Annotated in this window: 196 protein-coding genes, 2 tRNA genes and 1 riboswitch (2 of these 199 cut by a window edge); of the genes, 95 read left to right on the forward strand and 103 right to left on the reverse strand. The window is 72.3% G+C overall.

All coding sequences use genetic code 11. The annotated features are described in order from the left end of the window. Both JI742_RS02550 and JI742_RS02555 read left to right on the forward strand, forming a co-directional pair. Positions 1-2,158, forward strand: partial view of a YhdP family protein gene (locus tag JI742_RS02550; protein WP_286184020.1) — the end only. The gene continues 2,333 nt to the left of window position 1, outside the view; 2,158 of the gene's 4,491 nt are visible here — the last part of the coding sequence; its start codon lies off the left edge, out of view; it ends in the stop codon at positions 2,156-2,158. Continuing rightward, positions 2,155-3,000 carry a carbon-nitrogen hydrolase family protein gene (locus tag JI742_RS02555; protein WP_201823750.1) on the forward strand — a complete coding sequence of 282 codons (846 nt, stop codon included), beginning with the start codon at positions 2,155-2,157 and terminating at the stop codon, positions 2,998-3,000. Before JI742_RS02550 ends, JI742_RS02555 begins: the two co-directional genes overlap by 4 nt. Before the next feature lie 22 nt (positions 3,001-3,022). Here the strand turns inward: JI742_RS02555 and JI742_RS02560 are convergent, their stop codons facing one another. The 8 genes from JI742_RS02560 to purE all read right to left on the reverse strand — a co-directional run bounded on the left by JI742_RS02560 (position 3,023) and on the right by purE (position 11,071). After that, positions 3,023-3,526 (reverse strand): cupin domain-containing protein, encoded by a 504-nt coding sequence (locus tag JI742_RS02560; protein ID WP_201823752.1) that lies wholly within the window; start codon positions 3,524-3,526, stop codon positions 3,023-3,025. A gap of 159 nt (positions 3,527-3,685) precedes the next feature. Continuing rightward, a complete protein-coding gene (groL, locus tag JI742_RS02565) occupies positions 3,686-5,329 on the reverse strand; it encodes a chaperonin GroEL (RefSeq protein ID WP_201823754.1) in 1,644 nt (547 codons plus the stop codon). Positions 5,330-5,399: 70 nt separating this feature from the next. Continuing rightward, positions 5,400-5,690: a co-chaperone GroES gene (locus JI742_RS02570; protein WP_201823756.1), complete on the reverse strand. Its 291-nt coding sequence runs from the start codon at positions 5,688-5,690 to the stop codon at positions 5,400-5,402. A gap of 257 nt (positions 5,691-5,947) precedes the next feature. Further along, on the reverse strand, positions 5,948-7,150 hold the full coding sequence (gene ribA / locus JI742_RS02575) for a GTP cyclohydrolase II (protein WP_236676749.1): 1,203 nt from the start codon (positions 7,148-7,150) through the stop codon (positions 5,948-5,950). Positions 7,151-7,214: 64 nt separating this feature from the next. After that, positions 7,215-8,189, reverse strand: coding sequence for an SGNH/GDSL hydrolase family protein (locus JI742_RS02580; RefSeq protein WP_201823758.1), 975 nt, complete (start codon positions 8,187-8,189; stop codon positions 7,215-7,217). 42 nt (positions 8,190-8,231) lie between these two features. Further along, a complete protein-coding gene (locus JI742_RS02585) occupies positions 8,232-9,218 on the reverse strand; it encodes an L-threonylcarbamoyladenylate synthase (protein WP_201826313.1) in 987 nt (328 codons plus the stop codon). 59 nt (positions 9,219-9,277) lie between these two features. Next, entirely contained in the window at positions 9,278-10,468 is a 1,191-nt protein-coding gene (locus JI742_RS02590) for a 5-(carboxyamino)imidazole ribonucleotide synthase (protein ID WP_201823760.1), read from the reverse strand. A 72-nt stretch (positions 10,469-10,540) separates the two neighbouring features. Further along, positions 10,541-11,071, reverse strand: coding sequence for a 5-(carboxyamino)imidazole ribonucleotide mutase (gene purE / locus JI742_RS02595; RefSeq protein WP_201823762.1), 531 nt, complete (start codon positions 11,069-11,071; stop codon positions 10,541-10,543). Between the two features lie 161 nt (positions 11,072-11,232). Here purE and JI742_RS02600 point away from each other — a divergent pair, with 161 nt between their 5' ends. Further along, positions 11,233-12,177: a tetratricopeptide repeat protein gene (locus JI742_RS02600; RefSeq protein ID WP_201823763.1), complete on the forward strand. Its 945-nt coding sequence runs from the start codon at positions 11,233-11,235 to the stop codon at positions 12,175-12,177. A gap of 34 nt (positions 12,178-12,211) precedes the next feature. Here JI742_RS02600 and JI742_RS02605 read toward each other — a convergent pair whose 3' ends face one another. From JI742_RS02605 to fba, 3 genes are read right to left on the reverse strand one after another with little or no spacing between them, the layout of a single operon-like run. Next, on the reverse strand, positions 12,212-13,339 hold the full coding sequence (locus tag JI742_RS02605; RefSeq protein WP_201823764.1) for a tetratricopeptide repeat protein: 1,128 nt from the start codon (positions 13,337-13,339) through the stop codon (positions 12,212-12,214). Positions 13,340-13,350: 11 nt separating this feature from the next. Then, the gene (locus JI742_RS02610) at positions 13,351-14,259 is read right to left on the reverse strand and encodes a phosphoribosylaminoimidazolesuccinocarboxamide synthase (RefSeq protein ID WP_201826315.1); all 909 of its coding nucleotides are present in this window, start codon (positions 14,257-14,259) and stop codon (positions 13,351-13,353) included. A gap of 20 nt (positions 14,260-14,279) precedes the next feature. After that, positions 14,280-15,344 (reverse strand): class II fructose-bisphosphate aldolase, encoded by a 1,065-nt coding sequence (gene fba / locus JI742_RS02615; RefSeq protein ID WP_201823765.1) that lies wholly within the window; start codon positions 15,342-15,344, stop codon positions 14,280-14,282. Positions 15,345-15,597: 253 nt separating this feature from the next. Between fba and JI742_RS02620 the strand changes: the two genes are divergently transcribed. Continuing rightward, on the forward strand, positions 15,598-16,929 hold the full coding sequence (locus tag JI742_RS02620; RefSeq protein WP_201823766.1) for a hypothetical protein: 1,332 nt from the start codon (positions 15,598-15,600) through the stop codon (positions 16,927-16,929). Positions 16,930-16,968: 39 nt separating this feature from the next. Here JI742_RS02620 and pyk read toward each other — a convergent pair whose 3' ends face one another. The 7 genes from pyk to JI742_RS02655 form a co-directional block, all read right to left on the reverse strand. Next, positions 16,969-18,399 carry a pyruvate kinase gene (pyk, locus tag JI742_RS02625; protein WP_201823767.1) on the reverse strand — a complete coding sequence of 477 codons (1,431 nt, stop codon included), beginning with the start codon at positions 18,397-18,399 and terminating at the stop codon, positions 16,969-16,971. Between the two features lie 95 nt (positions 18,400-18,494). Beyond that, positions 18,495-19,688 carry a phosphoglycerate kinase gene (locus tag JI742_RS02630; protein WP_201823768.1) on the reverse strand — a complete coding sequence of 398 codons (1,194 nt, stop codon included), beginning with the start codon at positions 19,686-19,688 and terminating at the stop codon, positions 18,495-18,497. Between the two features lie 55 nt (positions 19,689-19,743). Further along, entirely contained in the window at positions 19,744-20,103 is a 360-nt protein-coding gene (locus JI742_RS02635; RefSeq protein ID WP_201823769.1) for an AzlD domain-containing protein, read from the reverse strand. A gap of 6 nt (positions 20,104-20,109) precedes the next feature. Then, the gene (locus JI742_RS02640; RefSeq protein ID WP_236676750.1) at positions 20,110-20,799 is read right to left on the reverse strand and encodes an AzlC family ABC transporter permease; all 690 of its coding nucleotides are present in this window, start codon (positions 20,797-20,799) and stop codon (positions 20,110-20,112) included. Positions 20,800-20,935: 136 nt separating this feature from the next. Beyond that, the gene (locus tag JI742_RS02645; RefSeq protein ID WP_201823772.1) at positions 20,936-21,379 is read right to left on the reverse strand and encodes a hypothetical protein; all 444 of its coding nucleotides are present in this window, start codon (positions 21,377-21,379) and stop codon (positions 20,936-20,938) included. Between the two features lie 98 nt (positions 21,380-21,477). After that, entirely contained in the window at positions 21,478-21,936 is a 459-nt protein-coding gene (locus JI742_RS02650) for an outer membrane lipoprotein (RefSeq protein WP_201823774.1), read from the reverse strand. Between the two features lie 199 nt (positions 21,937-22,135). Beyond that, entirely contained in the window at positions 22,136-22,693 is a 558-nt protein-coding gene (locus tag JI742_RS02655) for an HNH endonuclease (RefSeq protein WP_201823776.1), read from the reverse strand. Between the two features lie 183 nt (positions 22,694-22,876). Here JI742_RS02655 and JI742_RS02660 point away from each other — a divergent pair, with 183 nt between their 5' ends. The 10 genes from JI742_RS02660 (at position 22,877) to JI742_RS02705 (ending at position 34,414) form a co-directional block, all read left to right on the forward strand. Beyond that, entirely contained in the window at positions 22,877-23,521 is a 645-nt protein-coding gene (locus JI742_RS02660) for a TetR/AcrR family transcriptional regulator (protein WP_201823778.1), read from the forward strand. 54 nt (positions 23,522-23,575) lie between these two features. Further along, positions 23,576-25,378: an acyl-CoA dehydrogenase C-terminal domain-containing protein gene (locus tag JI742_RS02665; RefSeq protein ID WP_201823780.1), complete on the forward strand. Its 1,803-nt coding sequence runs from the start codon at positions 23,576-23,578 to the stop codon at positions 25,376-25,378. A gap of 38 nt (positions 25,379-25,416) precedes the next feature. Beyond that, positions 25,417-25,860: a DUF2147 domain-containing protein gene (locus tag JI742_RS02670; RefSeq protein WP_201823782.1), complete on the forward strand. Its 444-nt coding sequence runs from the start codon at positions 25,417-25,419 to the stop codon at positions 25,858-25,860. Between the two features lie 35 nt (positions 25,861-25,895). Then, entirely contained in the window at positions 25,896-28,304 is a 2,409-nt protein-coding gene (locus tag JI742_RS02675) for a 3-hydroxyacyl-CoA dehydrogenase/enoyl-CoA hydratase family protein (protein WP_201823784.1), read from the forward strand. A 139-nt stretch (positions 28,305-28,443) separates the two neighbouring features. After that, the gene (locus JI742_RS02680) at positions 28,444-29,670 is read left to right on the forward strand and encodes an acetyl-CoA C-acyltransferase (RefSeq protein WP_201823785.1); all 1,227 of its coding nucleotides are present in this window, start codon (positions 28,444-28,446) and stop codon (positions 29,668-29,670) included. A 97-nt stretch (positions 29,671-29,767) separates the two neighbouring features. Beyond that, a complete protein-coding gene (locus JI742_RS02685) occupies positions 29,768-30,532 on the forward strand; it encodes an enoyl-CoA hydratase (protein ID WP_201823786.1) in 765 nt (254 codons plus the stop codon). 49 nt (positions 30,533-30,581) lie between these two features. Then, positions 30,582-31,949, forward strand: a complete 1,368-nt coding sequence (radA, locus tag JI742_RS02690) for a DNA repair protein RadA (RefSeq protein ID WP_201823787.1) — start codon at positions 30,582-30,584, stop codon at positions 31,947-31,949. A gap of 77 nt (positions 31,950-32,026) precedes the next feature. After that, the gene (locus JI742_RS02695; protein WP_201823788.1) at positions 32,027-32,956 is read left to right on the forward strand and encodes a metallophosphoesterase family protein; all 930 of its coding nucleotides are present in this window, start codon (positions 32,027-32,029) and stop codon (positions 32,954-32,956) included. 50 nt (positions 32,957-33,006) lie between these two features. Further along, entirely contained in the window at positions 33,007-33,462 is a 456-nt protein-coding gene (locus JI742_RS02700; RefSeq protein WP_201823790.1) for a hypothetical protein, read from the forward strand. Positions 33,463-33,502: 40 nt separating this feature from the next. Continuing rightward, positions 33,503-34,414, forward strand: coding sequence for an esterase/lipase family protein (locus tag JI742_RS02705; RefSeq protein ID WP_201823791.1), 912 nt, complete (start codon positions 33,503-33,505; stop codon positions 34,412-34,414). A 172-nt stretch (positions 34,415-34,586) separates the two neighbouring features. On the opposite strand, the gene JI742_RS02710 is transcribed toward JI742_RS02705, so the two are convergent. Together JI742_RS02710 and JI742_RS13800 are read right to left on the reverse strand one after the other, a co-directional pair. Next, entirely contained in the window at positions 34,587-34,889 is a 303-nt protein-coding gene (locus JI742_RS02710; RefSeq protein ID WP_201823793.1) for a hypothetical protein, read from the reverse strand. A 311-nt stretch (positions 34,890-35,200) separates the two neighbouring features. Next, positions 35,201-36,112: a DUF4394 domain-containing protein gene (locus JI742_RS13800; protein ID WP_236676751.1), complete on the reverse strand. Its 912-nt coding sequence runs from the start codon at positions 36,110-36,112 to the stop codon at positions 35,201-35,203. 832 nt (positions 36,113-36,944) lie between these two features. Between JI742_RS13800 and JI742_RS02725 the strand changes: the two genes are divergently transcribed. Then, positions 36,945-38,306 carry a patatin-like phospholipase family protein gene (locus tag JI742_RS02725; RefSeq protein WP_201823797.1) on the forward strand — a complete coding sequence of 454 codons (1,362 nt, stop codon included), beginning with the start codon at positions 36,945-36,947 and terminating at the stop codon, positions 38,304-38,306. A 34-nt stretch (positions 38,307-38,340) separates the two neighbouring features. On the opposite strand, the gene JI742_RS02730 is transcribed toward JI742_RS02725, so the two are convergent. Then, complete coding sequence (locus JI742_RS02730) at positions 38,341-39,429, reverse strand: substrate-binding domain-containing protein (protein WP_201823799.1); 1,089 nt, start codon at positions 39,427-39,429, stop codon at positions 38,341-38,343. 155 nt (positions 39,430-39,584) lie between these two features. Here JI742_RS02730 and JI742_RS02735 point away from each other — a divergent pair, with 155 nt between their 5' ends. The 6 genes from JI742_RS02735 (at position 39,585) to JI742_RS02760 (ending at position 47,640) form a co-directional block, all read left to right on the forward strand. After that, entirely contained in the window at positions 39,585-41,306 is a 1,722-nt protein-coding gene (locus JI742_RS02735; protein WP_201823801.1) for an NADH-ubiquinone oxidoreductase-F iron-sulfur binding region domain-containing protein, read from the forward strand. After that, complete coding sequence (gene fdhF / locus JI742_RS02740) at positions 41,303-44,185, forward strand: formate dehydrogenase subunit alpha (protein WP_201823802.1); 2,883 nt, start codon at positions 41,303-41,305, stop codon at positions 44,183-44,185. Before JI742_RS02735 ends, fdhF begins: the two co-directional genes overlap by 4 nt. Positions 44,186-44,402: 217 nt before the next feature. Next, entirely contained in the window at positions 44,403-45,557 is a 1,155-nt protein-coding gene (locus JI742_RS02745; protein ID WP_201823803.1) for a methyl-accepting chemotaxis protein, read from the forward strand. Between the two features lie 240 nt (positions 45,558-45,797). Continuing rightward, positions 45,798-46,652 (forward strand): PEP-CTERM sorting domain-containing protein, encoded by an 855-nt coding sequence (locus JI742_RS02750; protein ID WP_201823804.1) that lies wholly within the window; start codon positions 45,798-45,800, stop codon positions 46,650-46,652. Beyond that, positions 46,607-46,930 (forward strand): DUF1840 domain-containing protein, encoded by a 324-nt coding sequence (locus JI742_RS02755; RefSeq protein WP_201823805.1) that lies wholly within the window; start codon positions 46,607-46,609, stop codon positions 46,928-46,930. Before JI742_RS02750 ends, JI742_RS02755 begins: the two co-directional genes overlap by 46 nt. A gap of 2 nt (positions 46,931-46,932) precedes the next feature. Then, positions 46,933-47,640, forward strand: coding sequence for a histidine phosphatase family protein (locus JI742_RS02760; protein ID WP_201823806.1), 708 nt, complete (start codon positions 46,933-46,935; stop codon positions 47,638-47,640). Between the two features lie 31 nt (positions 47,641-47,671). Here the strand turns inward: JI742_RS02760 and ruvB are convergent, their stop codons facing one another. The 10 genes from ruvB to JI742_RS14015 all read right to left on the reverse strand — a co-directional run bounded on the left by ruvB (position 47,672) and on the right by JI742_RS14015 (position 57,290). Then, entirely contained in the window at positions 47,672-48,736 is a 1,065-nt protein-coding gene (ruvB, locus tag JI742_RS02765) for a Holliday junction branch migration DNA helicase RuvB (protein ID WP_201823807.1), read from the reverse strand. Between the two features lie 30 nt (positions 48,737-48,766). After that, positions 48,767-49,639, reverse strand: coding sequence for a general secretion pathway protein GspB (locus JI742_RS02770; RefSeq protein ID WP_201823808.1), 873 nt, complete (start codon positions 49,637-49,639; stop codon positions 48,767-48,769). A gap of 71 nt (positions 49,640-49,710) precedes the next feature. Beyond that, a complete protein-coding gene (locus JI742_RS02775) occupies positions 49,711-51,351 on the reverse strand; it encodes an AAA family ATPase (RefSeq protein WP_201823810.1) in 1,641 nt (546 codons plus the stop codon). Positions 51,352-51,379: 28 nt separating this feature from the next. Continuing rightward, entirely contained in the window at positions 51,380-52,051 is a 672-nt protein-coding gene (gene pth / locus JI742_RS02780) for an aminoacyl-tRNA hydrolase (protein WP_201823812.1), read from the reverse strand. A 108-nt stretch (positions 52,052-52,159) separates the two neighbouring features. Then, entirely contained in the window at positions 52,160-52,774 is a 615-nt protein-coding gene (locus JI742_RS02785; protein ID WP_201823814.1) for a 50S ribosomal protein L25/general stress protein Ctc, read from the reverse strand. A gap of 94 nt (positions 52,775-52,868) precedes the next feature. Further along, positions 52,869-53,831, reverse strand: coding sequence for a ribose-phosphate pyrophosphokinase (locus JI742_RS02790; protein WP_201823816.1), 963 nt, complete (start codon positions 53,829-53,831; stop codon positions 52,869-52,871). Between the two features lie 92 nt (positions 53,832-53,923). After that, positions 53,924-54,000 (reverse strand) — tRNA-Gln (locus tag JI742_RS02795). 70 nt (positions 54,001-54,070) lie between these two features. Beyond that, positions 54,071-54,928 carry a 4-(cytidine 5'-diphospho)-2-C-methyl-D-erythritol kinase gene (gene ispE / locus JI742_RS02800; RefSeq protein ID WP_236676899.1) on the reverse strand — a complete coding sequence of 286 codons (858 nt, stop codon included), beginning with the start codon at positions 54,926-54,928 and terminating at the stop codon, positions 54,071-54,073. A gap of 2 nt (positions 54,929-54,930) precedes the next feature. Beyond that, positions 54,931-55,476, reverse strand: a complete 546-nt coding sequence (locus tag JI742_RS02805) for an outer membrane lipoprotein LolB (RefSeq protein WP_201823820.1) — start codon at positions 55,474-55,476, stop codon at positions 54,931-54,933. Next, on the reverse strand, positions 55,473-57,290 hold the full coding sequence (locus JI742_RS14015; protein WP_201823822.1) for a tetratricopeptide repeat protein: 1,818 nt from the start codon (positions 57,288-57,290) through the stop codon (positions 55,473-55,475). The genes JI742_RS02805 and JI742_RS14015 overlap by 4 nt, the downstream gene beginning before the upstream one ends. A 52-nt stretch (positions 57,291-57,342) precedes the next feature. Between JI742_RS14015 and mutM the strand changes: the two genes are divergently transcribed. Both mutM and mutY read left to right on the forward strand, forming a co-directional pair. After that, positions 57,343-58,179, forward strand: a complete 837-nt coding sequence (gene mutM, locus JI742_RS02815) for a bifunctional DNA-formamidopyrimidine glycosylase/DNA-(apurinic or apyrimidinic site) lyase (protein WP_201823824.1) — start codon at positions 57,343-57,345, stop codon at positions 58,177-58,179. Positions 58,180-58,207: 28 nt separating this feature from the next. After that, positions 58,208-59,323, forward strand: coding sequence for an A/G-specific adenine glycosylase (gene mutY / locus JI742_RS02820; protein WP_201823826.1), 1,116 nt, complete (start codon positions 58,208-58,210; stop codon positions 59,321-59,323). Between the two features lie 8 nt (positions 59,324-59,331). Here the strand turns inward: mutY and ruvA are convergent, their stop codons facing one another. The 3 genes from ruvA to JI742_RS02835 are packed head-to-tail and all read right to left on the reverse strand — an operon-like array spanning position 59,332 to position 62,623. After that, a complete protein-coding gene (gene ruvA, locus JI742_RS02825) occupies positions 59,332-59,925 on the reverse strand; it encodes a Holliday junction branch migration protein RuvA (protein WP_201823828.1) in 594 nt (197 codons plus the stop codon). Positions 59,926-59,974: 49 nt separating this feature from the next. After that, positions 59,975-60,634, reverse strand: a complete 660-nt coding sequence (locus JI742_RS02830; RefSeq protein WP_201826319.1) for a response regulator — start codon at positions 60,632-60,634, stop codon at positions 59,975-59,977. A 57-nt stretch (positions 60,635-60,691) separates the two neighbouring features. After that, entirely contained in the window at positions 60,692-62,623 is a 1,932-nt protein-coding gene (locus JI742_RS02835; RefSeq protein WP_201823830.1) for a sensor histidine kinase, read from the reverse strand. 70 nt (positions 62,624-62,693) lie between these two features. Here JI742_RS02835 and JI742_RS02840 point away from each other — a divergent pair, with 70 nt between their 5' ends. The 6 genes from JI742_RS02840 (at position 62,694) to JI742_RS02865 (ending at position 68,454) form a co-directional block, all read left to right on the forward strand. Then, the gene (locus JI742_RS02840) at positions 62,694-63,656 is read left to right on the forward strand and encodes a PhoH family protein (RefSeq protein ID WP_201823833.1); all 963 of its coding nucleotides are present in this window, start codon (positions 62,694-62,696) and stop codon (positions 63,654-63,656) included. A gap of 25 nt (positions 63,657-63,681) precedes the next feature. Next, the gene (gene ybeY / locus JI742_RS02845) at positions 63,682-64,158 is read left to right on the forward strand and encodes an rRNA maturation RNase YbeY (protein ID WP_201823835.1); all 477 of its coding nucleotides are present in this window, start codon (positions 63,682-63,684) and stop codon (positions 64,156-64,158) included. 100 nt (positions 64,159-64,258) lie between these two features. After that, a riboswitch (S-adenosyl-L-homocysteine riboswitch) is annotated at positions 64,259-64,350 on the forward strand. An 85-nt stretch (positions 64,351-64,435) separates the two neighbouring features. Next, positions 64,436-65,872 (forward strand): adenosylhomocysteinase, encoded by a 1,437-nt coding sequence (gene ahcY, locus JI742_RS02850; protein WP_201823837.1) that lies wholly within the window; start codon positions 64,436-64,438, stop codon positions 65,870-65,872. Between the two features lie 167 nt (positions 65,873-66,039). Next, entirely contained in the window at positions 66,040-66,825 is a 786-nt protein-coding gene (locus JI742_RS02855) for a TlyA family RNA methyltransferase (RefSeq protein ID WP_201823839.1), read from the forward strand. Beyond that, positions 66,822-67,682 carry a methylenetetrahydrofolate reductase [NAD(P)H] gene (metF, locus tag JI742_RS02860; protein ID WP_201823841.1) on the forward strand — a complete coding sequence of 287 codons (861 nt, stop codon included), beginning with the start codon at positions 66,822-66,824 and terminating at the stop codon, positions 67,680-67,682. The genes JI742_RS02855 and metF overlap by 4 nt, the downstream gene beginning before the upstream one ends. Positions 67,683-67,818: 136 nt before the next feature. Continuing rightward, the gene (locus JI742_RS02865; RefSeq protein WP_201823843.1) at positions 67,819-68,454 is read left to right on the forward strand and encodes an OmpW/AlkL family protein; all 636 of its coding nucleotides are present in this window, start codon (positions 67,819-67,821) and stop codon (positions 68,452-68,454) included. Between the two features lie 10 nt (positions 68,455-68,464). On the opposite strand, the gene JI742_RS02870 is transcribed toward JI742_RS02865, so the two are convergent. Together JI742_RS02870 and JI742_RS02875 are read right to left on the reverse strand one after the other, a co-directional pair. Next, positions 68,465-69,304 carry a PPK2 family polyphosphate kinase gene (locus tag JI742_RS02870; RefSeq protein ID WP_201823845.1) on the reverse strand — a complete coding sequence of 280 codons (840 nt, stop codon included), beginning with the start codon at positions 69,302-69,304 and terminating at the stop codon, positions 68,465-68,467. Beyond that, a complete protein-coding gene (locus JI742_RS02875) occupies positions 69,301-69,921 on the reverse strand; it encodes a 5-formyltetrahydrofolate cyclo-ligase (RefSeq protein ID WP_201823846.1) in 621 nt (206 codons plus the stop codon). The genes JI742_RS02870 and JI742_RS02875 overlap by 4 nt, the downstream gene beginning before the upstream one ends. Positions 69,922-70,106: 185 nt before the next feature. Between JI742_RS02875 and JI742_RS02880 the strand changes: the two genes are divergently transcribed. The 3 genes from JI742_RS02880 (at position 70,107) to JI742_RS02890 (ending at position 74,459) form a co-directional block, all read left to right on the forward strand. Continuing rightward, positions 70,107-72,182: a lytic transglycosylase domain-containing protein gene (locus JI742_RS02880; protein ID WP_201823847.1), complete on the forward strand. Its 2,076-nt coding sequence runs from the start codon at positions 70,107-70,109 to the stop codon at positions 72,180-72,182. A 79-nt stretch (positions 72,183-72,261) separates the two neighbouring features. Continuing rightward, positions 72,262-73,218 carry a complex I NDUFA9 subunit family protein gene (locus JI742_RS02885; protein ID WP_201823848.1) on the forward strand — a complete coding sequence of 319 codons (957 nt, stop codon included), beginning with the start codon at positions 72,262-72,264 and terminating at the stop codon, positions 73,216-73,218. Between the two features lie 14 nt (positions 73,219-73,232). Further along, positions 73,233-74,459: a multifunctional CCA addition/repair protein gene (locus JI742_RS02890; RefSeq protein ID WP_201823849.1), complete on the forward strand. Its 1,227-nt coding sequence runs from the start codon at positions 73,233-73,235 to the stop codon at positions 74,457-74,459. Positions 74,460-74,475: 16 nt separating this feature from the next. Here JI742_RS02890 and JI742_RS02895 read toward each other — a convergent pair whose 3' ends face one another. Next, complete coding sequence (locus tag JI742_RS02895; protein ID WP_201823850.1) at positions 74,476-74,847, reverse strand: PsiF family protein; 372 nt, start codon at positions 74,845-74,847, stop codon at positions 74,476-74,478. Positions 74,848-74,920: 73 nt separating this feature from the next. After that, positions 74,921-75,298 (reverse strand): PEP-CTERM sorting domain-containing protein, encoded by a 378-nt coding sequence (locus tag JI742_RS02900; RefSeq protein WP_201823851.1) that lies wholly within the window; start codon positions 75,296-75,298, stop codon positions 74,921-74,923. Between the two features lie 310 nt (positions 75,299-75,608). Between JI742_RS02900 and arsS the strand changes: the two genes are divergently transcribed. The 8 genes from arsS to JI742_RS02940 are packed head-to-tail and all read left to right on the forward strand — an operon-like array spanning position 75,609 to position 83,843. Continuing rightward, complete coding sequence (arsS, locus tag JI742_RS02905) at positions 75,609-76,571, forward strand: arsenosugar biosynthesis radical SAM (seleno)protein ArsS (RefSeq protein WP_201823853.1); 963 nt, start codon at positions 75,609-75,611, stop codon at positions 76,569-76,571. Next, positions 76,568-78,781 carry a dihydrolipoyl dehydrogenase family protein gene (locus JI742_RS02910; protein ID WP_201823855.1) on the forward strand — a complete coding sequence of 738 codons (2,214 nt, stop codon included), beginning with the start codon at positions 76,568-76,570 and terminating at the stop codon, positions 78,779-78,781. The genes arsS and JI742_RS02910 overlap by 4 nt, the downstream gene beginning before the upstream one ends. A gap of 14 nt (positions 78,782-78,795) precedes the next feature. Further along, entirely contained in the window at positions 78,796-79,680 is an 885-nt protein-coding gene (locus JI742_RS02915; RefSeq protein ID WP_236676753.1) for a DUF547 domain-containing protein, read from the forward strand. After that, complete coding sequence (locus JI742_RS02920; RefSeq protein ID WP_201823857.1) at positions 79,677-80,387, forward strand: TIGR04283 family arsenosugar biosynthesis glycosyltransferase; 711 nt, start codon at positions 79,677-79,679, stop codon at positions 80,385-80,387. The genes JI742_RS02915 and JI742_RS02920 overlap by 4 nt, the downstream gene beginning before the upstream one ends. A gap of 54 nt (positions 80,388-80,441) precedes the next feature. Further along, positions 80,442-81,080: a TIGR04282 family arsenosugar biosynthesis glycosyltransferase gene (locus tag JI742_RS02925; RefSeq protein WP_201823858.1), complete on the forward strand. Its 639-nt coding sequence runs from the start codon at positions 80,442-80,444 to the stop codon at positions 81,078-81,080. After that, on the forward strand, positions 81,077-82,201 hold the full coding sequence (locus tag JI742_RS02930; RefSeq protein WP_201823859.1) for an FAD-dependent oxidoreductase: 1,125 nt from the start codon (positions 81,077-81,079) through the stop codon (positions 82,199-82,201). Before JI742_RS02925 ends, JI742_RS02930 begins: the two co-directional genes overlap by 4 nt. 20 nt (positions 82,202-82,221) lie before the next feature. Beyond that, complete coding sequence (locus tag JI742_RS02935) at positions 82,222-83,067, forward strand: MTAP family purine nucleoside phosphorylase (protein WP_201823860.1); 846 nt, start codon at positions 82,222-82,224, stop codon at positions 83,065-83,067. Continuing rightward, on the forward strand, positions 83,064-83,843 hold the full coding sequence (locus tag JI742_RS02940) for a DUF3047 domain-containing protein (RefSeq protein WP_201823862.1): 780 nt from the start codon (positions 83,064-83,066) through the stop codon (positions 83,841-83,843). Before JI742_RS02935 ends, JI742_RS02940 begins: the two co-directional genes overlap by 4 nt. 153 nt (positions 83,844-83,996) lie before the next feature. Here JI742_RS02940 and JI742_RS02945 read toward each other — a convergent pair whose 3' ends face one another. The 17 genes from JI742_RS02945 to JI742_RS03025 form a co-directional block, all read right to left on the reverse strand. Further along, complete coding sequence (locus tag JI742_RS02945; protein WP_201823864.1) at positions 83,997-84,974, reverse strand: HpcH/HpaI aldolase/citrate lyase family protein; 978 nt, start codon at positions 84,972-84,974, stop codon at positions 83,997-83,999. A gap of 93 nt (positions 84,975-85,067) precedes the next feature. Continuing rightward, a complete protein-coding gene (locus tag JI742_RS02950; RefSeq protein WP_201823866.1) occupies positions 85,068-87,806 on the reverse strand; it encodes a phosphoenolpyruvate carboxylase in 2,739 nt (912 codons plus the stop codon). Between the two features lie 134 nt (positions 87,807-87,940). Further along, a complete protein-coding gene (gene sucD, locus JI742_RS02955; RefSeq protein WP_201823869.1) occupies positions 87,941-88,831 on the reverse strand; it encodes a succinate--CoA ligase subunit alpha in 891 nt (296 codons plus the stop codon). A 14-nt stretch (positions 88,832-88,845) separates the two neighbouring features. Then, a complete protein-coding gene (locus JI742_RS02960) occupies positions 88,846-90,015 on the reverse strand; it encodes a malate--CoA ligase subunit beta (protein ID WP_201823871.1) in 1,170 nt (389 codons plus the stop codon). 157 nt (positions 90,016-90,172) lie between these two features. Next, positions 90,173-90,811, reverse strand: coding sequence for a methenyltetrahydrofolate cyclohydrolase (gene fchA, locus JI742_RS02965; RefSeq protein WP_201823873.1), 639 nt, complete (start codon positions 90,809-90,811; stop codon positions 90,173-90,175). Positions 90,812-90,922: 111 nt separating this feature from the next. Further along, positions 90,923-91,798 carry an NADP-dependent methylenetetrahydromethanopterin/methylenetetrahydrofolate dehydrogenase gene (locus JI742_RS02970; RefSeq protein ID WP_201823875.1) on the reverse strand — a complete coding sequence of 292 codons (876 nt, stop codon included), beginning with the start codon at positions 91,796-91,798 and terminating at the stop codon, positions 90,923-90,925. A 120-nt stretch (positions 91,799-91,918) separates the two neighbouring features. Continuing rightward, positions 91,919-92,872, reverse strand: a complete 954-nt coding sequence (locus JI742_RS02975; RefSeq protein ID WP_201823877.1) for a D-2-hydroxyacid dehydrogenase — start codon at positions 92,870-92,872, stop codon at positions 91,919-91,921. Then, a complete protein-coding gene (locus tag JI742_RS02980; protein WP_201823879.1) occupies positions 92,869-94,086 on the reverse strand; it encodes an aminotransferase class V-fold PLP-dependent enzyme in 1,218 nt (405 codons plus the stop codon). The genes JI742_RS02975 and JI742_RS02980 overlap by 4 nt, the downstream gene beginning before the upstream one ends. 481 nt (positions 94,087-94,567) lie before the next feature. Further along, complete coding sequence (gene folC / locus JI742_RS02985; protein ID WP_236676754.1) at positions 94,568-95,971, reverse strand: bifunctional tetrahydrofolate synthase/dihydrofolate synthase; 1,404 nt, start codon at positions 95,969-95,971, stop codon at positions 94,568-94,570. 27 nt (positions 95,972-95,998) lie between these two features. Continuing rightward, positions 95,999-97,678, reverse strand: a complete 1,680-nt coding sequence (locus JI742_RS02990) for a formate--tetrahydrofolate ligase (RefSeq protein ID WP_201823881.1) — start codon at positions 97,676-97,678, stop codon at positions 95,999-96,001. 105 nt (positions 97,679-97,783) lie between these two features. Continuing rightward, positions 97,784-99,052: a glycerate kinase type-2 family protein gene (locus JI742_RS02995; protein ID WP_201823883.1), complete on the reverse strand. Its 1,269-nt coding sequence runs from the start codon at positions 99,050-99,052 to the stop codon at positions 97,784-97,786. Positions 99,053-99,186: 134 nt separating this feature from the next. Further along, positions 99,187-99,951, reverse strand: coding sequence for a fumarylacetoacetate hydrolase family protein (locus JI742_RS03000; RefSeq protein WP_201823885.1), 765 nt, complete (start codon positions 99,949-99,951; stop codon positions 99,187-99,189). A gap of 13 nt (positions 99,952-99,964) precedes the next feature. Further along, positions 99,965-100,972 carry a 2-dehydropantoate 2-reductase gene (locus JI742_RS03005; RefSeq protein WP_201823887.1) on the reverse strand — a complete coding sequence of 336 codons (1,008 nt, stop codon included), beginning with the start codon at positions 100,970-100,972 and terminating at the stop codon, positions 99,965-99,967. Positions 100,973-100,975: 3 nt separating this feature from the next. Next, positions 100,976-102,490 (reverse strand): tripartite tricarboxylate transporter permease, encoded by a 1,515-nt coding sequence (locus JI742_RS03010; protein WP_201823889.1) that lies wholly within the window; start codon positions 102,488-102,490, stop codon positions 100,976-100,978. Positions 102,491-102,520: 30 nt separating this feature from the next. Continuing rightward, positions 102,521-103,027, reverse strand: a complete 507-nt coding sequence (locus JI742_RS03015) for a tripartite tricarboxylate transporter TctB family protein (protein WP_201823890.1) — start codon at positions 103,025-103,027, stop codon at positions 102,521-102,523. 114 nt (positions 103,028-103,141) lie between these two features. Further along, a complete protein-coding gene (locus JI742_RS03020; protein ID WP_201823891.1) occupies positions 103,142-104,137 on the reverse strand; it encodes a Bug family tripartite tricarboxylate transporter substrate binding protein in 996 nt (331 codons plus the stop codon). Positions 104,138-104,205: 68 nt separating this feature from the next. Next, on the reverse strand, positions 104,206-105,729 hold the full coding sequence (locus tag JI742_RS03025; RefSeq protein WP_201823892.1) for an acyl--CoA ligase: 1,524 nt from the start codon (positions 105,727-105,729) through the stop codon (positions 104,206-104,208). Positions 105,730-106,094: 365 nt separating this feature from the next. On the opposite strand from JI742_RS03025, the gene JI742_RS03030 reads away from it, so the two are divergent. Together JI742_RS03030 and JI742_RS03035 are read left to right on the forward strand one after the other, a co-directional pair. Continuing rightward, positions 106,095-106,706, forward strand: a complete 612-nt coding sequence (locus JI742_RS03030; protein WP_201823893.1) for an IMPACT family protein — start codon at positions 106,095-106,097, stop codon at positions 106,704-106,706. Positions 106,707-106,784: 78 nt separating this feature from the next. Then, complete coding sequence (locus JI742_RS03035; RefSeq protein ID WP_201823894.1) at positions 106,785-107,258, forward strand: DUF4864 domain-containing protein; 474 nt, start codon at positions 106,785-106,787, stop codon at positions 107,256-107,258. Between the two features lie 15 nt (positions 107,259-107,273). On the opposite strand, the gene JI742_RS03040 is transcribed toward JI742_RS03035, so the two are convergent. Further along, a complete protein-coding gene (locus tag JI742_RS03040; protein WP_201823896.1) occupies positions 107,274-108,566 on the reverse strand; it encodes an FAD-dependent monooxygenase in 1,293 nt (430 codons plus the stop codon). Between the two features lie 203 nt (positions 108,567-108,769). Between JI742_RS03040 and JI742_RS03045 the strand changes: the two genes are divergently transcribed. Then, complete coding sequence (locus JI742_RS03045) at positions 108,770-109,867, forward strand: tartrate dehydrogenase (RefSeq protein ID WP_201823898.1); 1,098 nt, start codon at positions 108,770-108,772, stop codon at positions 109,865-109,867. Positions 109,868-109,886: 19 nt separating this feature from the next. Here JI742_RS03045 and JI742_RS03050 read toward each other — a convergent pair whose 3' ends face one another. Together JI742_RS03050 and JI742_RS03055 are read right to left on the reverse strand one after the other, a co-directional pair. After that, positions 109,887-110,216 (reverse strand): hypothetical protein, encoded by a 330-nt coding sequence (locus tag JI742_RS03050; protein ID WP_201823900.1) that lies wholly within the window; start codon positions 110,214-110,216, stop codon positions 109,887-109,889. 98 nt (positions 110,217-110,314) lie between these two features. Continuing rightward, on the reverse strand, positions 110,315-110,983 hold the full coding sequence (locus tag JI742_RS03055; RefSeq protein ID WP_201826323.1) for a DUF4197 domain-containing protein: 669 nt from the start codon (positions 110,981-110,983) through the stop codon (positions 110,315-110,317). Between the two features lie 132 nt (positions 110,984-111,115). Here JI742_RS03055 and JI742_RS03060 point away from each other — a divergent pair, with 132 nt between their 5' ends. Then, positions 111,116-111,610: a TlpA disulfide reductase family protein gene (locus JI742_RS03060; protein ID WP_201823902.1), complete on the forward strand. Its 495-nt coding sequence runs from the start codon at positions 111,116-111,118 to the stop codon at positions 111,608-111,610. A 45-nt stretch (positions 111,611-111,655) separates the two neighbouring features. On the opposite strand, the gene lipA is transcribed toward JI742_RS03060, so the two are convergent. Beyond that, positions 111,656-112,636, reverse strand: a complete 981-nt coding sequence (lipA, locus tag JI742_RS03065; RefSeq protein WP_201823904.1) for a lipoyl synthase — start codon at positions 112,634-112,636, stop codon at positions 111,656-111,658. A 29-nt stretch (positions 112,637-112,665) separates the two neighbouring features. Continuing rightward, the gene (lipB, locus tag JI742_RS03070; RefSeq protein ID WP_201823906.1) at positions 112,666-113,397 is read right to left on the reverse strand and encodes a lipoyl(octanoyl) transferase LipB; all 732 of its coding nucleotides are present in this window, start codon (positions 113,395-113,397) and stop codon (positions 112,666-112,668) included. Positions 113,398-113,560: 163 nt separating this feature from the next. Here lipB and JI742_RS03075 point away from each other — a divergent pair, with 163 nt between their 5' ends. The 12 genes from JI742_RS03075 (at position 113,561) to JI742_RS03130 (ending at position 128,576) form a co-directional block, all read left to right on the forward strand. Continuing rightward, the gene (locus JI742_RS03075) at positions 113,561-115,150 is read left to right on the forward strand and encodes a DUF4331 domain-containing protein (RefSeq protein ID WP_201823908.1); all 1,590 of its coding nucleotides are present in this window, start codon (positions 113,561-113,563) and stop codon (positions 115,148-115,150) included. Between the two features lie 13 nt (positions 115,151-115,163). Beyond that, entirely contained in the window at positions 115,164-115,412 is a 249-nt protein-coding gene (locus JI742_RS03080) for a hypothetical protein (RefSeq protein WP_201823910.1), read from the forward strand. A 136-nt stretch (positions 115,413-115,548) separates the two neighbouring features. Beyond that, positions 115,549-116,814: a hypothetical protein gene (locus tag JI742_RS03085; RefSeq protein ID WP_201823911.1), complete on the forward strand. Its 1,266-nt coding sequence runs from the start codon at positions 115,549-115,551 to the stop codon at positions 116,812-116,814. Next, positions 116,811-117,950, forward strand: a complete 1,140-nt coding sequence (locus tag JI742_RS03090; RefSeq protein ID WP_201823912.1) for a HupE/UreJ family protein — start codon at positions 116,811-116,813, stop codon at positions 117,948-117,950. Before JI742_RS03085 ends, JI742_RS03090 begins: the two co-directional genes overlap by 4 nt. After that, a complete protein-coding gene (locus JI742_RS03095) occupies positions 117,947-118,519 on the forward strand; it encodes a hypothetical protein (protein ID WP_201823913.1) in 573 nt (190 codons plus the stop codon). The genes JI742_RS03090 and JI742_RS03095 overlap by 4 nt, the downstream gene beginning before the upstream one ends. Before the next feature lie 256 nt (positions 118,520-118,775). After that, the gene (locus tag JI742_RS03100; protein ID WP_236676755.1) at positions 118,776-120,863 is read left to right on the forward strand and encodes a TonB-dependent receptor; all 2,088 of its coding nucleotides are present in this window, start codon (positions 118,776-118,778) and stop codon (positions 120,861-120,863) included. 209 nt (positions 120,864-121,072) lie between these two features. Next, on the forward strand, positions 121,073-123,343 hold the full coding sequence (locus JI742_RS03105; RefSeq protein ID WP_201823914.1) for a TonB-dependent hemoglobin/transferrin/lactoferrin family receptor: 2,271 nt from the start codon (positions 121,073-121,075) through the stop codon (positions 123,341-123,343). A gap of 66 nt (positions 123,344-123,409) precedes the next feature. Further along, positions 123,410-124,501 (forward strand): hemin-degrading factor, encoded by a 1,092-nt coding sequence (locus tag JI742_RS03110; RefSeq protein WP_201823915.1) that lies wholly within the window; start codon positions 123,410-123,412, stop codon positions 124,499-124,501. 22 nt (positions 124,502-124,523) lie between these two features. Further along, positions 124,524-125,381: a heme/hemin ABC transporter substrate-binding protein gene (locus JI742_RS03115; protein WP_236676756.1), complete on the forward strand. Its 858-nt coding sequence runs from the start codon at positions 124,524-124,526 to the stop codon at positions 125,379-125,381. A 146-nt stretch (positions 125,382-125,527) separates the two neighbouring features. Beyond that, a complete protein-coding gene (locus JI742_RS03120) occupies positions 125,528-126,571 on the forward strand; it encodes a FecCD family ABC transporter permease (protein WP_236676757.1) in 1,044 nt (347 codons plus the stop codon). A gap of 8 nt (positions 126,572-126,579) precedes the next feature. After that, complete coding sequence (locus tag JI742_RS03125) at positions 126,580-127,467, forward strand: heme ABC transporter ATP-binding protein (RefSeq protein WP_201823921.1); 888 nt, start codon at positions 126,580-126,582, stop codon at positions 127,465-127,467. Continuing rightward, positions 127,464-128,576, forward strand: a complete 1,113-nt coding sequence (locus tag JI742_RS03130) for a substrate-binding domain-containing protein (protein ID WP_201823923.1) — start codon at positions 127,464-127,466, stop codon at positions 128,574-128,576. Before JI742_RS03125 ends, JI742_RS03130 begins: the two co-directional genes overlap by 4 nt. Before the next feature lie 23 nt (positions 128,577-128,599). Here the strand turns inward: JI742_RS03130 and JI742_RS03135 are convergent, their stop codons facing one another. From JI742_RS03135 to JI742_RS03160, 6 genes are all read right to left on the reverse strand, one after another. Next, positions 128,600-129,610 (reverse strand): metal-dependent hydrolase, encoded by a 1,011-nt coding sequence (locus tag JI742_RS03135; protein ID WP_201823925.1) that lies wholly within the window; start codon positions 129,608-129,610, stop codon positions 128,600-128,602. Positions 129,611-129,670: 60 nt separating this feature from the next. After that, positions 129,671-129,973, reverse strand: coding sequence for a YbeD family protein (locus JI742_RS03140; RefSeq protein ID WP_201823926.1), 303 nt, complete (start codon positions 129,971-129,973; stop codon positions 129,671-129,673). A 14-nt stretch (positions 129,974-129,987) separates the two neighbouring features. Beyond that, the gene (locus JI742_RS03145) at positions 129,988-131,184 is read right to left on the reverse strand and encodes a D-alanyl-D-alanine carboxypeptidase family protein (protein WP_201823927.1); all 1,197 of its coding nucleotides are present in this window, start codon (positions 131,182-131,184) and stop codon (positions 129,988-129,990) included. 117 nt (positions 131,185-131,301) lie between these two features. Further along, positions 131,302-131,964, reverse strand: a complete 663-nt coding sequence (locus tag JI742_RS03150; protein ID WP_201823928.1) for an alpha/beta hydrolase — start codon at positions 131,962-131,964, stop codon at positions 131,302-131,304. After that, on the reverse strand, positions 131,961-132,284 hold the full coding sequence (locus JI742_RS03155) for a (2Fe-2S) ferredoxin domain-containing protein (RefSeq protein ID WP_201823929.1): 324 nt from the start codon (positions 132,282-132,284) through the stop codon (positions 131,961-131,963). Before JI742_RS03155 ends, JI742_RS03150 begins: the two co-directional genes overlap by 4 nt. Positions 132,285-132,316: 32 nt before the next feature. Beyond that, positions 132,317-133,411 carry an MBL fold metallo-hydrolase gene (locus JI742_RS03160; protein ID WP_201823930.1) on the reverse strand — a complete coding sequence of 365 codons (1,095 nt, stop codon included), beginning with the start codon at positions 133,409-133,411 and terminating at the stop codon, positions 132,317-132,319. A gap of 94 nt (positions 133,412-133,505) precedes the next feature. Here JI742_RS03160 and can point away from each other — a divergent pair, with 94 nt between their 5' ends. The 11 genes from can to JI742_RS03215 all read left to right on the forward strand — a co-directional run bounded on the left by can (position 133,506) and on the right by JI742_RS03215 (position 148,028). Then, a complete protein-coding gene (gene can, locus JI742_RS03165) occupies positions 133,506-134,210 on the forward strand; it encodes a carbonate dehydratase (protein ID WP_201823932.1) in 705 nt (234 codons plus the stop codon). A 26-nt stretch (positions 134,211-134,236) separates the two neighbouring features. Then, on the forward strand, positions 134,237-136,066 hold the full coding sequence (gene aceK, locus JI742_RS03170; protein ID WP_201823934.1) for a bifunctional isocitrate dehydrogenase kinase/phosphatase: 1,830 nt from the start codon (positions 134,237-134,239) through the stop codon (positions 136,064-136,066). Between the two features lie 144 nt (positions 136,067-136,210). Then, positions 136,211-137,341 carry a TRAP transporter substrate-binding protein gene (locus JI742_RS03175; protein WP_201823936.1) on the forward strand — a complete coding sequence of 377 codons (1,131 nt, stop codon included), beginning with the start codon at positions 136,211-136,213 and terminating at the stop codon, positions 137,339-137,341. A gap of 92 nt (positions 137,342-137,433) precedes the next feature. After that, entirely contained in the window at positions 137,434-138,054 is a 621-nt protein-coding gene (locus JI742_RS03180; RefSeq protein ID WP_201823938.1) for a TRAP transporter small permease subunit, read from the forward strand. After that, positions 138,051-140,075 carry a TRAP transporter large permease subunit gene (locus JI742_RS03185; protein WP_201823939.1) on the forward strand — a complete coding sequence of 675 codons (2,025 nt, stop codon included), beginning with the start codon at positions 138,051-138,053 and terminating at the stop codon, positions 140,073-140,075. The genes JI742_RS03180 and JI742_RS03185 overlap by 4 nt, the downstream gene beginning before the upstream one ends. Positions 140,076-140,480: 405 nt before the next feature. Further along, the gene (locus JI742_RS03190) at positions 140,481-141,149 is read left to right on the forward strand and encodes an RNA polymerase sigma factor (protein WP_201823940.1); all 669 of its coding nucleotides are present in this window, start codon (positions 140,481-140,483) and stop codon (positions 141,147-141,149) included. A gap of 8 nt (positions 141,150-141,157) precedes the next feature. Then, positions 141,158-141,601, forward strand: a complete 444-nt coding sequence (locus tag JI742_RS03195; RefSeq protein ID WP_201823941.1) for a hypothetical protein — start codon at positions 141,158-141,160, stop codon at positions 141,599-141,601. Further along, complete coding sequence (locus JI742_RS03200) at positions 141,598-143,445, forward strand: peptidase domain-containing ABC transporter (protein ID WP_201823942.1); 1,848 nt, start codon at positions 141,598-141,600, stop codon at positions 143,443-143,445. The genes JI742_RS03195 and JI742_RS03200 overlap by 4 nt, the downstream gene beginning before the upstream one ends. A 34-nt stretch (positions 143,446-143,479) precedes the next feature. Then, on the forward strand, positions 143,480-144,796 hold the full coding sequence (locus tag JI742_RS03205) for an HlyD family type I secretion periplasmic adaptor subunit (protein WP_201823943.1): 1,317 nt from the start codon (positions 143,480-143,482) through the stop codon (positions 144,794-144,796). Position 144,797: 1 nt separating this feature from the next. After that, the gene (locus tag JI742_RS03210; protein ID WP_201823944.1) at positions 144,798-146,273 is read left to right on the forward strand and encodes a TolC family protein; all 1,476 of its coding nucleotides are present in this window, start codon (positions 144,798-144,800) and stop codon (positions 146,271-146,273) included. Positions 146,274-146,432: 159 nt separating this feature from the next. Next, a complete protein-coding gene (locus JI742_RS03215; RefSeq protein ID WP_201823945.1) occupies positions 146,433-148,028 on the forward strand; it encodes a hypothetical protein in 1,596 nt (531 codons plus the stop codon). A gap of 111 nt (positions 148,029-148,139) precedes the next feature. On the opposite strand, the gene JI742_RS03220 is transcribed toward JI742_RS03215, so the two are convergent. Continuing rightward, positions 148,140-148,694, reverse strand: coding sequence for an OmpA family protein (locus tag JI742_RS03220; RefSeq protein WP_236676758.1), 555 nt, complete (start codon positions 148,692-148,694; stop codon positions 148,140-148,142). A 285-nt stretch (positions 148,695-148,979) separates the two neighbouring features. Between JI742_RS03220 and JI742_RS13815 the strand changes: the two genes are divergently transcribed. From JI742_RS13815 to JI742_RS03240, 3 genes are all read left to right on the forward strand, one after another. After that, a complete protein-coding gene (locus tag JI742_RS13815; RefSeq protein ID WP_236676759.1) occupies positions 148,980-150,623 on the forward strand; it encodes a hypothetical protein in 1,644 nt (547 codons plus the stop codon). A gap of 180 nt (positions 150,624-150,803) precedes the next feature. Further along, the gene (locus JI742_RS03235; RefSeq protein WP_236676760.1) at positions 150,804-151,844 is read left to right on the forward strand and encodes a nuclear transport factor 2 family protein; all 1,041 of its coding nucleotides are present in this window, start codon (positions 150,804-150,806) and stop codon (positions 151,842-151,844) included. A gap of 2 nt (positions 151,845-151,846) precedes the next feature. After that, positions 151,847-153,097 (forward strand): L,D-transpeptidase family protein, encoded by a 1,251-nt coding sequence (locus tag JI742_RS03240; RefSeq protein WP_236676761.1) that lies wholly within the window; start codon positions 151,847-151,849, stop codon positions 153,095-153,097. On the opposite strand, the gene JI742_RS03245 is transcribed toward JI742_RS03240, so the two are convergent. After that, positions 153,087-153,707, reverse strand: a complete 621-nt coding sequence (locus JI742_RS03245; RefSeq protein ID WP_201823954.1) for a poly-gamma-glutamate hydrolase family protein — start codon at positions 153,705-153,707, stop codon at positions 153,087-153,089. The two genes, JI742_RS03240 and JI742_RS03245, sit on opposite strands and share 11 nt — an antisense overlap. A 90-nt stretch (positions 153,708-153,797) precedes the next feature. Here JI742_RS03245 and JI742_RS03250 point away from each other — a divergent pair, with 90 nt between their 5' ends. Genes JI742_RS03250 through JI742_RS03280 form a run of 7 tightly spaced genes read left to right on the forward strand, consistent with a single transcriptional unit; the run spans position 153,798 to position 165,670 of the window. Further along, a complete protein-coding gene (locus tag JI742_RS03250) occupies positions 153,798-154,073 on the forward strand; it encodes a DUF1289 domain-containing protein (protein WP_201823956.1) in 276 nt (91 codons plus the stop codon). 31 nt (positions 154,074-154,104) lie between these two features. Continuing rightward, on the forward strand, positions 154,105-160,041 hold the full coding sequence (gene uvrA / locus JI742_RS03255) for an excinuclease ABC subunit UvrA (protein ID WP_201823958.1): 5,937 nt from the start codon (positions 154,105-154,107) through the stop codon (positions 160,039-160,041). Further along, complete coding sequence (locus JI742_RS03260) at positions 160,034-161,206, forward strand: hypothetical protein (protein ID WP_201823960.1); 1,173 nt, start codon at positions 160,034-160,036, stop codon at positions 161,204-161,206. The genes uvrA and JI742_RS03260 overlap by 8 nt, the downstream gene beginning before the upstream one ends. Beyond that, complete coding sequence (locus JI742_RS03265) at positions 161,203-162,693, forward strand: cytochrome P450 (RefSeq protein WP_201823963.1); 1,491 nt, start codon at positions 161,203-161,205, stop codon at positions 162,691-162,693. Before JI742_RS03260 ends, JI742_RS03265 begins: the two co-directional genes overlap by 4 nt. Continuing rightward, positions 162,690-163,034 carry a hypothetical protein gene (locus JI742_RS03270; RefSeq protein ID WP_201823964.1) on the forward strand — a complete coding sequence of 115 codons (345 nt, stop codon included), beginning with the start codon at positions 162,690-162,692 and terminating at the stop codon, positions 163,032-163,034. The genes JI742_RS03265 and JI742_RS03270 overlap by 4 nt, the downstream gene beginning before the upstream one ends. 21 nt (positions 163,035-163,055) lie before the next feature. Then, positions 163,056-164,396 (forward strand): hypothetical protein, encoded by a 1,341-nt coding sequence (locus JI742_RS03275; protein ID WP_201823965.1) that lies wholly within the window; start codon positions 163,056-163,058, stop codon positions 164,394-164,396. Beyond that, positions 164,393-165,670, forward strand: a complete 1,278-nt coding sequence (locus JI742_RS03280) for a nucleotide disphospho-sugar-binding domain-containing protein (protein WP_201823966.1) — start codon at positions 164,393-164,395, stop codon at positions 165,668-165,670. The genes JI742_RS03275 and JI742_RS03280 overlap by 4 nt, the downstream gene beginning before the upstream one ends. A 20-nt stretch (positions 165,671-165,690) precedes the next feature. On the opposite strand, the gene JI742_RS03285 is transcribed toward JI742_RS03280, so the two are convergent. The 6 genes from JI742_RS03285 to JI742_RS03310 all read right to left on the reverse strand — a co-directional run bounded on the left by JI742_RS03285 (position 165,691) and on the right by JI742_RS03310 (position 173,469). Then, complete coding sequence (locus tag JI742_RS03285; protein ID WP_201823967.1) at positions 165,691-167,019, reverse strand: tetratricopeptide repeat-containing glycosyltransferase; 1,329 nt, start codon at positions 167,017-167,019, stop codon at positions 165,691-165,693. A gap of 99 nt (positions 167,020-167,118) precedes the next feature. Further along, positions 167,119-168,672: a pyridoxal phosphate-dependent decarboxylase family protein gene (locus tag JI742_RS03290; RefSeq protein WP_201823968.1), complete on the reverse strand. Its 1,554-nt coding sequence runs from the start codon at positions 168,670-168,672 to the stop codon at positions 167,119-167,121. Positions 168,673-168,840: 168 nt separating this feature from the next. Then, positions 168,841-169,629: an LON peptidase substrate-binding domain-containing protein gene (locus tag JI742_RS03295; protein WP_201823970.1), complete on the reverse strand. Its 789-nt coding sequence runs from the start codon at positions 169,627-169,629 to the stop codon at positions 168,841-168,843. An 87-nt stretch (positions 169,630-169,716) separates the two neighbouring features. Continuing rightward, positions 169,717-170,670: an RNase adapter RapZ gene (gene rapZ / locus JI742_RS03300; protein WP_201823973.1), complete on the reverse strand. Its 954-nt coding sequence runs from the start codon at positions 170,668-170,670 to the stop codon at positions 169,717-169,719. 61 nt (positions 170,671-170,731) lie between these two features. Further along, positions 170,732-172,477, reverse strand: coding sequence for a DNA repair protein RecN (recN, locus tag JI742_RS03305; protein WP_201823975.1), 1,746 nt, complete (start codon positions 172,475-172,477; stop codon positions 170,732-170,734). Positions 172,478-172,560: 83 nt separating this feature from the next. Continuing rightward, positions 172,561-173,469, reverse strand: a complete 909-nt coding sequence (locus JI742_RS03310) for an NAD kinase (RefSeq protein WP_201823977.1) — start codon at positions 173,467-173,469, stop codon at positions 172,561-172,563. A gap of 148 nt (positions 173,470-173,617) precedes the next feature. Here JI742_RS03310 and hrcA point away from each other — a divergent pair, with 148 nt between their 5' ends. The 3 genes from hrcA (at position 173,618) to dut (ending at position 175,270) form a co-directional block, all read left to right on the forward strand. Then, positions 173,618-174,640 (forward strand): heat-inducible transcriptional repressor HrcA, encoded by a 1,023-nt coding sequence (gene hrcA, locus JI742_RS03315; RefSeq protein WP_201823979.1) that lies wholly within the window; start codon positions 173,618-173,620, stop codon positions 174,638-174,640. A 47-nt stretch (positions 174,641-174,687) separates the two neighbouring features. Next, positions 174,688-174,764 (forward strand) — tRNA-Ile (locus JI742_RS03320). 29 nt (positions 174,765-174,793) lie between these two features. Then, a complete protein-coding gene (gene dut, locus JI742_RS03325) occupies positions 174,794-175,270 on the forward strand; it encodes a dUTP diphosphatase (protein WP_201823981.1) in 477 nt (158 codons plus the stop codon). A gap of 45 nt (positions 175,271-175,315) precedes the next feature. Here the strand turns inward: dut and JI742_RS03330 are convergent, their stop codons facing one another. The 7 genes from JI742_RS03330 to argC all read right to left on the reverse strand — a co-directional run bounded on the left by JI742_RS03330 (position 175,316) and on the right by argC (position 186,184). After that, positions 175,316-176,515 carry an ammonium transporter gene (locus tag JI742_RS03330; RefSeq protein ID WP_201823983.1) on the reverse strand — a complete coding sequence of 400 codons (1,200 nt, stop codon included), beginning with the start codon at positions 176,513-176,515 and terminating at the stop codon, positions 175,316-175,318. Positions 176,516-176,728: 213 nt separating this feature from the next. Beyond that, entirely contained in the window at positions 176,729-179,896 is a 3,168-nt protein-coding gene (locus JI742_RS03335; RefSeq protein ID WP_201823985.1) for an efflux RND transporter permease subunit, read from the reverse strand. After that, positions 179,896-181,083 (reverse strand): hypothetical protein, encoded by a 1,188-nt coding sequence (locus JI742_RS03340; RefSeq protein WP_201823987.1) that lies wholly within the window; start codon positions 181,081-181,083, stop codon positions 179,896-179,898. Before JI742_RS03340 ends, JI742_RS03335 begins: the two co-directional genes overlap by 1 nt. Beyond that, complete coding sequence (locus JI742_RS03345; RefSeq protein ID WP_201823989.1) at positions 181,080-182,510, reverse strand: TolC family protein; 1,431 nt, start codon at positions 182,508-182,510, stop codon at positions 181,080-181,082. Before JI742_RS03345 ends, JI742_RS03340 begins: the two co-directional genes overlap by 4 nt. Positions 182,511-182,629: 119 nt before the next feature. Beyond that, on the reverse strand, positions 182,630-183,679 hold the full coding sequence (locus tag JI742_RS03350) for a M48 family metallopeptidase (protein ID WP_201823991.1): 1,050 nt from the start codon (positions 183,677-183,679) through the stop codon (positions 182,630-182,632). Positions 183,680-183,685: 6 nt separating this feature from the next. After that, on the reverse strand, positions 183,686-185,212 hold the full coding sequence (locus tag JI742_RS03355; protein WP_201823993.1) for an MFS transporter: 1,527 nt from the start codon (positions 185,210-185,212) through the stop codon (positions 183,686-183,688). A gap of 30 nt (positions 185,213-185,242) precedes the next feature. Beyond that, a complete protein-coding gene (gene argC / locus JI742_RS03360) occupies positions 185,243-186,184 on the reverse strand; it encodes an N-acetyl-gamma-glutamyl-phosphate reductase (RefSeq protein ID WP_201823996.1) in 942 nt (313 codons plus the stop codon). Between the two features lie 465 nt (positions 186,185-186,649). Between argC and sucC the strand changes: the two genes are divergently transcribed. The 6 genes from sucC to JI742_RS03390 all read left to right on the forward strand — a co-directional run bounded on the left by sucC (position 186,650) and on the right by JI742_RS03390 (position 192,218). Continuing rightward, positions 186,650-187,816 carry an ADP-forming succinate--CoA ligase subunit beta gene (gene sucC, locus JI742_RS03365; protein ID WP_201823997.1) on the forward strand — a complete coding sequence of 389 codons (1,167 nt, stop codon included), beginning with the start codon at positions 186,650-186,652 and terminating at the stop codon, positions 187,814-187,816. Between the two features lie 16 nt (positions 187,817-187,832). Beyond that, positions 187,833-188,726 carry a succinate--CoA ligase subunit alpha gene (gene sucD / locus JI742_RS03370; protein ID WP_201823998.1) on the forward strand — a complete coding sequence of 298 codons (894 nt, stop codon included), beginning with the start codon at positions 187,833-187,835 and terminating at the stop codon, positions 188,724-188,726. A 235-nt stretch (positions 188,727-188,961) separates the two neighbouring features. Further along, positions 188,962-189,678 (forward strand): TerC family protein, encoded by a 717-nt coding sequence (locus JI742_RS03375; protein ID WP_201823999.1) that lies wholly within the window; start codon positions 188,962-188,964, stop codon positions 189,676-189,678. A 50-nt stretch (positions 189,679-189,728) separates the two neighbouring features. Continuing rightward, complete coding sequence (locus JI742_RS03380; RefSeq protein WP_201824000.1) at positions 189,729-190,661, forward strand: serine/threonine-protein kinase; 933 nt, start codon at positions 189,729-189,731, stop codon at positions 190,659-190,661. Next, positions 190,658-191,479, forward strand: a complete 822-nt coding sequence (locus JI742_RS03385) for a PP2C family protein-serine/threonine phosphatase (RefSeq protein ID WP_201824001.1) — start codon at positions 190,658-190,660, stop codon at positions 191,477-191,479. Before JI742_RS03380 ends, JI742_RS03385 begins: the two co-directional genes overlap by 4 nt. A 79-nt stretch (positions 191,480-191,558) precedes the next feature. Beyond that, the gene (locus JI742_RS03390) at positions 191,559-192,218 is read left to right on the forward strand and encodes an FHA domain-containing protein (protein ID WP_201824002.1); all 660 of its coding nucleotides are present in this window, start codon (positions 191,559-191,561) and stop codon (positions 192,216-192,218) included. Positions 192,219-192,268: 50 nt separating this feature from the next. Here the strand turns inward: JI742_RS03390 and JI742_RS03395 are convergent, their stop codons facing one another. Together JI742_RS03395 and JI742_RS03400 are read right to left on the reverse strand one after the other, a co-directional pair. Beyond that, positions 192,269-192,574: a SemiSWEET family sugar transporter gene (locus tag JI742_RS03395; RefSeq protein ID WP_201824003.1), complete on the reverse strand. Its 306-nt coding sequence runs from the start codon at positions 192,572-192,574 to the stop codon at positions 192,269-192,271. Further along, entirely contained in the window at positions 192,571-194,088 is a 1,518-nt protein-coding gene (locus tag JI742_RS03400; protein WP_236676762.1) for a D-alanyl-D-alanine carboxypeptidase/D-alanyl-D-alanine-endopeptidase, read from the reverse strand. Before JI742_RS03400 ends, JI742_RS03395 begins: the two co-directional genes overlap by 4 nt. Before the next feature lie 144 nt (positions 194,089-194,232). On the opposite strand from JI742_RS03400, the gene tsaB reads away from it, so the two are divergent. From tsaB to JI742_RS03415, 3 genes are read left to right on the forward strand one after another with little or no spacing between them, the layout of a single operon-like run. Continuing rightward, on the forward strand, positions 194,233-194,988 hold the full coding sequence (tsaB, locus tag JI742_RS03405; protein WP_201824005.1) for a tRNA (adenosine(37)-N6)-threonylcarbamoyltransferase complex dimerization subunit type 1 TsaB: 756 nt from the start codon (positions 194,233-194,235) through the stop codon (positions 194,986-194,988). Beyond that, positions 194,985-195,488 carry a ribosomal protein S18-alanine N-acetyltransferase gene (gene rimI / locus JI742_RS03410; RefSeq protein ID WP_201824006.1) on the forward strand — a complete coding sequence of 168 codons (504 nt, stop codon included), beginning with the start codon at positions 194,985-194,987 and terminating at the stop codon, positions 195,486-195,488. Before tsaB ends, rimI begins: the two co-directional genes overlap by 4 nt. Further along, positions 195,478-196,347, forward strand: a complete 870-nt coding sequence (locus tag JI742_RS03415; protein WP_236676763.1) for a uracil-DNA glycosylase — start codon at positions 195,478-195,480, stop codon at positions 196,345-196,347. The genes rimI and JI742_RS03415 overlap by 11 nt, the downstream gene beginning before the upstream one ends. Positions 196,348-196,354: 7 nt before the next feature. Here JI742_RS03415 and JI742_RS03420 read toward each other — a convergent pair whose 3' ends face one another. Further along, positions 196,355-197,479: a magnesium transporter CorA family protein gene (locus tag JI742_RS03420; protein ID WP_201824007.1), complete on the reverse strand. Its 1,125-nt coding sequence runs from the start codon at positions 197,477-197,479 to the stop codon at positions 196,355-196,357. A 15-nt stretch (positions 197,480-197,494) separates the two neighbouring features. Then, positions 197,495-198,511 carry a porphobilinogen synthase gene (gene hemB / locus JI742_RS03425; RefSeq protein WP_201824009.1) on the reverse strand — a complete coding sequence of 339 codons (1,017 nt, stop codon included), beginning with the start codon at positions 198,509-198,511 and terminating at the stop codon, positions 197,495-197,497. Between the two features lie 430 nt (positions 198,512-198,941). Here hemB and JI742_RS03430 point away from each other — a divergent pair, with 430 nt between their 5' ends. The 4 genes from JI742_RS03430 to JI742_RS03445 all read left to right on the forward strand — a co-directional run bounded on the left by JI742_RS03430 (position 198,942) and on the right by JI742_RS03445 (position 201,962). Continuing rightward, positions 198,942-199,700, forward strand: coding sequence for a hypothetical protein (locus JI742_RS03430; protein WP_201824011.1), 759 nt, complete (start codon positions 198,942-198,944; stop codon positions 199,698-199,700). Positions 199,701-199,772: 72 nt separating this feature from the next. Beyond that, positions 199,773-200,201 (forward strand): CopD family protein, encoded by a 429-nt coding sequence (locus JI742_RS03435; protein ID WP_201824013.1) that lies wholly within the window; start codon positions 199,773-199,775, stop codon positions 200,199-200,201. A gap of 10 nt (positions 200,202-200,211) precedes the next feature. Then, the gene (locus tag JI742_RS03440) at positions 200,212-201,315 is read left to right on the forward strand and encodes a VanZ family protein (RefSeq protein ID WP_201824015.1); all 1,104 of its coding nucleotides are present in this window, start codon (positions 200,212-200,214) and stop codon (positions 201,313-201,315) included. Positions 201,316-201,377: 62 nt separating this feature from the next. Next, positions 201,378-201,962, forward strand: coding sequence for an NnrU family protein (locus JI742_RS03445; RefSeq protein WP_201824017.1), 585 nt, complete (start codon positions 201,378-201,380; stop codon positions 201,960-201,962). A gap of 21 nt (positions 201,963-201,983) precedes the next feature. Here the strand turns inward: JI742_RS03445 and JI742_RS03450 are convergent, their stop codons facing one another. The 16 genes from JI742_RS03450 to recA form a co-directional block, all read right to left on the reverse strand. Next, on the reverse strand, positions 201,984-203,654 hold the full coding sequence (locus JI742_RS03450) for a TadG family pilus assembly protein (protein WP_201824019.1): 1,671 nt from the start codon (positions 203,652-203,654) through the stop codon (positions 201,984-201,986). A 1-nt stretch (position 203,655) separates the two neighbouring features. Next, the gene (locus JI742_RS03455; RefSeq protein ID WP_201824021.1) at positions 203,656-204,021 is read right to left on the reverse strand and encodes a DUF3613 domain-containing protein; all 366 of its coding nucleotides are present in this window, start codon (positions 204,019-204,021) and stop codon (positions 203,656-203,658) included. Then, positions 204,018-204,842, reverse strand: a complete 825-nt coding sequence (locus tag JI742_RS03460) for a tetratricopeptide repeat protein (RefSeq protein WP_201824023.1) — start codon at positions 204,840-204,842, stop codon at positions 204,018-204,020. Before JI742_RS03460 ends, JI742_RS03455 begins: the two co-directional genes overlap by 4 nt. 9 nt (positions 204,843-204,851) lie before the next feature. Next, positions 204,852-205,823 carry a type II secretion system F family protein gene (locus JI742_RS03465; RefSeq protein ID WP_236676764.1) on the reverse strand — a complete coding sequence of 324 codons (972 nt, stop codon included), beginning with the start codon at positions 205,821-205,823 and terminating at the stop codon, positions 204,852-204,854. A gap of 1 nt (position 205,824) precedes the next feature. After that, positions 205,825-206,790 (reverse strand): type II secretion system F family protein, encoded by a 966-nt coding sequence (locus JI742_RS14105; protein WP_201824025.1) that lies wholly within the window; start codon positions 206,788-206,790, stop codon positions 205,825-205,827. Next, a complete protein-coding gene (locus JI742_RS03475; RefSeq protein ID WP_201824027.1) occupies positions 206,783-208,099 on the reverse strand; it encodes a TadA family conjugal transfer-associated ATPase in 1,317 nt (438 codons plus the stop codon). The genes JI742_RS14105 and JI742_RS03475 overlap by 8 nt, the downstream gene beginning before the upstream one ends. Before the next feature lie 11 nt (positions 208,100-208,110). Beyond that, positions 208,111-209,367 carry a CpaE/TadZ family protein gene (locus JI742_RS03480; protein WP_201824029.1) on the reverse strand — a complete coding sequence of 419 codons (1,257 nt, stop codon included), beginning with the start codon at positions 209,365-209,367 and terminating at the stop codon, positions 208,111-208,113. Positions 209,368-209,389: 22 nt separating this feature from the next. Then, positions 209,390-210,835, reverse strand: coding sequence for a type II and III secretion system protein family protein (locus JI742_RS03485; protein ID WP_201824031.1), 1,446 nt, complete (start codon positions 210,833-210,835; stop codon positions 209,390-209,392). A 59-nt stretch (positions 210,836-210,894) separates the two neighbouring features. Next, positions 210,895-211,893 (reverse strand): Flp pilus assembly protein CpaB, encoded by a 999-nt coding sequence (gene cpaB, locus JI742_RS03490; RefSeq protein ID WP_201824033.1) that lies wholly within the window; start codon positions 211,891-211,893, stop codon positions 210,895-210,897. A 37-nt stretch (positions 211,894-211,930) separates the two neighbouring features. Continuing rightward, the gene (locus JI742_RS03495) at positions 211,931-212,455 is read right to left on the reverse strand and encodes a TadE/TadG family type IV pilus assembly protein (RefSeq protein WP_201824034.1); all 525 of its coding nucleotides are present in this window, start codon (positions 212,453-212,455) and stop codon (positions 211,931-211,933) included. An 11-nt stretch (positions 212,456-212,466) separates the two neighbouring features. Next, positions 212,467-212,913, reverse strand: a complete 447-nt coding sequence (locus JI742_RS03500) for a prepilin peptidase (protein WP_286184026.1) — start codon at positions 212,911-212,913, stop codon at positions 212,467-212,469. A 23-nt stretch (positions 212,914-212,936) separates the two neighbouring features. Then, positions 212,937-213,101 (reverse strand): Flp family type IVb pilin, encoded by a 165-nt coding sequence (locus tag JI742_RS03505; protein ID WP_201824036.1) that lies wholly within the window; start codon positions 213,099-213,101, stop codon positions 212,937-212,939. Positions 213,102-213,377: 276 nt separating this feature from the next. Further along, complete coding sequence (locus JI742_RS03510; protein WP_201824037.1) at positions 213,378-215,360, reverse strand: sensor domain-containing diguanylate cyclase; 1,983 nt, start codon at positions 215,358-215,360, stop codon at positions 213,378-213,380. Positions 215,361-215,432: 72 nt separating this feature from the next. Beyond that, a complete protein-coding gene (locus tag JI742_RS03515) occupies positions 215,433-216,056 on the reverse strand; it encodes a glutathione S-transferase N-terminal domain-containing protein (RefSeq protein WP_201824038.1) in 624 nt (207 codons plus the stop codon). Between the two features lie 37 nt (positions 216,057-216,093). Then, positions 216,094-216,585, reverse strand: coding sequence for a regulatory protein RecX (locus tag JI742_RS03520; protein ID WP_236676765.1), 492 nt, complete (start codon positions 216,583-216,585; stop codon positions 216,094-216,096). A 190-nt stretch (positions 216,586-216,775) separates the two neighbouring features. Beyond that, positions 216,776-217,915 carry a recombinase RecA gene (gene recA, locus JI742_RS03525; RefSeq protein ID WP_201824039.1) on the reverse strand — a complete coding sequence of 380 codons (1,140 nt, stop codon included), beginning with the start codon at positions 217,913-217,915 and terminating at the stop codon, positions 216,776-216,778. A 144-nt stretch (positions 217,916-218,059) separates the two neighbouring features. On the opposite strand from recA, the gene JI742_RS03530 reads away from it, so the two are divergent. Both JI742_RS03530 and JI742_RS03535 read left to right on the forward strand, forming a co-directional pair. After that, entirely contained in the window at positions 218,060-218,731 is a 672-nt protein-coding gene (locus JI742_RS03530) for a response regulator (protein WP_201824042.1), read from the forward strand. Between the two features lie 100 nt (positions 218,732-218,831). After that, positions 218,832-220,355 carry a sensor histidine kinase gene (locus tag JI742_RS03535; protein WP_201824043.1) on the forward strand — a complete coding sequence of 508 codons (1,524 nt, stop codon included), beginning with the start codon at positions 218,832-218,834 and terminating at the stop codon, positions 220,353-220,355. A gap of 24 nt (positions 220,356-220,379) precedes the next feature. Here the strand turns inward: JI742_RS03535 and rodA are convergent, their stop codons facing one another. Together rodA and mrdA are read right to left on the reverse strand one after the other, a co-directional pair. Beyond that, positions 220,380-221,537 (reverse strand): rod shape-determining protein RodA, encoded by a 1,158-nt coding sequence (gene rodA, locus JI742_RS03540; RefSeq protein WP_201824044.1) that lies wholly within the window; start codon positions 221,535-221,537, stop codon positions 220,380-220,382. Further along, positions 221,534-223,384: the 3' portion of a penicillin-binding protein 2 gene (mrdA, locus tag JI742_RS03545; protein ID WP_434057627.1), read on the reverse strand. Its footprint extends 210 nt past the window's final position; 1,851 of the gene's 2,061 nt are visible here — the last part of the coding sequence; its start codon lies beyond the right edge, outside the window — the gene reads right to left on this strand; it ends in the stop codon at positions 221,534-221,536. The genes rodA and mrdA overlap by 4 nt, the downstream gene beginning before the upstream one ends.

Below are 223,384 nucleotides of genomic sequence, written 5' to 3' on the forward strand. Positions count from 1 at the left end.
GGGCGAGATCGAGATCCCCCGGCTCGGCCCCGAATCCCGGCTGGGCCTGCGGGCCAAGATCCGCGGGCCGGCCGCGGAGTGGCTGCGCTTCATCGGCGCCACGCCGGTCGGCGACTGGCTGGGCGGCAGCCTGGCGGAGGCCAGCGCCACCGGCGAGCTGAGCGGCGACCTGGCCCTGCAACTGCCGCTGCACGACATCGTCCGCAGCACCGTGCGCGGCCACTTGCAATTCGGCGGCGGCAGCCTGCGCCTGCGGCCCGAGCTGCCGCTGATCGGCGCCCTGCGCGGCGGCCTGAGCTTCAGCGAGCAGGGCTTCACCCTGCAGGGCGCCGTCGGCCGCGCCCTGGGCGGCGAGCTGAGTGCCGAGGGCGGCTTGCCGCCCGGCGGCCGGGCGCGCATCGTGCTGCAGGGCACGGCCACGGCCGAGGGCCTGCGCCGCGCGCCCGAGCTGGGCGTCTGGTCGCGCCTGGCCAGCCGGCTCGAAGGCCAGACCGCCTGGCGCACCCAGCTTGCCTGGGGGCCGGCCGGGCTGGACTGGGACCTGAGCAGCAGCCTGCTCGGCCTGGGCGCCCAACTGCCCGCCCCGCTGGACAAGCGCGCCGACCAGGCCTGGCCGCTGCGCGTGCGCAGCCGCCCGCTGGAGGGCGCGAGCCCGGCGCAGGACTGGCTGAGCGTCGACCTCGGCCCGGCCGAAGGCCCGCCACGCCTGCAAGCCCGGCTGCTGCGCGAGACCGATGCCGAGGGCCGCGTCCTCCTGCGCCGCAGCGCCTTCGGCCTGGGCGTGGCGGCGCCCGAGCCGCGCGCCCGCGGCAGCGCCGAGCTGCGCGCCGACCGCCTGGTGCTGGACGAATGGCAGGCCGTGCAGCGCCTGCTCAGCGGCGCCGAGACGGTGCAGGTCGGCGGCGGCCTGCTGCCCGCCCAGGCCCTGCCGCCGCTGGAAGCCGCTGCCGGCCGGCCGCCGCAGGACGGCCCGGCCACGCCGCTCGGGCTTTCCGGGCTGGACCGCCCGCCCGCGCAGATCGAGCTGCGGGCCGGCGAGCTCGCCTGGGGTGCGCGCCGGCTCAGCGGCCTGAAGCTCTCGCTCAGCCAGGGCAGTGGCGGCGAGGAGGGTTCCTGGCGCGCCCGCATCGAGGCCGACCAGGCCAGCGGCAGCCTGGTCTGGCGGCCCGAGCTGGGCCCGACCGGCCGGCTGCAAGCCCGTTTCGATCGTCTGGTGCTGCCGCAGGCCGAGGCCGAGGCGGTGAGCGAGCTGCTCGGCGACGCGTCGGCCGAAGGCCGCGACGCCCTGCCCGCGGTCGACCTGATCGCCGAGGACTTCGTGTTGCGCGGCAAGCCGCTTGGCCGGCTGGAGATCCAGGCCTCGCAGCGCGCGGCCGAGAGCAGTTGGCGGCTCGACCGCCTCAGCCTGGCCACGCCCGAGGCGCGGCTGGAGGCCCAGGGCGAATGGAGCCTGGCCCGGCCCGGCGGCGGCGGTCGCCGCACCGAGCTGCAAATCGACCTGGAGGCGCGCGACGGCGGCCGCCTGCTGGCCCGCCTGGGCCAGGGCGAGGTGCTGCGCGGCGGCAGCGCCAAGCTCAGCGGCAAGCTGGGCTGGCGGGGCTCGCCGCTGGACTTCGACCATGCCAGCCTCGACGGCGAGCTCAAGCTCAGCGTCGGCCGCGGCCAGTTCCTCCGTGCCGAGCCCGGCGTCGGCCGCCTGCTCGGCGTGCTCAGCCTGCAATCGCTGCCGCGCCGCCTGCTGCTGGACTTCCGCGATGTCTTCGCCGAGGGCTTCAGCTTCGACGCGATGGACGGCCAGGTCAGCATCCGCCAGGGCATCGCCCGCACGCGCAACCTGCGCACCCGCGGCCCGCAGGCCCTGGTGCTGACCGAGGGCGAGGCCGACCTGGCCCGCGAAACCCAGGACCTGCGCGTCTGGGTGGTGCCCGAATTCAATGCCGGCGCGGCCTCGCTGGCCTATGCGGCGATCAACCCGGCGGTCGGCCTCGGCTCCTTCCTGGCGCAGTGGTTCCTGCGCCAGCCGCTGGCCGAGGCGGGCACCCGTGCCTTCCACGTCACCGGCGGCTGGGCCGATCCGCAGGTCGAGCGCCTCGAACAGACCCCGCCCACGCCGCAGGCTGGCGCCTCGGACCCGGCCCCCGCACGGAGCACGCCATGAAGATCGCCGCCCTGCAGCTCTGCGCCGGCCCGCGCCGGGACGAGAACCTCGCCCGCGCCCGCGCGCTGATCGCCGAGGCCGCTGCCGCGGGGGCCGAGCTGGTCGCCCTGCCCGAGTACTTCTGCCTGATGGGCTGGCGCGACCAGGACAAGCTCGACATCGCCGAGCCGCCCGGCGAGGGGCCGATCCAGGCCATGCTGGCCGAGGCCGCGCGCAGCCACGGCCTGTGGCTGGTCGGCGGCAGCCTGCCGCTGCGCGAAGGCCTGCCGGCCGCGCCCGGCGAGCCGCCGCGCCGCGCCCGCAACACCACCCTGGTCCACGGCCCCGACGGCCAGCGGGTGGCGCGCTACGACAAGGTCCATCTCTTTCGCTTCGACGACGGCGAGCGCCGCCACGACGAGGCGGCCACCCTGGAGCCCGGCGACGCGCCGGTGGCCTTCACCGCCACCGACCGGCGCGGCCGGGCCTGGCGCGTGGGCCTGTCGATCTGCTACGACCTGCGCTTTCCCGAGCACTTCCGCGCCCTGATGCAGCCCGCGCCCTGCGACCTGCTGCTGGTGCCCGCGGCCTTCACCGTGCCCACCGGCCGCGCGCACTGGGAGCTGCTTCTGCGCGCCCGCGCGGTCGAGAACCAGTGCTATGTGCTCGCGCCCGCCCAGGCCGGCCGCCACGAGAACGGCCGCAGCACCTGGGGCCACAGCCTGGCGGTCGACCCCTGGGGCGAAGTGCTCGGCCAGCTCGGGGCCGAGGGCGAGGGGCTGCTGCTGGCCGAGCTGTCGGCCGAGCGCATCGCCGAGGTCCGGCGGCAATTGCCGGCCCTGGACCACCGCCGGCTCGGCTGAGCCGCGGCGGCGGCCCGGACCTTCAGCGCTCCGCGGCGGTGGCTGGCGGCGGCGCCAGGAAGCGCGTGGCTGTTGGCCCGGCGCCGTGTTCCTGGTAGCGCACCGCGCCTTCGCGCGCCCACACCCAGTGCGGCACGCCGGCCGGCGCGAGCAGGGACGATCCCGCCGGCACCGCCACGGCCTGCGCCGGGTCGGCCGTCGCGCCGAAGCCCACCCAGAGCGTGCCCTCCAGCACCGTGGTCAGGCGCGCATCGGGATGGGTGTGCGGCGGCAGGCGGGCGCCTGCGTCCAGTTCGACGCGCAGGGCATACAGGCCGGGCGCGGCCTCGGCGCCCGTCACCCAGCGCGCGCGGATGGCCGCCTGGCCCGGCGGCGAGAAGGCCGGCAGCGCGGCCGGGTCGATCACCTGCGGCGCGGGCAGGGCGGCCGGGCGGCCGTCCTCGGCCCGCAGGGCCGGAGGCATGAGCAGGGCCGTGGCCAGCAGGCCGGTGGCCAGAAGGTGGGGGGCGGGGCGCGTCGAGGTCATCGCTTTGCTTCGAGCCATGCGGAGCCGCGATGGTGGTCGGCGGCGGCGGAAAAGAAAAGGGCTCCCCGAAGGGAGCCCTTGTGCTGTGGGCAGCGGGGGACAGAGCCCCGGGGTGCAAGTCGGCGGATTTCCCGGCGCAGGCCGGGAAATCCGTCCGACTTACATATCCATGCCCATGCCGCCCATGCCGCCCATGGCACCGCCGCCCATGGCCGGGGCCTCGTCCTTCGGGGCTTCGGCAACCATGCACTCGGTGGTCAGCATCAGGCTGGCGACCGAGGCCGCGTTCTGCAGCGCGGTGCGGGTGACCTTGGTGGGATCCAGGATGCCCATCTCGATCATGTCGCCGTAGGTGTCGTTGGCGGCATTGAAGCCGTAGTTGCCCGAGCCGCTCAGCACGGCATTGACGACCACGCTGGGTTCGCCGCCGGCGTTGTAGACGATCTCGCGCAGCGGGGCTTCGATGGCCTTCAGCACCAGCTTGATGCCGGCGTCCTGGTCGGCATTGGCGCCTTCGATCTTGCCGGCGGCTTGCTTGGCACGCAGCAGGGCGACGCCGCCACCGGCGACGATGCCCTCTTCCACGGCGGCACGGGTGGCGTGCAGCGCGTCTTCCACGCGGGCCTTCTTTTCCTTCATCTCGACTTCGGTGGCGGCACCGACCTTGATGACGGCGACACCGCCGGCCAGCTTGGCCACGCGCTCTTGCAGCTTCTCGCGGTCGTAGTCGCTGGTGGCTTCCTCGATCTGGATGCGGATCTGCTTGACGCGGGCTTCGATGTCCGCGGCAGCGCCGGCACCGTCGATGATGGTGGTGTTTTCCTTGCCCACTTCGACGCGCTTGGCCTGGCCCAGGTCGGCCAGGGTGACCTTCTCCAGCGTCAGGCCGACTTCCTCGGCGATGACCTTGCCGCCGGTCAGGATGGCGATGTCTTCCAGCATGGCCTTGCGGCGGTCGCCGAAGCCCGGCGCCTTGACGGCGACGACCTTCAGGATGCCGCGGATGGTGTTGACCACCAGGGTGGCCAGCGCCTCACCGTCGACTTCTTCCGCGATGATCAGCAGCGGGCGGCCGGCCTTGGCCACTTGCTCCAGCGTGGGCAGCAGGTCACGGATGTTGCTGATCTTCTTGTCGAAGAGCAGCACGAAGGGGTTGTCCAGGATCGCCGACTGCTTCTCGGGGTTGTTGATGAAGTAGGGCGACAGGTAGCCGCGGTCGAACTGCATGCCCTCGACGACATCCAGCTCGTTGTTCAGGCTCTTGCCGTCTTCGACGGTGATGACGCCTTCCTTGCCGACCTTGTCCATCGCGCGGGCGATGATCTCGCCGACGTCGCTGTCGCTGTTGGCCGAGATGGTGCCGACCTGGGCGATTTCCTTGCTGGTCGTGGTGGCCTTGCTGGCCTTCTTCAGCTCGGCGACCAGGGCGGTGACCGCCTTGTCGATGCCGCGCTTGAGGTCCATCGGGTTCATGCCGGCGGCCACGTACTTCATGCCTTCGCGCACGATGGCCTGGGCCAGCACGGTGGCGGTGGTGGTGCCGTCACCGGCGTTGTCGCTGGTCTTGGAAGCGACTTCCTTGACCATCTGGGCGCCCATGTTCTGGAGCTTGTCCTTCAGCTCGATTTCCTTGGCGACCGACACACCGTCCTTGGTGACGGTGGGGGCGCCGAAGGAGCGCTCGAGGACCACGTTGCGGCCCTTGGGGCCCAGGGTGACCTTGACCGCATTGGCCAGGATGTTCACGCCTTCGACCATGCGGGCGCGGGCGTCGCCGCCGAAGATGACGTCTTTAGCTGCCATGTTGGATCTCCGAATTCAGTGTGTGTGGGTGCGGTGAGCGGTGTGCAAGCGCAGGGGCTTGCCACGCGGCTTACTTTTCGACGACGGCGAAGAGGTCCTCTTCGCGCATGACCAGCAGCTCGTCGCCGTCGACCTTGACGGTCTGGCCCGAGTACTTGCCGAACAGGACGCGGTCGCCGACCTTGATGTTCAGGGCGACGAAATCGCCCTTGTCATTGCGCTTGCCCGGGCCGACGGCCAGGACTTCGCCCTGGTCCGGCTTCTCGGCCGCGTTGTCGGGAATGAAGATGCCCGAGGCAGTCTTGGTTTCTTGTTCGAGGCGCTTGACGATCACGCGGTCGTGCAGGGGGCGAAGCTTCATGGGGGCTCCTCAACGGAAGTCGTGGTGGACGCGGCGGCACGATGAACGGGCCACCGCAAGGCAAGAGAGGCTGCGGGTCCGGTGGGGCATCTCGCAGCGTTAGCACTCACGGTGTATGAGTGCTAGCAATCGGATTATAGGGACGGGCCCCGGGCTTTCAAGAGGCGGGATTTCGCGCCCGGCCGGCAGGGACCGCCGGGCGCGAACTGCGCGGGCCGATTCAGGGGCCGGCCGGGCCGTGCGGCGGCCCGGCGGCTTCAGGCCTGCTCGTCGTCGCGCAGGTGGCCGGCGCGGTCGCGCTTGGTGGCGAGGTAGCGGGCGTTGTGCGGATTGCTCGGCACGACCAGCGGCAGCCGGTCGACCACGTCGATGCCGGCCGCGCGCAGCGCATCGATCTTGGCCGGGTTGTTGGTCAGCAGCCGGATGCGGGCGATGCCCAGGGCATCGAGCATGGCCGCCGCCGCCTGGAAGTCGCGCTCGTCGGCGCGGAAGCCGAGGTAGCGGTCGGCATCCAGCGTATCCAGGCCGGTGTCCTGCAGCCGGTAGGCCCTGAGCTTGCTGGCCAGGCCGGTGCCCCGGCCTTCCTGGGCCAGGTAGAGCAGCACGCCGCCCGATTCGGCCAGGCGCGCGATGGCGCCCTGAAGCTGGTCGCCGCAATCGCAGCGCAGGCTGCCGAGCAGGTCGCCGGTGAAGCAGGAGGAGTGCAGGCGCACCGGCACCGGCTGGCTGCGGTCGGGCTGGCCGACGACGAGCGCGAGGTGCTCGGTCTCGCCGTGCAGCTCGCGGAACAGCACCAGGGTGCAGTCCTCATGCGCGGCGATCGGCACATGCGCGTCGCTCAGGCGGCGCAGCAGGGCGCGCGGCGCGCCGCGGGCGGCGTCGATGGCCTGCGGCGCGATCTCCACCAAGCCATCGGCCACGGCCGCATCCAGGGTGTCGGCCGGCAGCGCCAGGTGCAGCAGGGCCGGGCTGAGGGGGCCGAGCTTGACCAGGCGCAGGGCGGCCTGCTCGGCGGCATCGGCCGGTCGGGCCTCGGCCAGCCAGGCCGCCCGGCGCTCGGCCGGCCAGTCCAGGCCCCAGGCGCCGCCGGGCGCCTGGTCGGGGCGCGCCTGCACGGCGGCCAGGGCTTGCAGGCCGGCCAGGTCCAGGTCGGCTGGCAGCGGCAGGTGGGCGGCCACCAGGTCGCCGCGCTGGCCCAGGGCCTGCAGCCGCTCGGCGCTCAGCAGCAGGCGTAGCGCGCCTCGGCCGCTTTGCCAGCGCGACCAGCCCGCGGCGCCCAGGGTCTCGACCGCAGCCACCAGCAGGCCGGGCTGGCCGGGGCCGGCCCGCAGGGCCAGGGGACGGCCGTGCTGCAACTCGGTGCGGGCGCGGTCCATGCGCAGGGCGCGGCGCTCGACATCGTCGAAGGACCAGCCGGGCAGGCCGGCGGCAGGGGAAACGGGGGACGGGTCGGCGCTCATCGGTCAGGCATGCCGGGCCGGCCGGCCCGCAGGGGCATGGCCGGCCCGGCGCGGGCAGCGGAACTCAGAAGGGATTGGTCTCGACCCGGTTGATCGCACGCAGGCCGATGATGTCGTGCGCGGTCACGCCGAAGTGGCGGTCGCTGACCCAGAGGTGGTTGGTCTCGTTGGCGGCCGAGATCAGGGTGTCGTCGAAGCAGTTCGGCACGGCCGTCGTGCAGGCCGCATTCACCGCATTGCCGCCACTGCCCAGACTGCTCGGGCTGTCGGCCAGCAGGCCGACGCGGTCGCCGATGTCGACCAGGCCGATCAGGCGACCGTCGTTGATCACGGTGGCACGCAGGCCGGTGTTGAAGGCCTCGGTCATGTTGCGCAGCACGGTCTGCGGATTGAAGACCGAGGAGGTCTGCGCACGGCCCCAGGGCGTCAGGTTCAGGTTCGGCAGGGTGCCGAACAGCACCCGCACATCGGCCTGCGCCAGGCGGTTGATCTGGAGGCCGAGGCGGTTGCCCAGCTCGCGCGCCGTTGCAACGGCCGCAGTGGCCTGGGCCGCCGTGTTGATCGTGCCGTAGAGCGCGATCAAGTCGTTCTGCCCGGTGTAGACCGTGGCCAGGTCGCCCTCGGCAATCGACGTGCCGGCCAGGAAGGTGGTGATCCGGGTTTCCAGGTCGGGGATGGTTCCGCCGACGGTGGCGAGCATGGTGCCGCGCGGGCTGGCTTCCTCGGTGACCGGCAGAGGGCACTGGCTGAAGCCGATGTTCAGCTCCCGGCCGAGCTGCTGCACCCAGATCGGGTTGTCCAGGCAGTTGACGCTGCTGTCGGCATTGCGGGTGTTGACGGTGTAGCGCCGGCCGGCCGGGCCGCCCGAGCTGCCGAGGATGATGTTGGTCTCGTCGCCGAAGACGAAGAGCCGCTTCGCGTCGAAGGGGTCCACCAGATCGCCGCCCCCGCCGCAGGCGACCAGCAGGGCGGCGGCTGCCGCGGCCAGGGTGGCAGAGAGCCCGGTGCGCATGCGGCGCAGGGGGGAGGTGGCTTGCATGGTGTCTCCAGCGGAAGAAGTGGGGGCCGGGGGCGCAGCGGCTCAGGCTGCGGCGCGGCGCAGGCGGTCGCGCACGCCCGCCCAGTCGGCGGTATCCGGAGGGGTCTCGACCCAGATCGCCGCCGGATGTCCGGCGTCCAGGCGGCGCAGATCGGCAAACAGGGCCTGGGCCGCGGCCGCCGGCTCGGCCGGCATCCGAAGCTCGGCCAGCGCGGGCGGCAGCGCCAGGCGGGCGCGAGCATAAACCGCGGGCGCGGGCGCGTCGCCGGGCAGGCGCTCCAGCGCCGCTTGCAGGGCCTCGGCCGACATCAGCAGCAGCCGGGCACGCGGCGCGTAGTGCGAGGCCAGGGTGCCCGAGGCGCGCGGTGCGTCGGCATCGGGCGGCCGCACCGGCTCGCCGGCTGCGGCGGCCACCGCCTCGGCGCCGAGCTGGCCGGGGCGCAGCAGCACCGGCCGGCCGCGCGAGAGGTCGACGATGGTCGATTCGATGCCGACCGCGCAGGCGCCGCCGTCGAGGATCAGCAGCGCCTCCGGGCCGAGCGCGGCGAACTCGTCGAGCACATGGGCGGCGCGGGTCGGGCTGATGCGGCCGAAGCGGTTCGCGCTGGGCGCGGCCACGCCCGGCACGCCGCGTGCGGCCGCTGCGCGCAGCAGGGCGCGGGCCACGGGGTGGTCGGGGCAGCGCAGGCCCAGGCTGTCCTGGCCGCCGGCCGCGGCTTCGGCCAGGCCGGCGCGGCGCGGCAGGATCAGGGTCAGCGGCCCCGGCCAGAAGGCCGCGGCCAGGCGCTGCGCGAGCGGTGGCCAGTCGCGGGTGAAGGCGACCGCATCTTGCGGCTCGGCCACATGCACGATCAGCGGATGGTCGGCCGGCCGGCCCTTGGCCGCGTAGATGGCGGCGACGGCTGCGGCCTCGTCGGCCCGCGCGCCCAGGCCGTAGACGGTCTCGGTCGGGAAGGCGACGAGGCGGCCGGCCGCCAGCCGCTCAGCGGCCTCGGCCAGCGCCTCGGCGGACGCGCCGTCACGCAGCAGGGGGCCGGGGGCAGCGGCGTTCACGGCAGGCGACAAGGCAGGGGCCGGCGCGGGGCGGCTCAGAAGGCCGGCAGACCCAGCAGCGCCGCCGCCTGCAGCGCGGCCGCGCGGGCTTGCTCGGCGGTGGCGGCGGTGAAGGTCAGGTGGCCCATCTTGCGGCCCTTGCGGGCGCTGGACTTGCCGTAGAGGTGCAGGTGCGCGCCGGGCAGGGCCAGCACGCCGGCCCAGTCGGGCGTGCGCTCGCGGCCTTCGGCATCGAACCACAGGTCGCCGAGCAGGTTCAGCATCACGGCCGGCGAGTGCAGGCGCGGCGCGACCAGGGGCAGGCCGGTCATGCAGCGCACTTGCAGCTCGAACTGCGACACATCGCAACTGTCGATGCTGTGGTGGCCGGAGTTGTGCGGCCGCGGCGCCATCTCGTTGGCCACGAGCTGGCCGCCCTGGAGCACGAAGAACTCGACGCAGAGCACGCCGACATAGCGCAGTCCGTCGGCGATCCTGGCCGCGGCAGCCACCGCCTCCTCGGCCAGGGCGGCGGAGACGCCGGGCGCCGGCACCTCGGTCACGGCCAGGATGCCGTCCCGGTGCAGATTGCGCTGCACCGGCAGATGCACGGTCATGCCGTGCGCATCGCGGGCCAGCACGACGCTGATCTCGAAGTCCAGCGCAAGCATCTGCTCCAGCACGCAGGGCACGCCCTTGAGCGTGGCCCAGGCGGCGTCCAGCTCGGCGCGGTTGCGCACGCGGACCTGGCCCTTGCCGTCATAGCCCATGCGGGCCGTCTTGAGGATGCCGGGCAGCAGGCCCTCTGGCACGGCGGCAAGCTGGGCCGCCGTCTCGACCACCGCATGCGGCGCACAGGGCACGCCGCAGCGGACGATGTGGGCCTTCTCCTTGGCCCGGTCTTGGCAGACGGCCACCGATTCGGCATCCGGCGCGGCCGGCAGGTGGGCGCCCAGGGTGAAGAGCGCACCGGCCGGCACGTTCTCGAATTCGGTGGTGATCGCCGCGCAGCGCTTGAGCATCTGCGCCAGGCCCTGCTCGTCCAGATAGTCGGCCTGCACATGCACATGCGAGACGAGGCCGGCCGGGCTGGCCACGTCCGGGTCCATCACCGCGGTGAAGTAGCCCAGGCGCTGCGCCGCATGCGCAAACATGCGGCCGAGCTGGCCGCCGCCCATCACGCCCAGGGTGCTGGACTGCGCGCCGACATCGGCGGCCGCGGGCAGGAGGGTCTTGGAAATCGGCATCGGGGGACTCGCAATCGGGACAGGCATCGGGGCGTGCGCCATGCGCCGGCCCGGTGAAGGGGGCGGAGGGCCTCAGGCCGGGGGCAGGGTCATGGCCTCGGCCGCAGCGGTCTGGCGGGCGCGGAAGGCATCGAGCCGGGCGGCCAGCTCGGGGTCGTCGACGGCCAGCATCGCCACCGCGAACAGCGCGGCATTGGCGGCGCCGGCCACGCCGATCGCGAAGGTGGCCACCGGCACGCCCTTGGGCATCTGCACGATGCTGTGCAGGGAATCGACCCCTTGCAGGTGCTTGCTCGGCACCGGCACGCCGAGCACGGGCACGGCGGTCTTGGCGGCCAGCATGCCCGGCAGGTGGGCCGCCCCGCCGGCCCCGGCGATGATGGCCTTCAGGCCGCGCGGGCGGGCCGTTTCGGCATAGCGGAAGAGCGTGTCGGGCATGCGGTGGGCCGAGACGACGCGGGCCTCATGGGCCACGCCGAACTCGGCGAGAATCGCGACCGCGTGTTGCATGACGTCCCAGTCGCTGCTGGAGCCCATGACCACGCCCACCGTCACCGTGGGATCGGCAGGCGGCGGGACGGGCGAAACGGCAGTCGGGACCATGACTCGAAGACTCCTCGGCGCGGCCGGGCACCGGCCCGGCATCGGCTGCGGCCAGGCGCCCAGCGCGCCCGACCGACCCGCGATTGTAGGGAGCGACCCCTGACCGGCCGGCCGGCCCCGCTCCGCCCCCCCTTGCGCCGACCTGCCTCACCCCGGACACCATGATCGACATCACCCTCGAGAACTTCCAGGCCGAGCTGATCGAGGCCTCGCTCGCCACCCCCGTGCTGCTCGACATCTGGGCGCCCTGGTGCGCGCCCTGCAAGGCCCTGGGTCCGGTGCTTGAAAAGCTCGAACGCGACTACGCCGGCCGCTTCACCCTGGCCAAGCTCGACAGCGACCAGGAGCCCGAGATCGCCGGCCAGCTCAGCCAGGCCTTCGGCGTGCGCTCGATTCCCTTCTGCGTGATGTTCGTCGGCGGCCAGCCGGTCGATGGCTTCGTCGGCGCCCTGCCCGAGGCCCAGATCCGCGACTTCCTCGACAAGCATGTGCCGCCCGCTGCCGACGCGGATGAGGAGGACTTGCCGGCCGCAGCCGAAGCAGGGCGGGACGAGGAGCCCGGCCCCTCGGCCGAGGCCGATCGGCTGTCCGTCGCGGTGGCCGCCGAGCCCGGCAACGACAAGCTGCGCGCCGACTGGGTCTTCAAGCTGATCGAGGCCGGCCGCCTGGCCGAGGCCCGCCAGGCCCTGGCGCCGCTCCAGCCCAAGCTGGCCTTCGACGCCCGTGCCGCCGCCCTGGCCCTGTGCCTGGACGCGCACGAGGCCGCGCCCGGCGCCGATGCCGAGGCCCTGGCCGCGGCCATCGCGGCCAACCGCCGCGACTTTGCCGCCCGCCATGCCCTCGCCCAGGTCCACTGGGCGGCCGGCCGGCCGACCGCGGCGATGGACGAGCTGCTCGAAATCCTGATGCGCGACAAGACCTGGAACGGCGAGCTGGCGCGCCGCAGCTATGTCGCGATCCTGGAGCTGATGGGCAAGGCCGCGCCCGCGCCCACCGCCGCCGCGCCGGCGGCGGGCAAGCTGGAGATCGCCGGCCGCGCGGCCGTGAGCTCGGCCGATCCCGTGCTCGACCAGTACCGCCGCAAGCTCTCGATGGCGCTGTTCTGACGCGGCTCCGCGGCGCGGGCTGCGCCGCGGGGGCTCAGAGCACGGTCTGGCGCAAGGCCGCGTCCAGGGCGGTCAGCACGCGCTGCTGGTTCTCGCCGAAGCGGGCCAGCTCCTGCTGGGCCTCGGCCTCATGCTGCTGCGCCAGGGCCTCGTCGCCGAAGGCGGCATGCAGCCGCGCAAGGCGGCCCAGCGCCACCGTGCGATCGTCCTGCGCGCAATCGTGCGCCGCCAGGGCGGCGGCCGAACGGTCGGCATGCCGGCGTGCGCCCTCGACATCGCCAAGCTGAAGCCGGCACCAGGCCCAGTCGCCCAGCAGCAGCGCCAGGTAGCGCTGCACGCCGTCGAGGCCGGGCTCGGCATCGAGATGGCGGCTGAACAGGGCATCGGCCTCGGCCCAGCGGCCCTGGGTGGTCAGGAGCTGGGCTTCCAGCAGCGGCGTGAGCTGCTGCAGGGCCTGGGCGCCGGTGCGGCGGTCGAAGTGCTCGCTGGACTGCGCGCTCATCACCGCCTGGCGGATGGTGCTGGAGCTTTCGGGCATCGGCGTGCCGAAGATCGAGGCCATGCGGCATTGGTTGCCGCTGGTCCAGGCGCGCGTGTACATCAGCGCGCTGAGCGTCTGCACATCGCCTTCGGCGCTGGCGTGCTGGTGGGCGCGCTGGTACCAGGGCTGGGCCAGGTCGACGCGGAAGGCGTAGTGGTAGTTCAGCGCGATCAGCATCGCCACCCGCGCCCGCACGCCATGCTGCTGCGGGGTGGATTCCTGCAGGGCCTGGCTCAGCAGGCGCACCATGGGCTCGATCTCGTCATCGACGAAGGCCATCTGCGCCAGCCAGATCGCGCTCAGGGCGATCAGCGGGCGCAGCCGCGCGCGGTGCGCGAGGTCCATGGCCTGTGAGAAGGCGGTGCGGTGGCTGGTGTCGGCGCCGCGGTAGTAGCCCAGCGTGCCGTCGAGCAGCTTCAGCCAGATCTCCAGACCGGGCGCGGGATGGCGCTGGGCCTCGACCGCCAGGGCCTCGCGTTCCGCCGCAGCGCCGTCCATGTCGCCGAGGCGGGCGAGCAGGCAGGCCCGCTCAGCGCGCAGCATGGCGCAGGCGACCGGGTCGCGGGCCCGGATGATTTCGGTTTCCAGCCGCTGCTGCAGCCGCGAGGTGGGCGCGTTCACTGCCGCACCCCTCAGCGCGGACCGGTCAGCCGCTCCAGGGCCTCGCGGTAGGTGGCGGCGGTGGCCTCGGCGACTTCGGCCGGCAGCGTCGGCGCCGGGGCGCGCTTGTTCCAGGGCTGGCCGTCGATGCGCACCGATTCGAGCCAGTCGCGCACGCCCTGCTTGTCGTAGCTCGGCGGGTTGCTGCCCTCGGCATAGCTGGCCAGGGGCCAGAAGCGCGAGGAATCGGGCGTCAGCACCTCGTCCATCAGGGTCAGGGTGCCGTGCTCGTCCAGGCCGAACTCGAACTTGGTGTCGGCAATGATGATGCCGCGTGTCAGCGCGTAGTCGGCGGCCTCGCGGTAGAGCTGGAGGGCGACGCGCCGCACGTCCTCGGCCCGCTCGCGGCCAATCAGGCCGGCCATGGTGTCGAAGTCGATGTTTTCGTCGTGGTCGCCCACCGCCGCCTTGGTCGCCGGGGTGAAGATGGGCTCGGGCAGCTTGCTGGCATTGCGCAGGCCGGCCGGCAGCTTCACGCCGCAGACGGCGCCGTTGTGCTGGTACTCCTTCCAGCCCGAGCCGGCCAGGTAGCCGCGCACCACGGCCTCGACGGGCAGGGGCTTCAGGCGCTTGACCAGCATCGAGCGGCCGCGCACCCGGGCCACCTCGTCGGCCGCCACCACGGCCTCCGGCGCCTCGCCGGTCAGGTGGTTGGGCACCACATGGCCGAGCTTGTCGAACCAGAACAGGGCCATCTGGGTGAGCAGCGCGCCCTTGCCCGGGATGGGCTGGTCGAGGATCACGTCGAAGGCGCTGAGCCGGTCGCTCGCCACCATCAGGATGCGGTCGTCGCCGACGGCATAGTTGTCCCGCACCTTGCCGCGCGCCAGCAGCGGCAGCGAGTGCAGGGGGGCGTCGTGGACGGCGGACGGGGGGGACAGGCTCACGCGCGCGGCTCCGCTCAGGCGACGACCTGGGCCAGCTCGCCGCGGGCATAGGCCGCGGCGATGTCGACCAGGCTGCGCGCCTTGATCTTGCCGGCCTGGCCTTCGCAGCCGAACTCCTGGTAGCGCGCCTTGCAGATGGCCTTGGCCGCTTCGCGGGCCGGCTTCAGCCATTCACGGGCGTCGAACTTGTCCGGATGCTCGGCCAGGAACTTGCGCACCGCGCCGGTCATGGCCATGCGGATGTCGGTGTCGATGTTGATCTTGCGCACGCCGTGCTTGATGGCTTCCTGGATCTCGGAAACCGGCACGCCGTAGGTCTGCTTCATCTGACCGCCGTACTGGTTGATGATCGCCAGCAGCTCCTGCGGCACGCTGGAGCTGCCGTGCATCACCAGGTGGGTGTTGGGGATGCGGGCGTGGATTGCCTTCACGCGGCTGATGGCCAGGATGTCGCCGGTGGGCGGGCGGCTGAACTTGTAGGCGCCGTGGCTGGTGCCGATGGCAATCGCCAGCGCGTCGAGCTGGGTGGCCTTCACGAACTGGGCGGCCTCTTCCGGGTCGGTCAGCATCTGGCTGTGGTCCAGCTTGCCCTCGGCGCCGATGCCGTCTTCCTCGCCGGCCTCGCCGGTTTCCAGGTTGCCCAGGCAGCCCAGCTCGCCTTCGACGGTGACGCCGACCTTGTGCGCCATCTCGACGACCTTGCGGGTCACCTCGACGTTGTAGTCGAAGGAGGCCGGGGTCTTGCCGTCTTCCTGCAGCGAGCCGTCCATCATCACCGAGCCGAAGCCCAGGTCGATCGCGCCAGCGCAGACCTTGGGCGAGGTGCCGTGATCCTGGTGCATGACCAGCGGAATCTCCGGATAGGCCTCGACGGCGGCCTGGATCAGGTGCTTGATGAAGGGCTCGCCCGCGTACTTCCGCGCCCCGGCGCTGGCCTGCAGGATGACCGGCGCGCCGACCTCGGCGGCCGCCGCCATCACGGCCTGGACCTGTTCCAGGTTGTTCACGTTGAAGGCCGGGATGCCATAGCCGTTTTCGGCGGCATGGTCCAGCAGCTGGCGCATCGAGACGAGGGGCATGAGGACTCCGGAAGTCGAAAGAAAACGAAAGGGAAATGGACGGAATATGAATTCGCGGCGATTTTAGGCGGCCGGCCTCCCCTGCCGAGGCCGCGATCCGCGGCAGCGGGGCCGCAACACCGCATCCCGGGGGCGACATCATCGCGGCGAAGATGCCAAGCGGCCCCGCGGAGGCGGGCCTGACGGCCGTCGGCACGCCCCGGCGGAGCCGGCGGCCCGCTCGTCCTGCCCTGACCTTGCAAGGAGCTTCGCCGTGAACCCTGTGTCCGAGCTGGCGCCGCCCGATCCGCTGGAGCTCTGGCGTGCGCCCGGGCCCTTCCTGCCCCCGACCCCGCCACAAGAGGCGGGCGATCCGCATCCCGCGGCCGGCCCGCTTGCCCGGCTGGAGCGCGTGTCGCTGCGCCTGGGCGCATTGATCTGGCTGCTGCTGCTGGTCGGCACGGCCGGCGGCGTGCTGCTGCCGCTGGCCCTCGGCCTGCTCATGCTGGCCTTGCGGCGCAGCGCCCGGCAGGACCGGGTCGCCCGCGAAGGCCTGCGGGTGCAGGCCCGCAGCCTGCCCGCCCTGCATGCGCGCTGGCAGGCCCTGGCCGGGCCCGCCGGCCCGCGCCAGCCGCAGCCCACCTTGTGGCTGATGCCGGCGCTGGAGACCGAGCCCGGCGAGCTTGGCCCGGCAGCGCGCGTGCTGCGCGGCGGCGAAGGGGGTGCGGTGCTGCTGCCGCGCGCCCTCGTCGATGCCCTGGCCGCGCAGCCGCAGGCCCTGGATTTCCACCTCGGCCGCGCCCTGGCCCGGCTGCACCATGCGCCGGCCTGGGCCGAGCTGCTGCGCCTGCCGGCTCGCGCCTTGCCGCTGCTGGGCCCGGCGCTGGATCGCGCCCGCGAGGCCGCCGCCGACCGTGCCGGCCTGCACGCCGTCGGCGGCGACCGCGATCTGGCCGCCCGCGCCCTGCTGGCGCCGGTGCTGGGCACGCTGCCGGCCCGCGCCCCGGCGCCGGACGAGGACGAGCCCTCCGTGCCCGGCCTGCTGGCCGCCTACCAGGCCCTGCGCGCGCCGGGCCGATCGCTGCAGGCCCGGCTGGCCGCGCTGCACGATTGGCCCGACCCGGGCCCGGCACCGCAGCCCGTGGCCTGGGCCCTGGCCCTGTTCACCCCGCATCCCGGCCGGGCGCCGGCCTGGGCCAGCCTGGCGGTCGGCGCAGCCGCGCTGCTGCTGCTGGCGGCCGCGCAGCCGGTGCTCGACGACCGTGCGGTGCGTCAGCGCCTGGCGCTCGCACATGAAGCGGCCCAGCCGGTGGCCGCCGCCGTCAGCGCCTACCACCGCCGCCACGGCCAGGGGCCGGCCGGCCTGGGCACGCTCGGCCTGCCCTCGGAGCTGCCGGGCCGCCTCGGCCGGATCGAGCTGGATGCTGCCAGCCTGGTGCTGACCCTGAGTACGCCCGACGGCATCCTGCTGCTGGAGCCGCGCCTGCGCACCGCCCAGGGCCTGCGCTGGTTCTGCGTGCCCGGCCCCGGCCTGGCCTTGCGCCAGGCGCCGGCCGCATGCCGTGGCGAGGGTCCGGTCTGGCCGGCGATCCCGCCCGGCCGCTGAGCTGCGCGGACCGGCCCCCGGCCGGCCCGCCTGCCGGCCTCAGGCCACCCGCATCACCTTGAGCATGTTGGTGCCGCCCGGGCGGCCCATCGGCTCGCCGATGGTGATGGCATAGGTGTCGCCCGACTTCAGCAGCCCGCGCTCGACCAGGATCTGCTCGGCCTTGGCCAGGGCCTGGTCGCGGTCGGTGCAGGCCTCCATCAGGATGGGCTGCACATTGCGGAAGAGCGCCATGCGGCGCTGGCTGGCGAGCTGCGAGGTCAGCGCGACGATCGGCACCTTGATCTTGTGCCGGCTCATCCAAAGCGCGGTCGAGCCCGATTCGGTCAGTGCGACGATGGCCTTGCAGTCCAGGTGCTCGGCGGTGAACAGCGCGCCCATCGCGATGCTCTGGTCGATGCGGGTGTAGTGGCGCTGGCTGAAGTCGGTGTCGAGCTGGGCCTCCTCGGCGCGCTCGGCCTCGGCGGCGATGGCGGCCATCTGCTCGATGGTCTCCAGCGGGTACTTGCCGGCGGCGGTCTCGGCGCTGAGCATGACGGCGTCGGTGCCGTCGAGCACGGCATTGGCCACGTCGCTGACCTCGGCCCGCGTCGGCACCGGGTTGACGATCATCGACTCCATCATCTGCGTCGCGGTGATGACCAGCTTGTCCAGCGCGCGGGCGCGCTTGATCATCTTTTTCTGCAGCGCCGGCACCGCGGCATTGCCGACCTCGACGGCCAGGTCACCGCGGGCGACCATGATCCCGTCGCTGGCCAGCAGGATCTCGTCGAGCAGCGGAATCGCCTCGCTGCGCTCGATCTTGGCGATCAGTGCCGCGCGGTGCTCGATCGGCTCGCCGGCCACGTCGGCTAGCTGCCGGGCCAGGATCATGTCGGAGGCGCTCTTCGGGAAGCTGACCGCCAGGTAGTCGCAGCGGATCGCCACGGCGGTCTTCAGGTCCTCCATGTCCTTGGCCGTCAGGGCCGGCGCGGTCAGGCCGCCGCCGAGCTTGTTGATGCCCTTGTTGTTCGACAGCTCGCCGCCGAGCTTCACCACGGTGTGCACCGCCTCGCCGGCCACATGGTCGACGGTCAGCACGATCAGGCCGTCGTTCAGCAGCAGGGTGTCGCCGGCCTTCACGTCGCGCGGCAGGCTCTTGTAGTCCAGGCCCACGGCCTGCACGTCGCCGGGCACCTTGCGGCCGGCGTCCAGCACGAAGGCGGCGCCGCGTTCCAGCATCACCTTGCCCTCGGCGAACTTGCCGACGCGGATCTTGGGGCCCTGCAGGTCGGCCATGATGGCCACTTCCTTGCCGACGCGCTGCGCGGCTTCGCGCACCAGGCGGGCGCGGTCGATGTGGTCCTGGGCCGTGCCGTGCGAGAAGTTCAGGCGCACGATGTCCACCCCTCCGCGCAGCATGCTCTCAAGCACCTCGGGCGAGGACGAGGCGGGGCCGAGGGTGGCGACGATCTTGGTGGCGCGGGTCATGGGGGCTTGTCTCCGGTTTCTTGACATTCTGTTCGCGGGCCAGCGAGCGACGACCCCGGGCCGGCCCGCGGGCGGGCCCGGGGCGTGCCTGCGCCTCAGCCGGCGGCGCGTTTCTCCAGGATCTCGAAGGCCGGCAGGGTCTTGCCTTCCAGCACTTCCAGGAAGGCGCCGCCGCCGGTGGAGATGTAGCCGATGTCGCGCTCGATGCCGTACTTGGCGATGGCCGCCAGCGTGTCGCCGCCGCCGGCGATGCTGAAGGCCGAGGAGTGGGCGATGGCCGCGGCCAGGGTGCGCGTGCCGCCGCTGAACTGGTCGTACTCGAACACGCCGACCGGGCCGTTCCAGACCACCGTGCCGGCACGGGCGATGATGCCCGCCAGCTCGGCCGCCGTCTTGGGACCGATGTCGAGGATCAGGTCGCTGGGCTGCACCGCGTCGGCGGCCACCTTGTTCGCGCGGGCCAGGGCCGAGAACTCGTCGGCGACCACCACATCGACCGGGATCGGCACCGCGGCGCCGCGCTCGCTCATCATCGCGATGATGGCCTTGGCGTCCTCGACCAGGTCGGGCTCGGCTAGGCTCTTGCCGATCGGGTGGCCGGCGGCCAGCAGGAAGGTGTTGGCGATGCCGCCGCCGACGATGAGCTGGTCGACCTTGCTGGCCAGCGACTTCAGGATCGACAGCTTGGTCGAGACCTTGCTGCCGGCGACGATGGCCACCAGCGGCCGGGCCGGCTCGGCCAGGGCCTTGTTGATCGCGTCGATCTCGGCGGCCAGCAGCGGGCCGGCGCAGGCCACCGGCGCGTACTGGGCGATGCCGTAGGTGCTGCCCTCGGCGCGGTGCGCGGTGCCGAAGGCGTCGTGCACGAAGATGTCGCAGAGCGCGGCCATCTTGCGGGCCAGCTCCTCGCTGTTCTTCTTCTCGCCCTTGTTCAGGCGGCAGTTCTCCAGCAGCACCACCTCGCCGGGCTTGACCTCGACCCCGTCGACCCACTTGGCCACCAGCGGCACCGGGCGGCCCAGCAGCTCGGCCAGGCGCTCGGCCACCGGGGCCAGCGAGTCCTCGGGCTTGAACTCGCCCTCGGTCGGGCGGCCGAGGTGGCTGGTCACCATCACCGCGGCGCCAGCGTCCAGGGCCTGCTGGATGCAGGGCACGCTGGCGCGGATGCGGGTGTCCTCGGTGATGCGGCCGGCCTCGTCCTGCGGCACGTTCAGGTCGGCGCGGATGAAGACGCGGCGGCCGGCGACGCGGCCTTCGGCGATCAGGTCGGTGAAGCGAAGCACATTCATCGGAAAAACCTCTTTCGATTGGATGGAAGGGAATGGAGGAAAGGGAAAAGGGGGGCTAGCTGCCGAGGCCGAAACCCAGGCGCAGCAGCAGCATCACGGCCATGCCGACGACGATGGTGCCGAGCAGGCCGCCGCGCAGCAGGAACCACAGGCCGGCGGCCAGCGCGGCCCAGAGCTGGGGCTCCAGCCAGGGCGCCTCGACCCACTGGCCCTGGCGCATCAGCACCTCGGGCAGCACCACTGCGGCCAGCGCAGCCACCGGCGCATAGCGCAGGCCGCGCTGCACGGCCGGGGGCAAGCGCAGTTCGCGCTCGGACAGGAAGAAGAAGCCGCGCGTGATCACCGTGATCAGCGTCAGGCCCCCGAAGGCGAGCAGGGCTTCGCCGAGGCTGAGCAGGGGGGCGCCCGGGCTCATGCGGATTCAGCGCAGGGTCGGCTTGGCCGGGCGCGGCACCAGGCGCTCGGCCAGCAGGCCCAGGGCCACGGCCGCGAAGATGGCCGTGACGATGTTCAGCCGGAAGGGCAGGGCATAGGCCGCGACCGCCGCTAGGCCCGCGGCCCCGGCGGCCAGGCCGGTGGTCCAGTCGCGCACCAGGCCCATCAGCAGGCCGAACAGGGCCAGCGTGCCGGCAAAGCCCAGGCCCCAGTGGGTGGGAATGCGCTCGGCGAGCAGGATGCCGCTGATCGAAGCGGCCTGCCAGCACAGGTAGTTGGTGACGGCGGTGCCGGCGAAGTAGGCGCGCGCTTCATCCAGCGCGGCCGGATCCTCGGGCCGGATCGGCCGGCGTTCGAGCTGCTGCATGCACAGCACGTAGTTCACGTCGCCGGCCAGGTAGGCCGCAAGCATCCGCCCGCGCAGCGGCAGGCCGATGAAGATCGGCCGCCAGCCGGCGCTGAAGATCACGAAGCGCAGGTTCACGCACAGCGCGGTGGCCCACAGCACGCCCAGCGGCGCACCGGCGGCCAGCAGCGGCAGGGCCGCAAGCTGCGCGCTGCCGGCGAAGACGGTCAGGCTCATCAGCAAGGCCAGCGGCACGCCCAGGCCGCCCTTGACCATGGCCACGCCGGTCACCAGCGCCCAGGCGGCGATGCCAAGCTGCGGCGCCACCATGTCCCGCACCCCGGCGCGAAAGGCCGGGTGACGCCATCCCCCGACCCAGGGCAGCGACCCGGTCGCGGCAGGGGGGAGAGCGTGCGGCGGCATGCCGCGATTGTCCCATCGGGCCCGGTAACGGGCTGACAGGGCCTCAGGACGCGTGGCGGGCGGGTTTGGCGCGGCCTTCTTCCAGCACCTCGTCCGGCCCGGCCTTGCCGGGGGCCGGCGCGCCATCGCTGCCGTGGCCGGCCTGGGCGGTCTCGGCCTGCCGGCTGCCGGGGCGCGGCACGGTCGGGGCCAGGGCCTCGATCTTGTTCTCGCGCATGTACTCGTCCATCTCGCGCCAGCCGGCGAAGACGGCCGCCCGCTGCGCCTTGGGGTTCAGCACGAAGCAATCTTCCAGCGCCCGCCCGGCATGCCGGCAGGCGCTGCCGATGGCCTGGCCGTCGGCCGCCTTGGCTTGATGCTGCTGCTCGGGGGATTCGATGCCCAGCCACTGGCAGCCGCCCAGCAGCAGGCCGAGGCCGATCAGGACGGCGCCCGGCCCGGCGCGGCGGCGCGAGGTCCGGGCGGAGGGGACAGGGCGGGAGGGCATGGGCGGGGCGCGGGCTCAGGAGGTTCCTGGCTATCGGCCGCCCCGCCGGGGGCTTGAGGGTGCCGCCGCGCCGCGCCGGGGCGCCGCGCGGCCGGGCCTCAGTTCGGCGAGCGCGACACGCGGGTCGTGCCGCCGCTGCTGACCAGCACCACGCGGTCGCCGGGCCGGAAGGTTTCCTCGCCCTGGGCCTGGACGATGGCCCGGCGCTCGCCGTTCTTCAGTTGCACGATCAGCTCGACGGCGTTCTCGCGGGTGCCGAAGCGCTCGGCGGCATTGCCCGCCACCGCGCCGACGACCGCGCCCAGCACGCCGACAGCGACCGATTCACGCCGACCACCGACCGAGCTGCCGGCGACCCCGCCGATCACCGCGCCCGTGGCCGCGCCGACGCCCGACTGGCTGCCCTCGACCGTCACCGGCCGGCTGCTGACGATGGTGGCGTCCTGCACCGAGGACAGGCGTTGCGCGTCGCCGCGCTGGACGACGTCGGGGCTGGTGGTCGAGCAGGCGGCCAGGCCGAGGGCCAGCACGGAGGCGAGCAGGAGGGAGTGACGCATGGCAGGGTCCGATCGTGGGGTCTGGGTGGGCGCTTCAACGCAGCGTGCGGCCCGGCGGCCGACGGACCGCGGGCCTGGACAGGCTGGGATACGCCCGGGCGGGCGAAGTTTCCGTCCGCCAGCCGAGCCGCGCGGTGCGCCGACGCGCAAAGAAGTGTGAAAGCTGACGCGCCGGCCGGCCCCGGCCGTTCGCACCTTCTCAGCCGTGCAGCCGACTGTTGCGCGGCACGCTGGCGAGCAGGAACTCCATCTGGTCGCTCAGGATGCGCCGGCCGCGCAGGATCATGTCCTCGTGCAGGCTGGGCACATAGGGCAGGTAGAGCAGGCTCATGCGGGCCTCTTCCGGCATCCGGTTGCCCTTGCGGCCGTTGCAGGCCTTGCAGGCGGTGATGCAGTTCATCCAGCTGTCGGCGCCGCCGCGGGAGGTCGGCACGATGTGCTCGCGGGTCAGGTCGTCCAGGCCGAAATGCCCGCCGCAGTAGGCGCAGATTTGCCGGTCGCGCAGGAAGAGCTTGGGGTTGGAGAGGGCCGGCGTGCTGCGCCAGGCCCGGCTGGGCACCGCGCCGCGCACGGCGACGATGGCATGCACCTCGATGCGCGACTGCCGGCCGCTGCTGCGCTGGATGCCGCCACGCAGCGCCATCACCGCCGGCCCCAGCGTCCAGGCGACGGCATCGCTGGCGTAGAGCGTGGCCGCTTCGCGCACATTGATCCATGCCTGCGGACGACCGGATACATCGAGCTGTAGCACATCCATCGGGAGCACTCCAATCCCTTGGAGGATAGACGATGCACGGTGACGGCCTCAAGCGCGGCGGCGCAAGCCCGGGCGCTCCGGGGGGACCCGCCCCGCGAATCGGCGGCCCGGGCGAAATTTCCACCCCAGATCGACCGGACTTGGGTAAAAATAGAACGATCGTTCGTTTTATTGCGCCAGCCCATGTCCGCCGCCCATCCGATCAGCCCCAGCCTGGCCGCCAGCCGTCCCCACGGCCCGCTCAAGGGCCAGCAGACCCGCCTGGTCATCCTGGAGGCAGCCCTGGGCCTGGCCTCGCAGATCGGGCTGGAGGGCCTGTCGATCGGCGCGCTGGCCGAGGTCACGCAGATGAGCAAGTCCGGCGTCTTCGCGCACTTCGGCTCGCGCGAGGAATTGCAGATCTCGGTGATCCGCGAGTACCACCGCCGCTTCGCCGAGGAAATCTTCCAGCCCGCCCTGCACGAGCCGCGCGGCCTGCCGCGCCTGCAAGCCCTGTTCGAACGCTGGGTGCAGCGGGTCGCGATCGAGGTCGATTCGGGTTGCATCTACATCAGCGCCGCCGTCGAGTTCGACGACCGGCCCGGCCCGGTCCGCGAGGCCCTGGTCGGCATGGTCCGCACCTGGCACGAGGCCCTGATCCGCGCCGCGCGCCTGGCCATCGAAGAAGGCCATCTCCGCCCCGACACCGAGCCCGAGCAACTGCTGTTCGAGCTGCACGGCCTGATCCTCGCCCTGCACCACGACGCCCGACTGCTGCGCAGCCCGGGCTCGGTCGAGCGCGCCCGGCGCGGCTTCGCCCGCCTCATCGCTTCGCATGCCGCGGCCTGAGCCGGCGGCCTGCTTCTTCCCGTCCGTTCCAACCCGCCCCCACGGAGGCCTGCCATGCCGACCTACACCCCCCCGCTGCGCGACATGCAGTTCGTCCTGCACGAGGTGCTGAACGTCACCGAAGCGCTCCAGGCCATGCCGGCCCATGCCGAGCTGGATGCCGACACCGTCAATGCCGTGCTGGAGGAAGGCGGCAAGTTCGCCGCCGGCGTGATCCAGCCGCTCAATGCCTCGGGCGACGCCGAGGGCTGCACCCTCGACAAGACCACCCACACCGTGCATGCGCCGCGGGGCTTCAAGGAGGCCTATGCGCAGTACGTGGCCGGCGGCTGGCCGGCGCTGAGCTGCGACCCGGCCTACGGCGGCCAGGGCCTGCCGGTGACGCTGAACCAGTGCCTCTACGAGATGCTCAACAGCGCCAACCAGGCCTGGACCATGTACCCCGGCCTGACCCACGGCGCCTACGAATGCCTGCATGCCCACGGCACGCCGGAGCAGCAGGCCATGTACCTGCCCAAGCTCACCAGCGGCGACTGGACCGGCACCATGTGCCTGACCGAGCCGCACTGCGGCACCGACCTCGGCCTGCTGCGAACCAAGGCCGAGCCGCTGGCCGACGGCAGCTACCGCATCACCGGTCAGAAGATCTTCATCAGCGCCGGCGACCATGAGCTGGCCGAGAACATCATCCACCTGGTGCTGGCCCGCCTGCCCGATGCACCGGCCGGCAGCAAGGGCATCAGCCTCTTCGTCGTGCCCAAGTTCCTGGTGCATGCGGATGGCTCGCTCGGCGCCCGCAACGCCATCATCTGCACCGGCCTCGAACACAAGATGGGCATCCACGGCAACGCCACCTGCCAGATGGCGCTCGACGGCGCGCTCGGCACCCTGGTCGGCGAGCCGAACAAGGGCCTGGCTGCGATGTTCGTGATGATGAATGCCGCCCGCCTGGGCGTGGGCATGCAGTCCCTGGGCCTGACCGAGGTCGCTTACCAGAACGCCGTGGCCTATGCCAAGGACCGCCTGCAGATGCGCAGCCTGACGGGCGCCAAGGCCAGCGACAAGCCGGCCGATCCCATCATCGTCCACCCCGACGTGCGCAAGATGCTGCTCACGGCCCGCGCCTATGCCGAGGGCGGCCGCGCGCTGGCCGTCTACACCGCGCTTCAGCTCGACCATGAGCTGAGCCATCCCGACGAGGACGTGCGCCGCGCTGCCGCCGACGAAGTGGCCCTGCTCACCCCCATCGTCAAGGCCTTCCTGACCGACAACGCCTGGCTGGCCACCAGCCACTGCCTGCAGGTCTACGGCGGCCACGGCTACATCCGCGAGTGGGGCATGGAGCAGTTCGTGCGCGATGCCCGCATCAACATGATCTACGAGGGCACCAACACCATCCAGAGCCTGGACCTGCTGGGCCGCAAGGTGCTGGGCGACGGCGGCAAGAAGCTCAAGGCCTTCGGCCGCAAGGTGGCCGAGTTCGTCGAGGACGAGGGCGTCGACGAGGCCATGCAGGAGTTCGTGAACCCCCTGGCCGACCTGGGCGACAAGGTCACCAAGCTCAGCACCGAGCTGGGCTTCAAGGGCATGGGCAATGCGGACGAGGTCGGCGCCGCGGCGGTCGATTACCTGCGCGTCTGCGGCCACCTGGTCTTTGCCTACTTCTTTGCCCGCATGGCCAAGGTCGCGCTCGCCAAGCAGGCCGACCCCGCCACCGCCAACGACCCCTTCTACACCGCCAAGCTGGCCACCGCCCGCTTCTACTTCGCCAAGCTGCTGCCCGAGACGGCCAGCCTGATCCGCAGTGCCCGTGCCGGCAGCGCCTCGCTGATGGCGCTGGACGAAGCCCTGTTCTGAGTCCCGCCGCACGACGGCCCCCCGAGAGGAGACAGTCCATGATCCGCCCCCTGATGGCCAGCCTCGCGCTGCTTGCGTTCAGCGGCCTGGCCGCCGCCCAGTCCACGCCCGTCGGCCTGTGGAAGTCGATCGACGACAAGACCGGCAAGGAACGCTCGCTGGTGCGCCTTGCCGAGACCGGCGGCCTGCTCGTCGGCCGCATCGAGAAGCGTCTGGACCCGACGGCCAAGCCCGATGCCGTCTGCGGCAAGTGCAGCGACGACCGCAAGGACAAGCCCATGGACGGCCTGGAGATCATCCGTGGCGTGCAGGCCGCCGGCGACGGCAAGGTCTGGACCGGCGGCCAGATCCTCGACCCCGAGGAGGGCAAGACCTACCAGGTCAAGCTGACCCCGGTCGAGGGCGGCAGCAAGCTGGAGGTGCGCGGCTTCATCGGCTTCTCCCTGCTCGGCCGCACGCAGACCTGGCTGCGCGTCGAGTGAGCGCCGTCCCACCCCCCTTCCCGCTGGAGCAAGCCATGTCCCGATTCCCCATCCGCCAGGTCGCCGTGCTGGGCGCCGGCGTGATGGGCGCGCAGATCGCCGCCCATCTGGTCAACGTCCGCGTGCCGGTCGTCCTGTTCGACCTGCCGGCCAAGGAGGGCCCCAAGTCGGGCATCGCCCTGGGCGCCATCGAGAAGCTCAAGAAGCTCAAGCCCGCGCCGTTGGGCCTGGCGGCCGAGGCAGGCCGCATCCGCGCGGCCAACTACGAGGACGACCTCGCCCTGCTCGGCCAGTGCGACCTGGTGATCGAGGCCATCGCCGAGCGCATGGACTGGAAGCGGGACCTTTATGCCCGCATCGCCGACCATGTCGCGCCGCATGCCATCCTGGCCAGCAACACCTCGGGCCTGTCCATCGGTGCCCTGGCCCAGGCCCTGCCCGAGGCCCTGCGCCCGCGCTTCTGCGGCGTGCATTTCTTCAACCCGCCGCGCTACATGGCGCTGCTGGAGCTGATCCCCACCGCCGGCACCCAGCCCGAGGTGCTGGACACGCTGGAGAGCTTCGCCACCACCTTCCTCGGCAAGAGCGTCCTGCGGGCCAAGGACACGCCCAACTTCATCGCCAACCGCGTCGGCGTGGCCGGCATGCTGGCCACGATCAAGGAGGCCGAGACCTACGGCCTGAGCTATGACGTGGTCGACGACCTGACCGGCAAGAAGCTGGGCCGCGCCAGCAGCGGCACCTTCCGCACCGCTGACGTGGTGGGCCTGGACACGATGGCCCATGTCATCAAGACCCTGCAGGACCAGTTGCCCGACGATCCCTTCGCGCCCAGTTATGCGACGCCGCCGGTGGTCGCCGGCCTGATCGCCCAGGGCGCCCTGGGCCAGAAGAGCGGCGCCGGCTTCTACAGGAAGGAAGGCAAGGCCATCCTGCGTCTGGACCCGGCCACGGCCAGCTATGTGCCGGCCGGCGGCAAGGCCGACGAGCTGGTCGCCCGCATCCTCAAGAAGGCGCCGGCCGAGCGCCTGAAGCTGCTGCGCGAAAGCAAGAACCCGCAGGCCCAGTTCCTGTGGGCGCTGCTGCGCGATGGCTTCCATTACGCGGCCGTGCACCTGGCCACCATCGCCGAGACCGCGCGCGATGTGGACTTCGCCCTGCGCTGGGGCTTCGGCCACCAGCAGGGCCCCTTCGAGCTCTGGCAGCAGGCCGGCTGGACGCAGGTCGCGCAATGGGTGCAGGCCGACATCGAGGCCGGCAAGGCCCTGTCCAGCGCCCCGCTGCCCTCCTGGGTGACGGACGGCCCGGTGGCCGAGCGTGGCGGCGTGCACCAGGCCGAGGGCTCGTGGAGCCCCAGCGCCGGCGCCTTCGTGCCGCCGCGCAGCCTGCCGGTCTATGCCCGCCAGGCCTTCCCCGAGACGGTCGCCGGCAGCGGCGCCACGCCGGCGCTCAAGGCCGGCACGGAGGTCTTCAAGACCGAGGAGCTGCGCGTCTGGACGCTGGACGGCGAGGTGCTGATCGCCAGCATCACCGCCAAGCTGCACCTGATCAGCCCCGAGGTGGTGGCCGGCCTGATGCGGGCCGTGGACGTGGCCGAGCGCGATTTCCAGGGCCTGGTGATCTGGTCGCCCGACGAGATGTTCTCGGCCGGCGCCAACCTCGAAGCCCTGATGCCCGTCTTCATGAAGCACGGCAGCAAGGGCATCGCCCCGGAAGAGAAGAAGCTGCAAGACCTGATGCTGCGCGTGCGCTATGCCCAGGTGCCGGTGGTGGCCGCCATCCGCGGCATCGCCCTGGGCGGCGGTTGCGAGCTGCTGGTGCACTGCGCCCGGCGCGTGGCGGCGATGGAGAGCTACATCGGCCTGGTCGAGGTCGGCGTGGGCCTGCTGCCCGGCGCGGGCGGACTCACCTACATCGCCCGCCGCGCGGCCGAGCGGGCGCTGGCCGTGCATGGCAGCGTCGGCCCCGGCACCGACCTGCTGCCCTTCCTGAAGACCGGCTTCGAGGCGGCGGCCATGGCCAAGGTCGGCACCAGCGCGCTGGAAAGCCGCGAGCTGGGCTACTTGCTCGACAGCGACGTGATCGTGCCGCACAAGGACGAGCTGCTCTTCGTGGCCAGCCAGCAGGTGCGCGCCCTGGCCTCGGCCGGCTACCGCCCGCCGGTGGCCCAGCCCTTCCCGGCGGCCGGCCGCAGTGTGCTGGCCACGATTCGCGGCCAGCTTGCCAACCTGCGCGACGGCGGGATGATCAGCGCCCACGACCAGCACATCGCCACCCTGATCGCCGAGGTGCTGTGCGGCGGCGACGTGGACCCGGGCAGCCTGATCACCGAGGACTACCTGATGAGCCTGGAACGCCAGCGCTTCTGCGCCCTGCTCGACCAGCCCAAGACCCAGGAACGGATCATGGGGATGCTGAGCACCGGCAAGCCCGTCCGGAATTGACCCACCCCCGAAGCGCCTGCGGCGCGCCCCCTCCAGGGGGCGCCGCGGGCGGACCGGCGGAGCCGAATCCGCCGCGGCCGCTGGAAGCCCTTTTCCGCGAGATGCACAGCCGGGTTGAAGCCCCGGCGAGGAGCTCACGATGAAACAACTGCAAGACGCCTACATCGTCGCCGCCACCCGCACCCCCATCGGCAAGGCCGGGCGGGGCGCCTTCCGCAGCATGCGGCCGGACGACCTGCTGGTTGCCGCCCTCCAGGGCGCCCTGCGCCAGGTGCCGACGCTGGACCCGAAGGCCATCGAGGACGCCGTCATCGGCTGCGCCATGCCCGAGGCCGAGCAGGGCCTGAACATGGCCCGCCTGGCGGTGATGCTGGCGGGGCTGCCGAACTCGGTCGGCGGCGTCACCGTCAACCGCTTCTGCGCCAGCGGCCTGACCGCCATCCAGATGGCCGCCGACCGCATCCGCGTCGGCGAGGCCGACCTGATGATCGCCGGCGGCGCCGAGAGCATGAGCCTGGTGCCCATGAGCGGCCACAAGCCTTCCTTCAACCCGGCCGTGTTCGAGAAGGACGAGAACATCGGCCTGGCCTACGGCATGGGCATGACGGCCGAGAAGGTCGCGCAGCAGTGGAAGGTCAGCCGCGAGGCGCAGGACGCCTTTGCCCTGGCCAGCCACGAGAAGGCGCTGAAGGCCCAGGCGGCGGGCGAGTTCGCCGACGAGATCACGCCCATCGAGGTGGTCGAGCGCCTGCCCAACCTGGCCGAGGGCAGCGTCACCCTGCGCACCCGCACCGTGAGCCTGGACGAAGGCCCGCGCGCGGACACCTCGCTGGCTGGCCTGGCCAAGCTGCGCTCCGCCTTTGCCGCGCCCAAGGACCCGAGCGGCCAGGCCACCGGCCTGGGCAGCGTGACGGCCGGCAACAGCTCGCAGACCAGCGACGGCGCCGGCGCCCTGATCCTGGCCAGCGAAGCCGCGATCAAGACCCACGGCCTGACGCCGCTGGCCCGCTTCGTCGGCTATGCCAACAAGGGCGTGCCGCCCGAGATCATGGGCATCGGCCCCATTGAGGCCATTCCGGCGGTCCTGAAGCGCGCCGGCCTGACGCAGGAGCAGATGGACTGGATCGAGCTGAACGAGGCCTTTGCCGCGCAGTCGCTGGCGGTGCTGGACACGCTCAAGCTCGACCCGTCCAAGGTCAACCCCCTGGGCGGCGCCATCGCCCTGGGCCACCCGCTGGGCGCCACCGGCGCGATCCGTGCGGCCACCGTCATCCACGCCCTGCGCCGCCGTCAGCTCAAGTACGGCATGGTGACCATGTGCATCGGCACCGGCCAGGGGGCGGCGGGCATCTTCGAGCGCGTCTGAACCCCGGCGCCCGGCCCGGCCGGGCGACACTCCGTCCCCGCCAGCCCGCCCCGCGCGGGCTTTCCGTTTCTGCCCGGCCCGGGCCCAAGGACCCTCCATGAGCGAGCTGCTGCGCCACACCGAAGACGGCGTCCTCACCCTGACGCTGAACCGACTCGACAAGAAGAACGCGCTGAATGCGGCCCTCTATGCCGCCCTGGCCGATGCGCTGGACGAAGCGGCCGCTGCGGCCGACACCCGCGTCGTGCTGATCCAGGGGCATGAGCAGGTCTTCTGCGCCGGCAACGACCTGTCCGACTTCCTGCAATCGCCCGAGATCGGCGGCGACACGCCGGTGCTGCGCTTCCTGCACGCGATCGCGACCTTCCCCAAGCCCCTGGTCGCCGCGGTGGCCGGCCCGGCGGTGGGCGTGGGCACGACGATGCTGCTGCACTGCGACCTGGTCTATGCCGGCGACAACGCCGTCTTCAGCCTGCCCTTCGTCAACCTGGGCCTCTGCCCCGAGGCGGCCTCCAGCCTGCTGCTGCCGCGGCTTTGGGGCCACCCGCGCGCCGCCGAGGCCCTGCTGCTGGCCGAGCCCTTCGGTGTCGAGCAGGCCTTCGAGCGCGGCCTGGTCAACCGCATCGTGCCGCCCAATGAACTGAATGCCTTCGCCGCCGTGATGGCGCGCAAGCTGGCGAGCAAGCCGCTGGCCTCGCTGGTCGAGACCAAGCGCCTGATGAAGGCCGCCGATGCGCCGGCCCTGCAGCAGCGCCTGGCCGAGGAGGTCGTCGTCTTCGGCCGCATGCTCAAGGAGCCTGCCGCGAAGGAGGCCTTCACCGCCTTCCTCGAAAAGCGCCGACCCGACTTCAGCCGCTGCTGAGCCGCCCCCGGGCGCCGCTGCGGCGGCCCCCGGGCCGACAATGCCGCGCATGGCCCGCGACAAGACCGTCTACACCTGCCGCGAATGCGGCGGCCAGAGCCCGAAGTGGCTCGGCCAGTGCCCGCACTGCAAGGCCTGGAACACCCTGGACGAGGGCCCGGCCGAGCCGGCCGCCGGCGCCCCGCGCAACCGCTTCCAGGGCCTGGCCGCAGCCCAGCCGGTGCGTGCCCTGGCCGAGATCGAGGCCAGCGAGGTCGACCGCCGCCCGACCGGCCTGGGCGAGCTGGACCGCGTCCTCGGCGGCGGCATCGTCGAGGGCGGCGTGGTGCTGATCGGCGGCGACCCGGGCATCGGCAAGAGCACCCTGCTGCTCCAGGCCGTCGATGCGCTTTCGGCCGACTGGCCGGTGCTTTATGTGAGCGGCGAGGAATCCGGCGCGCAGGTCGCCCTGCGCGCCCGCCGCCTCGGCCTGGTCGGCACGGCGGTGCAGGTGCTTGCCGAGATCCAGTTGGAGAAGATCCTCGCGACGCTGGAGCAGATGCAGCCGCGCTTCTGCGTGATCGACTCGATCCAGACCGTGTTCTCCGACGCGCTCAGCTCCGCGCCCGGCTCGGTCGCCCAGGTGCGCGAGTGCGCGGCCCAGCTCACCCGCGCGGCCAAGGCCAGCGGCTGTGCGGTGGTGCTGGTCGGCCACGTGACCAAGGAAGGCGCACTGGCCGGCCCGCGCGTGCTGGAGCACATGGTCGACACCGTGCTGTATTTCGAGGGCGACACGCACAGCAGCTTCCGCCTGATCCGCGCGATCAAGAACCGCTTCGGCGCGGTCAACGAGATCGGCGTGTTCGCGATGACCGACAAGGGCCTCAAGGGCGTCAGCAACCCGAGCGCGATCTTCCTCTCGACCCAGGGCGAGCCGGTGCCCGGCGCCTGCGTGCTGGTCACGCTGGAGGGCACGCGGCCGCTGCTGGTCGAGATCCAGGCCCTGGTCGACAGCGGCGGACCCAGCCCGCGCCGCCTGAGCGTGGGCCTGGACCGCGACCGCCTGGCCATGCTGCTGGCCGTGCTGCACCGCCATGCCGGCGTGGCCTGCATGGACCAGGATGTGTTCGTCAACGCCGTCGGCGGCGTGCGCATTGCCGAGCCGGCGGCCGACCTGGCCGTGCTGCTCGCCATCCAGGGCAGCTTGCGCGGCAAGGCCCTGCCGCGCGGCCTGATCGCCTTCGGCGAAGTCGGCCTGGCCGGCGAGGTGCGGCCCGCGCCGCGCGGCCAGGAGCGGCTGCGCGAGGCGGCCAAGCTCGGCTTCACCGCGGCCATCGTGCCGCAGGCCAATGTGCCGCGCCAGCCGATCGAGGGCCTGACCGTGCACGGCGTCGAGCGCGTCGAGCAGGCCATCGAGCTGGCGCGCAGCCTGGGTTGAGCCGGCGGCCCCTCGCTGCCTGCTGCGCGATCGCTGCCGTCTGCCCCCCGCTCAGCCCCGCCCGCCCCGCCCCCAGCATGCCGGCTGCCGCCCCCGTCCTCTCACCGCAGCCCGTCGCGCCGGGCGCCATTCCGGCCCGGCCGGCCGACTGGCCGGGCTGCGGCACCCCGCAGCCGCCCGCGCGCCTGGCCGTGGTGGCCGATCTGCACGGCAACTTGCCGGCGCTGGAGGCGCTGGAGGCGCGGCTGGCCGCCGAGGGCATCGCCCAGGCGGTGCTGCTGGGTGACCAGCTCGCCGGCCCGCTCTGGCCGGCCGAGACGGCTGCCCGCCTGGCCCGGCTCGGTTGGCCTGCCCTGGCTGGTAACCATGAGCGGCAGATGCTGGCGGTGGCGGGCCGCGGGCCGAGGGCGCAGCCGGCCCATCCGCGCTCGGCCGACGCGCTGGCGGTGGCCCGGCTCGACCGCCCGGCGCTCGATGCCCTGCTGGCGCTGCCGGTGCGCGCGGCCTGGGGCGAGGTCTGGGCCTGCCACGGCACGCCGGCCAGCGATGTGCAGATGCTGCTGCACAGCGTCGACGACCCCGCCTGCGGCGGCGGCCCCGCGCCGCGCCCGGCGAGCGAGGCCGAGCTGCGCGCCCGGCTCGGCCCCTGGGCGCGGCCGCAGTCGGCTGGCGGACCGGCTGTTGTCCTCTGCGGCCACAGCCACCTGCCCGCCTGCCGTACCCTGCCCGGCGGTCCGCTGCTGCTCAACCCCGGCAGCCTCGGCCTGCCGGCCTACGACGACGACCTGCCGCATCCTCATGGGGTGGAAACCGGCAGCCCGCAGGCCCGTTGGGCACTGCTCAGCCGGGGCGCCGACGGCACCTGGCGGGCCGAGCTGCGCACCCTGGATTACGACCACCCAGCCGCAGCCGCGCGCGCCGAGGCCAGCGGCCGCGGCGACTGGGCCGATGCCCTGCGCAGCGGGCGCGTCGGCCGCCGCGAGTCCGAGGTGCTCGGCCCGGCTTGAGCGGCTGGGCTGCGATCCTCTCCCCTCATGCCCCCTGGAGCCCCGTTTCCATGAATCCCCGCATCGGCTGGCTGCTGGCCGCCCTGTTCAGCGTGCTCGCCATCGCCCAGTTCGGCTGGCAGGGCGCGGTCTTCGCGACCACCCTGGTCGTGTTCTGGTTGCTGCTGCAATTCAGCCGCACCGTGCGTGCGCTGAAGGTCGCGGCGGGCCGGCCGGTGGGCCGCATCGTCAGCGCCCCCGATCTGCTGCCGCGCCTGCGCCCCGGCCTGCCGCTGGCCGATCTTCTGCTGCGCACCCGCAGCCTGGGCGCCAAGGCCGACTGGCCGGCCGCGGCCGGCGAGCCCGCCGAAACCGAGGATCCGCAGTCGCCCGGTGCCGGCGTCTACTTGTGGACCGATGCCTCCGGTCACCGGCTGCGCGTGGCCCTGCACAAGGGCCGGGTGAGCCGCTGGCGGCTGGAGCCGGCGGGCGAGGCGGTCGAGGTTGCGGCGCCACCTGCCGCCTGAGTGGGGGCGCTGCGCCTCCAGCCGCCCAAGGCATGTCCCTGTGATTGCGCGCCTCCTGCGTCTCGCCCTGGCCCTGCTGCTGCTCGCCATGCTGGCGCTCGTCTTCGGCGGCCTGGCCTGGGGCCGGCCGCTGGCCGGCATGGCGGCCGCCCTGGCCCTGCCGCTGGGCCTGGCCCTGATCGGTCTGGGGGCCTACGCCATCGAGATGCTGCTGGCCGCCGCCGTGCACCGTGACGACCCCTGGCCACGGCCGCGACCCGCCGAACGGCTGCGCGCCCTGTGGGGCGAACTGTGCATCGCTGCCCCGACCTTTCTGTGGCATCAGGCCTTCCGGGCCGCAGCCTGGCCCGACCGACCCGGCACCGCCGGCCAGCGCGGTCTGGTGCTGGTGCATGGTCACGTCTGCAACCGCGGCTTCTGGAACCGCTGGCTCGCACGGCTCGCGGCCGAGGGCCGACCGGTGGTGGCCGTCACGCTGGAGCCGCCACTGGCCGGTGTCGAGGCCGGCGTGCCCTGCCTCGAAGCCGCCGTCGCCCGGCTGGAGGCCGCCACCGGCCGGCCGCCGCTGTTGGTCGCGCACAGCATGGGCGGTCTGGTGTGGCGCGCGTGGCGCGTGGCCGCGCCCGGCAATGACGCGCGGCTGGCCCAGGTGATGACGATCGGCACGCCGCACCACGGCACCTGGCTGGCCCGGCTGGGCCTCAGCCGCAATGCCCGCGACATGCGGCCCGGCAGCGACTGGCTGCGCGCCCTGGCCGCCGCCGAGGCCCGTCTGCCCGAGCCGCCCGGCGTACGCTGTTGCTGCGTGCTGGGCTCGGCCGACAACGTGGTCTTCCCGCCGTCCTCCGCCGTGCTGGCCGGCGCCGAAACCCTGCATCTGCCGGCAACCGCGCACATCGCGCTGGTCGAGGCGCCGGCCGTGCTTGCCCGGCTGCAGCAGGGGCTGGCATGAGAGGCCCTGCATCCGAAGTCCATTTGCATGGATGAAAACCTGCTGCGAAGGATTGGCAAGATACACGCCAAAACAAGGCTGCAAGACGTGTCAGAGCTGCGCCCCATGCGACTGGCGAGGTGTCCCGAGTGATTTGGGCCGGGTGCTCTCACCGACCGATCCGGCCCTGTTGTCAGGGGCAGGGTCCGTTCGCATTTGAGTCGGATGCCGCTTTGTCAATCTCGGTTTGCAACCACTCTCGAAACTGCACCTCGGTCAGGGGGGCCGGCTCCACTCGCCAGATATCCAGGCGACGAGCGACCTGTCGCTTCCACGACGCAATTTGATCGCTGAACGATGCGTCGGATGAAAGCATTGCGACATGCATGTGGCCCAGCGCGCCATCCAGCTCATCGAGTGAGATGTTGCCTTTGAGGCACAGGGATCCGAGAGAGACGAAAGTCTTGCCGGTGTCAAGACTGACGAAGTTGTTCATGGTGGAGGTGCCTGAGTGCGCCTGGGTCGGACGGGCGCATCGCTTGTTTGGTCACGCATGGTCGCGTGAGCAGCTTTTTGGCTGACGCACCGGAAAAGGTGCTTGTTTCCATAAGTGCCATGTGCTACCAGAAGCTTTATCGGGTCTGCCGACTTTGGAGTCGCGGGCTCATTCGATGGCTCATGGGGTTCGCGTGCTGGCACACACCGACTTGCGGCTTTGCAAGGAGACAGGCAACAAAAAACCGCCCCTTGGGGCGGTTTATCCGACCCGGCCCGCAAGGGGCCGGGTGTGGAGCAGGGCCGAGGGCCTCAGGCCTTCTTGGCCTTGCGGCGGCGGCCGATGTAGGCGACCACGCCCAGGCCGGCGATCATCAGCGCGTAGGTTTCGGGCTCAGGCACCGGGGCGGTGGTGAAGGCCAGGCCGTTGACCGTGCCGGCGAAGTTGCTGCGCAGCACCGCATCGCCGGTGGCGAGGTTGATGCTGTACAGGCCGCTGGCGCCCGTGCCGTCGTCCAGGTTCAGCACGGCAAAGGCCGGGCCGCCCCCCACGATCTCGAAGCCGTTGGCCGAGAGCACGTTGAAGGGCAGATCCAGCGAGCCCACCGTCGTGATCATCGGGCTGTTGAAGGCCGCGCCCGCGAACTGCAGCGTGTCCGTGCTGGTGTTGATGTAGTACAGGTCGGTCAGATCACCCGGCATGGTGCCCGGGAAGCTGCCCGGGGGCGTGCCGGGGAAGGAGTTGGTGTAGGCCACGGCGGTGTAGCCCGGGCCGATGTTGCTGGCCGTGTTGCCGACCACGCCGGTGTTCACATTGACAGCGTAGTTGTTGCCGCCGGCGGTGGTCACACGCAGCGAGGCGCCGCCGGCGAAGTCAGCCTGCGGGTTGAAGTCCATGCCGAGGCCGCCGGTCGAGGCGAAGCTCGCGCCGGACAGGGCCGTCACCAGGCTGAGCGCACCGCTGGTGGTGTCGATCGTGTAGAGATTGTTCTGGTTGGAGATCGCGTAGGTCAGGCCGTTGGTGGGACGGGTGTCCAGACCCAGCAGGGTCTCGCCCGAGGCCAGACCGCTGATCGCGACGGTTTGCGTCGAGCCGGCGGTGTTGAACTTGACGATCTCGTTGGTGGTGGTCAGCGCGACCAGGGTTTGGCTCTGGGCCTGGGCGCCAAGGCCGAGGGTGGCCAGCGCAGCGGCGGCGAGCGCCTTGACAGCGAAGCGGTGCATGAAGGACTCCTGATTGAAAGACTCGGCTGTGCCAAAGCAGAGACACAGCTTGCTTGATGTTAGCCGGGAGTACTCGGCTCCGCGGGCTGTACGACTCATCCACTCGGGGGGGATGCTTTTGCCAGCCCCTCGTTTTTGGGGGCGAATTCATCCAGTCGAGGGCGTCGTTAATGATTCCGTCATGTTGCCGAAAGGTGGTCGTGCTCTGCAATAGTTGGCTGCGTTCGGCCAGAGTCCGCAAGGGGTGCACATGGTGACCCCTGCTGGCGCATGGTTTTTGTGATGCTGCAACGGATGCCCGCAGACGCGCCGTGTGCTTCGCAGTATGGGATGCGAAACCGTGCGCGAGCTTGTGTCGAGGAAAACCGATTCATTCACGAATTTTTGCATCCACTTGCTGTGGGTGATTTCCAGTATGGTGAATATTTCTCGGGCGGACCCGCAGGCCGCTGAGAACGGTTTGTCGTTCACTTCATGACTGGGGTTTCCTCTCAATCGGCGTGAATCATCGCCTACGCTGACGAATCTATTGATTCCGAGCTTGGCGCGAACCCATGCAAGCGCATGATGGCTTGCCAAAACGGTCAAGTCGAAATACCGCCATCCCTTTCTCTGCACAAAACCTTGATACTGATCCACGCCCGATCACCTCGGTCGATCGCTCCGCCCGGGCAGGCAAGGCCTTTGGGATCGGTTGGCAGCTTTGCCCGCAAACCCCCGCTTCCTGGCCTCAGGCGCCCAAGGGGGGTGAATTCCCGCCCGACCGGCGCGCCGCGGGCTGCTTCAATGCCGTGCCGGCAGCCTTCGCTGCCATCACGCCCAGGAGAGCCCCATGGTGACCAAGCAATCGAAACGCTCCGCGCCCTTGGCGGTGGCCCGCCTGACGGAGGAAGCGCAGGTCGTCGCTGCGGTGCAGCGGGCACGGGCGAGGGTCGCGTCGCGCCCGATTTCCGACGTCACCGACGCCCAAGGGCATCAATACGTCGATCTCGTGATGGAGGGCGGCGGCGTCCTGGGTGTCGCCCTGGCCGGCTACTGCTACGTGCTGGAAAAGGCGGGCATCCGCTTTCTCGGCCTGGGCGGCACCTCGGCGGGTTCGATCAACGCACTGGTCATCGCCGCGCTGGGCGCGCCCCATGAGGCCAAGGCCGAGGAGGTGGCGTCCATCGTGGCCAATGTGCCCATGGCAGCCTTCATCGATGGCAACAGCGACGCCCGTGAGTTCACCGATGCCCTGGTGGACGGTGCCGGCAAGTTCAAGCTTGCCTTGAAGGGCGCCCAGGTTGTCGACAACTTCACCGGCCAGCTCGGCCTGCATCCCGGCCAGGCCTTCGAGGATTGGCTGCGCAAGCTGCTTGACGACAAGGGCATCCGGACCACCGCCGCGCTGCGGGCCCGCATGAACACCCCGCCGCCCGGGGGCTACCACTTCACCCCTTGCCCGGTGCGGGCCAAGGCGGGCCAGACCGATAACCCTAAGATCAAGGTCGACCTCGCGGTGATTGCCGCGGACATCAGCACCGGCACCAAGGTCGAGTTCCCGCGCATGGCGGGGCTCTACTGGAGCGACCCGGATCATGTGCATCCGGCCGAGTACGTGCGCGCCTCGATGTCGGTGCCGGCCTTCTTCCACCCCATCCACTTGCATAACCTGCCTCAGGGGCCGGAAGCGGCCGAGCGATGGAAGACGATGGCCAACTACGAGGGCAAGGACCTGCCCACGGAGTGCTGGCTGGTCGATGGCGGGGTGATCTCCAACTTCCCCATCGCGGTCTTCCACAACCATCTGCGCATCCCGCGCGCGCCGACCTTCGGTGTCAAGCTGGGCCAGCCGCTGGATCGGCCCCGGCCGGTTCGCTCGATGACGAGCCTGATCGCCGGGGTGTTCAATGCCGCGCGCGGGGCGCTGGACCAGGATTTCCTGGTCGGCAATCCCGACTACAAGCACCTGATCGCCCGAATCAGCACGACGGACCACACCGCCCTGCGGGATGCCGACGGCAACCGGCCCGATCACAACTGGCTGAACTTCCGGCTTTCCGACGAGGCCAAGATCGACCTTTTCCGCTCGGGCGCGATGGCAGCCGCTGACTTCCTGGAGCGCTTCGACTGGGAGCGCTACAAGAAGATTCGTGCCGACAAGGCGGTGCTGCGCCAGCACGCGGCTGCCGCCGCCGCGCCCCCGGCACCCTGAGCGCGGGCCGGCCCGGGCGCAGCGCCCGGGCCCCTCAGGGCTTGCCGAAGGCCTCGGCCACGCTCAGCACCCGGCCGGTCTCGGCGGCCTCGTAGCCGGCCATGGCTGCGACGGTCGCGCGGTAGGCGGGGCTGCCCAGCAGGGCCAGCAGGCTTTTCATCGCGGGCCGCTCCAGGGCTTCGGCGCGCACTGCAAAAAAGTAGCGCTCGCGCAGCAGCGGCAGGAAGGTCAGGCCGAAGCGCTGGGCCGCGGTCTGCACGCCCAGGCCGACATCGGCCATGCCGCTGGCGATGTAGGCCGCCACGGCAGCATGGGTGAACTCGGTGCTCTCCCAGCCGCGCAGCGCGGATGGAGAGAGGCCGTGCTTGTCGAGCAGCAGCTCGGTCAGCATGCGGGTGCCGGAGCCTTGCGGCCGGTTGACGAAGCGCAGGTCCTCGCGGCCGAGGTCGTCCACGCCGCGCACCCGCTTGGGATTGCCCGGCGCGACGAACAGGCCCTGCCAGCGCACGGCCAGATGCACCAGGCGGTACTCCTCGTCGCGCAACCAGACGCGGTAGCGCTGCGAGGCGCGGGTCTCGAACTCGCCGATCGGCACGTGAAAGCCAGCCAGGTCGCATTCACCGCGCGACAGCGCGGCGACGGCCTCCACGCTGTGGCGGTAGCGCAGCTCGACCGATTGCGGCACGGCTTCGAGCTGCTCGACGAGCGCCGCCACCGCGAAGCCGTGGCTGGCGTGCAGGCGCAGGGGCTGGGGCGCGCGCGGCAGGCTGCGTTCGATCTCGGTCTCCAGTTCCGAGGCCAGGCTGTCGAGCAGCGGCGTCAGCCGGGCCTGCACGCGGCGCTGCGCCCAGATCAGCTTCTCGGCCAGGGGGCTGAGGGTGGAGCCCCGGCCGCGCCCGGCGTCGATCAGCGCATGGCCGAACAGGGCCTCGGCCGCCTTCACCTGGCCCCAGGCATGGCGGTAGGACACGCCCAGGCTGCGCGCGGCCTGGGCGATCGCACCGGTTTCCTGCACGGCCGCCAGCAGGGCCAGCAGGCTGGCGATGTCCAGGCCGGCCAGGTCTTCGCCGTTGCCGACGCCGCCAGGGCTGATCGACCACTGGGGCCGGATGTGAACGCGCATAGCTGTCCCTTGAAATGGAAAAACCTTGCATATTTTGCACGGCCTGGATCGCTAGCCTTCGATGGGTGACATGGGTCCCATGTCCTGAATCAAATATGTTGAATCAAGCGCATGTCCGAGGCTGCTTTTCCTGAAGCCTTGCTTGGAGTCCGTCGATGAACGCCCCCATCATTCCCATCCTGCCGGCCGGCAAGGCCCGCATGCCCCGCAGCTCCGGCCCGAGGCCGGTGTCGGCCCAGGCCCTGGCCGAGGTCCGCGAGGCCCTGGGGGCTGGCGCCGACCTGACGCGCCGCGACCTGCTGATCGAGCACCTGCACGCGATCAACGACCGCTTCCTGCAACTGCGCACCGACCACCTCGCCGCCCTGGCCGAGTTGATGCGCATGTCGGTGACCGAGGTGCATGAGGTCGCGAGCTTCTATCACCACTTCGAAATCGTGCGCCCTGGCGCCGACGGCCACTACCCGGTGGCCGCTGCGCTGACCGTGCGCGTCTGCGACGGCCTGGCCTGCGAGATGGCCGGCGCGCAGGATCTGCTGGCCCGCTTGCCGCAGATCCTGGGCCGCGAGGTTCGCGTGATCCCCGCCCCCTGCATCGGCCGCTGCGAGCAGGCCCCGGCCGTCGCCGTGCACCAGCACCCGATCGCGAGCGCCACGGTCGAATCCGTGCAGGCCGCCGTGAAGGCCGGCGCCACCACCCACGAGCCCGCGCCCTACCAGGACCTGGCCGCCTACCGCGCCGCTGGCGGCTACGCCATGCTGACGGAATGCCTGACGGGCGTGCGCGATGTGGAATCGGTCATCCAGACGCTGGAGCACTCCGGCCTGCGCGGCCTGGGCGGCGCCGGCTTCCCGGCCGGCCGCAAGTGGCGCATCGTGCGCGGCGCCCCGGGCCCGCGCCTGATGGCGGTCAACATCGACGAGGGCGAGCCCGGCACCTTCAAGGACCGGACCTACTTGGAGCAGCACCCGCACCAGTTCCTTGAAGGCCTGCTGATCGCCGCCTGGGCGGTCGGCATCGAGGCCTGCTACATCTACCTGCGCGACGAGTACCACGGCTGCCGCGCCCTGCTCGAACGCGAGCTGGCCGCGCTCAAGGCCACGCCGCCGCTGCCGGCTGGCCACACGCTGCCGACCATCGAGCTGCGCCGCGGGGCCGGCGCTTACATCTGCGGCGAAGAGTCCGCGATGATCGAATCGATCGAGGGCAAGCGCGGCATGCCGCGGCTGCGGCCGCCCTACGTGGCGCAGGTCGGCCTGTTCGGCCGGCCGACGCTGGAACACAACTTCGAGACGCTCTACTGGGTGCCCGCCCTGCTGCAACGCGGCGCCGACTGGTTTGCCAGCCAGGGCCGCCACGGCCGCAAGGGCCTGCGCAGCTTCTCGGTCAGCGGCCGGGTGGTGAAGCCGGGGGTGCACCTGGCGCCGGCCGGCATCACCTTGCAGGAACTGGTCGACGAGTACTGCGGCGGCATGCTGCCGGGCCACACGCTCTATGCCTACCTGCCGGGCGGCGCCTCGGGCGGCATCCTGCCGGCGGCGATGGCCGACATCCCGCTGGACTTCGACACCCTGCAGCCGCACGGCTGCTTCATCGGCTCGGCCGCGGTGATGGTGCTGTCCGACCAGGACAAGGTCACCGACGCCGCGCGCAACCTGATGGCCTTCTTCGAGCACGAGAGCTGCGGCCAGTGCACCCCCTGCCGCGCCGGCACGGCCAAGGTGCGCGAGCTGATCGCCCAGCCCGTCTGGGACCGCGAACTGATCGCCGACCTGTCGCAGGTCATGCGCGACGCCTCCATCTGCGGCCTGGGCCAGGCTGCGCCCAACCCGGTGGACTGCGTCATCAAGTACTTCCCGCAGGAGCTGTCCGCATGAACGCCCGCACCCCCGACGCCGCGCTGACCGAAGCCCTGCCCACGGTCGAGTTCAGCCTCAACGGCCAGACCGTGCAGGCCCGCGAGGGCCAGACGATCTGGGCCGTCGCCAAGGCCCAGGGTGTGGAGATCCCGCACCTCTGCCACAAGGAAGGCCTGGCCCCCGCCGGCAACTGCCGCGCCTGCGTGGTGGAAGTCGCGGGCGAGCGCACCCTGGCCGCATCCTGCTGCCGTGCCGTGGCGCCCGGCATGAAGGTCGAGACCGAGAGCCCGCGCGCGCTCAAGTCGCGCGCCCTGGTGCTGGAGCTGCTGCTCAGCGATGCCGGCGCCACGACCGATGTGCACACCAAGGCCTCCGAGCTGAGCGCCTGGGCGGCCAAGGCCGGTGTCACCGAAAGTCGCTTCCCGGCGCGCGAGGCGCATTACGCCGAGCCCGACCTGAGCCACCCCGCCATCGCCGTGAACCTGGATGCCTGCATCCAGTGCACCCGCTGCCTGCGCGCCTGCCGCGACATCCAGGGCAATGACGTGATCGGCCTGGCCCTGCGCGGCCCGCACGCCAAGATCAGCTTCGATGCGGACGCGCCGCTCGGCGAATCGTCCTGCGTGGCCTGCGGCGAATGCGTGCAGGCCTGCCCCACCGGCGCGCTGATGCCGGCCCGCGGCGCCGGCCTGGCCACCATCACCAAGCAGGTCGATTCGGTCTGCCCCTTCTGCGGCGTCGGCTGCCAGTTGCGCCTGCATGTGGGCCCGGCCAAGGAGAGCGAGCCCGAGGGCGCCGAGCGCGTGCACTACGTGACCGGCCTGGACGGCCCGGCCAACCACGGCCGCCTGTGCGTCAAGGGCCGCTACGGCTTCGACTACATCCATCACGCCAAGCGCCTGACCACGCCGCTCGTCCGCCGTGCCGGGGTGAAGAAGGACCCGGCCGACATCGACCGCGTCAAATCCGGCGAGCTGCCGCTGGAGGCCCTGTTCCGCCCCGCGAGCTGGGACGAGGCCCTGGACCTTGCCGCCGGCGGCCTGAAGGCGATCCGCGACGAGGCCCTGGCCGCCGGCCTGCACGGCCGCGCCATCCCGCTGGCCGGCTTCGGCTCGGCCAAGGGCAGCAACGAGGAGGCCTACCTCTTTCAGAAGCTGGTCCGCCAGGGCTTCGCGACCAACAACGTCGACCACTGCACCCGGCTCTGCCATGCCAGTTCGGTCGCGGCGCTGCTGGAAGGCGTGGGCTCGGGCGCGGTCAGCAACCCGGTGGCCGATGTCGAGAAGGCCGAGCTGATCTTCCTGATCGGCGCCAACCCGGTGGTCAACCACCCGGTGGCTGCGACCTGGATCAAGAACGCGGTCGACCGCGGCGCCAAGCTGGTCATCGCCGACCCGCGCCGCAATGCCCTGAGCCGCCGCGCCGCCTGGCACCTGGCCTTCCGCCCGGACACCGACGTGGCCCTGCTCAACGGCCTGCTGCACGTGATCATTGCCGAGGGCCTGGTCGACGCCGGCTTCATCGCCGAGCGCGTGCGCGGCTACGAGGCGCTCAAGGCCTCGGTGGCCGAATCGACGCCCGAGCGCATGGCCGAGATCTGCGGCATCGACGCCGACACGATCCGCGCCGTGGCCCGCGCCTTCGCCACCAGCAAGGGCTCGATGATCCTGTGGGGCATGGGCGTCAGCCAGCATGTGCACGGCACCGACAACGCGCGCGGCCTGATCGCCCTGTCGATGATCACCGGCCAGATCGGCCGGCCCGGCACCGGCCTGCATCCCCTGCGCGGCCAGAACAATGTGCAGGGCGCGTCCGACGCGGGCCTCATCCCCATGATGCTGCCCAACTACCAGCGCGTGGCCGAGGCCGGCGTGCGCGCCAGCTTCGAGCAGCTCTGGGGCGAGGGCCTGCTGCCGCGGCTGGAGGCCGAGCCCGGCCTGACCGTGGTCGAGATCATGCACGCCGCCAGCGAGGGCAAGATCCGCGGCATCTATGTCGAGGGCGAGAACCCGGCCATGTCCGATCCCGACCTCAACCATGCCCGCGCGGCCCTGGCCAGCCTGCAGCATCTGGTGGTGCAGGACATCTTCGCGACCGAGACCGCCATCCTGGCCGACGTGATCCTGCCCGCCTCGGCCCATGCCGAGAAGTGGGGCAGCTACACCAACACCGACCGCCTGATCCAGCCCGGCCGCCCGGCCACCCAGCCGCCCGGTGATGCCCGCCAGGACCTGTGGTCCATCGAGCAGATCGGCCGCCGCCTGGGTCTGCCCTGGGCCTACTGGACGGCCGCCGACGGCAACGGCCATGCCGCGGCCGAGGCGCCGGTGGCCCGCGTCTACGAAGAGATGCGCCAGGCCATGGAGCCGCTGGCCGGCGTGCCCTGGAGCCGCCTGGTGCGCGAGAACGCGGTCATGACCCCGGCCGCGCGCGAGGATGCGCCCGGCGAAGCCATCGTCTTCATCGATCGCTTCCCGACCGACGACGGCCGGGCCCACCTGGTGCCCACCCGCTTCGCCGCCGGCCCCGAGGCCCGCGATGCCGACTACCCCCTGGTGCTGACCACCGGCCGCGTGCTGGAGCACTGGCACACCGGCGCCATGACACGCCACGCCAGCATGCTGGAGGCCATCTCCCCGGCGCCGCTGGTGCAGATGCATCCGCTGGATGCGGCGCCGCTGGGCATCGTCGACGGCGCGACCGTGCGCATGGCCACCCGCCATGGCGCCGTCGAGGCCATCGCCGTGCTGACGCCCGAAGTGCAGCGCGGCCAGGTCTTCATGGCCTTCGCCTACTGGGAGGCCGCGGCCAACCGCCTGACAGGCGACGCGCTGGATGCCGTCGCCAAGATCCCGGGCTTCAAGGTGACGGCGGTCCAGGTGCAGCCGGCCGGCTGAGCCCCGGGCCGGGGCGGGCGGACCGCGCGTCCACCCGCCCCCGGGCAAACCCCTGAAGACGACATCTGCACCGGCGGCGGGTCTCAAGTCCGCCGATGGTCCGGCCGATGAGCGATCTACGCTCGTCTTGCCCCCTTGACCGGCTGCCCACGGGCCCCGGCCAGGGAACACACCGTCTTCACCACCCGGACTGCCGATGCAGCAGGGGGAGCCCGCCATGTTCAAGCTGCACAACTACCGCCTGACCGTCCGCATCGGATCGGGCTTCCTCATCCTCACCCTACTGTTCGCCGTGCTCGGCGGCCTGGGCCTGCTGGCGCTCACGCGCATGGAAGCCGTACTGGCGGCCGGCCAGGCGGCCGCGGGCGTCGAGCAGGCGGCCCTGCTGCGGCGGCTGATCACCGGCGTCTTGATCGTCTCGATGCTGACCGCCCTGGGCATGGCCTGGGCCACCCATGTCAGCTTCAGCCGCCCGGTCGAGCAGGTGGTCCAGATGGTTTCGCGCATTGCCGGGGGCGACCTTGCCACCCGCATCGAAAGCCATGGCCGCGACGAGTTCGCCTGGCTCCACCACGAGCTGAACGCGATGCGCAAGAAGCTTCAGCATGCGCTCAGCGAGGTGCGCAGCTCGGCCGAACAGGTCGAGGCTGCGTCCAGCGAGATCGCCTCGGGCAACAACGACCTCTCGGCCCGAACCGAGACCCAGGCCGGCAGCCTGCAGCAGACCGCCAGCTCGATGATGCAGCTCACCGGCACCGTCAAGCAGAACGCCGACAGCGCCCGCCAGGCCAATGAGCTGGTGATGGCCGCCAGCGACGTGGCCAGCCGCGGCGGCCAGGTCATGAGCCAGGTGGTCGCGACCATGCAGGCCATCAACGGCAGCGCGCAGAAGATCAACGACATCATCGGCGTGATCGACGGCATCGCCTTCCAGACCAACATCCTCGCGCTCAATGCCGCGGTGGAGGCGGCCCGGGCCGGCGAGCAGGGCCGCGGCTTCGCCGTGGTGGCCGGCGAGGTGCGCAACCTCGCCCAGCGCAGCGCGCAAGCCGCCAAGGAGATCAAGACCCTGATCGGCGATTCGGTCGACCGCGCCAGCGACGGCGCCCGCCAGGTCGACGAGGCCGGCGCGACCATGCAGGAGATCCTGCGCAGCGTGCAGAAGGTCACGTCCATCATGGGCGAGATCCGCCATGCCAGCGAGGAGCAGTCGGCCGGCATCCAGCAGATCAACCAGGCCATCGACCAGATGGACGGCGTGACCCAGCAGAACGCCGCGCTGGTCGAGCAGGCCGCGGCGGCCGCCGGCTCGCTGCGCGAACAGGCCCAGAAGCTGACCGGTACCGTCGCCGTCTTCCGCCTGGCGGCCTGAACCGCCCGGGGCGCAGCACCCGCCGCGGGGGAGGTGCCCCGGGGCATTTGCCCCAGGGCCCAGGCAGATGCCCCAGCTTGCACGACCGGCCGGGCGCGCGGGAGCGCGGTCGCCGGCCTGTCGGCAGGGCGGGCCGCTGGGCGCCCGCCCGCTTCCGGCGACCGGGTCCCGGAGGCCGGGGGTGCCCGGTCCGCGCGCCCGCATCTTGCGACACCGGGGCATCCCCTCCCGGAGTCCCCCATGCCCTCGACCCTTTCCAAGCCCCCCGCGCCCGCGGCCCGTCGCGCCCAGCCCCTGCCGGGTCGCGCCCTGCTCGCGGCCCTGGGGCTGAGCATTGCGGCCCTGGTCCCGCCGGTCCAGGCGGCGCCCATCGCCAGCCTGTCGGCCACCAGCGACTGCCCGGCCCTGTCCGCGGGCTGCAACCAGCAGACCGTCGACGAGATTCCCTTCGGCAGCCTGCTCATCCAGGCGCCCGGCAACCCTGGCGATCGCAATCTGGATGTGTTCGCCCTCGACCTGGACCTCTTGCTGAGCGCCACGCCCGATGCCCAGGCCCTGATCGACAGCGACCAGGCCAACTTCAACGTCTCGATCACCGCCGCGGTGCAAACGACCGACCCGATGGCCCCGGAGACCTACTTCAGCAGCTTCAGCTACACCCTGTCCGCCTTTCCCGGGGCGCCGGCCTTCACCTCGGCCAATGTCTTCACCCTGGCCACCCAGGGCAGCACGGTGCAGAACGACTTCGTCGACCTGGCGCCGCTGGGCACGCTCAGCCTGCCGCTGCGGATCGAGCTGCCGGCCCTGTTCGGCCAGCTTGCCGGGGCCCAGTACCAGGTCGATGCCTCGGTCTTCGTCCTGTCGGCCACGCCCGGCCTGAGCCTGACGGCCAAGCTCGACCTGCTGGGCTTCCAGGCCCCGACCGCGCCGGTGCCCGAGCCGGGCACCTGGGGCCTGATGCTGCTGGGCCTGGCCGCCCTCGGCGCCGCCCGACGTCGCACGGCGCTGCGCCGCACAATCCGAGGCATCCCGATCACCGAGGAGGCCTCATGCTCTACGTCTTCAAATCTGCCGCAACCGCAGACCTGCGGATGACCCAGGTGCACGGCGAGGGCGTGCTGCGCGCCCTCGGCCGCGAGCCTGCACCCCAGGGCATCGTCCTGCCCGAGCAGGTGCCGCCGGCCCTGGCCTCCCTGGACGCTGCCATCGTCGAAGAGGAAGCCGCCTTTGCCGCGCTCGAAGAGGCCGCCCGGGCCGAGGGCGGCCCCCTGCCCCAGCGCCCCGCGGTGATGCTGCGCCAGCGCGCCTGGCCGCTGCGCCAGGCGCTGGAGCGCGCCGCGGCCGCGGGCAAGCCGCTGGTCTGGGGGGTCTGAGCATGAGTGCCCGCGAACGCTGCGAGACCGGGCCTGTCCTCCGCCCGGCCGTGCCCGGCGAGGCCTGCCGGGTGCTCGTCATCCGCCACGGCGAGACCGACTGGAATGTCGGCAGCCGCATCCAGGGCCAGATCGACATCGGCTTGAACGACCGTGGCCGCTGGCAGGCCGCCCGCCTGGCCGAGGCCCTGCGCGACGAGCCCATCGACGCGATCTATGCCAGCGACTTGCAGCGCGCCTGGCACACGGCCGAGGCCCTGGCCGCCGTCGGCCTGCCGCAGCCGCGCGCCGAGCCCGGCCTGCGCGAGCGGCATTTCGGCATCTTCCAGGGCCTGGCCTGGGACGAGATCGCCGAGCAGCATCCCGAGGCCCATCGGCGCTGGAAGACGCGCGATCCGGCCTTCGGCCCCGAGGGCGGCGAGAGCCTGGAGGTCTTCTATGCGCGGGTGACCGCCGTGGCCGAGCGCCTGCTGGCCCCGCATCCGGGCCAGACGGTGGCCTTGATCGCCCACGGCGGCGTGCTCGACTGCCTCTACCGCGCAGCCGCCCGGGTGGCCCTGAGCGCGCCCCGCGGCTGGACCCTGCCCAACACCGGGGTCGGCCGTCTCGTGCACAGCTCCGAAGGCCTGGCTTTGCTGGGCTGGGCCGACACCCGCCACCTGGACGAGCAGGCCGGCGCGGACGACGCCACCGTCGGTCCCGCGGCCTGAGGCCCGGCGGCCCGGGCCGGCCGCTGCCGGCTCAGCCGCCCTCGGCGAACAGGCCGCCGGTCGCCGCCGGCGGCGTCAGGCCCAGGTGGCGCCAGGCGGCCAGCGTGGCCACCCGGCCGCGCGGCGTGCGCTGCAGATAGCCCTGCTGGATCAGGTAGGGCTCGATCACATCCTCGATCGTGCCGCTCTCTTCGCCGATGGCAGCGGCCACGTTGTCGAGGCCGACCGGCCCGCCGTCGAAGCGGTGGATCACCGCCTCCAGCAGCTTGCGGTCCATCAGGTCGAAGCCCTGCGGGTCCACGTCGAGCATGGCCAGGGCCTTGTCGGCCAGCGGTGCGTCGATGCGGCCGTCGCCCTTGACCTCGGCATAGTCGCGCACCCGGCGCAGCAGGCGGTTGGCGATGCGCGGCGTGCCGCGGCTGCGGCGCGCGATCTCCTGCGCGCCGGCCGCATCGATCGGCGCATTCAGCAGGCCGGCCGAGCGGGTGACGATGCGCGCCAGCTCCTCCGGCGTGTAGAACTCCAGCCGCGCGACGATGCCGAAGCGGTCACGCAGCGGGTTGGTTAGCATGCCGGCGCGGGTGGTCGCGCCCACCAGGGTGAAGGGCTGCAAGTCGAGCTTGATGCTGCGCGCGGCCGGGCCCTCGCCGATCATGATGTCGATCTGGTAGTCCTCCAGCGCGGGGTAGAGGATCTCCTCGACCACCGGGCTCAGGCGGTGGATCTCGTCGATGAACAGGACGTCGTTGGCCTCCAGATTGGTCAGGATAGCGGCCAGGTCCTTGGGCTTCTCCAGCACCGGGCCGCTGGTCTGGCGCAGCTTCACGCCCAGCTCGGCCGCGATGATGTGGCTCAGCGTCGTCTTGCCCAGGCCCGGCGGGCCGAACAGCAGCACATGGTCCAGGGCCTCGCCGCGCTTGCGGGCGGCGTCGATGAAGATCTCCAACTGCTCACGCGCCTTGGCCTGGCCCACATAGTCTTGCAGCAGGCGCGGGCGCAGCGCACGCTCCAGCGCCTCCTCCTGCCGCGAGGCGGGGGCCGGCGTGATCAGCCGCCCGGCCGGGGCCGGTGCGAAGTCGTCGGTGTGGATGCTCACGAGGGTTCCGGATGGCGAGGCAGGAGTGTCTCAGGGCCGCAGCGCATGCAGGCCGCCCTGCCAGCGCAGCAGCACGACGCCGGGCTCGATGCGCTCGATCTGCACGCCCTCCGCCACCCGGTCGCCCTCATGCCGGATCTGGCCGTTGACGATCAGCAGGCGGCTGGCCGGATCCTCCGCATGCACGACCCCGTCGATGCGCTGGCCCTGCAGGGCGGCTTGCAGGCCGGCCGGCTGCTCGCGCAGCGGCCGGGCGGCCGGGGCGGGCGCGACCGGCGGGGCGGGCGTGGCCCCGGGCGAGGGGGCTGCCGCCAGCGGGGCCGTGGCGGCAGCGGCTGCGACGGGGGCCGGCCCGGCCGCCGGCATGCGCGCCGGCGCCGGCCGGGCCAGCGTCTCGGTCGGGCCGGGCGCCGGGCGGGCGGTGTCGCTTGGGCCGGCGACCGGTCCGGCGGCTGGAGCGGCGGGGCCGGCGGGGGCGGGCGCTGGGGCACGGGCGCGCGCGGGCGGCGCGGCGGCGCCCGGGCCGGGCGCGGGCGGCAGGTCGAAGGGCAGGGCCTGGAAACCCGTGCCGGCGCCGGGGACGGTGCTGGGCATGCGGCCGGGTGGCGGGGGGCTGTCCGCGGGCAGGCTGGGCGCGGCGGGGGAGATCGGCGCCAGGCTGCGCGGCGCGGCGGCCTGGGCGGGCGCTTCGGCTTGCGGTGCGGCATCCGGCCAGAAGGCCCAGGCCAGCACGGCGACCAGGCCGGCCCCGCCCAGGCTGGCCAGCAGCAGGCCGGGGCGCAGGCCGGCCCCGGGCGCGGCCTGCGGCGGCGGCGGCAGCCGGGTCACCGCATCGCGGCTGGGGGCCTGGCCGCGCTGGCGCTCGGCTTCGGCGCGGCGCAGGGCATCGAGGATGGTGGACATGGCGGCAGTGGGGCGACGGCTCGGCGCGGAAGGGGAAGGACGCGGGGGTGGGGCGGCTTCGTGCCCGTCGCTCAGGGCGCGGCCCGGCGGTCGAGCCGGGGTTCGGGCAGGTCGAGGGCGCGGTTGAGCTGCATCAACGTCAGCGGACCGATCAGGCCGTCGGCGGGCAGGCCCTGCTGGCGCTGGAAGGCGCGCACCCGCTCGCGCAGGCTGCTGCTGGCCGGCAGGCTGCCGCCCAGCTCGGGCGCCAGGCGGATGAAGGCCTGTTCGATCTGCGCTTCGTCAAAGCCCAGGCCCGGGCCGCGGTAGCCCGGCGTGGGTCGCCAGAGGGTGAGGAAGCTCAGCCGCCCGGCTGCCGCCAGACGGTCGGCGGGCAGGGTGAAGCGGCCTTGCGCGCTGTCGATCTCGGCGCCGTCCTCCGTCCAGCCGCGCAGCAGCACGGTTTCGCTCGGGCCGCCGCCGCTGCGGCGCAGCGTCAGCAGGCCGGGCCGGTCCAGCCGGCGCAGGCTTTCGGCGCGCAGTTCCAGCCGCTGGCAGCGCAGGCCCTCGGCCTGCACGGCTTCGCAGGGCTCGGCACCGGCCAGGCGGGTTGGCGGCAGCTTCCAGCGCTGGGCCAGGGCGGCCCAGAGCGGATCGGCCGGGGCGTCGGGCGCCGGCGAGGCGGCGGCGCTGCTGGCCCCGGCCCCGATCCCGGCGGCTGGCATTGATCGGGCCGCGTCGGATGCGGAGGCGGGCCCGGGAGCCGAGGCGGTCCTGGCCAAGGCCGCCGGGGCCGCGGGCGGGGTCGCCTCGCCCGCCGGCCCCAGACCGCGGCCCAGCCCCCAGCCCAGGGCCAGCATCAACAGCAGGCCCAGGCCGGTGGCGATCGTTCGCCCGCGCCCACCCAGGCGCTGCACGGGGCGGGCCAGCACCTCGGCGGCGGCCCGGTCGACGGTGGGTGCATCGACCTGCACCTGCTCGGCCGCATAGGCGGCCAGCAGGGCGCGGTCGGCCAGCAGATTGATGCGGCGCGGCACGCCGCCGCTGTGGCGGTGGATGCGTCGCAGCGCGTCGGGCGTGAAGGGGCTGGCGCCGCGCGCGCCGGCGATCGCGAGGCGGTGGGCGATGTACTGGCGCGTCTCGGCCTCGGTCAGCGGGCCGAGGTGGTAGCGGGCGATCACGCGCTGCGCAAGCTGCTCCAGCTCGGGCCGGGCCAGCAGCTCGCGCAGCTCGGGCTGGCCGATCAGCACGATCTGCAGCAGCTTGCGCTCGCGCGTCTCCAGATTGGTCAGCAGCCGCAGTTGCTCGAGCACGGCGGCGTCGAGGTTCTGGGCTTCGTCGATCACCAGCACGGCCTGGCGGCCGGCGGCATGGCCTTCGAGCAGGAAGGCGTTCAGCGGGTCGATGCAGCCCTTGACCGTGGCCTCGCCGGGCGGCGGATGCGGCAGGCCGAATTCCTCGCAGACCGTGGTCAGCAGTTCGACGACGCTGAGCTTGGGGTTGAAGATGTAGGCGACCCGGCAGTGCGCCGGCATCTGTTCGAGGAAGGCGCGGCAGACGGTGGTCTTGCCCGCGCCGATCTCGCCGCTGAGCAGCACGACGCCGCCGCCGCTGTCCAGGCCATAGAGCAGATGGGCCAGCGCCTCGCGATGGTGATCGCTGAGGTAGAGGAAGCGCGGATCGGGGGCGATCGAGAAGGGCGGGTGCTCAAGCCCGAAGTGGCGCGCGTACATGGGCCCGAGCATAGCGAGCCCGCGCGACTCAGCCCGCCGGGCCCTCGTCGGCTACCGGCGCCTTGCCGGCGGCCGGTGGCGGGGCGGCCGGCCGCGGCGGCTTGGGCCGGGGAGGCTTGCTGGTGTGCAGCAACTGGGTGGCCTGGGTCATGTTCCCGCCGAGCAGGGCCGGCAGGGCCAGGCTGGCGCGGATCACCGAGGCTTCGATGGCCTCGCGCTGCGGCGAGGGCGGCTTGCCCAGCACATAGCCCGCCACCGCGGCCTTGTCGCCGGGATGGCCGATGCCGATGCGCAGCCGCCAGTAGTCGCCCGTGCCAAGCTGGGCGTGGATGTCGCGCAGGCCGTTGTGACCGGCATGGCCGCCGCCGAACTTGAGCTTGAGCTCGCCGGGCGGCAGGTCCAGCTCGTCATGGGCCACCAGGATCTCGTCGGGCGCGATCTTGAAGAAGCGCGCCAGCGCGCCGACCGACTTGCCCGAGAGGTTCATGAAGGTCATCGGCGCGAGCAGCCAGACCGGACCTTCGACGCCCGGCAGCGGCCGCGCGACCCGCGCGACATTGCCGAAGTGGCCGCGCTCGGGCACCAGGTGGGTCTTGAGCTCGCGCGCCACGGCGTCCAGCCACCAGAAGCCGGCGTTGTGGCGGGTGGCCTCGTACTCGGGGCCGGGATTGCCCAGGCCGACCAGCAGGCGGATCGTCATCGGGGGACCTTTTCAGGAAAGGGCGGCGGGCCGCAAAGCAAGAAGCCCCGGCAGGCCGGGGCTTCTGGACGCGCGAAGGATCGCAGCGGCCCGCGGGCCGCCGTCGATTTACTTCTTGCCCTTCTTCTTCTCCGGGGCCGGGGCGGCGGCCACGATGATGACTTCCGCGACCGGCTCGACCACCGACAGGATCGGGGGGTTCTTCTTGCCGTGGGTCAGGACCTTGGCATCGGCCGGCAGCTTGACGTCCTCGACGTGCAGGGTCTGGCCCTTGACCACGTTCGACACGTCCACCTCCAGGAACTCGGGCAGCTTCTCGGCCAGGCACTCGATGTGGATCTCGTGGGCGATGGGGTTCAGCGTGCACTTGTCCAGCTTGACGGCCGGCGAGTTCTCGCCGCCGACGAAGTGCAGCGGCACCTTCTTCTTGATGCGGGTGGTCGCATCGACGCGCTGGAAGTCCACGTGCAGGATCAGCGGCTTGAAGGGGTGGTACTGCACGTCACGCAGCAGGACCTTGGTGGTGGTGCCGGCCAGTTCCATCGCGAGGATGGACGAGTGGAAGGCTTCCTTCTTCAAGGCGTGGAAGAGCGCGTTGTGGTCCAGCTCGATGACGGCAGGCTCTCCGGCACCGTAGACGATGCCGGGGGTGCGGCCGGTGTTGCGCAGGCGGCGGCTCGCTCCGGTCCCCTGCTTCTCGCGCGCGAAGGCAACGAAGTTCATGGTGATGCTCCAGTGTGGAGGGAGACCCGCGACCAGGCCCCCCGGGTGAAGCGGCGACGCGGCAGGCTGCCGCGCCATCGCTGAAACGGTCGGATCAGAAGTTGTTGTTCTGTTCCGAGAAGAGGGAGGTGACCGATTCGCCGTCCGAGATGCGGCGGATGGTCTCGGCAAACAGGAAGGCCACCGAGAGCTGGCGGATCTTGGGCGTCGCCTTGGCCTCGGCGCGCAGCGGGATGGTGTTGGTGATCACCACCTCGTCGAGCTGCGAGGCCTTGATGCGCTCGATCGCCGGGCCGGAGAAGACCGGGTGCGTGCAATAGGCCAGCACGCTCTTGGCGCCGCGGTCCTTGAGCACCTCGGCCGCCTTCACCAGCGTGCCGGCGGTGTCGATCATGTCGTCCATGATCACGCAGTTGCGGCCCTGGATGTCACCGATCACATGCATGACCTCGGACACATTGGCGGCCGGACGGCGCTTGTCGATGATGGCCAGGTCGGTGTTGAGCTGCTTGGCCAGCGCGCGGGCGCGGACCACGCCGCCCACGTCAGGCGAGACCACGATCAGGTTGTCGTGGTTGCGGCTTTGCAGGTCCGACAGCAGCACCGGCGAGGCGTAGATGTTGTCGACCGGGATGTCGAAGAAGCCCTGGATCTGGTCGGCATGCAGGTCCATCGTCAGCACGCGGTTCACGCCGACGACTTCGAGCATGTTGGCGACGACCTTGGCGCTGATGGGCACGCGGGTCGAGCGCGGGCGGCGGTCCTGGCGGGCGTAGCCGTAATAGGGAATCACCGCGGTGATGCGGCCGGCGGACGCCCGCTTCAGCGCATCGACCATGATGAAGAGCTCCATCAGGTGCTCGTTCGTCGGCGCGCAGGTCGGCTGCACGACGAAGACATCGCGGCCGCGAACGTTCTGCGCGATCTCGACGGTGACTTCGCCGTCGGAGAAGTGGCCGACCTCGGCCTTGCCCAGTTCGATGCCGAGATGACCGGCGATCTCCTGCGCGAGGGCGGGGTTGGCATTGCCGGTGAAGAGCACGGTGTTCGAGAGCATCGCTTCTCCGATTCGAGGCGGGCGGGCCGGGACGAGCGCGGGACCCTCAGCAACGACAAAGCGCCCCGAAGGGCGCCATGTCAGACGAACTTTGGCAGGGGAGGAAGGACTCGAACCCTCGCATGTCGGAATCAAAATCCGATGCCTTAACCAACTTGGCGACTCCCCTACACCGGTCCCCGCTTGCGCGTGAACCTGAACCTGTCGCCGGACTGGAGCCTGCCCGGGCCGGGTCGCGATCAGCTCGCGAAGTCCAGCAGCGGATGGTGATCCAGGCCCCGACCCAGCCACCCCGACCACCCGTCCGGCAGTTCCTTGAGGATCTGCCGGGCCCGGGCCGCCTGGGCCTCCGAACCGATTTCCGCAAACACCGCGCTGCCCGAGCCCGTCATGCGGCTGTGCGTGCCGCATTGAGCTGCAAGCGCCACGGCCTCCTGCACTTCGCTGCTGTAGGCCATGGCTGGCCCCTGCAGATCGTTGTGCCTGAACCCGGTGGGGTCTGCAAGAAAGTCCAAGAGTGTAGCCACTTTCGTGTTTCGTCCCAAGAGCGGGCTGGCAAAAATGGCCGCCGTCGGCACGGCGATGGGGGGTTTAAGCAACAGCCAGCGCTGGGGCGGCAGGGCGATGGCCTGGAGCTGCTCGCCGATGCCTTCCACCCAGGCATTGCGACCGCCAATGAAGAATGGCACGTCCGCCCCCAGGCCCAGGGCCAGGGCGGCCAGGCGTTCGCGGGGCCAGTGCAGGCCCCAGAGGCGGTTCAGCCCGAGCAGCACCGTCGCGGCGTCCGAACTGCCGCCGCCCAGGCCCGCGCCCCAGGGCAGGCGCTTCTCGATCGTGAGGTCCGCGCCCAGCCGCGTGCCGCTGGCCTGTCGCAGCGCACGGGCGGCGCGCAGGCAGAGGTCGTCCGGCGGCAGGGCCGGGCCCAGGTCGTGGCGCTGCAAGCGGCCGTCGTCACGGCATTCCAGGTGCAGGGTGTCGCACCAGTCGACCAAGGCAAAGACAGATTGCAGCAGGTGATAGCCGTCGGCGCGCCGGCCGGTCACATGCAGGAAGAGGTTGATCTTGGCCGGCGCCGGCAGATCGAAGAGCGCGCGCAAGCTCACGGCGCAGCGGCGCCCTCGGCCTCCAGCCGCACGCGCAGGCGCAGCAGCGGCGGCGCCACGCGCTGAAGCTCGATGCGGCCCTCGGCCTGGCGGCTCAGGTCGATGCGCCAGCCCATCTGCTGGAAGCCACCCGGCAGCGCATCGCTGAAGCCCAGCGGACTGGGCCGGCCGCGCAGCCAGTCAGGCAGGGCTTCGAGCGGCACGGATTCGCCCAGGGCATGCCGGGCCAGATCGTCGAGATCCTCATAGTCGTGATCGCCCTGGGCATCGCGCAGCCAGACGCGGCCGGGCTGCCAGCGCGCCTCGGCCAGGCGGCTGCCCAGCGGGCTGTTGAGCACGAAGAGGCCTTGCTCGGCCGTGCCCTCCAGGGCGAAGCTGGCGCTCAGCGACTGCGGCACCTCGCCCTGGCTGACCAGCGCGAAGCGGCCGCTCAGGCTCTGCGGCGCGCTCAATCGCGGCGGGCTGGCGCAGCCTGCCGTCAGGCCCGCGGCGAACAGCAGGCCCAGCAGCGCGCGTCGCCGGACGGGAAGGCCCAGGCTCACAGGCTGATCTTCAGGCGCTGCAGCGTTTCCTTGAGCACCTCGTTGGCCGCGTCACGCTGCTTGACTTCGCGCCAGATCCGCTCGGCCTCGTCGCGCCGGCCCATCACCCACAGCACCTCGCCCAGGTGGGCGCCGATCTCCGGATCGGGTCGCGAGCGGTAGGCCGATTGCAGGGCATCGAGCGCTTCCTGGTGGCGACCCATGCGGTAGGCCACCCAGCCCAGGCTGTCGAGCAAATAGGGCTCGCCGGGCGCCAGTTCCAGCGCACGCTGGATCAGGGCCTGGGCCTCGGGCAGGCGGGTGTTGCGATCGGCCAGGGTGTAGCCCAGCGCGTTGTAGGCATGGTGGTGCTTGGGCTGGAGCTGGATGACCTTGCGCAGCAGGCTCTCCATCTCCTCGTAGCGCTGGCGCTTCTCCGACAGCATGGCGCGCTCGTAGAGCAGGTCCACATCGTCGGGGAAGAGTTCGCCCGCGCGCTGCAGCACGGCGTCGGCCTGGTCCCAGCGCTTGGCATCGCGCAGCAGGCTGGCCTCGGCCATCAGCTTGCCGCGGGCGGCTTCGGGCGAGTCGGCCGGCAGTTCCTGTAGCAGGCGGCGGGCGCCGTCGACATCGCCCCGCTGGGCCATGAGTGCCGCGCGGCGGCTTTGCAGCAGCAGGGGCGGCACCTCCTCGATGCGGTCCAGCCAGGCTTCTGCGGCGGGCAGGTCGCCGCGCTTCTCGGCCACCTGGGACAGGACCATCATGGCCTGGCTGCGCTGGCGGCGCAGCTCGCTGCGCGGGTCGGGGCGGCCCTCGGCCTCGTCCGGGCCGGGCGTGGCCGGGTGGCCCTGGGGCAGGGCGGCGCTGTTCTCGCTGCGGCTGAGGAATTCCTGCAAGGTCCGTTCGGATTCGGGGTACTGGCGCAGCTCGAACTGCAAGGCGCCCAGGGTCAGCCAGGATTCGGTCAGGTCCGGGGCCTCGCGCGTCACCGTTTGCAGCAGCTCCAGGGCTTCGCCGTGCCGCTCCTGGCCGGCCAGGCCGCGGGCGTAGATCAGGCGCACGGCATTCAGGGTGGAGCCGCCACCCGCCGACTGGGCCTTGAGGTAGCGCTGCACCATGGGCTCGGCCACCGGCTGCGCCCGGGCCATCAGTTCCAGGGCCAGCAGCACGGCGCCCTCGCTCTGCGGCTGGAGCAACTGGGCGGCGTTCAGCGCGGCCAGGCTGTCCTCGACCCGGTCGGCGCCGAGCCGCGCGCGCGCCACCGCCACCCAGGCCGCTGCGGCCACGGCCGGGTCGGCCTGCTTCTGGTAGGGCGCGACCACCCGCTCGACCACTTCGACGATGGTTTCGGGCTTGGCCCCGCGGCCCAGGGTGCGCGGCAGGGCGAGCAGGCCGCCGGCCAGGTCGCCGGGCGGGATCAGGCCCAGCAGGGTCTTGAGCGGTTCCGTGGTGTCGCCCGCTCGGTTCAGCGCGATGAGCAACTGCACTTCGTAGCGCAGGGCGTCCAGCGACTTCGGCGCGGCCAGCCTCCAGGCCTGCACGGATGCCAGGGCCTGGTCGCCCGCCCGCGCCTCGACGGCGATGTCGGTCGCGCGGCGGAACAGCGATTCCTCCTTGCTGCGCCGGGCCGCATCCAGCAGCAACTGGTAGGCCGCGCCCGGGTTCTCGGCCCGCAGTTCCAGTTCGCCGATCAGGATCAGGTGGAACAGCTCGCCGCTCAGCGCCGAGTTCTCGGCCTTCGCCGGCTTGGCCGGTTCGGCGGCCCAAGCAGGGCTTGCACCCAGCGTGGCGCCGGCCATCAGCAAGGCAAGAACGGGGCGGCGCAACTTCTGCATGGGGACTCCAGGGATTCCAAAACGATTCTAGGTGGGCCGGGATAATCCCCCGATGCCCGAGTTGCCCGAGGTCGAGACCACCCGCCGAAGCCTGCTCGGCGCTCTGCCCGGGGCCCGGATCCAGTCCGTCCGCCTGGGCCTGCCTCTGCGCTGGCCGCTGGGCTGCACGGCGCAGAACCTGGTCGGCCGCAGGTTGCTGGACGTGCAGCGACGGGGCAAATACCTGTGGCTGCCGCTGGCCGTCCCGCCGGGCGAGGTGGAGGACGGCTTGTTGATCCATCTCGGCATGTCCGGTTCACTCGCCTTCGGCGCGCTGCCGCCGTCCGGCCCCTGGGACCATGTCGAGATCGCCACCGACCGCGGCCTGCTGCGCCTGACCGACCCGCGCCGCTTCGGCTCGGTCTGCTGGTCGCCGGCGATCGACCAGGGCCTGGCCGGCGAGCGCCTGGCCGGCCTGGGCATCGAGCCCTTCGACCCCGGCTTCGGCGGCGCGCTGCTTCGCGCACGCTGGAAGGACAAGCGCGTCGCCATCAAGCAGGCCCTGCTGGCCGGCGATGCGGTCGTCGGCGTGGGCAACATCTATGCAAGCGAGGCCTTGTTCGCCGCCGGCATCGACCCGCGCACGCCCGCCGGCCGCCTCGGCCCGCTGCGCTGCGAGCGCCTGGCCGGCGCGGTGCGGGCCGTGCTCGGCCGCGCGCTGGACCTGGGCGGCAGCACCCTGCGCGACTTCAAGGACGCGCACGGCATGGACGGCGCCTTCCAGAACGAGGCCCAGGTCTACGGCCGCGAGGGCCAGCCCTGCAGCCGCTGCGGCCCGGCCCGGCGCGTGCAGCGCATCGTGCAGGGCCAACGGGCCACTTACTTCTGCCGCGGCTGCCAGCGGCCTTGAGCCGCGCCGCCCGCCTGCCCCCGCCGCCATGTCCGAAGACCGCCCTGCCGTCGGCCGCCTGCGCGAAGCCGTCGCCCCCTGCGAGTCGCCCGCCCTGGCGGACTGGCCCGCCACCGTCGTCGCCTGGCAGCGCCGCCACGGCCGCCATGCCCTGCCCTGGCAGGCCACGCGCGATCCCTACCGGGTCTGGCTGTCGGAGGTCATGCTGCAGCAGACCCAGGTCAAGACCGTGCTGGCTTACTACGGCCGTTTCCTGGCGCGCTTCCCGGATGTGCAGGCCCTGGCCGCCGCGCCGCTCGACGAGGTGCTGGCCGCCTGGGCCGGCCTGGGCTACTACCGCCGCGCCCGCCTGCTGCATGCCGGCGCGCAGGCCGTGGTGGCCGAGCACGGCGGCTGCTTCCCGGCCACCGCCGCGGGCTTGCAGGCCCTGCCGGGTATCGGTCGATCGACGGCTGCGGCCATCGCCGCCTTCTGCTTTGGCGAGCGGGCCGCCATCCTCGACGGCAATGTCAAGCGCGTGCTGGCGCGCGCCTTCGGCCTGGGCGAACCGCTGCAGGGCGCGGCGGCCGAGCGCCGGCTCTGGGCCCGCGCCGAGGCCCTGCTGCCCCCGGCCCCGCAGGACATGCCGGCCTACACCCAGGGCCTGATGGATCTGGGGGCCACCGTCTGCACGCCGCGCTCGCCGGCCTGCGTGATCTGCCCGCTGGCCGACTGCTGCGTGGCCCGCGCCCAGGGCCGGCCCGAGGCCTATCCTCTGCGCGGCCCGCGCTTGCAGCGCGGTCGCCGCGAGCACCACTGGCTGTGGCTGGTCGCGCCCGACGGCGCGGTCTGGATGCAGCAGCGGCCCGCCGAGGGCGTGTGGGCGGGGCTCTGGACCCTGCCGCTGATCGAAGGCGAGACTGCGCTGCAAGGCCTGCTCGACACGCTTGCCGCGGGCCTCGGCCAGCCCCTGCGGGCCGAGCTGCAACCCACCCTGCATCACGCCCTGACCCACTTCGACTGGGTGCTGCACCCCCGCCGACTTGAGCTGCCGGCCCGGCCGGCCGCCCTGCCCGAGGGCCTGGCCGACGGCCGCTGGCAGCCGCCCTCGGCCTGGGCCGGCCTGGCCCTGCCGGCGCCGCTGAAGAAGCTGCTCGCTGCCTGAGCCCGGCCTCAGCCGGCCAGGCTGCGCAGCGCGCGGCGGATGCCATCGGCCACGCTGCTGCCGGCGGGCAGGACCTTCACGGCGGCCTGGGCCTCGCGCTCGCTGTAGCCCAGGGCGATGAGGGCTTGCAGGATGTCGGCCTGCGCCTCGGCCGAGCCGTCGCCGGCGGGTGCCAGGCCGCCGGCCGGCAGCTCCAGCACCGGGGCGATCTTGCCCTTGAGCTCCAGCAGCAGTCGCTCGGCCGTCTTCTTGCCGATGCCCGGCACCTTGACCAGGCGGCTCGCATCCTGGCGGGCCACGGCCTGAGCCAGGTCCTCGACCGACAGGCCCGAGAGCAGCGCCAGCGCCATCTTCGGCCCGACGCCGCTGATGCGGATGAGCTGGCGAAAGCTGCTGCGCTCGGCTTCGCTGAGGAAGCCGAAGAGCAGTTGCGCGTCCTCGCGGACGATGAAATGGGTGCGCAGCGTCACCGGCTCGCCCAGGCCGGGCAGCAAGTAGAAGCTGGACATGGGCACATCGACCTCGTAGCCGACGCCCTGCACCTCGACGAGCACCTGCGGCGGCGTCTTGGCCAGCAGCAGGCCGCGGAGCTGGCCGATCATCGCAACACTCCCCCGGCAGGCGGCCGGCGGCGGAAGGGGGCCGCGCGCATCAGCGGCGGAACAGGCCCAGGCGCTGCGCTTCCAGCGCGGCCTCGGCGCGCGAGCTCACATTGAGCTTGCGGTAGATCTGCTTGACGTAGTCGGCGATGGTGTGGCGCGACAGGCCGAGCTGCACGCCGATCTCCGGCAGGGTGAAGCCCTTGGCCACGCGCAGCAGCACCTCGGTCTCGCGTTCGGTCAGCGAGACATTGGGCACCGGGTTGGCCGCCTGGGCCGGCCCGCCCTGGGCCTGCTTGGTGAAGTACTGGATCACCCGCCGCGCGATCGAGGGCGAGAGCGGCGGCTCGCCCTGGGCGATGCGCTGGAGCTGCTCGGTGATCTGCTGGCGCGACTGCTCCTTCAGGATGTAGCCGAAGGCGCCCGCCTGCAGGGCCGGGAACAGATGCTCGTCGTCGTCGTGAATGGTCACGACCACCGGCCGCGCATCGGGCTGCACATCGCGCAGCACGGCGACCACGTCGGTGCCCGAACCGTCGGGCAGGCCCAGGTCGACCAGGGCCAGCTCGAAGCGGTGGGTGCCGATGAGCTGGCGCGCATCCTGGACCCGCGCCGCCTCGCTGATGATCGCGTCCGGATAGACCTGGGCGACCAGGGCCTTCATCCAGGCACGGATCTCGGGCAGGTCTTCGAGCAGCAGGATGCGGCGCACGGTGTCCATGGCCTGACTCTAGCAGCGGCCCGTCCCGGGGCGGCGCGGCCCGGGGGGTCAGAGCGGGATGGTCAGGCGGATGGCCGTGCCGTAGCCCGCGCCGGTCTCGAAGAGGCACTGGCCCTGCATCTGCTTGGCGCGGTTCTTCATGCTGCTGACGCCGTGGCCGCGATCGAGCGGGCCGTCGAGCTGCACGGGCATGCCGCGGCCGTTGTCGTGGATGAGGATGTGCAGGTCGGCGTCCAGGCTGCAACGCACCCGGCACAGCGAGGCCCCGCTGTGCTTGATGATGTTGCTGACCGCCTCGCGCAGGATGCGCGTGGTCTGCACATAGGTGCGGGCCGACAGCGTGCGCGGCAGCTCGGGTTCGTCGCCCAGCCAGTCGACCTGGATGCCGGCCTCGCCGAGCCGGCCCACCGTCTCGGAACGCCAGTCGGCCAGGGCATCGCCGAGTTGCACCGCCTTGCCGGCCAGGCCGCGCACCGACAGGCGCATCTCCTCCAGCGCCTCGCGGGCCAGGGTGGAGATGCGCTCGTCGCCGCTGGTGTGCACGATGGTCAGCAGCTTGGCGCCCAGGTCGTCATGCAGGTCGCTGGCGATGCGCTTGCGCTCGCGCTGGGCCATCAGCTCGGCGCGCTGGTCGGCCTGGTCGGCATGCAGGCGCTCGGCCTCGATCACCGCCTCGCGCACCCGGGCGTCGACGCTGCGGCGGCTGTCCTTGGCCTGGCGCAGGGCCTGCATCCACAGGGTCGAGGCATGCACGGCCAGGGCCATCAACACCAGCGGCAGGGCCAGGTGCAGGGGTTGCACGGTCGGGATGTCCAGGGCCCGGTCCTGGATGCCGACCTCGATCAGCAGCACCAGGATCATGGCCGCCAGGCCCAGGGCCATGGCCAGGAAGTCGCGGCCCTGGGTGAGCCAGCTCGCCCTCAGGTAGATCAGCGAGGCACCGATCACCTCGGCCACCAGCAAGGCGTAGACGGCCGCGGCGATGGCGAAGCGATGCTGCGGCCCGGCGATCGCGAAGGCCGCCGGCACCAGCAGCACTTGCAGCCAGAGCAGGGCGTCGCGCCGCGAGGGGCCGATGCCGGCCTGGCGCAGCAGGAACTGCACGCCGCAGATGCCGACCGGCACGAGAACGCAGGTCCACAGCACCTCGCTGGCCCAGAGCGGCAGGCCGGTGTCGGTCCAGCCCGGCCGGGCGCTGAGCGCGGCAGCGCCCAGGCCCACGCAGCCCAGGTAGGCCAGGGCCGGCAGGCGTTGCATCCAGCCCAGGCCGAGGGCGAAGACGCCGGCCAGCAGCAGCATCAGCGCCATCGCCAGCCCGAGGGTGACGTTCCAGAAGCGGTGGCGGTCGAGCAGGGCCAGCAGTTGCTCCTGCGGGCCGAGCACGATCTCGGACAGGCCGGCGGCGCGCTGCCGCGCCGTCACCTCGCCCAGGGCATGGCCGACCACCGCGATCTCCAGCCGGTTGCCCCGGTCGAGCAGCAGGGCCGGGGGCAGGCTCAGAAGCTGAGCCTGGTAGCACAGCACCGAGTAGGGTGGGACGAGCCGCCCGCCCTGGTGCAGCAGGCCGCCGTTGAGCCACACCGTGTAGCTGGAGCAGACCCGCGGGATGTAGAGCCCCGGCAAGCTCGATGCCAGGCCGGCGAGCGAGGGCAGATCGAAGCGGTACCAGGCCGTGCCGCTGTGGCCCGGCCGGCTGGCGGCCCATTCGTCCGGCAGCGCGATGGCGCTGTAGCGGGCCGCGGCGGGTGGGGTCAGGGCAGCGGGCGCGTCGGGCCGCTCGGCCTGCCGGGGCACCGTCGTCGTCTCGGCCGCGCGCAGCACGATCAGCGGCTTCTTGACGGCCGCGAGGGAGACACCGGCCCGCCCGCCCCCCGCATGCGCCGCGCCCTGCATCAGCAGGGCAAGCACCATGGCGACCAGCAAGCAGCCCGCAGCCAACCAGCCGACACGGGCAGGGCGGGCGGGGGGCGGCACGGGCATACGGGCATTGTGCCCAGCGCAGGGGGCCGCGCCCGCCGACAATCGGCCGCCGCCCTCGCCCGAACCTGCCGTGATCCTGCGCCACGCCTTCATCCCCCCGGACAACACCCGGCTGGCCCACCTCTGCGGCCCGCTCGACGAGCACCTGCGCCGCATCGAGTCCGCGCTGGGTGTGCGGATCAGCCGCCGCAACGAGAGCTTCCGGGTCGAGGGGCCGCGCGGCGCGGCCGAGTCGGCGGTGGCCTTGCTGCAAAGCTTCTACCCGCGCGCGGCCCGGCCCATCCCGCCGGAGATGCTGCAACTCGCCCTGGTCTCGGCCCAGCGTGGCGAGACCACGCCCGATCCGGCCGAGGATCCGGAGGCCCTGGTGCTGCGCACCCGCCGCAGCGACCTGGCCGGCCGCACGCCCAACCAGATCCTCTACTTGCGCAACATCCTTGCGCACGACCTCAGCTTCGGCATCGGCCCGGCCGGCACCGGCAAGACCTTCCTGGCCGTGGCCTGCGCCGTCGATGCGCTGGAGCGCAACCAGGTCCAGCGCATCGTGCTGACCCGCCCGGCCGTCGAGGCCGGCGAGCGCCTGGGCTTCCTGCCCGGCGACTTGGCGCAGAAGGTCGATCCCTACCTGCGCCCGCTCTATGACGCGCTCTACGACCTGATGGGCTTCGACCGGGTGAGCAAGGCCTTCGAGAAGGGCACGATCGAGATCGCGCCGCTGGCTTTCATGCGCGGCCGCACGCTCAACCATGCCTTTGTCCTCCTTGACGAGGCGCAGAACACCACGCCCGAGCAGATGAAGATGTTCCTGACCCGGCTGGGCTTCGGCAGCAAGGCCGTGGTCACCGGCGATGTCAGCCAGATCGACCTGCCCAAGGGCACCGAAAGCGGCTTGATCGAGGCCGAACGCGTGCTGCGCCGCGTGCGCGGCCTGGCCTTCACGCGCTTCGGCTCGGCCGATGTGGTGCGCCATCCGCTGGTGGCGCGCATCGTCGAGGCCTACGAATCCGACGGCCGGCTCGGCCCGGCCGTTTGAGCCCTGCTGTGTGAGCCCCGCCGCCATGCCCCGCCCGCCCGCCCGCCCGTCGCTGCAACTCTCGCTGCAATTCGCCGATGCCCGCCACCGCGCCCTGCTGCCGCGCCATCTGGTGCAGCGCTGCCTGCGTGCGGCGCTGGAGGCGCCCGCCGCGCTGACCGTGCGCATCGTCGGTGCCGAGGAAGGCCAGGCCCTGAACCGCGACTACCGCGGCAAGGATTACGCGACCAATGTGCTGACCTTCGCCTACGGCGAGGACGAGACCGACCCGGACGGCCCGCCGCTGAGCGCCGACCTGATCCTTTGCGCGCCGGTCGTCGAGGCCGAGGCCGAGGCCGCCGGCCGGCCGCTCGTCGCGCATTACGCGCACCTGCTGGTCCACGGCGCCCTGCATGCCCAGGGCTGGGACCATGAACTGGAAGACGAGGCCGAGGCCATGGAGGCGCGCGAATCGGCCCTGCTCACCGCCCTGGGCTGGCCCGACCCCTACGCCGCACGCTGAGCCGCGGCCCCGGCCGTGCAAGCTGACACGAACCGCGGGCCGCTGCGCAGGGACATTCGGGATTTCACCCGGGCGGGCGCCGAGGCCCCTAGAATCCGTCTCGTTCGAGGAGCGTTGCAACCGTCCCCCCGCCCCCCGGGTGGCTGACGGCCAGGCTCGAACCCTTCTTCAAGGCAACGGCGCTCACCCGCAGACCCCTGCCTGGTGAGCGTCGAACCCCGCGTCCTGCGGGTGGGCCTTCCGGGTGGCTGTCGCGGTGAATCCCACCGGAGCTCCCATGAACGCACCCGTCAATACCGCCATCCTCCAAAAGGATTTCCACGTCGCCGACCTGTCGCTGGCCGACTGGGGCCGCAAGGAAATCAAGATCGCCGAGACCGAAATGCCCGGTCTGATGGCCATCCGCGAAGAGTTCGCGAAGAGCCAGCCGCTCAAGGGCGCGCGCATCACCGGCTCGCTGCACATGACCATCCAGACCGCCGTGCTGGTCGAGACCCTGCAGGCCCTGGGCGCCCAGGTTCGCTGGGCCTCGTGCAACATCTTCTCGACCCAGGACCATGCCGCTGCCGCGCTGGTCGCCGCCGGCACCCCGGTCTTCGCCTACAAGGGCGAGACCCTGGCCGACTACTGGGACTACACCCATCGCATCTTCGAATTCGGCGCCGCCGGCACCGAAGGCGAAGGCCCGAACATGATCCTGGACGACGGCGGCGACGCGACGCTGCTGATGCACCTGGGCAAGAAGGCCGAGAAGGACCTGTCGGTGCTGGACAACCCGGGCAGCGAGGAAGAGGTCTGCCTCTTCACCGCCATCAAGGCCAAGCTGGCGCAGGACGCGACCTGGTACAGCCGCAAGAGCGCCCAGATCCTCGGCGTGACCGAGGAGACCACCACCGGCGTGCTGCGTCTCAACGAGATGTCGGCCAAGGGCACGCTGATGTTCCGCGCCATCAACGTCAACGACAGCGTCACCAAGAGCAAGTTCGACAACCTCTACGGCTGCCGCGAATCGCTGGTCGACTCGATCAAGCGCGCCACCGACGTGATGATCGCCGGCAAGATCGCCGTGGTCGCCGGCTACGGCGATGTGGGCAAGGGCTCGGCCCAGGCCCTGCGCGCGCTGAGCGCCCAGGTCTGGGTGACCGAGATCGACCCCATCAATGCCCTGCAGGCCGCGATGGAAGGCTACAAGGTCGTGACCATGGAGTACGCCGCCGACAAGGCCGACATCTTCGTGACCGCCACCGGCAACAAGAGCGTGCTGCGCTACGAGCACATGGCCGCCATGAAGGATGAGGCCATCGTCTGCAACATCGGCCACTTCGACAACGAGATCGACGTGGTCTCGCTCGAAGGCCTGGTCTGGGACGAGATCAAGCCGCAGGTCGACCACATCACCTTCCCGGACGGCAAGAAGATCACCCTGCTGGCCAAGGGCCGCCTGGTCAACCTGGGCTGCGCCACCGGCCACCCCAGCTTCGTGATGTCGTCGAGCTTCGCGAACCAGACGATCGCCCAGATCGAGCTGTTCACCAAGCCCGAGGCCTACGAGGTGGGCAAGGTCTATGTGCTGCCCAAGCACCTCGACGAGAAGGTGGCCCGCCTGCACCTGAAGAAGGTCGGCGCGCAACTGACCGAGCTGACCGACGAGCAGGCCGCCTACATCGGCGTGAAGAAGGAAGGCCCGTACAAGGCCGACACGTACCGGTATTGAGCCCCCCCTACGGCCTTCGGCCGCCCCCTCAAGGGGGCGACGCGGGTGGACCGGCGGAGCCGGATCTACCGCTTCTGTCGGGGGCATGCAGGGGTCTGCGTGCTTTGTTGCCGGCGCCGAGGCGTTCGCTGGAACCGCGCTGAGGTCCGGGTCGTCCTTCATCTGTCATGCCGCGAATTGATCAGTTGCTTGTGCAGCGCGGGCTGGCCCCGAGCCGTTCGGCTGCGCAGCGGCTGATCGAGCATGGCGCGGTGTGCTGGCGGATGGCGCCGGACCAGCCCTGGCAGCTTCCGCGCAAGGCCGGCGAGGCCTTGACGGAGGCCTGCGAGCTGCAAGTCACCGACGATGCCGAGACCCGCTGGGTTTCGCGCGGCGGGCTCAAGCTGGAATCTGCGCTGGCCTGCACCGGTCTCGACCCGGCCGGCTTGCAGGCACTGGACGTGGGCCAGAGCACCGGCGGCTTCAGCGAGCTGCTGCTGGCGCGCGGCGCGGCGCGGGTGGTCGGCTTCGATGTCGGCCACGGGCAGTTGCATCCGCGGCTGGCCGGGCATCCGCGATTGCTCGCGCTCGAAGGCCTGCATGTGCGGCAACTGGCCGGCTCGGCGCTGGCGGATGCGGCACCGGCCGGCGGCTTCGACCTGCTGGTCGGCGACCTGTCCTTCATCCCCATGAGCCGTGTGCTGCCCGATCTCGCGCCCTGGCTGCGGCCTGGCGGCCAGGCCCTGCTGCTGATCAAGCCGCAGTTCGAGCTGGGGCCCGAGCATGTCGGCCGCGGCGGCCTGGTCAAGGACGCAAGCTGCTTCCCGCGGCTGGAGCAGACCGTGCGAGCGGCCTGCGCCGCCCTGGCCTGGACGGTGCGCGACTACTTTCCCAGCGCCCTGGCCGGTGGCGATGGCAATCAGGAATTTTTCGTCTGGGCGGTGGCCTCGCCGCCCGAGGAGTGCCTTTCATGACTTCCCCCCCCTCCACCGCCGGCCGCAGCCTGCCGCTGCCGGTCAGCTTCGAGTTCTTCCCGCCCAACACCGAGGCCGGCGCCGAAAAGCTCAAGGCCGTGGTGCGCGAGCTGAGCCCGGTCGCGCCCGAGTTCTTCAGCGTCACCTATGGCGCGGGCGGCTCGACCCGCGAGCGCACGCTGTCGACCGTGGCCGACATCGCCGCCCTCGGCCACGAGGCCGCGCCGCACCTGTCCTGCATCGGCTCGACGCGCCAGAACATCGCTGAGATCCTCGACACCTACCGCAAGCAGGGCATCCGGCGCATCGTCGCCCTGCGCGGTGACCTGCCCAGCGGCACCGGCACGGCCGGCGAATTCCGCTATGCCAGCGAGCTGATCCACTTCATCCGCGAGACCCAGGGTCCGGAGCTGAAGATCGAGGTCGCCGCCTACCCCGAATACCACCCGCAGCAGCGCTATGCGCGCCGCGACATCGACTACTTCGCGCAGAAGGTCAAGGCCGGCGCGACGGCGGCGATCACCCAGTTCTTCTACAACGCCGACGCCTACTTCCACTTCGTCGAGGAAGCGCGCTCGCGCGGGGTCGACGTGCCCATCGTCCCGGGCATCATGCCCTTCCACAACTACGCGCGGATCGCGCAGTTCGCGCAGCGCGACGGCATCGAGATCCCGCGCTGGGTGCAGCTCAAGATGGAGGGCTACATGGACGATGTGGCCTCCATCCGCAGCTTCGGCCTGGAGGTGGTGACCCGGCTGTGCGAGCGCCTGATCTCGCACGGCGTGCCGGCCATCCACTTCTACACGCTCAACCAGTCGGCGCTGTCGCTGGAGATCTGCCAGCGCCTGATGCGCTGAGCCTGCGCGCTGCGCCGCACGGTCCTTGACCTGCGGCAAAGCGCGACCCGCGCCATCCTTGACGCGGCGCAAGGCCCGGGCCGGGCCTGCGGCCTCCAATGGATCCATCCCTCGCGATGTTTCCCAGGAGTCCCGCATGTCCCGCCCCGCTTGCCTTTCTCGCCCTTCCCGGCCCCAGGCCCTGCTTGCCCTGCTGCTTGCTGCAAGTGCCGGCCTTTCGGCCCTGCCCGCCGCGGCGGCCCCGGCCGAGGCCGGTGACTGGATCGTCCGGGCCCGCGCGGCCCGGCTCGACCCGCGCAACCACGACAGCACCGGCCTCGACCTGTCGATCAACGCGCGCTGGCTGCCCGAGCTGGACATCACCCGCTTCCTCACCCCGAACTGGGCCGTCGAGCTGGTGCTGACCACGCCGCAGAAGCAGCACCTGCGTTCGGCCGGCAGCGACATCGGCAGCCTGCGCCACCTGCCGCCGGTGCTGAGCTTGCAGTACCACCTGAGCGGCCTGGCCGGCTGGCGGCCCTATGTCGGCGCCGGCCTCAACTTCACCCGCTTCTCCAGCGTCGAGCTGCCGGCCGGCGTGAAGATCGACCGCAGCAGCGTCGGCCCGGCCCTGGGCGCGGGCGTGGACTTGCCGCTCGGCGGCGGCTGGCTGCTGAACCTGGATGTGAAGAAGGTCTGGCTCGACACCGAGGTCTCGGCCGGCGGCGCCCGCCTCGGCACCCTGAATGTGGACCCGATGCTGTGGAGCGTCGGCTTCGGTCGCCGCTTCTGAGCGCAGGCCTTCAGCCGCCGTCGATGCGCAGGCCCTCCAGGGCCGGATCGGTCGGCGGCGCCTTGAGCTTGAGGGCGCGCAGCGCCTCGACCACCCGCTCGGCGACCATCAGGTTGCGGTTGCTCTTGCTGTCGGCCGGGATCAGGTGCCAGGTCGCCTGGGCGGTGGAGGTGGCGGCCAGCGCGGTCTCGTAGGCGGCCTGGTAGTCATCCCACTTCGCACGGGTGGCCAGGTCGCTGGCCTGGAATTTCCAGCGCTTGTCCGGATCGTCCAGCCGCGCTTGCAGGCGCTTGGCCTGCTCGGCCTTGGACAGGTGCAGGAAGCACTTGAGGACCGTCGTGCCGCTCTCGACCAGCAGGCGCTCGAAGGCCTTGATCTGGGCCAGGCGGCGGTCGCGCTCGGCGGCGTCGATCCCGCCCTCGACCACCGGCACCAGCACATCCTCGTAATGGCTGCGGTTGAAGACGACCAGCTCGCCGGCGCGCGGCACCTGGGCATGCACCCGCCAGAGGAAATCGCGGGCGCGCTCTTCCTCGGTCGGTGCCTTGAAGGCCGCCACCCGCACGCCCAGCGGGCTGCAGCGGCTGAAGACGGCGCGCGCCGTGCCGTCCTTGCCGCTGGTGTCCAGGCCCTGCAGCACCAGCAGCAGGCGCGGGGCACGCGCGGCCTGCGGGCCGGGCGCCTGGCCCTGGGCCCACATCAGGGTCTGGAGGCGGTCGATCTCCAGGGCCAGCGCGTCAAGCCGAGCCTGGTCGGCTTCGCGGCTGCTGCTGCGCGCCGGGCGGGCGTCGGGGTCGTGGTCGGCCAGGCGCAGCGGGCCGCGCACCGTCCAGGCGGTGTCGGCTTTCACCTGCCGTCCCGCTGCCAGACCACGCCTTCCTCGGTCAGCAGGGTGTCAAGCGGGATGTCATGCGGCTCGGCCTCCAGCCAGGGGATGTGGCCGTGCGCATAGCCGATGCCCACGGTGTAGGGCCGCGGGTTCAGCGCGGCCAGGGTGCGGTCGTAGAAGCCGCCGCCATAGCCCAGGCGCAGGCCGCCGGGCCCGTGGCCCACGCAGGGCACGAGCAGCAGCGTCGGCGTGACCAGGTCGGTGCCCTGCGGCTTGGGGATGTCGTAGGCATCGTGCTCCATCGGGCAGCCCGGATACCACTGCAGGAAGCGCAGTTGCTTGGTCTCGCGGTTCATCACCGGCAGGCCGATGCGGCGCGGCGGGCCGTCGCCGGTGCCGTGGCCGCTGCCTTCCGTCCAGCGGTGCAGGGCGGGCAGGGGATCGAACTCGCCCTTGATCGGCCAGTAGGCGCCCAGGGTGTGGTCCTGGCGGCCGGCCAGCCAGATCCGCAGCACGCTCTGCAACTGCACGGCGCGCTCCAGGCGGTCGGGTAGGGCCTGGCGCTCTGCTTGCAGCAGGCGGCGCAGCTGCTTCTTGTCGCGCGGCAGGGACAGCGGGTCGAAGGGCAGGGGCGGCATCGGCTTCCTCGGCAAGGTCGGGGCGACGGCGGCGCGGGAGGCGCCGCCGTCAGACCGGCATTGTCCACAGGGCCGTGACCGGCCGTCCGCTGCGGCCCCGCAGCGCCCGGGCCCGGGGGGCTCGGGTACAGTGAAGCGCGATGGGCACGCATGCTGCGTCGCCCGGTCGTGATCCGGCTACCCGCATGCTTCCGAACGTCCTTTCCTCCCGGCCGCTGGCCTTCCGCCGGCTGGGGTCGATCGGCCTCCCCGGTCTGCTGCTCGCCCTGGGCCTGGGGGTGGCCGCCGCGCCTGCCGCACCCCCCGCCGCGCCCCCGGCGCCGGCCGTGCTGGCGCCCGTGCCGCCGGAGGTGGCTGCCCTGCTCGTCGAGGCCCGCGAGGCTTTCCGCCGCCGCGACGGCGCCCGCCTCGCCCTGCTGCGCGACCGCGCCGCCGTCGGCGGCCACCCGCTGGCCGTCTGGCCCGACTACTGGGAACTGAGCGCCCGGCTGGAGCGCGCCAGCCAGGCCGACCTGGACGCCTTCTACGCCCGCTGGCCCGGCAGCTACCTGGAAGACCGGCTGCGCAACGACTGGCTGCTGGAGCTGGGCCGGCGCCGCGACCGAGCCGCCCTGCTGGCCGAATACCCGCGCTTCGTGCTCGACGACGACCGCAAGGTGCATTGTCATGTGGCCCTGGCCCGCCTGGAGGCCGGCCTGCCGCAGGCCGGCGAACCGGTGCGCCTCTGGTGGGCGCAGCGCGACGCCGACGAGGCCTGCCATGCCCTGGCCCTCGGCCTGCGCGAGGCCGGCCGCCTGCCCGACAGCGCGATCTGGCACAAGCTGCGCCTGAGCACCGAGGCCAACCGCCGCGCCGCCGCCGAGCAGGCTGCCAGCCTGCTCGACGTCCAGCCCGCGCTGCAGGCCATCTTCGACCACCCGGCCCGCTACCTCGCGCGCCAGACCGGCCCGAGCGGCCCGCAGGCCCGGGAGCTGGCGGCGCTGGCCCTGATCCGCTTGGGCGCCCGCGAGCTCGACGAGGCCGTGCGCGCCATGCACGCCCGCTGGACCGAGGACCTGCCGCCGGCCACCGCCGGCTGGGTCTGGGCCAGCTTCGGCAAGCAGGCCGCGCTCAAGCTTTCGCCCGAGGCGCCGGACCATTTCCAGCGTGCCCAACGCTTGGGCCTCGGCCCGCACGGCGTGGCCGAGGACACCCACGCGTGGCAGGCCCGCGCCGCGCTGCGCGCCAACGGCGGCAAGGGCCGCTGGCAGCAGGTGCTGCAAGCCATCCAGGCCCTGCCGGCCGATCAGCAAGAGGACCCGACCTGGATCTATTGGAAGGCCCGCGGCCTGCAGGCCATCGCGCCCGACAGCCAGGACGGCGCCCTGCTCGAAGCCGAGGCGCGGCGCCTGCTGGCCGGCATCGCCAGCCCCTTGAACTACTACGGCAAGCTGGCCTTGGAAGCCCTGGGCCGGCCGACCGTGCTGCCGCCGACGCCCGCGCCGCTCAGCCCGGCCGAGCGCGCCGAGGCCCTGGCCCGCCCCGGCCTGCAACGCGGCCTGGGCCTGATCGAGATCGGCCTGCGCAACGAGGGCGTGCGCGAGTGGAACTACAGCATCCGCGGCCTGGGCGACCGCGAGCTGCTGGCCGCCGCGCAGATGGCCTGCGACCGCGAGATCTGGGACCGCTGCATCAACACCAGCGAGCGCACGCGGGTCGAGGTCGACATGCAGCAGCGCTTTCCCATGCCCTTCCGCAGCGAGGTCGTGGCCCGCGCCCGCGAGCAGGGCCTGGACCCGGCCTATGTCTACGGCCTGATCCGGCAGGAGTCGCGCTTCATCCTGGATGCGCGCTCGCATGTCGGCGCCTCGGGCCTGATGCAGATCATGCCCGCCACCGCCAAGTGGACGGCGCGCCAGCTCGGCCTCAAGCTCGACCCCCAGGCCATCACCGACCGCAACCTCAACCTGCGCATCGGCACCGGCTACCTGAAGCTGGTGCTCGACAGCTTCGAGGGCTCGCACCCCATGGCCGCCGCCGGCTACAACGCCGGCCCGGGCCGGCCGCGCAAGTGGCGCGAAGGCCCCTTGCTCGATGCCGCCGTCTGGACCGAGAACATCCCCTTCAGCGAAACCCGCGACTATGTGAAGAAGGTGCTGTCCAACACCACCGCCTATGCCGCCCTGCTCAGCGGCCAGCCGCAATCGCTGCGCAGCCGCCTGGGCCCCACCATCGGCCCGCGCCTGTCGGCCGAGAAGCCCGGCGAGTCCGAGCTGCCCTGATCCGCCGCGAACGCATCCAACTCGCCCGCGCAGGCCGTCCCCGGCCCGCCCGGGCTCCACCCCTGACCTGGAAACTGCCATGCCCAAGCTGCTGATCCTCGGCGGCACCGGCTTCGTCGGTACCGCCCTCTGCGAAGCCCTGCTGCGCCGCCACGGCCCCTCGACGGTGCTGCGCGTGCCCAGCCGCCGGCCCGACCGCGCCAAGGGCCGCATCGGCACCCTGCCCTCGGTCGAGCTGCTGGCGGCCGATGTGCATGACGAAGCCCAGCTTGCCCGGTTGATGCAGGGTTGCGAGGCCGTCTTCCACCTCGTCGCCATCCTGCATGGCAGCCCGGCGGCCTTCCAGCGCGTGCATGTCGAGCTGGCGGCCAAGGTCGGGCGGGCGGCGCGGGCGGCGGGCGTGGGCCGGGTGCTGCATGTCAGCGCGCTCGGCGTGGCGGCCGATGCGCCCTCGCACTACCTGCGCAGCAAGGCGGCCGGCGAGGCCGCGCTGCGCGAGGCCGGGGCGCCTGGGCTGACGATCCTGCGGCCCTCGGTCATCTTCGGCGCCGGCGACCGCTTCATGAACACCTTCGCCGCCCTCCAGACCCTGGCGCCGCTGCTGCCCCTGGCCGGCGCGGATGCGCGCTTCCAGCCGGTCTGGGTGCAGGACGTGGCCGAGGCGCTGGTGCGCTGCCTGGACGACGCCAGCACCGCCGGCGAGACGATCGAGGCCGCCGGCCCGCGCGTCTGGACCCTGGCCGAGCTGGTGCGCCTGGCCGGTCGCCTGGCCGGCGTGCCGCGTCCGGTGCTGCCCATGCCCGACCTGGTCGGCCGCCTGCAAGCCGGCGTGATGGGCCTGCTGCCCGGCGAGCCGCTGATGAGTGCCGACAACCTCGATTCCATGAAGGTGCCCAACATCGCCAGCGGCCACCTGCCCGATCTGGCGCGCCTGGGCATCACCCCCACGGCGCTGGAGGCGGTGGCGCCGGGCTACCTGGGCGGCAGCGCCTCGGCCGGCCGGCTCGACGCCTGGCGCACGCTGGCCCGGCGCTGAGCGGCGGCCCGGCCATGCAGCGCTACGAGGTCGGCGGCGCGGTCCGCGATGCCCTGCTCGGCCGGCCGGTGCACGACCGCGACTGGGTCGTCGTCGGCGCCACGCCCGCGCAGCTTGTCGAGGCGGGCTACTTGCCTGTCGGCCGCGACTTCCCGGTCTTCCTCGACCCGCAGACGCGCGAGGAAGTGGCCCTGGCCCGCACCGAGCGCAAGACCGCGCCCGGCTACCACGGCTTCGTCGTGCATGCCGCCCCCGAGGTCACGCTGGAAGAGGACCTGCTGCGCCGCGACCTGACCATCAATGCCATGGCGCGCGCGGCCGACGGCAGCCTGATCGACCCCCACGGCGGCCAGCGCGACCTGGCGGCCAAGGTGCTGCGCCATGTCTCGCCGGCCTTTGCCGAGGATCCGGTGCGCATCCTGCGCCTGGCCCGCTTCGCGGCGCGCTTCGACGATTTCCGCGTCGCCCCCGAGACCCTGGCACTGATGCAGGCCATGGTCGCCGCGGGCGAGGTCGATGCCCTGGTGCCCGAGCGCGTCTGGCAGGAAGTCGCCCGCGGCCTGATGGAAGCCCGGCCCTCGCGCATGTTCAACGTGCTGCGCGAGGCCGGCGCCCTTGCCCGCCTGCTGCCCGAGCTGGACCGGCTCTGGGGCGTGCCGCAGCGGGCCGATTACCACCCCGAAGTCGACACCGGCGTGCACGTGATGATGGTGATCGACCATGCCGCCAGCCTGGGCGCGCCACTGACGGTGCGCTGGGCCGCCCTGGGCCATGACCTGGGCAAGGGCACGACGCCGCCGGACATCCTGCCGCGCCACCTGGGCCACGAAGGCCGCAGCGTCGAACTGCTGCGCGCCGTGCATGCCCGCCTGCGCGTGCCCCGGGACTGCGCCGAGCTGGCCGAGCGCGTCGCCCGCGAGCACGGCAATGTGCACGCCAGCGGCGGCTTCGGCGCCGCAGCCGTGCTGCGACTGCTGGAGCGCTGCGACGCCTTCCGCAAGCCGGCGGCCTTTGCCGAACTCTTGCAGGCCTGCCTTTGCGATGCGCGCGGCCGCCTGGGCCTGGGCGACGCGCCCTATCCGCAGGCCGGGCGCCTGGCCGCCGCGCTGGCCGCGGCCCAGGCCGTCGACACCGCAGCCGTGGCGGCGGAAGCCGCCGCCCGCGGGGCGCGCGGGCCGGCGGTCGGGGCGGCCATCGCGGCGGCGCGGGAAGCGGCGGTGGCTTGCGCGCTGGGCGCCTGAGCCCGGCCGCGCAGCATCACTTCGCAGCCGCGTCGGCCACGCACTTCTTGACGAAGCTGCTGCGCGCGGCGCCGGCCAGCTTCTTGCCATCGGCCTGGGCCTGGCAGGCGGCTTGCGGTGCCGGCGAGGGCGCGGCGCCGGCTTCGCACTTCTTGAGGAAGCTGGTTCGGGCGGCGCCGGCCAGCTTCTTTTCCGCCGCCTGGGCGGCGCAGTCGCTGGGGCCGGCCTCGCGCTCGCACTTCTTGAGGAAGCTGTTCTTGGCCGCGCCGGCCAGCTTCTTCTCGCTGGCCTGGTCGGCGCAGCTCGGTGCCGCCTGGGCGCCCAGGCTGAACAGGCTGGCGGCCAGGAAGCTGGCCAGGGCGGGGCGGGCGAGGGCGGAGAGACGCATCGGGTTCCTTTCGGGCAGTAGGGTCGGGCTTCAACCCGCCGACTCTAGCTGCCGTCGACGACCGCCCGGTGCTTCAGAGCGGGTCGCGCCGCCGGGTCAGCCGTCGCCAGGCGAGCAGGGCGGCGCCGCCCAGCAGGGTCAGGGCGGTGGTGCTGGGCTCGGGCACGGTCGAGGGGCGGGTCTCGGGCTCGGGCGGGCGGCGCGCCGTCGCTGCGCCCGGGCGGTGTTCGGCCCCGATTTCCGGCCCCAGGCTGGCGGTCGGCAGGGCCCAGGCGCCCTGGACGGGGGCGGGCAGCGGCCGCTCGCGGTCCGCGCTGGCCTGCGGGCTGCGGGCGGGGGGCGGGTCCTGGGCCTCGGGCGGGCGGGGTTCGGCGGAGGCCCCCTGGGCGGCTCCGGCCAGGACGGCGGCGGCCAGCAGGCGGGGACCCGGGGGCTTGGCGTGGGGCTTCATGGTGGGGTGGCGGTCGTGAGGGGTGCGATGCACAGCGGCCCGGCCGGCGGCCGGGGGCCTGCGCATCCCCGCTCTATCGGCCGCCGCCCGGCGCGGGCCAGGCCGTGGTCGTGACCCGCATCACGCCGCTGCCGGCCCAGGCCGACGGCGGCGGGCCGTCTGCCAAGTCCGTCACGGGCGACCCGACAGCCCTGCGGCGGACAGGCCATGCATCCGAATCCGCAGGTGTCGTGTAACGATGCGACGATTTCTCCGACGGAGCCTCCGTGGCCGTCGTTCCGGCCCCGCCTTTTCCGAAAGACCCTGTCCGATGCACGCCACCCTGCCGCTCCTCGTCGCCACCGATTTCCCGCCGGTGCGCCGCGCCGCCTTGCAGACCTTGCAGGTCAACCTGGGCTACCGCTGCAACCAGAGCTGCCTGCACTGCCATGTCAATGCCGGCCCGAACCGCACCGAGATGATGGATGCGGCCACCATCGACCAGGTGCTGGCCGTGCTCCAGGCCCGCCGCATCGAGACCCTGGACCTGACCGGCGGCGCGCCCGAGCTGAACCTGCACTTCCGCCGCCTGGTGGCTGGCGCCCGCGCCCTGGGCGTGAAGGTGATCGACCGCTGCAACCTCACCATCCTGTCCGAGCCCGGGCAGGAGGATCTGGCCGATTTCCTGGCCGCGCAGGGCGTGGAGGTGGTCGCCTCGCTGCCCTGCTATTCGCCGGCCAATGTCGACCGCCAGCGCGGCGACGGCGTCTTCGAGGCCAGCATCGCCGGCCTCAAGCGGCTCAATGCCCTGGGCTACGGCCAGGACGGCAGCGGCCTGGTGCTCAACCTGGTCTACAACCCGCAGGGCCCCGTGCTGCCGCCGCCGCAGCAGAAGCTGGAGGCCGACTACAAGCGCGAGCTGGCCGCGCACTTCGGCATCGTCTTCAATCGGCTCTATGCCCTGACCAACATGCCGATCCAGCGCTTTGGCAGCACCCTGGTCTCCAAGGGCAGCTTCGCCAGCTACATGGCCCTGCTGCGCGGCGCCTACCAGGCCGAGAACCTCGACACCCTGATGTGCCGCAGCACGGTCAGCGTGGACTGGCAGGGGGATCTCTACGACTGCGACTTCAACCAGATGCTCGGCCTGCGCGCCCGGCTGAAGGGGCGTGAACGACCGCAGCTTGCCGACCTGCTGAGCGAGGACCCGGACGGCGAGGCCGTCCACATTGCCGACCACTGCTACGGCTGCACGGCCGGCCAGGGCAGCAGCTGCGGTGGAGCCCTCGCATGAGCGCGCCCGCCCCCTCGTCCGGTCCCACCCCGTCGCCGGCCGCCGCGCCGCGCAGCCGCCTGCCGCTGTTCATCGGCCTGATCTTGGTGGCCGGTCTGGCGCTCTGGGCCTGGCAGCATTTCGGCTTGGCCGAGCTGCTCACGCTCGATGCCCTCAAGGCCCGCCGGGCCGAGCTGGATGCCCTGGTTGCCGAACGGCCGCTGGCCACGGCGGCGGTGTATTTCGGCGTCTATGTCCTCGTCACCGCCCTGTCCTTCCCGGGTGCGGCCGTGCTGACCCTGGCTGGCGGCGCGATGTTCGGCCTGGGCTGGGGCCTGCTGCTGGTGTCCTTCGCATCCAGCCTCGGCGCGCTGCTGGCCTTCCTGGTCGCGCGCTACCTGCTGCGCGACCTGGTGCAGTCGCGCTTCGGCGCGCAGCTTGCGCCCATCAACGAGGGCATGCGCCGCGATGGCGTGCTCTACCTGCTGACCCTGAGGCTGGTGCCCGTCTTCCCCTTCTTCCTGGTCAATCTGCTGGCCGGCCTGACGCCGATCGGCGCCGGCCGCTTCTACTGGGTCAGCCAGCTCGGCATGCTGGCGGGCACCGCGGTCTTCGTGAACGCCGGCACCCAGCTTGCAAGCATCAGCTCGCCGGGCGATGTGCTGTCGCCGGGCCTGCTCGGCTCCTTCGTGCTGCTGGGCTGCTTCCCCCTGCTGGCCAAGGCCATCGTGGCCTGGCTGCAGCGGCGCAAGGTCTATGCGGGCTGGACGCGGCCGAGCCGCTTCGACCGCAACCTGGTCGTGATCGGCGCCGGCGCCGGCGGCCTGGTCAGCGCCTACATCGCCGCGGCGGTCAAGGCCAAGGTCACCCTGGTCGAAGGCCACAAGATGGGCGGCGACTGCCTGAACTTCGGCTGCGTGCCGAGCAAGGCCCTGATCCGCTCGGCCAAGGCCGCCCAGGCCCTGCGCAAGGGCGAGGCCATGGGCCTGCGCGGCGTGCAGGGCCGGGTGGACTTCGCGGCGGTGATGGAGCGGGTGGCCGGCGTCGTGCGCGATGTCGAGCCGCACGACTCGGTCGAGCGCTACACCAGCCTGGGCGTCGAGGTGCTGCAGGGCCATGCCCGCATGCTCACGCCCTGGACGGTCGAGGTGCGCGGGGCCGACGGCCGCACCCAGGTGCTGAGCACCCGCAGCATCGTGATCGCCGCGGGCGCGCGGCCCTTCATGCCGCCCATCCCCGGCCTTGCCGAGGTCGGCGCGCTCAATTCCGACACCGTCTGGGGCCTGCGCGAGCTGCCGGCCCGGTTGCTGGTGCTGGGCGGCGGGCCGATCGGCTGCGAGCTGGCGCAGAGCTTCGCCCGCCTCGGCGCCGAGGTGACCCAGGTCGAGCAGGGCGAGCGCCTGATGGCGCGCGAGGATGCCGACGCCGCCGCGCTGGTCACCGCTTCGCTGCGGTCCGATGGCGTGCGCGTGCTCACCGGCCACCAGGCCCTGCGCTGCGAGCAGGATGCCCAGGGCAAGCGCCTGATCGTGCGGCATGGCGGGCAGGAGATCGCACTGCCCTTCGACCAGTTGCTCTGCGCCGTCGGCCGCACGCCGCGGGTCGAGGGCTATGGCCTGGAGGAGCTGGGCATCCCGCTGACGCCGCGCAAGACCATCGTCACCAACGGTCTGCTGCAAACCAAGTACCCGAACATCTATGCCGTGGGCGATGTGGCCGGGCCCTACCAGTTCACCCATGCGGCGGCCCACCAGGCCTGGTATGCGGCGGTCAATGCCCTGTTCGGTCGCTTCAAGACCTTCACCGCCGACTACCGTGTGATGCCCTGGACCACCTTCACCGACCCCGAGGTCGCGCGGGTCGGCCTGTCGGAGGACGAGGCCCGCGCCCAGGGCGTGGCCTACGAGCTGACGCGTTACGGTCTGGACGATCTCGACCGCGCCATCGCCGACGGCACCGCCCACGGTTACGTCAAGGTGCTGACCGTGCCGGGCAAGGACCGCATCCTCGGCGTGACCATCGTCGGCGAACATGCCGGCGACCTGCTCGCCGAATTCGTGCTGGCGATGAAGCACGGCCTGGGTCTCAACAAGATCCTCGGCACCATCCACACCTACCCCACCCTGTCGGAGGCCAACAAGTACGTGGCCGGCGAATGGAAGCGGGCCCATGCCCCGCAAGGCCTGCTGTCCTGGGTGGCGAAGTACCACGCCTGGGAGCGCGGCGCATGAAACCGAAGCTTTGTTTGACCGCTCACCCGTCGCAGCCTGCGGCTGAGGCTCAGGCCCTGAGCCCGGCCCGCCGCCGCCTGCTGGGTGGCGCGATCGGCAGCCTGGCCCTGGCCGGCCTGGGGCCGCTGGCCGCCGGCCCGGCCGCGGCGGCCGAGGCCTTCGACCACGGGCCCTGGACGGCGCTGCTCAAGCGCCATGTCGTGCTGCTGCGCGGCGGCCAGGCCTCGCAGGTCCGCTATGCCGGCTTCGCGGCCGACCGGCCGGCGCTCAAGGCCTACCTGACCAGCCTGTCGGCCCTGCCGCGCGCGCGTTTCGAGGCCTGGACGCCGGCCGCGCAGATGGCCTTCCTGATCAATGCCTACAACGCCTGGACGGTCGAGCTCATCCTCGGCCGCTACCCGCGCCTGGCTTCGATCAAGGACCTGGGAAGCCTGCTCAGCAGCCCCTGGAAGCCGGCCTGGATCCCGCTGCTCGGCGAGACCCTGTCGCTCGACGGCATCGAGCATGTCCGCCTGCGCGCCCGCGGCCGCTACGACGACCCGCGCATCCACTTCGCGGTCAACTGCGCCTCGGTCGGCTGCCCCATGCTGCGCGAGGAGGCCTTCCTGCCCGAGCGGCTCGACGCCCAGCTCGACGAGCAGACCGCCCGCTTCCTGGCCGACCGCAGCCGCAACCGCTACGACGCGGCCAGCGGCCGGCTCAAGGTCTCGAAGATCTTCGACTGGTATGGCGAGGACTTCCGCCTCGGCCACCGCGGCATCCGCAGCCTGGCCGGCTTCTTCGCCAGCCAGGCCGAGCGCCTGGCCGAGGCCCCGGCCGACCAGGCCCGGCTGCGCGCCGGCAAGGTGCCGATCGACTTCCTCGACTACGACTGGGCACTGAACGACGTGCCGGCATGAGCCCGAGCCCCGCCGACGCCGCCGCGGCCCGGCCGCGCCTGTCCATCGTCATGCCCATGCTCAATGAGGCCGCCGGCATCGAGGCCACGCTGCGCGCGCTGGCGCCGCTGCGGGCGGCCGGGCAGGAGCTGATCGTCGTCGACGGCGGCAGCCGGGACGACAGCCTGGCCCGCGCCCGACCGCTGGCCGACCGCGTGCTCGAAGGCCCGCGCGGCCGTGCCCGGCAGATGAATGCCGGCGCGGCCTGCGCGCGGGGCGAGCACTTGCTCTTCCTGCATGCCGACACCCGCCTGCCGCCCGGCGGCGCCGAGGCGCTGGGGGCCGCGCTCGACGCGGGCGCGCACTGGGGCCGCTTCGACGTGCGCATCGAAGGCCGCTCGCGCTGGCTGCCGGTGGTCGCCGCGCTCATGAACCGGCGCTCGCGCTGGACCGGCATCGCCACCGGCGACCAGGGCATCTTCCTGCGCGCCGAGACCTTCCGCGAACTCGGCGGCTTCCCCGAGCAACCGCTGATGGAGGACATCGAGCTCAGCCGCCGCCTGCTGCGCCGTGGCCTGCGCCCGGCCTGCCTGCGCCTGAAGGTGCAGACCGCCGGCCGGCGCTGGGACGAGCGCGGCGCCTGGCCGACCATCTTGCTGATGTGGCGGCTGCGCTGGCGCTACTGGCGCGGCGCCTCGCCCGAGGCCCTGGCCCGCGCCTACCGCTGAAGCCGGGCCCCTGGCCCTTGCCCCGAGCCCCTGTTTCGAGCCCCTTCCCGACCCATGCCCCCCCGCTTCCACCTGACGGTGCTCGCCAAGGCCCCCGTGCCGGGCTTGGCCAAGACCCGCCTCATCCCCGCCCTCGGCCCCGAAGGCGCCGCCGCGCTGGCCGAGCGCCTGCTTGACCATGCCCTGGACCAGGCCCTGGCCGCCGGCTTCGACACGGTCGAGCTGTGCGTCACGCCCGACGCCGACCACCCCGCCGTGCAGCGCCAGGCCGCCCGGCCCGGCCTGCGCCTGAGCTTGCAGGGCGAAGGCGACCTCGGCGCCCGCATGGCCCGCGCGCTCGACCGCGCCCTGGCCGGCGGCGCGGCCGGGGCGGTGTTGATCGGCACCGACGCACCGGCCCTGGACGCCGCCCGGCTGCGCGCCGCCGCCCAGGCCCTGGCCCAGGCCGACGCGGTGACCGTGCCCGCGCACGACGGCGGCTATGCGCTGATCGGCCTGCGCCGGCCGGCGCCCGCGCTCTTCGAAGGCATGGCCTGGAGCACGGCCGGCGTGCTGGCCGCCACCCGCGCCCGCGCCGCCGCGGCCGGCCTGCGCCTGGCCGAGCTGGCGCCGCTGCACGACATCGACGAGCCGGCCGACCTCGTCCACCTGCCGGCCGGCTGGCTGCCGGTGGGCCTGGGGGTGGGCGCATGAACGATCTCGTCCTCGTCGGCGGCGGCCATGCCCATGCCGAGGTGCTGCGCCGCTGGGCCCTGGCGCCGCTGCCGGGCGTGGCCCTGCATCTGGTCACGCCCGAGCCGCTGGCGCCCTATTCCGGCAGCGTGCCGGCCTGGCTGGCGGGCGAGGAAAGCAGCGCCTCCATCAGCATCGACATGGCCGCCCTGGCCCGCGCGGCCGGCGCCACCCTGCACCTCGACAGCGTGCAGGCCCTGGACCCGGCGGCGCGCCAGCTCACCCTGACCCGCGGCACGCGGCTGGGCTGGCGGCATCTCTCGCTGAATGTCGGCTCCACGCTGGAGCCGCCGGCACCGGCCGGCGTGCGCGTGCTGTCGATGCGCCCGCTGGGCGCCCTGCGTGCCGCCTGGGATGCGCTGCGTGCCGAGCTGGCCGTCTGGCCGCTGGACCGCCCGCTGCGCCTGGCCGCCGTGGGCGGGGGCGCGGCCGGCTTCGAGACCGTGCTGGCCGTCAGCGCCCGGCTGCGCCGCGAGCGGCCGGGCCTGCGCCTGCAAGCCCGGCTGCTCAGCCGCGGCCCGCTGCTGCCCGGCCTGGCGCCCGGCGCGCAGCGGGCGGCGGCGCGGGCCCTGGCGCGGGCCGGCATCGAGCTGCAACTCGGCCGCAGTTGGACCGAGGCCGAGGCCGCCGGCACCGATGTGATGCTCTGGGCCACCGGCGCCCGCGCCCATGCCTGGCAGCGCGACCCGGCCCGCCGCGGCGGCCTGGCGGTCGACGCGGGCGGCTTCCTGGCCATCGACCGCCGGCTGCGCTCCATCTCGCATCCGGACATCTTCGCGGTGGGCGATTGCGCGGCCTGGTCACCCGCCCTGCCCAAGGCAGGCGTGTATGCCGTGCGCATGGGTCCGGTGCTGTCGGACAACCTGCGCGCCGCCTGCGGGGCCGGCGCCTGGCGCGAGCACGAACCCCAGGCCCGCGTGCTGGCCCTGCTGGCCACGGCCGACGGCCGCGCCATCGCCGCGCGCGGCGGCCTGGCCACCGAGGGCCGCTGGGTGCTGGCCTGGAAGCGCCACATCGACCGTGCCTTCCTGCAGCGTTACCGTGTCGCCGACGCGCCGCGTCCCGCCCCCCTGGACGCCTGAACCCTTCTGGAGAACGCCCCATGCTTGCCGTCGTCGGAGGCACCGGCCTCTACGCGCTCGATGACTTCGAGCTGATCACCCGCCACGAGGGCGACACGCCCTTCGGCCGCCCCTCCGGCCCGGTGCTGCACGGCCGCTTCGGCGGGCGCGAGCTGCTCTTCCTGGCCCGCCACGGCGCCGGCCACCGCCTGCTGCCGCATGAGGTGAACTACCGCGCCAATGTGTTTGCGCTCAAGGCGGCCGGCGCCACCCACCTGCTGGGCTTCTCGGCGGTCGGCAGCCTGGTCGAGCCGGTCGCGCCGGGCCAGCTTGCCGTGCCCGGGCAGTACATCGACTGGACCCGCGGCCTGCGCGAGCGCAGCTTCTTCGGCGGCGGCGTGGCCGCGCATGTCTCCACCGCGCGGCCGGTGAGCGCGGCCATGGTCGACTGGATCGCGGCCGGCGCCGCCCGGCTCGGCCTACCCCTGCACCGCGACCTGACCTATGCCTGCGTCGAAGGCCCGCGCCTGGGCACCCGGGCCGAGAGCTTCATGCTGCGCCAGCTCGGCGGCCAACTGGTCGGCATGAGCAATGTGCCGGAGGTCTTCCTGGCCCGCGAGGCGCAGATGGGCTATGCCACCGTCGGCCTGGTCACCGACTACGACTGCTGGATGGACGACCCCGCCCACCATGTCAGCGTGGCCGAAGTCTTCGCCCGCTACGGCGCCACCCTGGCCCAGGCCCGGCAACTGCTGCACACCCTGCTGGATCTGCCGCAGCCCGAGATCGAGCCCGAATCCCGCCAGGCGCTGGCCAGCGCCCTGATCACCCCGCCCGATCAGCTCGACGCCGCCCAGCGCGCCTGGCTGGCGGTGCTGCAAGCATGAGCGCCGGCGGGCCTGCGGGTGGTCGGCGGGCGGGCGCCGCGGTCTTCAGCCTGCTGGGGCTGCTGGCGCTGGTGGGCTTGGCGGTGGGCGCCGGCCCGGTGGCGGCGGCCGAGCCCGTCTGGGTCGGCCGCTTCGACGCCGGCCTTGAACCCTGGCGCGAGAAGGCACTCAAGCCCGGCCTCACGCCCAACCGCCACCGCCTGCGCGCCTGGGACGGCCGCGCGGCGGTCGAGATCCGCTCGGCCAAGAGCTTTTCGCTGCTCGCCCGGCCCCTGGCGGTGGACCTGGCCGCCACGCCCGTGCTGTGCTGGGCCTGGCGCATCGACGCGCCGCTGAAGACCGCCCGGCTGGGCGACAAGGCCGGCGACGACTATGCCGCCCGGCTTTACATCAGCCTGGCCATCCCGCCCGAGGACCAGGGCTTCGCCCTGCGCGCCAAGCTGGCCCTGGGCCGCTCGATCTTCGGCCCCGAGCTGCCCGATGCCGCGCTGAACTATGTGTGGGACGGCCAGGCCGCGGTCGGCACCGCCCAGCCCAATGCCTACACCGACCGGGCCATGATGATCGTGCAGCGCAGCGGCGCCGCCCAGGCCGGCACCTGGGTGCAGGAGCGCCGCGACATCGCGGCCGATGCGCGCCGCCACTTCGGCGCCAGCGCCCGGCCGGTGCAGATCGCCCTGGCCGTCGACACCGACAACACCGGCGAATCGGCCGAGGCCGGCTTTGCCGACCTGCACTTCGTCGCCGCCGACCAGCCCTGCGCGCCGCCGCCCTGAGCGGCGGCCGAAAAAAAACCCCCGGCCACAGTCGTGGACGGGGGCGGGTCGGGCGGGCCTGGTGCGGCGCCGCGCCGGAGGCGGGGGCGATGTGCCCCCACCCCGAGGCCGTGGCGCGATGCGCGCCGCGGAACCTGGGGCCGGACGCGCGCTTCAGCGCGCGGCGGCGATCTGGTCGGCCTTGGCCAGCAGGGCTTCGGCCATGCGGATGGAGGCGATGTCGATCAGGCGGCCGTCGAGCGAGACGGCGCCCTTGCCCTCCTTGGCGGCCTGGGCCATGGCTTCCAGGATGCGGCGGGCCTTGGTGACTTCGGCATCCGAGGGCGTGAACACGCGGTTGGCCAGCTCGATCTGCGAGGGGTGGATGGCCCACTTGCCCTCGTAGCCCAGCACGGCGCAGCGGTTGGCGGCGCTGAGGTAGCCGTCCGGGTCGCTGAAGTCGCCGAAGGGGCCGTCGATGGGGCGCAGGCCGTAGGCGCGGCAAGCCACCATCATGCGGGTCTGGGCGGCATGCCAGGGGTCGGTCCAGAAGGCCTGGCGCTGGCCGTCGGCATCCTTGTCGCTCAGCACCACGCTGTCCTTGTTCACGCCGCCGATCACGGTGGTGCGGGCGCGGGTGGAGGCGGCGTAGTCGGCCACGCCGAAGCTCATGGCCTCCAGCCGCTTGCTGGCCTGGGCGATGGCCTCGACATTGGCCATGCCCAGGGCGGTCTCGATCAGCACCTCGAAGCCGATGCGCTTGGTGCGCTTCTTCGAGTTCTCGAGCTGGGTGACCATCATGTCGAGCGCATACACGTCCTGCGGCACGCCGACCTTGGGGATCAGGATCATGTCCAGCCGCGGGCAGGCTTCGACGATGTCGACCACGTCGCGCACCATGTAGTGCGTGTCCAGGCCGTTGATGCGGACCATCATCGTCTTGCTGCCCCAGTCGATGTCGTTCAGGGCCTCGATGATGTTCTTGCGCGCCTGCTCCTTGTCGTCCGGCGCGACGGCGTCCTCGCAGTCGAGGAAGACGATGTCGGCCGCGCTCTTGGCGGCCTTCTCGAACATGCCGGGGTTGGAGCCCGGCACGGCCAGCTCGGAACGGTGCAGGCGGGGGGTGGCTTGTTCAACGGCGTAGAAGCTCATGGATCGGGTCTCCTCCGGGGTGTCCGGCTGGGGGTGGGGTCCGGGGTCGGACCGGGTGGTGCGAAAGAAGGGGGTGCGGCGCGGGCTTGGGCCTCAGCCCGTGGCGCCCAGGCCGGCCGAGGCGCAGTTGATCGACAGCAGCAGGGCGTGGCGTACGTCCTCGGCGCCGGTCGCGCGCCACTGGCGCAGCAACTGCACCTGCTCGCGGCTGACCTGGTTCATGGTCTTGAGCCGGCGCGCCAGGCGGCGGCGGTACTGCGGGAAGCGCTGCGCCAACAGGCTGTCGCCGGAGATGGCGCAGACCATCTCGCAGCTCAGGTGGTACTCGGCTTCGACGGCGCTGAAGATGGGCTCGCGCACCTCGGCGTCCTCGCAGAGGCTGGCGAATTCGCGGGCGATGTCCAGGTCGACCATCAGCAGGGTCTTCTCGACCTCGTCCATCACCAGGCGGAAGAGGCGCGATTCCTTGAACATGCGTTGCAGCAGTTCCAGGCCGCGTTCCTTGCGCACGTCGAGGAAGGCCTTGAGCCCGCTGCCCACGCCATACCAGCCGGTCAGCATGTGGCGGTTCTGCGCCCAGGCGAAGACCCAGGGGATGGCGCGCAGGTCGGCCAGCGTCTTGGCCTGGGTGCGGCGGGCAGGCCGGGAGCCGAGGTTGAGCAGGGCCAGTTCCTCCAGCGGGCTGGCGGCCTGCAAGTAGGCCAGCATGCTGGGCGATTCCATCAACCGGCGGTAGGCCGTCCAGGAGGTGCCCGACAGGGCCTCCATCGCCTCGTCGTACTCATGCCGCGGGATGAGCGCGGTCTCGCGCTCGGACTTCAGCATGTGCTCGACGACCGAGGCGCTCAGCAGCTCGACCTGGTAGGCGGCCGTGCCCTTGTTGGCGTACTTGAGCGAGACGACCTCGCCCTGCTCGGTGATGCGGAACTGGCCGCGGATCGAACCGGCCGGTGCCGCCGCGATGGCGCGGCCCGTGGGCGCGCCGCCGCGGCTGACCGAGCCGCCGCGGCCATGGAAGAAGGCGATGGACACGCCCAGCTCGCGGCCCAGCCGGGTGAGCTGCGCCTGGGCCTTGGACAGCTCCCAGTTGGCGGTGAGGTAGCCGCCGTCCTTGTTCGAATCGCTGTAGCCGACCATCACCTCCTGCACATTGCCCTGGCGGCGCAGGCTGCGCTGCACCAGGGGCACGGCGATCAGCTCCTTGAGGATGGCCGAGGCGCCGCGCAGGTCGGGGATGGTCTCCAGCAGCGGCACGATGGGCAGGGTGCAGGATTCCACCGCCAGCGCGTCGGCGAAGAGGCCGGCTTCCTTGGCGAGCAAGTAGACGCCCAGCACATCGGCCGCGCTGTGCGTCATGCTGAGGATGAGCGCGCCGAAGGCCTCGCGGTCGATCTGCGTGCGCATCTCGGCGATGGTGCGGAAGGTCGCCAGGGTCTCGGCGGCCTCGGCCGACAGCTCGGGGTAGTCGTAGGGCTGGGCGCGGGCATTGCCCAGCTCGGCCAGCAGCCAGGCCTTCCAGGCCGGGCTCTCCACCGGCGGCGGCTCCTCGCCGCGCAGGCTGCGGTACATCTCGCCCAGGGTGGCGTTGATGCGGATCGTGTTCTCGCGCACGTCCAGCCGCAGGGTGCTGAAGCGGAAGATGCTGACCTCGCGCCACATGGGCTTGATCAGGGACTGCGCGATGCGCTGGGCGCCGGACTCGATGAGGGCGTTCTGCACCAGGTCCAGGTCGGCCAGCATCTGGTCGGCATGCTGGTAGCCGCCGGCGGTGGTGGCGGGCTCCTGCTCCTCGCTGCGGGCCAGGGTCACGTCCAGCCGGGCCAGCATCACGGACAGGTACTGCCGGCACAGCTCGCCCGGGTTGCGCGCGGCAATCTGCGCGCCATCGGGGATCTGGTCCAGCGCGGCCTGCACCGCGCGCTTGAAGGGCTCCGGGAACTCCAGCGCGTGTTCGGCAATGCTGAGGTTGCGGATCAGGTCGACGATGCGGCTGCGGTAGCGCCGCAGGCAGGCCACCCGGTTCTGCCACAGGGTGCGGCGGGTGACCTCGCTGGTCACGAAGGGGTTGCCGTCGCGGTCGCCGCCGACCCAGGAGCCGAAGGTGAAGAAGGGCGGCAGCTCCAGCGGCGCTTCCTTGGGGAACTGCCGCGCGAAGGCGGCTTCCACCTTGGCATAGAGCGCCGGGACGGTGTCGAACAGGTTCTCGTTGAAGAAGTAGAGGCCCCAGTTGACCTCTTGCTCGACGGTGGGCTTTTCCAGCTTCAGCTCGCCGGTCAGCCACAGCAGCTCGATCTCGTCGCTGATGGCGCGCAGCAGCTCCTCGCGCTCGCGCTCGGTCCAGCGCGGCGATTCCAGATCGACCAGGCGCAAGTAGACGCGGCGGTGCCGCTCCAGCACGGTGATGCGCTTGGACTCGGTCGGGTGGGCGGTGATGACCGGGCGGATCTTGATGCTGGCCAGCACCTCGCGGATCTCGCCGGCCGGGATGCCGCCCGCCGCGGCGCTGCCGATCACATGCGCGAAGGTGCCGAGCAACTGCTCGTAGCCGCGTTCGCGCTCGACATTGCGGCGGCGGCGCATGTCCCGGTTCTGCTCGGCGATGGCCAGGAGCTGGAACCACATGGCCTGGGCCTGGATGGTGCGGGCGAGCAGGCGCGGGCTCAGGCCCTCGCCCGACAGGCCTTCGCGGCGCAGCAGGGCGGCAACTTCGGGCTCGTGCCGGTCCAGCACGCCCAACATGGCTTCGCGCAGCAGGTCGGAGCGCGAGAAGCCGTCGTTGGCGCCCTCTTCGGAGACGAGCTCCGCAGCTTCGGCGGCGATGACTGGGCTCATGGGGGCTCCCGCGGGGTGGAGGGATGGAGAAGGGGGGCGGAACGCCAGCCCGAGGCGGCACAGGGCGCCGCCGGGGCCGGACACACGGCGCGCCGTGCCGGGCGGCCCGGGGGCCGCCGCGGCAGGCGCAGGCTTCAGAGCACCTTGCTCAGGGCCTTGGCCACGGTCTCGCCAAGCTGGGCGGCGCTGGGCGAGACGTAGAGGCCGTAGGAGGCCATGATCTCGGCCTTCTCGGCGGCGGTGTCGCCCGCAGCCGAGACGATGGCGCCGGCATGGCCCATGCGACGGCCCTTGGGCGCCGTCAGGCCGGCCACATAGCCGACCACCGGCTTGCTCATGTGCGCCTTCACCCAGGCCGAGGCTTCGGCTTCCTGCGGGCCGCCGATCTCGCCGATCATGATCACGGCCTTGGTCTCGGGGTCCTGCTCGAAGCGTTCGAGGTGGTCGAGGAAGGACGAGCCGTTGATCGGGTCGCCGCCGATGCCGACGCTGGTCGTCACGCCGATGCCCAGGGCCTTCATCTGCGCTGCCGCTTCATAGCCCAGGGTGCCCGAGCGCGAAACGATGCCGACATTGCCGCGCATGTAGATGTTGCTCGGCATGATGCCCAGCATGGCCCGGCCGGCGCTGATGATGCCGGCGCAGTTGGGGCCGACGATGGTCGTGCGCTGGTCCTTGGGGTAGCGGCGCAGGTAGCGCTTGACCCGCATCATGTCCTGGGCCGGGATGCCGTCGGTGATGATGCAGACCAGCTTGAGACCGGCGTCGGCCGCTTCCATCAGCGCATCGGCCGCATAGGGCGGCGGCACGAAGGCCAGGCTGGCCTCGGCGCCGGTCGCATGCACGGCGTCCTTGACGGTGTTGAAGACCGGACGGTCCAGATGCTTCTGGCCGCCCTTGCCGGGCGTGACGCCGCCGACCACGTTGGTGCCGTAGCCGATCATCTCCTTGGCGTGGAAGGTCGCCTTGTCGCCGGTGTAGCCCTGGACGATGACGCGGGTGGTTTCGTCGATGAGGATGCTCATGTTCTCTCTCCTGCTCAGGCGCTGAGTTCGCCACGGGCGGCGGCCACAGCCTTCTGGGCTGCGCTCGCCAGGTCATCGGCCAGGATGATGGGCAGGCCGGATTCGCGGACGATCTTCATGCCCTCGTCCACATTCGTGCCGGCCAGCCGGACGATCAGCGGCACGCGCAGGCCCTTGGCGGCCTGCACCACGCCCTGGGCCACCCAGTCGCAGCGGTTGATGCCGGCGAAGATGTTGACCAGGATGGCCTTGACGCCCGGGTCCGAGAGGACGAGGTTGAAGGCCTGGCCGACGCGCTCGGGCGAGGCGCCGCCGCCGACGTCGAGGAAGTTCGCCGGCTCGCCGCCGGAGTACTTGATCATGTCCATGGTCGCCATGGCCAGGCCGGCGCCATTGATGATGCAGCCGATGTCGCCGCTGAGGCCGACATAGTTCAGGCCGTGCTTGCCGGCCTGGGCCTCGCGCGGATCTTCCTCGGCCACGTCGCGCATCTCGGCGATCTGCGGGCGGCGGAAGAGGGCGTTGTCGTCGAAGCTCATCTTCGCGTCCAGCGCCAGCACGCGGTCGTCCTTGGTCACGACCAGGGGATTGATCTCGACCATGGTCGCGTCGAGGTCGCGGAAGGCGCGGTAGCAGCCCAGGATGGCGGTGACCGCCTGGCTGACCTGCTTGATGTTCAGGCCCAGGCCGAAGGCCAGCTCGCGGGCCTGGAAGGGCTGCAGGCCGACGGCCGGCTCGACCTCGATCTGCATGATCGAGTCCGGGTTGTCATGGGCGATCTCCTCGATCTCCATGCCGCCCTGCGCCGAGGCGATCACGCGCACCCGCTCGGCCTTGCGGTCGAGCACGAAGCCCAGGTAGAGCTCGCGGACGAAGGCGGTGGCCTGCTCCACGTAAAGGCGGTTGACCACCTTGCCCTTGGGGCCCGTCTGGTTCGTCACCAGCGTGGCGCCGAGCATGGCCTTAGCCGCCGCGGCCACCTCGCCATAGGTGCGGCAGAGCTTGACGCCGCCGGCCTTGCCGCGGCCGCCGGAGTGGATCTGCGCCTTCACCGCCCAATGCCAGCCGCCGAGCTCGGTGGCCACGTAGACGGCCTGGTCGGGGCTGTAGGCCACGCTGCCGCGTGGGACGGGCACGCCAAAGCCTGCAAGCAGCTCCTTGGCCTGGTACTCGTGGATGTCCATGGGATGTCTCCTTCTCCGAATGCTTACGGATCGGCGTGGTGGCCCGCCGCGCGGCCGGGTGGGGGTGGCGGATCGCGCCGCCCCCACCGGGGGTTACCTCAAGGCTCGTGTGCCCGAGCTTGCTGAAAGAGGGGTCGGGATGCTCGTCCGAGGCGACTCAGCCGAGCTTGGACTTGACGGTGTCGTGGACCTGCTCGGCGAGCGGTCCGCATTCATCGAGCAGGGCCTGCAGCTCGGCCAGCTTCGCGCCGGCGAAGGCCCGGTCCTTGAGCTGCGGGGCATTGATGTGCACGTTCAGGGCGGCGCTGCGCAGGGCGGCCCAGGCGGCCAGCACGCCGACGCCGGCATCGCTGATCACGTTCAGGTTGCCGACCGCGGCGGCCCGGGCCGACAGGCGCACGACCTCGGCGCAGGCCTTGGCGCAGTCCAGCGGCACCACCGTGGCGCCGGCCAGGCCGGCCTGGATGGCGGCGCTGCGCGCGGCCTTCTCCTCGTCGCTGGCCTTGGGCAGCTTGTAGCTGCCCATCAGCGCGTCGAAGGCGGTCTTGTCGTCCTCGATCATGGCGGTGAGGCGGGCGCGCACGTCCTCGGACGCTGCCAGCACGGCTTTCATCTCGTCCTCGACGGCCTCGTAGTTCTTCTTGCCGATGGTCAGGTTACAGACCATGGCCACGAGCGCGGCGCCCATGGCGCCCATCACGGCGGCGGCGCCGCCGCCGCCCGGGGTGGGCGCGGCGCTGGCCAGCTCGTCCAGGAAGGTCTGGACAGACAGGGATTCGATGCGATCGGTGCTCATGTCAGGCAAGCCTCCGGCCAAGGTCGCGGATGCAGGCATCCGGACCGGCTGTTCAACAGTCGGGTGAGGGGAGCCGCGGCGCCAGGCGCCGCGGCCGGGGAGGGCGAGGGTTCAGCCCACCATGGTCTTGGCGATGGCGAAGACCTCGTCGGCATCCAGCACGAGATCGTTCTGCTCGAACATGCGCGCGACGCAGGCGCGGTGCAGGGCGATCTTCAAGGCGCCGAAACCCAGCGCGCCGAAGACGACCTTGCCGTGGCGCTCGACGCCCTTATCCATCATGTCGACGCCCTCGATCCCCAGCGGCGGCGTCGCGTTCGCATCGGCCAGCAGCTCAAGCGTCGGGGAATCCTTCCACTGCGCTTCGGTCAGCAACTGGGCGCTGGCGGCGCCGGCAGCGAAGATCACCTGGGCGCCGTCGATGGCCGCCGCAAAACCGGCCGGGTCGCGGGCGACCACGGCCTTGACGCTCAGGCCGAAGCGGGTCTGGATGGCTTCGGCTGCGGCGCCGCCCTTGGCGGCGTCGCGCGAGGTGATGGTCACCTCGCAGCCTTCACGCGCCAGCATCACCGCGGCGCGCTGGCCGACCGGGCCGCTGCCGGCCAGCACAACAGCCTTCTTGCCGGCCAGGCTGCCGCCGCGCTTGGCCGCGGCATGCGCCAGCCAGGCCACACCGGCCGCGGCGGTGGTGTTGGAGCCATTGCTGTCGAGCATGACCGAGACGCGGAAGCCGGCGAAGAACTTCTTGCGCACGGCCTTGAACAGGGCCTCGCCCTCGACCATGTTGCCGCCGCCGACGAAGATGGCGGTCAGCTTCTTGTCCTTGGGCGCACGGGTGAAGATGGCCCCGTCGACCAGGCCGCCGACATTGGCGGGCGTCACGCCGCCGTAGGCGGTGATGTGGTCGGCGCCGCCGTCGTAGCCGACGACGTTGTCGAAGACCGAGGGCATCGGGTCGGTGTCGAACTGGTAGAGCAGTTTCTTCATGCGGGTTCTCCGGGAGATCGGGCAAGGGGCTGCGAAATCGCAGGCGCGAGTTTGCCCGCCGCGGGGCCCGAAGGCCCCGCGTTCACGCCCCCGAGGGGGCGTGGCCAGGGATGGTTCAGATCAGGTGACCAGGTGCTGCGGCGTGCCGGCCGCCCAGCGCTCGACGTTGTCGATGAGCTGATCGGCCAGGAACTGCATCGCGCCGTCCGAGGCCCAGGCCACGTGCGGGGTCAGGATGAAGTTCGGGCGCCGCAGGTCCAGCAGGGGATGGCCGTTCTTGGGCGGCTCGACCGTCAGCACGTCGAAGCCGGCGCCGGCGATCAGGCCTTCGTCGAGCGCGGTGATCAGCGCAGCCTCGTCGACCAGGCCGCCACGCGCGGTGTTGATCACCAGGGCATTGCGCTTCATCTTGCGGAACTGCTCGATGCCGATGATGTTGCGCGTGCTCGGCGTCAGCGGGCAGTGCAGGCTGATCACGTCCGACTGGGCCAGCACCTCGTCGAAGGGCGTGAACTCGACCCCCGGCATCTTGGGCGGCTCATGGTCGGCGAACAGCACCTTCATGCCGAAGCCGCGGGCGATGGCTGCCGTGCCCTGGCCGAGCGCGCCTTCGCCGATGATGCCCAGCGTCGCGCCGTGCAGGTCGCCGATGTCGTGCGTGAAGAAGCAGAACTGGTCCGACTGCTGCCACACGCCCGCCTCCACATCCTGGCGGTAGGCCAGGATGTTGCGGCGCAGGGCCAGGATCAGCGCAAAGGCATGCTCCGGCACGGTGTGCACCGCGTAGTTGCGGATGTTGGCCACGGCGATGCCGCGGGCGCGGCAGGCCGGCACGTCAATCACGTCGTAGCCGGTGGCGGCCACGGCGATCATCTTCAGGTCGGGCAGTTGCGAGAGCACGTCCTCGCGCAGCGGCACCTTGTTGGTGATGGCCACGGTCGCGCCCTTCAGGCGCTCGACGACTTGCTCCGGCGTGGTCTTCTCGTGCTCGACATAGCTGCCGCCCAGGGCCGGCGTGCGGACCTTGGCCTTCAGCGAGGCCCGGTCCAGGAAGACGACGTGGTGGGCACTCATGCTGCGTTCTTCCCGGCGATCCAGTTGGCCATGTGCGCCGGCACATTCGCCGGGTCGCGCAGGAAGTTGCTGGCGGCGCCGACACCGCTGCCCGGCTCGACCTTGATGCCCACATCCAGCATGGCGGCCTCGGCACCCGCGATGGCGCCCAGCAGCATGCACTCGTTCATGTCGCCGATGTGGCCGATGCGGAAGACCTTGCCCGCCACCTTGGACAGGCCGGCGCCCAGCGCCAGGTTGTAGCGGCGGAAGGCGCGGGAGATCACGTCGGCGCCGTTGAAGCCTTCCGGCACCAGCACCGCGCTGACCGTGTCTGAATACCACTTCGGCTCCTTGGCGCAGACATCAAGCTTCCAGCCCTTCTGTACCGCCGCGCGCGTCGCGCCAGCCAGGTAGGCGTGGCGGGCGAAGACGTTGTCCAGGCCCTCTTCCTTCAGCGTGGCGATGGCTTCGCGCAGGCCGTAGAGCAGGGGCAGCGAGGGGGTGTAGGGGAAGTAGCCGGTCTTGTTGGCATTGACCATGTCGAGGTAGTCGAAGTAGCAGCGCGGCGCCTGGGCCGTCTTGCGCGCTTCGAGCGCCTTCTCGCTGACGCAGGTGATGCCCAGGCCGGCCGGCAGCATCAGGCCCTTCTGCGAGCCGCTGACGCAGACGTCCACGCCCCACTCGTCCATGCGGAAGTCGACGCTGGCCAGCGCGCTGACCGAGTCGACGAAGAGCAGGGCCGGGTGGCCGCAGGCGTCCATGGCCTTGCGCACGCCGGCGATGTCGCTGTTCACGCCGGTGGCGGTCTCGTTCTGGGTGGCCAGCACGGCCTTGATCTTGTGGCCCTTGTCGGCCGCCAGGATCTCGGCATAGCGCTCCAGCGGCACGCCGGTGCCCCATTCGCAGTCCACGGTCTCGACGTTGAAGCCGAGGCGCTGGCACATGTCGATCCACAGGTGGCTGAACTGACCGAAGCGCGAGGCGAGCACGGTGTCGCCGGGGTTCAGGCAGTTGGTCAGCGCGGCTTCCCAGCAGCCGGTGCCGCTGGACGGGAAGATGATCGGCGTGCCGGTGGTGGTCTTGAAGATGTCCTTCAAGCCCTTGATGCAGTCAAAGGTGAGCTGCGAAAAGATCGGGGACCGATGGTCTTCCGACTGCACCGCCATCGAACGCAGGACGCGGTCGGGGATGTTGGTGGGACCCGGGACGAAAAGGAAGTTGCGGCCGGCCATGGTTTGTCTCCTCAGGGGCTGATCTGGATGAAGGGCTCAGGCTTGCGGTCGTCGGACCGTCAGGCGCTGTTGCGACTGGGCGTGAGGGACCGGATCAACGGTCGGCCTGCCGACCGCATCGGGCCGGAACAGGTTGCCGCGAGGCCTCGGGCACGCGATCTGCGGGGCCCTGGCACGGTCCGGGCGCGCAAGGCCTTGTCCTGCCTCAGGCCATGAGCCTGAACCGGAGACACGGCGCCTGCGCGCGAGGGGGTGATTCGCTGGCCTGCCGGGCCGGGCCGCGATCCCGCCGGGCACGCGACCGCGACAGGGCGCGGTCGCGTCGGCAGGGATCGGAAGCAGTGCGGCATGGCAGGTCGATTCCTAGACGGGGGCGGGCGGCGGGGCCGCCCGGTGGATCGCGGCGCGCTGCGGCGCCTCTCGATCCGTTGAAGCCAGTCTAGGCCTCGCCCCCCGCCATGTGGGTTGGACTTTCTGACGCTCAGACAAAGATCGCCTTATCCGCAGCCAGGCATCCGTTGGCTGCGGCGGCCACCGTGCCCTGCGCCGCTTCGACGCTGAGCATCTGCAGGGCGCTGCCCACGGTGACGAAGGAACCGCAGACGATCACGCGGTCCCGCGAGCCGGCATGGGCGCGGGCGCTGGCCAGCGCGGCGGCGATGTCGGCACAGGCCGTCACGGGGCCCTGGGCGCCGCCCTGGGTCAGGGCCAGGGCCAGTTCCTCGGCCGAGGCGCCGCGCCGCTCGGGGATGCCGGCGATGAACCAGCCCTGCACCTGCGGTGCAAGCGCCTGGACGACGCCGACCATGTCCTTGTCGCGCAGCATGGCCAGCACGGCCAGGGTGCGGCCGGCCACCGGCTGGCGGGCCAGGGTGGCGGCCAGGCGCTGGGCGGCATGCGGGTTGTGGGCCACGTCGAGGATGACCTCGGGCACGGTGCCGAAGCGCTGGAAGCGCCCGGCCAGTTGCACCCGGCGCAGGCCGGCCTGGATGGCGGCCAGCGGCACCGTCAGGCGCTCGCGCAGGCGGTCCAGCGCCATCAGGGCGGTGGCGGCGTTGTCGAGCTGGATCTCGCCCTCCAGGCCCGGCATGGGCAGGGGTTCGAGCACGCGGCAGTTCTCGGCATGCTGGGCGTCGACGCGCCAGAAGCGCCAGGCGGGCTGGCCGTCGGCATCCTCGCGGGCCGACCAGCCGTAGCCCGCGCCCTGCGACCACAGCGGCGCGCCCACGACGCCGGCCTGCTTCAACAGGCCCAGCGGGGGGTGCGGATCGCCGCAGACCGCCGGCCGGCCGCTGCGGAAGATGCCCGCCTTCTCGTAGCCGATGGAGTCGCGGGTGTCGCCGAGGAAATCGGTGTGGTCGATGCCGATGCTGGTGACCACCGACACGTCAGCATCGACGATGTTCACGGCGTCGAGCCGGCCGCCGAGGCCGACTTCAAGCACCAGCACGTCGAGCGCCGCTTCGTCGAAGACGCAGAGTGCGGCCAGGGTGCCGAACTCGAAGGGCGTCAGCGGCAGGCTGCCGCGGGCGGATTCGACCCGCGCGCAGGCCGCCGCCAGGCGCTCGTCGGCCACCGGGATGCCGTCGATGCGCACCCGCTCGGTGGGGTGCAGCAGGTGCGGCGAGGTGTAGCAGCCCACCCGGTGCCCGGCGGACTGGAGGATGGACGAGAGCATGGCGCAGGTCGAGCCCTTGCCATTCGTGCCGCCCACCGTGATGACCGGCACCCGCGGCGCCAGGCCCAAGGCCTGGTAGACGGTGCGGACCCGGTCCAGCCCCAGCTCGATGGGCTGCGGGTTGAGCTGCTCCGCCCAGGCCAGCCAGCCAGCCAGGTCACCCAGCCGGGGCTGCATCGGGAGTTCGCTCGTGATGCCTTGCTCCATGCCCGCTCCCGATGCGATGCCGAAGGATCAGAACAGGCCGACGACCTTGCCGTCGACCAGGTCGATCTTCTCGGCCGAGGGCACCTTGGGCAGGCCCGGCATGGTCATCACGTCGCCGCAGACCATGACGATGAATTCGGCGCCCGCGGCCAGCCGCACCTCGCGGATGTTCAGGGTGTGGCCGGTCGGCGCACCCTTGGCATTGGCATCGGTGGAGAAGCTGTACTGCGTCTTGGCGACGCAGACCGGGTAGCGGCCGTAGCCGGCTTCCTGCAGCTCGGCGATCTGCTTCTTGACCTTGGCATCGGCGCTGACGCCGGCCGCGCCGTAGATCTTGGTCGCGATGGCGGTCACCTTCTCCATCAGCGTGGCCTCTTCCTCGTAGACGAACTTGAAGCCGCTCTTGCCCTCGTTCGCCTCGACCAGGCGCACCACCTCGTGGGCCACCGCTTCGGCGCCCTTGCCGCCTTCGGCCCAGTGACGGGCCACGACCACCGGCGCGCCCAGAGCGGCCATGCGCGCTTGCAGCAGGGCCAGCTCGGCCGGGGTGTCGGCGGTGAAGTTGTTGATCGAGACCACGCAGGGCAGGCCGTAGTGCTCGCGCACGTTCTGCACATGCTTCTCGATGTTGGCGATGCCCTTGGCCAGCGCGTCGAGGTTCTCGGTGTTGAGGTCTTCCTTCTTCACGCCACCGTGGAACTTGAGCGCGCGGATGGTCGCGACGATCACCACCGCATCCGGGCGCAGGCCCGACTTGCGGCACTTGATGTCGATGAACTTCTCGGCGCCCAGGTCGGCGCCGAAGCCGGCTTCCGTCACCACATAGTCGGCCAGTTTCAGGCTGGCCTGGGTCGCGATGACCGAGTTGCAGCCGTGGGCGATGTTGGCGAAGGGGCCGCCATGCAGGATGGCCGGGTTGTTCTCCAGCGTCTGCACGAGGTTGGGCTGGATCGCGTCCTTGAGCAGCACGGTCATCGCGCCGTGGGCATTCAGCTCGCGGGCCGTCACCGGCTTGCCGGCGCGGGTGTAGGCGCAGACGATGTTGCCCAGGCGCTGCTTCAGGTCGTCGAGCGAGGTGGCCAGGCAGAAGATGGCCATCACCTCGGAGGCCACGACGATGTCGAAGCCGTCCTGGCGCGGGTAGCCGTTGGCCGTGCCGCCCAGGGCGATGGTGATGTCGCGCAGCGCGCGGTCGTTCATGTCGAGCACGCGCTTCCAGGTCACGCGGCGCACGTCGATGTCCAGCGCGTTGCCGTGGTGGATGTGGTTGTCGATCACCGCGGCCAGCAGGTTGTTGGCGAGCTGGATGGCGTTGAAGTCGCCGGTGAAGTGGAGGTTGATGTCCTCCATCGGCACGACCTGGGCATAGCCGCCGCCGGCCGCACCGCCCTTGACGCCGAAGACCGGGCCCAGCGAGGGCTCGCGCAGGCAGACCAGGGCCTTCTTGCCGATGCGGTTGAGGGCATCGCCCAGGCCGACGGTGGTGGTGGTCTTGCCTTCGCCGGCCGGCGTCGGGCTGATGGCGGTGACCAGGATCAGCTTGCCGTTGGGGCGGTCCTTCAGGCTGTCGAGGTACTTCAGCGAGATCTTGGCCTTGTAGTGGCCGTAGGGCTCCAGGTGCTCGTCGGCGATGCCGAGCTTTTCGCTGGCGACCTGGGTGATGCGCTGCAGCGTGGCGGCCTGGGCGATGTCGATGTCGGATGCCATGGTCTTTGTCTCCTCGGGGATCGCGAAAGGGTTGGGGCTTGCGGGACCGGCCCCCCGCCCGCGTGTGACGGGCGAGGGGCGGGCCAGGGCGTCGCCTGCGGCGGGTCAGCCGATCAGGATCGCCCGGAAGTCGTTGACGTTGGTGAGCGTGGGGCCGGTGAGGATCAGATCGTCCACCCCGGCAAAGAAGCTGTAGCCGTCGTTGTTCGCCAGATGCGCCTTGGCGCTCAAGCCGCGGGCGGCGCCGCGCGCCAGGCTGTCAGGCGTGAGCACGGCGCCGGCGTTGTCCTCGGTGCCGTCGATGCCGTCGGTGTCGCAGGCGATGGCATGCACGCCGGGCAGGCCGTCCAGGGCCACGGCCAGAGCGAGCAGGAATTCCGCGCAGCGCCCGCCGCGGCCCTGGCCGCGCACGGTGACGGTGGCCTCGCCGCCGGAGAGCAGCACGCAGGGCGCCGGCGCCGGCTGGCCGTGCTGCAGCACCTGGCGGGCGATGCCGGCATGCATCAGGGCCATGTCGCGGGCCTCGCCCTCGATGGCATTGCCCAGGATCAGCGGGGTGTAGCCGGCGGCGCGCGCCACGGCGGCCGCGGCCTCCAGCGACATCTGCGGCGTGGCGACCATGTGGGTCTCGGCCCGGGCCAGGCGCGGGTCGCCGGGCTTGGGCGTCTCGTCATGGCCGCGGCGGATGTAGTCCACCGCCACCTTGGGTTCGGTGATGCGGTACTTCTCCAGGATGGCCAGGGCATCCGCGCAGGTCGACGCATCCGGCACCGTCGGGCCGGAGGCGATGACCGAGGGGTCGTCGCCCGGCACGTCGGAGATGGTCAGCGTCACCACCCGGGCCGGCGCGCACAGGGCCGCCAGGCGGCCGCCCTTGAGCGCGCTGAGGTGCTTGCGCACGCAGTTCATCTCGGTGATGTTGGCGCCGCTCTTGAGCAGGGCCTTGTTCAGCGCCTGCTTGTCGGCCAGGGTCAGGCCTTCGGCCGGCGCGGCCAGCAGGGAGGAGCCGCCGCCCGAGATCAGGCAGAGCACCAGGTCGTCCTCCGTCAGGCCCTGCACGAGCCGGGCGATGCGGATCGCGGCCTCGGCGCCCGCGGCATCGGGCACCGGGTGGGCGGCCTCGACGATCTCGATCTGCTTCGTCGGCGCGGCATGGCCGTAGCGGGTGACGATGAGGCCGCTCAGCGGGCCGCCGCGCCAGTGCGCCTCGACCGCCGCGGCCATCGCACCGCTGGCCTTGCCGGCGCCGATCACGATCGTGCGGCCCTTGGGCGGCTCGGGCAGGTGGGGGCCCAGCACCCGCATCGGATCGGCTGCCGCGACGGCAGCATCGAACATCGAGCGGAGCAGGGCACGGCGGTCGGCAGCAGTCATGGGCAGGCGCTAGGCGGCAGGGCGGTGGGGCCGTGAAAGGCCCCACGCTGTCTGAAAATTCTAGGAAGGCCCCCGGGGGGTGGCCGATGCTTTTTCTGATCCGAGGCCAAAGAAGCGCTGACGCCCGGCGGGCCTCAGCCGTAGCGGTGGGCCAGCACGCCCAGGCCGTCGATCTCGACCTCGACCTCGCTGCCCGGCTTCATCGGCAGCACCCCCAGGGAGGTGCCGCAGAGGATCACGTCGCCGGGTTCCAGCGGCAGGTCTTGCGAAATGCGCGCCACCAGCTCGGCCGGCGGGAAGAACATGTCGGCCAGGGCATAGGCCTGCCGCTCGCGGCCGCCGACGCGGGTGCGCAGCATGGCGGTGGACAGGTCCAGCGTGGTCTCGATCACCGGCCCCAGCACGCCGAAGCCGTTGAAGCCCTTGGCCCGCGTCCACTGCGGGAAGGCCGGGTCGCGGTTCAGCAGCTCAATCGCGGTCACGTCGTCGGCGCAGGTGTAGCCCAGGATGTGGGCCGGCGCTTCGTCCACGCGGATGCGGTGCGCGCGCTGGCCGATCACCACGGCCAGCTCGCCCTCGAAGGCGACGCGGCCGACCTCGGCCGCCACCGCCGGGGTGACGCTTCCGTGGGCGGCCAGGCTGTTGGGGGTCTTGAGGAAGTAAAGCGGCTCGGTCGGCGGCGCCCAGCCGTTCTTCTCGGCCGCGGCGCGGAAGTTGTTCCACAGCGCCAGCACCTTGCCGACCTTGCAGGGCAGGCCCAGGGTGACCTCGTCGAGCCGCAGCGTGCCGCCCGTGGGATGGTGCTCGCCGAAGAGATCGCCGGTGTGGACCTGGATGGTGTCGCCTTCCAGGCTGCCGAAGCCTTCCGCCCCGGCATGGGTGAAGCGCAGCCATTTCATCGGGCCGGCCTCCTCACAGCGGCAGCAGGGCCATGCGGCCGCGCTGCCCGGTGACGGTGTCGCTCAGCAGGCGGGCCGCGCCGTAGATGGCTTCCAGCTTGGGGGTGGGCGTGCCGGTGATGCGGCCCAGCTCGACGACGCTGCCGACCAGGGCCTCCAGCTCCAGCCCGCGGCCGGCTTCGATGTCTTGCAGCATCGAGGTCTTGTGCGCACCCACCGCCTCGGCGCCGGCCAGGCGCTGCTCCAGGGTGATCTTGAACTTCACGCCCAGGGATTCGGCCACGGCCTGCGCCTCGGCCATCATGGCGCGGGCCAGTTCGCGGCCGGCGGGGTGGCGGCAGATCTGCTCCAGCGTCGCATGGGTCAGCGCGCTGATCGGGTTGAAGGTGGCATTGCCCCAGAGCTTCACCCAGATCTCGCCGCGGATGTCCTTGCTGACGGGGCTCTTGAAGCCGGCGCCGATCATGGCCTTGGACAGGGCCTCGATGCGCTCGCTGCGCGAGCCGTCGGGCTCGCCCAGGGTGAAGCGATTGCCCTCGATCACCTTCACATGGCCGGGGGCCAGCAATTCGGCGGCCGGATAGACCACGCTGCCGATCACGCGCTCGGGTTCGATGTGGCGGGCGATCACGCCGCCCGGGTCCACGCTGTCGAGGCTGCTGCCCTCATGGGCGCCGCCGAGCTTGTGGAAATACCACCAAGGCACGCCGTTGATCATGCTGACGACCAGGGTCTCCGGCCCGAAGAGCCCGCGCAGGCCGGGCAGCAGGTCGGCCACCTGGTGGGCCTTGACGGTCAGCAGCACGGCGTCCTGCGGGCCGGCCTCGGCCGGGTCCTGCACCGCCTTCACATTCGGCGCATGAACGGTCTCGCCGTTCTCCAGCGTCAGGCGGAAGCCGTCGCGGCGGATGGTTTCCAGGTTCTTGTTGCGGGCGATGAAGGTGACCTCCTCGCCCGCCCGCGAAAGCTGGGCGCCGAGGTAGCCCCCGATGGCGCCCGCACCGACGACGGTGATCTTCATGCTTCAGGCCTCCTTGGCTTGCGCGGAGCGGCCCGCCAGCCGCGCCTTGGCCGCCGCGAACAGCGGCCACAGCAGCATCAGCAGCGCCAGGCTGAAGATGGCACCGACCAGCGGGTTGGCCCAGAAGATGGACAGCGAACCCTGCGACAGCAGCATGGCCTGGCGGAAGCTGGCCTCGGCCATATCGCCCAGCACCAGGGCCAGCACCAGCGGCGCCAGCGGGTACTTGAGCTTCTTGAACAGGTAGCCGAGCACGCCGAAGACCATCATCAGCGCCACGTCGAACATCGAGCTGTGCACGGTGTAGGCACCGATCGCGCAGATCACGATGATCACCGGCGCGATCACCGCGAAGGGAATGCGCAGGATGGCCGCCCACCAGGGCACGGTCGAGAGCACGACGATCAGGCCGACGATGTTGCCCAGGTACATCGAGGCGATCAGGCCCCAGACGAAGTCCTTCTGCTCGATGAAGAGCATGGGGCCGGGTTGCAGGCCCCAGATCAGCAGGCCGCCCAGCAGCACAGCCGCCGTCGGCGAGCCCGGGATGCCGAGCGTCAGCATGGGCAGCAGGGCCGAGGTGCCGGCGGCATGGGCTGCCGTCTCGGGGGCGACGACGCCCTCGATCTCGCCCTTGCCGAAGTTCTGCGGGTTCTTCGAGATGCGGCGGGCCATGCCGTAGCTCATGAAGCTGGCCGGCGTCGCGCCGCCCGGGGTGATGCCCATCCAGCAGCCGATGGCGGTGGAACGCAGGAAGGTGCGCCAGTGCTTGATCAGCAGGCCCCAGGTCTGGAAGACGACCTTGGGGCTGATCTTCGCGCTCTTGCCCTTGAAGGCCAGGCCCTCTTCCATGGTCAGCAGGATCTCGCCGATGCCGAACAGGCCGATGACCGCGATCAGGAAGTCGAAGCCGCGCATCAGGTCGGTCACGCCGAAGGTCATGCGCAGCGTGCCGGTCACCGCATCCAGGCCCACCGCGGCCAGGGCGAAGCCCAGCATCATCGCGGCGATGGTCTTGGCCGGTGGTTCCTTGCTCATGCCGACGAAGCTGCAGAAGGTGAGCAACTGCACGGCGAAGAATTCGGCGGGCCCGAACTTGAGCGCGAACTTGGCCAGCAGCGGCGCCAGGAAGGTGATCACCACCACGGCGATCAGCGCGCCGACGAAGCTGGAGGTGAAGGCCGCCGTCAGCGCCTGCGCCGCCTTGCCCTGCTGGGCCATGGGGAAGCCGTCGAAGGTGGTGGCCACGCTCCAGGGCTCGCCCGGGATGTTGAAAAGGATGGACGTGATCGCCCCGCCGAACAGCGCACCCCAGTAGATGCAGCTCAGCATGATGATCGCCGAGGTGGGGTTCATGCTGAAGGTCAGCGGCAGCAGGATGGCGACGCCGTTGGCGCCGCCCAGGCCGGGCAGCACGCCGATCAGCACGCCCAGCACGATGCCGATCAGCATGTAGAGCAGGTTGGGGCCGGTCAGCGCGACGCTGAAGCCCCCCATCAGGTTGCTGAGTTCTTCCATGGTGTTCTCGTGTCGGGAGGGGGAGGGGGCTCAGAAGCCCAGCAACTGCTCGATCGGTCCCTTGTGCAGCGGCACCAGGAACCAGCGCTCGAAGACCAGGAAGAAGAAGAGCGGCACGCCGACCGACACGGCCGTCGTCAGCGGCCAGCCGTACTTGCCATGGCGGCGCATGAAGTAGCCGATCAGGCCGATCGAGGCCATGTAGAGACCCAGGAACCAGACGAAGCCCACATAGATGGTCATGGGGATCGCCATCTGCATCACGCTGCGGATCTGGCTGCGCTCGGCAAAGGCCGGATTGCGCGTGCCCCAGCGGCGCAACTGGCCGACCAGCACCGAGCCGCTCGAGATGAGCAGGGCCAGGCCGATGTAGAAGGGGAAGTAGCCGGACTCGGGGCCGTCCTCGGCCCAGCCGGTGCCCACGCGCCGGCTGTCGACGATCACGATCAGCGACAGGATGACCAGGAACAGGGCGACGAGCAGTTCGGGCCAGCGGGTGCCGACCACCGGGCCGGCGTCTTCGGTCGGGTCAGACATGACCATCTCTCCAGGGGACAAGCTGCCAGGGGGCTTCAGGCCCCCCGGGCAGCGGTTCATCGATCGTTGGGGGCAAGGCGGTGGCCGGATGCGGTCAGCGCCCCGCGCGCCGGTTTACTTGGCGAGGAAGCCGGCTTCCTTCATCAGCACCCGGTGCATCTGCTCGTTCTTGCCGAGCCACTCGAAGAAGGCGTCACCCGTCAGGGCCGACTGGTTGAAGGCGCCCTTCTGCATGAACTCCTTCCACTCCGGCAGCTCGCGGACCTTGGCGAACAGGTCCTGGTAGTACTTGACCTGCTCAGGCGTCACGCCCGGCGTCATGAAGATGCCGCGCAGCATCACGTACTCGATGGGCACGCCGGCCGAGGTGCAGGTCGGGATGGCCTTCCAGCCCTCGTAGGGCAGGGGCTGCTTGTCCATCACGCACAGGGGACGCAGCTTGCCGCCCTTCCAGTGGCTCTCGGCCTCGATGGGGTTGTTGACCGTCGAGTTCACATGGTTGCCGACCAGTTGCACCGCCACGTCGCCGCCGCCCTTGAAGGGCACGTAGGTGACCTTCTTGCCGGCGGCCTTCTCGAACATCACGGTGATGATCTGGTCTTCCTGCTTGGAGCCGGTGCCGGCCATCTTGAAGGCGTTGTTGTCGCCCTTCTTGACGGCTTCGAAGTAGTCCTTGGCGGTCTTGTACGGCGAGTCGGCATTGACCCACAGCACGAACTGGTCAAGGGCCAGCATCTGCACCGGCGTCAGGTCGCGCCAGTTGAAGGGCACGCCGGTGGCCAGCGGGGTGGTGAAGAGGTTGGACAGGGTGATGATGATCTTGTGCGGATCGCCCTTGTCGCCCTTGACGGCCAGGAAGCCCTCGGCGCCTGCGCCGCCGGACTTGTTGACCACCACCAGCGGCTGCTTCATCAGGTTGTTCTTGGCGACCACGCCCTGGATGAAGCGGGCCATCTGGTCGGCGCCGCCGCCGGTGCCGGCCGGCACGATGAATTCGACCGGCTTGGTCGGCTCCCAGGCCAGGGCGGCCGGGCTGGCCGCCAGGCCCAGCAGGGCGAAGGCTGCGGTGATGGCGCTGCGCAGGGGGGATGCGTGCTTGGTTCTGGACATTGCTGTGTCTCCTCAAGGGGGTGGTGTGGGGGCGGTCTGCATGCCGCCTTCGATCGTTGACTCGGTGTTCAGCCCGTCAGGCCCAGCTTGGCCGCAAGGCCGATGCGCTGCAACTTGCCGGTGGCCCCCTTGGGGATCTCGTCCATGAACAGGATCTTCTTGGGCACCTTGAAGTCGGCGGCGCGCTGGCCGATGAAGTCCTGCAGCTCGCGCTCGCTGAGCGCAGCACCCTCGCGCAGCACCACGCAGGCGGCGACTTCCTCGCCCAGCTTGGGATGCGGCATCGCGAAGGTCACGACCTGGGCCACGGACGGGTGGTCCATCATGATCTCGTCGACCTCGCGCGGGCTGATCTTCTCGCCGCCGCGGTTGATGATCTCCTTCAGGCGGCCGGTCAGGCTGATGTAGCCCTCGGCATCCATCACGCCCTGGTCGCCGGTGCGGAACCAGCCGTTCGTGAAGGCCTCGGCATTGGCCTTGGGGTTGCTCTCGTAGCCGGCGGTCACATTGGGGCCGCGGATGACGATCTCGCCGATCGAGCCAGCCGGCAGGATCGTGCCGTCTTCGCCCATGATGCCCACCTCGGGGCCGGCAGCCAGGCCGACCGCACCGGGCTTGCGTGCCCGCGGCGGCAGCGGGTTGCTGGCCATCTGGTGGGTGGCCTCGGTCATGCCGTAGGCCTCGATCAGCGGGGCCTTGAAGACGGCCTCCAGCTCGGCGATGACCTGCGGCGGCATCGAGGACGAGGACGAGCGCAGGAAGCGCAGGGGATGGCGCGCGATGATCTCGGCGTTCTTGCCAGCCCGGGTCAGGATGGCCTGGTGCATGGTCGGCACGGCCGTGTACCAGGTGGGCTTGGCCTCGTCCATCCAGGCGAAGAACTTCAGGGCATTGAAGCCCGGAGTGCAGAAGACCTGCGAGCCGGCCGACAGCGGCGCCAGCACCCCGGCGATCAGGCCGTGGATGTGGAAGAGCGGCATGATGTTCAGGCCGCAGTCCTTGTCGGTGAACTGCAGGGTCGCGCGGATGTTCTGTGCCGAAGCGGCCAGGTTGCGCTGCGACAGCGGCACGATCTTGGGCCGCGAGGTGGTGCCCGAGGTGTGCAGCACCATCGAGACATCGTCGGGCTCGGCATCGCCGCCGTGCGCGGCCGGGCTGCCGCCTTCCGCGCCGTCGCGCGGTTGCAGGGTGAAGCCGCCGGCGGCCTCGCCGGGGATCAGGTCCAGCACGCGCACGCCCAGCTTCTGGGCCACCTCGATGGCCGGCGAGCTGCTGGCCTGCTCGACGATCAGCGCCTTGGCATTCAGGTCGGAGAGGTAGAACTCGAACTCGTCCGCGCGGTAGGCCGGGTTCAGCGGCGCGCTGGTCACGCCGCGGGCGCAGGCCATGTAGCAGGCGGCCATCTCGGGGCCGTTGGCCAGCACGATGGCGACCCGGTCGTTGCGGCCGATGCCCAGGCCGTTGAGGCGGGCGATCGTCGCGTCGATCAGGCTGCGCAGGCCGCTGAAGCTGAGCGGCGGACGCCCGGGGGCGGAAAGGGCGGTGGCGGTGTCGGCGCCGGTCGCTAGAAGCGACTTCAAGGTCGTTTGCATGGTCATCCCGTGGAAGTGCGCGGGCAGGGCGACATGCGGTCGGCCTCCCCGGACACAGTACCTGGACCGTCCCCTGGACGGCCTGCTCATCTGGCGCCCCGCGGGCCGGCGGTCGGGCCGGTGCGGGACTGGGGCGGATCGCGCCCTCCCGCCGCACAGCACGCGGGTCACGGTGCCGGGAACGGGGTCCGTCATGCTTCGCCCGGGGCGGCCGATGCATGGACGAGCCGGACTGCGGTCGTGCCCGCGATCCGGAACCTCGGTTTATAACGAAAGCCTGACGCTTGCGGGATCAGGAAAGCTAGCGCACGCCTTCAGCAAGATTGACGGGCAAATCCCGCGGCGGCGCCGCATAAGCTCGCGCCATGCCGCTGAGCCTGTCTGCCGCCGTCCACAGCGAACTGCTGATCCAGAAGAGCCGCTTCCTCGGCTGCGTCGAACCGGTGGCCGACCGCCGCGAGGCCCAGGCCCGCGTGGCCGCGCGCTGGGCCGAGCACCCCGGCGCCAGCCATGTTTGCTGGGCCCTGCTGGCCGGCGGCCAGTCGGCCGCGGTCGACGACGGCGAGCCCGGTGGCACCGCCGGCCGGCCGATGCTGGAGGTGCTGCGCCACCAGGACCTGGATGGCGTGCTGGCCACCGTCGTACGCTACTACGGCGGGGTCAAGCTCGGCGCCGGCGGCCTGGTGCGGGCCTACACCGACGCCGTGGCCCAGGCCCTGCTGGGCGCCGTCAAGGTGCCGCGCCTGCGCTGGCTGCCGCTGGGCTGTCGCGTGCCCTATGCCCTGGAGGGCCGGCTGCGCCGCGAACTGGCCGCGGCCGGCGCGCGCAGCCTGCAAGTGCAGCATGGCAGCGAGGCGGTCGATTGCCGTTTCGAACTGCCCGACGCGCACCTGCCAGCCCTGCGGACCCAGCTCTATGCCATCGGCCAGGGCCGGCTGCTGTGGCACGCAGATGCCGCCCCCCCGGTCCACGGGTGACCCGCTGCGCGCCTCGGCCGCGCTTTGCTGTCATATTGCCTGCACAGGCCGCCGCTCCAGGTGGCACCGGAGCCTTCCATGCACCCCCTGCCCACCTTGTTGCTGGCCGGTCTGCTGCCCCTGCTGGCGACGCCGGCCCTGCAAGCCGCCCCGCCCCAGGGCCGCGACGCGCCCTTGCATGCAGCCGCCGAGAAACTGCCCGGCGACGAGGCCGGTGAGGTGCGGGCCGTTGTGCAGGCCCAGCTCGACGCCTTTGCCGCCGACGATGCCGAAGCCGCCTTCCGCTTCGCGACGCCGGCCATCCAGCAGCGCTTCGGCAGCGCCGAGCGCTTTCTCATGACCGTGCGCGAGGCCTATCCGGCGGTCTACCGCCCGGCCTCGATCTTCTTCATGACCCCGATCCGCGTCGGCGACGAGGTGGTGCAGCAGGTCCGCCTCGTCGATGGCGACGGCGCGGTCTGGATCGCGATCTACACGCTCGAACGCCAGTCGGACCAGGCCTGGCGCATCCAGGGCTGCCAGCTCAGCCGCAGCGCGGGCCGGATGATCTGAGCCTGGCGGCGCGCCTCAGCGCCAGCCGAACATCATCTGCCGCGCCAGCGCCCGGCGCAGGGGTGCAAGCTGGCCGACGGCGGCCAGGCCCAGGCCGCGCAGCGTCGACAGCGCCGGCCCCGGCCAAGTGAAGCCGCGGGCCAGCAGATCGGTTGCGGCGATCAGGCTCCAGCGGTCGGGCGCGCGCTGCCACTCGATGCGGCGCAGCGCGGCGTCCAGGTCCAGCGGCCCGCCCTGGCGGTGGGCTTGCTCCTCGGCGGCGACCAGGGCGGCCACCAGGGCCTGGGCATCGCGCAGGCCCAGGTTCAGGCCCTGGCCGGCCACCGGGTGCAGGGTCTGTGCGGCATTGCCGATGCGGACTTGCCGGCCGCGCACCAGGCTGCGCTCGGCATTCAGGCCGAGCGCGAAGCTTTTCAGCGGGCTCAGGCCGGTCAGCGGGCCGACGGCGTCCGGGAAGAGGGTGTTCAGCAGGGCCAGGCGGCCGGCAGCGTCGAGTGGTGCCACCGGGTCGTCGGCGCTCGGCACACACCAGACCAGGGCCGCGCGCGGCTGGCCGTCGTCGGCCGAAGGCGTGGCGCCGCCAGCCGTCCCGGGCGGCAAGGGCAGCAGCGCGGCCGGGCCGCTGGCGGTGAAGCGCTCCACCGCCATGCCGTCCAGCGGCCGGGCCAGGGTGACGGTGCCGACCCAGGCCGTCTGGCCGTAGTCGTGGCGCAGGGCCTTGCGGGCCTGCTCGGCGAAGACGCCGCCTTCGGCGATCACCGCCAGGTCGTGGGTCTCGACGATGCCGCAATCCAGCTCGACACCGCCGGCCCGCTCGCGCACCGCCGCCACCGGCGTGCCCAGGCGCAGCGCCAGGCGCTGCGGCTCGCGCGCGCAGGCGGCTTCCCACAAGTCTTGCAGCGGCGCGACCAGGGCGCCGTGCCGCATCACCGTGCCGAGCGCGGGCAGGCCCAGTTCCTCGGCCGCGATGCGCACCACCGGCTCGCCCTCGGGCAGCAGCAGGGCGGCCAGCGGTCGCGGCAGCAGGCCGGGGCCCAGGGTCGGCGTCTGCTGCGAGACATGCACGCAGCGGATCGGCGTGCCCTGGGCCGCCATCGCCGCGCCCAGGCCCAGGGCCTCCAGCACCTGCACGCTGCCCAGCGAGAGCGCCAGCGTGCGCGGGTCGCGGCCCGGGTCGGCGCCGGGCGCGCGGGCGTCGAAGACGGTGATCGCGGCCTGCGGCAGCGCCGCGGCCAGTTGCAGGGCCAGGCTCAGGCCGACCGGGCCGGCGCCGACGAGGGCCAGGGAGAGCGGGGCAGCAAGGGGCATGGTCAGGCGGCAGGACAGGCCGTCACGGCAGTTCAGGCAGGGGCCGATGATGCCTGCGCCCGCCCGCCCGGGGCAGCGGCCGGGCCAATGCCCGCCCCGTGCATCGCCAGCCGCCTGCGGCCGGCCGGCGCTACGCAATCCCCGCAGGCCTGCGACCGCGCGGCCTGCCTAGCATCGGGGCCCCAAATGCGACGAGACCCGCCATGAACCGACCCTTCCGCATCGCCGTCCTGCCCGGCGACGGCATCGGCACCGAGGTGATGCCCGAGGGCCTGCGCGTGCTGAAGCTGGCCGCCGCACGCCACGGCCTGCCGCTTGACGTGCAGGAATTTGACTGGGCCTGCGCCGACCACTGGCTGCGCCACGGCCGCATGCTGCCGGAGGATTGGTTCGAGACCTTGCGCGGCTTCGACGCGATCTACTTCGGCGCGGTCGGCTGGCCGGCGGTGGTGCCGGACCATGTCTCGCTGTGGGGCTCGCTGCTCAAGTTCCGCCGCGACTTCGACCAGTACGCCAACCTGCGCCCGGTGCGCCTGCTGCCCGGCGTGCGCAGCCCGCTGGCGGGCAAGCAGCCGGGCGACATCGACTTCCTCGTCGTCCGCGAGAACACCGAGGGCGAGTACAGCAGCGTCGGCGGCCGCATGTTCGAGGGCAGCGAGCGCGAGCTGGTGCTGCAAGAGGCCATCTTCACCCGCCATGGCGTCGACCGCATCCTGCGCCACGCCTTCCGCCTGGCGCAGCAGCGCCCCCGCAAGCGCCTGACGGCGGCGACCAAGAGCAATGGCATCGCGATCTCCATGCCCTACTGGGACGAGCGGGTCGAGGCCATCGCCGCCGAGTTCCCGGACGTGCAGTGGGACCGCCAGCATGTCGACATCCTGGCCGCGCGCTTCGTGCTGCAGCCCGAGCGCTTCGACGTGGTCGTCGCCAGCAACCTCTTCGGCGACATCCTCAGCGACCTGGGCCCGGCCTGCACCGGCACCCTGGGCATGGCGCCCTCGGCCAACCTGAACCCCGACCGGCGCTACCCCAGCCTTTTCGAGCCGGTGCATGGCTCGGCGCCGGACATCGCCGGCCAGGGCATCGCCAACCCGATCGCGCAGATCTGGTCGGCCGCGCTGATGCTGGACTTCCTCGGTCAGGCGCCCGGCGCCGATGCGGCAGCCGGCCGGGCGGCGCACGATGCCATCGTCGCGGCCATCGAGCAGGTGCTGCGCACGGGGCCGCGCACGCGCGACCTGGGCGGCAGCGCCTCGACCCGCGAAGTCGGCGAGGCCGTCGCCGCCGCCCTGGCGGGCTGAGCGCGGCGCGGGCGGCGGCTCAGTGCAGCGCCTGGCGCGCGGGGGCGGCCTGGGCCGGATCGGCGTCGGCGCCCTCGCTCAGCATGCGCTGCCAGTGGCCGCGGATGCGCGCCAGGCTCAGGCGGAAAGTGGGGCTCAGCGCCGGGTGGGCGCAGAGCTGGTCGAGGTTGTGCCGCAGCTTGCCAAGCATCAGCCGGCTCTGCGCATGGCAGGCTGGCGGATGGCCGAGCGCGCAACGCTCGGCCACGGCCGTCATCAGGGCCAGGGTGCCGGCCAACAGGACTTCGACGGCGGGCGGGCGCTCCTCGGCCAGGGCGGGGGAGGCTTCGGGGGAGAGGCAGGCAGACATGGTGCTCGCTCGGGCAGGGAAGAGGCGCCCATGCTAATGCGAACCATTCTCATTTGAAGCATGACCCTGCCGGCCGCAGGGCGCCGGCCCGGCCGGGCTCAGAGCCCGCCGAAGACCTTCTTCAGGATCGCGCTGCCGGTGGCCACCGGATCCTTGCGGATCTTCTTTTCTTCCTCGCCGATCATGAAGTACAGACCGTCCAGCGCCTTGCCGGTCACGTACTGCTCGATGTTGGCGTCCTGCTTCTTGACCAGGCCGAAGCCCGAGGCCTTGGCCGCGACCGCGTTGTACTTGGCGGCGAGGTCGACCTTCTCCGTCTCGCGGCTGACGATGGGCAGGAAGCGGCCGTTCAGCGGCTTGCGCGTCTTGTCGGCAAAGAAGGACGTGACCGAGGTGTCGCCGCCGCTCAGGATCTTCTTCGCATCGGCCACGCTCATGTCGCGCACGGCCTGCTTGAGCAGGCTGACCGACTCGGGCACCGCGCTCTCGGCCGCACGGTTCATGGCGGTGACCAGGCCCTCGACCCGCTCGCCCTGGCCCAGCTTCTTCATCAGCTTGGCGCCGCTCTCCAGCGCGCCCGGCAGGGGGATGCGCACCTTGGGGTTGCCGAGGAAGCCATCGGTCTTGCCGAGCAGGCCGACGGCGACCTCGGCGCCGCGCTCCAGCGCGGCCTTGAGGCCGGCGCTGGCGTCGGCGTCGCTGAAGGACAGCGCGCGGGCCTGGGCGGCCCAGAGGCCGAGCAGCACGAACGTCGCCCCCCGGCTCATACACTGCCGGCGCAGCACGTCGCACGGGTCGATGGAACGCATGGCGATCTCCTGGTTCTGAGGGCAGCCTGCCCGGTGGATCCGGCGCAGCGCCCGACCCGAATGCGCCCAGCCTACACAAAGCCCGCGACCATGTCCCTCCGCCCCCGTCTTGCCGCCGCCCTGCTGGCCCTGGGCCTTGCCGCCGCCACCCTGCCGGGTTGCAGCCCGCAGCTTGCGCCCGAGGTTGGCTACACGCTGATCGACGGTCGCAAGGAACAGCTCAGCGCCCTGCGCGGCAAGGTCGTGCTGGTGAACTTCTGGGCCACCAGTTGCGCAAGCTGCGTGAAGGAGATGCCGGACCTCGCCGCCACCTACGGCAAGTACGCCGCCCGCGGCTACGACACGGTGGCGGTTGCCATGGCCTACGACCCGCCGGCCTATGTGCTGAGCTTCGCCAAGAGCCGCGCCCTGCCCTTCAAGGTCGCGCTCGACCACGATGGCGAGCTGGCCAAGCGCTTCGGCGACATCCAGCTCACGCCGACCTCGGTGCTGATCGACCGGCAGGGCCGCATCGTCAAGACCTATGTCGGCCCGCCGAACTTTGACGAGCTGAACAAGCTGGTCGAGAAGCTGCTGGCGGCCTGAGGCAACAGGCCGGCCGCTCGCGGCACGGCGGGCTTGGCAGGGGCCTCAGGCCCCCACCCCGGCCGCATGCGCCTGCTGATCGGCGTGGTAGCTGCTGCGCACCATCGCGCCCACGGCGGCATGGCTGAAGCCCATGGCATGGGCCGCGTCCTCGAAGCGCTTGAAGGTGTCCGGGTGCACGTAGCGCTTGACCGGCAGGTGGTGGCCGCTGGGGGCCAGGTACTGGCCCAGGGTCAGCATGTCCACATCGTGCGCGCGCAGGTCGCGCATCACGTCCAGGATCTCCTCGTCCGTCTCGCCCAGCCCCACCATGATCCCGCTCTTGGTCGGCACCTTGGGATGCAGGGCCTTGAACTTCTTGAGCAGGTTCAGGCTGAAGGCGTAGTCGCTGCCTGGGCGGACCTCCTTGTACAGGCGCGGCACCGTCTCCAGGTTGTGGTTCATCACGTCCGGCGGGGCCTGGGTGAGGATGCCGAGCGCGCGGTCGTCGCGGCCGCGGAAGTCCGGGGTCAGAATCTCGATGGTCGTGGCCGGCGAGAGGGCGCGTGTCTGGCGGATGCAGTCGACGAAGTGGGCGGCGCCGCCGTCGCGCAGGTCATCGCGGTCGACGCTGGTGATGACCACGTACTTGAGCTTCAGCGCGGCAATGGTCTTGGCCAGGTTGGCGGGCTCGTCCGCATCGAGCGGATCGGGCCGGCCGTGGCCGACATCGCAGAAGGGGCAGCGCCGCGTGCACTTGTCGCCCATGATCATGAAGGTGGCCGTGCCCTTGCCGAAGCACTCGCCGATGTTGGGGCAGCTCGCCTCCTCGCAGACGGTGTGGAGCTTGTGCTCGCGCAGGATCTGCTTGATCTCGTAGAAGCGGGTGGAGGGGCTGCCAGCCTTGACGCGGATCCATTCGGGCTTCTTCAGCACCTCGGCCGGGACGACCTTGATGGGGATGCGTGAAGTCTTGGCCTGGGACTTCTGCTTGACCGTGGGGTCGTAGGCCGGCTGCTCGGGGGTCTCGGGCAGGAGGGTGCTCATGGGGGAAGGCTCCGGGTGGGGGCGGGGGCTCAGTCGAGCTGCCGGATCAGGTGGGTGGCCAGGCTCCGGGCGACGGCCGTCGGTTCGACGACCACGCCGAGGCTAGCAAGGTCGACGGTATGCAAGCCTACGTAGCCGCACGGATCGATGCGGCCGAAGGGCGCCAGGTCCATGGCCACATTCAGCGCGACGCCGTGGTAGCTGCCCTGGCGGCTGATCTTCAGGCCCAGGGCGGCGATCTTGCCCAGGCCGCGGAAGGGGTCCTCGCCCGGCGCGGCGGGCGGCAGGCGGGCATGGCCGAAGGGGTCGGCCAGCCGCACGTAGAGGCCCGGCGCGCCGACCACGCGATGCGCGGTCACGCCCAGCTCGGCCAGGGTGCGCAGCACGGCCTCCTCGATGCGGTGCACCAGCTCCTTCACGAAGTAGCCGCGCCGCCGCAGGTCGAGCAGCGGATACGCCAGTACTTGGCCGGGCCCGTGGTAAGTCACCTGGCCGCCGCGGTTGCTGGGCCGCACCGGGATGTCACCGGCGGCCAGCACATGCTCGGGCCGGCCGGCGGTGCCCTGGGTGAAGACGGGATCGTGCTCGGCCAGCCACAGCTCATCGGGCGTCTCGGGCCCCCGTGCGGCGGTGAAGGCCTGCATGGCCTCGGCGCTCTGCGGCCAGGGCACGCGGCCCCAGTCGCGCAGCACCCAGGGGTGCCCGGCGGGGGAGGTCGGCTGCGCCACGGCAGGGGGCAGCTCGGGCAGGGCGGTGTCCATGGACCGCCGATTGTCGCCAGCCCGGCCTTGTGTCTGGCAGGACACCGACCGCGCGCAGCCAAGACCGTACGCTGCACAAGGCTTTCGGACATCCAGCGGCCCGCCGCTGGCGTATCCAGCCTCGCTGCAGTCGACGAACTGCGCGCCCTCCAGGAGACTTCCCATGCTCAAGTTCCTCTCGACGAGCCGCCTTGCGCTGCTCGGAGCCGCCCTGCTGGGCGCCACCGGCCTCAGCCTGGCCTCCAGCCACCGCGAAGCGCCCTTCATCACGACTTCGCCCAAGGTCGATGGCACGGACTTCTACATGTTCCGCAGCTACGAGCCGAACCGCGAAGGCTTCGTCACCCTGATCGCCAACTACCTGCCGCTGCAAGACCCCTACGGCGGCCCGAACTACTTCTCGCTGGATCCCAACGCGCTCTACGAGATCCACGTCGACAACAACGGCGACGGCCGCGAAGACCTGACCTTCCAGTTCCGCTTCAGCACGCCGCTGGCCAATGCCGGCGCCGGCCAGACGCTGCGCATCGGCGGCGCGGGCGCCAACGGCCGCACGGTGTCGATCCCGCTGCGCCAGATCGGCGGCGTGGATGCCCAGGGCGGCACGCTGAGCTACACCGAGGGCTACACCATGACCCTGGTGCGCGGCGACCGCCGCAGCGGCACCCGCCAGGCCATCAATGGCGGCAGCACCTTCCCCAAGCCGGTCGACTACATCGGCGAGAAGACCCTTGGCAATGCCGAGGCCTACGAGAGCTACGCCAGCAGCTTCATCCGCAGCTTCACCGTGCCGGGTTGCAGCGCGTCGAACGCCAGCCAGGCCAAGGTCTTCGTCGGCCAGCGCAAGGAGGCCTTCTCGGTCAACCTCGGCACCATCTTCGACCTGATCAATGCGCCGGCCGCGGTGATCACCGACGAGGGCAATGCGTCCGCGCTCGGCAAGTTCGGCGAGCTCGACGACAAGAACGTCACCTCCATCGCCATCGAAGTGCCCATCGCCTGCCTGACCCAGGGCAGCGAGCCGGTCATCGGCGGCTGGACCACCGCCAGCCTGCGCCAGGCCCGCTTGCTCAACGGCCGCCCGGCCTCGGGCCTGCAGGCCAGCGAGAAGGTCGGCGGCGCCTGGGTGCAGGTCTCGCGCCTGGGCATGCCCCTTGTCAATGAAGTGGTCATCGGCCTGCCCGACAAGGACAAGTTCAATGCCACCAAGCCGATCGACGACGCCAGCCGCTTCGCCGATTACGTGACGAACCCGACGCTGCCGGCGCTGATCGAGGCGCTGTTCGGTGCGCCCGCTCCGACCAACTTCCCGCGCACCGACCTGGTCACCGCCTTCCTGACCGGCCTGCCGGGCATCAACCGGCCCAACAACAGCGCGACGACCCGGCCGCTGACCGAGATGCTGCGCCTGAACACCAGCACCGCGGTCACCCCCGTGGCCAGCCAGAGTCCGCTGGGCGTGCTGGCAGGTGACACGGCCGGCTTCCCCAACGGCCGTCGCCTGGGCGATGACGTGGTCGATGCCTCGCTGCGCGTGGCCATGGGCGTGCTGTGCGTCGCCACTGGCAGCACCGATGCCCTGGGTGTCGGCTGCCAGCCCTCGGATGCGCCGGCCGGCAACGTGCCCTTCGTCGATGCGGTGCGGGCCTCGGCCGCGGACTTCAAGTCGGCCTTCCCCTACCTGAACACGCCGTTGCCGGGTGCCCTGTCGCCGGCCGTCATCGCGGCCCCGACGGCCGCCCGGGCGCGCTGAGGAGTTGCCCATCATGCGCACCACCTCACGCTCCCTGCGCCTGGCCGCGCCCCTGCTTGTCCTGCTGCTTGCCGCCTGCGGCGGCGGCAGTGACGACCTGAGCGTCGCCGAGGCCGTCCGCAGCGGCAGCACGGCCGTGTTCACCGCCTTCGTGGTCGAAGAGGCCGAACGCAGCCCCGAGACGACCGAGCCGCTCTCGCTCGACAGCGTGCTCGGCGAGCTGCCGCCGACCAGCGAAACGGACGAGCCGCGCGAACTCTGATCGCGCGCTCTGCCGGCCCGGGGCCGTCCATCCTTGGGGTGGGCGGCCCCGGTCCACGTCCAGCATCTGCCGGCCTGCGGGCCCGGCTCGTGCAAGATGTTCCGGACCAGGTGCCCTGGCCTGTCCCCCCGCCCCGATGCGATTTCTTCCCCTTCTTCTGCTGGCCGCCTGCCTCTTGCTGCCCCTGCGGGCCGCGGCGGCCGATGCGCGCGCCCAGCCCCATGTGCCGACCGACCCCGAGCAAGTGGTCGCCCGGGTGCAGAGCACGCGGGCCGAAGCCGGCCGTCCCAAGCTGCGCACCTTGCGCCAGGCCTGGCGCAAGGCGCCGCGCGATCCGCAGGCCGTGCTGTCCTTCGTGCAGGCCGCCCTGCAGCAGGCCCGGCGCGATGGGGATCCGCGCCACCTCGGCGAGGCCGAGGCCGCCCTCGGCCCCTGGGCGCAGGCCGCCGAACCGCCGCCCGAGATCCGCCTGTGGCGCGCCACCGTGCGCCAGGCCCAGCATGATTTCCGCGGCGCCCTGGACGATCTCGCCCCCCTGACCGGCCCGGCCGCGCGCGACCTGCCGCCGGCCCTGCGCGCCGTGGCCGAGCTCAACCGCGCCGCCGTGCTCCAGGTGCAGGGTCGCTACCTGGACGCCGCCAGCCACTGCGAGGCCCTGCTCGACCCGGCCCTGGCCCGGCCTGGCAGCGAGGCGGGCCTGGCCGGCTCGGCCTGCCTGGCCGAGCTGTCCACCTTGACCGGCCCGCCCGGGCCCGGCCGCCAGGTCCTGGCCCAGCTCGATGCCGGCGAACGCGGCCCCGCCTGGCTCGCCCTGCTGCGTGCCGAGGCTGCCGAGCGCGCCGGCGAGGCCGACGAGGCCCTGGGCCTCTACCGCCGGGCGCTTGCCGCCCAGCCCGAGGTCTACACCCGCGCGGCCCTGGCCGATGCCCTGATCGACCGCGGCCGCTGGGACGAGGTGCTTGCCCTGCTGGCCGACGCGCCCGCCGCCGAGGCCCTGCTGCTGCGCCGCGCCCGCGCCGAGCTGCAACTGCGCCGTCCCGAGGCACGCGACACCCTGGCCCGCCTGCGCGCCACCCGCGACGCGCAAGCCCTGCGCGAGGACCGCGGCCACGCCCGCGAAGCCGCCTGGCATGCCCTGCACCTCACGCGCGACGCACCCGCCGCCCTGGCCCTGGCCGAGCAGAACTGGGACCAGCAGCGCGAGCCGGTCGACGCCCGCCTGCTGATCGAGGCGGCCGCCGCCGCCGGCCGCCCCGCCGCGGCCGAGCCCGTGCGCCGCTTCCTGCGCGAGACCGGCTTGCAAGACCAGCGCCTGCGCAAGGCCCTGGCCGCGCTGGATGCTGCGGCCAGCCGCCCGGCCGCCTCGGCCCCCGAGCTCGCGCGCCCGGAGGCCCGCCGATGAGCCTGCGACGCTGCATCGCCTGGCTGCTGGCCGGCCTGCTGCTGCTGGCCGCGGGCGCCACCCGGGCCCACCAGCCCAGCGACAGCCTGCTCGAACTGCGCGTGCAGGGCCCGCGCATCGAGCTGGCCTGGGACATTGCGCTCAAGGATCTTGATGCCGAGCTGGATCTCGATGCCGACGAGGATGGCCTGCTGCGCTGGCGCGAGGTGCAGGCCCGCTGGGCCGACATCGAGGCCCTGGCCGCCGCCAGCCTGCGCCTGGGTGCGCCGGGCGGCGAGGCCTGCAGCGGGCTGCGCGGGCTCAAGCCCCAGCTCATCGAGCATGGCGCCGGGCCGCATGTCGCGCTGCGCGCGGTGCTGGATTGCGGCCAGCCGCCCGAGCGGCTGCAAATCGCGTACAGCCTCTTTGCCGGCAGCGACCCCAACCACCGCGGCCTGCTGCGCCTGGTGCTTGAGGGCCAGGACCATGCGCTCGCCGCCGTGCTGCACCCGCGCGAGCCGGCGCGCGACTTTGCCCTGGCGGCCGGCCGCGGGCCGGGCTTTCTTGAATTCCTCGTCCAGGGCATCTGGCACATCGCGATCGGCTTCGACCACATCCTCTTCCTCGTCGCCTTGCTGCTGGTCTGCGTGCTGCGCTGGGATGGCCGGGCCTGGCAGCCGGCTGCCGAGCCGCGTGCGGCGGTGGCTGAGGTGCTGCGCGTCGTCACCGCCTTCACCGTCGCGCACTCGATCACCCTGAGCCTGGCCGCCACCGGGGTGCTGGCCCTACCGAGCCGCTGGGTCGAGGCCGGCATCGCCGCCAGCGTGCTGCTGGCCGCGCTGAACAATGTACGGCCGCTGGTGCAGGGGCCGCGGCGCTGGATGCTGGTCGCGGTCTTCGGCCTGGTGCACGGCTTCGGTTTCGCCAATGTGCTGCAGGACCTGGGCTTGCGCGAGGGCGAGCTCGTCCTGCCCCTGCTGGGCTTCAACCTGGGCGTCGAGCTGGGCCAGTTGCTGGGCGTGGCCCTGTTGCTGCCGCTGGCCTGGTGGGCGCGCGGGCAGGTCTTCTACCGCCGCGGCGTGGTGGGCGGCGGCTCGCTGCTGATCGCGGCCCTGGCGGCCTACTGGTTCGTCGAGCGGGCTTTCGCGCTCGAATGAAGCCGCTGCGCAGCGCCCGCCCGCTTCGCCGGCCGCTGGGGCTGCTGCGGGTGCTGGGCGGCTTGCTGCTGGTCGCGCTGGTCGTGCAAGCCCTGGCGCTGGCCGCCCGGCACGGTGCTTTGCAGGGCCTGCACCTGCATCTGGAACTGCGGCTGGACACCCACCCCCTGCCGGCGCAGGCGGCCGCAGCCCCCCTGCCGCTGCCCAGCCTGAGCTGGCCGCCGGGGCCGGGCGAGCGGGTGGAGGCCATGCCCGCCCCGGCCGGTCCTTGGGCGGACGACCCGCGGCCCGCCCGCGAGGCCGCGCACGATCGGGCCCATGCCCTGGCGCATGCCCAGGGCCTGGCCGAGCACCGCCACGATTTGCTGCAGGCCGACTGGCTGGGTGCTGACCCCGACCCGGCCGAGGACAGCCGTTCGACCGGCCCCGCATGGCACCCCCCGCAGGCCGGTCCCGGCCTGCCCGCGGCCGCGCCCGGACAGGCCTTGCGCCGGCCGCGTCCCCGGGCGGAAGCCTGGGTCGACTGGCAGCCCGCGCCGCCCCAGCGTCCCCCTCGCGTGCGGGCCTGAGTGCTGCCGCCGCCTGATGCGGCGGCCCCCAGGCCCGGGCCGCGGGCCCGCCGTGAGGCGGGCCGGCCCGGCGATCGCCGCTGCTGACGGCCGGCTGCTGCCGGCCGGGGAATTGCCTGCCATGTCTAACTTTTTGACCCTTCCCCGCCCGGCCCCCCGCCGTGGCGGCATCCGGCTGCACGCCGCCCGGCCCGCGGCCGTCCCCGCGCGTGCTGCCTGCCTCGGCACCTGGCTGGTCGCTCTGCTGGCCCCCCTGATGCCCGGGCCGCTCGCGGCCCAGGCCCTGCCGCCCGTCGCCGCGTCGGCCGCCGCCGCCGCTTCGGCAAGCCTGCCGGCCGTGCAGCTCCAGGGCCATTACGAAGCCGCCCCCGGCCAGGGCGATGCCGCCAGCGCGGGCACCGTCACCCAGCGCCTCATCGCCCACCGGCCGGTGCAGCGGCCGGCCGAGGTGCTGGAGTTCGTGCCCGGTCTGGTCGTCACCCAGCATTCGGGCGACGGCAAGGCCAACCAGTACTTCCTGCGCGGCTTCAACCTCGACCACGGCACCGACTTCGCGACCTTCATCGACGGCATGCCGGTCAATGCCGTCAGCCATGCCCATGGCCAGGGCTACACCGACCTGAACTTCCTGATTCCCGAGCTGGTCCGCCGCATCGACTACCGCAAGGGCCCCTATGCCGCCGAGGATGGCGACTTCGCCAGCGCCGGCAGCGCCCGCATCGTGCTGCTCGACCGGCTGGAGCGCGGCTTCGCCAGCAGCACCCTGGGCGAGGACGGCTACCGCCGCCTGCTGCTGGCCGACAGCTTCGAGGGCCCGGGCGGCCACTGGCTGGCCGCCGCCGAGGGTTTCATGAGCGACGGGCCCTGGACGGTGCCCCAGCGCCTGCGCAAGTCCAGCCTGCTGCTGCGCCATCGCGGTGGCACGCCGGGCCTGGGATGGCGCCTCGGCCTGATGCACTACAACAACCGCTGGACGGCAACCGACCAGATTCCCGCCCGCGCGGTGGCCGACGGCCGGCTCGGCCGTTTCGACAGCCTCGATCCCTTCAGCGGCGGCCGCACCGAGCGCTTCAGCCTGAATGCCGGCCTGGATGGCGAGACCGCCGACGGCGACTGGCAGGCCAGCGCTTACTGGATCCGCTCGCGGCTGAACCTATGGTCGAACTTCACCTACGCGCTCGATTTCCCCACGGCTGGCGATCAGTTCGAGCAGGCCGAGCGCCGCCAGACCCTGGGCGGCGAAGCCCGCCGCAACTGGGCCTTCACGGCCGGCGGCCGGGCGCAGCGCCTGAGCCTGGGCGGCCAGATCCGCCACGACCGGCTCGACCCGGTCGGCCTCTACCGCACGGTGGAACGCCGCCGCCTGGCCACGACCACCGAGAGCGAGCTCGACCAGACGATCGGCGGCCTGCATGCTGAGCTGGCCACCTCCTGGAGCCCGCGCTTTCGCAGCGTGCTCGGCCTGCGCCACGACCGCGCGCAGTTCGAGGTGGCGCGCAGCAGCGTGGCCGAGAACACCGGCCGCGCCGGCGACCATCAGACCAGCCCCAAGCTCGCGCTGATCTGGGGCCCCTGGACCGACTGGGCCGACAGCGAGCTGTTCCTGAACGCTGGACGCGGTTTCCACAGCAACGATGCGCGCGGCACCGTGGCGCGGCTTGACCCCGTCAGCGGCGACCCGGTCGAGCGCGTGCCCGGCCTGGTCGCCAGCCGGGGCGCCGAGATCGGCTGGCGCGGCCAGCCCCTGGCCGGCCAGCAGACGGCCCTGGTGCTGTGGACGCTGAAGCTTGACTCCGAGCTGGTCTACATCGGCGATGCCGGCAACACCGAGGCCCTGGGCGCCAGCCGCCGCCGCGGCCTGGAGCTGAACCACCATGGCCGGCTCGACGGCTGGACGATCCTGGGCACGCCGGGCCGCGACTGGCTGATCGACCTGGACCTGGCCTGGAGCCGTGCCCGCTTCGAGGCCGCGCCAGCCGGCGCCGACCGCGTACCGGGCGCGGCCAACCGGGTCGCCTCCTTTGGCCTGGGCTGGGCGCCCGAGGGTGGGCCCTGGCAGGTCCAGTTCCAGCTTCGCCACATCGGCCCGCGCGACCTGACGGAGGACGGCCGCCAGCGCTCGGCCTCGACCACCCTCGCCAGCATGCGCCTGGGCTGGCAGGCCCACCGCAATCTGCGCCTGGGCCTGGACGTGTTCAACCTCTTCGACCGTCGCGCCAGCGACATCGACTACTTCTACACCTCGCGCCTGCCCGGCGAGCCGGCCGAGGGCGTGGCGGACCGTCACTTCCACCCGGTCGAGCCGCGCAGCCTGCGGCTGACGGCGACGCTGAGCTGGGATTGAGGGCAACCGCGGGCCGGCCATGACGGCCGGCCGCTCGTGACCCATGAACTTGACATGGCTTTTTAATTGCGAATAATTCGCATTCGCTAGATCTGAGGGTGCTCTGCCCTCAATCCCCTTGGTTCCCGACCTCAGCCAGCTGAACGGTGCGCGACTTCGGTCGACGCCTGCCCGCCGAGTGATTGCTCCGGCCCTGCCGGCTGATGTCCATGTCCGCTCTCCGTCCCTGCCCGGCGGCGCTTGTGCGCCGCCACCATCCCTCACCGTGCCGCCTGCGGCCGCTCGGCCTTGGCAGCCTGGTGCTGCTTCATCTGGCCGCGGCGGACCTGCGCGCGGAGCCCTCGAACGCAGCGCGACTGGCCGCACCGTTACCGCCCGTCAGCGTCAGCGCCACACGTGAGCGCCGCACGGTCGACGAGACCGCCTCCACGGTCACTGTGATCGAGGCCGAGGCCTTGGAAGAGGCCTTTGTCAAGGACCTCCGCGACCTGGTCCGCAATGAGCCTGGCGTGAGCGTGCGCCGCGCACCGGCCCGCTTCGGCTTGGCCCAGGGCACGACCGGCCGCGAAGGCAATGCCGGCTTCAACATCCGCGGCCTCGACGGCAACCGGGTGCTGATCCAGGTCGACGGCATCCGCGTGCCGGCGGCCTTCAGCTTCGGGGCCTCCAGCTTCGGTCGAGGCGACTTTATCGAACTGGGCAGCCTGCGAAGCGTCGAGATCCTGCGCGGCCCGGCGTCTACCCTTTACGGTTCGGACGGGCTGGCCGGTGTCGTCAGCTTCTACACCTTCGACCCGGCCGATCTGCTGGGCGGGGGCCCAGGCGCCCGGCATGCCAGCGTCGGTCTGGACTGGGCCCAGGAGGACCGCAGCTTTGGCCTGAACATGCGCGGCGCCGTGCGCCTGGCTGGCGATGCTGCGGCCGGGACCGAGCTGATGGCCATCGTCGATGGCCGCCACGGACATGCCCTGGAAAGCCAGGGCGGCCAAGGGGGCGACGGCGCCGCCCGCAGCGAAGCCAATCCGCAGCAGCGTGACAGCCGCAGCCTGTTGCTGAAGTGGGTGCATCGCCCGGACAGCCGTCAGCAGTGGCGCCTGACCCTGGACCACAGCCGCGCCGACATCGACACCGATGTGCGCAGCGGTCGCAGCGCCAGCGTCGCTCGCCTGGATGCGCGCGACGACATCGACCGTGACCGCCTGTCCGTCGACGCCCGTTTTGACAGCCTGGGCTGGGCCCTGGCCGACCGGCTGCAGTTCGCCGTCTATGGCCAGGACGCCGAGACCCGCCAGTACAGCTTTGAGGATCGCAGCACCCTGGCCGACCGCAGCCGTGACAACCGCTACGAGGAACGCCTGCTCGGCCTGAACCTGCAGCTCGACAAACAGGCCGACTGGGGCGGCTTCAGGCACCGTATCGTCTACGGCCTGGACCTGGCCCGTGCCCGCATCGACAACCTGCGCGACGGCACCGTGCCGCCCAGCGGCGAGACCTTCCCGACCAAGGCCTTCCCGGCCACTGACTACACGGCGCTGGGGGTCTTCCTGTTGGACGAGCTGAGGCTTGCCGAGCGCTGGTTCCTGAGCCCGGCGCTGCGCTACGACCGCTTCAAGCTCGACCCTCGCGAGGACGTGCTCGGCGTCGAATCGGTGGCCCTCAGCGATGGCCGGCTCACACCCAAGCTGGCCCTGCGCTGGGTGGCCAGCGATTCCCTGTCGGCCTATGTGAACCTGGCCCAGGGCTATCGCGCACCCACGCCCGACCAGGTCAACAACGGCTTTACCAACCTCAGCTCGCCCTTCTTTGCCTATCGGTCGATCGGCAACCCCGATCTCAAGCCCGAGCACAGTCGCACGCTGGAGCTGGGCCTGAACGGCCAGCAGGGCACGCTGCGCTGGTCGGCCGTGGTGTTCGAGGGCCGCTACAAGGACTTCATCGAGCGTGTCGTCGTCGGCGGCAGCGGCAGCGCGGACGATCCGCAGACCTTCCAGTTCGTCAACCTGGACGAGGCCCGCATCCGCGGCCTGGAGGGTCGGCTGGCCTGGCAGCCGCGGCCGGAGTGGAAGCTGGAAGCGGCCTACGCCCAGGCCCGCGGCGAAAGCGCTGACGGCAGCGAGGCTCCGCTGAACAGCATCGACCCGCCCAAGCTCAATCTGCGCGCCCTGTGGCAAGTCCGGCCCGACCTGCGCCTGGGCGCGACGCTCAACCATGTGCGCGCCAAGTCGCGGAGCCGCATCGACGCCAGTGCGCTGGCGGCCGGCACCGAGCCTTTCGCGCCCCCGTCCTTCACCACCCTGGACCTCAGCGCGAACTGGCGTGTCAACCGCCATCTAGATCTGGGCGCCGGCCTGTTCAACCTGACGGACAAGACCTACTGGCACTGGGCCGACGTCGCCGGTCTGGCAGCCAACACCCCCGGCCTGGCGGCCTACACCCAACCCGGACGCAGCCTCGCGCTGCGCGTCCGGATCAGCTACTGAGCCCGGACCGAGTCCGCGCAGGCCTGCTGCGATCCCGCTCGCCCGATTCCTTCTGGAGCCCCGACCATGGACCCGATTGCCACCCGCCGCCTCCGCGGCGTCCCGCCGGCCGAGCAGCTCGATGCCTTCCTCGCCCTGCGCCGCGAGGCCCGGCTGCGCCACCGCGATGCCGCGGCCCGGCTCGGCCTGTCGGAAGGCCAGGCGGTGGCTGCGGCCGTGTCGGCTCCGCCACCCTTCAGCGCGGTGCGCCTGGCACCGCCCTGGCCGCGGCTCTTCGAGCGCATGCCCAGCCTGGGTCGGGTGATGGCGCTTACTCGCAACGAGGGGGCTGTGCATGAAAAGATTGGCATCTATGCCGACATGTCACACCGCGCCGACGTTGGCTTGGCCCTTGGGCCGGACATCGACCTGCGCATCTTCTACGCCGTTTGGGCCCATGTCTTTGCGGTGACCGAGCAGGCCGAGGACGGCACGCCCCAGCGCAGCCTGCAGGTCTTCGATGCCCAGGGCATGGCCGTGCACAAGGTCATCCTCAAGCCGGGCGCGGACCTGCCCGCCTGGGAGCGCTTCGTCAGCGCGTTCGCCCATGCCGACCAGGAGCCCGGCATGGCGCCCGAGTCGGCCGATCCTGCACCCCTCCCGCCACCTGACGGCGCCGTTGATGTGCCAGCCTTCCAGGCGGCTTGGCTGGCCCTTGCCGACACCCACGAGTTCTTTGGCCTGGTGCGGCGCTTCGGCCTGGCCCGCACCCAGGCCCTACGCCTGGCGCCACCCGGGCATGCCGAGCGGGTACCGGCTGCCGTGCTGGCCATGCTGCTGGAGGCGGCGGCTGCCGAAGGCCTGTCGATCATGGTCTTCGTCGGTAACCCGGGCATGATCCAGATCCACACCGGCCCAGTGAGGACAGTCAAGCGCATGGGGCCCTGGCTGAATGTGCTGGACCCGGGCTTCAACCTGCACCTGCGCGAGGACTTGATCGACCAGGCCTGGATCGTCCGCAAGCCGACGGCCGACGGAGTCGTCAGCTCGCTGGAACTGTTCGACGCGACCGGCGAGACCCTGGCCATGGTTTTTGGCGAACGCAAGCCCGGCCGTGCCGAGCTGCCGGCCTGGCGTGCACTGCTGGCCGCCCTGCCGCGTGAGGTGGCCTATGGTTGAACATCGACCACTTCCGGCCGCCTTGCGCCGCCGCGACTGGCTGGCCGCAGCCGCCGGCGGCCTGGGCGTCGCCTTGGTCGGGCCATCCGCCCGGGCTGCCGCTGCGCCGCGCCTGCTCAGTGCGGGCGGTTCGATCACCGAGCTGGTCTACCGCCTGGGTGCGGGAGGGCAGTTGCTCGCCACCGACAGCACCAGCCTCTTTCCGGCCGAAGCTGCTCGCCTGCCCAAGCTGGGCTACCACCGCGCACTCTCGGCCGAGGGCCTGCTGGCCCAGCGCGCCGACCTGCTGCTGGCCTCAGCCGATGCCGGCCCGCCGCAGGTGCTGGACCAAGTCCAGGCGGCCGGCCTGCGGGTGCTGCGCGGTGTGCCCGGCCATGGCTTTGCGGCGTTGCAGTCGCAGATCGGCTGGCTCGCTGCTGCCCTGGGCCGACCAGCCGAGGGTAGGCAATTGGCTGGCTTCATCGAGGCCGAGCGCGCCCGCCTGGCGGCCGCGATTCGCCCGGGTCCGGTGGCGCCGCGTGTGCTCTTCGTGCTGTCGCATGCAGCAGGCAATGTGCAGGTGGCCGGGTCCGGCACCGCGGCGCAGACACTGATCGAGCTGGCCGGCGGGCGCAATGCCCTGCAGGGGGTGCAGGGCTACCGCCCGCTCTCCGCCGAGGCCGCGGTGGCCGCTGCGCCGGACTGGATCCTCGGCACCCTGCAAGGCCTGGACGCGCTGGGCGGCGTGCCCGCCCTGCTGGCCCGGCCCGGCCTGGCCCTCACGCCGGCGGGCCGCGCGGGCCGGGTGCTGGCCTTCGACGCGCTGTTGATGCTGGGCCACGGTCCGCGGCTGCCGCAGGCCATCGAGCAGCTCGCCCGCGGCCTGGGCACGCTGGCATGAACCGGCTGGCCCCGCAGGCCGCAGGTCGGGTGGGCAGCGTGCCGGGTCCCGTCCGGCCCGGGGATGGCCCGGCGCCCTCGCATCCTGCCGCAGCCCCCGCACCTGCCGCGCGGCGCGCACGGGGCCGACTGCCGGCGCGCTGGCTCTTGCCGGCCCTGGCCCTGGCCCTGCTGCTGCTTGCCCTGTTGGCGGTGGGGCAGGGCGCCTATGCCATCCCGCCGCAGACCGTGCTGCACCTGCTCGGCCACAGCCTGGGCCTGGATCTCGGTCCGGTCGACATCCAGCAACTGGCGGTCCTGCAGGCCATCCGCCTGCCGCGGCTGGCGCTGGCCGTGTTGACCGGAGCCGGCTTGGCGACGGCCGGCGTACTGATGCAGGGCTTGTTCCGCAATCCCCTGGCCGACCCGACGCTGATCGGCAGCTCGGCTGGCGCGGCGCTGGCCGCTTCGGCCGTCATCGTGCTGCTGGGCCCCGGCGGGGCAGGAGGTGTGCTGCTGCTTCAGGGTCAGACCTCGAGCGCGCTGGGCTCGGCCACGCTGCCGCTGGCGGCCTTTGCGGGCAGCCTGCTGGCGACCGGACTGGTCGTGGTCATCGGCCGCGGAGGAGGCAGCGGGAGCATGTCTCTGGCCGGGGTGCTGCTGGCCGGCATCGCGGTCAATGCCCTGGCCATGGCCGGTGTCGGCTTGATGGCCTATCTGGCGAGCGACGAGCAACTGCGCACCCTGACTTTCTGGAATCTCGGTGCTCTCTCCGCTGCCAGTGGACCGGTGTTGCTGGCCGTGGCGCCCGCCGTCGGCCTGGCCCTGTTCGTCGCCTGGACCCTGGCGCCAGCGCTTAATGCCCTGGCCCTGGGCGAGGCGCGGGCGGGGCACCTTGGCCTGGCGGTCGGCCGCACCCAGGTCGGCGCGGTGCTTGCCGCTGCGCTTGCCACCGGTAGCGTGGTGGCATTCACTGGAATGATTGGTTTCATCGGTCTGGTCGCGCCGCATCTGGTGCGCCTGCTGGCCGGCCCGGATCACCGTGTGCTGATCCCCGGCGCGGCCCTGCTTGGTGCTCTGCTGGTTCTTGGCGCCGACCTCCTGGCGCGCACCCTGGTTGCACCGGCCGAGCTGCCGATCGGCCTGCTGACCGCGCTGATCGGCGGCCCTTTCTTCATTGCCCTGCTGCGCCGCGCGCGCGGCCGATCCTGAGTTCCGCCATGGCCCTGCTGCATCCGCTCGCCCGTTTCCGTCGCAAGGCGCCGCGCACCCCCTCCGGCTCGCCCCTGCTGCGCTGCCAGGGCCTGAGCCTGCGGCAGGCCGGCGGCCCCACCCTGATCGAGCCGCTCGACCTGCAACTGCGGGCCGGCGAGCTGCTGGTGCTCCTGGGCGAGAACGGCGCAGGCAAGACCAGCCTACTGCGCCTGCTGGCCGGCGAGCCGCCCGCGCCCGGCCTGCAAGTCGGCGGCACGGTTGAGCTGGCCGGCCGGCCGCTGGCCGACTGGTCGCCGCGTGCCCTGGCTCGCTGCCGTGCCGTGCTGCCCCAGCACACCGACCTGGCCTTCGACTTCCATGCGCTGGAAGTGGTCGCGCTGGCTCGCCATCCCCATGGCGATCCGCCCGCTGTCGCCCGCGCGCGGGCAGCCGAGGCCCTGGCGCAGGTCGGCGCCTCGGCCTTCGCAGGGCGTGGCCTCCGCGAACTGTCGGGCGGCGAGCGGGCGCGGGTCTTCCTGGCGGCGGCCCTGGCCCAGATCGCCTCGCCGGACGCGGCGCAGCCGCGCCTGCTGCTGCTTGACGAGCCGACGGCTGCGCTCGACCTGGCCCAGCAGCACCGCCTGCTGGCCACGGTGCGGGACCTGACGGCCGACAGCGGCGTCGGCGTGGTCGCCATCGTCCATGACTTGAACCTGGCTGCGCAGTACGCCGACCGCGTGCTCCTGCTGGCCGGAGGCCGCCGCCTCGCCGAAGGGCCGCCCGCCCGCGTGCTGCGCCCTGCGCTTATCGCCAGGGGCTTCGGCGTGCGTGCCGCCTGCCTGAGCCATCCGCTCGTACCGACGCAGGCGCTCATTGCCACCGCCCGTGCTGCGGCGCAGTGGGTGGAGGCATGAGGGCGCCGCGCGCCAGGCTGAGCTTGCAGCTCGTCGAGCCACCGCCCGACGGCCTGCCCGATCCCATCGCGCTGCAGCACCCCTTGTTTGCCCTGCTGGAGGCGCTCGACGCCCTGGGTTCGCTGCAGCACGCTGCGCGCAGCCTCGGCTTGTCCTACCGCCATTGCTGGGGTGAGCTGCACCGCTGGGAGGGGCAGCTCGGCCAGCCCCTGGTGCGCTGGGCCCGTGGCCAGCGCGCAGTGCTGACGCCCGAGGGCCGGACTCTGCTTCAGCGCGAGCGCCTGTGCCGCGCGCGCCTGAGCGGATCCATCGGCCAGTTGCAGCAGGCGCTGGATGCGCTCTTCCTGCCGGTGGATGCGCCAGTCCTGCGCCTGGCCGGTGCCGCCGATCCGCTGCTGGGTCGCTTGCAGCTTCAGGCCCGTGCCATCGGGCTGGCCTTGCCCGTCCAGCCGGCGCGTCCGGCCGAGGCCCTGCAGGCGGTGGTCCGCGGTCGCTGCGACGCTGCCGTCCTGTCCCTGCGCGAAGGCCTGCGGCGAGACGGGCCGAGCGCACGGGCGCTGCGCGCGGGACTCCGACCCGGCGCGCAGAAGCTGATCCAGCTCGGCCAGCGCAGCCTCGGTCTGATGCTGCCGCCCGGCAACCCGGACCGGGTGACCGGCTTGGCTGACCTGGACCGGCTTCCCTGCCTGCGCTCGCCCGAGGACAGTGCAGAGCATCTGACCTTGGCCGAGCTGCGCGCCCAAGCCGGGCTGCCGCCCCCGCCCGAGGGGGCGGAAGAGCCGTGCCCCGAGGCACTGGCCGAGCAGTTGCGTGCCGGGCATGCCGCCCTGGCCTTCGGCCCCGAGGTCGCGGCCCGGGCGGCTGGCCTGGACTTCCTGCCCCTGGTCCGGGAGCACTGCCTGCTGCTGATGCCGCGGGCAGCGCTGGACGCGGTTCCGGCGGCCTGCTTGCTTGCGCTGCTGGCCGGGCCAGCCTGGGCCGCGGCGCTGGCCCAGATGCCGGGATGTTCAGCGCTTGGCGCCGGCCGGGTGCTGCCGCTGGGCCGCATGCTGTCCTGGTGGCCGGTGGCGGCGCTGCGCGCAGACCGGGCCGAGGATCTGGCGGCCTGAGCCGCCGGCGGTCTCAGCTCAGCTCAACGCGGCGGCGGCAGCGGCTCGCCCAGCAGGCGCCGGCCCAGCCAGGGCAGGCCGCGTTCCAGGTCGGGCCGGCGGCCGAGCTTGCGGGTGGGCTGCAGCGGGTGCAGGCCGGCGGCGCCGCGCTCGGCCACCGCGAAGCTGAACACATAGCGCGGCTCCTGGCCCATGCGCAGGTCGGTGATGCGCAGCAGGCCGTCTTCCTCGCTGAACTTGTGGAAGCCCTTGCTGAAGGCCTGGATGCGCTGCACGCCGTCGAGCCCGGCGACCGCCGCGCCCAGGTCGAGCCGGCGCGGAAAGCGGTCGAAGGCCAGGCCCGGCCCGGCATCGAGCAAGCTGGCATAGCCTTCGTGGAAATGCTCGCCCTCGATCGCGACCACCCGCCACAACAGGGTGTTGAAGGCGGTGGGCGTGACGAGCAGGCGCTCGGCCGCGATGCCCTGGGCGGCCAGGGCCGCCTGGGCGCGTGTCGTGACCATCTGCTGGGCCAGCACCGACCAGCCCAGGTAGGCGCAGCCCAGCGCCAGGCCGATCGCATTGGCCCGCAGGCCGCCCGGCCCGCGACGCGCCAGCGCGAGCGCCAGGCCAAGCAGCAGCGGCAGGGTGTAGGCCGGGTCGATGATGAAGACGCTGCCCAGGCCGTAGGGATGGTTGGAGAAGGGCAGGGCGAGCTGGGTGCCGTAGACCGTCATCGCATCCAGCAGCGGATGCGTCAGCAGGGCCAGGGCCAGGGCCGCCCACCAGCGGCGCCACAGCGCGGCCTGGCCGTGCAGGCGGGCGACCAGCAGGGCCAGCGGCAGCGAGGCCAGGGCCAGCCAGAACAGGGCATGCGTCTCGGCCCGGTGCAGCACCATGTCGAGGATGGGGTCGCCCTGGTCGATGAAGACGTCCAGGTCCGGTAGGGTGCCGGCCACCGCGCCCCAGCAGGCGGCCCGGCCGATGCCGACCCGGCGACCGGCCACGGCGACCGCCACGCTGGCCCCGAGTGCAAGTTGCGAGACTGAATCCATGCGAGGGCTTCCCTGGGGCGGCTCCGGCGCGCGGCGCCGGAGCCCAGACGGCCTGCGGGCCTAGAGCACGACCTTGACCAGCGGGTGGCCGCTGAAGGCGCGGTAGGCGGCGTCGAGCTGCTCGCGGCTGGTGGCTTGCAGCGTCAGCGTCAGGCCCAGGTAGCGGCCACCGCGGCTGGGCCGCTGCTCGACGCTGGCTTCGTCGAAGCCCGGGTCGAACTGCCGCGCCAGGGCCACCATGGCCTCGCGGTAGCCGGGCTGGTCCAAGCCCATCACCTTGATCGGGAAGGCGCAGGGGTAGTCGATCAGCGAGGGCCGCCCGGCAGGCGGGACGGCGGACTCGGGCGGTTCGGGCAGGGCCATGGTCGAGGCGGGGTTCACTGGATCCACAGGCGCAGCGCGTCCCAGGCGCGGCCGAGCAGGCCCGACAGCGGCACCGGCTCCAGCACGACCAGCGGCAGCTCGGCCACCGGCGTGCCGGCCGGCGTGCTGACCTTGATCGTGCCGACCCGCTGGCCGGCCGAGAGCGGGGCCACCAGCGGGTCGCTGCGCTCGATCTTGGTGACCAGCTTCTCGCCCTGGCCGCGCGGCACATTGACCCGCACCGCCTGGGTGGAGCCGAGCTTGACGGTCGGCGCCGTGCCCTTCCACACCGGCACGGTGGCGGCGGCCTGGTTCGCGTCGAAGAGCTGGACCGCGTCGAAGGCGGCATAGCCCCAGTTCAGCAGCTTCTGGCTTTCGTTGGCGCGGCTGTTCATCGAGTCGGCGCCCAGCACCACGCTCAGCAGGCGGCGCTCGCCATTGGGCAGCGCGCGCTTGGCGGTGGCGATCAGGCAGTACCCAGCCTTGTCGGTGTAGCCGGTCTTGAGGCCGTCGACGGTCGGGTCGCGGTAGAGCAGCAGGTTGCGGTTGCCCTGCTTGATGCCGTTGTAGGTGTACTCCTTGATGGAGTAGTAGGGCAGCGAGTCGGGGAAGTCCTGCACCAGGCGGCTGGCGATCACGCTCAGCTCGCGGGCCGTGCTCTGGTGGCCGGGCGCGCTCAGGCCCTCGGGGTTCTTGAAGGCGGTCTGCTTCAGGCCGAAGGCCGCCGCCTGGCGGTTCATCATGTCGATGAAGCCTTCGAGCGAGCCGCCGACGCCCTCGGCCAGGGCCACGGTCGCGTCGTTGCCGCTCTGCACGATCATGCCCTTGAGCAGGTCGTCGACCCGCACCTGGCTGTTGAGCGGCAGGAAGCTGCGCGAGGCGCCGGTCATGCCGGTGCGCCAGGCGCGCTCGGAGACGGGCAGGGTCTGGTCGACCTTGAGCTTGCCGTCCTTCAGGGCCTGGAAGACCAGGTAGGCAGTCATCAGCTTGGTCAGCGAGGCCGGCTCGGTCGGCGCATCGGCATCCTTGGCGCCGAGCACCTGGCCGGTGGATACATCGAGCAGCAGCCAGGCGCGGGCGGCCACCTCCGGCGGCTGCGGCACCTGGGCGCGCGCCAGCGGCGTGGCCAGCAAGCTGCCGGCCAGCAGCAGACCCAGGGCCAGGCGGCCGGCCGAACGGAAGAGGGAGATCGTGGGGGACGGGGCAGTCATCGGGGAGGGGGCGAGGGCCGCGCCGCAGGCGCAGGCCAGGCCCGGATCGGGGCAGGGGAGGAGGGCGGAGTCACCCAGGGGCGCGCGGGTTCCGGTCGGCGGCGCAGGGGCGGGGCTTCAGGGCCGCCAGGCCTGGGCCAGCACCTGCTTCAAGCCGGTCAGTTGGCCGTGGAAAAAGTGTCCCACACCCGGCATCACGGTCACCGGGAGCTGCTGCGGGCGGGCCCAGTCCAGGGTGGCGGCCAGGGGCACGACCTCGTCGACCTCGCCGTGCACGACCAGGGTGCGGGCGCGCAGGCCCTCGGGCAGGGCCGGCACGGGCTGGCGGGCGGTGGAGGGGCCGATCAGGGCCAGGTGCTGCGGCCAATGGGCCTCGGGCAGGCGCAGCACGGCCTCGACCGCCATCCAGCCGCCGAAGCTGAAGCCGGCCAGCGCCCAGGGGCCCTCGGCCGGGCGCTCGGCGGCCAGCACGGCCAGGGTGTCCTCAAGCTCGCCACGGCCCTCGCCCCACACGCCCTCGGAGGCGCCCAGCGGCGAGGCGACGCCGCGGTAGTTGAAGCGGACCACCCGCCAGCCCCGCATCAGGCCGGCCCGCACCAAGGTCTGCACGACCTTGTTTTCCATGGTGCCGCCGTGCTGCGGATGCGGATGGCAGCAGATCAGGGTGCCGGCCGGCGCGGCGCGGCCCTCGGCCACGTCCAGCGGCTCGTCGTAGGCGCAGGCCAGGGCGCCGGCCGGGCCGGGCCGCAGGCCGACCCGGGTCTTGGCCGCGGCGCTCAACGGCCGACCTCGGGCGGCAGCCGCAGTCGCTCGACGACCTGGCCCTGGCCCAGGTGCTGCTCCACGATCTCGTCGATGTCGCTCTTGTCGACGAAGCTGTACCAGACGGCCTCGGGATAGACGACGGCGACCGGGCCGCCAGCACAACGGTCCAGGCAGCCGGCCTTGTTGACCCGCACGCCGCCGGGGCCGGCCAGGCCGGCCGCCTTCACGCGCTGCTTGCAGTGGTCGAAGGCGGCCTGCGCATCTTGGTCGGCGCAGGCGGCTTCGCCGTCGCGCTTGTTCAGGCAGAAGAAGATGTGGCGCTGGTAATAGCTCATGGCCGGGATTCTCGGGCAGCGGCGGCGGCCCCTCAGGCGGCGCGGAAGTGCCAGACGCCGTCGGCATCGGCCTCGCGCCGCAAGCGGCCGGCATGCCACAGGCGGTGCAGGTGGGCGATGGACTCGCCCATGGCGAAGCTGGTCTGGTGCAGGTCCAGCGGCCGGCGGAAGAGCAAGGGCAGCAACTGGTAGGCGGTGCAGGGCGCGGCGCGGCAGGCGGCCTCGACCACGGCCAGGCGCTCGGCATGGTGGGCCTGCAAGGCGTCGATGCGCTCGTGCAGGCCGCCGGCCCCGGCCGGCGCCCCCGCCACGCGGCCGAAGGGCAGGCCGTGCGAGGGCAGCACCAGGGTGTCGGCCGGCAGGGCGCGGAAGCGCTCGATCGAATCGAGGAAGAGGCCCAGGGCATCGGCCTCGGGCTCGGTCTCGGGCACGCCGACGTTGGTGGAGATGCGCGGCAGCATCATGTCGCCGCCGATCAGCAGCGGCGGGCTGCCCGCCTGCGCGGGCCGGAACAGGGCCATGTGCTCGGGCGCATGGCCGTAGCCGGCGATCGGCGTCCAGGCCTGGCCGCCGATCGTCAGCGGCCGGCCGTCGAGCAGGCGCTGGTAGCTGGCCGGCACGGCCGGCACCAGGCGGGCATAGAGGCCGCTGCGGGCGCGGATGCCGTCGAGCACGGCCTCGTCGCTCACGCCATGACGCGCGTAGTGGGCGGCCAGCGCCCGGTTGTCGGGCGCGGCGGCGCCGCAGGCGCGCTGCGCGCTGAGCCAGTCCCCCGCGCTGATGGCCAGCGGCACGCCGTGCTGCGCGCACAGCCAGTGCGCGAGGCCGAGGTGGTCGGGATGCATGTGGGTCGCGATCACCCGGCTCAGCGGCCGGCCGCCCAGCGGGCCGTCGAGCAAGGCCTGCCAGCGGGCGCGGGTGGCCGGATCGTCCAGGCCGGTGTCGACCACGGCCCAGGCAGCCTGGCCGGCGGCCTCGTCGTCCAGCAGCCAGAGGTTGATGTGATCCAGCGCGAAGGGCAGCGGCATGCGCAGCCACTGCAAGCCGGGGGCGAGGGGCAGCAAGCCGCCGGGGGGCGGCAGCCGGTCGCCCAGGGGGTGGTGGAGGCGGACGTTGGGGGCGGGCATGGGCGGTGGCTGGGGCAGCGATCGTTCAGCCGGCCTTGTACACGGCCGGCCGGTGGGGTGGCCGCAGGGGCCGGGAACTTGGCACACTCGCGGCATGAATCACGACGCCACCCCGGGCCTCGGCCCCCTCTTCAAGCGCAACCGTGAATGGGCCGCCCGCACCGAGGCCGCCGATCCCGGTTTCTTCAGCCGCCTGCAGAAGCAGCAGACCCCCGAGTACCTGTGGATCGGCTGCGCCGACAGCCGGGTGCCGGCCAACGAGATCGTCGATCTCGCACCGGGCGAGCTCTTCGTGCACCGCAATGTGGCCAATGTGGTCGCGCATTCGGACCTGAACTGCCTGTCGGTCGTGCAGTTCGCGGTCGACCTGCTCAAGGTCAAGCATGTGATGGTGGTCGGCCACTATGGCTGCAGCGGCGTGAAGGCGGCCATGCTCGGGTCCCGCGTCGGCCTGGCCGACAACTGGCTGCGCCATGTGCAGGACGTGCGCCAGAAGCATGCCGACTGGCTTTACAGCCTGCCCGATCCCGAGATCGGCCACGAGGCCCTGTGCGAGCTGAACGTGCTGGAGCAGGTCTACAACCTGGGCCAGACCACCGTGCTGCTGGACGCCTGGCAGCGCGGCCAGTCGGTGACGATTCATGCGCTGGTCTACGGCTTGCGAGACGGTTTCCTCAACGATCTGCAGTTCTCGGCCACCGACCTGGAATCGCTGCTGCAAGGCCATGCCGATGCGGTGAAGGCCCTCAAGCAGCGCTATGCCGACCGGCTGGCCGCCCCGAACCCGCCCGCGCGCTGAAGCGCGCCCTTGCCTGAACGCTGCCGATGTTCCCGTCCGCCCTCGATGACACGCGAGCCTTCGACATCGCCCAGGCGCTGATCGAGGGTTTCAACCGCCACTACCGCCTCTTCCGCCAGACCAGCGCCGAGGCCAAGCAGCGCTTCGAGGCTGCCGACTGGCACGGCCAGCAGCGCGCGCAGCGCGAGCGCATCGAGTACTACGACCAACGGGTGGCCGAGGCGGCCGAGCGCCTGGAGACCGAGTTCGAAGCCGGCCAGCTCAGCACGACGACCTGGCAGCAGGTCAAGCTGCACTACATCGGCCTGCTGACCGACCACATGCAGCCCGAGCTGGCCGAGACCTTCTTCAACTCGGTCACGACCAAGATCCTGCACCGCGGCTACTTCCGCAACGAGTTCATCTTCGTGCGGCCGGCGCTGAGCACCGAATACATCGAGAACCTGGAGCCGGCCTCGCAGCCGACCTACCGCGCCTACTACCCGACCCGCCAGAACCTGCGCGAGACGGTGCGCCAGGTCATCGAGCATTTCGAGCTGGCCCTGCCCTTCGAGGACTTGGACGGCGATGTCTCGCACATCCTCGACGCGGTGCTGGAGCGGCTGGGCGACGGCCGGCTGAAGACCAACTTCCAGATCCAGGTGCTGTCCAGCCTGTTCTACCGGAACAAGGGCGCCTACCTGGTCGGCAAGATCGTCAACGGCTTCGTCGAGACGCCCTTCGCGCTGCCCATCCTGCACAACCGGCACGGCCGGCTCTACATCGACGCGGCCCTGTTCGGCGTCGACGACATGCTGCTGCTGTTCAGCTTCGCGCGGGCCTACTTCATGGTCGACATGGCCATTCCCAGCGCGACCGTGCAGTTCCTGCGCAGCCTCATGCCGCGCAAGCCCAAGGCCGAGCTGTACAACGCGCTGGGCCTGCAGAAGCACGGCAAGAACCTGTTCTACCGCGACTTCCAGTACCACCTGCGGCACTCGACCGACAAGTTCCGCATCGCCCCGGGCATCAAGGGCATGGTGATGCTGGTCTTCGACCTGCCGTCCTTTCCCTTCGTCTTCAAGGTCATCAAGGACTTCTACCCGCCGCAGAAGGAAACCAGCCGCGAGCTGATCCAGAGCAAATACCTGCTGGTCAAGCAGCATGACCGCGTCGGCCGCATGGCCGACACGCTCGAATACAGCACCGTGGCCTTTCCGCGCGCCCGCTTCGAGGATGAACTGGTCGCCGAACTCAAGCACTTCTGCCCCAGCGTGCTGGAGGAGGAGGGCGACAGCCTGATCATCCGGCACCTCTACATCGAGCGTCGCATGGTGCCGCTCAACATCTACTTGCAGGAAGCCCGCCCCGACCAGATGGAGCATGCCGTCGTCGAATACGGCAATGCGATCAAGGATCTGGTGTCCGCCAACATCTTCCCGGGCGACATGCTGTGGAAGAACTTCGGCGTGACCCGCCACGGCAAGGTGGTCTTCTACGACTACGACGAGATCGAGTACATCACCGACTGCAACTTCCGCCGCGTGCCCACGCCGCGCAACGAGGAAGACGAGATGTCGGGCGAGATCTGGTACGCCGTCGGCCCCCGGGATGTCTTCCCCGAGACCTTCGGCCCCTTCCTGCTCGGCCACCCGGGGGTGCGCGAGATCTTCATGAAGTACCACGCCGATCTGCTCGACGTGGACTTCTGGCAGTCGCACAAGGACCGCATCGGTGGCGGACACGTGCATGATGTGTTCCCCTACGAGCAGCGGCGGCGCTTCCGCCACCGCATCGGCCAGCCTTTCTCCAGCATCGACGAGCCGCTGCCCGTGCTGCCGCCGGGCGCGACCGATAACGGTTACAACCCGCTCTGAGGCGCGGGGTCAGCCCGGGAAAGCCCGGGGGGCCATGTACGTGGTTCCCGCAGGCGCCCTTCCGGACGGGCTCCCTAGCATCCGCCCTTCGGCCCCACCCCCGGCGCAGGCCCAGCCTGCGCTCACCCGACCCGAGGAGACACCATGAGCGATTTCCAAGCCAAGAAGAGCCCCGGCGCCCCGCGCCGCCGCTTCCTGAAGAAGGCGTCTGCAGGCGCCGTGGGCGCGACCGCCCTGGCCGCACCGATGATCTCCAAGGCGGAGACCGTCACCCTGCGCTTCCAGAGCACTTGGCCGGCCAAGGACATCTTCCACGAGTACGCGCTGGACTTCGCCAAGAAGGTCAACGACATGGCCGGCGGCCGCCTCAAGATCGAGGTGCTTCCTGCCGGTTCGGTGGTGCCGGCCTTCCAGATGCTGGATGCCGTGCACAAGGGCACCCTCGACGGCGGCCACGGCGTGATCGCCTACTGGTACGGCAAGAACTCGGCCCTGGCCCTGTGGGGCTCGGGCCCGGCCTTCGGCATGGACCCGAACATGGTCCTGGCCTGGCACAACTACGGCGGCGGCCGGGATCTCGTGGCCGAGATCTACAAGTCCCTGAACCTGGACGTGGCCAGCTTCATGTACGGCCCCATGCCCACCCAGCCCCTGGGCTGGTTCAAGAAGCCGATCGCCAAGGCCGAGGACATGAAGGGCCTGAAGTTCCGCACCGTCGGCCTGGCCGTGGACGTGTTTACCGAGATGGGCGTGGCCGTCAACCCGCTGCCCGGCGGCGAGATCGTCCCGGCGCTGGACCGCGGCCTGATCGACGCGGCCGAGTTCAACAATGCCTCGTCCGACCGCCTGCTCGGCTTCCCCGACGTGACCAAGAACTGCATGCTGCAAAGCTTCCACCAGAGCGGCGAGCAGTTCGAGATCCTCTTCAACGGTCCGAAGTACCGCAGCCTGCCTGCCGAACTGCGCTCGATGATCGACTACGCCGTGCAGGCCTCCAGCGCCGACATGAGCTGGAAGGCCATCCATCGCAACTCGACCGACTACGCCGAGATGAAGAAGGCGGGCGTCAAGTTCTACAAGACGCCGGACGCCATCCTGCGTGCCCAGCTCGAAGCCTGGGACAAGACCATCGAGAAGAAGTCGGCCGAGAACCCGCTGTTCAAGAAGGTGCTCGACTCGCAGCGGGCCTTCGCCCAGCGCTGCGGCCAGTGGCAGAACGACTACTCGGTGGACTTCACCATGGCCTTCAACCACTACTTCGGCCGCAAGGGCTGACACCGGCCCGCATGACGGGCTGAAGCAAGCGGGGGCGCCACGATGGCGCCCCTGTCGCTTTCTCGGCCCGCCCTGAAGAACGAGGATCTGCGATGCAAAAGTTGCTGCTCGCCGTCGACCGCCTGTCCACAGGCTTCGGCAAGCTGTGCGCCTGGACGGTGGTCCTGCTCACCCTGTTGATTTCCTGGGAGGTCTTCTCCCGCTACGCGCTGAACACCCCGCATGCCTGGGTGCTGGACGCGCAGATCATGCTCTACGGCACCCTGTTCATGACGGCCGGTGCCTACACGCTGAGCAAGAACGGCCATGTGCGCGGCGACGTGCTCTACGGCTTCTTCCAGCCGCGCACCCAGGCCTCCATCGACCTGCTGCTCTACATCCTCTTCTTCTTGCCGGGCATCGTCGCGCTGACCTGGGCCGGCTGGACCTTCGCGCAGGAGTCGCTCGCAATCCGCGAGCAGACCTTCTCGGCCGATGCCCTGCCGCTCTATCCCTTCAAGTTCGTGATCCCCGTGGCCGGCGCCGTGCTGCTGCTGCAGGGCCTGGTCGAGATCGTGCGCTGCGTGATCTGCCTGCGCGATGGCGTCTGGCCCTCGCGCGAACAGGACGTCGAGGAAGTCGACGTCGACAAGCTCAAGGAAATGGTCCAGGTGAAGGACGAAGACATTGCCGCGCTCGACGCCCTGGGCGCCAAGAAAGGGGGCCAGGCATGAAGCTGCGCAAGGAACTGTGGTTCGGCTTCTCGCTGATGGCGATCATCGTCGCCGCGGCCGGGGCCATGCTGATCAGCGTGGACACCATCACCAATGGCCACATCGGCCTGCTGATGCTCTCGCTGGTGGTCGTGGCGATCATGCTGGGCTTCCCCACCGCCTTCACGCTGATGGGCATGGGCATGCTCTTCACCTGGATCGCCTACGAGGAGAACACCACCAAGACCCTGGACCTGATGGTCCAGTCGGCCTACAAGGTGATGAGCAATGACGTGCTCATCTCAATCCCGCTCTTCGTCTTCATGGGCTACCTGGTCGAGCGGGCCAACCTGATCGAGAAGCTGTTCAAGAGCCTGCACCTCTCGCTGTCTCGCGTGCCCGGCTCGCTCGCCGTGGCCACGCTGGTGACCTGCGCGGTCTTCGCCACCGCGACCGGCATCGTCGGTGCGGTGGTGACGCTGATGGGCCTGCTGGCCCTGCCCGCCATGCTGCGGGCGGGCTACAGCGTGCCGCTGTCGGCCGGGGCCATCACGGCCGGCGGCTGCCTGGGCATCCTGATTCCGCCTTCGGTGCTGCTCATCGTCTATGGCGCCACGGCCGGTGTCTCGGTCGTCAAGCTCTACGCCGGCGCCTTTTTCCCCGGCCTGATGCTGGCGGGCCTGTACATCCTCTACGTCATCATCGTGGCCAAGGTGAAGCCCGAGCTGGCGCCGCCGCTGAGTGCCGCCGAGCGGGCTGTGCCCCTGCCCCAGCCGCTCAAGGCAGTCGGCGCCACGCCCGATCGCCGCGTGCTGCCCATGCTGCTGGGCGCCCTCAAGGGTCGCCGCAATGCCGAGGTGCCGACCGGCTACCTGCTCAAGCAGCTTTTCGTTGCGCTGCTGCCGGCCTTGCTGGTGCTGCTGGTCGCGCTGGCGGCCTATCCGCGGGCGCCTTCGGCCGACGACGCAGCGGCCGCCGAGCCCGCCCTGCAGGAGATCGGCGCCGCCACCGAGCGCCGGGCCGACAACGGCGGCCTGGCCGAGCCGCCCGGGGCATCGGGCGGGCTGAGCGAGCCGCCCGGCGCGTCGGGTGGCTTGAGCGAACCGCCGGGCGCTTCGGCTGGGTTGAGCGAGCCCCCGGGCGCTTCGGGCGGGCTCAGCGAGCCGCCGGGTGCTGCCGGCGGCCTGAGCGAGCCCCCGGGTGCCGCGCCCGCCGCGGCGCCGAGCGGCGGCCTGGCCGAACCGGGCCTGGCCGAGCCCGGCGCGCCCGAGGCGCCGGCCGCGGCGGTCGGCCCCTCGCAGAACTACTGGATCGGCGTGGGCGTGGCCGGCCTCGCGCTGCTGGCCTACTACGGGATCCTCAGCACGACGCGCTTCGAGATCTTCAAGATGCTGCTGTCGAGCTTCTTCCCGCTGCTGATCATGATCCTGGCGGTGCTCGGCTCCATCGTCTTCGGCCTGGCGACGCCGACCGAAGCGGCGGCCATCGGCGCCCTGGGCGGCTTCCTGCTGGCGGCGGCCTACAAGCAGCTCAACTTCACCGTGGTCAAGGAGTCGGTTTACCTGACGGCCAAGACCTCGGCCATGGTCTGCTGGCTGTTCGTGGGCTCGGCCATCTTCTCGGCGGCCTTCGCCCTGCTGGGCGGGCAGGAACTGGTCGAGAACTGGGTGCTCGGCATGAACCTGAGCAAGACCGAGTTCCTGATCCTGAGCCAGGTGATCATCTTCGTGCTGGGCTGGCCGCTGGAGTGGACGGAGATCATCGTGATCTTCATGCCCATCTTCATCCCGCTGCTGGACAACTTCGGCGTCGATCCGCTGTTCTTCGGCCTGCTCGTGGCGCTGAACCTGCAGACCGCCTTCCTGAGCCCGCCGGTGGCCATGAGCGCCTTCTATCTGAAGGGCGTGGCCCCCAAGCACGTGACGCTGAACCAGATCTTCAGCGGCATGCTGCCCTTCATGGGCATCCAGGTGATCGCGATCGTGCTGCTCTACGTCTTCCCCGAGATCGGCCTGTGGCTGCCGCAAGTGCTCTACAAGTGATCGGGTCGGCGCGGCCTCGCTGAGGCCGCGCTGGACGCAGGCTGGCCCGGCCCCGCCGCGCAGGATTCATCACTTCCCGCGCGGAACGGGGGGTGAGGGCCTGAAAGCTCACCCGAAAGCGGGGGTATTGCCGGTATATTGCGGCGCTCGGCGGCTGGAGGCTCTTGTCTAGCTGTCGGTTTGTAATGTTCCCCGGGACGCAGGAAACGGATGCATCCGTTTCTCGCCCGAGCGGCCATGCCGGACCCACGGGGTGCGGCGCGGTCGCCGGACCGGCCGGGGCCAGGCCACACCCTCGTCTGTCAACCGCTCCGGGGCCCGGATGTCGATCTGCCCGCGTCTTCCTGCTGTGCATCGCGCCCTGCCACCGGTCCGGGCGGGTTTCATGCTTTCGCGGATGCCGGCATGAACACCCTGGTGCTGCCGACCGGCCTGGAGGGCGTCGCAGGCGCCGCCCTGCGGGTGGCCTTGCCGGTGTCCGAGCCGGAGCGCATCGACCTGCTGATCCGCCGCATTCAGGATCGCGACCGCCAAGCCCTGCGCGAGCTTTATCTGGGCTACAGCACCCGCATTCGTAACTATGCGATGCGTGTGTTGCACGACGAGCACGCGGCCGAGGACGTCGCACATGACGTTTTTCTGCGGGTCTGGCGCTACGCTTCGTCCTACGATCCGCAGAAGGTGGGTCGGCCCGAGGCCTGGCTGTTCCAGATCGCCCGCAACCAGGCGATGAACCATGCCGTGCAACGGGCCAAGGTCATCCAGCTTGATCAAGAAGACGGCGAGTCCGCCGACATCACGGCATGGCAGGACGGTCACGAAGATGGCCGCGACCGCCTTTTCGACCGGGTCAGCGCCCGCAGCGAAGCCTTTGCCCAGGCCCTGCGTGCTCTGCCTTCCCACTACCGTCAGGTGCTGTTCTTGCGGTTCCACCACGATTTGTCCAATCCCGAGATCGCAGCCCAGCTCGGCCTGCCCGTCGGCACGGTCAAGACCTGGTTGCGTCGCGGCCTGATCCACCTGCGCGCCACGCTGCGGGTCGAGATCGCGCCCAGCGCCGGGAGCGCGGAATGAGCCAGCCCATGCCGACCTCCGAGGTCATCGCCGGCCTGCTCGCGCTGGGCGTGCTGCGGCCCGAGGAAGTCCGTGCGGTCGAGCCCCTGCTGAGCGGTCATCCGGACATGCGCGGCCGGCTCGATGCCTGGCAGCGCGCGGTCCAGGATGCCGGCCTGGCCGAAGTCGACGCCGACGGGGAGGGCGACGATGCCTGGTCGCGCCTCGAAGCCCAGTTGAGCCGCGAAGCCGAGCAGCGCTTGCTGCTGCTTCAGCGCTACCCCGAATTCCGTGACGAGGCCCTGCGCCTGGTCGCCCTGCTTCGCCTGCTGCTCCGGCGGCTGCGCGAGCTTCGCCAAGCCCAGGCCCAGGGCCTGGCGCTGGATGCCCCCGCGAGCGCCCGCGCTGCCGGACCACGCGGGCTTGGGGGCGGCTTCCCGTCCGGTTTCCGCAACGAGGATGCCTCGCCGTGATTGAATTTCTGCTTCCCGAGCGCCTGCGCGCCAAGGGCGGGCTGGTGGATGCCGCAGTCGGCGGACAACTGTCCCGCGGTTTCTCCGATGCCCGAAAGCTGCTCAAGGTGTCGGCCCTGCTGTCGGCGCCGATCGGCCTGCTGGCCCTGCTGCCCTCGGTGTTCACGCTGGAGGTCTATGACCGCGTGATCTACCGCCACGGCATGTCGACCCTGATTGCGCTGCTGGCCGGCGTGGCGGTGGCTGTGGCCATCGAGTGGATGCTGCGCCGCGGCCGTTCGCGGCGCCTGCGCGAGGCCGGGGCCTCGATCGACTGGTCGCTGCAGGGCGCCCTGCTCGAACGCATGCTGAACCAGCCGCTGCGCGCGCTGGAGGAGCGCACCGCCGCGGCCTGGATGGCGCTGTTCCGCGATGCGAGCGCGGTGCGGGTGCTGCTCACCGGCGTGATCGTGCAGTCCATCTTCGACCTGCCGGTGGCGCTGTTCGCCCTGGTCATCATCGGCATCGTCGCGCTGCCGGTGCTGCCGGTGGTGCTGATCGCCCTGCTGGTCTTCAGCGTGATGGCCTGGTGGCTGGCCGACGAGGTCAAGTCGGGCAAGGTGCTGGAGCTTCAGCGCGCCCGCAACCTCGACATGCTCACCGCGGAAGTCTGCCGAGCCCGCGAATCGGTCAAGTCGCTCGCCCAGCAGACCGCCGTGATCAAGCAGTGGCGCGACAACTACGAGAGCTGGCTGGCCGAGAGCTACACCAAGAGCGGCGAGATCGAGGAATCGCGCGAGCTTTCGCACTCGATGCTGATCATCACCTCGGTGGCCATCACCGCTTTCGGCGCGCTGGCGGTGGTCAACCAGTGGATGACGATCGGCGGCCTGATTGCCGCCAACATGCTGGCGCTCAAGGCCATCTCGCCGATCTCCAACCTGGCCGGCGCCTGGCGCCAGCTCGCGCACTCGATCGAGGCGGCCAACCGCCTGCGGACCGTCTTCGAATCCGAGGTCGAGCTGGGCCGCGGTGAACTGGAGGTGCCGCGCCCGAACGGCCGCGTGGTGCTGGATCGCGTGACCTTCCGCTTCGCGCCCGAGCTCGACCCGATCATCAACGAGGTCTCGCTCAGCCTGGAGCCGCGGCAGTTCTATGCCATCGTCGGCCGCAACGGCGCGGGCAAGTCCACCCTGCTCAAGTTGCTGGCCGGCCTCTACCGGCCCGAGCAGGGCCGCCTGCTGCTGGGCGACTACGACCTGCAGCAGTTCTCCCGCGAGGAGACGGCGAGCTGGATCGGCACGCTGTCGCAGAACGTCTACTTCCTCGACGGCTCGATTGCCGACCAGCTACGCCGCGTGGCGCCGGACGCGACCGACGACCAGATCGTCCGCGCCTGCCAGCTTGCCGGGGCGCATGCCTTCATCGCCAAGCTGCCGCGCGGCTACAACACCCAGCTTCGCGAGGGCGGCCGGGCGCTGTCGGCCGGCGAGCGGCGCAAGATCGCGCTGGCCCAGGTGCTGCTGCGCAATCCGGTGGTGCTGGTGCTCGACGAGCCGACCAATGACCTGGACCACGAAAGCGAGCTGCAACTCATTGCCGCGCTCAAGTCCATCGCCCGCATCCGAACGGTGCTGGTCGTGACGCATTCCGCCCGCATGGTGGCCAATGCCGATGCGGCGCTCTCGGTGATCGGCGACGGCTCGGTGCTCAAGATCGGCACCGACGAGGCGCTGGCCACCTATTTCTCCAACGTCGCCAACGCGGCGGCCCGCAACACCCCTGCCGCCGCACCCGTGAACGGTGCCGCGCCGGTGACGGTGACCTTGCCGACGGCCCCCGGCGTGGGCGCGCGGGCCGCCTGAGCGCGCCCCGATTCCCGAAGTCCACGGAGACCGCGTGCCAGGATCCAACGCCGAACAGTTTCTCGAACGTCTCAAGCGCAAGCAGGACGAACCCCCGCCCCAAGGCTGGCGAGCCTGGGGCCCCAAGGTGGCCCTCGCCGCCGTGCTGACGGCCCTGGCCGTGGCGCTCTTCATTCCGGTGGAGTCGACCATCACGGCATCCGGCCAGATCGTGCCCTCGGCCCGGACCAAGACCGTGCAGCACCTGGAGGGCGGCATCGTCGGCGAGGTGCTGGTCAAGGACGGCCAGCAGGTCCAGGCCGGCGACGAGCTGCTGCGCATCGACCTCGGTGCCGCCGGTCTGAACCTGGAGGAGATCACCGCCAAGGTCGCCGCCTTGCGGGCCGCCCAGCTTCGGCTGACGGCCGAGTCCACCGGCGCGGCGCTGGCGGCCTCGGCTTTCCCCGAGGACATCCCGCCCGAGGTCCGCGATGCCGAGCTTCAGGCCTATCGCGCCCGACTGCTGGAGCAGGACGGCCAGGTGCTGGCCGCGCGCTCGCAGGTGCAGATCCACGCCAGCCGCGGCGAGGAGATCCAGGCCAAGATTGAAGGCCTGAAGATCCGCGTCGAGATCCTCAAGAGCGAATACGACCTGACCGCCCAGCTCGCCCGAGAGAAGCTCGTGGCCGAGCTGGAGGCCCTTCAGCTCCGCAAGGAGTACGAGACCGCAAGGGCCGAGCTGAGCAGCACCCGGCAGGGCCTGATCTCGGCCCAGGCGGCGGCCAATGAGGCGCGCGGCAAGCTGGCCGAGGCCGAGGGCCGCTTCCGCCGCCGCGCGGCCGAGGAACTGCTGACCACCGAGCGCAACCTGTCGACCGCCAGCGAGGACCTGCGCCGGGCGCGCAGCCAGCGCGAGCGCACCAGCATCACGGCGCCGGCCACCGGCATCGTCAAGGGCCTGCGCTCGGGCCAGCCGGGCTGGGTCGTCAAGCCGGGCGAGCAGGTGCTGGAGATCGTGCCGACCGATGCGCTGATCGAGGTCGAGGCCCGCCTCAAGCCGGCCGATCGCGGCCTCGTCACCCCCGGCATGCCGGTGAAGATCAAGGTCTCGGCCTACGACTTCCTGCGCTATGGCGCCCTGGACGGCAAGGTGCTGCGCATCGCCGCCGACGCCGACAAGCTGCCCGACAGCCAGGAGAGCTACTTCAAGATGGTGGTCGAGACCGAGGGCACCTCGCTGGGCGAGGAGAAGCAGCCGGTCACGGCCGGCATGCAGGCCGATGTGGATGTGATCATCGGCCACCAGCCTTTCATCTGGTTCCTGCTGCGGCCGGTGCTCAAGGTCGGGGCCGAGGCCTTCCGGGAGCCCTGAGATGGTCCGCTGCCCCTTGCCCCTGCGCCTTCGTCCGCTGTTGCTGGCCTTGCTGGTCGCGGGCCTGGCGACGCCGGCTGCCGCCGTGTCCCCGGAAGTCGAGGCCATGGCCGAGCGCCTGGCCACCCTGGTGCGCAGCGCCCCGGAGGTGCAGCAGGCGCAGGCCGAGATCGCCGCCAGCCAGGCCGAGGTCCGCGCGGCTGAAGTGGCGCGCTACCCCCGCTTCGGCATCGACACGGTCTTCGGCAATGTCGTGACCGACCTCGGCAACGACCGCGACCGGCGGGCCGATGTCCGCGTCGTCCCGAACGTCGCCGTCACCGTCTTCGATGCAGGCAAGGCGGGCGCGCGGGTCCGCGCGGCGCGCAAGGGCGTGGCCGCTTCCGAGGCCTTCGCTCGCAAGGCGGCCGAGACCGTGGTGCTCGACACCCTCACCGCCTACTTGCAGGTGCTGCGCTTCGGCCTGCTGGCCGAGGTCGGCAGCTCGTCCGAAACGGCGCTGCGCGAGCTGATGGCGTTGGAAGAGCGCAAGGCCGAGCTGGGGGGCGCCGGTCTCACCGACGCCCGGCTGGCCTCGTCGCGCATGGCCCTGTCCGCCAACCGGGTGCTGCAGTTCCGCCTCAACCTCGAAGAGGCCAGCGCCCGCTTCACCGCCCTGTTCGGCGTGTCACCTCGCCTGGACACCCTGCCCGTGGTTCGCATCCCGGGCGACTGGCTGAGCGGGGGCTTCGACGACTCGCTGCGCATCGCCCTGCTGCTCAATCCCGACCTGCGCGAGGCCTCGTCCCGACTGGAGCAGGCCCAGGAGCGCCTGGAAGCCGAACGCGCCGGCCGCTTCCCGGCGGTCGACCTCACGGTGAGCAAACGTTACGAGTTCCCGGGTGGCTTCACCGAGAAGCCGACCTTCGGCTTCCGCATGGCCCTGGGCTCGGGCACCTTTTTCGAAAGCGCCGCCAAGGTTCAGCGTGCCGAGGCCGAGGTCGGCAGCCAGGACCAGCGCCGCCAGGCCCTGCTGCGCGATGTGACCCAGGCCGCCAGCGCCGCCTGGCGACGCGCCCGGCTGGGCGGCCAGCGCGAAGACCTGTTGCAGACGGCGGCCAATGAATCCGTCGCTGTCTTCCGCGCCCGCAAGCGCCTGAATGCCGCGGGCCGGGAGACGACGCTGGCCATGCTCGACGCCCAGGTCGAGGCCAACAATGTGCTGATCGACTGGGTGAACGCCGTGTTCGACCAGCGCCTCAACGAGCTCAAGCTGGCCAAGGAGGTCGGCAAGCTTCTGCCGCCCGAAGGCGGCGAGGGCGACTGGGCCCGCGCCCTGTTCACCGACGAAGATTTCCGCGCCGGCGTGCGCGAGCTGCTGCGCAATGCCGTGCCCGGCCCGGCCGTGCTGCAGGCCGAGCGCAAGCCGGCGGTGCCGGTTCGCCTCGGCGCCTGGGCGGGTGCCTTGTCCCTGCGACTCGATCCCGCGCGGCCCTGAGGCCCGTGCGGCCCGACCCGGGCGCCGGTCGGCCGCAACGGAAACAGACGGATTCAATTCGCCCCGAGCGGGGCGAATCCTCCGGCTCCTCCCTTCGGTAACTCTTATGACGTCGACAGGCACGGTCCCTGCTGGGACAACCTGCCACCTGGAGTTGGAATGGACACGCTGGACCTTGAACACGCCCTGCTCGGGCAGAGCCTGAATCAACTGCTCGCCCTGCAATCGACGGAGGCGGGGGGCACCGTTGCAGCCCTCGCCGACGCCGCGCCGGGCCTGCTCGACGGCCTGCAGGGTGGCGGCCTTGCCCTGCAGGAACTGCTGTCGGGCATCGTGGCCGGTGCCGCCCTGCCCCTTCTGCATGCCGAATCGCTGGCCGAGCTCAGTGCGCTGCTCGGTACCGGGCCGCTTGGCAGCGTGGGCAGCAGCAGCCTCGACCTGGGTCCCCTGCTCGACGATCTCGCCCTGCCCCTGCAAGGCAGCTTGCTTGAAACCATCGACGATCTGCTCGGCCTGGCCCCGGACGGCCTGCCCGCGGTCGACGGCTTGCTTGACCTCGACGGTTTGCTGGGTGAGGTGCTGGCGGGCGATCTGGGCGGCCTGAGCCAGGCACTCGGCGGCTTGCCGGCGCAACTGGGCGGCTTGGGCGGCCTGGGCGGCACCACCCTGGGCAGCACGCTCAGCCAAGTCGAGACGGTCATCGCCCAAGTGCTCGACCAACTCGAAGGCCTGCTGGGCGACAACCTCGTCCTGCCGGTCGTCCTCGACGATTTGCCCTTGGACGAGACCGTCCAGGCCATCCAGCAGATCCTCGGCAACACCCTGGTGCCCCTGGTCGGCGAAGGGGTTGATCTGCTGCAGGACATCGTCATCGACCTGCAGACAGCCCTGGATGCCGGCACCCTGGCCGCGATCTCGGGCCTAAGCCACGATCTGCTCGACCACACCGTCGGCACCGTGCAGGCCATCGCCGGCATCGTCAGCGTCGAAGCCCTCAGCCCGGCCCTGGACCTGGGCGCGTCGGCGATCGATCAGGTCAATGACCTGGTCGCTCAACTGGCGTCGCCCCTGGGCGACGCGCTGCCCGTGCTCTATCCCGTGCTTGCCCAGGTGCAGCAGCGGCTGGACGGGGTGGGTGAGCTGGTCGGCACGCTCGACACGCTGGCCGAGCCGGTGCTTGAAGCCGGCTCCGGCGCGCTCGACAACCTGGTGCAGATCGTCGACGGTGCCCTGGCGGTGCTGGCCCCGACGATCGGCACCGTGGATGCGCTGCTGCAAGGCGGCGACCTGCCCCTGCTGGGCGACCCGCTGAACGTGCTCGACGGCCTGCCCCTGGTCGGTGATCTGCTCGGCGCCGTGACCGGGCTGCTGGGCGGCAGCGGCCTGCCCCTGGGCGGTTCGGGCGGTCTGCCCTTGCTCGGCGACCTGCTGGGCGGCGATTTGCTGCCCGCCGGCCTGGCCGATCCGCTGGCCGTCCTTGAGGGCCTGCCCCTCGACGGCGGCCTGCTGGCGCCCGTTCAGGCGCTGCTGGGCGGTCTGCCGCTCGTGGGGGATGCTCCGGGGCTCGACGGCCTGCTGGGCGCGGCCGAGGGCCTGCTCGGGGGCGACCTGCCGGCCCTGGGGCTGGAGCCGGTGGCCGAGATCGCCGACAGCCTGCTGGGCGAGCTGCCCCTGCTCGACGGCCTGACGGCGCCGCTCGGCGGCGCGCTCCATCTCGGCGGGCTGGATACGCTGATTCCGGGCAGCAATCCCTGAGCCCTCGGCCGTCCCGGCCGCTCCAAGAACCAAACCCCGTGGACCGAGCGGTCCACGGGGTTTGTTGTTTCACGCAATCCGCCTCCCGAACGGTCCGGGAGGCCGAAGGGTTCAGTAGCGGATCTCGGCGCGACGGTTCTTGGCGCGGCTGGCCGCGTCGCTGCCCGGCACGGCCGGACGCTCCAGGCCAAAGCTGACCGCTTCGACCTGCGCCTCGGGCACGCCCAGGATGACCATCATCTTGCGCACCGCTTCCGAGCGGCGCTGGCCCAGGGCCAGGTTGTATTCGCTGGAGCCGATCGAGTCGGTGTGGCCTTCGATGCGGGCCTTGACCTCGGGGCTGGCGCGCAGCGTCCGGGCATGCGACTCGACGATGCCGCGGTACTCGGCCTTCACGTCGTACTTGTCGAAGTCGAAGTAGACGATGTCGCGCAACTTCAGGTTGTCGCTGTCGGCGTCGGCCGTCTTCACGATGTTCAGCGCCTCGGGCTGGCTGATCGTGCGGCCCAGGTTGGACTCGATCACGGTCTTCTGCTCGCTGCTCGACGAGGTGGCGGCGGCCGTGGTTGAGGCCTCCTTCTTACTTTCGGGGCTCTGGGTGGCACAGCCAAACAGGCCCAGGGAAGTCGCCAGCAGCAGCGTCGACAGACGGGGGATCATCTTCATGGAATTCGCTCCAGGGGTCTCGTGGTCGGTGGTGGAGGTGGGCTGAACACGGCCAGACGGCCCCGGAACACCCACCGATCAAGGACCGAAGTGTGCAACAGGACGGCCCGAACGCCGAGTTCCGACTTGCGTCCGGCGATCACCCCCCATTTGAGCTGAAAGCCGCGCCCTGTCTCGCCTTTCGTGAGCTCCACCACGAATCGCTTCCCCGGTCTGTTCGGTATATTGGCGACATAGTCGAAACATCTTCGATCGCCGAACAACGTCTTGACAAGGATGAGACCCATGGAAAACGCCAATGCAGGTGGCAGCGTCGCCGCCGTGAACCTCGCGACCGAAGCGCCTGCCGCCGCTGCTGACGCGGCCGCCTCTCAGGGCCTCGTCGTCCTGCGGGGCGGTCAGCCTGTGACCATCGCCCCGCGCGAAGCCCTGCTGGCGGGCGACCGGGTCGTGACGGGCAACCAAGCCGTCGAGGTCGTCGTGCCGAACGCCGATGGCAGCCGTCAGGCGCTGGTCAAGGTCGCGCCGAATTCCGAGGTCGTCATCCAGCCGGCCAAGGTCGACCCCGCTGCGGCGGCGGGCGACCTGCTGGTCGTGGCCGGCGATGCCGAGTTCGTCGAGATTGTTGACGCGGCGCCGATCACCCTGGTCAAGAAGAGCGCGTCCGCCGTGGGCGCCGGGGCCGGTGGCGAAGAAGCTGCGGGCGGCCTGGGCCTGCTGCCGCTGCTGGCGGGCGGTGCGCTGCTCGCCGCCGGCATTGCCGCGGCCAACGACGACGATGATGACAATTCGACGTCGCCGACCGGTCCCACCGGCCCCACGGGTCCGACCGAGCCGACCGGCCCCACCGGCCCCACCGGCCCCACCGGCCCCACGGGTCCGACCGAGCCGACGGGTCCCACCGGCCCGACCGGCCCCACGGGTCCCACTGAGCCGACCGGCCCCACCGGTCCGACGGGCCCCACCGGTCCGACGGGTCCGACCGAGCCGACGGGTCCGACGGGCCCCACTGGCCCGACCGGCCCCACCGAGCCGACCGGCCCCACGGGTCCCACCGGCCCGACTGGCCCCACGGGTGACAACCCCACGCTCACCGATGGCGTGGACCGCGTGGTCGACGGCGTCACCGACCTGGTCGACAACCTGCTGGGCGGCCTGCTCGGCACCGGCCTGACCGATGGTCTGCTCGGCAACACCGGCGGCCTTACCAACGGCGTCGACCAACTGGTCGATGGCGCCACCGACCTGGTCGACGAGCTCGCGCTGGGCAACAACCTGAACGGCGGCGGCCTGCTGGACGTGGTCGATGGCGTGGTGGCCGAAGTGGCCCCGGTGACGGACGTCATCACCGGCAATCCGCTGCTGTCCGACACCCTGACGGATTCGGTCGACACCGTGACCGACGTCGTCGGCGATCTGCTCACCACCGACGCCCTCAATTTCGACGGTGGCCTGCTCGGCGCCCTGCTGGGCTCGACGGGTGCGGCCGATCCGGCGGGCAGCCTGGTCGACACCCTGCTGGGTACCGTGGGCCAGGGCGCGGCGGCCGGTCCGGTCGACACCGTGGGTGGCCTGCTCGACACCGTGACCTCGGCCTTGCCGGGCACGGACGGCTTGCTGTCCGGTCTGGGCGACGACTCGGCCGGTGGACTGCTGGGCAACCTGGGCTCGGTCCTGCCGGGCACGGACGGTCTGCTGGGCGGCACCGGTTCGGGTGACCTGCTGGGCAATCTGGTCGACACCCTGGGCGGCGTCCTGCCGGCCGGCGGCGACCTGCTGCCCTCGACCGACGGTCTGCTGGGTGGCGGCCTGCTCGACACTGTCACGGGCGCCGTGGCCGACCTGCCGCTGGCCCTGCCGGAGACCCCGTCCCTGCTGGGCGAGCTGCCGCTCGACCTGGGCAATCTCACCGGCGGCCTGACCCCCTGAGCCTGAGCCGGCCTCCCGGCCGGCATGTCCGCTCCGAAACGGCCTCGCAAGAGGCCGTTTTTCATGGGCGAAGCAGATCGCAAAGGGCCGGGGTGTGCAGGATGTCGTCCCCCGGGCGCGGCCCGTGGAGGACGGGCGGAGGGGCCGCCTAGAATCCCGCGTCCACCGCTGGAGTCTGCATTGCCGTTCTCTTTCCAACGACTGCGTTTCGTCGCGGCCCCGGCCGTGTTGCTGGCCTGCCTGCTCGGCGCCCCGGGCATTGCGCGGGCGGATGAGGCCGACGAAGTCGCCCAACTGCTGCAGTCCGGCCGGGCGGTCGAGGCCTTGCGGCTCGTCGATCAGCGCCTGGCCAAGCGCCCGGACGATGTCCAGTTGCGCTTCCTGCGCGGCGTCGCCCTGGCCGAGCAGAACCGCGTCAGCGAAGCCATCGCCGTCTTCAACAAGCTGGTGCAGGACCATCCCGAGCTGCCCGAACCCTACAACAACCTGGCCGTGCTTTATGCCAACCAGGGTCAGTTCGACCGGGCCCGCAGCGCGCTGGAAACCGCGATCCGCACCAACCCCAGCTACGCCACCGCGCACGAGAACCTGGGCGATCTCTATGCCAAGCTTGCGAGCCAGGCTTACAGCAAGGCCCTGCAGCTCGATGCCGGCAATTCGCGCGCGGCGCCCAAGCTGGCCATGATCCGCGAGCTGATCTCGCTCAAGGGCCCGCAGGCGCCAGCCGCCGTGGCCCGCGAGCCCGAGGTGGCGGCCCTGCCTTCGGTGGCCGTCGCGCCCGCCGCGCCAGTGGCCCTGCCGGTGCAGCCGGCGATCGCGCCGGCCGCCGAGGCCGAGAAGCCCGTCGCTGCCGCGCCGGCCGCGCCGGAAGCCACGGCCGACGACGCCCGGGCCGAAGTCCGTCGCGCCGTGGAGGCCTGGGCCGAGGCCTGGAGCCGCAAGGACCTGAAGGCCTACTTCGCCGCCTACACGCCCAATTTCTCCGCCGACGGCATGAAGCGCGCCGCCTGGGAAAGCAGCCGCCGCGAGCGCATCACCAGCAAGAAGAGCATCCGCATCGGCCTGGACGACTGGCGCATCGAAGTCCGCGGCAAGCAGGCCACCGCCAGCTTCCAGCAGGACTACCGGGCCGACACCTTCTCGGCCAATTCGCGCAAGACGCTCAAGCTGGTCCGGCAAGGCGGGCAATGGCGCATCGAGCGCGAGAGCACCGGATCCTGAGCATGCGTTCAGCCTTCGGGCGGATCGCCGGCCTGCTGCTGATGCTGGCTGCGTGGGCCGGCCCCGCACTTCAGCAAGCGGCCGAAGCCCGTGAGGCCCGGCGCACGGAGGCCAAGCCCGCCGACGCGCGCCCGCCCCAGCCCGGCAGTGCGCAGGCCGAAGCCCGTCTGCATGCCATCCACACCCTGATCGGCCACGGCCGCATGGCCGAAGCGCGCGCCCAGGCCGAGCGCCTGGTGCGCGACTTTCCGCAGTTCCAGCTCGGCCACATGCTGCTCGGCGACCTGCTGAGCGCCCAGGCCGGCCGCTTCGGCGCGGGCGGCGTGCTGCCGGCCCGGCTCAACGCGACCCAGGGCGAGGCCCTGCTCCAGTTGCGCGACGAAGCCCGCCAGCGCCTGCTGGCCGTCCAGGACCGCCCGCCCGCCGGCCGCCTGCCCAGCGCCTTCCTGGCCCTGCCGGCCACGGTGCGGCATGCGGTGGCCGTGGATGCCTCGCGCCACCGGCTCTATGTCTTTGAGCGCTCCGCGCGCGGCCTGCGCCTCGTTGCCGACCATTACGTCTCGCTCGGCAAGTCCGGCGTCGACAAGCGGGTCGAGGGCGACCAGCGCACCCCCGTCGGCGTCTACTTCACCACCAGCCGCCTCGATGGCAAGCAGCTCGCCGACCTCTACGGCAGCGGCGCGCTCACCCTGAACTACCCGAACGAGATCGACCGCCTCAAGGGCCGCACCGGCAGCGGCATCTGGCTGCACGGCACGCCGGCCGCCAACTACGCACGCGCGCCGCTCAGCACCGACGGCTGCATCGTGCTGTCCAACCCCGACATGCAGCGCCTGATGCAGACCGTCGCGGCCCAGGGCACGCCGGTCGTCGTGGCGCACAAGCTGGACTGGGTCGTGCCCGAGGCTTCCGAGCGCAGCAACCGCGGCTTCGGCGAGGCCCTGCGCGCCTGGTGGCAGGCCCGCGACCTGGGCGACGCCAATCGTCTGGCGGCCTTCTACGCCGCCTCGGCCAGCCCGCTGGCCGAGGCGCCCACGCTGCGCCGCGTCTCGTCCCGCGCGGGGCCGGCGTCCGTGCAGCGCTTCCAGTCGCCCAAGGACCTGAGCATCCTCACCTGGCGCGACCAGCTCGACCATGCTGTCGTCACCTTCGGCGACGTCGGCCGCGGGGCGCGCACCGGCGTCGTCCGCCGCCAGTACTGGACGCACGACGGCCAGCGCTGGCGCATCGTGCACGAATCGCTCATCGGCTGAGCCGCGGCGCCGGGCCGAGCAGGCCCTCGGCCACCAGCGCGGCGCGGATCGCGGCCACCGCCGCGGCCTCCTTCGGCCCTTCGCGCAACGGGCCGGTGAACTCAAGCTGAAGGCCCAGGCCCGCCGGTGCGCGGTTGCAGATGTTCTGCGGATGCCGGCCGGGAAAGCGGTGGCCCTCGGTCTCGGCCGGGATGCCGGCGGCCTCCAGCGCGGCGGCCAGGCGCGCCACCCGCGGCCGGTCCAGGCCGCCGAGCAGCACGCGCGCATCGTCCCGCCCCTCGCAGCCGTGCACCGTCAGCACGCGCTCGGCCCGGGCCGCCATCGCCAGGGCCTGGGGTTCGTCGAAGGCGCTGCTGGGCAGGTGCAGGCGCTCGAAGTTCATCGCCTCGCGCAGGCCCTCGAAGAGGTAGAGCGAAGCCTCCTCGCCGGCAATTGCCCGGGCCAGGCCCGAGCAGCCGCGCTCGATGCGCCCGGCATGCGGCGCCAGCACCAGCAGCCGCGCGCCCGCCACCGGTCGGCAGACGATGCGGTAGTCGATGCCGGCCCGCTCGCGCGCGGCCAGTTCGGCAAAGCAGCCCGGAGGAGGCGGGGCGGGGCAGGGCGGTGTCATCGGGACCAGGGTTTGCGCCGCATTCTGCGCAGTCCAGCGGCCCGGCGGCCGATGCACGGGCATGGGCGCCGCGGCGCAGAATCCGCGCTCATGCGCGACATCCATCGTCTCCCCGCACCCCTGCGCGCCCGGGCCGCTGCCCTCGCGGCGCTGCCTGCAGACCAGGCTGCGCCCAGTCCTTGCATCCAGGTCTGCCGCATCGACCCGCTGCGCGGTCTCTGTATCGGCTGCCTGCGCAGCCTGGACGAGATCGCCGCCTGGCCGCAGGCCAGTCCGGCCGAGCAGCGTGCCCTCTGGGCCCGCCTGCCGGCCCGGGTCGCCACGCCCCCTGACCCTGCGGGCTCGCGACAGGCGCCGCCTTCCTAAACTCACCGCTCCCCTTTCCCACAGGCCTCCCATGACGCAGGGTCGGATCCGCATCCGCGGTGCGCGGCAGCACAACCTCAAGAACCTCGACCTGGACCTGCGCACCGGCGAGCTGACCGTCGTCACCGGCCCCAGCGGCTCGGGCAAGTCAAGCCTGGTCTTCGACACGCTCTATGCGGAGGGCCAGCGCCGCTACGTCGAGACCTTCAGCGCCTACGCTCGCCAGTTCCTCGACCGCATGGACCGTCCGGCGGTCGACAGCGTCGACGGCGTGCCGCCCGCCATCGCCATCGACCAGACCAACCCGGTGCGCTCCAGCCGCAGCACGGTCGGCACGATGACCGAGCTGAACGACCACCTGAAGCTGCTGTTCGCGCGCGCCGCCCGGCTCTTCGACCGCGAGACCGCCCAGCCCGTGCGCGAGGACGATCCGCAGAGCGTGCATGCCGAGCTGCTGGCCCGGGCGCGGCCGGGCCAGCGCCTGATCGTCTGCTTCCCGGTCGAGCTGCCGGCCAGCGTCAGCGCCGAGGAGGTCGAGCAGTGGCTCTCGGCCAGCGGCTACACCCGCGTGCAGGCCGAGCGAGAAGCCCCGCCCGCCCCCGGCGCCAGCACGCCGATGAAGCAGCTCGACGTGGTCGCCGACCGCTTCAAGCTGCGCGACGAGGACGGCCAGCCGGCCGTCGAGCCCGCCCGCGTGATCGAGGCGCTGGAGGCCGGCTTCCGCCGCGGCGCCGGCCGCCTGCATGTGCATGCCCTGCCGCTGGCGGATGAGGGCGAGGCGGCCGAGCCGCAGCTCTGGCGCTTCAGCCGCGGCCTGCACTGCCCCGACAGCGGCCTGCGCTACACCGCGCCCGGCCCGGCACTGTTCTCCTTCAACAGCCCGGCCGGCGCCTGCGAAAGCTGCCGCGGCTTCGGCCGCGTGATCGGCGTGGACTGGGGCCTGGTCGTGCCCGATGGCCGCAAGACCCTGCGCGGCGGCGCCGTCAAGCCGCTGCAAACGCCGGCCTGGTCCGAATGCCAGGACGACCTGATGCGCCTGGCCGGCGAGGCCGGCATCCCGCGCGACACCGCCTGGGTGCAGATGAGCCCCGCCCAGCAGGCCTGGGTGATCGACGGCGACCCGGCCTACAAGGGCGTCTGGGGCAAGCAGTGGTACGGCCTGAAGCGCTTCTTCGACTACCTGGAGAGCAAGGCCTACAAGATGCACATCCGCGTGCTCTTGTCCAAGTACCGCAGCTACACCGGCTGCCCGGCCTGCGGCGGGGCGCGGCTCAAGACCGAATCCCTGCTATGGCGCCTCGGGGCGCCGGGCAGCGAGGCCTTGCTGCCCGCCGAGCGCCGCTTCCTGCCCCAGGGCGTGGCCTGGTCGCGCGCGCAGCTCGAAGCCCTGCCGGGCCTGGGCCTGCACGACCTGATGCTGCTGCCGCTGGACCGGCTGCGCGGCTTCTTCGACGGCCTCAGCCTGCCCAGCAGCCTGCTCGACGAGGCCCTGGCCCTGCTGCTCGACGAGGTCCGCAAGCGCCTGAAGTACCTCTGCGATGTCGGCCTGGGCTACCTCAACCTCGACCGCCAAAGCCGCACCCTCAGCGGCGGCGAGGTGCAGCGCATCAACCTGACCACGGCGCTCGGCACCTCGCTGGTCAACACGCTCTTCGTGCTGGACGAGCCCAGCATCGGCCTGCATCCGCGCGACATGGACCGCATCGTCCGCGCCATGCACCGCCTGCGCGATGCCGGCAACACCCTGGTCGTCGTCGAGCACGACCCGGCCGTGATGCTGGCCGCCGACCGGGTGATCGACCTCGGCCCCGGCCCGGGCAGCCAGGGCGGGCGCATCGTCTTCGACGGGCCGCCCGAGGACCTGAAGGCCGCCGCCACCCTGACCGGCGCCTACCTCGGCGCGCGCCGCCGCATCGGCCTGGGCCTGGCCCGGCCGGTGACCGACAGCACGCCGCGCCTGATCCTGGAAGGCGCGCGCGAGCACAACCTGAAGGGCGTGAGCGCCGAATTCCCGCTGCAGCGCCTAGTCGTCGTCACCGGCGTCAGCGGCTCGGGCAAGAGCACGCTGATCCAGGACGTGCTCTTCCCCGCCCTGGCCCGCCACTTCGGCCAGGCCAGCGAGACGCCCGGCGCGCACGAGCGGCTGATGGGCGCGGACTGGCTGTCGGACGCCGTCTTCGTCGACCAGAGCCCGATCGGCAAGACCGCGCGCTCCAACCCGGCCAGCTACGTCGGCGCCTTCGACACCGTGCGCGCGCTCTTCGCCGCGGCGCCGCTGGCCCAGCAGCGCGGCTACGGCGCGGGCATGTTCAGCTTCAATGCCGGCGACGGCCGTTGCCCGGGCTGCGGCGGCTCGGGCTTCGAGCATGTGGAGATGCAGTTCCTCAGCGACGTCTACTTGCGCTGCGGCGACTGCGAGGGCACGCGCTTTCGCGCCGAGCTGCGCGAGGTCACCATCGAGCGCGGCGGCCGCGCGCTCAGCATCGCCGACGTGCTGGAGCTGACCGTCGCCGACGCGCTGCGCCTCTTCGCCGAGGACCGCGAGGTCGTGCGCGCCCTGGCGCCCATCGCCGAAGTCGGCCTGGACTACGTCAAGCTCGGCCAGCCCGTGCCCACCCTCAGCGGCGGCGAGGCCCAGCGCCTCAAGCTGGCCGGCTTCCTGGCCGAGGCCGCCAAGGCCACGCCGGCCAGCCGCCAGAAGCTCGCCAAGAAGGGCACGCTCTTCCTCTTCGACGAGCCGACCACCGGCCTGCACTTCGACGACATCGCCAAGCTGATGCGCGCCTTCCGGCGCCTGCTGGAGGCCGGGCATTCGCTGATCGTGATCGAGCACAACCTCGACGTGATCCGCAGCGCCGACTGGCTGCTCGACCTCGGCCCCGAAGGCGGCGAGGGCGGCGGCCTGCTGGTGGCCGAGGGGCCGCCGGCCGAGGTGGCGCGGCATGCCACCTCGCACACCGGCGCGGCGCTGCGGGCGTATGAGAAGGCGCTGGGGCTTGAAGTGCCGGTGGCCGAGGCGGCGAACGATGCGCCGCCGCCCGTCCTGCAGGCGGCCGAGCCGCGCCGCGCCTACGGCACGGCCGCCGCCCGGGACCGCGACGAAGGCCTGCCGCTGCAAACCGTGGCCCGCGCCGCGCGCGCCGGCACGCTCACCCGCGACGACGAGGGTGCGATCCAGATCGTCCACGCCCGCGAGCACAACCTGAAGGGCCTGAGCGTGGACATCCCGCGCGGCCGCTTCAATGTCATCACCGGGGTCAGCGGCTCGGGCAAGAGCACGCTGGCCTTCGACATCCTGTTCAACGAGGGCCAGCGCCGCTACCTCGAATCGCTCAATGCCTATGCACGCAGCATCGTGCAGCCGGCCGGGCGGCCGGAGGTCGATGCGGTCTGGGGCATCCCGCCGACGGTGGCGATCGAGCAGCGCCTCTCGCGCGGCGGCCGCAAGAGCACAGTGGCGACCACCACCGAGGTCTGGCACTTCCTGCGCCTGATGTACGTGAAGCTGGGCACCCAGCACTGCCCGCACTGCGCGGCCCAGGCCGAGGCCCAGGCCCGCGCCGACGGCGGCGAGGCGGCGCCGCGCATCGCGGTCACGCCGCAGACGGCCGAGGCCATCGCCGCCCAGTTGCTGCGCGAGCACCGCGGCCAGCACATCGGCCTGCTCGCGCCGCTGGTGGTCCACCGCAAGGGCCTCTACACCGACCTGGCCAAGTGGGCCGCGCAGCGCGGCCACAGCCACTTGCGCGTCGACGGGCACTTCCTGCCGACCGCGCCCTGGCCGCGGCTGGACCGCTTCAAGGAGCACACCCTGGAGCTGCCGGTCGGCGATCTGGTGGTGGACCCGGCCCAGGAAGGCCGGCTGCGCGAGCTGCTGGCCCAGGCCCTGGAGCATGGCAAGGGCGTGGTCCATGTGCTGGCGCCGCTCGATGGCCTGCATGCCGCGCTGGCCAGCGGCGCGCCCACCGCGCGCATCGGCAAGCTCAAGGTCTTCTCGACCAAGCGCGCCTGCCCGCAGTGCGGCAGCAGCTTCCCCGAGCCGGACCCGCGGCTCTTCTCCTACAACAGCAAGCACGGCTGGTGCACCGACTGCGTCGGCACCGGGCTGGCCCTGAGCCGCGAGCAGCGCAAGGCCCTGGACGACAGCGTCAGCGAGGAAGACCGCGGCCGCGAGAAGAGCTTCGCCGAGCCCGAGGTCGAGGACCTGGCCGACACGCCCTGCGGCAGTTGCCACGGTGCGCGCCTGAACCCGGTGGCCCTGGCCGTGCGCTTCCGCGACCGCAGCATTGCCGAGCTGGCCGCGCTGCCGGTGGCCGAGGCGCGGCGCTGGGTCGAGAAGCTCAAGCTTGACGGCCGCGAGGCCGCCATCGCCCGCGACGTGGCGACCGAGATCAAGAGCCGGCTGAGCTTCCTGGAGGACGTCGGCCTCGGCTACCTGACGCTGGACCGCGCCGCGCCCACCCTCAGCGGCGGCGAGGCCCAGCGCATCCGCCTGGCCGCCCAGCTCGGCAGCCGGCTGCAGGGCGTGTGCTATGTGCTCGACGAGCCCACCATCGGCCTGCACCCGCGCGACAACCGCATCCTGCTGGACGCCCTGGCGCGCCTGGGCGCCGAGGGCAACACCCTGGTCGTCGTCGAGCATGACGAGGACACCATCCGCCGCGCCGACCATGTGATCGACATCGGCCCCGGCGCCGGCCGCCTGGGCGGGCGGCTGGTGGCCCAGGGCACGGTGCAGGACCTGATCGATGCGCCCGATTCGGTCACCGGCCGCTGCCTGGCCACGCCGATGCGCCACCCCACCCGGCCGCGCCGGCCGGTGGCCGCCGACGGGCCGGCGCTCAAGCTGCATGGTGCCCGCCTGCACAACCTGCAGGGCGTGGACCTGACGGTGCCGCTGGCGCGGCTGGTGGCCGTCACGGGGGTCAGCGGCTCGGGCAAGAGCACGCTGGCGCGCGAGGTGCTGCTGGCCAATGTGCAGGCCGCGGTCGCGCTCAGCAGCACGGCGGCGGGCCGCGCCCGGCTGGCTGGGGGCCATCGGCCGGCCTGGGTGGGCTGCGAAAGGCTGGAGGGCTTCGGCGCGCTCGACCGCGTGCTGGAGGTCGACCAGACGCCGATCGGCAAGACGCCGCGCTCCTGCCCGGCCACCTACATCGGCTTCTGGGACACGATCCGCAAGGTCTACGCCGACACCCTGGAAGCGCGCGCCCGCGGCTACGGCCCGGGCCGCTTCAGCTTCAACACCGGCGAGGGTCGCTGCCCGGCCTGCGAAGGCCAGGGCGTGCTGACCATCGAGATGGCCTTCCTGCCCGATGTGAAGCTGCCCTGCGACCGCTGCCACGGCGCCCGCTTCAACCCCGAGACCCTGGCCGTGCGCTGGCGCGGCCGCAGCATCGGCGAGGTGCTGCAGATGCCGGTCGACGAGGCGGTGGACTTTTTCGCCACCATGCCCTCCATCGCCCGGCCGCTGCGCCTGCTGCGCGATGTCGGCCTGGGCTACCTCACCCTGGGCCAGCCTTCGCCGACGCTCTCGGGCGGCGAGGCCCAGCGCATCAAGCTGGTCACCGAGCTGAGCAAGGTGCGCGAGGAGATCCCGCCCGAGGATGCGCCCGAGGCCGAGCCGGCGCCTCCGCCCGCCAAGGCCCCGCGCCGCGGCCCGCCGCCGCCGCGCACGCTCTATGTGCTGGACGAGCCGACCGTCGGCCTGCACATGGCCGATGTCGCGCGGCTGATCCGTGTGCTGCACCGCCTGGTCGATGCCGGCCACAGCGTGGTCGTGATTGAGCACGACCTGGATGTCGTCGCCGACGCCGACTGGGTGCTGGACCTCGGCCCCGAAGGCGGCTCCGGCGGCGGTCGCCTGGTGGCCGCCGGCACGCCCGAGCAGGTGGTGGCCGGCGGCAGCCATACCGGCGTGGCGCTGGCGCCGGTGCTGGCCCGCGGCGCGCCGGCGGCCGGGCATGGCTGAAGCGGGGCCGCGCCATGTGCTGCTGGTCGGCGGCTTCGATCCGCACCCGCCGCGCCATGTGCACCGCGCCATGCGCCGCACCCTGCGCGAGCGGCCGGCGGGACGGCCGGCCCTGCACCTGGGGCCGCTGCAGCCGGTCGATGCCGGCCGTGCCGACTGGACGCTGAGCGGGCCGGTCGGCCATCCCGCCGTCCGCTTCAGCCTGCTGGCCTGGGACGACTGCGTGCGCCCGGCCTGGGTGGCCGGGCCCGGCCGCGCGCTGCGCGATGCCGCCTTCGTCTACCCGGCCCTGCTGCGCCAGGGCGTGCTGGGCCGCATCCGCCGCCTGGCCCGGCCGGCCCATGCCATGGCCCTGCTGCCGCTGGCCCTGGGCCTGGGCGGGCCGCTGGGCGGCGCGGCCCTGGCCGCGGGCTTCGCCGCTCTGGCCGGGGCGGGCGGCGCCCCGCTGCTGGCTGCGGCGGCCGCGGGCGGCCTGGGCGGGGGCGCGCTGGCCCTTGGCCTGGGCCGGCGCCTGCATGCCGACTGGCTGCTGCGGCTCTACGGCCACACCCGCGCGCAGGCCCTGGGCCGCACGCCGGCGCTGGAGGCGCGCCTCGAGGCCTGGGCCACGACCCTGGTCGAGGCGGCCGAGGCCCTGGCCGCCGCCACGCCGGCCGGCGCGCCGCGCGGTGAGCTGCTGCTGGTCGGGCACAGCACCGGCAGCTTGCTGGCCGTCTCGGCCCTGGCCCGCGCGCTGCGGCGTGCGCCCGGCCTGGGCACGCGCGGCCCGGCCCTGGCGATGCTGAGCCTGGGCCACTGCACGCCCATCCTGGCCGAGCTGCCGGAGGCGAGCGCCTTCCGCGCCGAGCTGGCCACGCTGCGCGCCTGCGCGGCGCTGGACTGGCTGGACGTGAGCGCGCCGACCGACTGGGCCGGCTTCCCGCGCACCGGCCCCTGGTATGGCGCGGATGGCCCGATGCGCCGCCGCCAGGTCTCGCCGCAGTTCCACAAGACGATGACGCCGGCCGGCTATGCCCGGCTGCTGAAGGATCGACAGGCCTTGCACCTGCAATACCTTCGATCGCCCGAACAGACCGGGGGCTACGATCCCTTCGAGCTGTTCGCCGGGCCGCATGCCCTGGCCGAGCGGCTGCACTGGCCCTCGCCTTGGCAGCCCCCTGCATGAGTCGTTTCTGTCCGCACTACCCGCCGCCCGCCGCCCGCCGTCCCTCGCTGTGGACGATGTTCTTCAGCAAGCGGCGCTCCTGGCTCGACAGCCTGTACGCGCGCAGCTACACGATGAAGATGGGCGAGGTCCACCTGCCCGGGGCGGACCTCTACATGGTCAACGAGCCGGCCCTGGTGCGCCGCGTGCTGGTCGACGAAGCGGCGGCCTTTCCCAAGCACGCCATGCTCGGCGACGCCCTGCGGCCGCTGCTGGGCGACAGCATCTTTACCACCAATGGCGCGGTGTGGCAGCGGCAGCGCAGCCTGATGAATCCGTCCTTCGAGGCGACCCGCGTGCGCCATGTCTACAGCCGCATGCGCGATGCGGCCGAGGCCATGCTCGCGCGGCTGCGTGCCGTGCCGGACGGCAGCGAGCACGACCTTGAAACCGAGATGACCCATGTGGCCGCGGACATCATCCTGCGGACCATCCTTTCGCAGCCGCTCGACGGCGGCGATGCGCGCCGCATCTTCGAGGCCTTCGAGCGCTACCAGGCCCTGGCGCCGCGGCTGATGCTGCCGGCCTTCTTCGGCCTGCGCTGGCTGCGGCCCTGGTGGCAGGTGCGGCGCAGCCGCCAGGCGGCCGAGGCAATCCGCAGCCTGCTGAGCGCGCTGATCCAGCCGCGCCATGCCGCCTTCCACGCCGCCCGGGCGGCCGATGACGGGGCGGACGAGGGCGGCGACGACATCCTCGCCACCCTGCTGAGGGTGCGCGACCCGGCCACCGGCGAGGGCTTCCGCTTCGAGGAGCTGGTCGATCAGGTCGCCATGCTTTTCCTGGCCGGCCACGAGACCTCGGCCAGCGCGCTGTCCTGGGCCCTGCACCTGCTGGCCCATGCGCCCGAGGTGCAGCAGCGCCTGCACGACGAAGCGCTACGCCAGCTCGGGTCCGGCCCGCTGCCCGACGAGGTCGGCGCGGTCAAGGGCCTGGTGCTGGCGCGCAATGTCTTCCGCGAGACGCTGCGGCTCTTCCCGCCGGTCGGCTTCCTGGCCCGTGAATCGGCCCAGGCCTGCCCGATGCGCGACAAGCAGCTTCCGGCCGGCGCCTCGGTGCTGGTCTCGCCCTGGCTGATCCACCGCCACCGCGGCCTCTGGGCCGATCCGGACGTCTTCGACCCCGACCGCTACGGCGCCGAGGACGAGCCCGCGCCCGAGGCCGCCGAAGCCGCCGCCGCCGAAGCCGAAGGCCCGGCCCTGCCCAGCGCCCGCGAGTCCCTGCGCCGTGCCTACCTGCCCTTCGGCCTGGGGCCGCGGGTCTGCATCGGCGCGGCCTTCGCCTGGCAGGAGGGGGCGCTGGTGCTGGCCGCGCTGGCGCGCGAGTTCGTCTTCGAGCCGGTCGAGGGCCATGTGCCCGAGCCGGTCGGACGCCTGACCATCCGGTCCGACAACGGCATCCGCCTGCGCATCCGCCGCCGGCCTGCCGCCGCTGCGCAGGAGGCCGCATGAAGGAACGCCTGGCCGGATTCCTGGTGATGACCGCGATCGTGCCGCTGGCCGTGCTCGGCTACCTGCTGCTGGTCTGGATCGGCTTTTTCGGCCGCACCGCGCGCGGGCGCGCCGGCGTGCGGGCGATGGACCATTTCGTCAACGCGACCCTGTTCAACGGCTATGCCTGGGAGTCGGTTTCGTCCCACGCCTGGCGCGCCCGCGACCGGCGCTGGGCGCGCGTCATCATCTGGCTGACCGACCGCGTGCAGAAGGACCACTGCCGCCGCGCGAACAAGCGCGAGCAGCCGCTGGTCGACCTGATGCTGGCCCGGGGCCTGCACAAGCAGACGGTGGTCTGAGAAGCGGTGAACGAAGCCGCCATGCCCGCTGACGCCCCGGCCGGCGCATCCGCCGCGCCCGCCGTGCCGCTGGGTCCAGAGGCGCCGGATGCCCCGGTGCGCCGCCGCCGCGTTGCCTTCCTGTGCGGCTTCGATCCGCAGGGCCCCGCGCACTACCACCAGCTCTACCGCGAGCAGGCCGCGGCAGCGGCCGCCCTCGGCGGCTATGCCATCGAGGTGGGGCCGCGCCGCAAGGGCGGCGAGCTGCTGGCGAGCTGGTCGATCACCGGCCGCTTTCCGACCCCGCCGTCCTTTGGGCCGGCCGCCGCTTCGCCGTCCGACCCGGCGGCCGAGCCCGTGCACACCGTGCACACCCGCTTCGACTTCCTGCGCTGGGACGATGTCGTCCGCAGCCACTGGCCGCGCGGCCGGGCCGCGCTGTTCGCCACCACCTTGCGCGGAAGCTGGGCCATGTGGCGCCAGGGCGTGATGCTGGAGACCTTGCGCAGCGCCTGGCCGATGTTCCTGGCCATCGCCCTGCCGGCTGCGCTGCTGCTGCTCGGCGCGCTGCTGGGCGGGGGTCTGCTGGCCGCCGCCGGCGCGCTGCTGGCCGGGGGGCAGGGGCTGGCGGCCCTGGTCCTGCTCGGCCTGGGCGGGCCGGCGCTGTGGCGCCTGGCCGTCTGGGCCGAGGCGCGCAGCCACATGGCCTGGCTGATGCGCAGCCTGGCCTGCCTGGACCGCCAGGCCTGCGGCCGCACGCCCGATCTGGAGGCCCGGCTCGACGCCCAGGCCGAGCGCCTGGCCGACGAGCTGCGCCGCGCCGACGAGGATGAGTGGCTGCTCGTCGGCCACAGCTCGGGCGCGATGCTGGCCGCCATCCTCCTGGCCCGCGCGCTCCAGCGCCTGGCCGATGGACCCGCCGCCGGCCCGCGCCCGGCCCTGGCCCTGCTGACCCTGGGCCATTGCAGCCCGCTGCTGGGCGCCCATCCCGGGGCGGCGGCCTACCGCGCCGAGCTGGCCCGGCTGCGCGCCACGCCCGGCCTGTGCTGGATCGACTATGCCGCCCCGCCCGATGGCTGCTGCTTCGCGCTGGCCGACCCCAGCCGCCATGCCCAGCCGCTGCACGCCGGCCCCGGGGCGCCGCGGCTCTTCAACCCGCGCTTCGCCGAGGCCTTCGACCCGCCGGCCTATGCCGCGCTGCGGCGCGACAAGTTCCGCATGCACTTCCAGTACCTGATGGCCGGTGGCCGGCCGCCCGCCGCGGACGGCTACGACTACTTCGCGATCACCGCCGGCCCGCAGACCCTGGCCGCGCGCCATGCCGGCCGGCCCGGCGTGCGCGACTTCCGCCGCTTCCAGTGCCTGGGCGGGCCGCGCCGGTGAGCGGGGCCCGGCCGCCCATCGTCCTCGCCACGCTGGGCACGGCGGGCGATCTGCATCCCTTCCTGGCCATCGCCCGCGCGCTGCAGGAAGCTGGCGAGCCGGTCTGCGTGCTGAGCCAGGCCGCGCACCGCGCCGCCGTCGAGGCGCGCGGCCTGCCCTTCACGCCCATCGCCGAACTGCGCGCGAGCACGCGCTGCTTCGCGCATCCCAAGGTCTGGCATCCGATCGACGGCCTCGGCGTGTTCTGGCGCCACCTGCTGCTGCCGGCGCTGGCGCCGACGGTCGAAGCCCTGCGCGCGCTGCGCGCCGCCCATCCGCAGGCCCCGCTGCCGGTGCTGGCCGGGCCGCTGGTGCTGGGGGCGCGGCTGCTGGCCGAGGCCGACCCCGGCCTGCGGCTGCTGACCGCGGCCACCGCGCCGATGGCGCTGCGCTCGCTGGGCGATCCGCTCTGCCTCGGCGCCTGGACGGTGCCGCGCGCCGTGCCGCGGGCGCTGCGCCGCCTGCTGTGGGCCGGGCTGGACCGCTGGAAGCTCGATCCCCTGGCCGCGCCGGCGCTGAACGCCTGGCGCGCCGAGGCCGGCTTGCCGAAGCTGGGCCCCGGCATCTTCGGCGACTGGCTGCCCAGCCCGCGCGGCGTGCTCGGCCTCTACCCCGCCGATTTCGGCCCGCCGCCCGAGCCCGGCCGCGCCTGGCCGGTCGAGGCCCTGGGCTTTCCGCGCGACGAGCCCGGCCCGCCGCCCGCCGCCCTCGCGCCGGACGGTCCGCCGGGCCGCATCGTCGCCTACCCCGGCTCGGTGCCCACCCGCAGCCAGGACGCGCTGGCCGAAGCCGCCTGGGCCCTGGCCGCCGCCGGCCGGCCGCTGGTCTGGATCGGCGCGCCGCCGCCCGCCTGGGCCGGCCGCCCGCGCCCCGCCGGCCTGCGCGACACGCCCTGGACGGCACTGCCCCAGGCCCTGGCCGGCGCCGCGCTCTTCGTGCACCACGGCGGCATCGGCGCCACCGCCCAGGGCCTGGCCGCCGGCCTGCCGCAGGTGCTGCTGCCCTCGGCCTACGACCAGTTCGACAACGCCGAGCGCTATGCCCTGGGCCTGGGCCCGCAGCCGCCGCGCTGGGCGCTGCGCCGCCTGCCGCTGCGCGAGCGCCTGGAGGCCGCGCTGGCCGCGCCGCCGCCCGCGCGCGCCGCACCCGATCCGGCCGACTACAGCTGGGCCGGCGCGCCGAATGCCGCCGTGCGCCGCGTGGTCGAGCGCCTGCGCGCCCTGCGTTCGGCCTGAATCCGGCCCGGCCCCGGGCCTCAGCCGCAGGCGGCGAGGCGCGCCTTGACCGCCTCGACCTGCCCGGCCGGCACGCTGCCCTCGTTGAGCGCGCGCAGCAGCAGGGTGCGCGCGGCCGGCTTCTCGCCGGTCTGCATCAGGATCAGGCTCAGCTCGTCGAGCCGGCGCCAGCCGTAGCAGTCGCTCTCGACGAAGAGGTGGTCGCTGCCGGGCTTGAGCCGCATGGCATCGACGATCACTGCTCGGGCCGAGGCCCAGCGCCCGGCCCGCCGCAAGTAGCTGGCCAGGGCCACCGGCACCTCGGCCCGGCCGGGGCGGAAGTCGTAGGCGCGCAGGTAGGCGTCGATCACCTCGGCCGCGGGCCGCGCCAGGCGCTCGCGCAGGCGGGCGGCGAGGTACATCGCGCACCAGACCTCCTGGTCCCAGCCGCCCATCGCGACGCGGGCCTCGTAGGCGTCCAGTGCGCGCTCCAGCTCGCCCGCGCCCATCCAGCTCTGCGCCAGGTAGAACTGGTAGCGGGTGTTGCCGGGTTCGGCGCGCAGCGCGGCTTCCAGCACCTGCGCGTCCTCGCGCGACTTGTTCGGGTTGCGCGCCCGCGCCCCGTCGCGGGTGTATGTGACGTGCGGCCCGTCGAGCTCGACCGGCTGGATGGCCTGGCCGCAGTCGATGTACTCGTGCAGCACGCCGACATAGCGCCAGGGCAGCCGGGCATCGACCAGGCTGGTGCGCAGGTAGCGCAGCGTGCCGTCGTGCATGCGCAGGCTGTAGGCGGGCGCATTCAGCGGCTGCGGCAGGGTCCAGCCGGGGGGCAGCGAGAGGATCTCGTCCGCGTCGATCACCAGCAGGTAGTCGCTGTGCGGCTGGGCCAGCGCCAGGGCCTCGCTGCGGTTGTGGCCGAAATCGCGCCAGGGCCGCTCATGCAGCTCGCCGGGCAGGCCGAGCTCGGCGGCCACCGCGCGGACCACGTCCTGCGTGCCGTCGCTGGAGCCGGTGTCGACGAGGGTGTAGCGGTCGATCAGCGGCGCGACGCTGCGCAGGCAGCGGCCGATCACCGTGGCCTCGTTCTTCACGATCATGCACAGGCCGATGCGCGGCTTGGCCGCCGGCAGGCCGAGCTGCGGCAGGGCCGGCATCTGCAGGGCCGGGCGCTTGGCCGCTGCGGGGGGCGCGCTGGCGCCGGCTGCGGGCGCGGCAGCGGCGGGCGTGCGCGGCGCGGCGCGGGTGATCGTCATGCCGCCCTGGCTGCGGGCGGCGGGGGCCGGCGCGGCCGCGGGGGGCGCGGGCGCGGGCTTCGGCGCGGGCGCCGGGCCGACCGGGCTGGGGATGGGGCGACGCGGCAACGGGTCCATCGGGATCGTCGGGTGGAGGGTCGGAAGGTCAGAAGGTCAGAAGGGCCGCAGCGACAGGCGGGCCGGGGCCCGCGCCCGCACCGGGGCTCAGGCGAGATCTCAGTCTCCCACGGTCCCGGGGTCGAGCCGGGCCGCCAGCTCGGCCGGCAGGCGGGCCAGCCGCTCGGCCGCGCTGCCGCGGCCCTGCACGACGCAGGCCCGCAGCCAGCGCGGTGCGTCGGCGGCCGGGGTGGTCTCGTCCGGTCCGGCCAGGCGCACCGCGCTGAGCGCGGCATGGCCGTCGGCGCGCAGCCGGGCGAGCAGGCGGCCGACGGCTGCCTCGCCGCCTTCGCGCGGGCGGAAGGTCTGCACCCCCAGCGCCCCGGGGCCGCAGACGAAGGCCGGGCTGGCATGCAGCGCGGCGCGCAGGGCGGCCGCGCCGTCCAGCTCGGCCCGCAGGCTGGCGCGCAGGCCCTGGGCCCCGGCGGCCTGCAGGCTCAGCCAGAGCGGCAGGGCGCGGAAGGGCCGGCTGTTCTCGGGGCCGCATTGCGAGGGGTCGGGGGCCGGGTCCGCCGCCGGCTCGGCATCCGCGTAATAGGGCGGGGCATCGGCAAAGGCGACGGGCAGCGTCTCGGGCCGGCGCAGCAGCAGCGCGCCGCAGCCCAGGGGCTGGTGCAGGGCCTTGTGCGGGTCCAGGGCCAGGGAATCGGCCTGGTTCAGGCCGTCCGGGTCGGCCAGGGCCGCGGCGCCGCAGGCGGCCAGCCGGTCGGCGCCGCCCGGCTCGGCCCGCAGCGCGGCATAGGGCGCGCCGTAGGCGCCGTCGATGTGCAGCCACAGCCCCTCGCGCCGGGCGAGCGCGGCCAGCGCCGCCAGCGGATCGACCGCGCCACTGCCGACCGTGCCGGCATGCGCCACCAGCAGCCAGGGGATGCGGCCGGCGCGGCGGTCGGCGGCCAGGGCGCGGGCCAGGGCCTCGGGCTGCAGGCGCTGTTCGGCATCGACGGGCAGGCGGCGCAGGCCGCGCGCCCCCAGGCCGGCCAGGCGCAGGGCGCGGTCCAGCCAGTGGTGGCTGGCGGCCGAGGCATAGGCGACGAGCCGGGGGCCGCGTGCTCCCAGGCCTTCTTCGTGCCAGCCCGGGCAGGCGCGGGCCAGGGCGGCCCAGACGGCGGTCTGCCCGGCCGCGCTGCCGCCGCCCAGCAGCAAGCCGCCGCGCAGGGCGGGTGCGCCGACCAGCTCGGCCAGCCAGGCCAGGGTCTGGGCCTCGATCGCGCAGGCCAGCCCGGCCATGCGGCGCAGGCCGAGGTTGGCTTGCAGGCCGGCCGCCAGCAGGCTGCCGAGCACGGCGACCGGGTCCACCGGCGCGGTGATGTGGGCCAGGGCGCGGGGATGGTCCGGCGGCGGCAGGCCGTCGAGCAGCAGCGGCAGGGCCTGGTCGAGCAGGGCATCCGCCGGCCGGCCGGCTTGCGGCAGCGGCGCCGACAGGTCGAGGGGGATGTCGCCGGGGGCCGGCCAGGCCCGGCCGGGGGCCGCGTTGCCGGCCGACTCCCCGGCCAGCGGATCCCGCAGCCGCGCAGCCAGGGCGGCGACTAGCGCCTGCCCGGCCGGCGCCCAGGCCCGGGCGGGATCGTCCGCGGCCGGCCCCTGGGCCGGCGGCGGGGCGGTCGTCTGGCTCACGACCGCTCAGAAGGTGTGAATGGACCGGCCGTGTCCGAGCAGGTCGCCCGGAGTCATCCCATCAAGGCGCAAAGCACAGCCGTAGCCCGAGCTACGGCGAGCATTTGCAAGGCCGAGGGGGCGGCTCGGGGCGGCATGAGCGGGCATGGCGGGTTCGTTCACACCTTCTCAGCCAACCAGGCCCTGGCCGCGCAACTGGGTGGTGACTTCGGCGAGGCGGGCGAGGGGATCGGCTTCGGCCATCAGGCGCTGCTTGCGTTGCAGGGGCAGCGGCAGCAGCTCGGCCCAGCGGTTGGCGACCCAGCCGGCGTCGTCCAGCCGCAGCGGCGGCGTGACCGGCGCCTGGCCGCGCGCCGCCAGGCGGTGCAGCACGGCGGCCAGGGCCGAGCCGGGGCCGGGGCCGAGCGGCCGGTCGCCCAGGTCTTCGGCCAGGGCTTCGGCATGGGTCTGCGGCCGGGCGCCGGGCTCGGCGGGCAGGGCGCGCGGCGGGTCGTTGGGCAGGGCGCGCACGGTGGCAAGCCAGAGGCCGTCCTCGCGCTGGCGCGGCGGCGCGGCGCGGTCCTGCGGCTCGACGCCGACGCTGCCGCGACCGCCCAGCACGCGGAAGCGCGCGCCGCCGCGGCAGGCGATGCGCAGCAGGCCGTCGGGGGCGCGGTCCCAGTCCTCAATGGCGGCCAGGCAGCCGACGGTGGCAAAGGGCAGGCCAGGGCTGCGGCGCGCATCCGGGCCGTCCTCGGCGGCAAGTTCCTCGGGTGCGGCCGGCGCCTGCACCTCGCTGCCGCGCCGCAGCATGACGATGCCGAAGGGCCGGCCGTCGCGCAGGCAGTCCGAGACCATGGCCAGGTAGCGCGGCTCGAAGATCTGCAAGGGCAGCCGGCCCCCGGGGAAGAGCACCAGGCGCAGCGGGAAGAGCGGCAGCTCGAAGGGCGCCAGGGAGGGGGCGGTCGGTGGGCGCATGGCGGGGCCGGGCGGAGGGGCGGGATCGGGGAGCGGGCGGCGCGGGGCCGGGGGCTCGATGGGCAGGGCGGGGCGTCCGGCCGGCGCTCAGCGCCGGTCGAGTTCGCGGTGGCGCAGCAGCACCGCGCCGAGGTGGGCGCAGGCCGGATCGCCGGCCGCGCGGGCGGCGCGGAAGCGCGCGGCGAGCTGCTCGGCGGCATGCACCGAGCGGTGCTGGCCGCCGGTGCAGCCAATCGCCACGGTCAGCGAGGCGCGCTGGTCGCGGGCGTAGTCGGGCAGCCAGCGGCGCAGGAAGTCGGCGATGCGCTCATGCATCTCCAGCACCTCGGGCTGGGCCTGCAACCAGTCGGCGACGGGCGCATCGCGGCCGGTCAGCGCGCGCAGCGGCGCCTCGTAATGCGGGTTGGGCAGCACGCGCAGGTCGAAGACGAGGTCGGCATCGAGCGGCACGCCGGCCTTGAAGGCAAAGGATTCGAAGGCCAGGCTGAGCGCGCCGGGCGGCGCATCGACGAGCTGCCGCAGCCGCGCCCGCAATTGGCTGGCGGCGAGCAGGCTGGTGTCGATCACGGTGGCGGATTCGCGCAGCTCGGCCAGCAGCTCGCGCTCCAGCTCGATGGCGTCGACCAGGGCGCGGTGGGCGGTGTCGGCATCCTCGGCGGCGGGGTCGGCCGGCCGGCTCAGGGGATGGCGGCGGCGCGTCTCGGCATAGCGCCGCACCAGGGCTTCGGTGTGGGCATCGAGAAAGATCACCCGCACCGGCGTGCCGCGGCTGCGCAGCGCGGCCAGGCCGGGGCCGAGGTGGCAGAGCGAGTGCGCGGCGCGCACGTCCATCGCAATGGCCACGCGGCGCGGCGGGCTGCCCGGCTCGGTCTCCAGCGCGACGAAGGCGCCAAGCAGCTCGGGCGGCAGGTTGTCGACGCAGTAGAAGCCGGCATCCTCCAGCGCACGCAGGGCCACCGACTTGCCCGAGCCCGAGATGCCGGTGATCAGCACCAGCTCGGGCGGGTTCGGCGCGGGGGGGCGGGGTGGGGTGTCCGGCATGCGGCGCAGCCTAACAAAGCCGGGGCCGACCCCGGCCCGCGCAGGGCGGACCGGCGGGCGCTCAGCGTGCGGTATTGATCGGGGTGACCGGGGCCGGCGGCCGGCGGCCGGTCTCGGCGGCCAGCAGGCTGCGGGCATGGGCGCGGCTGGTGGCCGATTCGCCGCCGAGCATGCGGGCGAGCTCCTCGACCCGCGCCTCGCCGTCCACCGGCTCGACCTCGCTGTGGGTGCGGCCGGCCACGGTCTGCTTGCGCACCACGAAGTGCTGGTTGGCGCAGGCCGCCACCTGCGGCAGGTGGGTGACGGCGAAGACCTGGCGCTCGCGGCCCAGGCGGTGCATCAGCGCGCCGACGGCATCGGCCACGGTGCCGCCGACGCCGGCATCGATCTCGTCGAAGATCAGGGTGTCCACCCCCGGCAGCGGGTCGGTGCCCGGCCGCGGGCTGCTGCATGTGCTGACGGCAATGGCCAGCGCGATGCGCGACAGCTCGCCGCCCGAGGCCACCCGCGCCAGCGCCCGCGGCGTGGCGCCGGCATGGCCGGCGACGCGGAACTCGATCAGGTCCTGGCCGTGGCGCTGCGGCTCGGGCAGGGGATCGACCGCCACCTCGAACACGCTGCCGGCCATGCCGAGCTGCTGCAGGGCCGCGCCGACTTCGGCGGCCAGCCGCGGCGCGGCCTTCAGGCGGGCGCGCCGTGCGGCTTCGGCCTGCTGGCGGTAGGCGGCCCAGGCCTGGTCGACCGCAGCTTCCAGCGCCGGCAGGTCGCTTTCGGCATCGAGCCGGGCGCGCTCGGCCTGCCACTGGGCCAGCAGCGTGGGCAGGGCCTCGGGCGGCTGACGGAAGCGCCGCGCCAGGGCCAGCCAACTGCCCAGGCGCTCGTCGAGTTCGCTCAGGCGCTGCGGGTCCAGGCCCTCGCCGTGCAGGCGGTGGCCCAGCTCGCGGCTGCTGTCGCTGATCAGGGCCTGCACCTGGCGCAGGGTGTCGATCGGACCGCTCAGGCTGTTGTCATGCACCCAGACGGCTTCGAGCCGGTCGATCGCCGCATCGATGCAGGCGCTGGCGCCCGGCGCCTCGCCCGACTCGCCGCCGTCCAGCGCCGCCACGGCCGCAGCCAGGGCGTCGAGGATGGCCTGCGCATGGCTGAGGCGGCGGTGCTCGGCCTCCAGCTCGGCCCATTCGCCTTCGCCGGGGCCCAGGCGCTCGACCTCGCCGATCTGCCAGATCAGGCGCTCGCGCTCGGTCTCGCGCTCGGCCTGGCGGCTGCGGGCGGCGTCCAGGCGCTCGCGGGCCTGCTTCCAGGCCTGGTGGGCGGCGGCCAGGGGCGCGGCGTCGACGCCCGCCCGGCTGTCGAGCAGGGCCCGCACCGGCTCCGGCCGGGTCAGGCCCTGCCAGGCATGCTGGCCGTGGATGTCGACCAGCCAGTCGCCGAGCTCGCGCAGCTGGCTGAGGGTGGCTTGCGCGCCATTGATCCAGGCGCGGCTCTTGCCCTGGCTGTCGACGGTACGGCGCAGCAGCAGGCTGCCGCCGCCGTGGCCGTCGGGGTCGGCGGCGGAATCGAAGCCGCCATCGGACAGCCAACCGGCCAGGCCCTCGGGCGTGTCGAACTCGGCGGCGATCTCGGCCCGCGCCGCGCCCTCGCGCACGACGCTGCCGTCGGCCCGCTGGCCCAGGGCCAGTTGCAGGGCGTCGATCAGGATGGACTTGCCGGCGCCGGTCTCGCCGGTCAGGGCGGTGTAGCCCGGCCCGAAGTCCAGTTCGAGGGCGGGCACGATGACGAAATCACGCAGGCTCAGTCGGCGCAGCATGGCGGTGGGGGCTCGGTGGCGGCCGGATCGGCAACCCGGATTGTGCGCAGGCCGGCTGACGGCATGGCCAGGGCGCGGTGGCTTCAGTCGCCCGGGCCGCTGCCGCTGCTGCCCTCGTTCCAGCGCAGCTTGCGGCGCAGGGTGGCGTAGTAGCTCCAGCCGCGCGGGTGCAGGAAGCGCACCCGGTGCGCGCTGCGCCGCACCAGGATGCGGTCGCCATGCAGCAGGCTGGCCAGGCCCTGGTGGTCGAAGTTCAGGCTGCAATCGCGGCCGGCGACGATCTCGATCGCGACCTCGCCCGAATCCGGCAGCACGATGGGCCGGTTCGACAGCGAATGCGGCGCGATCGGCACCAGCACCCAGCCGGCGATGCCCGGATGCAGCAGCGGCCCGCCGGCCGACAGCGCATAGGCTGTGGAGCCGGTCGGCGACGCGATGATCAGGCCGTCGGCGCGGAAGTTGGCGACGAAGTCGCCCTGCACCTCGACCCGCATCTCGACCATGCCCGACATGCCGCCGCGGGTGACGACCACGTCGTTGACGGCATGGCCCTCGAAGATGGTGCGGCGCATGCTGCCGCCTTCGTCGCGGGTCACGCAGCCGGCCAGCATGGTGCGCTGCTCTTCCTCGTAGTCACCGGCGATCATCGGCGCCAGGGTCTCGCGCAGGGCTTCGAGCGGGATGTCGGTGATGAAGCCGAGCCGGCCCTGGTTGATGCCGACCAGCGGCACGTTCTGCGGCGCGAGCTGGCGGGCCACGGCCAGCATGGTGCCGTCGCCGCCGACGACCACGGCCAGGTCGCAGTGCCGGCCGATCTGCTCGGGCGGCAGGGCCGGGTGCTCGCTCAGGCCGGTGTTCAGCGCGGTGGCCTCGTCCAGCGAAACCTCCAGGCCCTGGCTCAGCAGGAAGTCGGCCACCTGGGCCAGCACCCGGCGGCTGCCCGGGGCTTGGTACTTGCCCACGAGGGCCGCATGTTTGAAGCGCGCGGGCATGAGGAATGCAGGAGAGGGTGTCGAAAAATTACACCACAGCCCCCTGCGTCCACCGGCTCGGACCGACTGGGGTGAACCCCCCTTGCCCGCGCCGCCGCGGACGGCCCCCTGGGCCCGCGGGACGGGGCGGCCTCCTAGAATGAGCCGCATGCTGGATGACCGCGCCAAGACCCTGCTGAAGACCCTGGTCGAGCGCTACATCGCCGACGGGCAGCCGGTCGGCTCGCGCACCCTGTCGCGGGCCTCGGGCCTGGAGCTGAGCCCGGCGACCATCCGCAACGTGATGGCCGATCTCGAAGATCTCGGCCTCATCGCCAGCCCGCACACCAGCGCCGGCCGCGTGCCGACCGCCCGCGGCTACCGGCTCTTCGTCGACACCATGTTGACCGCCCGGCCGCTCGACGCCGCCCAGGTGCTGTCGCCCGAGGGCGCGGCGCCGCTGGCGCCGGACCAGCCGCAGCGCGTCATCGCCCATGCCGCGCAGATGCTGTCGAGCCTGTCGCACTTCGTCGGCGTGATCACGGCGCCGCGCAAGGCCGGCGTCTTCCACCACCTGGAGTTCCTGCGCCTGGGCGAGCGGCGCGTGCTGGTCATCCTGGTCGCGCCGGACGGCGATGTGCAGAACCGCCTCATCGTCACCTCGCAGGACTTCACGGCCGCCCAGCTCATCGAGGCCACCAACTTCATCAATGCGCACTACGCCGGCCTGACCCTGGATGCGGTGCGCGAGAAGCTGCACACCGAGGTGGATGCGCTGCGCGGTGAGATCGCCCAGCTCATGCAGGCCGCCGTGCAGATGGGCAGCGCCGCCGCGGGCGAGCCGGCCGAGCAGCTCGTCGTCAGCGGCGAGCGCAACCTGCTGACCGTGCAGGACTTCTCCAGCGACCTCGGCAGCCTGCGCAAGATGTTCGAGCTCTTCGAGCAGAAGACCCAGCTCATGCGTCTTCTGGAAGTCTCCAGCCGCGCCGAGGGCGTGCGTATCTACATCGGCGGCGAGAGCCAGTTCGTGCCCTACGAAGAGCTGTCGGTCGTCTCCGCGCCCTACACGGTCGACGGCCAGGTCGTCGGCACCCTGGGCGTGATCGGCCCGACCCGCATGGCCTACGAGCGCATGATCCAGATCGTCGACATCACCTCGCGCCTGGTCGGCCAGGCGCTCAGCCAGAAGTAGGGCGGCGGGCCGCCCCGACGCCGCGCCACAATGCGCGCCTGCCCCGGGGGCCGGAAGCTTAAGCGGTATAAGCAAGCGACTCATAATCGTTCGACAGTGGGTTCGAGTCCCACCCGGCCTACCAATCCTGGCCCTTCGCCGCGAGCCGTTCCGATGTCCCTGCCCAACGAGATCGAGATCCGCGTGCTCGACGCGCGATTGAACGACTGGGGCCTGCCGCGCTACCAGACGGCGCTGGCGGCCGGCCTCGACCTGATCGCCTGCCTCGATGCGCCGCTGACGCTGGAGCCGCAGGCCCCGGCCGTGCTCATCCCCAGCGGCCTGGCGCTGCACATGAATGCCGAGGGCCTGTGCGCGATGGTGCTGCCGCGTTCCGGCCTGGGCCACAAGAAGGGCCTGGTGCTGGGCAACGGGGTCGGCCTGATCGATGCGGACTACAGCGCCCAGCTCTACATCAGCGCCTGGAACCGCAATCCGGCCGAGAGCGGCCGGGCCATCACCGTGCAGCCGGGCGAGCGCATTGCGCAGCTCGTCTTCGTGCCGGTGCTGCGGCCGGCGCTGCGGGTGGTCGAGCAGTTCAGCGCCGGCAGCGTGCGCGGCGCGGGCGGTTTCGGCTCGACGGGCGTCTGAGGCGCGCCCGGGCCGGGCGGGCGGCGGGGCCGCCCGCGGCCGGCTTCAGCCCTCGCGCTCGGGCGTCGCGCGGATCTTGTGGACCGCCAGGTCGGCGCCGAGGTATTCGTCCTCCGCATCCAGCCGCAGGCCCACCGCGGCCTTGATCAGGCCGTAGACCAGGGTGCCGCCGATCACGGCCACCAGCACGCCGGCCAGGGTGCCGACGAGTTGCGCGCCGAAGCTCACCCCGCCCAGGCCGCCGAGCGCGGTGCTGCCGAACAGGCCGGCCGCCAGGCCGCCCCAGGCGCCGCACAGGCCGTGCAGCGGCCAGACGCCGAGCACGTCATCGATCTTCAGCTTGTTCTGCGTGATGACGAACATCTTCACGAACAGCGCACCGGCGACGCCGCCGGTGGCCAGCGCGCCCAGCGGATGCATCAGGTCCGAGCCGGCGCAGACGGCGACCAGGCCGGCCAGCGGGCCGTTGTAGGCAAAGCCCGGGTCGTTGCGGCCCAGGGCCCAGGCGACGAGGGTGCCGCCGACCATGGCCATCAGCGAGTTCACCGCGACCAGGCCGCTGACCTTGTCGATGGTCTGCGCGCTCATCACGTTGAAGCCGAACCAGCCGACGGTGAGGATCCAGGCGCCGAGTGCGAGGAAGGGGATGTTCGAGGGCGGGTGCGCGGCGCTGACCCGGCCGTCCCGGCCGTAGCGGCCGCTGCGCGCGCCGAGCAGGATGACCGCCGGCAGCGCGATCCAGCCGCCCACCGCATGCACGACGACCGAGCCGGCGAAGTCGTGGAAGGGCTGGCCGAACCAGGCCGTCAGCAGCTCCTGCATGCCGAAGCGGCCGCCCCAGACCATGCCTTCGAACAGCGGGTAGATGCAGCCGACGATGGCGAAGGTTGCAGCAAGCTGCGGATTGAAGCGGGCCCGCTCGGCGATGCCGCCCGAGACGATGGCCGGGATGGCGGCCGCGAAGGTCAGCAGGAAGAAGAACTTGACCAGCTCGAAGCCGTTGCGCGCGCCCAGCTCGGCGGCCGGCACCAGGAAGCCGACGCCGTAGGCGATGGCATAGCCGATGAAGAAATAGGCCAGGGTCGAGACGGCGAAATCGACCAGGATCTTGACCAGGGCATTGACCTGGTTCTTGTGCCGCACGGTGCCCAGCTCCAGGAAGGCAAAGCCAGCATGCATGGCCAGCACCATGATGGCGCCCAGGAGGATGAACAGCGTATCGCTGCCCGCTTTCAGTTCGTCCATGCCGACCTCGTCTGCACTTGATTGGTGTTGTGAGCGCTATTGCGGTGCGCCGTCGCCCGACCTCGGGCGATTGGCGGGCGGGGCTTGCAACTCGCGTTCCATGCCGGTGCGCGATGCACTGTGGCAAGGCTGCGCTGCCCCCTTGCGGAGCCATCCCCGGCCCATCCCGGGCCGATACGGACGCGAAACGGGGCCGAAACGGGGCGGATGCGCTCAGGCCGGTCCCGCCGCAGCCTGCGCCGCGCTGCGGAAGCGGCCGAACTTCAGCAGCACCGTCGGCAGCACCAGCAGGTTGAGCAGGGTCGAGCTGATCAGGCCGCCGACGATCAGGGTGGCCATCGGCCCCTCGATCTCGCGGCCCGGCTCGGCGCTGCCCAGGGCCAGCGGCGCCAGGCCCAGGCCGGTGACCAGGGCGGTCATCAGGATGGAGGGCAGGCGTTCCTGCGCGCCGCGCAGGGCGGTGGCCAGGTTCCAGGGCAGGCCCTCGACCTCGACAAGCTGCTGGTAGTGCGAGACCAGCATGATCGAGTTGCGCAGCGTGATGCCGAAGAGCGTGACGAAGCCGACCACCGAGCCCAGGCTCAGCCCGCCGCCGCCGGCCAGCACCGCCACCACGCCGCCGATCAGGGCAAAGGGCAGGTTGATGAAGGTCAGCACCAGATGGTGCAGCGAGCCGAAGGCCAGGTAGAGCAGGGCCGCCACGCCCAGGCTGGCCAGCAGGGCGGCGGCCAGCAGCTCGCTGCGGGCGGCGCGCTGGGCCAGGGCGGCGCCGGTGACCTCGATGTGGTGGCCGGGTGCGAGCTGCACCCGCTCGGCCAGGTCCTGGCGCAGGCGTTCGACGAAGCGCTCGGGGTCGCGGCGCGGATCGATGTTGGCCACCACGGTCTGCACCCGCCGGCTGCCCTCGCGCAGGATCTTGTAGCGGCCCTGGCCCAGCTCGACATCGGCCACCTCGGCCAGGCGCAGCAGGCGGCCATCGCGGGCACGCAGCGGCAGCTCGCGCACCTGGCCCAGGTCCTGGCGGGCCTCGGGGGCCAGGGTCAGCACCAGCGGCGCGGGCCGGCCGCCGAGCCGGTCGCTGCCAGCCACCTCGCCCAGGGTCAGGCCGTCGTAGGCCATCTGCACGGCCTGCATCACCTCGCCGGCGCTCAGGCCGTGGCGGGCCAGGGCCTCGGGCCGCAAGCGGATGGCCAGCTCGGGCGTGCCCGGCGGCGCGAGCTGCTGCACGTCGCGCACGCCGCGCTGCGCGGCCAGCACGGCGGCCACCGCCTGGCTGTCGCGGTCCAGCGCATCGAGTGAGGGGCCGTAGAGCTGCACCACCACATCGGCCGGGTGGCCGCTCACGGTCTCGCCGATGCGCTCGGTCAGGAAGGTGTTCACGCCGAACTGCAGGCCGGGGAAGCCGGCGCTGCCGGCGGCCTCCTCGTCGCTGCGGTCCTCGTCGCCATCGTCGCCCGACAGGCTGCGGCGGATGTCGGCCAGGATGCGCGCCTGCTCGGGCCCGGACTTCTGGCCGATCTCGACTTCGATCTCGCTGTAGTGCGGGCCGAAGGTGTCGGCGCCGTCCTGCGCGCGGCCCACCCACTGCGCGACCGACTCGACCCCGTCGATGGCCAGCAGCGTCTCGCTGACCCGCTTGCCCAGGCGCAGCGATTCGCCCAGCGAGGTGCCGGGGATCGCGGCCATGTGCACGATGTAGTGGCCTTCCTTGAGCGGCGGGATGAAGCGGCCGGCCAGCAGCGGCAGCACCGCCAGGCCCAGCGCCATCAGCAGGCCGGTGCCGATCAGCACCGGCAGGGCATGACGCTCCACCGCCAGCAGCAGGCGGCCGTAGCGCGGCTTGAGCCAGGCGATCAGCGGCGGATCGCCCGCCGGCAGCGGCCGGCCGCCCAGCAGCAGCAGCGAGAGCGCCGGCGTCACCGTCAGCGCCACCGCCAGCGAGGCCAGGATGGCCGCGATGTAGGCCAGACCTAGCGGCGCGAAGAGCTTGCCCGCCACGCCCGAAAGCGTCAGCAGCGGCACGAAGACCAGGGCGACGATGAAGGTGGCATAGACCACCGAGGCGCGCACCTCCATCGAGGCCTCGTAGACCACTTGCCACAGCGGCCGGCCGTCGGGCGCGGCGCGGTGCTCGCGCAGGCGGCGGAAGATGTTCTCGCTGTCGATGATCGCGTCGTCGACCACCTCGCCCAGCGCAATCGCCAGGCCGCCCAGCACCATGATGTTGAGGCTCATGCCGGCGCTCGTGATCGCGGTGATCGCGGCCATCAGCGACAGCGGGATCGCCACCACCGAGACCACCGCCGTGCGCACGTTGTAGAGGAAGAGGAAGAGCACGCCGATCACCAGCGCCGAGCCGATCAGCACATCGCGCTGCACATGGCCCACCGCGGTGGCGATGAAGCGCGCCGGTCGGAACAGGTCGCGGTGCAGCTCGGCACCCTGGCTGCGCAGCGCCGGCTCGATGCTGGCCAGCGCCAGGTCGAGCCGCTCGGTGAGCTGCTGGGTGTTGGCGCCGAGCTGGCCCTGGATCATCAGCAGCACGCCGGGCTCGCCATTGATCAGCGCGCCGTTGTAGGGCGGCGCGCCGGCCTCGCGCAACTGCGCCACCTGGCCCAGGCGCACCGGCTGGCCGCCGTGCCGGCCGATGACGGCCGATTCCAGCGCCGCGGCCGTCTCGCCGCCGAGCAGCAGCTTCAGTGGCACGCGCTGGTTGGGTGTCTCCACGAAGCCGGCGGGCCGGCTGCCCCCGGCAGCGCGCAGGGCCTCGACCAGCTCGTCCAGGCCCAGGCCCAGGCGTGCCAGGGCCTCGGGGTCGAGCTGCACCTGCCACTGGCGTTGCAGGCCGCCGAACACATTCACATCAGCCACGCCCGACACCGCCAGCAACTGCGGCCGCAGCACGCCGTCGACCAGGCTGCGCAGGGCCACGCCGTCCAGCGTCTTGGAGGTCAGGCCCACGCCCAGCACCGTCGAGGCCGAGGAGGTCAGCGGCGTGATGTGCGGCACCACGCCCTCGGGCAGGCCGCGCGTCTGGGCCAGGCGCTCGGCCACCTGCTGGCGGTTGCGGTGCAGCTCGCCCCGCTCGTCGAAGATCAGCGTGACCACCGACAGGCCCGGGATGGACTGCGAGCGCAGCGATTGCAGGCCGACCAGGCCCGAGACAGCCTGCTCGATGGGCTGCGAGACGCGCGCCTCGACCGCCTCGGTGCCCAGGCCCGGCGCCTCGGTCTGGATTACGACCTGGGCGGGCGCGAATTCCGGGAAGACATCGAGCCGGGCCTCGCCAAGCTGGGCCAGGGCCAGGCCCAGCAGGGCCAGGGCCAGGCCGACGACCAGGCCGGCCCGGCGGACCGAAAAGCGGAGCAGGGCGGCGATCATCAGTCGTCGTTCTCGTTCTTCAGCAGGCCCTTCTGCTCTTCGGACAGCAGCAGTTGCGCGCCGCGCACGACCACCGGCTGCGTCGCGTCGAAGCCCGGCAGGAACCAGCGGCCCGACGCGCCGGGCTCGCGCTCGGCCCCGGGCAGGGCCTGGCGGCGGAAGGCTTGCAGCGGGCCGGCGGCAGCGGTTGCCGCGGGGGCCAGCTCGTCGTCGTCGTCATCGTCGTCCCCATGGCCGGCCGGGGCCGGTCCGGAGGCGGCCTCGGCCAGCGCCTCCTGTCGGTAGACCCAGGGCTGGCCGGCATGCCAGATCAGGGCGCTGGCCGGCACCCAGGCACCCGCCAGCGCCGGGCCCAGCAGCAAATGGCCGTCGACCACCTGGCCGGCGGACAAGCTGCCGCCGCCCGCGCGGAAGAGCAGGGCGCGCAGGCCCGGTGGCAGCGTGCCGGCGGCTGCTGCGGGGGCGGCGCCCAGGGCCTCGGCGCGCCGGCGGGCCGGGGGCAGATCGGCCCGCGCCAGCTCAAGCTCGGCCGAGGCCGGCAGCTCGGCCTCGGCCGGCCAGGCGGCGCGCAGCAGCACGTCGCGGCCGTCGATCAGCCGTGCCCAGGCCTGGGCGCCGGGGCTGCCCTCGGGCGCCACCAGCCAGGCGCCGAGGCGCGGTCCCCAGGCGGCCTGGGCCGATTCGGCGGCGGCGCGCCGGGCGGTCTCGGCGGCGGCGCGGGCCAGCTCGGCCCGGGCCAGCGCATCCTGCGCGGCTTCCAGCGCGCGGGTCGAAACCTGCTGGCCGTCGGCATGCAGGGCCTGCATGCGGGCGGCTTCGCGGCTTGCGGTGTCGCGGGCCAGCCGGGCCGCATCCTCGGCGGCGCTGGCGGCCAGCCAGGCCTGACGCGGCGCCAGCAGGGCCTGCGCGTCCAGCACCTCCAGCCGCAGCGTCCGGCTGGCGCGCAGGCCGCCGGCCTCGGGCGGGGCGACCTGCAGGTCGACATGGCGCTGCGCGGTCGCGCTCAGCACCACCTGGGGCGCGCCGGCGCCGACATCGCGCAGGTGGTCGGCGGTGGGAATCTCTTCCTCCTCGGCTTCGGTGGCGAGCTGGAACTCGTCGCGCGCGAAGTAGACGCCGCCCCACAGCAGCAGCACGAGCAGCAGGGTCTGGACGATCAGCAGGCGCTGGGCGAGGCGTGGGCTCATGGCAGGACGGCGGGCAGGCGATCGAGGGGGAGTTGCAGCACGTCCTCCAGCGCCGCGCGGGCCTGGTCGAGGGCATGGTCGGCCGCCAGCCGGCGGCTGCGGGCGTCGAGGTCCAGGGCCTGGGCATCGAGCAGGGCCAGGCGGTCCTGGTGACCGGCGGCCAGGCCGGCCTCGACCCGGGCGCGCTGGGCTGCGGCGGCGGCCTCGGCCGCTCCGGCGGCGGCCCGGGCCGATTCGGCCGCGGCCAGATCGGCGCGGGCCCGGGCCAGCTCGACCAGGGCCTCGGCCTGCACGCGCAGGCAGGCGGCGGCGGCGGCCTCGCGTTCGGCGCGGGCGCGGGCCAGGGCCGGCGCATTGCCCTCGGCCGGCGGGCCGATCACCCGCAGGCCCAGGGTCCAGAGGCGGTCGCCCTGGTCCCAGGCCAGGCCGGGCGCGAACTGGATCTCGGGCCAGCGCCGCGCCCATTCGGCCCGCTGCCGGGCCTCGGCCGCGGCATGGCGGGCCAGGGCGGCGCGCAGGTCCAGGCGGTGGAGCAGGGCCGCCGCTTGCAGGCGGCCGGGATCGAGCGGCGGGGCGGCGGGCGGGCGCTCGTCCAGCGTCAGGCCGGCCAGGGCCTCGGGCGTCAGGCCGGCGGCGGCGCCCAGGGCCAGGCGGGCACGGGCCTCGGCCTGCCGGGCCTGATCGGTCGCGGCGCGGGCCGCGGCCTGGGCGCGCTCGGCGGCCTGCACGGCGGGGGCATCCAGCGCGCCTTGCGCAAGCTGCTTGGCCAGGGCGGCATGGCGCGCCTCGGCCAGGGCCTGGCGCTCGGCCTGCAAGGCCTGCGCGGCGCGTGCGGCCCGCCAGTCGGCATGGCGCTCGCGCAGCGCGCGGTGCACCGACCAGACGCTGTGGGCCAGCTCGAAACGGGCCGCCTCGACCCGGGCCTGGCCCGCCTCGGCCTCGGCCGCGCGGCGGGCCTGGCCGCTGCGACCCAGGGGCAGGGCTTCCAGGGCGATGGCCAGGCTCCATGGGGAGCGACTGGCCTCGCCCCGCTCGCTGTGCGCCTCCAGGCCCAGGGCCAGTTCGGGGCGCGGCAGCCGGCCGGGCGACTCGGCCTCCAGCGCCGCCTGGCGGGCACGGGCCTCGGCCAGGGCGGGCTGGCGCAGCAGGGCCAGGGCGCTCAGGGCCGGAAGATCCCAGCGCGGCAGCGGCCAGACGGCGGTCTCCAGCCCGCGGGCGCGCAGCGATTCGCGCAGCGCCGGGCTGTCGGGCTGCAGGGCCTGCCACTGCGCCTGCTGGGCGGCCAGGTCGAGCGGCTCGGCCGCCTGATGCGGGGCGGCGCAGGCGACCAGCCCGAGCAGCGCCGCCAGGATCAAGCGCCGGGGGCTGCGGCCCGCCGGCCGCAGGGGCTCGGGCGCGCAGGGGGGCGGGAAAACCTTCGGGAACATTTCCCCATCCTAGCGAGCCGCCGGTCGGCCTCCGGCCCGGGATTCGCCGGGTCGACAAGTGCCCGCCGGCGGGCCAGCCCCGGCCCGGCGCCCGGCCCGGTCGCCGGGCTGGCGCGTGCTCAGCGGGCGCTGTCGCGCGCGGGGCGCTCGGGCTTGGCGGCTGTCGCGGCCATGGGCTGGAAGCGCTGCGGCGGCCGCGGCGCGCGGGCGTAGAGGCCCTCGACCTGCGGCAGGCTGCGGCGGATGTCCTCGATGCGGGTGCCGTGCGAGGGATGGGTCGAGAGGAACTGCGGCGGCGCGCCCTTGGAAGCCTGGCCCATCTTCTGCCACAGGCTGATGCCGGCGGCCGGGTCGTAGCCGGAGCGGGCCGCCAGCTCCATGCCGATCAGGTCGGCCTCGGTCTCGTCCTCGCGGCCGAACTTCATCGTCAGCAACTGGGTGCCGAGGTTGGCCGCCGCATCGCCGACCGCGCCCAGGCCCAGCAGTTGCGCGCCCAGCTTCAGGCCCAGGCTGGTGGCCGAGCTTTTGCCGATGCGCTCGCGGGCATGCTCGCGCAGGGCATGGGCGACCTCGTGGCCCATGATGGTCGCGACCTCGTCGTCGTCGAGCTGCAACTGCTGCAGGATGCCGCTGTAGAAGGCGATCTTGCCGCCCGGCATGCAGAAGGCATTGATCTGGTTCGAGCCCAGCAGGTTGACCTCCCAGCGCCAGTTCTTCGAGCGCGGGTTCCACTCGGTCGCGAAGGGCACAATGCGATCGGCGATCACGCGCAGGCGGCGGGACTGGGGATGGTCCGCCCCGGCCAGCGCATTCTTCTGCCGCGCCTGGGCCAGCATCTGGGCATATTGCTGGGCGGCGGCGGCTTCGATCTCCTCGGCCGGCACCAGGCCCACGGCCCAGCTCTTCTTGCCCACGTCCACGCCCTCGCGTGCCCAGGCCGGCAGGGCCAGTGCGGCGCCCGCGCCCAGCAGGGCGGTCGCGCCGCGTCGCCGCGCGGGGTTGCGCGGGGCGGTGCCCGCCGCATCCTCGGCCCCTCTCAGGGCGCGGGCCGAGAAGCCGCTGAAGCCGCCATAGGCATTCAGTGCGCCCAGGGCGGCGCACCAGGCGCAGTGCGCGCGTTCGTCCGGCACGGCGTGCGGGGCGGGGGAGGGGGTGTGCAACTCGCTCATGGGGTCTCAGACAGGTTCGTCGGCCGGGCGTTCCACCATGCGCTTGACAGCCGGCAGCAGCGCATAGGCCGGAAAGGCCAGCCAGAAGGTCAGGAAGAAGTAGGCCGGGTAGCCCATGGCCTCGGCGCCCAGGCCGCCGGCCCAGCCCGCCACCGCCCGGCTGAAGGCGAAGACGCTGGACAGGATGGCGTATTCCGTCGTGGCCCGCGCGCGGCCGGTGATGCCCATCAGGAAGGCCAGGAAGGCGCCGGTGCCCAGGCCGCCGGTCAGGCTCTCCAGCGCACTGGCGCCATAGACCAGGGCTTGCGCGGCCAGGTCGGGCGGCAGGGCCGGCTGCGCGATGCTGCCGGCCGGCACCAGGCTGGCGACCAGGGCGTACCCCAGGTTCGACAGCGCCTGCCACAGGCCCAGCACCCACAGCCCGCGGAACAGCCCGACGCGGTCCACATACCAGCCGCCGATCAGGCCGCCGGCGATCGACAGGCCCAGGCCCAGGTTGACGCTGACCAGGCCGATCTGCGCATTGCTGAAGCCGGCATCCACCCAGTAGGGCTTGACCATGAAGCCCATGGCCGCATCGCCCAGCTTGAAGCTCAGGATGAAGAGCAGCACGGCGACCATGCCGGGCCGCGTCAGCAGGCCGATCCAGGCGCCGAAGGCCGGGCCCTGCGCCAGGGCCGCGGCCTCGGGATGGCGTGCCGCCCGCACCAGCAGGGTGGCGCCGGCCAGCATCAGGCCGACCGGCAGCGCGCCGCGGAACCAGGCGCTGCCGGCCACGGCGGTGATCGCATCCCATCCCATGGCGCGGGCCAGCGGGCCGAGCACCGGCCACAGCAGGCCGGCCAGCACCAGGCCCAGGGCCAGCAGCCAGCGCGGTTGCGCGCGCAGCCGCGCCAGCTCGCGGCGCAGGCCGCCGGCCTGGGGCGGCGGGCCGGTACGCGCCGTCTCGCGCGGGGCGGCCAGGGCCATCAGCGCATTCAGGCCGAAGACGGCCGCGCCGATCAGCCAGGCCGCCGTCCAGCCCAGCGTGCCCGAGACGACCAGCAGGCCGCCGGCCATCAGCATGCCGGCGCGGTAGAAGCCGATCCGCAGGCCGTTGGCCAGGCCGTAGGTCTGGCGGTCGAGCATCTCGATGGTGTGGCCGTCGGTCGCGATGTCGTTGGTGGCCGACAGCAGGGTGAAGAGGCCGATCGCGATCCACACCCCGCTGGCCACGCCGCCGCCGGCCTCGGCCCCGCCGTGCAGGCCGAAGCCCAGCAGCACGAGCGCCATGCCGGCATGGGCCGCGGCGATCCAGCGGCGGTGGTGGCGGGTCCAGTCGATCAGCGGAGCCCAGAGGAACTTGATCGTCCAGGCCAGGCCCAGCAGCGAAAGCAGGCCGATCTCGGCCAGGTTCACGCCCTGCTGGCGGAAGTGGACCGGGAAGAGGTCATAGAAGACGCCGAGCGGCAGCCCCTCGCCGAAGTAGAGCAGCGCGACCCAGAACAGCTTGCGGCGGTAGGCCGGGCGGGGCACGGCGGCATCCAAGGACATGGCCCATTCTAGGAAGGGCCCCGGCGGGCCTCAGACGCCCAGCATGCGCCGCAGGTTCTGCACCGCCGCGCCCGAGGCGCCCTTGCCCAGGTTGTCCAGCCGCGCGACGAGCAGGGCATGGCCGCGGGCCGCATTGCCATAGACCCGCAGCTCCAGCCGGTTGCTGTCGTTCAGGGCCTCGGGTTCAAGCTTGGCGCCTTCGGCCGCCAGGGCCTCGGGCGGCAGCACGCGCACCCACTCGCTGCCGGCATAGCGCGCGGCCAGGGCGGCATGCAGGGCCTCGGGCGCGGGCCGGCCGGGCAGCAGGTCCAGGTGCAGGGCGATCTGCACCAGCATGCCCTGCTTGAAGCGGCCCACGCTGGGCACGAAGATGGGCCGGCGGCTCAGGCCGCCGAAGGCCATGATCTCGGCCACATGCTTGTGCTCCAGCGCCAGGCCGTAAAGCTCGAAGGCCGGGGCCGTGCTGCCCGGGGCCTCGTAGGCTTCGATCATGCCGCGGCCGCCGCCCGAATAGCCGCTGACGGCATGGATGGCGACGGGGTGGTCGGCCGCCATGAGCCCGGCATCGATCAACGGCCGCAGCAGCGCGATCGCGCCGGTCGGGTAGCAGCCCGGGTTGGCGACCCGGCGCGAGGCCGCGATGGCCGCATCCTGGGCCGCGGACAGCTCGGGCAGGCCATAGGTCCAGCCGGGCGCGACACGGTGCGCGGTGCTGGCATCGACGATCTTCGGCCCGCCGCCGGGCAGGGCATCGCAGAGCGCGACCGACTCGCGGGCCGCATCGTCGTGCAGGCAGAGCACGACCAGGTCGACGCCGCCCATCAGGGCCTGCTTGGCCTGCGGGTCCTTGCGCTGGGCCGGGTCGATGGACACCAGCTCGATGCCGGGCAGGCCGGCCAGGCGCTCGCGGATGCCGAGGCCCGTGGTGCCGGCTTCGCCGTCGATGAAGATGCGTGCAGGGCGGGAGCTCATGGGCGTGGCGTCGGGCGGGGTCGTCGGGCGGGGCGGGCGCTGCGCGGCGCGAGGGCAAGGCCTGCGTCAGCGTGCGGACTTGAAATTGTCGTTCGAGCCGGTGACGGGGCTGCGACGCGAGGCCGGGCCGGACCCCTCGCTGCACCCCGCGCCCACCGCACCCATCGCAACAATCCGGGCCTTCCGACCCGTCGATGCTGCAATGCACCATGATAGAGTGAAGTGCTCCGTGGACGGCACAGCCTGTCCGCTGCGGGAGCGCTTCGCGTCCTGCGATGCCGACCGCCCCCCACGCCGTCCTCGACCCTCTCCTCGCCCCCTGCCGTGGTGCAGCCACGGACGCGGGGCAGCCGGGTGGAGGCGCGACCGGTCACGACCCGGCGCCGATCGGCCGGGCCGACGACCTCCCGACCGCTGCACCGGCACCCGTGGTGCAGCACCCATGACCTCGAAGAGGCTCCGCACATGAAGATCCACGAATACCAAGGCAAGGACATCCTGCGCCAGTTCGGCATACCGGTGCCGCGCGGCATTCCCGCGTTCACCGTGCAGGAGGCGGTGGAGGCCGCGCAGCAACTGGGCGGCCCGGTCTGGGTCATCAAGGCCCAGATCCATGCCGGCGGCCGCGGCAAGGGCGGCGGCGTCAAGGTCACCAAGACCCTCGAGGGCGTCAAGGACCTGGCCAATCGCATCCTCGGCATGCAACTGGTCACGCACCAGACCGGCGCCGAAGGGCAGAAGGTCCGCCGCCTCTACATCGAGGAAGGTGCGGACATCCTGAAGGAGTACTACGTCTCGCTGGTCACCGACCGCGCGACGCAGAAGGTCGCCTTCATCGCCTCCAGCGAAGGCGGCATGGACATCGAGGAAGTCGCCCACCGCACGCCCGAGAAGATCATCACCGAGCTGATCGATCCGCTGAGCGGCCTGGGCGAGGCGCAGGCCCGCAAGATCGCCACGGCCATCGGCCTGCCGGAAGGCTCGCAGGCCCAGGCTGTCGAGCTGTTCCAGAACCTCTACAGCTGCTACATGGAAACGGATGCCTCGCTGGTCGAGATCAATCCGCTGAACTGCGACAGCCAGGGCAAGTTGATCGCGCTCGACGCGAAGTTCAACTTCGACGCGAATGCGCTGTTCCGTCACCCGGAGATCGTCGCCTACCGCGACCTCGACGAGGAAGACCCGGCCGAGATCGAGGCCAGCAAGTTCGACCTGGCCTACATCCAGCTCGACGGCAACATTGGCTGCCTGGTCAATGGCGCCGGCCTGGCCATGGCCACCATGGACACCATCAAGCTCTTCGGCGGCGAGCCGGCGAACTTCCTGGACGTGGGCGGCGGCGCGACCGCCGAGAAGGTCACCGAGGCCTTCAAGATCATGCTCAAGAACCCCGATGTGAAGGCCATCCTGGTCAACATCTTCGGCGGCATCATGCGCTGCGACACCATCGCCGAGGGCGTGGTCACTGCCTCTCGCGCGGTGGGCCTGTCGGTGCCGCTGGTGGTGCGCATGAAGGGCACCAACGAGGACCTGGGCAAGAAGATCCTGGCCGACTCCGGCCTGCCGATCATCAGCGCCGACACCATGGCCGATGCGGCCACCCGGGTCGTCGCCGCCGCCGCTGCTGCCTGACCCCGGAAGGACCCCCATGAGCATCCTGATCAACAAGGACACCCGGGTCATCACCCAGGGCATCACCGGCAAGACCGGCCAGTTCCACACCCTGGGCTGCCAGGCCTACGCGATGGGCAAGGACTGCTTCGTCGCCGGCGTGAATCCCAAGAAGGCGGGCGAGAAGTTCTCGGACATCCCCATCTTCGCCAGCGTCACCGAGGCCAAGGGCGCGACCGGCGCCAATGCCAGCGTGATCTATGTGCCGCCCGCGGGCGCCGCGGCGGCCATCTGGGAAGCGGTCGAGGCCGACCTGGACCTGGTCATCTGCATCACCGAAGGCATTCCCGTGAAGGACATGCTGATCGTGCGCAACAAGATGAAGGCCAAGGAAGCCGCCGGCGGCAAGAAGACCCTGCTGCTGGGCCCCAACTGCCCGGGCCTGATCACGCCTGAGGAAATCAAGATCGGCATCATGCCGGGCCACATCCACCGCAAGGGCCGCATCGGCGTGGTCAGCCGCTCGGGCACGCTGACCTATGAAGCCGTCGCGCAGCTCACCGAGCTGGGCCTGGGCCAGTCGACCGCGGTCGGCATCGGCGGCGACCCGATCAACGGCCTCAAGCACATCGACGTGATGCAGGCCTTCAACGACGATCCGGACACCGATGCGGTGATCATGATCGGCGAGATCGGCGGCCCGGACGAAGCCGAAGCCGCGCGCTGGTGCAAGGCGAACATGAAGAAGCCGGTGGTCGGCTTCATCGCCGGCGTCACCGCCCCCCCGGGCAAACGCATGGGCCATGCCGGCGCGCTGATCTCGGGCGGCGCCGACACCGCCGATGCCAAGCTGGCCATCATGGAGGAATGCGGCTTCACCGTGACCCGCAATCCCTCCGAGATGGCGCGCCTGCTCAAGAAGATGCTGTGAGCCAGCGGCGGCCCGCGGGCCGCCCCGCAGCGCATGCATCGCGCGGACAGCGCGCACGACGGGGCCCTTCGGGGCCCTTTTTCGTGGCCGCTCGCGCCGGCTGACGCGATGCGTAGCACTACGCACGGGAGCGTCGCGACCGACCCCTACACTCCCGCGCTGTTTCAGCCCCCCGGCTCGCGCCGGGCTGCGGGCGCCCCCCACACCCAGTCAAGACCAGCCAAGAGGATCCGCGATGGAAGCCCTGATGACCCCCGAGTTCTGGATCGCCGTCGGGCAGATCATCATGATCGACATCCTGCTCGGCGGCGACAACGCGGTGGTCATCGCGCTGGCCTGCCGCAAGCTGCCGCCGGCCCAGCGCCGCCTCGGCATCCTGTGGGGCACGGCCGGCGCGATCGGCCTGCGGGTGATCCTGATCTTCTTCGCGCTGACCCTGCTGCAGATCCCGCTGCTCAAGATCGTCGGCGCCGTGCTGCTGCTGTGGATCGGCATCAAGCTGCTGATGCCCGAGCATGACGACGAGCACGCCAACATCCAGGCTTCCGATAAGCTCTGGGCCGCGGTCAAGACGGTCATCGTTGCCGACCTGGTGATGAGCATCGACAACGTCATCGCCATCGCCGGGGCCGCCGAGAGCGCGGGCGACCACCAGATGCCCCTGGTCATCTTCGGCCTGCTGGTCAGCATCCCGATCATCGTCTGGGGCTCGCAACTGGTCATCAAGCTGATGGACCGCTTCCCGGCCATCATCACCATCGGCGGCATGCTGCTGGGCTGGATCGCCGGCACCATGGCCGTGACCGACCCGGCCCTGGTCAATCCGGACGTGATGGCTTCCGTCCCCAAGATCGAGGTGAGCGACACGCTCAAGTACGGCGCCGGCATCGCCGGGGCCTTGCTGGTGCTGGCCATCGGCAAGCTGGTCGGCGCGAAGAAGGCGGTCCACTGAGGGGCCCGGGTCCGCAGGCTGCGGACCCGGCGGATCGCCGCGCGCCCCCGATGGATCGCCCCGCCGAAGCGCCCGATGCCGACTGGGCCGGCCTGAGGCCGCGCAGCGACGGCGGCTTCGCCCCCCTGCCGGCGGGCTGGCCGAGCCACATCGGCCCCTACCGCCTGGAAGGCTGGATCGGCGAAGGCGGCACTGCCGAGGTGCTGGCCGCCCGCGACAGCCGCGACGGCCGGCCGCTCGCCCTCAAGCGCCTCAAGCCCCTGGAGCCGGGCGCCGACGGTGCCGACCTGCGGCGCCGCTTCCTGCAGGAGGCCGCGCTCGCCGCGCGACTGCTGCATACCGACCTGCTGCGCCTGCACGAGGCCGGCCTCGATGCCGAGGGCCGGCCCTATCTGGCGATGGAGCGCATCGCGGGCGGCGATCTCGGCCGCGCCCTGCCGCCCGGCCAGCCCCTGCCGCTGGCCACCGTGCTGCACCTGGGCGCACGCATCGCCTGGGCGCTGGACCATGCGCACCGCCACGGCGTGATCCACCGCGACCTCAAGCCGGCCAACCTGTTGATCGACCCGGCGCGCAAGCAGCTCAAGCTGGCCGACTTCGGCCTGGCGCGGCTCGACGGCGCCGAGCTGACCCGCACCGGCACCGCCCTGGGCAGCCTGGACACCCAGGCGCCCGAGCTGCTGGCCGGCGCCCCGGTCGATGGCCGCTGCGACCTCTACAGCCTCGGTGCCACACTCTTCTTCATGCTCACCGCCCAATGGCCGCATGCCGGCCTGCCCCTGCCCCAGCGCCTGCGTGCGCGGGCCGGCGGGCCGCCGCCTGCGCTGCGGGCCCTGCGCCCCGAGCTGCCCGAGGCGCTGGACCGGCTGCTGCGCCAGACCCTGGACCCGAACCCCGAAGCCCGGCCCGCCGAGGCCGCCACCCTGGCCCGCGCCCTGGACGCGCTGCGCACGCCGGCCGGGCCGCCGGCCGCCCGGGCATGAGCGCCCTCAAGCCGCCTGCGGCGGCCGGCCTGAGCCTGGAATACGCCGGGGCCAGCGACACCGGCCGCCAGCGCCAGAACAATGAGGACGCCCTCCTCATCGACGCCGAGGCCGGCCTGGCCGTGCTGGCTGACGGCATGGGCGGCTACAACGCCGGCGAGATCGCCAGCCAGATGGCCGTCGACCGCATCGGCAGCCTGCTCCTGCCCTGGCTGCGCGGCCCGGGCCGGCAGGCCGCGGCCGACGAGGTCGCGCAGCGCCTGCGCGCCGCGATTGCCGAGGCCAACCAGGCCATCCTGCATGCCGCGCAGCAGCATGCGGCCTGGGCCGGCATGGGCACCACGGTGGTCGTGGCCGTGCTGCGGCCCGAGGGCGTGCAGCTCGGCCATGTCGGCGATTCGCGTGCCTACCGCTGGGGGGTGGAGGGCCTGCGGCCGCTCAGCCGCGACCATTCCCTCTTGCAGGAGCAACTCGACGCCGGCCTGATCCGGCCGGACCAGGCCCGGCACGCGGCCCACCGCAACCTCGTCACCCGGGCGCTCGGCGTGGCGCCGGCCGTCGAGGCCGACCTGGCCTGGCATCCGCTGCGGCCGGGCGAGGGCCTGCTGCTGTGCTCGGACGGGCTGAGCGACATGCTCGACGATCCCGAGATCGCGGCCCTGCTGCCGGCCACCGCGGAGGCCTTACCGGCCTGCGCGGCCCGGCTGATCGACGCGGCCAATGCCGCAGGCGGGCGCGATAACATTTCCCTGGTGCTGATCCGGATGGCCGGTGGACCGGCCCCGCGCCGGCGGTGGTGGGATCGCGGGGGCCGCTGACAGCCGCCCCGCCCGGGCCCGCAGGGGCCGGCCCGGCCGACAGGGCGCCTCGACGCGCCGGCTTCTAAGGTTTTCGTCCATGAACAAGCTGATCGTGTCGCTCGACGGGCTCGTCATCAAGGAGGTCGCGCTCACCAAGGACCGCACCCGCCTCGGCCGCCGCCCGCACAACGACATCGTGATCGACAACCTCGCCGTCAGCGGCGAGCATGCCGTGCTGCAACAAAGCGGCGAAGGCTTCGTCATCGAGGACCTCAATTCCACCAACGGCACCTACATCAACGGCAAGGCCATCCGCCGCCAGGCCCTGGTGCATGGCGACGTGGTCGAGATCGGCAAGTACCGGCTGCGCTTCGTCGCGGCCGAGGCCACCGACTACGAGACCACGGTGACCCTGCGCCAGGCGCCCGCCACCCGCGCGGGCGAGACCCTACCGGCCCTTGCGGCGCCGGTGCAGGCCCAGGTGGTCGGCGCGCTCAGCGCCTCGGTGCGGGTGCTCAACGGCAGCGCGGCGGGCCGCGAGGTGCAGCTCAGCAAGGTCGTCACCACCCTGGGCAAGCCGGGCGTGCAGGTGGCGGCCATCACCAAGCGGCCGGGCGGCTACTCGCTGACCCACATCGAAGGCGCGGCGCGGCCCCGGCTGAACGGTGAAATCGTCTGGGGCGAGCCGGTGCACCTGAGCAGCGGCGACCTGATCGAGCTGGCCGGCACGCAAATGCAGTTCATCCTGGAAGGCTGAGCCGCTTCGGGGCGCGGCGTCCGGGCGGCCGGGGCCGGCGGCGCCCGGGCTCAGCCAGTCGGTAGGTCGTCCCGCGCAGCGCGCTGCCGGCGGCGCCAGCGCCAAGCCATGCCCAGCATGGCCAGGGTCAGCAGCAGGCTGATCGCATTGGCCAGGATCAGTGGCCAGGAGCCCAGCGCCAGGCCGTAGAGCAGCCACAGCACGATGCCCAGGGCCAGGGCCGCATACATGCCCATCGACACGCCGGCCAGGTTGCCGCTGCGCCAGCTCAGCCAGACCTGCGGCACGAAGGCGGCCGTGGTGAGGGTGGCGGCCAGCAGGCCGACGGCCTCCCAGAGCGGGCCAGGGCTGCTCATCGCGCGGCCTCGCGCGCGGGGGCGGCCGGGCGGGCGGCCGTCTCGGGGGCGTCCTCGGCCGTCCAGCGCACCAGGGCGTCGAGCACCGGCCGGCCCTTGCCGGCGTCCGCATGGTTGAGCAGCGCGGCAAAGGCATAGCGCTGGCCCGAACGGCCCTGCACCACGCCGGCCAGGCCCAGGCTGTCGCGCAGCGAGCCGGTCTTCAGCCAGGCCCGGCCGCGGGCCGGGCCCCAGTCGCGGTCGCGGCGGCGGGCGGTGCCGTCGAGGCCGGCCACCGGCAGCGAGGCCAGCAGCTCCGGCATGGCCGGGCCGGACCAGAGCGCGGCGATCCAGCCGGCCAGGCAGCGCATGCTGCTGCGGCCTTCGCGCGAGAGGCCGGCGCCGTTGTCGACCCGCAAGGCCTCGGCCGGGCAGGCGCCCGCGCTGCGCTCGCGCACCCAGGCCTCGATCAGCCGCCGCGCCGCCTCGGGCGTGGCCGGCGGCGGCAGGGCCAGGGGATCGGGCTCGGGGCCTTCGGCGGGGCCGCGCGGTGGTGCGCCGACCTCCAGCGCCAGCGTCAGCGCGAGCTGGCGGGCCATGGGGTTGTTGCTGAACTTGTTGATGTCGCGCACCACATGGGCCAGCGGCTGCGATTCGAAGCTGAACCACCAGCGCGCCTCGGCCGGCGCCGGCGCCTCGCGCACCCGGCCGTGCAGGCGGCCGCCCAGCTCGGCCCACAGCAGGGGCAGCAGGCGGGCCGCATAGCGGGCCGGATCGGAGTCGGCAAAGGCCCAGATTCGCTCGCCGCAGGCGGCCGGGTAGCGCCCCGCCAGGCGCAGCGGCTGGCCGGGCTGCAAGCGCGGCGTGAGCGCGGCACGCCAGTCGCCGCAGGGTGTGCCGGGGGCGGCCAGGGGCAGGAAATCGGCGCCGGGCGCGGTCTCGTCGGGCGGCTCGCGGCTGATCCGCACGCGGCCGGCCTCGGGCTCGGGCACCAGGCGCAGGCGCAGCACCTGTTGGTTCAGCAGCAGGGCGTCGGGGCCGACGTTGTAGGGCCGCAAGGCCTCGCCGTCGAAGGCGGCCGGGTCGTGCGGCGGCAGCGCGAAGGCGCGGCGGTCGAGCAGCAGGTCGCCGCGGATCTCGCGCAGGCCGCGCTCGCGCAGCTCGCGCAGCAGCAGCCAGACGCGTTCCAGCACCAGGCTGGGGTCGCCCCGGCCCTGAATCACCAGATCGCCATGCAGCACGCCCTCGGCATCGAGCCGGCCGGTGCGCGCGACCGGCGTGCGCCAGGTCCAGGAGGGGCCGAGCTGTTCCAGCGCCACGCCGGTCGTGAACAGCTTGATCAGCGAGGCCGGATTCAGCGACTCGGTCTCGCGCCAGGCCAGGCGCGCGGGGGCCTCGGCCTGGGTCAGCGGGCGCACCTCGACGGCCAGGGCCTCGGGCGGCAGGCCGGCGGCGCGCAGGGCTTGCCGCACCTCGGCGGGCAGGGCTTCGGCCGGCCCCGGGCCGATCAGCAGGGCGGTCCCAAGGACAGGCAAAAGGGCAGAAAAAGCGGCGGGCCAGCGGCCCAGCAGCCGGCCGGGCCTGCCACGCCGCCAGCCGGACAGGACGCGCGCAAGGCGCAGGACGGACACAGGCATGCGGGCGATCATAGACAGGCCGGCCGCCTAAACTGGCCGGCCATGCCCGACCTGAATGCCCCGCCGCGGCTGCTCGTGATCGATGCCGCCACCGACACCCTGCACCTCGCCCTGCAGGCCGGGGCGCACACGGCCCAGCGGGCCCTGCCCGGCTGCGCCCAGGCCTCGTCCAGCCTGCTGCCGGCGCTGCAGGCCCTGCTCGACGAGGCCGGCATCGCCGCCGCAAGCCTGGACGCCATCGGCTTTGGCCGCGGCCCCGGGGCTTTCACCGGCGTGCGCACCGCCTGCGCAGTGGCCCAGGGCCTGGCCTTCGGCCTGGACAAGCCGGTGCTGGGACTCGACAGCCTGCTCGCCGTCGCCGTGGCTGCCTGGCCGGCCGGCGCCGGCCCGGCACCGGGCGAACTGGCCTGGGTCGCCGTCGATGCCCGCATGAACGAGTGCTATGCCGCCGCCTACCGCCGCGCGGCGGACGGGGGCTGGCTCCCGGTCGAGCCGCCCGGCCTGCATGCCCCCGCCGCCCTGGCCGCCCGCTGCGTCGCCGCCGGCCCGGTCTGGATCGCCGGCAACAGCCTCGAAGTCCATGCCGAGGCCTGGGGCGCGCTGGCGGCCGGCCCGCAGGCCGTGCCGCAAGCCCGCCTCGACGGCCTGGCGCTGCTGAACCTGGCCCGCGCGGCCTGGGCGGCCGGCCTGGCGGTCGATGCCGCCCTGGCCCTGCCGCTCTATGTGCGCGACAAGGTCGCGCAGACCACGGCCGAGCGCGAGGCCGCCCGCGCCGCCCCGGCCCCCTCCGCCGCATGAGCAGCCCGCCGGTACTCCAGGGCGCGACCTGGCTGCGGCCCATGGCTGCCGACGATCTCGATGCCGTCATGGCCATCGAGCAGCAGGCCTATGCCTTCCCTTGGAGCCGTGGCAACTTTCTCGATTCGCTGCGCAGCGGCCACCCCATCACCCTGCTGTTCGCCCTGGAGGACGAGCGCTTGCTCGGCTACTCGGTCGGCATGGTGGGTTTCGAGGAGATGCATCTGCTCAACCTCACCGTCCACCCGGCGGTCCAGGGCCGCGGCCATGGCCGTGCCCTGCTCGATGCCCTGTGCGTGCTGGGCCGCGGCCTGGGCTGCGCCAAGCTCTGGCTGGAGGTGCGGCCCTCGAATGCCGGCGCCCAGCGCCTTTACCGCCGCTATGGCTTTGTCGAGTTGGGCCGGCGCAAAGGCTACTACCCGGCCGGCCGCGGCGAACGCGAGGATGCGATCGTGATGGCCCTGGCGCTCGACCCCACGGGAGCAGCCCATGCTGGATGAGCGCCGCCGCGCCATGCTGGCCGAGCTGGGCGTGCAGCTTCCGGCCCCGCTGCGGGCGGCCGCCGAGCCGGCCGCCCGGGCGGACGGGGCCGCCGGAAGGGTTGCCGCCGGGGTCTCCGCGCCTGCGCCGCCTCCCCCGCCCGCACCCGCCCAGCCGCCTGGCCGCCCCGCGGCCCACGGCCCCGCAGCCGCAGCGCCCCCATCCGCCCCCTTGCTACCGCCCGGGCCGATCGTCCCGCGGTCCGGTCCGGTCGCCGCGATGGACTGGTCGACCCTGGCCGCCACCGTGTCCGGCTGCCAGGCCTGCGGCCTGTGCGCCCAGCGCCGCCAGACCGTGCTGGAGGCCGGCCCGCGCGATGCCGAATGGATGATCGTCGGCGAGGCGCCGGGCGAGCAGGAGGACCGCGAGGGCCTGCCCTTCGTCGGCAAGTCCGGCCAGTTGCTCGACCGCATGCTGGCGAGCATCGGCGTCTCGCGCCAGGGCGCCGGCCGCGCGGGCGCGCCGGCCGCCGAGCCGCAGCACCAGGGCGTCTACATCGCCAACACGCTCAAGTGCCGCCCGCCCGGCAACCGCAATCCTGCGCCGGCCGAACTGGCCGCCTGCCTGCCCTTCCTGCAGCGCCAGATCGAGCTGGTGCAGCCCCGCATGCTGCTGCTGCTGGGCCGCTCTGCGGTGCAGGGCCTGCTCGGCAGCGAGGCGCCGCTGGGCCGCCTGCGCGGCCAGGTGCATGAGGTGGCCGGCCGGCCGGCCCTCGTCAGCTACCACCCCAGCTACCTGCTGCGCAGCCCGATGGAGAAGGCCAAGGCCTGGGACGATCTCTGCCTGGCGCGCGCGACCTTCGACCGCCTGCGCGGCTGAGCCCGCCTCAGCGCAAGCCGCCGCGGCCCAGGTAGCGCTTGCGCCGGAAGTACATCAGCAGGCCGGCGCCCAGGGCGACCATCACGGCGCTGGTCGCCCAGACGCCGCCGCTGCTGTGGATCAGCGGCAGAAAGTCGAAATTCATGCCGAAGAAGCCGGTGATCAGGTTCAGCGGCATGAAGACCGCGGTCAGCACGGTCAGCGTCCGCATGATGTCGTTGGTGCGGTTGCTCTGGGCCGAGAAGTGCATCTGCACCGCGCTCTCGACCGAGCCCTCCAGCCGCCGCACATGGCTGAGCACCCGCTCGACATGCTCCAGCACATCGCGCGAGCGCACCCGCAGCAGCTCGCGTTCGCGGGCGGCTTGCGGTTCGTGCTCGACCGGCCATTCGTCGAGCGCGTCGATCCACTCCTGCACCGCGCTGCGCTGGTCCTCGCAGGTGTCTTCCAGCGCGTGCAGGGTGTTGCGGCTGTCGAGCAGCGCCTGCCAGTTGTCGAAGCGGCTGCGCGGGCCGAGCAGCTCGGCCTGCAAGTAGCCGAGCTGGCGGGTCAGCAGGCGGCGCAGGTCGAGGTAGCTGTCGACCATGTGGTTGACGATGCGCAGCATCAGGTCGGCCGGGCTGGCCGGCAGGCGGCCGGCGGCGGGGCGCGCCTCGCTGCCGCTCAGGCTGACCGGCGGGCCGCCGGCCATCTGCGCCAGCCGGGCGACGAAGAACTCGCGCACCGCGCAGTCGGTCGGGTGCACGGTGATCAGCACCCGGTCGAAGACGGCGAAGCCCACCGGGCTGGTGTCGATCGAGGCCAGAGCCTGGCGCGCCGTTTGGGCGGTGCCGTGCTGCTCGTCGAGGAAGAGCGCGCTGGTGCCCTGGCCCACCGCCAGGCGGCGGAAGACCAGCAGGTCGTACCAGCTCGTGTAGTCGTACTGCGAGGGCAGGTGCAGGTTCAGCAGGTCCGACACATGCAAGTCGACCAGGCCGCCGCAGCCCCAGCGCTGCAACGCCGCCTGCGCCTCGGGCAGGCCGACCTCGAAGGCGCGCCGGCCGCTGGCCAGCCACAGGAAGCCGCTGGCCGGCAGGGCCTCGGGCAGGGCCTGAAGCTCTTGGAAGCCGTCGTTGACGTGGAAGATGCGCATGGCGGGCCGGCTGCTTCAGTCCAGCGGGTGCTCGCGCAGCCAGCGGGCGGCGTCGAGCGCGAAATAGCTCAGCACGCCATCGGCGCCGGCGCGCTTGAAGGCCAGCAGGCTTTCCATCATCACCGCGTCGTGGGCCAGCCAGCCGTTCGCGGCGGCGGCCTTGAGCATGGCGTACTCGCCGCTCACCTGGTAGGCGAAGGTCGGCACGCCGAATTCCTCCTTCACCCGGCGCACGATGTCGAGGTAGGGCAGGCCTGGCTTGACCATGACCATGTCGGCGCCTTCGGCGATGTCGAGGGCCACCTCGCGCAGGGCCTCGTCGCCATTGGCCGGGTCCATCTGGTAGACCTTCTTGTCGGCCTTGCCGAGCTTGCCGGCGCTGCCGACCGCGTCGCGGAAGGGGCCGTAGAAGGCGCTGGCGTACTTGGCGCTGTAGGCCATGATCCGCGTGTGGATGTGGCCATGGGCCTCCAGGGCCTCGCGGATGGCGCCGATGCGGCCGTCCATCATGTCGCTGGGCGCGACCATGTCGACGCCGGCCTCGGCCTGCACCCGGGCCTGGCCGACCAGCACCTCGACCGTCTCGTCGTTGAGGATGTAGCCGCTCGGGTCGAGCAGGCCGTCCTGGCCGTGGGCGGTGTAGGGGTCGAGCGCGACATCGGTCATCAGCGCCAGCTCAGGGAAGCGGCGCTTGAGTTCGCGCACCACCTGCGGCACCAGGCCTTCGGGGTTCAGGGCCTCGCGGCCGTCGTCGGACTTGCGCGCATCGTCGATCACCGGGAACAGGGCCATCGCCGGCACGCCCAGCGTGAGGCATTGCTCGGCCAGGGGCAGCAGCCGGTCCAGGCTCAGGCGCTGCACGCCGGGCATGGAGGCCACGTCCTCGCTGCGGCCCGCGCCTTCCAGCACGAAGACCGGCAGGATCAGGTCGCTCGGATGCAGGCGGTGCTCGCGCACCATGGCGCGCACGGCGGCATCGCGGCGCAGGCGGCGCGGGCGGGTGGCGGGAAAGCGTTGCAGGAAGGCGGGCATGGCGGGGCGGTGCAGGGGTCGACGGGTCGGCAGATTGTCAGGGACGGCCTGCCGCCCCTCGCCCTCGGGGGGGCGGCCCGCCCCGGTCGCGACAGCTTCCGGTAACATTCCGAGCGGCGTGGTGCTTGCATCGCGTCCCTGCTTTCCTCCCTGAGCAGGAGCCTGAACGTGTGACAGCGAACAGGTTTTCAAGCCCCGGCCCTGCCGGGGCTTTTTTCTTGCTGCGACGCCCGGGGCGGGCGCCGTGCGGTTCCGCACAAAGGGGCGGGGACGGAGGCGAAGCGGGCCGGGAAGGCGCCGCTTATCGAGCGAGTGGGCCGAGGGGGTGCTCCCTATCGTGGAGGCCATGGTTCCTCCGACGAAGGCCGCGACGCTCGACACGCAGCAGGCCGGTTCGCCGGGGTCCTTCCACCCAGCCCGGACCCCTCGCATGCCCTCCCTCTCCACCCCCCTGCGCCCCCTGTTCCTGGCGGCCGTCCTGGGCTTGTGCGCCCTAGGCGCCCAGGCCGAATCCGATCCCGCGGCCGACGCGCCGCCCAGCGATCACGCCCGCGTGGGCCAGCCGGCGCCCGACGCCGCCGCCCCGCCCGAAGCCACCGGCCTGCCCCGGCTGAGCCCGCGCCAGGCGGCGGTCTTCGACAGCCTCAGCACCCACCTGGCCATCAGCGCCGGCGGGGTCGAGACCAATCCCCTGGTCACGCCCTCGCCGCTGGGCCTGATCGCGCTGATCGGCTTCAAGCTCGGCCTGATCGAGTACGCCGACACCCTGCCCCCGGCGCAGCGGCAGCGCTTCAACCAGACCAGCTCGGCCTTCTGGGGCGGGGCTTCGGTGAACAACCTGCTCGTCGCCGCCTCGGCCCATCCCCTGGTCGCGGTGGGTGCGGGCATCCTCTCGGGGACTTACTTCTGGAACCGCGCCGGCCAGGCGGCCCAGCCCGCCGTCGATCCGGAAGCCGTGATCGGCCTCTACCGCGGCGCCAACGGCACGCCCGGCGCCCTGGTGCTGGCGCGCGACGGCAGCTTCGGCATCGGCGGCGAGCCCATCGCCGGCCTGGGCCGCGGCGGCCAGTGGCGCAGCACGGCGCGCGGGGTCGAGCTGCGCGGCGATGCCGGCACGCTGCTGGCCTCGCCGGATTCGGGCGCGATGATCCTGCGCAGCGCACGAGGCCAGTCCTTCTTCGTGCGCTGACAGGGGCTGAACGGGCCGGGCGGAATCCAGCCGCCCCGGCGCCTGTCCCGGAGCGGCTCGCATAATGGGCCGATGCTCTGGGTCAAAGCCTTTCACATCGTCTTCGTGGCCAGTTGGTTCGCTGGCCTTTTCTACTTGCCGCGCATCTTCGTCAACCTGGCGATGGTGCCGGCCGACAGCCATGCCGAGCGCGAGCGCCTGCTGCTGATGGCGCGCAAGCTGCACCGCTTCGCGGGGCTGCTGATGATCCCGGCCCTGGTGCTCGGCCTGCTGCTGTGGCTGCACTACGGCATCGGCCGCGGCCCGGGCAATGGCTGGCTGCATGCCAAGCTGCTGCTGGTCGTCGGCATCATCGGCTACCACCACGTCTGCAAGCGCCTGCTGCGCGACTTCGAAGGCTTCGCCAACCGCCGCAGCCACCGCTGGTTCCGGGTCTTCAACGAGGTCTCGGTGCTGCTCTTCATCGCGGCGGTGGTGCTGGTCGTCGTCAAGCCCTTCTGACCGGCGCGCGATGGCCGCGGAGCGCAGCTCGGCCTGGACGCTGGCTGCCGTCTGCGCCGGGCTGATCGTCTACGCGAGCCTGCACCCCTTCATCGACTGGACGGCGCCGCGCGACGGCTGGCTCAGCCTGGGCCTGCTGCCCTGGCCGCACTACCAGACGCGCTTCGACACCCTGGTCAATGTGCTGGGCTATGCGCCCTTCGGCGCCTTCCTGACCACCGCCCAGTTGCGCGGCGGCCGCGGGCGGCTGGCGGCCCTGCTCGGCGCCACCCTGGCGGGCGCGCTGCTGAGCCAGGGGCTGGAATCGGTCCAGCATCTGCTGCCGGTGCGGGTGCCCTCGCGGCTGGACTGGCTCTGCAACACCCTGGGCGCCGCGCTGGGCGCGGCCTTCGTGCTGCTGCTGCATGCGGCGGGGGCGCTGGCGCGCTGGTCCACGGTGCGGCGGCAGTGCTTCCTGCCGGGGGCGGATTTCGGCCTGGCCCTGCTGTGGCTGTGGCCGCTCGGTCTGCTCTATCCGCCGGCCCTGCCCTTTGCGCCAGGCCAGGTGCTGCCGCGGCTGCGCGAGCTGGCCGAGGGCGCCCTGGCCGGCACGCCCTGGGCCGACACCCTGCAGGCCGGGCAGGGCGCGCTGCCCGCCCTGGGCCCGCTGGGCAGCGTGATCACCGTCAGCCTGGGCGCGCTGGCGCCCTGCCTGGTGGCCTCGGCGATCACCGCCCCCGGCCCCCGGCGGGCCGGCCTGCTGGTCGGCGCCCTGCTGCTGGCGGTGGGCACCAGCACCCTGTCGACGGCGCTGAATTTCGGCCCCGAGCATGCCCTGGCCTGGTGGACGCCGCCGGTCGCGCCCGCCCTGGCCCTGGCCGCGCTGCTGGCCCTGTTGCTGGTGCCGCTGCCGGCCCGGCGGGTGGCGCAGCTCGGCCTGCCGCTGCTGGCCGCGGGCCTGCTGCTGGCCAATCTCGCGCCCGAGGATCCCTATGTGGAAGCCAGCCTGCAGGGCTGGGAGCAGGGCCGCTTCATCCGCTTCCACGGCATCTCGCAGTGGGTGGGCTGGCTGTGGCCGGCCGCCGCCCTGCTGGGCCTGCTGCGCCTGGCGACGACGCCCGCCGGCCGGCGCTGAGGGCCGGCGCTGGTGACAATGCGCCCGCGGCCGATGGGGCCGCGCTGCACGGAGCCCGCCTCATGACCCTGCTGATCCTCGGCCTGCTGATTTTCCTGGGCGTGCATTCCGCCCGCATCCTGGCCGAGCCGGCCCGGCTGGCGCTGATCGACCGCCTCGGCCCCGGCGCCTGGAAGCTGGGCTACAGCCTGGCCTCGGCCCTGGGCCTGGTGCTGATCGTGATGGGCTATGCCGCCGCGCGCGAGCAGCCCCTGCTGCTGTGGACCCCGCCCGCCGCCATGCGCCATGTCGCGGCCCTGCTGACGCTGCCGGCCTTCGTGCTGCTGGTGGCTTCGCAGATTCCGGGCAATGCCCTGCGCGCGCGCCTGGGGCATCCGATGGTGCTGGGCGTCAAGCTCTGGGGCCTGGGGCATCTGCTGGCCAACGGCACGCTGGCCGACCTGCTGCTGTTCGGCAGCTTCACCGTGTGGGCGGTGCTGGCCTTCCGGGCCGCGCGTCAGCGCGACCGGGCCAGCGGCGCCGTGCGCGCGACGGGCCGCATGCTGCCCACCCTGCTGACGGTCGGCCTCGGCCTGGGCGCCTGGGCGCTGTTCGCGCTCAAGCTGCATGTCGAGTGGATCGGCGTGGCGCCCTTCGCCCGCGGCTGAAGCACAGCCGCGGCGCGCGGCTCAGTAGACCAGCTCGGCCTGGTTGCACTGCAGGCGGATCTGGTTCACGTCGGCATAGCCGATTTCCAGGCCCAGCGGGGACAACACGCCGTCGAGCAGGGGCGTGATCGCCGTCAGCACGCTGCTGAGCAGGCCCTCGATCAGCGGAATCAGGGTCGAGAGCAGGGGGTTGACGATGAGGCCCACCAGGCCCAGCACGCCCGAGGTGTCGAGGCTCAGTTGCAGCGAGCCTGGCCGCAAGGCATGGGCCAGTGCGCCGCCCAGCGAGGTGCCGACCCGGTAGCTGCCGTCATTGACCGGCTCGGTCGCGCCGCTGCCGTAACTCAGCGGCGCCGCGCTGGAGTTGATCGCCTGCACATTCACATAGCCGCGCAGGCCCACGTTCACCAGGCCCAGCACATTGATGTTGGCCAGCGCTGCGGGCTGGGTGTTGGTGGCGCAGGTCTCGGGCGAGCTGAGGGTGCCGGTGGCCGCCGAGCGGCTCAGGCAGAGGCTGGCCACGCCGGTCTGGGCACTGAGCTGCACCCGCGATTCGGCAAAGCTGCGGCCGCATTGCAGGGCCGTCACGGTGGCCCGGGCCGGCGCCGCCTCCAGGGCCAGGGGCAACTGGATGGCGGTGCTGGCGACGCCGAGGTTGAGATTGAGCAGGGTCAGGTTGAGCCGCAGCCGCGTCTGCGCCGTCTTGGCGCTGGCGCCGACGCCGCCCACCGCGATCTGCGGCGGCTCGATGATGCGCAGGCCCAGCGTCAGGCTGGCCAGCGGCCCCAGGTTGAGGCCGGTGTTCACGGCGATGAACCTGTTGTGGTTGGCGACCTGGGCGCCGACGGTGAGCAGCTCCAGCACATTGATGCGGGCCTCGGCCGCCGCGGCATCGGTGAGCGCATTCACATTGAGCAGGTCGCCCACCGGCACATTCAGCGACTGCGCCTGCACCGCCAGGGCATTGAGCGCATTGATGGCCAGGGCCTGATCCGGCCCGAGGGCATTCGCCGCGGCGAGCAGCAGGTCGCCCAGGGTGATGTTGCTGGCGAGCAGCTCGTCGACGGTGCCCAGGCGCAGGGGATCGGCCTGCACCAGGTCGAGCAGCCGCACCCGGGCATTCGCCAGGCCCTGGTAGCTGGCCAGGCTCAAGTTGACGCTGCTGCGCAGCAGGCCCGAGAGCAGGGCATTGAGCGGGCTGGCATCGGTCAGCGCCGCCACGCCCGAACCGACCGAGATGGTGGTGATGGGCGTGATGGCGGCCGTGGCCTCGGCCGTGACCGTGCGGTCGGTCGAGCCGAACAAGCCGAAGAAGTACGGCACCTCGCGCGACAGCCGCACCCGCACGGCATTGAAGGGCGCCGCACCGACGCTGAAGAAACGCGGCGCCGCACCGGCCTGCGGATCCCAGCGTCCGCATTCCGCGGTGCTGGTCGCGGCGGTGGTGGGCAGGCCGTTGCGCTGCGCGACCGAGCGGGCGGTGGGGGTAGCCGTCGAGCAGGCCGGGTCGACGATCTGGGTGGCCGCCAGCGCGGCCGCGTCGGCCGCCTTTTGCAGGATGCGCCGCTGCGAGAAGACATTGCCCACGTCCAGCACCATCAGCGCGGCCAGGGCCAAGCCCAGCGCCGCCACGCCGATCAGCATGGCAGCACCGCGCTCGCGCGGTCGCCGCAGGCTGGACAGGCGGCGCATCTCAGCGCATCCCGCCCGAGCTGCTGCCCCCGGTCGAGGACGGGACGGCCGCTGCCGTGCCCGTCACCGCGCTGGGGCTGGCCGCGCCCGTTCCCACCGGCATGCGGAAGCTGTCGACATAGCGCTTCCAGGTGGCGGAAGCCACTTCGCCGGGCACCGGATGGCTGCGGCCCGCCTGGCGGTTGCTGCGTTGCAACTCCATCCAGGCGCGCGTGCTGTGGCCGACCTGGCCTTCGGCGGCGGTTTCCGGCGCGGCCGGGGCGGGCGCGCCGTCCTGGGCCTGCAAGCTGCCCGCGGCCAGCAGGCCCAGCAGCAGGGCGGCCGTCCGACCGAGCGGGCGGAAGGTGGGGAGGGGATTCAGGTTCATCGGGGCACTCCGGACGAAGCGGCGGCAGAAGGAGGAAGGGGCGGCCGGGCCGGCGCCGGCAGGCGCGGCAGGCGGTAGTCGAACTGGAGGTTCAGGCCAGCGTTCGGCGCGGTTGCCGGCGCCGGGCTGCGCGGCTGCTCGGCGGCCGGCGGCGCGAGCATGCTGCGCACGATCTGCCGGGTGGCCTCGCTCAGGCCCGGCCGGGCCAGCACGGCCTCGGTCGCGGCCTTGTCGCCCACGCTGGCGTGGTAGAGCGCCAGGTTGGCCAGGATGCGCGGATCGTTGGGCGCGAGCTGGGCGGCGGTGAAGATCGGGCCGCGCGCCTCCCCGAAGCGCTGGCTGGCCAGCAGGGCATAGCCCAGGTCGCTTTGCAGCACCGGGTTGGTGGGCTCCAGCGCGGCGGCCCGGGCCAGCAGCGTGGCAGCCTGCGGCATGTCGCCCCGCGCACCGGCCAGCAGGCCCAGGCCGTGGTGACCGGCCGCTGCGCGCGGGGTGTCGAGCAGGCGGGTGTAGACGCGGCCGGCCGCCTCGCCCTGGCCGGTGGCGCGAAGGGCCTCGGCGCGCAGCATCAGGCTGTCGGCGCTTTCGCCGAACTCGGCCTCGTAGCTCTGGAGGTGGGCCAGCACCGCATAGTGCTGGCCGCTGGCGCGCAGCTCGCCGAGCACCGAGAGGTAGGCCTGGCGCGGATCGGCCGCCGGGCGCTCGCCCGCAGCCTCGGGCGTCGACGGGCGGCTGCCCGGGCCGATCTCGGGCGCAGCCCGGGCCGCCAGGGCGGCAAGCAGCAGCGCGGCAAGCAGGGCGGCGTGGCGGATGGGTCTCATGAGGCCTTCTCAGATCCGGGCCAGCGAACGCACGATGGCCAGGAAGCCCGGGCCGGCCACCACGATCAGCAGGGCCGGCAGCAGGGTGATGACCATGACGCCGGTCATCTTCACGTTCAGCCGGCCGACCTGCTCGCGCAGCGCGGCACGGCGCTTCTCGCGGATGCGTTCGCCGAACTGGCGCAGCGGCTCCTGCACCGCGCCGCCGTGGCGGTCGATCTGGCCGAGCAGGGTCACCAGATTGGCCAGGTCCTCGCTCTGGTAGACGCGGGCCAGGCGGCGCAGGGTGTCGGCGCGGTTGCGGCCGGCGGCGAACTGGCGGTTGGCCGATTCCAGTTCCTCGCCCAGCACCGGCAGCACATGGCCGAAGTCGCTGGCGATGATTTGCAGGGTCTGGTCCAGGCTGATGCCGGTGCCCTGCAGCAGCTTGAGCAGGTCGATCAGCAGCGGGGTTTCCTCGTGCGCTTGCTTCATGCGCCGCGCGGCCAGGCTGCGCAGCATGATCTTGGGCAGCATCAGGCCCAGCACCAGGCCGCCCAGCCACAGCAGCAGCGCGCGCAGCGGGTCGTCCGGCCGCGGCAGCAGCACCATGGCGGCCAGGGTGAACAGGCCCAGGCACAGCAGCCGCGCGATCAGGTAGAGGCCGCGGTGGTGGCGCGCATGGAAGCCGGCCTGGTCGAGCAGGCTGCGGTCCTCCTGCGCGACCAGGGCGCGGCCCAGGCTCTGGTCGAGCAGGGTGAAGAGCGGCTGCAGGAAGGCCAGTTGCGGCGGCGGCGCGCCCAGGGTGGAAAGGTCGGTGTCGTCGAGCAGATCGCTCGCATCCTGGCGGCGCAGGGCGACCGCGCGTTCCAGGTGCTCGCTGCTGCGCTGGCGGGCGCGGCGCCGCAGCAGCACGGCCAGGCCCAGCAGCAGCAGGGCCAGCAGGAGGGCCGCAGCGGCGGCCAGCAGCAGCATGGGCAGGGGGTTGGCGCTCGGGTTCATCTCAGCGCAGCCGGGCCAGCCGGTACATCAGGTAGCTGCCCAGCAATTGCAGGGCAAAGGCGCCGATCAGCAGCATCTGGCCGGTCGGGTCGACCCACATGCCCGAGAGGTAGGCCGCATTGAAGAACAGGATGCTCAGGCCCACCCCGGCCGGCAGCAGGGCCAGGATCCAGGCCGACATGCGGGTCTCGGCCGAGAGCGCGACCAGCTCCTGCTGGGCCTGCTCGCGGTCGCGCATGAAGACGGCCACCCGCTCCAGCACCTGGTCGACCCGGCCGCCGTACTGGATGCTCATGCGCACCACGGCGCCGAAGAGCAGCAGTGGCGGAAAGCCGTAGACGGTGCCGGCCTGCTCCAGCGCGCGGTCCAGGTCGGCACCGGCGCGCACGCGCTGGCCGACCGCCTCGAAGCAGGTGCGCAGCGGGCCGCGGGTGGTGGCGATGGCCGAGAGGAAGGCCGCCGGAATGCTCTGGCCCACCGCCAGCAGGCGGACCATGGTGTCGATGAAGGGCGGCAGGGCATGGGTCATGGCCTGGGTCTGGCGCTGCATGCGCAGGCCCAGCACCAGGGCCGTCAGCGCCACGCCGATGGCCAGGCCCAGCAGGCCGACCGCCGGGTTGGACTTGAGCCCGACGAACAGGCCCAGCAGCGGCGCAGGCGCGAGCACCAGCAGGCCGTGGCGCAGGCCCGGCCGCAGGCCGGCGCGGTGCAGCAGGCGCGACCAGGGCCCGGCGCCCCGGGCGCTCAGCGAGACCTGGCGCGCCCCGTTCGGCAGGGTCTCGCCGGGCAGCGTGGCGGCCACGGGCGACGACTCGGCCGCGCCGTGACGCACGGCGGCCAGGCGCTCGTCGAGAAAACTCGCCGCACGGCGGGCCTCGCCCCGCTGGCGCATCGCGCCCCACAGGCCCAGGCCCAGGGCGAGCAGCAGCAGCGCCGCCGCCAGGAGGATCAGGACGTGGCTAGACACCGAAGGCATCCCCCAGGCTGGGCGAGGCCGGCGCCGCCGAGGCCGCCGCCATGCGCGGCGAGTGCGCGCGGATGCCGGTCCAGACCCAGCGCTCGGTGTCGGCGCCGTCGCCCGGGTCGAGGCGGCAGAGCTCCTGGGTGGCGATGATCGCGTCGCCCACCCCGGTGACCTCGGTCAGCGAAAGCACGCGGCGCCGGCCGTCGGGCAGGCGGCCGACCTGGATGATGAAGTCGATCGCATTGGCGATCTGGCGCCGCAAGCTGGCCTCGCTGCCCTGGTAGCCGCCGAAGCCGGCCAGCATCTCCAGGCGGTACAGGCATTCGCGCGGCGAGCTGGCGTGGATGGTACCCATCGAGCCGTCGTGGCCGGTGTTCATGGCCTGCAGCATCTCCAGCACCTCGGCGCCGCGCACTTCGCCGACGATGATGCGGTCGGGCCGCATCCGCAGGGTGTTGCGCAGCAGCTCGCGCGGGCCGACGGCGCCGCCGCCGTCGTAGCTGCCGGGCCGCGTCTCCAGCCGCACCACATGCGGGTGGTTCAGCGACAGCTCGGCGGTGTCCTCGATCGTCACCACGCGCTCGCTGGGCGTGGCGAAGGAGGCCAGGGCATTGAGCAGCGAGGTCTTGCCCGAGCTGGTGCCGCCGCTGACGAGGATGTTGCAGCGCGCCTTGACCGCCTGTTCGAGCAGGTCATGCATGCGCTGGTCGAAGCTGCCGAGCGCGACCAGGTCCGAGGGCTTGAGCGGGTCCTTGCGGAACTTGCGGATCGAGACCACCGGCCCGTCGATCGACAGCGGCTCGATGATGGCGTTGATCCGGCCGCCGTCGACCAGGCGCGCATCGACCATGGGGCTGGATTCATCGAGCCGCCGGCCGATCGGCGCCAGGATCCGGCGCACGATGCGCAGCAGGTGCGCGTTGTCGGCAAAGCGCACGGCCACCTTCTGCAGCTTGCCGCCGCGCGAGACGTAGACCGAGTTGCAGCCGTTGATCAGGATGTCCTCGACCGCCGGGTCCTGCAGCAGGTCCTCGATCGGGCCGAAGCCGGTCAGCTCCTTGGTCAGCGAATCGCTGACGGTGCGCAGCTCCTCCTGGTTCAGCGGCAGGTTGTTGCCGAGCACGAAGCGCTCGACCTCGGTGCTGACCAGGCGCTGCACCGCCGGGCGCGACAGGCGGGTGAACTCGCTGCCCAGCTCCTCGATGCGGGTGAGCAGGTGCTCGTAGGCCCGCGCCTTGATGTCCATGAACTCGCGGGTGGTGGTGAAGGCGCTGCCGCCATCGTCCGCGAAGGTGATGAAGTTGCTTTGCATGTCGGCTGTCCTCAGGCCCCGCTGCGGCCGCTCTTGCGGAGGCTGCCGATCCACTGTCGCAGGCCGGCGGCCGGCCCGGCGGCCGGCGCGGCCACGCTGCTGACGCCCTCGCCCTCGGGCAGCAGGCGCTGCACCAACTGGCGCACTAGCTTCACATAGGGGTCGCCCGGGGCGACCTGGCTGAGCAGGCGGCCGGTGTTCATGGCCTGCAGCAAGGCCGTCGAGCGGTTGGGCAGGGCCATCAGCAGGGGCAGCTCCAGGCGCTCGGCGATCTGCGCCGGCGAGGGGTCGACGTTGTCGTCGGCCTTGGTGACGACGAGCTGCGGACGCAGGCCACGTGCGCGCAGCGTGCGGGTGAGTTCCAGCGCCGAGATGACCGAGGGCGCTCCCTGGTCGCAGACCATCAGGCAGTGGTCGCTGATGGCCGCCACCTGGGCGATGAACTCGGGGTTGGCGAAGCCGCCCAGGTCGATGAGCTGCAGGTCGACGAAGGCCCGCAGGCGCTGGGTGACCGAGACCGCCGAGGCATGCGAGAGCTCGCGCAGCTCGGCTACATTGGCCGGCAGCGAGAGCACGGCCAGGCCGCTGGCATGGCGCGGCAGGGCCGACTGCACGAAGGTCGCGTCGATGCGGTGCTGGCTGCGGGCGGCTTCGGCAAAGCTGAAGCTGCCGCGGGTCTCCAGCAGCACCTGGCTGTCGCCGACCGGGATGCCGAGGTCGAGCAGGGCGGCACCGCGCTGCTCGCGCTTGAGCTGGTCCTGCAGCATCACCGCCAGATGGGCCGCCAGGGTGCTGGTGCCCACGCCCGGCCGGGCGCCGACGAGCGAGACCACGCTGCCCTTGATGACCCGCGGCGCGGCCGGCGCCTGGACCAGGCGGGCCAGCACGGCCAGGGCGTCGGCCGGCGGCGACTCGGTGTCGATGAACTCGCGCACCCCGGCGCGAAGCGCGGCCAGGGCGGTCGAGGCATCGGCCGCCCGGCCCATGGCGACGATGGCCGACTGCGGCAGGGCCAGGGCCGCACGCTGCGCCAGCTCGGCGGCGGGCACGCGCTGCGGTTCGCTGAAGTCGATCACGACCAGGCTGCCGCGCTCGGTGCCCAGGCGCTCGGCCAGGCGCTCGGGCTCGATGCCGCAGACCCGCAGGGTGCCGGCCGGACCGAGCACTTCGCGCAGCCAGCGGGTCGAGGCCTCGCTGTCGCTGACCAGGGTCAGCAGGCCGAGCGACAGCCCGGGCAGCGGACCTTCCACGGGGGGATTGGTGCTCATGGCATGGGCGCGGCCCGCAGGCTCAGCGCGAGAAGCCCGGCACGACCTCGCCGCTGAGGGCGGGGCCGAGCAGGTGGTGGCGGAAGGCCGCACCGTCGTCGCGGCTGCGGGCCTGGCCGGGCAGGCCCGGCACCTCGGCGCCCCGGGCGATGGGGCGCACCAGACGCGGCGTGACGATGATCAGCAGCTCGCGCTCGTCCTTGCTGTAGCGCGTGTTCTTGAAGAAGCTGCCGAGGATGGGCAGGTCGCCCAGGATCGGCAGCTTGTCGACGTTGGACGTGGTCGTCGTGTTGACCAGGCCGCCGATGACGAAGCTTTCGCCATCGCCCAGCTCGACCGTGGTGTCGGCCCGGCGGGTGATGATGGCCGGCACCAGCGAGCCGTTGATCTGCAGGCCGTTGCCGAAGTCCAGGTCGCTGGCCTCGGGCGCCACCTTCAGCACGATGCGGTCGTCGCTCAGCACCGTCGGCGAGACTTGCAGGCCGATGCCGAAGGACTTGTATTCGATGGCCACCGAGCCCAGGCCCTGCGGCACCGGGATGGGAATCTCGCCGCCGGCCAGGAAGCTGGCGCTCTGGCCCGACAGCGCGGTCAGGCTGGGCTCGGCCAGCACGCGGGCCAGGCCGTTGGATTCGAGCAGGCTCAGGTTGGCGACCAGGCCCCGGCGGCCGATCACCAGGTTGAAGGCGTCGGTGAAGGGCGCGCGGCTGCCCGAGAAGGTCAGCCGCGGCGCCGAGCCGTTCGTTACCCCATTGCCCAGCGCCGGCCCGGGCGTGACGGTGCCCAGCGTCGAGGGGCTGAAGACGCCCCAGGAAAAGCCGGTGCGGTTGCTGAACAGGTTGAGGCCGACTTCCTTGAGCACGCTGCGGCTGAACTCGACGACCTTGACGTCGACCTGCACGGTCGCGGGCGTGGCGTGCACGACCGAGGCGTCGATCAGCGGCTCCTTCAGGCCGCTGGCGCGCTCCAGCGCGTTGCGGCCCTGGGCATGCTCGATCAGCGAGGGCGCGCCGCCCTCCATCGTCGCCGCGCCGGACTCGCCCGGCTTCAGCTCCAGGCCGCCGAGGCGGGCGACCACGTCCACGGTGTGCACCACCGGCTGGCTCGCGCCCTGGCGCCAGATCAGCACCTCGGTGCGGCCGACGCTGCGGGCACGCAGCAGCACGCTGTCGCCCTGCTTGGCATCGCGCAGCGGGGTCAGGTCGGCAATGCTGTCCTGACCGATCGAGACCCGCATCAGCTTGCCGCCCACCGGCAGCAGCACTTGCTGGCCGGGTTGCAGGGTCTGCTGGCTGGGCTCGGGCAGCGGCTGCTCGGGCGCCGGCCGGGCCACGGCCGCGCGGCGCGCCGGGGCCGGGGCCGTCTGGGCCAGGGCCTGGGCCGCCAGCAGGCCGCCCAGCAGCAGGCCCAGGGCCGGGCGCCAGGCGCCGCGGCCTGCGGTCGGGAGGGTCGAAACGTGTTCGCTCATGCAGCCGTCCTCGGCAAAGATCTCGGAATGCTTGATGGGTATGCGGGCGCAGGCGGGGCTCAGTAGCGAACCTGTTCGCGCTCACCGCCGCGGATCACCTCGACCGTGCCGGATTCGGCCGGTGCGCGGCGGCGCGGCGCGGCGGCCGCGCCCGTGCCGGGCAGCGCGGGCGCGAAGGCCGGCGCGGCGGCACCGCGGCGCGCCTCGGGGCGGCGGTCCGGCGGCAGCTCGCCGACCAGGCCGGACAGCGAGAGGCCGGCCAGGGCCAGGTCGGCCGCGCTGCGCGGGCCGGAGGCCGGTGCCAGGGCCAGGGCCGGGGCCGGCTCGATGAGCGGCTTGGCGGTCGGCCGGGTCGGATCCTCGGGATGACGCAGGGCCAGCGACAGCACGCCGCTCTGCTGCCCCAGCACGAGCTGCGGCACCTGGTCGACCGGCACGGCCAGCACCACGCTGCGCGCTGGCTCAGGACGCACGCCGGGGGGCGGCGGCTCGCTGCCGGCGGTGCTGCCAGGCGGCGGGCCGTCGACCGAATCGTTGCCGTAGGCCAGCACGCGCAGCCGGGACAGCAGCAGGCGGGCCTCGCTGTCGACCAGCTCCTGGCTGTCGCGGCGGGTGGTGACGAAGACGTCGACCAGGTCGCCGGGCCGCACGCGGTGGCCGATGCCGATCTGCTCGTCCACCCGCAGGGCCATGGCACGCTCGCCCTCGCCCACCTTGAGCGCCAGGCCGGACATGAGCTGCGACTCGACCACCGGCGAGCCGGCCGCCAGCGGCACGGCCGCGCGCCGGCCCACCAGGCTGGCCGGATCGCTGCTGGCGCCGCCCATGGGGAAACCGATGCGCTCGGTGCGCAGCATGGCGGCGGTGATCTCCTGGCCCGCAGCCACCGGCTGGGTCAGCACGACCACGGGAAAGGTGGGCGCGGCGGGCAGGGTGGTGTTGCCCGCGGCGTCGGTGCCGGGCTCGGGTGCGCGGCGCGACAGCGTCCAGGCAAAGGCGGCCAGCGCGATCGCGACGACGATCAGCGCGATGGCCAGCGCCTTGATCACTCCGTTCATGGGGAGACTCCGGGTCGGGGCATGGAAGAAAGGCGGCTCAGCCGAGCGGCCGCGGCGCCAAGGGCGCGCGGGTCAGCGAGAGGGGATTGAGCTGGACGGTGGCCAGGCCGCGCAGGGTCTCGGGCGTCAGGTTGTCCAGGAAGGGCAGGGCCGGGATCAGCGGCCGGCTGCGGTAGGGGTAGCTCAGGCGCACTTCCAGGCATTGCAGCGCGGCGTCGTGCGCGCACGCATTGAGCACGGTGGCGCAGCTCACGCTGTTGCCGGTGCGGGTCTGGATCGTGCCGACCAGGGCCATTGCGCTGGTGCAGGCGCGGGTGCGGCGCAGGCCGAGGGCGGTGGCGGCGTCGTTGGCCGGCTGGAATTGCAGGGCCGCGCGGGCGCCTTCGGCCGCGGCCAGGGTCATGAGCTGCTGGGCGCCGAACTGCACCGAGAAGCTGATGATCGCGAACAGCACCGTCAGGAAAAGCGGCAGGATCAGCGCGAACTCCAGCGCCGCGATGCCGCGGCTGCCCGCGGCAGGCCTGCGGGCGCTTCGTTGACGGCGTGCGGGACAGGAGCTCATCGGCGCGGCATTCATGCTTGCAAGGCCCGGGCCGCCAGGACCAGCAGGCCGGCGGCCCCCAGGTGGGTGCCAAAGGGAAGACGTTCACGGCCCGGCGCGGGGCGGGACCGCAGCACCACGCGGAGCAAGGCGTGCAGGCCCTGGCTGAGCGTGCCGATCAGCCAGACCGGCAGCAGCAGGGGCCCCATCCAGGCGCCGAGCACGGTGAGCATCTTCACATCCCCGGCGCCCATGCGGCCCAGCAGGTGGATGGGCAGCGAGATCGCCAACCCGATCGCTGCCCAGGCCAGGGCCTGCGGCGCCCCGGCGGGGCCGCCCAAGGGGGCCAGCGCCGGCTGCGGAACAAGCGAAAGCGCCGCCGCGAAGGCGCCGATCAGGATCAGCGCATTCGGCAGGCGGCGCCAGCCGGCATCCGAGAAGGCTGCGGCGAGCAACCAGCACGCCAGCAGCCCGAGCAAGGCCTGGCCCGCGGCAGCCGCGCTCAGCTCAGCGCGTTGACGATGCTGGTGAAGGTGGCGACCAGGGCGGTGCGGACACCGTCCAGCGAGGCCACCAGGCCCACGGCGATCAGCGCGGCGATCAGCGCGTACTCGATGGCGGTGGCACCCGATTCGTCCTGGATGAAGCGGCGAATGAACTTCTGCATGATGAACTCCGTGAACTCGAAAAGCGCTGTACGCCAGCGTGGAACCGATCGGCGGCTGCCATCGGGGCAAAGGTCCGGCAGGCCGGAATGCTGATGCGCAGCGCGAACCCGTGGAAGAAAGCATAAGGGCTGCCGGACGGCGCGAAAGCGACAAACTGCACACCTTGGGCCGTGCAAATCGACGGACTTGTGTCCGCATGAATCCCCGCTGGCTGCGCGACGGTATCCAACGCTTCGTTCAAGGCTTGTGCCTTGCGGTGCGGGGGCGGGCCGCCCTCAGGCCTCCTCGGGCAGGCCCGGCACCCAGACCACCACCCGGTCGCGACCGCCGCGCTTGGCGGCGTAGAGCGCCATGTCGGCGCGGCGCATCAGCTCGGACGGGCCGCCGCCGTCGGCGGCCTCGGCCACACCGATGGATACGGTGACCGGCGGCAGCTCGCGCCCGGCATGGTGCACCGGGCTGGCCGCGATCTGGCCGCGCAGCGCCTCCAGCCGGCTGCTGGCTTCGTCGGCGGCGATGCGCGGCATCAGGATGCAGAGCTCCTCGCCGCCCACGCGGCAGCGGCTGTCATAGGGCCGGCCGAATTCGGCCAGGTGGCGCGCGACGCAGCGGATGACCTCGTCGCCCGCCTCGTGGCCGTAGCGGTCGTTGTAGGACTTGAAGTGGTCGATGTCGAGCATGGCCAGGGCCAGCGGCTCGGCGGCGCGCAGCGCGCGGTTCAGCTCGCGCGGCAGCAGGTCCTCGAAATAGCGCCGGTTGTAGAGGCCGGTCATCCAGTCGCGCGTGGCCTGTTCCTGCAGCGAAAGGCGCAGTTGCAGGTTGGAGAGGGACAGGCGCAGGGTTTCGCTCAGCGCCGCGGCGCGCGCCTCGGCCTGGCGCAGGGCATCGGCCGCAAGCGCCTCGGCATGGGCAAGCTGCAAGACGCCCGGGCCGCTGCTCAGGCCGGGAATCGGCAGGCACAGGCTGTGCGCCGGCCGGCCCTCGACATGGCCGCAGGCCCCGGCGCCGCCCTGGGCAAAGTGCGGCTTGCTCAGGCGCAGGGCCCAGCAGTCCTGGCTGCCCTGCACCGCGGTGGCGGGCGCCGGCCCCCAGGCGGCCCGCCGCTCGACCTGGCCCGCCAGGCCCCCCAGCATCAGCGCGGCCGACCAGCCGGGCAGCAGCTCCGGCCCGCGTGCGCCCAGCAGGGCATGGGCCTCGGCCTCCGAGGCCGCGAATTGGATCTTCTCGGACAGCTCGCGCAATTGCTCGGCAAAAGCCTGGTTGTGCGTCAGGTGCTCCACCGCGACTTGCAGCTCGCCCGCCTGGCGGGCCGCCTCGCGCTCGGCCTGCTTGAGCCGCTCGACATCGAGCAGGTAGGCGCGCACCGTGGTCTGGCCCTCGGAGCCCGCGATCAAGGCATGCAGGCTGTGCCAGCGGCTGCCGCCGTCGCCCTGGCGCAGCCGCACCTCGCGCTGGAAGCTGGCGCCCGGCTGGCCGGCCACGGCGGCCAGGTCGGCCAGCACGGGTGCCAGGTCCTCGGGCAGCAGCAACTCGTCCAGCGACCGGCCGATCAGCTTGCTGCCGCGCGGATAGCCAAGGGCTTCGGCGGCCGAGGCCGAGACCGAGCGCAGGCCGTGGGGCGGCTGGGCATCGAGGCTGGCGACGATGACCGGGCCGCTGTCGAAGAGGCGGCGGTCCGAGGCCAGGGTCTCCTCGGCCAGCTTCTGCGCATGCAGGTCGTAGAAGTGGCCGACGATGCGGTCGGGCACCTCGGCGCCCGGCGGCGTCACCGCCTTGCCCTGCCAGTGCACCCAGTGCCAGTGGCCGCGGACGTGCTGGAGGCGCAGCACGCGGTCGAGCATGGGCAGGCGGCGCTGAAGGTGGGCGTTGAGGGCTTCGTCGAAGCTGTCGAGATCGGCCGGATGCATGCGCATGCGCAGCGCATCCAGTGACAGCGGCAGGTCCTCGGGCCCGCCGCCGAGCATGGGCGCCCAGTGCGGGGAGAGCCACAGCCGGTCCGGCCCGAGGGTCCAGATGAAGTGCCCGACCTGAGGGTTGAGCGCCAGCACCTCGTCGAAGGCCTGCAACTCGTCCCGGCGCCGCAGCGCCTCGGCCCGCTCCTGCGCGACCCGCGCCAGTTCCTCGGCCTGGCTGCGTCGCAGGGCGGCGAGTGCCTGGCACTTCGAGCGCGCCAGCAGCAGTGCCACCAGGCCGCCCAGCAGACCGATCCCGACGCCCGCGGCGCCGATCCAGAGACCGGGAGGGAGATCGCTCGTCATGAACTCGCTGGGCGGGGCGGAAAGTGGCAGGCCAGTATCCGCGAGGCCGGCACGCTGCGGGCCTCGCCAGGCTCAGTCCTTGAGACCTTCCGCACGCCGCGCCGCGCCCACTGCCGGCCGGGCCTGCACGCGGGCGACGTAGGCCCGCAGCGCCGGGTAGGGCTGGTCGTCGACCCCGGCCATGGGGTTCCAGCTCAGCACGTTGTAGAGGTAGGCGTCGGCCACGCTGAAGCCCTGGGGCAGCAGCCAGGGCTGACCGGCGGCGTCGCGGCGGGCGATCTCGCCTTCCACCCAGGCCAGCTTGCCCGCCAGCAGGCTGCGCGCATAGGCCTGGGTGGCCGGGTCGATGCCGGGCTTGAACAGCGGGCCGTAGCTCTTGTGCAGCTCGGTCGCGGTGAAGCTCAGCCATTCCAGGGCGCGCAGCCGGGCCCGTTCGCCGTGGGGGGCCAGCAGGCTGGCGCCGGGCGAAAGATCGGCAAGCACCTGGAGGATGACGGCGACTTCGGTGATGCGTTCGCCGTCGTCCAGCTCCAGCACCGGCACCTGGCCCTTGGGGTTGATGGCCAGGAAGTCGCTGCCGTCCTTGAGCTTCTTGCTGCGCGGACTGGCGAAGACCAGTTCCAGCGCCAGGCCCAGCTCAAGGCCGATCAGGTGCGGGGCGAGTGAACAGGCGCCGGGCGAGTAGTAGAGCTTCATTGAGCGATCTCCCAGGATGCGGTGTCGGTATCGTGCCTCAGTCCGGCTCGCCGCCCCGGCCGTTGACCACTGCCCGCACGACGTCGGGTGGAAATCCGCGGCCGGCGAGGAAGCGCATCTGCCGGGCTTTCTCGGCCGGATCGCTGCTCACCTCGCCGTAGCGGCGCAGCCACAGGGCCTGGGCGTGGCCGCGGTCCTCGGCGCGCAGCCGGGCGGCCTGCGACGCGTCCGGCGCCAGGCCGTGCCGGGCCAGCTCCTGGCGGATGCGCGGGCTGCCGTGGCGGCCGCTACGGGCCTGGATGCGGCCTTCGATGAAGCGCTGGGCATTGAGCAGGTCCAGGCCTTCAAGCCAGCCGATGAGGGCATCGATCAGGGGGTCGGGCTCGGGCAGGTCGGCATCCACTGACTCGTCTGCGCTGGCCTGCGTGGCCGCGGCCTGCCAGCGCCGCAGGCTGTCGCGCAGCTTCTGGCGCATTTCCTCGGGGCTGTGCTCGCGCCGGGCGAGCAGGCCGAGGGCTCGGGCCTTCAATCGCCGGGACCATTCGCGGGCGGTCTCGTCGCTTGTTTCATCGGCTGACGCGGCCGGCGCGCCTGGGGTGGCCAGGCGATCGTCGCCCGTGTCGGCCCGGTCGGCGCTGCGGCCCCCCGGGCCCCCCGGGGCTCCGCGCGGAGATGCGCCTGTGCCGGTGCTCACGGCCGGGCTCGGGGCGGGGCCGTGCTCAGCCCGCCTCAGGCGCCGTGCCGCTGGCGGCCGGGGGCGCCGCCGATGCCGCAGCCGCGGCGGCACCTGCCTTGCGGCCGGCCTTGCTGGGGGCCGGCGGCGCCGGGCTTTCCGCCCCGGGCAGCAGGGGCACACCCAGGGAGGCGCGCACCTTGTTCTCGATCTCGCGCGCGAGATCGCGGTTCTCGCGCAGGAATTCGCGCGCGTTGTCCTTGCCCTGGCCGATCTTCTCGCCGTTGTAGGCATACCAGGCGCCGGACTTCTCGATGACCTTGGCGGTCACGCCCATGTCGATGATCTCGCCCTCGCGGCTGATGCCTTCGCCGTAGAGGATGTCGAAGTCGGCGGTCTTGAAGGGCGGGCTGACCTTGTTCTTGACGACCTTGACCTTGGTTTCGCTGCCGATGACCTCGTCGCCGCGCTTGATGCTGCCGACGCGGCGGATGTCCAGCCGCACCGAGGCGTAGAACTTCAGTGCATTGCCGCCGGTGGTGGTCTCGGGGCTGCCGAACATCACGCCGATCTTCATGCGGATCTGGTTGATGAAGATGACCATGCAGTTGGTCTTCTTGATCGTTGCCGTCAGCTTGCGCAGGGCCTGGCTCATCAGGCGGGCCTGCAGGCCGGGCAGGCTGTCGCCCATCTCGCCTTCGAGTTCGGCCTTGGGCGTGAGGGCGGCGACCGAGTCGACGACGATGAGGTCCACCGAGCCCGAGCGCACCAGCGCGTCGACGATCTCCAGCGCCTGCTCGCCGGTGTCGGGCTGGCTGATCAGCAGTTCCTGAAGGTTGACGCCGAGCTTCTGCGCGTACTGCGCGTCCAGCGCATGTTCCGCGTCGATGAAGGCGCAGGTGCCTGCGGCCTTCTGCATCTCGGCGATGACTTGCAGCGTCAGCGTGGTCTTGCCCGAGGATTCGGGGCCGTAGATCTCGATCACCCGGCCGCGCGGCAGGCCGCCGACGCCCAGGGCGGTGTCCAGGCCCAGCGAGCCGGTCGAGACGACCTGGATGTCCTCCACCACCTCGCCGGCGCCGAGACGCATGATCGTCCCCTTGCCGAACTGTTTTTCGATCTGGGCCAGCGCGGCCTGAAGGGCCTTGGTCTTTTCGGGGTTCACGGTGGGGGTCGGGGTGTCCATGACAGTCTCCATGCATCGCAGGCGGTGGACCGGGATTATCCCGAAGACTGTTTGTTTGTACAGCTGTTTTGGGGGGCAGATGCGGCGGGCTCCCTACAATGAAGCCACAACATCCAAGACAGGACCGAAGTCCAGGAGACGGCCATGAGGATACTCATCGCAGAGGACGATCAGGTGCTGGCCGACGGCCTGCTCCGCACGCTCCGGCAGGGGGGGTATGCGGTGGACCAGGTCGGCTCAGGCTCGCAGGCCGATGCGGCCTTGGCCGGGCAGGATTTCGACCTGCTCATCCTCGACCTGGGCCTGCCCAAGATGCACGGCCTGGAAGTGCTGCGCAAGCTGCGTTCGCGCGGCAACAGCCTGCCGGTGCTGATCCTGACCGCCTCCGACAGTGTCGAGCAGCGGGTCAAGGGCCTGGACCTGGGCGCCGACGATTTCATGGCCAAGCCTTTTGCCCTGGCCGAGCTGGAGGCGCGCGTGCGCGCCCTGACCCGCCGCGGCCTGGGCACCGCCTCCAGCCTGATCAAGCATGGCCCGCTCAGCTTCGACGCGACCGGGCGGGTGGCCTACCTGAACGAGCAGATGATCGAGCTCTCGGCCCGTGAGCTGAGCCTGCTGGAGGTGCTGCTCCAGCGCGCCGGCCGCCTGGTCAGCAAGGACCAGTTGATCGAGAAGCTCTGCGAATGGGGCGAGGAGGTCAGCAGCAACGCGATCGAGGTCTACATCCACCGCCTGCGCAAGAAGATCGAGCAGGGCCCGGTGCGCATTGCCACCGTGCGCGGCCTGGGCTACTGCCTGGAGAAGATCGCGGCCTGAGCCTCTCCGGTGTCCGGGGCCGGGCCGGCCTGGCGGGGCACCGTTTCCTCCAACCCTGCCTGCCGAAGACATCCGTCGGCTGCCCCGACGACCCGCAGCCATGGTGGTCAAGACCCGAGAGCAACGTTCCCTGTTCGGCGAGATCCTCGACTGGATGCTCGCCCCCCTGCTGCTGCTGTGGCCGATGAGCGTCGCGCTCACCTGGCTGGTCGCGCAGGACATCGCCCACCACCCCTACGACCGCGCCCTGGGCGAGACGGCCCGCGCCCTGGCCCAGCAACTGCAAGTCTTGCCGGGCGGGCGCCGGGGGCCGCCGCGGCTGCGCTTCGAGCTGCCGCCGGCCGCCGTCGAGATCCTGCGCTCCGATGCGCCGGACGAATCGAACTTCCAGGTGCTGGGCAGCCACGGCGAGCTGCTCGGCGGCGTGCGCGACCTGCTGGTGCCCGTCGAGGAGGAGGGCCGCGCGCCCCTGGGCGAGCTGCGCTTCCGTGACGACCTGCTGCATGGCGAGCCGGTGCGCGTGGCCTATCTGTGGGTGGCGCCCACCGAGACCGGCTCCACCGCGCCGGCCCTGGTCCAGGTGGCCGAGACCCTGGGCAAGCGCTCGCGCCTGGCCAACGAGATCATCAAGGGCGTGATCCTTCCGCAGTTCGTGATCCTGCCGGTCGCGGTGCTGCTGGTGTGGTTCGCACTGGCGCGCGGCATCGCGCCGCTCAACGAGCTGCAGCACCGCATCCGCCGCCGCGAGGCCGGCGACCTCAGTCCCATCGACGAGCGCGCCGCGCCCGAGGAAGTCGCCCCCCTGGTGCGGGCCATCAACGACCTGCTCGCGCGGCTGGACCATTCGCTGACCACGCAGAAGCGCTTTCTCGCCGACGCCGCCCACCAGCTCCGCACCCCCCTGGCCGGCCTGCGCACCCAGGCCGAGCTGATCCAGCGCGACATCGACCATGGCGAGACCGACCTCGACACGCTCAAGCGCTCGGTGCTCCAGATCGCCCGGTCCAGCCAGCGCGCGGCCCACATGGTCAACCAGTTGCTGGCCATGGCCCGGGCCGAGCAGCGCCACCAGCCCCTGCCGCGCGAGGCGGTCGACCTGGCCCGCCTGGCCACCGAGGTCAGTCGCGACTTCGTGCCGCAGGCCCTGGAGCGGCGCATCGACCTGGGCTTTGAGCCGCCCGCCGCCGGCCAGGTCGTGCAGGTGCTGGCCCATCCCCTGCTGCTGGGCGAGCTGATCCGCAACCTGGTCGACAACGCCCTGCGCTACACGCCGCCGGGCGGCACGGTGACCGTGCGGGTCGGCGCCGGGCCGGGCGAGGTGTGGTTGCAGGTCGAGGATTCCGGTCCCGGCATTCCGCCGGCCGAGCGCGAGCTGGTCTTCCAGCCCTTCTACCGCTCGTTGGGCACCGAGGTCGACGGCTCCGGCCTCGGCCTGGCCATCGTCGCCGAGATCGCCCGCCAGCATGAGGGCCAGATCGGCCTCGACACCCTGCATGCCGAGCCCCTGCCCGAGGGCACGGGCCCCGGCCTGCGCGTGACGCTGCGCCTGCCCGCGCTGGGCCGCACGCGGATCGAACCCGCCGCGCCGCCCGATCCGGACGAGGCGCTCGAGGTCCACCCCTGAGAAGGCGTGAACGAACCCGCAGCCTCAGCGCTGCATCAGCCCGCGGCTGCGCGCGATCGACATCAGCATGCCCAGGCCCAGGCCCAGGCTGACCATGGCCGTGCCGCCATAACTGATGAAGGGCAGCGGGATGCCGACCACCGGCAGGATGCCGCTGACCATGCCCATGTTGACCATGGCGTAGGTGAAGAAGCCCAGGGTGATCGCCCCGGCCAGCAGGCGCGAGAAGAGCATCGGCGCCTCGGACGCGATCACCAGGCCGCGCAGGATCAGGAAGCTGAAGCAGGCCAGCAGCAGCAGGCCGCCGACGAAGCCGAACTCCTCGCCGACCGCGGCGAAGATGAAGTCGGTCGTGCGCTCGGGGATGAACTCCAGGTGCGTCTGCGTGCCGTTCATGAAGCCCTTGCCGCCCAGCCCGCCGGAGCCGATGGCGATCATGCCCTGCAGGATGTGGAAGCCCTTGCCGAGCGGGTCGCGCGTCGGGTCGAGCAGGGTGCAGACGCGCTGCTTCTGGTAGTCGTGCAGCACCACCCAGTCCACCCCGGGCTGGCACAGGCTGTCGCCGTAGAAGACCAGGGTGATCACGCCGGCCGCGCCGGCCGTCACCACCGGCAGGATCAGCTTCCAGCTCAGGCCGGCGAAGAACATCACATAGAGCCCGCCGGCCAGCACCAGCAGCGCGGTGCCGAGGTCGGGCTGCTTCATGATCAGTCCGACCGGCAGCGCCAGCAGCAGGCCGGCGACCAGGAAGTCCAGTCCGCGCAACTGCCCCTCGCGGCGCTGGAACCACCAGGCCAGCATCAAGGGCATGGCGATCTTCATCACCTCGCTGGGCTGGGCGACGATCACGCCCAGGTCCAGCCAGCGGGTGGCGCCCTTGCGGGTGATGCCGAACAGCTCGACGCCGATCAGGAAGATCACGCCCGCCGCATAGATCGGCAGGGCCAGGCGCATCAGTTGCTGCGGCGGGATCTGCGCGACGACGAACATCACCCCGGCGGCCAGCAGCATGTTGCGGCCGTGGTCGACGAAGCGCGTGCCGTGGTCGTAGCCGGCCGAATACATCACCAGCAGACCCATGGCCGCCAGCAGCAGCACGGCCAGCATCAGCAGGCCGTCGAAGCCGCTGAAGAAGGGCTGCAGGCGCCGCAGCAGCGAGGGTTGTTCGATGACGGCACTCATGGGCGGGGGGCGCTTGCGGCGGCGATCGGCACGCCCGGGGACACAGCTGCCGGCCCCGGCGCCACCGGGCCGCCCGCAACTGCCAGTTCGGGCGAGGGCCCCAGCGCCGGCAGCGGCACCTCGGCCGCCAGGCGCGGCGTGCCGATCGGCGCGGCGACCCGGCCCTCGCGGACCCGGGCCAGGTCCTCTTCGCTCGGGTACTGGCCGGTCAGCAGGTAGTCCAGCACCCGGCGCGCGATCGGTGCGGCAGCCTCGGCGCCGAAGCCGGCGTTCTCGACGATGACGGCCAGCGCCACCTGCGGCGTATCCACCGGCGCGAAGGCGGTGTAGAGCGAGTGGTCGCGCAGGTACTCGTCGATGCGGGTCTTGTTGTACTTCTCGTTCTGGCGGATGCCGACTGCCTGGGCCGTGCCGGTCTTGCCGCCGCTGCTGTAGGCCGCACCGGCGAAGACGCGGGTGGCCGTGCCCTCCAGCGTCACGCCCTCCATGGCGCGCAGCACGGCGGCCACATGCTCGCTGCGCAGCGGCAGCGGCGGCAGCTCGGCGCCCGGCACGCTCGCCCTGCGGTGATGCACCGGGTCCTCGATCTCGCGGACGATGCGCGGCGCATGCCGCTGGCCGCCCGAGACCAGGGTGGCCATGGCCTGCGCGAGCTGCAGCATGGTGAAGTTGTTGTAGCCCTGGCCGATGCCCAGCGAGATCGTCTCGCCCGCATACCAGCGCTGGTGCTCGGGCCGCTTGTAGGTCGCGCGCTTCCAGGCGGTCGAAGGCAGCACCCCGCTCACCTCGCCCTGCAGGTCGATGCCCGTCTTGCGGCCGAAGCTGAAGGGCTCGAGCTGCGCATGCATCAGGTCCACGCCCATGTCGTTGGCGAGCTGGTAGTAATAGACGTTGCTGGACTTGACGATCGAGCGATAGAGGTCCACGGCGCCCAGGCCGTGGTCGCCGTGGCTGCGGAAGACGTGGTTGCCGAAGACGAAGGAGCCGTTGTCCACCGTGATCTGGCCGACTGTGCGCTTGCCGGTGTTGAGCGCGGCGATGGCCATGAAGGGCTTGAAGGTCGAGCCCGGCGGATAGGTGCCGCGCAGCGCGCGGTTCAGCAGCGGCTTGTCGATGCTTTCGTTGAGCGCCTTCCAGTTCTCCACGTCGATGCCGTCGACGAAGAGGTTGGGGTCGAAGGTCGGCTTGCTGACGAAGGCCAGCACCTCGCCGTTGCGTGGATCGATGGCGACCAGCGCGCCGCGCCGGTCGCCGAACATGTCCTCGACCAGGGCCTGCAGCTTGATGTCGATCGACAGGCGGATGGTGTGGCCGGGCGTCGGCGGGCTGGCCGACAGGCGTCGCACCGGCCGGCCGCTGGCGCTGATCTCGACCTGCTCGAAGCCGGTCAGGCCGTGCAGCTCGCGTTCATAGCGCTGCTCCACGCCGAGCTTGCCGATGTACTCGGTGCCCTGGTAGTTGGCCGCATCCTCGCTGTCCTCGATCTCGTCCTGTTCCTTGCGGTTGATGCGGCCGATGTAGCCGAGCACATGGCTGCCCAGCTCGCCGTAGGGGTAGTGGCGGAACAGCCGTGCCTTGATGTCGACGCCCGGGAAGCGGAAGCGCTGCGCGGTGAAGCGCGCGACTTCCTCGTCGCTGAGCTTGGTGCGGATGGGCAGCGACTCGAAGCGCTTGCCGTCATCCATCAGGCGCTTGAATCGGCGGCGGTGCACCGGCGCGATCTCGACCAGCTCGGAAAGCGCCTGAATCGTCGCCTCCAGGTCCTCGACCTTGTTTGGCGTGATCTCCAGCGTGTGCGCCGCGTAGTTGTTGGCCAGCACCACGCCGTTGCGGTCCACGATCAGGCC

Origin of the sequence: Piscinibacter lacus, from assembly GCF_016735685.1 — a bacterium.
GTDB lineage: Bacteria > Pseudomonadota > Gammaproteobacteria > Burkholderiales > Burkholderiaceae_C > Aquariibacter > Aquariibacter lacus.

Excerpts from the sequence above, each read along its gene's own strand:
- JI742_RS02885 (WP_201823848.1), top strand. The coding sequence starts at position 72,262 with ATGCCCAAGCTGCTGATCCTCGGCGGCACCGGCTTCGTCGGTACCGCC.
- JI742_RS03510 (WP_201824037.1), bottom strand. The coding sequence starts at position 215,360 with ATGACGAGCGATCTCCCTCCCGGTCTCTGGATCGGCGCCGCGGGCGTC.
- JI742_RS03025 (WP_201823892.1), bottom strand. The coding sequence starts at position 105,729 with ATGCAAACGACCTTGAAGTCGCTTCTAGCGACCGGCGCCGACACCGCC.
- JI742_RS02745 (WP_201823803.1), top strand. The coding sequence starts at position 44,403 with ATGTTCAAGCTGCACAACTACCGCCTGACCGTCCGCATCGGATCGGGC.
- mutY (WP_201823826.1), top strand. The coding sequence starts at position 58,208 with ATGTCCGAAGACCGCCCTGCCGTCGGCCGCCTGCGCGAAGCCGTCGCC.
- JI742_RS02710 (WP_201823793.1), bottom strand. The coding sequence starts at position 34,889 with ATGAACAACTTCGTCAGTCTTGACACCGGCAAGACTTTCGTCTCTCTC.
- JI742_RS02640 (WP_236676750.1), bottom strand. The coding sequence starts at position 20,799 with ATGGTGGCGCCGCAGCTTGGCATCGCCGCCTGGGCGCTGGTGACCGGC.
- JI742_RS03005 (WP_201823887.1), bottom strand. The coding sequence starts at position 100,972 with ATGAAGATCACCGTCGTCGGTGCGGGCGCCATCGGGGGCTACCTCGGC.
- JI742_RS03095 (WP_201823913.1), top strand. The coding sequence starts at position 117,947 with ATGAAGCCGCTGCGCAGCGCCCGCCCGCTTCGCCGGCCGCTGGGGCTG.
- JI742_RS03175 (WP_201823936.1), top strand. The coding sequence starts at position 136,211 with ATGAGCGATTTCCAAGCCAAGAAGAGCCCCGGCGCCCCGCGCCGCCGC.
- rapZ (WP_201823973.1), bottom strand. The coding sequence starts at position 170,670 with ATGCCGGACACCCCACCCCGCCCCCCCGCGCCGAACCCGCCCGAGCTG.
- JI742_RS03390 (WP_201824002.1), top strand. The coding sequence starts at position 191,559 with ATGAACAAGCTGATCGTGTCGCTCGACGGGCTCGTCATCAAGGAGGTC.
- JI742_RS02975 (WP_201823877.1), bottom strand. The coding sequence starts at position 92,872 with ATGAGTGCCCACCACGTCGTCTTCCTGGACCGGGCCTCGCTGAAGGCC.
- pth (WP_201823812.1), bottom strand. The coding sequence starts at position 52,051 with ATGACGATCCGCCTGCTGGTCGGCCTGGGCAATCCCGGCCCCGAGTAC.
- JI742_RS03455 (WP_201824021.1), bottom strand. The coding sequence starts at position 204,021 with ATGAACCTGAATCCCCTCCCCACCTTCCGCCCGCTCGGTCGGACGGCC.
- JI742_RS03460 (WP_201824023.1), bottom strand. The coding sequence starts at position 204,842 with ATGAGACCCATCCGCCACGCCGCCCTGCTTGCCGCGCTGCTGCTTGCC.
- JI742_RS03340 (WP_201823987.1), bottom strand. The coding sequence starts at position 181,083 with ATGAGCCCACGCCTCGCCCAGCGCCTGCTGATCGTCCAGACCCTGCTG.
- JI742_RS02735 (WP_201823801.1), top strand. The coding sequence starts at position 39,585 with ATGAACGCCCCCATCATTCCCATCCTGCCGGCCGGCAAGGCCCGCATG.
- JI742_RS02675 (WP_201823784.1), top strand. The coding sequence starts at position 25,896 with ATGTCCCGATTCCCCATCCGCCAGGTCGCCGTGCTGGGCGCCGGCGTG.
- JI742_RS03345 (WP_201823989.1), bottom strand. The coding sequence starts at position 182,510 with ATGTTCCCGAAGGTTTTCCCGCCCCCCTGCGCGCCCGAGCCCCTGCGG.
- JI742_RS03480 (WP_201824029.1), bottom strand. The coding sequence starts at position 209,367 with ATGAGCACCAATCCCCCCGTGGAAGGTCCGCTGCCCGGGCTGTCGCTC.
- JI742_RS02700 (WP_201823790.1), top strand. The coding sequence starts at position 33,007 with ATGAATCCCCGCATCGGCTGGCTGCTGGCCGCCCTGTTCAGCGTGCTC.
- JI742_RS03375 (WP_201823999.1), top strand. The coding sequence starts at position 188,962 with ATGGAAGCCCTGATGACCCCCGAGTTCTGGATCGCCGTCGGGCAGATC.
- JI742_RS03445 (WP_201824017.1), top strand. The coding sequence starts at position 201,378 with ATGACCCTGCTGATCCTCGGCCTGCTGATTTTCCTGGGCGTGCATTCC.
- tsaB (WP_201824005.1), top strand. The coding sequence starts at position 194,233 with ATGCCCGACCTGAATGCCCCGCCGCGGCTGCTCGTGATCGATGCCGCC.
- JI742_RS03190 (WP_201823940.1), top strand. The coding sequence starts at position 140,481 with ATGAACACCCTGGTGCTGCCGACCGGCCTGGAGGGCGTCGCAGGCGCC.
- JI742_RS02935 (WP_201823860.1), top strand. The coding sequence starts at position 82,222 with ATGCTTGCCGTCGTCGGAGGCACCGGCCTCTACGCGCTCGATGACTTC.
- JI742_RS02790 (WP_201823816.1), bottom strand. The coding sequence starts at position 53,831 with ATGCTCTCGAACACCGTGCTCTTCACCGGCAATGCCAACCCCGCCCTC.
- rimI (WP_201824006.1), top strand. The coding sequence starts at position 194,985 with ATGAGCAGCCCGCCGGTACTCCAGGGCGCGACCTGGCTGCGGCCCATG.
- JI742_RS03010 (WP_201823889.1), bottom strand. The coding sequence starts at position 102,490 with ATGGAAGAACTCAGCAACCTGATGGGGGGCTTCAGCGTCGCGCTGACC.
- JI742_RS03270 (WP_201823964.1), top strand. The coding sequence starts at position 162,690 with ATGAAGGAACGCCTGGCCGGATTCCTGGTGATGACCGCGATCGTGCCG.
- JI742_RS03450 (WP_201824019.1), bottom strand. The coding sequence starts at position 203,654 with ATGCGCCGCCTGTCCAGCCTGCGGCGACCGCGCGAGCGCGGTGCTGCC.
- JI742_RS02865 (WP_201823843.1), top strand. The coding sequence starts at position 67,819 with ATGTCCCGCCCCGCTTGCCTTTCTCGCCCTTCCCGGCCCCAGGCCCTG.
- JI742_RS02880 (WP_201823847.1), top strand. The coding sequence starts at position 70,107 with ATGCTTCCGAACGTCCTTTCCTCCCGGCCGCTGGCCTTCCGCCGGCTG.
- JI742_RS03240 (WP_236676761.1), top strand. The coding sequence starts at position 151,847 with ATGCGTTCAGCCTTCGGGCGGATCGCCGGCCTGCTGCTGATGCTGGCT.
- JI742_RS03530 (WP_201824042.1), top strand. The coding sequence starts at position 218,060 with ATGAGGATACTCATCGCAGAGGACGATCAGGTGCTGGCCGACGGCCTG.
- argC (WP_201823996.1), bottom strand. The coding sequence starts at position 186,184 with ATGAGCTCCCGCCCTGCACGCATCTTCATCGACGGCGAAGCCGGCACC.
- JI742_RS03215 (WP_201823945.1), top strand. The coding sequence starts at position 146,433 with ATGGACACGCTGGACCTTGAACACGCCCTGCTCGGGCAGAGCCTGAAT.
- JI742_RS02930 (WP_201823859.1), top strand. The coding sequence starts at position 81,077 with ATGAACGATCTCGTCCTCGTCGGCGGCGGCCATGCCCATGCCGAGGTG.
- can (WP_201823932.1), top strand. The coding sequence starts at position 133,506 with ATGAATCACGACGCCACCCCGGGCCTCGGCCCCCTCTTCAAGCGCAAC.
- JI742_RS14015 (WP_201823822.1), bottom strand. The coding sequence starts at position 57,290 with ATGCAGAAGTTGCGCCGCCCCGTTCTTGCCTTGCTGATGGCCGGCGCC.
- sucD (WP_201823998.1), top strand. The coding sequence starts at position 187,833 with ATGAGCATCCTGATCAACAAGGACACCCGGGTCATCACCCAGGGCATC.
- JI742_RS03220 (WP_236676758.1), bottom strand. The coding sequence starts at position 148,694 with ATGAAGATGATCCCCCGTCTGTCGACGCTGCTGCTGGCGACTTCCCTG.
- ahcY (WP_201823837.1), top strand. The coding sequence starts at position 64,436 with ATGAACGCACCCGTCAATACCGCCATCCTCCAAAAGGATTTCCACGTC.
- JI742_RS02910 (WP_201823855.1), top strand. The coding sequence starts at position 76,568 with ATGAGCGCGCCCGCCCCCTCGTCCGGTCCCACCCCGTCGCCGGCCGCC.
- JI742_RS03415 (WP_236676763.1), top strand. The coding sequence starts at position 195,478 with ATGCTGGATGAGCGCCGCCGCGCCATGCTGGCCGAGCTGGGCGTGCAG.
- JI742_RS03145 (WP_201823927.1), bottom strand. The coding sequence starts at position 131,184 with ATGACTGCCCCGTCCCCCACGATCTCCCTCTTCCGTTCGGCCGGCCGC.
- JI742_RS03515 (WP_201824038.1), bottom strand. The coding sequence starts at position 216,056 with ATGAAGCTCTACTACTCGCCCGGCGCCTGTTCACTCGCCCCGCACCTG.
- fdhF (WP_201823802.1), top strand. The coding sequence starts at position 41,303 with ATGAACGCCCGCACCCCCGACGCCGCGCTGACCGAAGCCCTGCCCACG.
- JI742_RS03100 (WP_236676755.1), top strand. The coding sequence starts at position 118,776 with ATGCCCGGGCCGCTCGCGGCCCAGGCCCTGCCGCCCGTCGCCGCGTCG.
- ruvA (WP_201823828.1), bottom strand. The coding sequence starts at position 59,925 with ATGATCGGCCAGCTCCGCGGCCTGCTGCTGGCCAAGACGCCGCCGCAG.
- JI742_RS02920 (WP_201823857.1), top strand. The coding sequence starts at position 79,677 with ATGAGCCCGAGCCCCGCCGACGCCGCCGCGGCCCGGCCGCGCCTGTCC.
- JI742_RS03330 (WP_201823983.1), bottom strand. The coding sequence starts at position 176,515 with ATGGACGAACTGAAAGCGGGCAGCGATACGCTGTTCATCCTCCTGGGC.
- JI742_RS03395 (WP_201824003.1), bottom strand. The coding sequence starts at position 192,574 with ATGAGCAGCCCTGGCCCGCTCTGGGAGGCCGTCGGCCTGCTGGCCGCC.
- JI742_RS03080 (WP_201823910.1), top strand. The coding sequence starts at position 115,164 with ATGCGCACCACCTCACGCTCCCTGCGCCTGGCCGCGCCCCTGCTTGTC.
- JI742_RS03335 (WP_201823985.1), bottom strand. The coding sequence starts at position 179,896 with ATGATCGCCGCCCTGCTCCGCTTTTCGGTCCGCCGGGCCGGCCTGGTC.
- lipB (WP_201823906.1), bottom strand. The coding sequence starts at position 113,397 with ATGGACACCGCCCTGCCCGAGCTGCCCCCTGCCGTGGCGCAGCCGACC.
- JI742_RS03050 (WP_201823900.1), bottom strand. The coding sequence starts at position 110,216 with ATGTCTGCCTGCCTCTCCCCCGAAGCCTCCCCCGCCCTGGCCGAGGAG.
- JI742_RS02760 (WP_201823806.1), top strand. The coding sequence starts at position 46,933 with ATGAGTGCCCGCGAACGCTGCGAGACCGGGCCTGTCCTCCGCCCGGCC.
- JI742_RS03380 (WP_201824000.1), top strand. The coding sequence starts at position 189,729 with ATGGATCGCCCCGCCGAAGCGCCCGATGCCGACTGGGCCGGCCTGAGG.
- JI742_RS03055 (WP_201826323.1), bottom strand. The coding sequence starts at position 110,983 with ATGAGCCGGGGGGCGACGTTCGTGCTGCTCGGCCTCTGGGCCGCCCAG.
- JI742_RS03185 (WP_201823939.1), top strand. The coding sequence starts at position 138,051 with ATGAAGCTGCGCAAGGAACTGTGGTTCGGCTTCTCGCTGATGGCGATC.
- JI742_RS03465 (WP_236676764.1), bottom strand. The coding sequence starts at position 205,823 with ATGAACCCGAGCGCCAACCCCCTGCCCATGCTGCTGCTGGCCGCCGCT.
- fchA (WP_201823873.1), bottom strand. The coding sequence starts at position 90,811 with ATGAGCACCGATCGCATCGAATCCCTGTCTGTCCAGACCTTCCTGGAC.
- JI742_RS02580 (WP_201823758.1), bottom strand. The coding sequence starts at position 8,189 with ATGCAAGCCACCTCCCCCCTGCGCCGCATGCGCACCGGGCTCTCTGCC.
- JI742_RS03260 (WP_201823960.1), top strand. The coding sequence starts at position 160,034 with ATGGCTGAAGCGGGGCCGCGCCATGTGCTGCTGGTCGGCGGCTTCGAT.
- lipA (WP_201823904.1), bottom strand. The coding sequence starts at position 112,636 with ATGAGCACCCTCCTGCCCGAGACCCCCGAGCAGCCGGCCTACGACCCC.
- JI742_RS03060 (WP_201823902.1), top strand. The coding sequence starts at position 111,116 with ATGTCCCTCCGCCCCCGTCTTGCCGCCGCCCTGCTGGCCCTGGGCCTT.
- JI742_RS03020 (WP_201823891.1), bottom strand. The coding sequence starts at position 104,137 with ATGTCCAGAACCAAGCACGCATCCCCCCTGCGCAGCGCCATCACCGCA.
- JI742_RS02685 (WP_201823786.1), top strand. The coding sequence starts at position 29,768 with ATGAGCGAGCTGCTGCGCCACACCGAAGACGGCGTCCTCACCCTGACG.
- JI742_RS03160 (WP_201823930.1), bottom strand. The coding sequence starts at position 133,411 with ATGCCCGCCCCCAACGTCCGCCTCCACCACCCCCTGGGCGACCGGCTG.
- JI742_RS02835 (WP_201823830.1), bottom strand. The coding sequence starts at position 62,623 with ATGCCCGTGCCGCCCCCCGCCCGCCCTGCCCGTGTCGGCTGGTTGGCT.
- JI742_RS03040 (WP_201823896.1), bottom strand. The coding sequence starts at position 108,566 with ATGCCCCTTGCTGCCCCGCTCTCCCTGGCCCTCGTCGGCGCCGGCCCG.
- JI742_RS02725 (WP_201823797.1), top strand. The coding sequence starts at position 36,945 with ATGGTGACCAAGCAATCGAAACGCTCCGCGCCCTTGGCGGTGGCCCGC.
- JI742_RS02635 (WP_201823769.1), bottom strand. The coding sequence starts at position 20,103 with ATGAGCCCGGGCGCCCCCCTGCTCAGCCTCGGCGAAGCCCTGCTCGCC.
- ybeY (WP_201823835.1), top strand. The coding sequence starts at position 63,682 with ATGCCCCGCCCGCCCGCCCGCCCGTCGCTGCAACTCTCGCTGCAATTC.
- JI742_RS02990 (WP_201823881.1), bottom strand. The coding sequence starts at position 97,678 with ATGGCATCCGACATCGACATCGCCCAGGCCGCCACGCTGCAGCGCATC.
- purE (WP_201823762.1), bottom strand. The coding sequence starts at position 11,071 with ATGGTCCCGACTGCCGTTTCGCCCGTCCCGCCGCCTGCCGATCCCACG.
- JI742_RS03535 (WP_201824043.1), top strand. The coding sequence starts at position 218,832 with ATGGTGGTCAAGACCCGAGAGCAACGTTCCCTGTTCGGCGAGATCCTC.
- JI742_RS02650 (WP_201823774.1), bottom strand. The coding sequence starts at position 21,936 with ATGCGTCACTCCCTCCTGCTCGCCTCCGTGCTGGCCCTCGGCCTGGCC.
- JI742_RS03350 (WP_201823991.1), bottom strand. The coding sequence starts at position 183,679 with ATGAGCGAGTTGCACACCCCCTCCCCCGCCCCGCACGCCGTGCCGGAC.
- JI742_RS03135 (WP_201823925.1), bottom strand. The coding sequence starts at position 129,610 with ATGGATTCAGTCTCGCAACTTGCACTCGGGGCCAGCGTGGCGGTCGCC.
- JI742_RS03110 (WP_201823915.1), top strand. The coding sequence starts at position 123,410 with ATGGACCCGATTGCCACCCGCCGCCTCCGCGGCGTCCCGCCGGCCGAG.
- JI742_RS03075 (WP_201823908.1), top strand. The coding sequence starts at position 113,561 with ATGCTCAAGTTCCTCTCGACGAGCCGCCTTGCGCTGCTCGGAGCCGCC.
- JI742_RS03505 (WP_201824036.1), bottom strand. The coding sequence starts at position 213,101 with ATGCAGAAGTTCATTCGCCGCTTCATCCAGGACGAATCGGGTGCCACC.
- JI742_RS02730 (WP_201823799.1), bottom strand. The coding sequence starts at position 39,429 with ATGCGCGTTCACATCCGGCCCCAGTGGTCGATCAGCCCTGGCGGCGTC.
- JI742_RS02945 (WP_201823864.1), bottom strand. The coding sequence starts at position 84,974 with ATGAGCTTCTACGCCGTTGAACAAGCCACCCCCCGCCTGCACCGTTCC.
- JI742_RS03385 (WP_201824001.1), top strand. The coding sequence starts at position 190,658 with ATGAGCGCCCTCAAGCCGCCTGCGGCGGCCGGCCTGAGCCTGGAATAC.
- JI742_RS03125 (WP_201823921.1), top strand. The coding sequence starts at position 126,580 with ATGGCCCTGCTGCATCCGCTCGCCCGTTTCCGTCGCAAGGCGCCGCGC.
- JI742_RS03495 (WP_201824034.1), bottom strand. The coding sequence starts at position 212,455 with ATGAGCTCCTGTCCCGCACGCCGTCAACGAAGCGCCCGCAGGCCTGCC.
- JI742_RS03475 (WP_201824027.1), bottom strand. The coding sequence starts at position 208,099 with ATGCAAAGCAACTTCATCACCTTCGCGGACGATGGCGGCAGCGCCTTC.
- recN (WP_201823975.1), bottom strand. The coding sequence starts at position 172,477 with ATGCTGCGCCGACTGAGCCTGCGTGATTTCGTCATCGTGCCCGCCCTC.
- JI742_RS03140 (WP_201823926.1), bottom strand. The coding sequence starts at position 129,973 with ATGGCCCTGCCCGAACCGCCCGAGTCCGCCGTCCCGCCTGCCGGGCGG.
- JI742_RS13800 (WP_236676751.1), bottom strand. The coding sequence starts at position 36,112 with ATGCACCGCTTCGCTGTCAAGGCGCTCGCCGCCGCTGCGCTGGCCACC.
- JI742_RS03420 (WP_201824007.1), bottom strand. The coding sequence starts at position 197,479 with ATGCGCATCTTCCACGTCAACGACGGCTTCCAAGAGCTTCAGGCCCTG.
- aceK (WP_201823934.1), top strand. The coding sequence starts at position 134,237 with ATGTTCCCGTCCGCCCTCGATGACACGCGAGCCTTCGACATCGCCCAG.
- JI742_RS02570 (WP_201823756.1), bottom strand. The coding sequence starts at position 5,690 with ATGAAGCTTCGCCCCCTGCACGACCGCGTGATCGTCAAGCGCCTCGAA.
- JI742_RS03085 (WP_201823911.1), top strand. The coding sequence starts at position 115,549 with ATGCGATTTCTTCCCCTTCTTCTGCTGGCCGCCTGCCTCTTGCTGCCC.
- JI742_RS03130 (WP_201823923.1), top strand. The coding sequence starts at position 127,464 with ATGAGGGCGCCGCGCGCCAGGCTGAGCTTGCAGCTCGTCGAGCCACCG.
- JI742_RS03015 (WP_201823890.1), bottom strand. The coding sequence starts at position 103,027 with ATGTCTGACCCGACCGAAGACGCCGGCCCGGTGGTCGGCACCCGCTGG.
- JI742_RS02660 (WP_201823778.1), top strand. The coding sequence starts at position 22,877 with ATGTCCGCCGCCCATCCGATCAGCCCCAGCCTGGCCGCCAGCCGTCCC.
- JI742_RS02750 (WP_201823804.1), top strand. The coding sequence starts at position 45,798 with ATGCCCTCGACCCTTTCCAAGCCCCCCGCGCCCGCGGCCCGTCGCGCC.
- JI742_RS03035 (WP_201823894.1), top strand. The coding sequence starts at position 106,785 with ATGCACCCCCTGCCCACCTTGTTGCTGGCCGGTCTGCTGCCCCTGCTG.
- JI742_RS02670 (WP_201823782.1), top strand. The coding sequence starts at position 25,417 with ATGATCCGCCCCCTGATGGCCAGCCTCGCGCTGCTTGCGTTCAGCGGC.
- JI742_RS03295 (WP_201823970.1), bottom strand. The coding sequence starts at position 169,629 with ATGCGCCCACCGACCGCCCCCTCCCTGGCGCCCTTCGAGCTGCCGCTC.
- rodA (WP_201824044.1), bottom strand. The coding sequence starts at position 221,537 with ATGAGTGCCGTCATCGAACAACCCTCGCTGCTGCGGCGCCTGCAGCCC.
- fba (WP_201823765.1), bottom strand. The coding sequence starts at position 15,344 with ATGCCCCTCGTCTCGATGCGCCAGCTGCTGGACCATGCCGCCGAAAAC.
- JI742_RS02995 (WP_201823883.1), bottom strand. The coding sequence starts at position 99,052 with ATGACTGCTGCCGACCGCCGTGCCCTGCTCCGCTCGATGTTCGATGCT.
- JI742_RS03155 (WP_201823929.1), bottom strand. The coding sequence starts at position 132,284 with ATGAGCTATTACCAGCGCCACATCTTCTTCTGCCTGAACAAGCGCGAC.
- hemB (WP_201824009.1), bottom strand. The coding sequence starts at position 198,511 with ATGCCCGCCTTCCTGCAACGCTTTCCCGCCACCCGCCCGCGCCGCCTG.
- JI742_RS03435 (WP_201824013.1), top strand. The coding sequence starts at position 199,773 with ATGCTCTGGGTCAAAGCCTTTCACATCGTCTTCGTGGCCAGTTGGTTC.
- JI742_RS02855 (WP_201823839.1), top strand. The coding sequence starts at position 66,040 with ATGCCGCGAATTGATCAGTTGCTTGTGCAGCGCGGGCTGGCCCCGAGC.
- JI742_RS02630 (WP_201823768.1), bottom strand. The coding sequence starts at position 19,688 with ATGAATGTGCTTCGCTTCACCGACCTGATCGCCGAAGGCCGCGTCGCC.
- JI742_RS02960 (WP_201823871.1), bottom strand. The coding sequence starts at position 90,015 with ATGGACATCCACGAGTACCAGGCCAAGGAGCTGCTTGCAGGCTTTGGC.
- JI742_RS03430 (WP_201824011.1), top strand. The coding sequence starts at position 198,942 with ATGCCCTCCCTCTCCACCCCCCTGCGCCCCCTGTTCCTGGCGGCCGTC.
- JI742_RS03485 (WP_201824031.1), bottom strand. The coding sequence starts at position 210,835 with ATGAGCGAACACGTTTCGACCCTCCCGACCGCAGGCCGCGGCGCCTGG.
- mutM (WP_201823824.1), top strand. The coding sequence starts at position 57,343 with ATGCCCGAGTTGCCCGAGGTCGAGACCACCCGCCGAAGCCTGCTCGGC.
- JI742_RS02970 (WP_201823875.1), bottom strand. The coding sequence starts at position 91,798 with ATGAAGAAACTGCTCTACCAGTTCGACACCGACCCGATGCCCTCGGTC.
- JI742_RS02770 (WP_201823808.1), bottom strand. The coding sequence starts at position 49,639 with ATGTCCACCATCCTCGATGCCCTGCGCCGCGCCGAAGCCGAGCGCCAG.
- JI742_RS02590 (WP_201823760.1), bottom strand. The coding sequence starts at position 10,468 with ATGCCGATTTCCAAGACCCTCCTGCCCGCGGCCGCCGATGTCGGCGCG.
- JI742_RS03030 (WP_201823893.1), top strand. The coding sequence starts at position 106,095 with ATGCCGCTGAGCCTGTCTGCCGCCGTCCACAGCGAACTGCTGATCCAG.
- ribA (WP_236676749.1), bottom strand. The coding sequence starts at position 7,150 with ATGAGCGCCGACCCGTCCCCCGTTTCCCCTGCCGCCGGCCTGCCCGGC.
- JI742_RS03090 (WP_201823912.1), top strand. The coding sequence starts at position 116,811 with ATGAGCCTGCGACGCTGCATCGCCTGGCTGCTGGCCGGCCTGCTGCTG.
- JI742_RS02775 (WP_201823810.1), bottom strand. The coding sequence starts at position 51,351 with ATGTACGCGCGCCACTTCGGGCTTGAGCACCCGCCCTTCTCGATCGCC.
- JI742_RS02560 (WP_201823752.1), bottom strand. The coding sequence starts at position 3,526 with ATGACCTCGACGCGCCCCGCCCCCCACCTTCTGGCCACCGGCCTGCTG.
- JI742_RS03245 (WP_201823954.1), bottom strand. The coding sequence starts at position 153,707 with ATGACACCGCCCTGCCCCGCCCCGCCTCCTCCGGGCTGCTTTGCCGAA.
- JI742_RS03250 (WP_201823956.1), top strand. The coding sequence starts at position 153,798 with ATGCGCGACATCCATCGTCTCCCCGCACCCCTGCGCGCCCGGGCCGCT.
- JI742_RS03180 (WP_201823938.1), top strand. The coding sequence starts at position 137,434 with ATGCAAAAGTTGCTGCTCGCCGTCGACCGCCTGTCCACAGGCTTCGGC.
- JI742_RS02900 (WP_201823851.1), bottom strand. The coding sequence starts at position 75,298 with ATGAAGCCCCACGCCAAGCCCCCGGGTCCCCGCCTGCTGGCCGCCGCC.
- cpaB (WP_201824033.1), bottom strand. The coding sequence starts at position 211,893 with ATGAACGGAGTGATCAAGGCGCTGGCCATCGCGCTGATCGTCGTCGCG.
- JI742_RS02925 (WP_201823858.1), top strand. The coding sequence starts at position 80,442 with ATGCCCCCCCGCTTCCACCTGACGGTGCTCGCCAAGGCCCCCGTGCCG.
- JI742_RS03000 (WP_201823885.1), bottom strand. The coding sequence starts at position 99,951 with ATGAAATGGCTGCGCTTCACCCATGCCGGGGCGGAAGGCTTCGGCAGC.
- JI742_RS02600 (WP_201823763.1), top strand. The coding sequence starts at position 11,233 with ATGATCGACATCACCCTCGAGAACTTCCAGGCCGAGCTGATCGAGGCC.
- arsS (WP_201823853.1), top strand. The coding sequence starts at position 75,609 with ATGCACGCCACCCTGCCGCTCCTCGTCGCCACCGATTTCCCGCCGGTG.
- pyk (WP_201823767.1), bottom strand. The coding sequence starts at position 18,399 with ATGACCCGCGCCACCAAGATCGTCGCCACCCTCGGCCCCGCCTCGTCC.
- JI742_RS02785 (WP_201823814.1), bottom strand. The coding sequence starts at position 52,774 with ATGAACTTCGTTGCCTTCGCGCGCGAGAAGCAGGGGACCGGAGCGAGC.
- JI742_RS03310 (WP_201823977.1), bottom strand. The coding sequence starts at position 173,469 with ATGCCCGCGCGCTTCAAACATGCGGCCCTCGTGGGCAAGTACCAAGCC.
- JI742_RS03105 (WP_201823914.1), top strand. The coding sequence starts at position 121,073 with ATGTCCGCTCTCCGTCCCTGCCCGGCGGCGCTTGTGCGCCGCCACCAT.
- hrcA (WP_201823979.1), top strand. The coding sequence starts at position 173,618 with ATGCTGGATGACCGCGCCAAGACCCTGCTGAAGACCCTGGTCGAGCGC.
- JI742_RS02555 (WP_201823750.1), top strand. The coding sequence starts at position 2,155 with ATGAAGATCGCCGCCCTGCAGCTCTGCGCCGGCCCGCGCCGGGACGAG.
- JI742_RS02980 (WP_201823879.1), bottom strand. The coding sequence starts at position 94,086 with ATGGCCGGCCGCAACTTCCTTTTCGTCCCGGGTCCCACCAACATCCCC.
- JI742_RS03275 (WP_201823965.1), top strand. The coding sequence starts at position 163,056 with ATGCCCGCTGACGCCCCGGCCGGCGCATCCGCCGCGCCCGCCGTGCCG.
- JI742_RS03355 (WP_201823993.1), bottom strand. The coding sequence starts at position 185,212 with ATGTCCTTGGATGCCGCCGTGCCCCGCCCGGCCTACCGCCGCAAGCTG.
- metF (WP_201823841.1), top strand. The coding sequence starts at position 66,822 with ATGACTTCCCCCCCCTCCACCGCCGGCCGCAGCCTGCCGCTGCCGGTC.
- JI742_RS02755 (WP_201823805.1), top strand. The coding sequence starts at position 46,607 with ATGCTCTACGTCTTCAAATCTGCCGCAACCGCAGACCTGCGGATGACC.
- JI742_RS02645 (WP_201823772.1), bottom strand. The coding sequence starts at position 21,379 with ATGCCCTCCCGCCCTGTCCCCTCCGCCCGGACCTCGCGCCGCCGCGCC.
- JI742_RS03440 (WP_201824015.1), top strand. The coding sequence starts at position 200,212 with ATGGCCGCGGAGCGCAGCTCGGCCTGGACGCTGGCTGCCGTCTGCGCC.
- JI742_RS02940 (WP_201823862.1), top strand. The coding sequence starts at position 83,064 with ATGAGCGCCGGCGGGCCTGCGGGTGGTCGGCGGGCGGGCGCCGCGGTC.
- JI742_RS03285 (WP_201823967.1), bottom strand. The coding sequence starts at position 167,019 with ATGGACCCGTTGCCGCGTCGCCCCATCCCCAGCCCGGTCGGCCCGGCG.
- JI742_RS03045 (WP_201823898.1), top strand. The coding sequence starts at position 108,770 with ATGAACCGACCCTTCCGCATCGCCGTCCTGCCCGGCGACGGCATCGGC.
- groL (WP_201823754.1), bottom strand. The coding sequence starts at position 5,329 with ATGGCAGCTAAAGACGTCATCTTCGGCGGCGACGCCCGCGCCCGCATG.
- JI742_RS02695 (WP_201823788.1), top strand. The coding sequence starts at position 32,027 with ATGCCGGCTGCCGCCCCCGTCCTCTCACCGCAGCCCGTCGCGCCGGGC.
- JI742_RS03265 (WP_201823963.1), top strand. The coding sequence starts at position 161,203 with ATGAGTCGTTTCTGTCCGCACTACCCGCCGCCCGCCGCCCGCCGTCCC.
- radA (WP_201823787.1), top strand. The coding sequence starts at position 30,582 with ATGGCCCGCGACAAGACCGTCTACACCTGCCGCGAATGCGGCGGCCAG.
- recA (WP_201824039.1), bottom strand. The coding sequence starts at position 217,915 with ATGGACACCCCGACCCCCACCGTGAACCCCGAAAAGACCAAGGCCCTT.
- JI742_RS02895 (WP_201823850.1), bottom strand. The coding sequence starts at position 74,847 with ATGCGTCTCTCCGCCCTCGCCCGCCCCGCCCTGGCCAGCTTCCTGGCC.
- JI742_RS02665 (WP_201823780.1), top strand. The coding sequence starts at position 23,576 with ATGCCGACCTACACCCCCCCGCTGCGCGACATGCAGTTCGTCCTGCAC.
- JI742_RS03210 (WP_201823944.1), top strand. The coding sequence starts at position 144,798 with ATGGTCCGCTGCCCCTTGCCCCTGCGCCTTCGTCCGCTGTTGCTGGCC.
- JI742_RS03195 (WP_201823941.1), top strand. The coding sequence starts at position 141,158 with ATGCCGACCTCCGAGGTCATCGCCGGCCTGCTCGCGCTGGGCGTGCTG.
- sucD (WP_201823869.1), bottom strand. The coding sequence starts at position 88,831 with ATGAGCATCCTCATCGACGAAACCACCCGCGTCATCGTCCAGGGCTAC.
- JI742_RS02655 (WP_201823776.1), bottom strand. The coding sequence starts at position 22,693 with ATGGATGTGCTACAGCTCGATGTATCCGGTCGTCCGCAGGCATGGATC.
- JI742_RS02950 (WP_201823866.1), bottom strand. The coding sequence starts at position 87,806 with ATGAGCCCAGTCATCGCCGCCGAAGCTGCGGAGCTCGTCTCCGAAGAG.
- JI742_RS02890 (WP_201823849.1), top strand. The coding sequence starts at position 73,233 with ATGCAGCGCTACGAGGTCGGCGGCGCGGTCCGCGATGCCCTGCTCGGC.
- JI742_RS02875 (WP_201823846.1), bottom strand. The coding sequence starts at position 69,921 with ATGCCGCCCCTGCCCTTCGACCCGCTGTCCCTGCCGCGCGACAAGAAG.
- folC (WP_236676754.1), bottom strand. The coding sequence starts at position 95,971 with ATGGAGCAAGGCATCACGAGCGAACTCCCGATGCAGCCCCGGCTGGGT.
- JI742_RS13815 (WP_236676759.1), top strand. The coding sequence starts at position 148,980 with ATGGAAAACGCCAATGCAGGTGGCAGCGTCGCCGCCGTGAACCTCGCG.
- JI742_RS02680 (WP_201823785.1), top strand. The coding sequence starts at position 28,444 with ATGAAACAACTGCAAGACGCCTACATCGTCGCCGCCACCCGCACCCCC.
- sucC (WP_201823997.1), top strand. The coding sequence starts at position 186,650 with ATGAAGATCCACGAATACCAAGGCAAGGACATCCTGCGCCAGTTCGGC.
- uvrA (WP_201823958.1), top strand. The coding sequence starts at position 154,105 with ATGACGCAGGGTCGGATCCGCATCCGCGGTGCGCGGCAGCACAACCTC.
- dut (WP_201823981.1), top strand. The coding sequence starts at position 174,794 with ATGTCCCTGCCCAACGAGATCGAGATCCGCGTGCTCGACGCGCGATTG.